This window comes from Insolitispirillum peregrinum, from assembly GCF_900156605.1.
Classification (GTDB): Bacteria; Pseudomonadota; Alphaproteobacteria; order Rhodospirillales; family Rhodospirillaceae; genus Insolitispirillum; species Insolitispirillum peregrinum.
On record NZ_FTOA01000001.1, the window covers coordinates 403,700 to 634,385 of the forward strand.

Annotated in this window: 194 protein-coding genes and 3 tRNA genes (2 of these 197 cut by a window edge); 126 read left to right on the forward strand and 71 right to left on the reverse strand. The window is 60.7% G+C overall.

Features of this window, described 5'->3' with window-relative positions; translation table 11 throughout:
* The 11 genes from BW995_RS01680 to sseA form a co-directional block, all read left to right on the forward strand.
* A protein-coding gene (locus BW995_RS01680) for an NAD(P)(+) transhydrogenase (Re/Si-specific) subunit beta (RefSeq protein ID WP_076398889.1) crosses the window boundary here: on the forward strand, positions 1–1,041 show its 3' portion. 348 nt of this gene lie to the left of the window's left edge; only the last 1,041 of its 1,389 coding nucleotides appear in the window; the start codon falls outside the window, past its left edge; its stop codon occupies positions 1,039–1,041.
* Between the two features lie 451 nt (positions 1,042–1,492).
* Positions 1,493–2,587: an NAD(P)-dependent oxidoreductase gene (locus tag BW995_RS01685; protein ID WP_076398328.1), complete on the forward strand. Its 1,095-nt coding sequence runs from the start codon at positions 1,493–1,495 to the stop codon at positions 2,585–2,587.
* Between the two features lie 20 nt (positions 2,588–2,607).
* Positions 2,608–2,880: a DUF2849 domain-containing protein gene (locus tag BW995_RS01690; RefSeq protein WP_076398330.1), complete on the forward strand. Its 273-nt coding sequence runs from the start codon at positions 2,608–2,610 to the stop codon at positions 2,878–2,880.
* A gap of 2 nt (positions 2,881–2,882) precedes the next feature.
* Entirely contained in the window at positions 2,883–4,541 is a 1,659-nt protein-coding gene (locus tag BW995_RS01695; protein ID WP_076398331.1) for a nitrite/sulfite reductase, read from the forward strand.
* Positions 4,528–5,073 (forward strand): DUF934 domain-containing protein, encoded by a 546-nt coding sequence (locus BW995_RS01700; RefSeq protein ID WP_076398333.1) that lies wholly within the window; start codon positions 4,528–4,530, stop codon positions 5,071–5,073. Before BW995_RS01695 ends, BW995_RS01700 begins: the two co-directional genes overlap by 14 nt.
* Positions 5,073–5,843, forward strand: coding sequence for a phosphoadenylyl-sulfate reductase (locus BW995_RS01705; protein WP_076398334.1), 771 nt, complete (start codon positions 5,073–5,075; stop codon positions 5,841–5,843). Before BW995_RS01700 ends, BW995_RS01705 begins: the two co-directional genes overlap by 1 nt.
* Positions 5,844–6,122: 279 nt before the next feature.
* Positions 6,123–7,175: a tRNA dihydrouridine(20/20a) synthase DusA gene (gene dusA / locus BW995_RS01710; protein WP_076398336.1), complete on the forward strand. Its 1,053-nt coding sequence runs from the start codon at positions 6,123–6,125 to the stop codon at positions 7,173–7,175.
* A gap of 119 nt (positions 7,176–7,294) precedes the next feature.
* Complete coding sequence (parA, locus tag BW995_RS01715; RefSeq protein ID WP_076398337.1) at positions 7,295–7,951, forward strand: ParA family partition ATPase; 657 nt, start codon at positions 7,295–7,297, stop codon at positions 7,949–7,951.
* A gap of 15 nt (positions 7,952–7,966) precedes the next feature.
* A complete protein-coding gene (locus BW995_RS01720) occupies positions 7,967–8,584 on the forward strand; it encodes an NUDIX domain-containing protein (RefSeq protein ID WP_076398339.1) in 618 nt (205 codons plus the stop codon).
* Between the two features lie 106 nt (positions 8,585–8,690).
* Complete coding sequence (locus tag BW995_RS01725; protein ID WP_076398340.1) at positions 8,691–9,701, forward strand: cysteine synthase A; 1,011 nt, start codon at positions 8,691–8,693, stop codon at positions 9,699–9,701.
* A gap of 227 nt (positions 9,702–9,928) precedes the next feature.
* A complete protein-coding gene (sseA, locus tag BW995_RS01730) occupies positions 9,929–10,786 on the forward strand; it encodes a 3-mercaptopyruvate sulfurtransferase (protein ID WP_076398342.1) in 858 nt (285 codons plus the stop codon).
* Positions 10,787–10,928: 142 nt separating this feature from the next.
* On the opposite strand, the gene bfr (BW995_RS01735) is transcribed toward sseA, so the two are convergent.
* From bfr (BW995_RS01735) to BW995_RS01750, 4 genes are all read right to left on the reverse strand, one after another.
* Positions 10,929–11,399, reverse strand: a complete 471-nt coding sequence (gene bfr / locus BW995_RS01735) for a bacterioferritin (protein ID WP_076398344.1) — start codon at positions 11,397–11,399, stop codon at positions 10,929–10,931.
* A gap of 49 nt (positions 11,400–11,448) precedes the next feature.
* Positions 11,449–11,928, reverse strand: coding sequence for a bacterioferritin (gene bfr / locus BW995_RS01740; RefSeq protein WP_076398346.1), 480 nt, complete (start codon positions 11,926–11,928; stop codon positions 11,449–11,451).
* A 241-nt stretch (positions 11,929–12,169) separates the two neighbouring features.
* Positions 12,170–12,589 (reverse strand): Fur family transcriptional regulator, encoded by a 420-nt coding sequence (locus tag BW995_RS01745; RefSeq protein ID WP_076398348.1) that lies wholly within the window; start codon positions 12,587–12,589, stop codon positions 12,170–12,172.
* A gap of 124 nt (positions 12,590–12,713) precedes the next feature.
* Entirely contained in the window at positions 12,714–14,480 is a 1,767-nt protein-coding gene (locus BW995_RS01750; protein ID WP_076398349.1) for an AMP-dependent synthetase/ligase, read from the reverse strand.
* A gap of 190 nt (positions 14,481–14,670) precedes the next feature.
* Between BW995_RS01750 and BW995_RS01755 the strand changes: the two genes are divergently transcribed.
* From BW995_RS01755 to BW995_RS01765, 3 genes are all read left to right on the forward strand, one after another.
* Entirely contained in the window at positions 14,671–16,491 is a 1,821-nt protein-coding gene (locus tag BW995_RS01755) for a M3 family oligoendopeptidase (RefSeq protein WP_407656299.1), read from the forward strand.
* 123 nt (positions 16,492–16,614) lie between these two features.
* Entirely contained in the window at positions 16,615–17,064 is a 450-nt protein-coding gene (locus tag BW995_RS01760) for a c-type cytochrome (RefSeq protein WP_076398351.1), read from the forward strand.
* A gap of 107 nt (positions 17,065–17,171) precedes the next feature.
* Positions 17,172–17,963 (forward strand): inositol monophosphatase family protein, encoded by a 792-nt coding sequence (locus BW995_RS01765; RefSeq protein WP_175616954.1) that lies wholly within the window; start codon positions 17,172–17,174, stop codon positions 17,961–17,963.
* Positions 17,964–18,258: 295 nt separating this feature from the next.
* Here the strand turns inward: BW995_RS01765 and BW995_RS01770 are convergent, their stop codons facing one another.
* The 13 genes from BW995_RS01770 to BW995_RS01830 form a co-directional block, all read right to left on the reverse strand.
* Positions 18,259–19,347 (reverse strand): S8 family peptidase, encoded by a 1,089-nt coding sequence (locus tag BW995_RS01770; RefSeq protein WP_084194499.1) that lies wholly within the window; start codon positions 19,345–19,347, stop codon positions 18,259–18,261.
* A 91-nt stretch (positions 19,348–19,438) separates the two neighbouring features.
* On the reverse strand, positions 19,439–22,579 hold the full coding sequence (locus BW995_RS01775) for a type I restriction endonuclease subunit R (protein ID WP_245821209.1): 3,141 nt from the start codon (positions 22,577–22,579) through the stop codon (positions 19,439–19,441).
* Positions 22,576–23,937, reverse strand: a complete 1,362-nt coding sequence (locus BW995_RS01780; protein ID WP_076398355.1) for a restriction endonuclease subunit S — start codon at positions 23,935–23,937, stop codon at positions 22,576–22,578. Before BW995_RS01780 ends, BW995_RS01775 begins: the two co-directional genes overlap by 4 nt.
* Positions 23,934–24,869, reverse strand: a complete 936-nt coding sequence (locus tag BW995_RS01785) for a GIY-YIG nuclease family protein (protein ID WP_076398357.1) — start codon at positions 24,867–24,869, stop codon at positions 23,934–23,936. Before BW995_RS01785 ends, BW995_RS01780 begins: the two co-directional genes overlap by 4 nt.
* On the reverse strand, positions 24,866–25,795 hold the full coding sequence (locus BW995_RS01790) for an Abi family protein (RefSeq protein ID WP_076398359.1): 930 nt from the start codon (positions 25,793–25,795) through the stop codon (positions 24,866–24,868). The genes BW995_RS01785 and BW995_RS01790 overlap by 4 nt, the downstream gene beginning before the upstream one ends.
* Positions 25,796–25,957: 162 nt before the next feature.
* Positions 25,958–27,697, reverse strand: coding sequence for a type I restriction-modification system subunit M (locus tag BW995_RS01795; RefSeq protein ID WP_076398361.1), 1,740 nt, complete (start codon positions 27,695–27,697; stop codon positions 25,958–25,960).
* Between the two features lie 104 nt (positions 27,698–27,801).
* A tRNA-Arg gene (locus tag BW995_RS01800) sits at positions 27,802–27,878 on the reverse strand.
* A 126-nt stretch (positions 27,879–28,004) separates the two neighbouring features.
* Positions 28,005–28,304: an ETC complex I subunit gene (locus BW995_RS01805; protein ID WP_076398363.1), complete on the reverse strand. Its 300-nt coding sequence runs from the start codon at positions 28,302–28,304 to the stop codon at positions 28,005–28,007.
* 100 nt (positions 28,305–28,404) lie between these two features.
* A tRNA-Pro gene (locus BW995_RS01810) sits at positions 28,405–28,481 on the reverse strand.
* A gap of 389 nt (positions 28,482–28,870) precedes the next feature.
* Positions 28,871–29,923 carry a M48 family metallopeptidase gene (locus BW995_RS01815; RefSeq protein WP_076398364.1) on the reverse strand — a complete coding sequence of 351 codons (1,053 nt, stop codon included), beginning with the start codon at positions 29,921–29,923 and terminating at the stop codon, positions 28,871–28,873.
* Positions 29,924–30,065: 142 nt separating this feature from the next.
* The gene (locus BW995_RS01820) at positions 30,066–30,881 is read right to left on the reverse strand and encodes an ABC transporter permease (protein WP_076398366.1); all 816 of its coding nucleotides are present in this window, start codon (positions 30,879–30,881) and stop codon (positions 30,066–30,068) included.
* Positions 30,878–31,855: an ABC transporter ATP-binding protein gene (locus tag BW995_RS01825; protein WP_076398367.1), complete on the reverse strand. Its 978-nt coding sequence runs from the start codon at positions 31,853–31,855 to the stop codon at positions 30,878–30,880. Before BW995_RS01825 ends, BW995_RS01820 begins: the two co-directional genes overlap by 4 nt.
* 25 nt (positions 31,856–31,880) lie before the next feature.
* Entirely contained in the window at positions 31,881–33,107 is a 1,227-nt protein-coding gene (locus tag BW995_RS01830) for a hypothetical protein (protein WP_076398369.1), read from the reverse strand.
* A gap of 140 nt (positions 33,108–33,247) precedes the next feature.
* Here BW995_RS01830 and BW995_RS01835 point away from each other — a divergent pair, with 140 nt between their 5' ends.
* The 4 genes from BW995_RS01835 to BW995_RS01850 all read left to right on the forward strand — a co-directional run bounded on the left by BW995_RS01835 (position 33,248) and on the right by BW995_RS01850 (position 37,713).
* Complete coding sequence (locus BW995_RS01835; protein WP_076398371.1) at positions 33,248–33,868, forward strand: D-sedoheptulose-7-phosphate isomerase; 621 nt, start codon at positions 33,248–33,250, stop codon at positions 33,866–33,868.
* A gap of 132 nt (positions 33,869–34,000) precedes the next feature.
* Positions 34,001–35,983 (forward strand): tetratricopeptide repeat protein, encoded by a 1,983-nt coding sequence (locus BW995_RS01840; RefSeq protein ID WP_076398372.1) that lies wholly within the window; start codon positions 34,001–34,003, stop codon positions 35,981–35,983.
* A 383-nt stretch (positions 35,984–36,366) separates the two neighbouring features.
* On the forward strand, positions 36,367–36,801 hold the full coding sequence (locus BW995_RS01845) for a helix-turn-helix domain-containing protein (RefSeq protein ID WP_139332715.1): 435 nt from the start codon (positions 36,367–36,369) through the stop codon (positions 36,799–36,801).
* A 177-nt stretch (positions 36,802–36,978) separates the two neighbouring features.
* Positions 36,979–37,713: a LuxR family transcriptional regulator gene (locus BW995_RS01850; RefSeq protein WP_076398376.1), complete on the forward strand. Its 735-nt coding sequence runs from the start codon at positions 36,979–36,981 to the stop codon at positions 37,711–37,713.
* Between the two features lie 786 nt (positions 37,714–38,499).
* Here BW995_RS01850 and BW995_RS01855 read toward each other — a convergent pair.
* A complete protein-coding gene (locus BW995_RS01855; protein WP_076398377.1) occupies positions 38,500–44,319 on the reverse strand; it encodes an AAA family ATPase in 5,820 nt (1,939 codons plus the stop codon).
* A 174-nt stretch (positions 44,320–44,493) separates the two neighbouring features.
* Complete coding sequence (locus BW995_RS01860) at positions 44,494–44,787, reverse strand: hypothetical protein (protein ID WP_076398379.1); 294 nt, start codon at positions 44,785–44,787, stop codon at positions 44,494–44,496.
* Between the two features lie 253 nt (positions 44,788–45,040).
* On the opposite strand from BW995_RS01860, the gene BW995_RS01865 reads away from it, so the two are divergent.
* Positions 45,041–46,222: a glycosyltransferase family 4 protein gene (locus tag BW995_RS01865; RefSeq protein ID WP_076398381.1), complete on the forward strand. Its 1,182-nt coding sequence runs from the start codon at positions 45,041–45,043 to the stop codon at positions 46,220–46,222.
* Positions 46,223–46,249: 27 nt separating this feature from the next.
* On the opposite strand, the gene BW995_RS01870 is transcribed toward BW995_RS01865, so the two are convergent.
* Both BW995_RS01870 and BW995_RS01875 read right to left on the reverse strand, forming a co-directional pair.
* Complete coding sequence (locus tag BW995_RS01870) at positions 46,250–48,196, reverse strand: O-linked N-acetylglucosamine transferase, SPINDLY family protein (RefSeq protein WP_076398382.1); 1,947 nt, start codon at positions 48,194–48,196, stop codon at positions 46,250–46,252.
* Between the two features lie 3 nt (positions 48,197–48,199).
* Positions 48,200–49,072: a hypothetical protein gene (locus BW995_RS01875; RefSeq protein ID WP_076398384.1), complete on the reverse strand. Its 873-nt coding sequence runs from the start codon at positions 49,070–49,072 to the stop codon at positions 48,200–48,202.
* A 299-nt stretch (positions 49,073–49,371) separates the two neighbouring features.
* Here BW995_RS01875 and BW995_RS01880 point away from each other — a divergent pair, with 299 nt between their 5' ends.
* The 5 genes from BW995_RS01880 to BW995_RS01900 all read left to right on the forward strand — a co-directional run bounded on the left by BW995_RS01880 (position 49,372) and on the right by BW995_RS01900 (position 54,683).
* Positions 49,372–50,217 (forward strand): flagellin, encoded by an 846-nt coding sequence (locus tag BW995_RS01880; RefSeq protein ID WP_076398385.1) that lies wholly within the window; start codon positions 49,372–49,374, stop codon positions 50,215–50,217.
* A gap of 640 nt (positions 50,218–50,857) precedes the next feature.
* Complete coding sequence (gene coxB / locus BW995_RS01885) at positions 50,858–51,640, forward strand: cytochrome c oxidase subunit II (RefSeq protein WP_084194503.1); 783 nt, start codon at positions 50,858–50,860, stop codon at positions 51,638–51,640.
* 2 nt (positions 51,641–51,642) lie between these two features.
* Positions 51,643–53,268 (forward strand): cytochrome c oxidase subunit I, encoded by a 1,626-nt coding sequence (ctaD, locus tag BW995_RS01890; protein ID WP_076398387.1) that lies wholly within the window; start codon positions 51,643–51,645, stop codon positions 53,266–53,268.
* Between the two features lie 16 nt (positions 53,269–53,284).
* Positions 53,285–53,842 carry a cytochrome c oxidase assembly protein gene (locus BW995_RS01895; protein ID WP_076398388.1) on the forward strand — a complete coding sequence of 186 codons (558 nt, stop codon included), beginning with the start codon at positions 53,285–53,287 and terminating at the stop codon, positions 53,840–53,842.
* Between the two features lie 43 nt (positions 53,843–53,885).
* Positions 53,886–54,683 (forward strand): cytochrome c oxidase subunit 3, encoded by a 798-nt coding sequence (locus tag BW995_RS01900; protein ID WP_076398390.1) that lies wholly within the window; start codon positions 53,886–53,888, stop codon positions 54,681–54,683.
* 19 nt (positions 54,684–54,702) lie between these two features.
* Here the strand turns inward: BW995_RS01900 and BW995_RS01905 are convergent, their stop codons facing one another.
* The 7 genes from BW995_RS01905 to BW995_RS01935 all read right to left on the reverse strand — a co-directional run bounded on the left by BW995_RS01905 (position 54,703) and on the right by BW995_RS01935 (position 60,222).
* Positions 54,703–55,641, reverse strand: coding sequence for a hydrogen peroxide-inducible genes activator (locus tag BW995_RS01905; protein ID WP_076398392.1), 939 nt, complete (start codon positions 55,639–55,641; stop codon positions 54,703–54,705).
* A gap of 104 nt (positions 55,642–55,745) precedes the next feature.
* The gene (locus tag BW995_RS01910) at positions 55,746–56,435 is read right to left on the reverse strand and encodes a glutathione S-transferase N-terminal domain-containing protein (protein WP_076398393.1); all 690 of its coding nucleotides are present in this window, start codon (positions 56,433–56,435) and stop codon (positions 55,746–55,748) included.
* A gap of 111 nt (positions 56,436–56,546) precedes the next feature.
* Positions 56,547–56,951, reverse strand: coding sequence for a YccF domain-containing protein (locus BW995_RS01915; protein WP_084194504.1), 405 nt, complete (start codon positions 56,949–56,951; stop codon positions 56,547–56,549).
* A 122-nt stretch (positions 56,952–57,073) separates the two neighbouring features.
* Positions 57,074–58,189, reverse strand: coding sequence for a TRAP transporter substrate-binding protein (locus BW995_RS01920; RefSeq protein ID WP_076398396.1), 1,116 nt, complete (start codon positions 58,187–58,189; stop codon positions 57,074–57,076).
* Between the two features lie 142 nt (positions 58,190–58,331).
* Positions 58,332–59,078, reverse strand: coding sequence for an arginyltransferase (locus tag BW995_RS01925; protein WP_076398398.1), 747 nt, complete (start codon positions 59,076–59,078; stop codon positions 58,332–58,334).
* 97 nt (positions 59,079–59,175) lie between these two features.
* On the reverse strand, positions 59,176–59,616 hold the full coding sequence (locus tag BW995_RS01930) for a type II toxin-antitoxin system RatA family toxin (RefSeq protein WP_076398399.1): 441 nt from the start codon (positions 59,614–59,616) through the stop codon (positions 59,176–59,178).
* Positions 59,617–59,799: 183 nt separating this feature from the next.
* A complete protein-coding gene (locus tag BW995_RS01935; RefSeq protein ID WP_076398401.1) occupies positions 59,800–60,222 on the reverse strand; it encodes a MucR family transcriptional regulator in 423 nt (140 codons plus the stop codon).
* A gap of 346 nt (positions 60,223–60,568) precedes the next feature.
* Between BW995_RS01935 and rpiB the strand changes: the two genes are divergently transcribed.
* The 11 genes from rpiB to BW995_RS01990 all read left to right on the forward strand — a co-directional run bounded on the left by rpiB (position 60,569) and on the right by BW995_RS01990 (position 71,078).
* The gene (rpiB, locus tag BW995_RS01940; RefSeq protein WP_076398402.1) at positions 60,569–61,012 is read left to right on the forward strand and encodes a ribose 5-phosphate isomerase B; all 444 of its coding nucleotides are present in this window, start codon (positions 60,569–60,571) and stop codon (positions 61,010–61,012) included.
* Between the two features lie 86 nt (positions 61,013–61,098).
* Positions 61,099–62,391: a serine hydroxymethyltransferase gene (gene glyA / locus BW995_RS01945; RefSeq protein WP_076398404.1), complete on the forward strand. Its 1,293-nt coding sequence runs from the start codon at positions 61,099–61,101 to the stop codon at positions 62,389–62,391.
* Between the two features lie 154 nt (positions 62,392–62,545).
* The gene (nrdR, locus tag BW995_RS01950; RefSeq protein WP_076398405.1) at positions 62,546–63,019 is read left to right on the forward strand and encodes a transcriptional regulator NrdR; all 474 of its coding nucleotides are present in this window, start codon (positions 62,546–62,548) and stop codon (positions 63,017–63,019) included.
* Between the two features lie 76 nt (positions 63,020–63,095).
* Positions 63,096–64,172: a bifunctional diaminohydroxyphosphoribosylaminopyrimidine deaminase/5-amino-6-(5-phosphoribosylamino)uracil reductase RibD gene (ribD, locus tag BW995_RS01955; RefSeq protein WP_076398893.1), complete on the forward strand. Its 1,077-nt coding sequence runs from the start codon at positions 63,096–63,098 to the stop codon at positions 64,170–64,172.
* Entirely contained in the window at positions 64,173–64,760 is a 588-nt protein-coding gene (locus BW995_RS01960) for a riboflavin synthase (RefSeq protein ID WP_076398407.1), read from the forward strand.
* Between the two features lie 3 nt (positions 64,761–64,763).
* Positions 64,764–65,885 carry a 3,4-dihydroxy-2-butanone-4-phosphate synthase gene (gene ribB, locus BW995_RS01965; RefSeq protein WP_076398408.1) on the forward strand — a complete coding sequence of 374 codons (1,122 nt, stop codon included), beginning with the start codon at positions 64,764–64,766 and terminating at the stop codon, positions 65,883–65,885.
* 3 nt (positions 65,886–65,888) lie between these two features.
* Positions 65,889–66,344, forward strand: a complete 456-nt coding sequence (ribH, locus tag BW995_RS01970; RefSeq protein WP_076398410.1) for a 6,7-dimethyl-8-ribityllumazine synthase — start codon at positions 65,889–65,891, stop codon at positions 66,342–66,344.
* Positions 66,345–66,612: 268 nt separating this feature from the next.
* A complete protein-coding gene (gene nusB, locus BW995_RS01975) occupies positions 66,613–67,158 on the forward strand; it encodes a transcription antitermination factor NusB (protein ID WP_076398411.1) in 546 nt (181 codons plus the stop codon).
* Positions 67,159–67,176: 18 nt separating this feature from the next.
* Positions 67,177–68,169, forward strand: coding sequence for a thiamine-phosphate kinase (gene thiL, locus BW995_RS01980; RefSeq protein ID WP_076398413.1), 993 nt, complete (start codon positions 67,177–67,179; stop codon positions 68,167–68,169).
* Positions 68,170–68,298: 129 nt separating this feature from the next.
* Positions 68,299–68,793, forward strand: coding sequence for a flagellar basal body-associated FliL family protein (locus tag BW995_RS01985; RefSeq protein WP_139332716.1), 495 nt, complete (start codon positions 68,299–68,301; stop codon positions 68,791–68,793).
* Between the two features lie 200 nt (positions 68,794–68,993).
* Positions 68,994–71,078, forward strand: coding sequence for a sodium-translocating pyrophosphatase (locus tag BW995_RS01990; RefSeq protein ID WP_076398416.1), 2,085 nt, complete (start codon positions 68,994–68,996; stop codon positions 71,076–71,078).
* Between the two features lie 67 nt (positions 71,079–71,145).
* On the opposite strand, the gene BW995_RS01995 is transcribed toward BW995_RS01990, so the two are convergent.
* The gene (locus BW995_RS01995; protein ID WP_076398417.1) at positions 71,146–72,483 is read right to left on the reverse strand and encodes a TolC family outer membrane protein; all 1,338 of its coding nucleotides are present in this window, start codon (positions 72,481–72,483) and stop codon (positions 71,146–71,148) included.
* A gap of 385 nt (positions 72,484–72,868) precedes the next feature.
* Here BW995_RS01995 and BW995_RS02000 point away from each other — a divergent pair, with 385 nt between their 5' ends.
* The 20 genes from BW995_RS02000 (at position 72,869) to BW995_RS02095 (ending at position 97,599) form a co-directional block, all read left to right on the forward strand.
* Entirely contained in the window at positions 72,869–76,156 is a 3,288-nt protein-coding gene (locus tag BW995_RS02000) for a sensor domain-containing protein (protein WP_175616955.1), read from the forward strand.
* A 69-nt stretch (positions 76,157–76,225) separates the two neighbouring features.
* Entirely contained in the window at positions 76,226–76,975 is a 750-nt protein-coding gene (locus tag BW995_RS02005; protein ID WP_076398894.1) for a pyridoxine 5'-phosphate synthase, read from the forward strand.
* Positions 76,976–76,995: 20 nt separating this feature from the next.
* Positions 76,996–77,523, forward strand: a complete 528-nt coding sequence (locus BW995_RS02010; protein ID WP_076398421.1) for a GNAT family N-acetyltransferase — start codon at positions 76,996–76,998, stop codon at positions 77,521–77,523.
* A 255-nt stretch (positions 77,524–77,778) separates the two neighbouring features.
* Positions 77,779–78,930, forward strand: coding sequence for a phosphoserine transaminase (locus tag BW995_RS02015; protein ID WP_076398422.1), 1,152 nt, complete (start codon positions 77,779–77,781; stop codon positions 78,928–78,930).
* 291 nt (positions 78,931–79,221) lie between these two features.
* Positions 79,222–80,604, forward strand: coding sequence for a methyl-accepting chemotaxis protein (locus BW995_RS02020; RefSeq protein ID WP_076398424.1), 1,383 nt, complete (start codon positions 79,222–79,224; stop codon positions 80,602–80,604).
* Positions 80,605–80,831: 227 nt separating this feature from the next.
* Positions 80,832–81,983 carry an ATP phosphoribosyltransferase regulatory subunit gene (locus tag BW995_RS02025; protein WP_076398426.1) on the forward strand — a complete coding sequence of 384 codons (1,152 nt, stop codon included), beginning with the start codon at positions 80,832–80,834 and terminating at the stop codon, positions 81,981–81,983.
* Between the two features lie 4 nt (positions 81,984–81,987).
* Positions 81,988–83,277: an adenylosuccinate synthase gene (locus BW995_RS02030; protein WP_076398428.1), complete on the forward strand. Its 1,290-nt coding sequence runs from the start codon at positions 81,988–81,990 to the stop codon at positions 83,275–83,277.
* A 303-nt stretch (positions 83,278–83,580) separates the two neighbouring features.
* The gene (locus BW995_RS02035) at positions 83,581–85,599 is read left to right on the forward strand and encodes a protein kinase domain-containing protein (protein ID WP_076398429.1); all 2,019 of its coding nucleotides are present in this window, start codon (positions 83,581–83,583) and stop codon (positions 85,597–85,599) included.
* Positions 85,599–86,102, forward strand: coding sequence for a hypothetical protein (locus BW995_RS02040; RefSeq protein ID WP_076398431.1), 504 nt, complete (start codon positions 85,599–85,601; stop codon positions 86,100–86,102). Before BW995_RS02035 ends, BW995_RS02040 begins: the two co-directional genes overlap by 1 nt.
* A 90-nt stretch (positions 86,103–86,192) precedes the next feature.
* Positions 86,193–86,654, forward strand: a complete 462-nt coding sequence (locus BW995_RS02045) for a hypothetical protein (RefSeq protein ID WP_076398433.1) — start codon at positions 86,193–86,195, stop codon at positions 86,652–86,654.
* 402 nt (positions 86,655–87,056) lie between these two features.
* Positions 87,057–87,377 carry a HesB/IscA family protein gene (locus BW995_RS02050; RefSeq protein ID WP_139332717.1) on the forward strand — a complete coding sequence of 107 codons (321 nt, stop codon included), beginning with the start codon at positions 87,057–87,059 and terminating at the stop codon, positions 87,375–87,377.
* 64 nt (positions 87,378–87,441) lie between these two features.
* Entirely contained in the window at positions 87,442–88,404 is a 963-nt protein-coding gene (nifU, locus tag BW995_RS02055) for a Fe-S cluster assembly protein NifU (protein ID WP_076398434.1), read from the forward strand.
* Positions 88,405–88,443: 39 nt separating this feature from the next.
* Positions 88,444–89,658 (forward strand): cysteine desulfurase NifS, encoded by a 1,215-nt coding sequence (nifS, locus tag BW995_RS02060; RefSeq protein WP_076398436.1) that lies wholly within the window; start codon positions 88,444–88,446, stop codon positions 89,656–89,658.
* Between the two features lie 82 nt (positions 89,659–89,740).
* Entirely contained in the window at positions 89,741–90,955 is a 1,215-nt protein-coding gene (nifV, locus tag BW995_RS02065) for a homocitrate synthase (protein WP_076398437.1), read from the forward strand.
* 143 nt (positions 90,956–91,098) lie between these two features.
* A complete protein-coding gene (gene nifW / locus BW995_RS02070) occupies positions 91,099–91,425 on the forward strand; it encodes a nitrogenase-stabilizing/protective protein NifW (RefSeq protein WP_076398439.1) in 327 nt (108 codons plus the stop codon).
* A 282-nt stretch (positions 91,426–91,707) separates the two neighbouring features.
* Positions 91,708–92,553 (forward strand): electron transfer flavoprotein subunit beta/FixA family protein, encoded by an 846-nt coding sequence (locus tag BW995_RS02075; RefSeq protein WP_076398441.1) that lies wholly within the window; start codon positions 91,708–91,710, stop codon positions 92,551–92,553.
* Between the two features lie 46 nt (positions 92,554–92,599).
* Positions 92,600–93,691: an electron transfer flavoprotein subunit alpha/FixB family protein gene (locus BW995_RS02080; protein ID WP_076398442.1), complete on the forward strand. Its 1,092-nt coding sequence runs from the start codon at positions 92,600–92,602 to the stop codon at positions 93,689–93,691.
* Between the two features lie 22 nt (positions 93,692–93,713).
* Entirely contained in the window at positions 93,714–95,015 is a 1,302-nt protein-coding gene (locus tag BW995_RS02085; RefSeq protein ID WP_076398444.1) for an FAD-dependent monooxygenase, read from the forward strand.
* Positions 95,016–95,151: 136 nt separating this feature from the next.
* Entirely contained in the window at positions 95,152–95,442 is a 291-nt protein-coding gene (locus BW995_RS02090; RefSeq protein ID WP_076398445.1) for a ferredoxin family protein, read from the forward strand.
* 204 nt (positions 95,443–95,646) lie between these two features.
* Complete coding sequence (locus BW995_RS02095; RefSeq protein ID WP_084194505.1) at positions 95,647–97,599, forward strand: adenylate/guanylate cyclase domain-containing protein; 1,953 nt, start codon at positions 95,647–95,649, stop codon at positions 97,597–97,599.
* Between the two features lie 34 nt (positions 97,600–97,633).
* On the opposite strand, the gene BW995_RS02100 is transcribed toward BW995_RS02095, so the two are convergent.
* The gene (locus tag BW995_RS02100; protein ID WP_076398448.1) at positions 97,634–98,083 is read right to left on the reverse strand and encodes a helix-turn-helix domain-containing protein; all 450 of its coding nucleotides are present in this window, start codon (positions 98,081–98,083) and stop codon (positions 97,634–97,636) included.
* Between the two features lie 66 nt (positions 98,084–98,149).
* Here BW995_RS02100 and BW995_RS02105 point away from each other — a divergent pair, with 66 nt between their 5' ends.
* Complete coding sequence (locus BW995_RS02105; RefSeq protein ID WP_245821210.1) at positions 98,150–99,484, forward strand: MFS transporter; 1,335 nt, start codon at positions 98,150–98,152, stop codon at positions 99,482–99,484.
* On the opposite strand, the gene BW995_RS02110 is transcribed toward BW995_RS02105, so the two are convergent.
* On the reverse strand, positions 99,408–99,938 hold the full coding sequence (locus tag BW995_RS02110) for a GNAT family N-acetyltransferase (RefSeq protein WP_076398450.1): 531 nt from the start codon (positions 99,936–99,938) through the stop codon (positions 99,408–99,410). The genes BW995_RS02105 and BW995_RS02110 overlap by 77 nt on opposite strands.
* Positions 99,939–100,264: 326 nt before the next feature.
* The gene (locus tag BW995_RS20215; protein ID WP_175616956.1) at positions 100,265–102,346 is read right to left on the reverse strand and encodes a PAS domain S-box protein; all 2,082 of its coding nucleotides are present in this window, start codon (positions 102,344–102,346) and stop codon (positions 100,265–100,267) included.
* Between the two features lie 237 nt (positions 102,347–102,583).
* Between BW995_RS20215 and BW995_RS20700 the strand changes: the two genes are divergently transcribed.
* Positions 102,584–103,141: a hypothetical protein gene (locus BW995_RS20700; protein WP_175616957.1), complete on the forward strand. Its 558-nt coding sequence runs from the start codon at positions 102,584–102,586 to the stop codon at positions 103,139–103,141.
* A 341-nt stretch (positions 103,142–103,482) separates the two neighbouring features.
* Here BW995_RS20700 and BW995_RS02125 read toward each other — a convergent pair whose 3' ends face one another.
* Entirely contained in the window at positions 103,483–103,974 is a 492-nt protein-coding gene (locus tag BW995_RS02125; protein WP_076398451.1) for a response regulator, read from the reverse strand.
* Positions 103,975–104,712: 738 nt separating this feature from the next.
* Here BW995_RS02125 and mprF point away from each other — a divergent pair.
* The gene (mprF, locus tag BW995_RS02130) at positions 104,713–107,301 is read left to right on the forward strand and encodes a bifunctional lysylphosphatidylglycerol flippase/synthetase MprF (RefSeq protein WP_076398453.1); all 2,589 of its coding nucleotides are present in this window, start codon (positions 104,713–104,715) and stop codon (positions 107,299–107,301) included.
* An 8-nt stretch (positions 107,302–107,309) separates the two neighbouring features.
* On the forward strand, positions 107,310–108,782 hold the full coding sequence (locus tag BW995_RS02135) for a virulence factor family protein (RefSeq protein ID WP_175616958.1): 1,473 nt from the start codon (positions 107,310–107,312) through the stop codon (positions 108,780–108,782).
* Positions 108,783–108,806: 24 nt separating this feature from the next.
* On the opposite strand, the gene BW995_RS02140 is transcribed toward BW995_RS02135, so the two are convergent.
* Positions 108,807–109,805: a phosphotransferase enzyme family protein gene (locus BW995_RS02140; RefSeq protein ID WP_076398454.1), complete on the reverse strand. Its 999-nt coding sequence runs from the start codon at positions 109,803–109,805 to the stop codon at positions 108,807–108,809.
* Positions 109,806–109,993: 188 nt separating this feature from the next.
* Between BW995_RS02140 and dksA the strand changes: the two genes are divergently transcribed.
* The 5 genes from dksA to BW995_RS02165 all read left to right on the forward strand — a co-directional run bounded on the left by dksA (position 109,994) and on the right by BW995_RS02165 (position 117,482).
* On the forward strand, positions 109,994–110,410 hold the full coding sequence (dksA, locus tag BW995_RS02145) for an RNA polymerase-binding protein DksA (RefSeq protein WP_076398456.1): 417 nt from the start codon (positions 109,994–109,996) through the stop codon (positions 110,408–110,410).
* 355 nt (positions 110,411–110,765) lie between these two features.
* Positions 110,766–111,875 (forward strand): CaiB/BaiF CoA transferase family protein, encoded by a 1,110-nt coding sequence (locus BW995_RS02150; protein ID WP_076398457.1) that lies wholly within the window; start codon positions 110,766–110,768, stop codon positions 111,873–111,875.
* 266 nt (positions 111,876–112,141) lie between these two features.
* On the forward strand, positions 112,142–113,257 hold the full coding sequence (locus tag BW995_RS02155) for a hypothetical protein (protein ID WP_076398459.1): 1,116 nt from the start codon (positions 112,142–112,144) through the stop codon (positions 113,255–113,257).
* 262 nt (positions 113,258–113,519) lie between these two features.
* Positions 113,520–116,015 (forward strand): bacteriohemerythrin, encoded by a 2,496-nt coding sequence (locus BW995_RS02160; protein ID WP_076398460.1) that lies wholly within the window; start codon positions 113,520–113,522, stop codon positions 116,013–116,015.
* A 621-nt stretch (positions 116,016–116,636) separates the two neighbouring features.
* Positions 116,637–117,482 carry a flagellin gene (locus BW995_RS02165; protein WP_076398462.1) on the forward strand — a complete coding sequence of 282 codons (846 nt, stop codon included), beginning with the start codon at positions 116,637–116,639 and terminating at the stop codon, positions 117,480–117,482.
* Positions 117,483–117,643: 161 nt separating this feature from the next.
* Here BW995_RS02165 and BW995_RS02170 read toward each other — a convergent pair whose 3' ends face one another.
* Both BW995_RS02170 and BW995_RS02175 read right to left on the reverse strand, forming a co-directional pair.
* Positions 117,644–118,087: a bacteriohemerythrin gene (locus BW995_RS02170; protein ID WP_076398463.1), complete on the reverse strand. Its 444-nt coding sequence runs from the start codon at positions 118,085–118,087 to the stop codon at positions 117,644–117,646.
* 328 nt (positions 118,088–118,415) lie between these two features.
* Positions 118,416–120,290, reverse strand: a complete 1,875-nt coding sequence (locus BW995_RS02175; protein ID WP_245821211.1) for an ABC transporter ATP-binding protein/permease — start codon at positions 120,288–120,290, stop codon at positions 118,416–118,418.
* Between the two features lie 192 nt (positions 120,291–120,482).
* Between BW995_RS02175 and arfB the strand changes: the two genes are divergently transcribed.
* The 5 genes from arfB to BW995_RS02200 all read left to right on the forward strand — a co-directional run bounded on the left by arfB (position 120,483) and on the right by BW995_RS02200 (position 127,128).
* Positions 120,483–120,989 (forward strand): alternative ribosome rescue aminoacyl-tRNA hydrolase ArfB, encoded by a 507-nt coding sequence (gene arfB / locus BW995_RS02180; protein ID WP_084194558.1) that lies wholly within the window; start codon positions 120,483–120,485, stop codon positions 120,987–120,989.
* 332 nt (positions 120,990–121,321) lie between these two features.
* Positions 121,322–123,097, forward strand: a complete 1,776-nt coding sequence (locus BW995_RS02185; protein ID WP_076398467.1) for a hybrid sensor histidine kinase/response regulator — start codon at positions 121,322–121,324, stop codon at positions 123,095–123,097.
* A complete protein-coding gene (locus BW995_RS02190; RefSeq protein ID WP_076398468.1) occupies positions 123,006–123,872 on the forward strand; it encodes a response regulator in 867 nt (288 codons plus the stop codon). The genes BW995_RS02185 and BW995_RS02190 overlap by 92 nt, the downstream gene beginning before the upstream one ends.
* Before the next feature lie 127 nt (positions 123,873–123,999).
* The gene (locus tag BW995_RS02195) at positions 124,000–126,465 is read left to right on the forward strand and encodes a hybrid sensor histidine kinase/response regulator (RefSeq protein ID WP_076398470.1); all 2,466 of its coding nucleotides are present in this window, start codon (positions 124,000–124,002) and stop codon (positions 126,463–126,465) included.
* 240 nt (positions 126,466–126,705) lie between these two features.
* The gene (locus BW995_RS02200) at positions 126,706–127,128 is read left to right on the forward strand and encodes a response regulator (protein WP_076398472.1); all 423 of its coding nucleotides are present in this window, start codon (positions 126,706–126,708) and stop codon (positions 127,126–127,128) included.
* A gap of 253 nt (positions 127,129–127,381) precedes the next feature.
* On the opposite strand, the gene BW995_RS02205 is transcribed toward BW995_RS02200, so the two are convergent.
* The 10 genes from BW995_RS02205 to fliF all read right to left on the reverse strand — a co-directional run bounded on the left by BW995_RS02205 (position 127,382) and on the right by fliF (position 140,550).
* On the reverse strand, positions 127,382–129,277 hold the full coding sequence (locus BW995_RS02205) for a hypothetical protein (protein WP_076398473.1): 1,896 nt from the start codon (positions 129,275–129,277) through the stop codon (positions 127,382–127,384).
* Between the two features lie 48 nt (positions 129,278–129,325).
* Positions 129,326–130,132: a MinD/ParA family protein gene (locus BW995_RS02210; RefSeq protein ID WP_076398475.1), complete on the reverse strand. Its 807-nt coding sequence runs from the start codon at positions 130,130–130,132 to the stop codon at positions 129,326–129,328.
* On the reverse strand, positions 130,129–131,364 hold the full coding sequence (locus tag BW995_RS02215) for a flagellar biosynthesis protein FlhF (protein WP_084194512.1): 1,236 nt from the start codon (positions 131,362–131,364) through the stop codon (positions 130,129–130,131). The genes BW995_RS02210 and BW995_RS02215 overlap by 4 nt, the downstream gene beginning before the upstream one ends.
* A gap of 88 nt (positions 131,365–131,452) precedes the next feature.
* A complete protein-coding gene (gene flhA / locus BW995_RS02220) occupies positions 131,453–133,603 on the reverse strand; it encodes a flagellar biosynthesis protein FlhA (RefSeq protein ID WP_076398476.1) in 2,151 nt (716 codons plus the stop codon).
* Positions 133,604–133,657: 54 nt separating this feature from the next.
* A complete protein-coding gene (gene flbD / locus BW995_RS02225) occupies positions 133,658–135,061 on the reverse strand; it encodes a sigma-54-dependent transcriptional regulator FlbD (RefSeq protein WP_076398478.1) in 1,404 nt (467 codons plus the stop codon).
* 110 nt (positions 135,062–135,171) lie between these two features.
* Positions 135,172–136,119: a motility protein A gene (locus BW995_RS02230; RefSeq protein WP_245821213.1), complete on the reverse strand. Its 948-nt coding sequence runs from the start codon at positions 136,117–136,119 to the stop codon at positions 135,172–135,174.
* Between the two features lie 18 nt (positions 136,120–136,137).
* Entirely contained in the window at positions 136,138–136,491 is a 354-nt protein-coding gene (gene fliN / locus BW995_RS02235; protein WP_076398479.1) for a flagellar motor switch protein FliN, read from the reverse strand.
* A gap of 73 nt (positions 136,492–136,564) precedes the next feature.
* Positions 136,565–137,662, reverse strand: coding sequence for a FliH/SctL family protein (locus BW995_RS02240; protein ID WP_076398481.1), 1,098 nt, complete (start codon positions 137,660–137,662; stop codon positions 136,565–136,567).
* A gap of 149 nt (positions 137,663–137,811) precedes the next feature.
* Complete coding sequence (gene fliG, locus BW995_RS02245) at positions 137,812–138,831, reverse strand: flagellar motor switch protein FliG (RefSeq protein ID WP_076398483.1); 1,020 nt, start codon at positions 138,829–138,831, stop codon at positions 137,812–137,814.
* 96 nt (positions 138,832–138,927) lie between these two features.
* On the reverse strand, positions 138,928–140,550 hold the full coding sequence (fliF, locus tag BW995_RS02250; RefSeq protein ID WP_076398484.1) for a flagellar basal-body MS-ring/collar protein FliF: 1,623 nt from the start codon (positions 140,548–140,550) through the stop codon (positions 138,928–138,930).
* A 404-nt stretch (positions 140,551–140,954) separates the two neighbouring features.
* On the opposite strand from fliF, the gene BW995_RS02255 reads away from it, so the two are divergent.
* Together BW995_RS02255 and BW995_RS02260 are read left to right on the forward strand one after the other, a co-directional pair.
* A complete protein-coding gene (locus BW995_RS02255; RefSeq protein ID WP_217696034.1) occupies positions 140,955–141,860 on the forward strand; it encodes a phosphoglycerate dehydrogenase in 906 nt (301 codons plus the stop codon).
* Between the two features lie 144 nt (positions 141,861–142,004).
* Positions 142,005–142,754, forward strand: a complete 750-nt coding sequence (locus BW995_RS02260; protein WP_076398488.1) for an acylneuraminate cytidylyltransferase family protein — start codon at positions 142,005–142,007, stop codon at positions 142,752–142,754.
* Between the two features lie 39 nt (positions 142,755–142,793).
* Here BW995_RS02260 and BW995_RS02265 read toward each other — a convergent pair whose 3' ends face one another.
* Entirely contained in the window at positions 142,794–143,312 is a 519-nt protein-coding gene (locus tag BW995_RS02265; RefSeq protein WP_175616959.1) for an outer membrane protein assembly factor BamE, read from the reverse strand.
* A 235-nt stretch (positions 143,313–143,547) separates the two neighbouring features.
* Here BW995_RS02265 and BW995_RS02270 point away from each other — a divergent pair, with 235 nt between their 5' ends.
* From BW995_RS02270 to BW995_RS02310, 9 genes are all read left to right on the forward strand, one after another.
* Positions 143,548–144,126: a ubiquinol-cytochrome C chaperone family protein gene (locus BW995_RS02270; protein WP_076398489.1), complete on the forward strand. Its 579-nt coding sequence runs from the start codon at positions 143,548–143,550 to the stop codon at positions 144,124–144,126.
* A 5-nt stretch (positions 144,127–144,131) separates the two neighbouring features.
* Positions 144,132–144,707: a YceD family protein gene (locus BW995_RS02275; protein ID WP_076398491.1), complete on the forward strand. Its 576-nt coding sequence runs from the start codon at positions 144,132–144,134 to the stop codon at positions 144,705–144,707.
* 78 nt (positions 144,708–144,785) lie between these two features.
* Entirely contained in the window at positions 144,786–144,968 is a 183-nt protein-coding gene (gene rpmF / locus BW995_RS02280; protein WP_076398492.1) for a 50S ribosomal protein L32, read from the forward strand.
* A 45-nt stretch (positions 144,969–145,013) separates the two neighbouring features.
* Positions 145,014–146,174 carry a phosphate acyltransferase PlsX gene (plsX, locus tag BW995_RS02285; protein ID WP_084194515.1) on the forward strand — a complete coding sequence of 387 codons (1,161 nt, stop codon included), beginning with the start codon at positions 145,014–145,016 and terminating at the stop codon, positions 146,172–146,174.
* 7 nt (positions 146,175–146,181) lie between these two features.
* A complete protein-coding gene (locus tag BW995_RS02290; protein ID WP_281251118.1) occupies positions 146,182–147,153 on the forward strand; it encodes a beta-ketoacyl-ACP synthase III in 972 nt (323 codons plus the stop codon).
* Between the two features lie 155 nt (positions 147,154–147,308).
* Positions 147,309–147,617, forward strand: a complete 309-nt coding sequence (locus tag BW995_RS02295) for an integration host factor subunit alpha (protein ID WP_076398496.1) — start codon at positions 147,309–147,311, stop codon at positions 147,615–147,617.
* A gap of 11 nt (positions 147,618–147,628) precedes the next feature.
* Positions 147,629–148,099, forward strand: a complete 471-nt coding sequence (locus BW995_RS02300) for a MerR family transcriptional regulator (RefSeq protein WP_245821215.1) — start codon at positions 147,629–147,631, stop codon at positions 148,097–148,099.
* Between the two features lie 196 nt (positions 148,100–148,295).
* Positions 148,296–148,372: transfer RNA gene (locus tag BW995_RS02305), tRNA-Pro, on the forward strand.
* A gap of 204 nt (positions 148,373–148,576) precedes the next feature.
* Complete coding sequence (locus BW995_RS02310; RefSeq protein WP_076398499.1) at positions 148,577–149,161, forward strand: hypothetical protein; 585 nt, start codon at positions 148,577–148,579, stop codon at positions 149,159–149,161.
* Positions 149,162–149,334: 173 nt separating this feature from the next.
* Here the strand turns inward: BW995_RS02310 and BW995_RS02315 are convergent, their stop codons facing one another.
* Positions 149,335–149,520, reverse strand: a complete 186-nt coding sequence (locus BW995_RS02315; RefSeq protein ID WP_076398500.1) for a hypothetical protein — start codon at positions 149,518–149,520, stop codon at positions 149,335–149,337.
* Positions 149,521–149,682: 162 nt separating this feature from the next.
* Complete coding sequence (locus tag BW995_RS02320) at positions 149,683–150,039, reverse strand: (2Fe-2S) ferredoxin domain-containing protein (RefSeq protein WP_076398502.1); 357 nt, start codon at positions 150,037–150,039, stop codon at positions 149,683–149,685.
* A gap of 94 nt (positions 150,040–150,133) precedes the next feature.
* Here BW995_RS02320 and BW995_RS02325 point away from each other — a divergent pair, with 94 nt between their 5' ends.
* The 3 genes from BW995_RS02325 to BW995_RS02335 all read left to right on the forward strand — a co-directional run bounded on the left by BW995_RS02325 (position 150,134) and on the right by BW995_RS02335 (position 151,698).
* Positions 150,134–150,559, forward strand: coding sequence for a hemerythrin domain-containing protein (locus BW995_RS02325; protein ID WP_076398503.1), 426 nt, complete (start codon positions 150,134–150,136; stop codon positions 150,557–150,559).
* Between the two features lie 103 nt (positions 150,560–150,662).
* Positions 150,663–151,028, forward strand: coding sequence for a cyclic nucleotide-binding domain-containing protein (locus BW995_RS02330; RefSeq protein WP_076398505.1), 366 nt, complete (start codon positions 150,663–150,665; stop codon positions 151,026–151,028).
* A gap of 16 nt (positions 151,029–151,044) precedes the next feature.
* Positions 151,045–151,698: a DUF502 domain-containing protein gene (locus BW995_RS02335; RefSeq protein WP_245821217.1), complete on the forward strand. Its 654-nt coding sequence runs from the start codon at positions 151,045–151,047 to the stop codon at positions 151,696–151,698.
* Here the strand turns inward: BW995_RS02335 and recG are convergent, their stop codons facing one another.
* Positions 151,699–153,786 carry an ATP-dependent DNA helicase RecG gene (gene recG, locus BW995_RS02340; protein ID WP_076398508.1) on the reverse strand — a complete coding sequence of 696 codons (2,088 nt, stop codon included), beginning with the start codon at positions 153,784–153,786 and terminating at the stop codon, positions 151,699–151,701. It lies immediately after the preceding gene.
* Between the two features lie 109 nt (positions 153,787–153,895).
* Between recG and BW995_RS02345 the strand changes: the two genes are divergently transcribed.
* Positions 153,896–154,159, forward strand: a complete 264-nt coding sequence (locus BW995_RS02345; RefSeq protein WP_076398510.1) for an FAD assembly factor SdhE — start codon at positions 153,896–153,898, stop codon at positions 154,157–154,159.
* A gap of 6 nt (positions 154,160–154,165) precedes the next feature.
* Positions 154,166–157,672 carry a transcription-repair coupling factor gene (gene mfd / locus BW995_RS02350; protein WP_076398512.1) on the forward strand — a complete coding sequence of 1,169 codons (3,507 nt, stop codon included), beginning with the start codon at positions 154,166–154,168 and terminating at the stop codon, positions 157,670–157,672.
* Positions 157,673–158,568: 896 nt separating this feature from the next.
* On the opposite strand, the gene BW995_RS02355 is transcribed toward mfd, so the two are convergent.
* Positions 158,569–159,777 (reverse strand): MFS transporter, encoded by a 1,209-nt coding sequence (locus tag BW995_RS02355; RefSeq protein WP_076398513.1) that lies wholly within the window; start codon positions 159,775–159,777, stop codon positions 158,569–158,571.
* A gap of 96 nt (positions 159,778–159,873) precedes the next feature.
* Between BW995_RS02355 and BW995_RS02360 the strand changes: the two genes are divergently transcribed.
* The 23 genes from BW995_RS02360 to thiD all read left to right on the forward strand — a co-directional run bounded on the left by BW995_RS02360 (position 159,874) and on the right by thiD (position 184,487).
* Entirely contained in the window at positions 159,874–160,767 is an 894-nt protein-coding gene (locus BW995_RS02360; RefSeq protein WP_076398515.1) for a LysR family transcriptional regulator, read from the forward strand.
* 86 nt (positions 160,768–160,853) lie between these two features.
* A complete protein-coding gene (locus BW995_RS02365) occupies positions 160,854–161,141 on the forward strand; it encodes an FtsB family cell division protein (protein WP_245821219.1) in 288 nt (95 codons plus the stop codon).
* A 426-nt stretch (positions 161,142–161,567) separates the two neighbouring features.
* Positions 161,568–162,584 (forward strand): pyruvate dehydrogenase (acetyl-transferring) E1 component subunit alpha, encoded by a 1,017-nt coding sequence (gene pdhA, locus BW995_RS02370; RefSeq protein ID WP_076398517.1) that lies wholly within the window; start codon positions 161,568–161,570, stop codon positions 162,582–162,584.
* A gap of 16 nt (positions 162,585–162,600) precedes the next feature.
* Complete coding sequence (locus BW995_RS02375) at positions 162,601–164,034, forward strand: pyruvate dehydrogenase complex E1 component subunit beta (RefSeq protein WP_076398518.1); 1,434 nt, start codon at positions 162,601–162,603, stop codon at positions 164,032–164,034.
* Between the two features lie 23 nt (positions 164,035–164,057).
* Complete coding sequence (locus tag BW995_RS02380) at positions 164,058–165,356, forward strand: pyruvate dehydrogenase complex dihydrolipoamide acetyltransferase (protein WP_076398520.1); 1,299 nt, start codon at positions 164,058–164,060, stop codon at positions 165,354–165,356.
* A gap of 143 nt (positions 165,357–165,499) precedes the next feature.
* Positions 165,500–166,894 carry a dihydrolipoyl dehydrogenase gene (lpdA, locus tag BW995_RS02385; protein WP_076398522.1) on the forward strand — a complete coding sequence of 465 codons (1,395 nt, stop codon included), beginning with the start codon at positions 165,500–165,502 and terminating at the stop codon, positions 166,892–166,894.
* A 60-nt stretch (positions 166,895–166,954) separates the two neighbouring features.
* Complete coding sequence (gene lipA, locus BW995_RS02390) at positions 166,955–167,917, forward strand: lipoyl synthase (RefSeq protein WP_084194517.1); 963 nt, start codon at positions 166,955–166,957, stop codon at positions 167,915–167,917.
* Between the two features lie 209 nt (positions 167,918–168,126).
* Positions 168,127–168,867 carry a YebC/PmpR family DNA-binding transcriptional regulator gene (locus tag BW995_RS02395; RefSeq protein WP_076398525.1) on the forward strand — a complete coding sequence of 247 codons (741 nt, stop codon included), beginning with the start codon at positions 168,127–168,129 and terminating at the stop codon, positions 168,865–168,867.
* 107 nt (positions 168,868–168,974) lie between these two features.
* Positions 168,975–169,529: a crossover junction endodeoxyribonuclease RuvC gene (gene ruvC / locus BW995_RS02400; RefSeq protein ID WP_076398902.1), complete on the forward strand. Its 555-nt coding sequence runs from the start codon at positions 168,975–168,977 to the stop codon at positions 169,527–169,529.
* A complete protein-coding gene (ruvA, locus tag BW995_RS02405) occupies positions 169,526–170,173 on the forward strand; it encodes a Holliday junction branch migration protein RuvA (RefSeq protein WP_076398526.1) in 648 nt (215 codons plus the stop codon). Before ruvC ends, ruvA begins: the two co-directional genes overlap by 4 nt.
* A gap of 3 nt (positions 170,174–170,176) precedes the next feature.
* Complete coding sequence (gene ruvB / locus BW995_RS02410) at positions 170,177–171,247, forward strand: Holliday junction branch migration DNA helicase RuvB (RefSeq protein ID WP_076398528.1); 1,071 nt, start codon at positions 170,177–170,179, stop codon at positions 171,245–171,247.
* Complete coding sequence (gene ybgC, locus BW995_RS02415; protein WP_076398530.1) at positions 171,247–171,714, forward strand: tol-pal system-associated acyl-CoA thioesterase; 468 nt, start codon at positions 171,247–171,249, stop codon at positions 171,712–171,714. The genes ruvB and ybgC overlap by 1 nt, the downstream gene beginning before the upstream one ends.
* Before the next feature lie 59 nt (positions 171,715–171,773).
* Positions 171,774–172,496 carry a protein TolQ gene (gene tolQ, locus BW995_RS02420; protein WP_076398532.1) on the forward strand — a complete coding sequence of 241 codons (723 nt, stop codon included), beginning with the start codon at positions 171,774–171,776 and terminating at the stop codon, positions 172,494–172,496.
* A gap of 27 nt (positions 172,497–172,523) precedes the next feature.
* On the forward strand, positions 172,524–172,973 hold the full coding sequence (tolR, locus tag BW995_RS02425) for a protein TolR (protein ID WP_076398533.1): 450 nt from the start codon (positions 172,524–172,526) through the stop codon (positions 172,971–172,973).
* 104 nt (positions 172,974–173,077) lie between these two features.
* Positions 173,078–174,100 carry a TonB C-terminal domain-containing protein gene (locus BW995_RS02430; RefSeq protein WP_076398535.1) on the forward strand — a complete coding sequence of 341 codons (1,023 nt, stop codon included), beginning with the start codon at positions 173,078–173,080 and terminating at the stop codon, positions 174,098–174,100.
* Positions 174,101–174,154: 54 nt separating this feature from the next.
* The gene (gene tolB / locus BW995_RS02435) at positions 174,155–175,531 is read left to right on the forward strand and encodes a Tol-Pal system beta propeller repeat protein TolB (RefSeq protein WP_076398537.1); all 1,377 of its coding nucleotides are present in this window, start codon (positions 174,155–174,157) and stop codon (positions 175,529–175,531) included.
* 305 nt (positions 175,532–175,836) lie between these two features.
* Complete coding sequence (gene pal, locus BW995_RS02440; RefSeq protein ID WP_076398539.1) at positions 175,837–176,352, forward strand: peptidoglycan-associated lipoprotein Pal; 516 nt, start codon at positions 175,837–175,839, stop codon at positions 176,350–176,352.
* A 238-nt stretch (positions 176,353–176,590) separates the two neighbouring features.
* The gene (gene ybgF / locus BW995_RS02445; RefSeq protein ID WP_139332718.1) at positions 176,591–177,484 is read left to right on the forward strand and encodes a tol-pal system protein YbgF; all 894 of its coding nucleotides are present in this window, start codon (positions 176,591–176,593) and stop codon (positions 177,482–177,484) included.
* A 12-nt stretch (positions 177,485–177,496) separates the two neighbouring features.
* The gene (gene tilS, locus BW995_RS02450; protein WP_076398540.1) at positions 177,497–178,882 is read left to right on the forward strand and encodes a tRNA lysidine(34) synthetase TilS; all 1,386 of its coding nucleotides are present in this window, start codon (positions 177,497–177,499) and stop codon (positions 178,880–178,882) included.
* A gap of 79 nt (positions 178,883–178,961) precedes the next feature.
* Complete coding sequence (gene ftsH, locus BW995_RS02455; protein ID WP_076398542.1) at positions 178,962–180,884, forward strand: ATP-dependent zinc metalloprotease FtsH; 1,923 nt, start codon at positions 178,962–178,964, stop codon at positions 180,882–180,884.
* A gap of 80 nt (positions 180,885–180,964) precedes the next feature.
* The gene (gene folP, locus BW995_RS02460; RefSeq protein WP_245821220.1) at positions 180,965–182,065 is read left to right on the forward strand and encodes a dihydropteroate synthase; all 1,101 of its coding nucleotides are present in this window, start codon (positions 180,965–180,967) and stop codon (positions 182,063–182,065) included.
* 17 nt (positions 182,066–182,082) lie between these two features.
* The gene (glmM, locus tag BW995_RS02465; RefSeq protein ID WP_076398545.1) at positions 182,083–183,453 is read left to right on the forward strand and encodes a phosphoglucosamine mutase; all 1,371 of its coding nucleotides are present in this window, start codon (positions 182,083–182,085) and stop codon (positions 183,451–183,453) included.
* A gap of 194 nt (positions 183,454–183,647) precedes the next feature.
* Positions 183,648–184,487 (forward strand): bifunctional hydroxymethylpyrimidine kinase/phosphomethylpyrimidine kinase, encoded by an 840-nt coding sequence (gene thiD, locus BW995_RS02470; RefSeq protein WP_076398547.1) that lies wholly within the window; start codon positions 183,648–183,650, stop codon positions 184,485–184,487.
* A gap of 102 nt (positions 184,488–184,589) precedes the next feature.
* Here the strand turns inward: thiD and BW995_RS02475 are convergent, their stop codons facing one another.
* The 6 genes from BW995_RS02475 to BW995_RS02500 form a co-directional block, all read right to left on the reverse strand.
* The gene (locus BW995_RS02475; RefSeq protein ID WP_076398548.1) at positions 184,590–185,630 is read right to left on the reverse strand and encodes a Fe(3+) ABC transporter substrate-binding protein; all 1,041 of its coding nucleotides are present in this window, start codon (positions 185,628–185,630) and stop codon (positions 184,590–184,592) included.
* A gap of 101 nt (positions 185,631–185,731) precedes the next feature.
* Positions 185,732–186,796: an ABC transporter ATP-binding protein gene (locus tag BW995_RS02480; protein WP_076398550.1), complete on the reverse strand. Its 1,065-nt coding sequence runs from the start codon at positions 186,794–186,796 to the stop codon at positions 185,732–185,734.
* Between the two features lie 4 nt (positions 186,797–186,800).
* Positions 186,801–188,468, reverse strand: a complete 1,668-nt coding sequence (locus BW995_RS02485; RefSeq protein WP_076398551.1) for an ABC transporter permease — start codon at positions 188,466–188,468, stop codon at positions 186,801–186,803.
* Positions 188,469–188,578: 110 nt separating this feature from the next.
* Positions 188,579–189,634, reverse strand: coding sequence for an NAD(P)-dependent alcohol dehydrogenase (locus tag BW995_RS02490; RefSeq protein ID WP_076398553.1), 1,056 nt, complete (start codon positions 189,632–189,634; stop codon positions 188,579–188,581).
* A 203-nt stretch (positions 189,635–189,837) separates the two neighbouring features.
* Positions 189,838–190,230: a 2Fe-2S iron-sulfur cluster-binding protein gene (locus tag BW995_RS02495; protein WP_076398554.1), complete on the reverse strand. Its 393-nt coding sequence runs from the start codon at positions 190,228–190,230 to the stop codon at positions 189,838–189,840.
* 163 nt (positions 190,231–190,393) lie between these two features.
* Positions 190,394–190,861, reverse strand: a complete 468-nt coding sequence (locus tag BW995_RS02500) for a response regulator (RefSeq protein ID WP_175616960.1) — start codon at positions 190,859–190,861, stop codon at positions 190,394–190,396.
* A 357-nt stretch (positions 190,862–191,218) separates the two neighbouring features.
* On the opposite strand from BW995_RS02500, the gene BW995_RS02505 reads away from it, so the two are divergent.
* The 7 genes from BW995_RS02505 to BW995_RS02535 all read left to right on the forward strand — a co-directional run bounded on the left by BW995_RS02505 (position 191,219) and on the right by BW995_RS02535 (position 201,078).
* A complete protein-coding gene (locus tag BW995_RS02505; RefSeq protein ID WP_245821222.1) occupies positions 191,219–192,484 on the forward strand; it encodes an MFS transporter in 1,266 nt (421 codons plus the stop codon).
* 259 nt (positions 192,485–192,743) lie between these two features.
* Complete coding sequence (locus BW995_RS02510) at positions 192,744–194,552, forward strand: flagellar hook-length control protein FliK (RefSeq protein WP_076398558.1); 1,809 nt, start codon at positions 192,744–192,746, stop codon at positions 194,550–194,552.
* 147 nt (positions 194,553–194,699) lie between these two features.
* Positions 194,700–195,455 carry a flagellar hook assembly protein FlgD gene (locus BW995_RS02515; protein ID WP_076398560.1) on the forward strand — a complete coding sequence of 252 codons (756 nt, stop codon included), beginning with the start codon at positions 194,700–194,702 and terminating at the stop codon, positions 195,453–195,455.
* Positions 195,456–195,543: 88 nt separating this feature from the next.
* Positions 195,544–197,700 (forward strand): flagellar hook-basal body complex protein, encoded by a 2,157-nt coding sequence (locus tag BW995_RS02520; RefSeq protein ID WP_076398561.1) that lies wholly within the window; start codon positions 195,544–195,546, stop codon positions 197,698–197,700.
* Positions 197,701–197,783: 83 nt separating this feature from the next.
* A complete protein-coding gene (locus BW995_RS02525) occupies positions 197,784–198,920 on the forward strand; it encodes a Gfo/Idh/MocA family protein (RefSeq protein WP_084194518.1) in 1,137 nt (378 codons plus the stop codon).
* A 6-nt stretch (positions 198,921–198,926) separates the two neighbouring features.
* Complete coding sequence (locus tag BW995_RS02530) at positions 198,927–199,934, forward strand: methyltransferase domain-containing protein (protein ID WP_076398563.1); 1,008 nt, start codon at positions 198,927–198,929, stop codon at positions 199,932–199,934.
* A 346-nt stretch (positions 199,935–200,280) separates the two neighbouring features.
* Positions 200,281–201,078 carry a DODA-type extradiol aromatic ring-opening family dioxygenase gene (locus tag BW995_RS02535; protein ID WP_076398564.1) on the forward strand — a complete coding sequence of 266 codons (798 nt, stop codon included), beginning with the start codon at positions 200,281–200,283 and terminating at the stop codon, positions 201,076–201,078.
* Positions 201,079–201,081: 3 nt separating this feature from the next.
* Here BW995_RS02535 and BW995_RS02540 read toward each other — a convergent pair whose 3' ends face one another.
* Positions 201,082–201,681: a UbiX family flavin prenyltransferase gene (locus BW995_RS02540; RefSeq protein WP_076398566.1), complete on the reverse strand. Its 600-nt coding sequence runs from the start codon at positions 201,679–201,681 to the stop codon at positions 201,082–201,084.
* 154 nt (positions 201,682–201,835) lie between these two features.
* On the opposite strand from BW995_RS02540, the gene BW995_RS02545 reads away from it, so the two are divergent.
* From BW995_RS02545 to BW995_RS02560, 4 genes are all read left to right on the forward strand, one after another.
* Positions 201,836–202,009 carry a YdcH family protein gene (locus BW995_RS02545; protein WP_076398568.1) on the forward strand — a complete coding sequence of 58 codons (174 nt, stop codon included), beginning with the start codon at positions 201,836–201,838 and terminating at the stop codon, positions 202,007–202,009.
* A gap of 395 nt (positions 202,010–202,404) precedes the next feature.
* Positions 202,405–204,321: a propionyl-CoA synthetase gene (locus BW995_RS02550; protein WP_076398569.1), complete on the forward strand. Its 1,917-nt coding sequence runs from the start codon at positions 202,405–202,407 to the stop codon at positions 204,319–204,321.
* Between the two features lie 558 nt (positions 204,322–204,879).
* Positions 204,880–205,254 (forward strand): hypothetical protein, encoded by a 375-nt coding sequence (locus BW995_RS20370; RefSeq protein ID WP_139332719.1) that lies wholly within the window; start codon positions 204,880–204,882, stop codon positions 205,252–205,254.
* The gene (locus BW995_RS02560; RefSeq protein ID WP_217696035.1) at positions 205,251–206,066 is read left to right on the forward strand and encodes a M48 family metallopeptidase; all 816 of its coding nucleotides are present in this window, start codon (positions 205,251–205,253) and stop codon (positions 206,064–206,066) included. The genes BW995_RS20370 and BW995_RS02560 overlap by 4 nt, the downstream gene beginning before the upstream one ends.
* A 68-nt stretch (positions 206,067–206,134) precedes the next feature.
* Here the strand turns inward: BW995_RS02560 and BW995_RS02565 are convergent, their stop codons facing one another.
* The 4 genes from BW995_RS02565 to BW995_RS02580 all read right to left on the reverse strand — a co-directional run bounded on the left by BW995_RS02565 (position 206,135) and on the right by BW995_RS02580 (position 211,705).
* Positions 206,135–207,025: a 23S rRNA (adenine(2030)-N(6))-methyltransferase RlmJ gene (locus BW995_RS02565; protein WP_076398574.1), complete on the reverse strand. Its 891-nt coding sequence runs from the start codon at positions 207,023–207,025 to the stop codon at positions 206,135–206,137.
* Positions 207,026–207,103: 78 nt separating this feature from the next.
* Positions 207,104–207,379: a hypothetical protein gene (locus BW995_RS02570; protein WP_076398576.1), complete on the reverse strand. Its 276-nt coding sequence runs from the start codon at positions 207,377–207,379 to the stop codon at positions 207,104–207,106.
* Positions 207,380–207,913: 534 nt separating this feature from the next.
* Positions 207,914–209,416, reverse strand: a complete 1,503-nt coding sequence (gene trpE, locus BW995_RS02575) for an anthranilate synthase component I (protein WP_076398577.1) — start codon at positions 209,414–209,416, stop codon at positions 207,914–207,916.
* A 378-nt stretch (positions 209,417–209,794) separates the two neighbouring features.
* Complete coding sequence (locus BW995_RS02580; RefSeq protein WP_076398579.1) at positions 209,795–211,705, reverse strand: peptidylprolyl isomerase; 1,911 nt, start codon at positions 211,703–211,705, stop codon at positions 209,795–209,797.
* 316 nt (positions 211,706–212,021) lie between these two features.
* On the opposite strand from BW995_RS02580, the gene tpiA reads away from it, so the two are divergent.
* The 5 genes from tpiA (at position 212,022) to eno (ending at position 217,432) form a co-directional block, all read left to right on the forward strand.
* On the forward strand, positions 212,022–212,783 hold the full coding sequence (gene tpiA / locus BW995_RS02585; protein WP_076398580.1) for a triose-phosphate isomerase: 762 nt from the start codon (positions 212,022–212,024) through the stop codon (positions 212,781–212,783).
* Between the two features lie 130 nt (positions 212,784–212,913).
* On the forward strand, positions 212,914–213,258 hold the full coding sequence (secG, locus tag BW995_RS02590) for a preprotein translocase subunit SecG (protein ID WP_076398582.1): 345 nt from the start codon (positions 212,914–212,916) through the stop codon (positions 213,256–213,258).
* 268 nt (positions 213,259–213,526) lie between these two features.
* A complete protein-coding gene (locus BW995_RS02595; protein ID WP_076398584.1) occupies positions 213,527–215,155 on the forward strand; it encodes a CTP synthase in 1,629 nt (542 codons plus the stop codon).
* Positions 215,156–215,287: 132 nt separating this feature from the next.
* Positions 215,288–216,145 carry a 3-deoxy-8-phosphooctulonate synthase gene (kdsA, locus tag BW995_RS02600; protein ID WP_076398585.1) on the forward strand — a complete coding sequence of 286 codons (858 nt, stop codon included), beginning with the start codon at positions 215,288–215,290 and terminating at the stop codon, positions 216,143–216,145.
* Between the two features lie 12 nt (positions 216,146–216,157).
* On the forward strand, positions 216,158–217,432 hold the full coding sequence (gene eno / locus BW995_RS02605) for a phosphopyruvate hydratase (RefSeq protein ID WP_076398587.1): 1,275 nt from the start codon (positions 216,158–216,160) through the stop codon (positions 217,430–217,432).
* Positions 217,433–217,664: 232 nt separating this feature from the next.
* Here the strand turns inward: eno and BW995_RS02610 are convergent, their stop codons facing one another.
* From BW995_RS02610 to BW995_RS02620, 5 genes are all read right to left on the reverse strand, one after another.
* Entirely contained in the window at positions 217,665–218,393 is a 729-nt protein-coding gene (locus BW995_RS02610; RefSeq protein ID WP_076398588.1) for a hypothetical protein, read from the reverse strand.
* A gap of 108 nt (positions 218,394–218,501) precedes the next feature.
* Positions 218,502–218,780: a hypothetical protein gene (locus tag BW995_RS20375; RefSeq protein WP_139332720.1), complete on the reverse strand. Its 279-nt coding sequence runs from the start codon at positions 218,778–218,780 to the stop codon at positions 218,502–218,504.
* A gap of 531 nt (positions 218,781–219,311) precedes the next feature.
* The gene (locus tag BW995_RS02615; protein WP_245821261.1) at positions 219,312–220,277 is read right to left on the reverse strand and encodes an MFS transporter; all 966 of its coding nucleotides are present in this window, start codon (positions 220,275–220,277) and stop codon (positions 219,312–219,314) included.
* Positions 220,178–220,687: an MFS transporter gene (locus tag BW995_RS21055; RefSeq protein ID WP_245821224.1), complete on the reverse strand. Its 510-nt coding sequence runs from the start codon at positions 220,685–220,687 to the stop codon at positions 220,178–220,180. Before BW995_RS21055 ends, BW995_RS02615 begins: the two co-directional genes overlap by 100 nt.
* Positions 220,687–221,679, reverse strand: coding sequence for an aldo/keto reductase (locus BW995_RS02620; protein ID WP_076398590.1), 993 nt, complete (start codon positions 221,677–221,679; stop codon positions 220,687–220,689). The genes BW995_RS21055 and BW995_RS02620 overlap by 1 nt, the downstream gene beginning before the upstream one ends.
* A 105-nt stretch (positions 221,680–221,784) precedes the next feature.
* Here BW995_RS02620 and BW995_RS02625 point away from each other — a divergent pair, with 105 nt between their 5' ends.
* A complete protein-coding gene (locus tag BW995_RS02625; protein WP_076398591.1) occupies positions 221,785–222,672 on the forward strand; it encodes a LysR family transcriptional regulator in 888 nt (295 codons plus the stop codon).
* Positions 222,673–223,025: 353 nt separating this feature from the next.
* On the opposite strand, the gene cas13a is transcribed toward BW995_RS02625, so the two are convergent.
* The 4 genes from cas13a to aceB form a co-directional block, all read right to left on the reverse strand.
* The gene (gene cas13a / locus BW995_RS02630; protein WP_076398593.1) at positions 223,026–226,274 is read right to left on the reverse strand and encodes a type VI-A CRISPR-associated RNA-guided ribonuclease Cas13a; all 3,249 of its coding nucleotides are present in this window, start codon (positions 226,272–226,274) and stop codon (positions 223,026–223,028) included.
* Between the two features lie 292 nt (positions 226,275–226,566).
* A complete protein-coding gene (locus BW995_RS02635) occupies positions 226,567–226,812 on the reverse strand; it encodes a hypothetical protein (RefSeq protein ID WP_076398594.1) in 246 nt (81 codons plus the stop codon).
* Positions 226,813–226,833: 21 nt separating this feature from the next.
* Positions 226,834–228,462: an isocitrate lyase gene (locus BW995_RS02640; protein WP_076398596.1), complete on the reverse strand. Its 1,629-nt coding sequence runs from the start codon at positions 228,460–228,462 to the stop codon at positions 226,834–226,836.
* A gap of 31 nt (positions 228,463–228,493) precedes the next feature.
* On the reverse strand, positions 228,494–230,110 hold the full coding sequence (aceB, locus tag BW995_RS02645) for a malate synthase A (RefSeq protein WP_139332721.1): 1,617 nt from the start codon (positions 230,108–230,110) through the stop codon (positions 228,494–228,496).
* 160 nt (positions 230,111–230,270) lie between these two features.
* Here aceB and BW995_RS02650 point away from each other — a divergent pair, with 160 nt between their 5' ends.
* Positions 230,271–230,686: the 5' end (the start) of a helix-turn-helix domain-containing protein gene (locus BW995_RS02650; RefSeq protein ID WP_076398597.1), read on the forward strand. The gene runs 1,012 nt beyond the window's last position; 416 of the gene's 1,428 nt are visible here — the first part of the coding sequence; its start codon is at positions 230,271–230,273; the stop codon falls past the right edge of the window.

Here is a 230,686-nt window from a genome sequence, read left to right on the forward strand (position 1 = left end):
GGCCACATCCACGCCGGGTCGCTGATCGAAATGAGCCTGGGGACCGCCGTTGGTGCGATCACCTTCTCGGGGTCGGTGATTGCCTTTGGCAAGCTGCAGGGCCTGATTTCCGGCAAGCCGCTGATGTTCAAGGGTCAGCACATGCTGAACCTGGCGCTGGGCGTCCTGCTGGTGGTGCTGTTGGCGGTGTTTGCCGCCACTGAAAGCTACACCGCGTTCTTCCTGCTGCTGGCGCTGTCGTTTGCGCTGGGCTTCCTGCTGATCCTGCCGATTGGTGGCGCGGACATGCCGGTGGTGATCTCGATGCTCAACTCCTATTCGGGTTGGGCGGCCTGCGGGATCGGCTTTACGCTGCATAACGCCCTGCTGATCGTGGCCGGTGCGCTGGTCGGTTCGTCGGGTGCCATCCTCAGCTACATCATGTGCAAGGGGATGAACCGCTCGATTTTCAACGTGATCCTCGGCGGTTTTGGCACCGACGGTTCGGCGGCTTCTGCCGGTGGTCCGGCTGGCGACCGTGCGGTGAAGGCCGGTTCGGCTGACGATGCGGCCTTCATCATGAAGAACGCTTCGAAGGTGATCATCGTTCCGGGCTATGGCATGGCGGTGGCGCAGGCCCAGCATGCCCTGCGCGAAATGGCCGACACCCTGAAGGCCGAAGGCGTGGAAGTGAAGTACGCCATTCACCCGGTGGCCGGTCGTATGCCGGGTCACATGAACGTGCTGCTGGCCGAAGCCAACGTCCCCTATGACGAAGTCTTTGAACTGGAAGAAATCAACAACGACTTCCAGACCGCTGACGTGGTGTATGTGATCGGGGCCAACGACGTGACCAACCCGGCGGCGAAGACCGACCCGGCCAGCCCGATCTATGGCATGCCGATCCTCGATGTCGAGCGGGCCAAGACCGTGCTGTTCGTCAAGCGTTCGATGGCGTCCGGCTATGCCGGGGTGGAAAACGAGCTGTTCTTCCGCGACAACACCATGATGCTGTTTGGCGATGCCAAAAAGATGACCGAAGAAATCGTCCAGTCCCTGTAACGGTCTGTGATTCAACGGTTTGTCTGTGAAAAAGGGGAGGGTCCGGAAACGGGCCTTCCTCCTTTTTTTTTGGCTCCACCGGATATTTAGCGAATTAAAAATGTAGTTAAAAACATAAAACAGCAAAATTAAGTGTTTTATGTTTTGACAGCGCCTATGCAAATGTGTACAACGATCCTGTTCCTGATCGGGAACGCTCGGTTGGCACGGAGCATGGCGATGAACAGCGTCTTCCTCATTCACACCCCCTCTCAACGGCTGTCAGGGCCGGTGGCTGGTCTGTGCATGGCGCCTGCCCGGTCGTTCTGTCGAATGTGTGTGACTGTCTGATCTTCCATTGCATGACAGGCCCCCGCAGGGCGGGGGCGATGGTTGAACAAGGCTCTTCGCCAACAGGAACCGGCGGAGGGTGGTGCTGGAGCAAGGCTCGCACCGGACAGGAGACACCGATATGGACCAGCTTCCCATTTTCCTCACCATCAGTGGGCATCCGGCATTGATCGTCGGCGGCACTCCGGCAGCGGCGGCAAAGGCTCGGCTGGTGCTGAAGGCTGGCGCGGTGGCGCGTCTGGTCGCCCGCCGCCCGTCCGACGAACTGCGGGCGCTGGCGGCTGACGCCGGTCTGACCATTGCCGAACGCCCGGTGCAGGACAGCGATTTTGACGGGGTGCGACTGGTGTATGTCGCCACCCGTGACGAAGCCGAAGACGTGCGGGTGGCCGCTGCCGCCTGGACCCGCGATGTGCCGGTGAACGTGGTCGATCGCCCCGAATTGTCAACCTTTACCACTCCGGCGGTGGTTGATCGGGCACCGATCGTGGTGGCGGTCAGCACCGGCGGTGCTGCTCCGGTGCTGGCGCGGCGGGTGCGGGCGGCGATTGACCGCTTGCTGCCAGCCCGTCTGGGTGATCTGGCCCGGCTGGTGGACAGCTTCCGCCCGTCGGTGAAGGCGATCCTGCCGGAAATCACCGCCCGTCGCCGCTTCTGGGATGCCTTCTTTGACGGCCCGGCGGCGCGCGCGGCGCTGGAAGGCGACGAGGCCACCGCCCGCAGTGAAGCCTTGAAGACCCTCAACGACCTGCCGAACCAGCAGGACGCCGCCCGCCGTGGCAGTGTGTCGGTGGTGGCCGTCGGCCCCGGTGATCCGGACCTGCTGACGCTGAAGGCCCATCGCCTGCTGCTGGAAGCCGACATCCTGATCCATGACGCCGACGTCAGCCATGACATTCTGGAACTGGCCCGCCGCGATGCCAGTCGCATCAATAGCCGGGGCCGCTCTGATCTGGTGCGGCTGTCGCGCCGATCGGCGGAACAGGGCAAGACCGTTGTCCGTCTGGTCAGCGGTGCCGTCCCGCCTGCCGCCGAAATCGAGGCCCTGCGCGATGCCGATGTGGCGCTGGTGGTGGTGCCGGGGGTTGCAGGAACGGCGACAATCGACGATACCTCTGCCCGCCCGCTGCCTGGCGCGGCTGTTCTTCCCCGCTCGACGACCCCGGCCAGCCTGCTTGAGATGGCTTTCCCGGTTCCGTTCGCGGCCCACCACTGACCCCAGCCGAGGGATATGGAATGAGTAAGACGTTTGTGACTGCCAACCGGCTGACGGATGGCCTGGTGGTGTTCCGCACCGCTGATGGTGCGTGGAGCACCGCCTATGCCGATGCGGCGCTGTACGATGATTCGGCTGCCGAAGTTGCCGCAGCCAGCAGCGAAGCCACGGTGGTGGTCGGGGTCTATGCCGTCGAGGTCGAACAGGCCGAAGACGGCAGTTGGCAGCCGCTGACCACCCGCGAGCGGATCCGCGTTCTGGGTCCGAGCATTGCCTATCAACGGAGCGCCTGAGTATGTACCGCTACGACGAATTTGATCATGCCGTTGTCGCGGCCCGTGTTGACGAATTCAGCTCGCAGGTGGCCCGCCGCCTGTCGGGCGAGTTGACCGAAGAGCAGTTCCGTCCCCTGCGCCTGATGAACGGCGTGTACCTGCAACTGCACGCCTACATGCTGCGCGTTGCCATCCCTTACGGCCAGTTGTCGTCGCGTCAGTTGCGGATGCTGGCGCACATCGCCCGCACCTATGACAAGGGCTATGGTCACTTCACCACTCGCCAGAACATCCAGTACAACTGGCCGCAGTTGTGCGACATTCCGGCGGCGCTGGCTGACCTCGCCAGTGTCGAAATGCACGCCATCCAGACCAGCGGTAACTGTATCCGCAACACCACCAGCGATCCGTTCGCCGGGGTGGCTGCCGACGAAGTGACCGACCCGCGTCCGTGGGCGGAAATCATCCGCCAGTGGTCAACCATCCACCCGGAATTCACCTATCTGCCGCGCAAGTTCAAGATTGCCATTTCGGCGGGTGAAGAAGACCGGGCAGCGGTGGCGTTCCACGATATCGGCATCCGCATCGTGCGCAATGATGCCGGTGAGATCGGCTTCAAGGTGCTGGTCGGTGGCGGCATGGGCCGTACCCCGCGTGTGGGCCGGGTGATCACCGAGTTCCTGAACCCGACCGAGCTGTTGGGCTATCTGGAATCGATCCTGCGCGTTTACAACCTGCATGGCCGTCGCGACAACAAGTACAAGGCGCGCATCAAGATTCTTGTCGATGCCCTGGGGATCGACGAGTTCCGCCGTCAGGTCGAGGTCGAGTGGGCGCACCTGCGCGGGTCCGAGGTCGAAGTGCCGGCCAGCGAGATCGAGCGCATCCATTCCTACTTCGTGCCGCGCGAGCTGCCCGCCCGTCCGGAGGCTCCGGCGGAGTTTCTGGCCGCCCGCCAGCAGAACGCCGCCTTTGCCCGCTGGGTTGATGCCAACATCATCAATCACCGCGTGCCGGGCTATGCCGGTGTCACCATCACCCTGAAGCCCGCTGGCGGCATTCCGGGCGACGTGACCGCCGACGAGATGGACGCGATTGCCGATCTGGCCGACCGTTTTGGCTTCAGCGAGCTGCGAGCCACCAAGGACCAGAATCTGGTACTGCCGTCGGTGGCACAGGAAGACCTGCTGCCGCTGTGGCAGGAACTGGTCAGCCTGTCGCTGGCCGAGGGCAACCACGGCCTGATCAACGACATGATCACCTGCCCGGGTCTGGATTATTGCGCGCTGGCCAACGCGCGCTCGATCCCGCTGGCGCAGGAAATCTCCACCCGCTTTGCCGATCTGGAACGGCAGGCCAACATTGGTCCGCTGACCCTCAATATTTCCGGCTGCATCAATGCCTGCGGCCATCACCACGTTGCCAACATCGGCATCCTTGGTGTCGACAAGCACGGCGACGAAGCCTATCAGCTGGTGATCGGCGGCGATGCCCGTGACAGCGCGGCGGTGGCCCAGATCAGCGGACCGGGATATTCGCAGGAAAAGATCGTTGATGCGGTGGAAACCACCGTCAACACCTATCTCGCCCAGCGGACCGGCGCCGAGGAAACCTTTATCGAAACCTTCCGCCGCATTGGTCTGGCACCGTTCAAGGAGGCCCTGAATGCCGCTCGTTAAAAAGACTGCCGAGGGCGTCGAGCTGATCCCGACCGCATGGACCCGTCTGGCCGAGGGCGACGCCCTGCCGGACAGCGGTGCAGTGTTGGTGCCGTTGTCTCTGTGGCTGGAACAGCGCGATACCCTGCGCCAGCGGGCCGAGCCGGTTGGTGTGTGGCTGGCCTCGAACACCGACACCGCGTTTGCGGCGTGGGGTGAGGCTCTGGCCGGTGACCTGCTGGGGCTGCCGGTGGTGGCGATTGACTTCCCGGTGTTCGGTGACGGTCGCGGCTATTCGATTGCGGCCCTGCTGCGTCAGCGTCATGGCTATCGCGGCGAACTGCGGGCGATTGGCAACGTGCTGGTCGATCAGGTGTCGGCGATGGTGCGGGTGGGCTTTGATGGCTTTGAAGTGGCCGAAGGCACCCGCCTTGAGCTTCTGGAACAGGCGTGGAGCCGGTTCCCGGCGGTCTATCAGACCGCAACCGATGGCCGGGAAACCATATGGCAACGGCGGGCCGCTTTCGCCGCCGCGAAAGGAACAGGTGCGTAATGGGAGCTCAGGCCGTGGTGGAACAGCCAAAAGTCGTTGAAGACATTGATGCTTTGGTCGAAGACCTGCTGCAACGCTGGTCCGATGCCTCGGCCGAGCAGATTGTTGCCGACCTGCTGACCCGCGTGATGCCCAACGGGCGGGCGGCGCTGGTGTCGTCCTTTGGCACCGAGGCCGCGATCCTGCTGCACATGGTGGCGCAGGTCGATCCCTCGACGCCGATCCTGTTCATTGATACCGGCAAGCTGTTCGGCGAAACTCTGCGGTACCGCAACAAGCTGGTCAAGCAATTGGGCCTGACCGGGGTGCAGACCCTGACCCCGGCACCGCTGATTGCCAAGGAAGACGAAGACGGTCTGCTGTTCCAGCGTGATGCCGATCGTTGCTGTTTCCTGCGCAAGGTGGTGCCGCTGAACCGGGCGCTGACCGGCTTTGATGCCTGGATCAATGGCCGCAAGGGCCACCACGGCGGGGCACGCTCGGCGCTGCCGGTGGCGGAAACCGACGGCCAGCGCCTGAAGGTGACGCCGCTGGCCCGCTGGACCTCGGAAGACGTGGCGGCCTACTTTGTCGCCCACAACCTGCCGCCGCACCCACTGGAAGAAGACGGCTATCTGTCGGTGGGCTGCTATACCTGCACCCAGCGGGCTTCGGGCGGTGACGTCCGTTCCGGTCGCTGGGCCGGGCAGGGCAAGACCGAATGCGGCATCCACACCATGGCCGCCGACGACGCCGAAAACTTTGCCGATGCCTGGGAGCCGAAGGCCTGAGGGCTTGACGGCACACGCACAGGAGCACGGGCTGCGATGGGGATTTCCTGTCGCAGCCCGTGGGCGTTTTGTCCTGTTGTGAAGACCGGAAAAAGCTGATACCTCAGGCGCTCCCCTTTCAAATGTTAGAGCCGTGAGTCCCCCGAACCCATTTTATTGATACTCAAAGAAGAAATGGGGGTTTGGGGGCATAGACCCCCAAGCGGTTCAGGCGGCAGCCTGCTCTTGTTCCGCGACTGTCGTGTCCTGTCAGGGATCATGACTCCAGGATCATATCGTATGGAAAATTCAGTAAAAACAACGCGTTCACCCGACCGCCGCCTGTCCGTTGCGCCGATGATGGACTGGACTGACCGCTTTGACCGGGCTTTTTTGCGCTGTATGACCCAGCATACCCTGCTGTACACCGAAATGGTGGTCACCGGGGCGATCCTGTTTGGCAAGCGGGAGCGGTTCCTGGATTACGATGCGCAGGAACAGCCGCTGGCGTTGCAGTTGGGGGGATCGGTGCCGGATGAACTGGCGCGCTGTGCCCGCATTGCCGAGGACTGGGGCTATCGCGAGGTCAACCTGAACGTCGGCTGCCCATCGGACCGGGTGTCGGCGGGGCGGTTTGGGGCCTGCCTGATGGCCGAGCCTGGGTTGGTAGCTGACTGTGTGAAGGCGATGCGCGATGCGACGTCGTTGCCGGTGACGGTCAAGCACCGGATTGGCATTGATGACCTCGACAGTTATGAACTGCTAACGCAGTTTGTTTCGCAGGTGGCTGGTTCCGGGTGCGAAACGTTTGTGGTTCATGCTCGCAAAGCGTGGCTTACCGGCTTGTCACCAAAGGAAAACCGCGAGATTCCGCCGCTGCGTCATGACGTGGTGCATCAGTTGAAACGCGACTTCCCTCATCTGGAAATCATCCTCAACGGCGGCCTGCGCAGCATCGACGCCTGTCTGGAGCATTTCCCGGCAGTCGATGGCTGCATGATTGGCCGGGCGGCCTACGAGACGCCCTATGTGCTGGCGACGGCTGACCGCGATATCTTTGGCGATGATCACCCGATCCGCGACCGCTTTGAGGTGATCGAGGCCTATCGTCCCTATATCGCCGAGAAATTGGCCGAAGGCGTACCGCTGAGCCGGATGACCCGCCATATCCTCGAGCTGTTCCACGGCCAGCCGGGCGGTCGGCTGTGGCGTCGTCACCTTAGCCAGAACGCCCACCTGCCGAGGGCCGGGCTGGCGGTGGTGGACGAAGCGCTGGACATTGCCCGCCGGGCCTTTGCCGCCCGCGAGGAGAAAATGGCCAGTGCAGAGGGGCAGGGCGGCGATCTGTCCTGATGGTGCGATGCGGAAAGGGGTTGCAAATCAGCCCCAAAGCCTTAGCCTGAGTGTGTGCTTGCCCGATGCACGCGCCCTGCGCGATGCTCCGGTGACGATTTTCAAGGGGAGACCGTTTGATGACCGCAACCGTGATCACCATCGCCCAGCAAAAGGGCGGTGCCGGGAAAACCACTCTGGCGGCGCAGTTGGCCGTCCACTGGGCGGGATCACAGAAAAAGGTGGCGGTCCTCGACATTGACCCGCAGGCCAGCCTGACCGCCTGGCACATGGTGCGGCGGCGGACGCTGGCCGATCAGGATGCCGGGGGGATTCACCTCTCCACGGTGGCCGGCTGGCGTCTGGGGACCGAGCTTGACCGGCTGCGGCAGGATTTCGACGTGGTGATCGTTGACAGTCCTCCCCATGCCGAAACCGATGCCAAGGCGGCCATCCGGGCGGCTGATCTGGTGCTGGTGCCGGTGCAGCCCAGCCCGATGGACCTGTGGGCGATTGGCCCGACGCTGGATGTGGCCCGCAAGGAAAAGCGCCCGTTCCTGATCGTGCTGAACCGTATGCCGCCGCGCGGAACCCTGCCCGAGCAGGTGATTGCCAAGCTGGCCGAAGACAATCTGCCGATCGCCAAGGCAAGTCTGGGGAACCGGCAGGTGTTCGCTTCGTCGATGATGGACGGGCGCGGCGTGACCGAGGTCGGCTCGCGCACCACCGCCGCCGCCGAGCTGCGGGCTTTGGCCGACGAAGCCCGTGCCTATGCGCAGTCTGTCAGCAAGAAATAACTCCGGGAGTTTTCGATGCCGTTGCCCGATACCACCCCGACCCGCGTTGAATTGCTGGCCCGTGAGCGGGTCGCCAATGGCTATTGCAAGGTTGACAAGCTGACCCTGCGGCATGAGCAGTACGCCGGAGGCATGGGGCCGGAGATCGTCCGCGAGGTGGTCGAGCGTGGTAACGCGGCGGCGGTGCTGCTGTATGATCCGGTGCGTGAGTGCTGTGTGATGATCGAACAGTTCCGCCCCGGTGCGTGGCTGGCCGATCAGGCACCGTGGATGCTGGAAATCGTCGCCGGGATCATCGAGCCGGGGGAAACCGCCGAGGCCGTCTGTCGGCGCGAGGCCGAGGAAGAAGCCGGGGTTCGCATCGGCGAGTTGCAGAAAATCATGTCCTACATGGTGACGCCGGGCGTGTGTACCGAAACCATTGACCTGTTCGTCGGGCGGGTCGATGCCAGCGAGGCGCATGGTCTGCACGGGGTGGCTGCCGAGGGCGAAGACATCCGGGTGTTCACCATGACCGTTGACGAGTTGCAATGGGCGCTGGAAACCGGCAAGGTCAACAACGTCACCACCATCATTGCCATTCAGTGGTTGCTGTTGAATCGTGACCGCCTGCATCAGCAGTGGGGCTGCTGAGGCGGCTGTATTGCAACCGGATTGCAAAAAGTCCGACTGAAAGACTTGATTGCTCGCCTGTGGCACCATAATCTTACAGAAAGCTGTGGATTAAGGGTAATTTCACATGATTTCTGTGCAGAAAAACGGCGCCGTCAAGGATGGGTTCCTCGACAGTATCGGCAACACGCCGCTGATCCGGTTGCCGTGGGCGTCCGAACAGGCGGGCTGTACCATTCTGGGCAAGGCCGAGTTTCTCAATCCCGGTGGCTCGGTCAAGGACCGGGCGGCGCTGGCGCTGATCATGGATGCGCGCGAACGTGGCGTCCTGCCGCCGGGCGGCACCATCGTCGAAGGGACCGCTGGCAACACCGGTATCGGTCTGGCGCTGGTCGGCAATGCGCTGGGCTACAAGACCATCATCGTGATGCCCGAAACGCAGAGCCAGGAAAAGAAGGACATGCTCCGCCTGTGTGGTGCAGACCTGCGGCTGGTTCCGGCGGTGCCCTACAAGGACCCGATGAACTACGCCCGTTATTCCGGTCGTCTGGCCGAAGAACTGGGGGCGTTCTGGGCCAACCAGTTCGACAATACCGCCAATCGCATGGGCCATTACCGCACCACCGGCCCGGAAATCTGGGACCAGTCCGCCGGGACGGTCACCGGCTTCACCTGTGCTGTCGGCACCGGTGGCACGCTGTGGGGAACGGCGGCGGCGCTGAAGGAGCGCAACCCGAACATCGTCTGCGCGCTGGCCGATCCGCACGGATCGGCGCTGTATGACTGGGTGAAAAACGGTGAACTGAAGGCCGAAGGCTCGTCGATCACCGAAGGCATCGGGCAGGGGCGGGTGACCGCCAACCTCGAAGACCTGCCGGTTGATGATGCCTTCCGCATTGCTGACGACGAAGCGTTGAACGTTTTGTTCAACATGGTGATCCGCGATGGTCTGGTGCTGGGCGGCTCGTCGGGGGTCAACGTGGCGGCGGCCATTCGTCTGGGGCGTCAGCTTGGCCCGGATGCGGTGGTGGCAACCATCCTGTGCGATGGTGGTGCCCGTTATCAGTCGAAGCTCTACAACCCGGCGTTTCTGGCTGAAAAGGGTCTCCCGTGTCCGCCGTGGATGGCGTCCGCATAAAAGGAGATTGCCTTCCTGTCCCTGCGGGGGCATCGTCTTTCTGCCACGGCGGTAACGGCGGTGCCTTTGCAGGGCCTGTCGTTGCCATTGGCTAGACCAGCGTGCGTTAAATCGGATGCAGGCACGCTGGTCCAGGATTTTGTTCTGTCGCATTGTTCTTGCGAAAACCGGTTTCCACTTTTCGCACAATGCTCTGGCAGGTGGAAACGCAGCAACAGGAAGCGCCAATGTCTTATACCCGTCCCGACCCCCTGGTCAGCACGCAATGGTTGGCTGACCATCTGGCCGCCCCGGATGTGCGGGTGGTTGACGCCAGCTATAGTCTGGACCCCAGCCGCGACATGCGGGCCGAATACGAAGCCTGTCATGTGCCGGGGGCGGTATTTTTCGATATCGACGACATTGCCGACCGCACCAGCCCCTATAAACACACCGTGCCTGCCGCCGAAGTGTTTGCCGCCAAGGTGCGCAAGCTGGGGCTGGGTGATGGCAACCACGTGGTGGTTTATGACAGCAACGGCGGCGTGATGGCCGCCTGTCGGGTGTGGTGGCTGTTCCGCCTGTTCGGGGCGACCAATGTGTCGGTGCTTGACGGGGGCCTGCCCAAGTGGCTGGCCGAGAACCGCCCGGTGGAAGACCTGCCGCCGCCCGCCCGCGAGCGTCATTTTACCGCCCGCATGGACACCACCCTGTTCCGCTCGGCAGAAAACCTGCTTGCCAACCTGACGGCGGAAACGCCCGAGCAGGTGGTTGATGCCCGCTCGCCGGGTCGGTTCCGGGGCGAAGAAGCGGAGCCACGGGCCGGTGTGCGTCAGGGGCGGATTCCTGCCTCGCTGAATCTGCCCTTTACCGCCCTGATCGACCCGCAGAGCAAGACCTTCCTGCCGCCCGAGCAGTTGCGTCAGCAGTTCGATGCCGCCGGTGTTGACCTGTCAAAGCCGCTGGTGGCCTCGTGCGGCTCCGGCGTAACCGCTTGCGTGATTGCCATGGCTGGCTATCTGCTGGGCAAGGATGATATCTCGATCTTTGATGGCTCGTGGAGCGAGTGGGGCAGCCGGGCCGAGTTGCCGATTGCGGTGGGCTGAGGAAAGAGGAGGGGGACGTGGAGCGCTGCTCCACACCTCGCCGGGGCCTTGAGGCCCCGGACCCCATTGTGTTGAGAGTCAAAAAAAGCCCGGGCACGTCAATGACGGACCCGGGCTTTTTATCAGTACGGCAGACGGAAACTCAGTCTTCGATTGCCGACTGCAGGTAGTTCGGCAGGCCGACGTCGTTGATCAAGCTCTGCTGGGTTTCCAGCCAGTCGATATGCTCTTCGCATTCTTCCAGCAGTTCCTGCAGCTCGTCGCGGCTGACGTAATCCTGCGAGGTTTCACACAGGGCAATGGTGCTCACCAGCGCGGTGCGCAGGTCGGTGGCCATGCCCAGATCGGCGGCGATGATTTCCGGCACGTCTTCGCCGATATGCAGCTTGCCGAGGTCTTGCAGGTTCGGCAGGCCTTCGAGGAACAGGACGCGCTCGATGATCTCATCGGCTTCCTTCATGGCGCGGATCGACTGCTTGTAGATCGACTTGCCCAGGCCGGCGAGGCCCCAATGCTTCAGCATGCGGGCGTGCAGGAAGTACTGGTTGATGGCGGTCAGTTCGATCTTGAGCACGCCGTTCAGGGCGGCGATGACGCTCTTGTCACCTTTCATGGGGACAGCTCCTAAAGAAGAAGGGGGGCGGGGAACCGTGGCTGAAACCTCAGCCGGCCGAACCCATCATCGACTGCTGGTAGTTCTGCAGGCCGATCTTTTCGATCAGGCCCAGCTGCTTTTCCAGCCAGTAGCCATGGTCGATTTCGGTGTCTTCCAGCATCTTCAGGAGAATTTCGCGGGTCTGGTAGTCCTGCTCACGTTCGCACAGGGCAATGGCGTCCTTCAGGGCGGCGACCACCGAGATTTCGACATTCAGGTCGCTTTGCAGCATTGACGGGACATCATGGCCGACGTGGATCGCGTCGCGGGTCACCAGATCGGGCACGCCCCCCAGGAACAGGATGCGCTTGATCAGCTCCTGGCAATGTTCCAGCTCGTCCTGCTGTTCGTGCTTGATGCGCTCGTACAGCTTGTTCAGGCCCCAGTCTTCGTACATGTGGGCGTGGACGAAATACTGGTCAGCGGCGGACAGCTCGCCCGCCAGCAGCGTGTTCAGGCGGTCGATGATAATTTGTTTACCCTGCATGGCACATCTCCGGGCGCAAGTAATCTTCACTTCCGCCAAGATACGGATGTGCCGAGAAAAAATCAAGTAAAATCAATAAGTTACTATTGAGGCTTAAATGCTTTCTAAATCGATGCCGTTCGCGTCAGCCAAAAACCGTTGTTGGTGAACGTGTTACCGGTTCCTGTTCTGTTGCAACAAAGTCGCACTTTCAAATGTTGAGCGCTTGAATCGGGTATTCAGGCTTTCCGCTGCGGCATCGTCAGACGTTGCGCAGGCGCACGATGATGTCGATTCCACAGATTTCGGTGCCCGCCGGGGCGCTCGGCAGGGTTTCGGGCAGAGGAAACGGCTCGTTCATCGCCTCTAAAGTCCCAAGGGATTCATTGAAGTAGTGATGGTGCAGGTTCGGATCGGTGCAGAACCAGATACGCTCGCCAAAGCCGATTCGGCGGACCAGTCCGGCAGCGGCAAACTGGTTGAGCGTGTTATAGACGGTCGCCAGCGACAGGCGCTGGCCCTTTTCGGTCAGGTCGCGGTGGAACTGGTCGGGGCTGATGTGGGTTTGCAGGGTATCGCGCAGGGCTTCCAGCATGGCGATCCGCTGACGTGTTGGCAGGATGCGGTGACGCCGCAGGGTTTGGGGGGCTGGCTCTCGGAGCGTTGCGTCACGGACTGCCATGGTGGGGTTCCTGTGGAAAGGGGGAAGCCGACTTTGCTTAAAGTAAGAAGCATTCGCAATATAAAGCGTGCCCCTGTTTTTTCAACAGGTTTTCCGCGCCAAGCCCCAGAGACTCCCCCCCTTGTTATCGGTACAAGGCATCCAGCAGGCCGCGATAGCGGGCGAGAATAACATGGCGGCACAATTTTAGCGTCGGGGTCAGCATGCCATTGTCGATGGTAAAGGCCTCGTCCGCCAGCGCGATGCTGCGGATTTTCTCGATGGCCGACAGCCCGCCGTTCACCCGTCCGACGGCGGCCAGAACGGCCTGCCGCAGGGCTTCGGGGTCGCCTTGATGGCGGCGGAGGCAGTCTTCGCCGGGGACGATCAGGGCCACCATGTGCGGTCGGCCATCGCCATGGACCATCGCCTGGGCAATGTCCGGCTCCAGGGTCAAAAAGCCTTCCAGCCGTTGCGGCGAGATGTTGTCGCCACCGGAATTGACGATGATGTCCTTCTTGCGGTCGGTGATGCGCAGGTCGCCTTCGGGCGAAATTTCGCCGATATCTCCGGTGTGCAGCCAGCCGTCAGCATCCAGAACCTGCGCCGTTGCCAGCGGGTTGTTCCAGTATCCGTTCATCACCAGTGGACCCCGGACACAGATTTCGCCATCGCCGGCAATGTTCAGCTCGACGCCGTACAAGGCCGGGCCGACCGCATCCAGCCGCACGCGCCGGGGGATATTGACGGAAATCACCGGAGCGGCTTCGGTTTGCCCATAGCCTTGCAGGATGCGCACCCCCAGCGCGGTAAAGAACGCGCCAACGTCGCTGTTCAGGGGGGCACCGCCCGAGACGAACGCTTTCAGGCGTCCGCCAAAGCGGGCCTTGACCTTTCGCCGCACCAGCAGGCTGCACAGGCCGTTCAGGGCCGTGTCGCGCCAGCGCATCGTTTCCGGTGCGCGCAGGGCCTGTTCACCCAGCCGCAGGGTACGGGTAAACCATGCCGCCTTGCTGCCGCCCTGCCGTTCGACCCCGCGCAAAATCTTTTGGCGCAGGACTTCATACAGGCGGGGGACGGCGGTCATGATGGTCGGCTGCATGTCCTGCATGTTGCTGGCCAGCGCATCCAGGCTTTCGGCATAGGCAATCTGGGCACCGATGGTGATCGGGAAAAACTGCCCGGCGGTGTGTTCATAGGCGTGGCTGAGCGGCAGGAAGGACAGGAAACGCTCCTCGCCCAGTCCCAGTTGCACCACCACCTGATGGGCACCCAGACAATTGTGCAGGATCGCCTGATGCGACAGCATCACGCCTTTGGGGGCGCCGCCGGTGCCCGAGGTATAGATCAGGCAGGCGGTGTCAGTCGGGTGGGCGTGCAAACCCGGCAGGGGGATATCTGTCGCCTGCTGCCCGGCCTGACAGACATCATCCCACATCACCAGCGACAGGCCGGGATTTTGCCGCAGATCCGCCGGGTCCAGCAGGATGATCTGTGGTGGAACCGCCGTCTGGGTGGCGGCTTGCAGCAGGCGGGGGGCCAGCTTGCCGGTGCAGATCACCACCGATGGCGTGCAGTCGCGCAGGATGTGCAAATGGTCGGCAACGGTGTTGGTGGTGTAGGCCGGAACGGTAATCCCGCCTGCGGCCATGATCGCCAGATCGGCAATGCACCATTCCGGGCGGTTGTCCGCCACGATCACCACCCGCTCCCCCGGTTGCAGGGCGCAGGCGGTCAGCAGTCCGCGGGCGAGCTGTTCCACCTGCCCGGCCACCGTTTGCCATGACCGGGCCTGCCATGTGCCGTCGGCCTTGCTCCACAGGAACGGCTGGCTGCCAAAGCGGCGGGCCTGGGTGAAAAAGGCATCGCACAGCGTGCGGGGCTGGGTGAAGTCAAGGGCGCGGCTGGTCACGGCGGGTCTGACTTTCTGCTGTGGGAACGGGAAACGGTTGCACCGGTAATCATATGATAGGAATAACAGGCTGAAGACAGGGGGAAAAGATCCTCTTTCCCTGTTGCGTTTTGTTCGCATCGTCCCCCATATCAGGCTATCCTGACGGCGAATGGCTGTCACTTTTTCACGGAGCGTGTGGATGCTGCATATGATGGGTCTCGGGAAAACCGCTTTGCCGGATGGTGCTGATACTGCCGGGGCGGGCGGGCTGGAAAACCTGCCGGAGTGGGATCTGTCAGACCTGTATCCCGGCCCGGACTCTGCCGAACTGAAAGCCGACATTGCTGCCGTCGAGCAGCGGGCGAAGGCGTTTGCCGCCAGCTATCGCGGCAAGGTGGCCGAGATTGACGGCGCAACCTTTGGTCAGGCAATCGCCGAGTTCGAGCAGATTTGCGACACCCTGTACAAGATCCTGTCCTATGGTCAACTGGTCCATGCCGGAGCAGTGTCCGACCCCGAGGTCGGTCGTTTTTATCAGGGCCTGAGCGAAAAGGGCACCGAGGTTTCGACCGAAACGCTGTTCTTCACGCTGGAAATCAACCGTCTGGACGATGACGTTCTGGCGGCCAAGATGGCGGCCCCGGACGCGGCGCATTATGCCTCGTGGGTGCGCGATCTGCGCCTGTACCAGAACCATCAGCTGTCCGACGAGCTGGAACAGCTGATGCACGAAAAGGAAATCACTGGCGGCAGCGCGTGGATGCGCCTGTTCGACGAGACGATGGCCGCTCTGCGCTTTCCGATTGCCGGGAAGGAAATGACCGTCACCGAGGCGATGACCTGCATGTCCGACCGCGACGGTGACAAGCGCCGCGAAGCGGCCAAGTCAGTGGGCAAGGTGCTGGGGGACAACATCCGCCTGTTCTCGCTGATCACCAACACCTTGGCCAAGGACAAGGAAATCGAGGACAAGTGGCGGCGCTACCCGAATCCGCTGTCATCGCGCAACCTCGCCAATCAGGTCGAAGACGAGGTGGTGCAGGCGCTGGTCAGTGCGGTGAAGGACAGCTACCCCGATCTGGCGCACCGCTATTACGGCCTGAAAGCCAAGTGGTTTGGCGTCGAAAAGCTGAACTACTGGGACCGCAACGCCCCACTGCCGGACGATGCCGACCGCAAGTATTCGTGGGCCGAAGCGACCGAGCTGGTGCTGGGGGCCTATGGCCGCTTCTCGCCCAAGCTGGCGACGGTGGCGCAGAACTTCTTTGACAAGCCGTGGATCGACGTTCCGGCCCGTGCGGGCAAGACCTCGGGGGCCTTTGCCCATCCGGTGGTGTCGTCGGCCCATCCGTACCTGCTGCTGAACTACATGGGCAAGGCCCGCGACGTGATGACCCTCGCCCACGAACTGGGCCATGGCTGCCACCAGATGCTGGCCGCCGGGCAGGGCACGCTGATGGCCAACACCCCGTTGACACTGGCGGAAACCGCCTCGGTGTTCGGCGAGATGCTGACCTTCCGCGCCATGCTGAACGACGAAACCGACCCCAAGCGCCGCCGCATCCTGCTGGCGGGCAAGGTCGAGGACATGCTGAACACCGTGGTGCGCCAGATCGCTTTCCACGAGTTCGAGCGTCAGGTTCACACCGAACGCCGTCAGGGCGAGCTGTCCGCCGAGCGGCTGGGCGCAATCTGGATGGATGCCCAGCGCACCAGTCTGGGACCGGCCTTTACCTTTGACGAAGACTATCAGCACTATTGGGCCTATATCCCGCACTTCATTCATTCACCGTTCTATGTCTATGCCTATGCCTTTGGCGACTGTCTGGTGAACAGCCTGTATGGCGTCTATGAGCAGGGCGCCGAGGGCTTTGAAGACAAGTATCTGGCGATGCTGTCGGCAGGCGGAACCCTGCGGCACAAGGAACTGTTGGCCCCGTTCGGGCTGGATGCCAGCGATCCGGCGTTCTGGAAAAAGGGCATCGGGGTGGTAAAGGGCTTCATCGACGAACTGGCCGAAAGCTTCTGATCTGTTTTGACTGTTTGCCTGCGGGGCGGGGCCGTCTGTTCATCAGGCAGCCCCGCCTTTCTGTTGCCGTAATTCTGCCTATGCTGGCGCACAAGAACACAAGCTGAAACAGGAGACTGTACCGTGAAATCCTTGCCTGCCATCGCGTTGGGACTGGTGCTGGCCGTGATGCCCTTTGCCAGCCATGCCCATGAACACGCCACCGGGGTGGTCAAAGAGCGGATGGACACCATGAAGGCGATGAGCGATGCGATGAAAGCATTGCGCCCGCTGATGGATCAGCCGCAAATCGATGCGGCCAAGGCTCTGCCGCTGGCGGAAAAGGTCCGTGATCTGTCGGGCAGAACCGCTTCGCTGTTCCCGGCTGGCTCTGATGGCGGCACCAGCGAGGCGTTGCCGGATGTCTGGCGCAAGCCGGACGATTTTGCCGACGCCGCGCGCAACAGTACCACTCAGGCGGCTGCACTGGTCGAGGCGATCAAGGCCGGGGACAGCGCGGCCAGCCTGAAGGCTTTCGCCCGTACCGCCAAAAGCTGCAAGGATTGCCACGGGGATTTCAAAAAGGCCGATTGACCGCCGTCATGCTGTAAAAGCCGCAAGGCTTGCGCCTTGTGGGGGAAAATGGGGTTGCGCTGTCGATTTTGGTTCGCAGTGCAACCGAATCCCGCTACATCAGGGGCATGACAAAGACCATCGACATAGATCGGGTTGCGCGCCTGATAATCGACGTGGCCGCCGAGGAAATCGTGCCGCGTTACAAGACCTTGGGGGCCGATGCCATCCGCTCCAAGACATCGGCCAATGATATGGTGACCGATGCCGATGAACAGGCCGAAGCCCAACTGACCTGCCGACTGCCGGACCTGTTGCCGGGGTCGGTGGTGGTCGGGGAAGAGGCTGTCTATGCCAATCCCGCCGTTCTTGACCGCCTGAGCGGAGACCAGCCGGTATGGGTGGTTGATCCCGTTGACGGAACCGCCAACTTCGCCCGTGGCCACCCGGCCTTTGCCTGCATGGTGGCGCTGGTCGAACACGGCCAGACGGTGGCGGGCTGGATCTGGGACCCGATCGGCGACCGCCTGTGGATCGCCGAACAGGGCGCCGGAGCCTGTTGCAACGGGCGTCGCATTCAGGTCAGCGGCCACGGCCAGCCGCTGTCGTCGCTGATCGGCTCGTTGGGGCGCGGACGGCTGGCAAACAGGCTGGAAGAACAGTACGCCCTGCGCGTCCGCCACGGCAGCGCCGCCCATGATTATGCCGCCATGGCCGATGGCCGGGTTCATTTTGCCGTCTATAACCGCCTGAAACCGTGGGATCACGCCGCCGGGGTGCTGTTGCACCACGAAGCGGGCGGCTATTCCGCCCTGCGCGGGCAGAACGCGCCCTATCAGCCAACCCGGCAGGACGGCGAACTGATCGTCGCCCCGGACCGGGAGATTTGGGAGCGGATCAACGATCTGTTGCCGGGGTGAGGCAGAGGGGTGTGAGCGCTGTTCACGTTTACACCGCGCATGACAAACAAAAAAACAGGATCATGGAGCGCTGCTCCACACCTCGCTGGGGCCAGTCGGCCCCAGACCCCATTCCTTTGATCATAAAAGAAAAAAATGGGGGTCCGGGGGGATCGCCTCCGAACGGGCATGGGCGGTAGCCCATTCTTTCTCAAAAACTGTCGTGCACTGTGACCAGACGCAGGCACAATGCTCTGCCTTTTTGTTCTGCCGCATTGTTGTTGCGAAAACCGGTTCCCATTTTTCGCACAATGCTCTACCACGTTTGGTTTTCGGCCGTGGCTGCGACCTCGACCAAGTCTTTGGCGTCGGGCAGCGGCGCGTCCAGCAGTGCCTTGACATCAAGACCGCCGCTGATGTTCATGCCCTCCCGCTGGTCGCCTTTGCGCGGGAGGGGCAGATAGTCACTGCTGGCGGCGGGCCGCATCTGGTTAAACTTCTGATACCCGGCCACACGCAGATTGCGTGCCGTCTGGCGCAGCAGCAGGCGGAAGGCCTCGATGCGCATCCATGGCTTGGCGTATGCCTTGATGAGATCCTGCCGTTTGGCATGCAGCCACAGTGCAGCAGCGCCTGCAACGTGAGGTGTGGCAAACGATGTGCCATCGCCCCAGCCATACGGAGAGGCTTTGTCGGTGGCCAGGTCCAGTGCCTCGGCGCGCCATATCGGCTCTGCCGGAGCCCAGACGTCGGCGAAGGCATTCATTGAGCCTTTCTGGCCATAGGATTGATAAATAACCAGGTTTTCGGAATAGCCCTTGTAGCCACCAACGCCGATGGCGCGAAAGAATTTGGCCGGATAGCAGAACCGGTCAATTTTCTGACCTCCGGCAGCACAGACAATTACCCCGGCGTTGTAGGCGCGGTCAAGGGCGCGACCAAGCTCGTTGTCGCTGGGCAGGCCGGGGATGCCCATGCTGATCGACATCACCTGACAGCCATGCCCGACAGCGTGATAAATGGCATTGGCGATGTTGAGGTGAACGTTTTCCTGAAGAACATCTGAGATGATCACCGTTTCACTGACCCGGTAGGGAATAATCGGCAGCTTTGGCACCACCCCGCGAAAGACGCCGTCCTGCCAGCCGGTGAGGACACTGCTGGTCCGGGTGCCGTGGCCGGGGAATTTGCCGGTTCCGGCGTGCAGCGGGTCGACGGGCTCTTGCCCTTTCTCGATGTAATTAACCCCCAGATCAATCCGGACCCAGCTCCCCAAAGCCGGGTGGCCTCGGGTTACACCGGTGTCAATGTGGGCGGCCATCAATCCGCCCCAGTCCTCGGGGACTGGAATCCCGTCGGCGTTAACGTCGTGCAATGACCAGCTCTTGTCAGGATTTTGCGGCATGACATCACCCCACTATAGGTGGTTAACATTGCCATGGTAAACTTTAGTGGAGGAGGTTGCAGCTATTAATTGCAAAAGTGGGATCACCCGTTTAGAAGGCCACCGCCATTCCCCGCGAGACGGCTTGTGCCCGCAAGTCTTCGTAAAGCCCGGCCTGCTCGATCAGGATGGTTTTCAGCCCGTGCCGGATCTTTTCCGACTGCAGAGCCTGTTTGCTCATGGTGTTATGGGCGGTCAGGGCGTCCATGATGGCGTTCAACAGCGCGCTTGCCAGATCGGGCGAGGCGGCGAACTGTTCCTTGGTATTGTTGGCGGCCTGTTCGGTCAGGATGTCGGATTCCAGCAATTTTCCCTTGATGACGCCGTTAACGTAGATCAACTGGTCGCCATCGGTCAGCTCGCCTTCAAACAGGGTGTTCACCGCTGCGATGATTTCGGCCAGCAAGGCCTGTCGTTTGTCGTGAACGGCACCGCTGCCGGCCTCGGTCATGGGCTGGAGCGTTTGACTGTCCCCCTGGCTGATGGAGAGGGGGAAGGTGCCCTGTTTGCGTAATGCGTGGTGGGTCAGGCTGATATCGGACAGGTCGACGCCCTCGCGTTCGCGGCCAAAGTCCAGCAGCGGCAGCAGGCGGCGGAAGAAGATCGACCGCTTTTCGATGTCGGTGTTCCCATAGTCAAAAATCTGCGACAAAAAGGCATACAGACGCAGGAACGCCCCCAAATCGCGCTTGAACAGGATCAGGGCGTCGATTGCGTCCTTGGCGTCTTTTTCCTGTGCGCTGTTTTTGGCTGCTTTGGCGGCTTGCAGCGCGGCTTGCAGAGTTTTGTACCGCTTTAGCAGCCGGTCGGCGACGGGGGCAATGGCGGCGGTGAGTTTGGCTTGCGATGTGCGCGCAGCCATTTCGACGGCGACGACGCGTTCGATGTCTGCATCGTCATAATACCCCAGCGCATCGAGTTTCGAGCGCACATCATAGACCAGATTGGGGTCGGTGACGTTGGCAAGCTCGGCTGTCGCGTAATAGGTCCTGAAGGCGGACAGGATGTCCTTGGGCTCGTTGACGAAGTCCAGAATATAGGTGGTATCCTTGCCGGGATGGGCACGGTTCAGGCGTGACAGGGTTTGCACCGCCTGAATGCCATCCAGCTTTCTATCGACATACATGCCGCACAGCAACGGCTGGTCAAAACCGGTCTGGAACTTGTTGGCAACCAGCAGAATCTGGAAATCGTCGGTGGCAAAAGCCTTGCGCATGTCGCGCCCGGCCAGCGTCGGATTCAGGAGTTTGCTGTTCTCGGTAACGCCTTCCGGCCCTGTTGCGTCGTCCTGAACCTCGCCGGAAAAAGCCACCAGCGTTCCAATCTTGTAGCCCTGCTCCTTGATGTATTTACGGATCGCCAGTTGCCAGCGCACCACTTCCTGACGGCTGGAAGTGACCACCATCGCCTTGGCTGTTCCACCCAGCAGCGGGGCAACGGTGTCGCGGAAATGCTCGACCACCACCTTCACTTTCTGGCTGATGTTATAGGGATGCAGGCGCACCCAGCGCATGATGCCCTTCAGGGCGGCGTCGGCATCGACCTGGGTTTCATCCCATTCCTGCCCCCCGGAGGCCAGCCGGAAGGCCAGCTTGTAGGGGGTGTAGTTTTTCAGCACATCGAGAATGAAGCCTTCCTCGATCGCCTGCCGCATGGAATAGACGTGGAATGGCGCGGGCAGGTTGTTCGCCCCGGCCGGGCTGGACGGGTCGGGCCTGCGACCGAACAGCTCCAGCGTCTTGGCTTTGGGGGTGGCGGTAAAGGCGACATAGGTGATGCCGCTGATGTTGGCGCGGGCAGCCATCTGGGCGGCGAGCAGGTCTTCGGTGCTGATTTCGCCGCCGTCCTCCAGCGCCTTGATGTCTTCGGCGGACAGCACTTGTTTCAGCGTCGCCGCTGCGGTACCGGTTTGCGAGGAATGGGCCTCGTCAGCGATCACCGCAAAGCGTTTGCCCTGGGTGGCGGCAAGGGTCTGGACTTCGGCGAGGGCAAAGGGAAAGGTCTGGATGGTGCAGACGACAATCTTTTTCCCCGCCGCCAGAGCCTCGGCCAACTGGCCGCTTTTGCTGCCTTTGTCGTGGCTGATGGTGGCAACAACGCCGGTGGTGCGCTGGAATGAAAAGATGGCGTCCTGCAACTGGTCATCCAGCACGGTGCGGTCACTGACCACCAGCACGGAGTCAAACAGCTTGCTCTGCGCCGCGTCGTGCAGATCGGCGAGGAAATGCGCCGTCCAGGCGATGGAGTTGGTTTTGCCCGATCCGGCGGAATGCTGGATCAGGTATTTCTGCCCCGGCCCCTCGGCCAGCACCGCCCGGATCAGGGCCCGTGTCGCATCCAGTTGGTGATAGCGCGGGAAGATGATCTTTTCGATTTCCTTTTTGGCGTTCCGCGTCGCCACCACATAGCGGCCCAGAATTTCCAGCCACGAGTCCGGCGCCCACACCTGTTCCCACAGATAGGCGGTGGCATGGCCGTCGGGATTGGGCGGGTTGCCCGCCGCGCCGTGGTCGCCCCGGTCAAAGGGCAGAAAGGTGGTGGCCGAGCCTTGCAGTTTGGTGGTCATGCGCACCAGCGACTGACTGACGGCGAAATGGACCAGCGCGCCGCGCGGGAAATCGAGCAGCGGTTCGGCGCTGCCTTGTCCTGCGGGTTTCGGGTCGCGGTCAAAACGGTACTGATCGACCGCATCCTGAACGTTCTGGGTAAAGTCGCTTTTCAGCTCGGCGGTAGCCACCGGAATGCCGTTGAGGAACAGCACCAGATCAAGGCAGTTTTCGGAGTGCAGCGAATAGCGCACCTGCCGCACCACCCGCAGGCGGTTGGCGGCATAGCGCGCCATCAGTTCGGGATTCAGGCCGAGGGCAGGCTTGAACTGGGCCAGTGCCAGCGGGTGCCGCAGGCCGAGCAGCTCGACGCCAAAGCGGATCACCTCCAGCGTGCCCCGGTCGTCGAGCTGTTTGCGGATGCGGTCCAGCACCACCGCCCCGGCGGCGGAACCGTGGTTTTGCTGCAAGGCCGCCCATGCGGCGGGCTGGGTGTCCTGCACCCACGCCAGCACATCGGCGGGGAACAGGGCGCGGGCGCGGTCATAGTCGGCGGCATCCGCTGGATTGTACCGCCAGCCCGCCGAGGCCAGCGCGGCGCAGATGTCGTTTTCAAACGCGATTTCGCGATGAAGCAGGCTCATCATGCGGCCTCCTGCGGGGTGGGGGCGACGAACCAGCGCACGTCAATCTTGCCGGTGACGGCGGCGGAAATCAGCGCCGAGCGGCGTTCTTTCAGCAGCGCGATGGCACGTTCGGCTTCGGCGGTGAGGGTGTCTACAGAGGTTGCTATAATTGCGATGCGTTCCGCAATTCTCGATTGCTCATCCTTTGGTGGCAATGGAACATGGAAATTAATGATGTCCGAGATATTTACGTGAGGGGATGTTGAGCCTCCTACTTTCTCTAAGACCTGTTGGTAGACTGCATCACTGTTAAGCAGCCACATCATGAATGCCGGGTGTGCCCTCTCGTTTGTACGGAACATCATCATCCTTTGACCAAGGCAAAGGTTAACGTCTTCCGGAACCAGTGCGGCCATGCCGAACCGCTCCCCTTCGCGGGAATAGAGAATGTCACCAGCCATTGGACAGAGACGTTGGATGCGCTCTTCGTAAATTTCGCGTGAAACGAGGCGGGCTTGGTCCAGTAACAGGATACCCCGATCTACGTCTGCGGTTCTAATTGCTGGGTACTCAAGCTCTCCGTCATACGTAGGTGTAGTGTGCAGGCAGTCTACGACGTGCGAGCAAAGGTGCTTCATGCGGCTTATTTCCCAATGTTCCGGCACCTCCCCCAGCCATTCAATGCCGCTGTCTTTCAGGGGAACGGACGGATCAAGGCCCTTGGTGACGGCGTGGGAAATGACGGCCTGACGCTTTTCCTTCAGCAGTGCAATCAGCTTTTCCTGCTCGGCCACCAGCGCATCAATCTTCCCCGTCTCGTGGTCGAGAAAGGCGGCGATGGCGGTTTGTTCGGGGAGGGGGGGGGTGGTTACGATCAAATTTGCGACATCATCTAGGCTCAATTGCACCTTCGTTCCTCCATAGCCTCGAGTCTCGAGGTAAGAGATGCCAATATTGGAGAGTGTCACGTATCCCACCCAGGCGGGGATGAACTTCCGTTGATGCAGACGAACAAGGGCAACATGCTGGCTAACGTATGCTTCTTCCAATCCCTTTGGAGCAACTGCGACAGAACCTAAATATGCGGTAATAGAAAATAAAACATCCCCTGCAACTACCCTTGTGCGCTCACCCTCTGCACCATCAGGCAAATTGACCCGTTGTATATCGGATAAGTCCAAAGTGATGCTGTCTCGGGTTAAGTTTCCAATCCGAAGGAATAACACGCCATCATCTGAATAGTGCTCCGCCCATCCGCGTGAGCCACTGGTAAGGAATGCGATATCTCTTTTTAGTGAAACAACCCCCCAATGCGCCGGCACCTCGCCCAGCCACTCAACACCGCTGTCCTTGTAATCTGCGTAACGGGGGAAGGTCATGCGTCGTCTCCCTGAGCGGTGGTGATGGCGTCTAGCTGGGCATCCTGCCAGTCGGCATAGGTCTTTCTGGTCCCACTGACCACCCATTCGACGCGGCCGTTGGAGGATCGCCCCAGCACCACGGCGGCGGCGGCGCTGGGTCTGGAAAAGGCGTAGTCCCGGGCAAATGTCAGCGGACCGGAGCCAGTAGCCCGCAAAACACCCTCGTCAATCAACCGCTGACGCAGGGTTTCATAGCCACCGGCAACGCCGATCCATGACGCCTGCGCCTGCGATCCGGCCAGCACCACGAATTCGCCCTCGACCTCGCGTGCCTCGGCGCGGAGGTCGTGTTTCTTGCTGCTCAGCTCGAAGGTCGGCGGCGGCGGGGTGTCTGCGCCCGCCTGCGCCGCCGGAGACGGCAGGGGCCGGGCGGTGGTTGCCGCCTTCAGCAGGTCCAGCCCCAGCACTGGCAACACAACCCTAAGTTGCTCTATGAAAAATTCCATGTCCGACTGGTCAGCCTCGGGGAGTTGCGGGACATCGGGGGCGGTGCGGTTGTTCAGCGTCACCCGCCCGGCCTGTTGGGCGATGGCGATCAGGCGGCTTTCCAGATAGCGCACATGCGCCTTGGTCAAATTCTGGTCCTTGCTGGTGACAATGCAGGTTTGCTCCCAGAATTCTTTCGTTTCGTCCTTGTTGTGCTCGGTCAACCGCTTGCCAACGCTGTCGGTTTCCCCGATGTAGGCCATCGGCTTGTATCCGCCCTCGGGGTCGCTGCCCGACAGGATGTAAACTCCGGTTCGTCCGGCCTCGGGCCGCTGGATCAGATCGGCCAGCCGTGACCGTGGTGCGGTCATCACATGGCCGGTCCAGTTCATGATTTCGGCAGTGATGATCCCGCCCGGACTGCCATCGGCCAGAAACAGGCGCAGGGAACGGCCTTTGGTCATGGTGTGGCCTCGTGCTGCCAGAGTGAACGTGTTTGCCAGTCAGCGGGAAAGCCCATCGCTGTCTGCTGGTCGGGGGATGCGCTGGCAATGTGGTCCGCCAGCCGCTTGCGCCAACTGGAGGCGGGGTTGATGATATCCATCAGGAAAATGATCATGACCAGAGTGTTGTAAATTTTTCCGCTTTGGGAGTGGGCAAGATGGGTGACCAGCCACGGCGGGTTTTTGGTCGGAAGTTTCCAGCTCACCACAAATTCCCTGTTCCACAGTCGATTGTGGTGGGCGCAGATGTTCCGCACAACAGCGAGGTGATGCAGGAATGATCCCAGAATGCTTTCATCAAGCTGGTAGGCACGGGCAACCTGATTGCGCAGGGCGCTGCTTTTGGTGCGGGCGAACCATCTTGAAACATCACCAAGTGCCATCAGTTCACAGGTTGCCCAAAGCGGCGGCAGGTCTTCGCGGTATTTCTGGCGGAAATGCACGATAAACGGCTCGCGGCTTTTGGCGGCTTCTGCCTTCAGGCGCTGTATGGCCTCGGCATGGGACCAGATGATCCGGCCTTGCTTGTTGGACTGGCTGGTAAAAAGGTCCGGGTCAAGGTGCGCATGGGGGCCATGGGCCCGGACCAGAACATTCATCCACTGCGTCCGAACGGATATCTCCAGACGTTCGATGGCATCCATCAACAACAGGCGCAGTTCCCGGTCAAACGTATATGACCTCAGGATGTGGGCAAAGCAGGTGCCTGTCTGGAACTGGTGGTCTTCGGTATCGGCTTCATAGGGGCGCCAATAGCCCGCCAAGCGGTAATAACTGATGTGGGAAAGGCAGTGTTCGGCCTCGGCGCGGTCAGGAAAGGCCATTCCGCGCGCGGCAAGCTGATCAATCTGTTCGGAAAGAGAGGTGGGAGGTTTAGCGAACTGCATCGCATACCCCCCAAAAAGAATGAACCCCCCATGGTGCGCCGATCTGACGAGAGGCGTGGGGGGTGTTGTTGCCCCCGTTATAGTGCAAAAAAGCTTTGCCGTGTAGCAAAAAAGCTTCTCCATGCGGCACAAAAGCTGTTTCTTGCGGCTTGGGGCGGCGTCTCATCCGGCAATTTCCCCCAGCATCGCCTGAATGCGGCTGACCACCTGCGTCAGCTCGGCATCAATGGCTTCCAGCGGGCGGGGCGGCTGGAAGACGTAGAAATGCCGGTTGAACGGGATTTCATAGCCGACTTTGGTCTTGTCGTGATCAATCCACGCATCCGGCACATGGGGCAGGACTTCGCGGCGGAAATAGTCCTCGACGTCCTGATCCAGCGGCACGTTTTCGGTGTCGCGCAGCTTGGGATCAGGCAGCTTTTTGCCCTTGGTCTTGCCTTTTTGCCCGACCACCGGCTTGCCGTCTTCCATCAGCGGGCGTTCAACGGTGATGGTGCGATAGCCAAAGGCGCTGTTGTTGAAAATGCGGCTGATCGGCTTGCCGTCGGCGTCGGCTTCGGTGAACGATCCGAACAGGCGGGTGATGTCGGCAATGTGCTCCTCGGACAGCTCCTTGCGCTTGGAGCCGAGGCTTTTGCGCATTTTTTGCCACATGCCCGAGGCGTCGATCAGTTGCACCTTGCCTTTGCGGTGGGCGGGCTTTTTGTTGCTGACGATCCAGACATAGGTGCTGATGCCGGTGTTATAGAACATGTCGGTTGGCAGGCCGATAATGGCTTCCAGCAGGTCGTTTTCCAGCACATAACGGCGAATCTCGCTTTCACCGCTACCCGCCCCTCCGGTAAACAGCGGCGAACCGTTCAGAACAATGCCAAACCGCGCGCCGCCTTCCTCAACGGGCCGCATTTTGGCAATCAGATGCAGCAGAAACAGCATTGATCCGTCAGAAACACGCGGCAGGCCCGGCCCAAAGCGCCCGTCGTAGCCTTCGGTTTCATGCTCGCGGCGGACTTCCTTTTCCACCTTCTTCCATTCCACGCCAAAGGGCGGGTTGGACAGCATGTAGTCAAAGGTGGTCGCCGGATGACCGTCTTCGGACAGGGTGTTGCCAAAGGCGATTTTGGATACATCCTGCCCCTTGATCAGCATGTCCGCCTTGCAGATGGCGTAGGATTCCGGGTTCAGTTCCTGCCCGTAGACCGTCAGGCGGGCTTTGGGGTTGTGCTCTTCCAGATACTCCCCGGCAATCGACAGCATCCCGCCGGTGCCCGCCGTCGGATCGTAAATGGTCCGCACCACGCCCGGCCTGGACAGGATCTCGTCATCCTCGATAAAAATCAGGTTGACCATCAGGCGAATGACTTCGCGGGGGGTGAAATGCTCCCCGGCGGTCTCGTTCGACAGTTCGGCAAACTTGCGGATCAGTTCTTCGAACACCAGACCCATCTGGTGATTGCTGACCCGGTCAGGGTGTAAATCAATCTGGCTGAATTTCTCGGCCACCTGATACAGCAGGCCCGCTTTGGAAAGCCGGTCAATCTGGGCGTGAAATTCGAACCGCTCGAACACATCCCGCACCTCAGGCGAAAAGCCATTGAGGTAGCTGTAAAGGTTCTGGCTGATGTGGTCCTGATCACCCATCAGCTTTTTCATGTCCAGCGGCGAGATGTTGAAAAAGCTCTGGCCCGCCACCCGCAGCAGGAACGGATCAGGGGGGATGTCGAGATTTCGTTTGGCCTGATATTCGGCCAGAACGGCGGGTTTGGTCGCTTCGAGCACGCAATCAAGGCGGCGCAGGACGGTAAAGGGCAGAATGATCCGTCCGTATTCGGACTGTTTGTAATCACCGCGAAGCAGGTCGGCAACGGACCAGATAAAAGCCGACAAAGTTTGCTGATTCATGGTGATACGTGCCTCGTTGCATCGCGGAGTTGCAGATAAACGAGGACATTAAAGCCCGCAGGCCGGGCACGCAAGATGTCAGGGGTGGCGGCTGGGGGAGAAAATGGCGTCCCCTGCAGGACTCGAACCTGCAACCCCGAGCTTAGAAGGCACGTGCTCTATCCGGTTGAGCTAAGGGGACACGCTTTGCGATAGCAAGCGCCGGAGGTATAGCGGCTTCCTGTTGAAAAGGCAAACGAAAACAAAAAAGCCCCGACCATGTCGGCGGGGCTTTTTGCGTATTCTGTGTGCCTGTCGGCGGCGGGCTTTACAGCACGCGGTTGAAGGCGAAGTTGTCGGCGTAGTTCTTCGGCTTCACGGTGCGTTCGGTCGGCTCGTGCAGGCGGACGACAAAGCCGTTGCGCTGGGCATAGGCGATGGCGGCGTCCTTGCTGTCAAAGCGCAGGCGGAGCTGGTTGCGGGTGTCGCGCGACCCTGCCCAACCCATCAGCGGGTCGTTCTTTTTGGCATCGGTCGGTTCGAATTCCAGGACCCACGCCTTGAGGTTGCCGCGGCCGGACTGCATGGCGGTTTTGGCGGGACGATAGATGCGAACGACAGTAGCCATGGGCTCCCCACTCTGTTCTGTGCCGCTGGCGGCTTTTGCACATGCTGTTCTGCGGGCCTGACCAAAGGCGTTTTCCGCGACAGCCTGAAACAGGTACTGGTGGTCGGGGCGAGAGGATTCGAACCCCCGGCATCTTGCTCCCAAAGCAAGCACTCTACCAGACTGAGCTACGCCCCGCCGTACCAGTGTGGGCTGGACCCTAAGGGGTTTTTTTCCCTAACGCAAGAGCCTTTTACAGGCAAAAGCGCATCGTTTTTCACTGCGGGGACGATCCGGCGTGGTGGCTGGGCGGGGGATCAGGATTGCAGGGCTGATCCGATGACCGACCAGATATAGATGGTGGCAAAAATGGCGACCAGCGCGCTGAGTTCGGAGCAGAAACGGGAAATGGACATCGCGGACCTCATCTCGGGTGGCATGGGATGACAGGGCGCGGCGCAGTGGTTCGGACAGGCCCGCCGCGGATGGTGCCGTGTCGTGGGGGTGGCAAGATTGTTCATGTTTTGTTCTGTTTGATTAATAGAACATGAACAGAACGCCTCGTCAAGTCCGCGCGCTGGTTGAGATCAGGAGCTTTGTGGAGTGCAAATCCGGGTGACTTCCCGCCATTGCTCATTCTGCAAGGCTGGCGGCGGGGTGAGGGGCGTGGCCGGAGACCAGGCCGGAGACCAGTCGGCGGTCGGCGGCGTTCCGGGAAGGGCCGACGTCAGCGCCTGCAGACGTTCCTGCGTGATCGGGTGGGTACAGGAAATGGCCTGCCATGCCGGCGAGGCGGGCTTGTCGTCACCATAGGGCAGGCGTGGCAACAGTTGCGGCAGGGTGTTGCGCAGGCCGGCGGTATGCAGAATGCGTCTGGCCCAGGCATCGGCTTCCAGCTCGTCGCTTTCGCTGTGGCAGCTGACCTGCAGCGAAGACGGAGCCTGTGGAGACGGAGTATCTGCCGACGCAGTGCCATGTTGCAGCATGTGGCCCATTTCGTGGGCCAGCAAGGCCGCCAGCTCGTCGCTGTCCTGCAAGGCGTTGATCAGTCCGCTGGTCAGGACGATCACCCTGCCGGGCATGGTAAAAATCTGCGGCGTGGCCTCGTCAACCACCAGCGGGAACGGGGCCGGGGACAGGCGGGCGGCGATGGCGAGGCGGTTGGTGAGCTGATCCAGCACCCGCTGCCCGCGCAGGCCCTGACAGGCTTGCGGGCGGGTAAGGCTGCTGTCGGGGGGCGGAAGGGTGCCCAGCGGGTGGCGCAGCAATTTCCAGGCGGCAAAGGCGGTGGCCAGCACTGCGGCGGTCAGCGCCACCACGCCCAGCAGTTTCCATGGTACGATCAATCGCCTGGAGGCCGGACGGTGGATTGCCGGGAAAGCCTGTGGAGCTGCTTGTGCGAGGATGCTGCCAAAGGCCGGGTCCAGAATGGTCAACCGGCTTTGCGGGCTTTCCGAGCACTCCAGCACCAGCGGCAAGCCGCCAACGGCAGGCTGCGGGCATGACAGGCAGTCATAGGGCCAGCGGGAGAGCAGCTTTTGATCCTGATCCCGAATCGCCAGACTGTCCGGGTCGAGTGACACCCGGACACGCGGCGAGACATTGGCATGTGGATGGTAAAAAACGGCGTCCCAAACCACCGGACCCTCCTTGATGGGACTCCACCGGCCCTCTGCGGGCTGCTGGAAGACCCATCCTAGGGGGATGGTCGTTAATCAATTGCAAATGTTCTGTCCGTTTCAGGTCATTAGGCGATCTTTTTATCGTCAGGTCTGAGCTGCTTTACAGGCCGCCATCCCGCGTGCTGACCCGACGGACGGAAACCCATAGTCCCAGTGCCACCCAGACCACCACCACCGCCAGCCCGGTTTGATAGCTGGCGGAGGCGAGCACGCTGGCGGGCGAGGCGTAAAAGGGCGCACGCAGGATGGTCATCGCGTGGGCCACCGGGTTGATCGCCATCAACCCGGCCAGCCAGCCCGGAGCACCGGCGGTGGGGAACAGGGCGCCCGACAACAGCCATAGCGGCATCAGGAACACCATCATGATGGCGTGAAAGCCTGCCGTGGACTTCATTGACCAGGCGATGGCAAAGCCCAGCGCGGTATAGCCAATGCTGGTCAGGACCATCGCCATCACGATCAGCGCAAGTCCGCCCATTGTGACTGGCAGGCCGAGAAACGGTGTGGCCAGCAACAGGATTACCGCCTGAAACAGCGCAATGCTGGTACCGCCGAATACCTTGCCCAGCACAATCGCCAGCCGGGGGATCGGGGCGACCAGCACCCCTTGCAAAAAGCCCTGATCGCGATCTTCGATGACGGTGATGGTCGAAAACACCGAGGCGAACAGGATCATCATCATCAGGACGCCGGGATAGAAGTACTCCAGATAGCTCATGCCGCTCATGCCGGGCGGCTGGAAGCTGGGAGTAAACCCCGCGCCAAGAAAGACCCAGAACAGCACCGGCTGACCCAGACTGCCGACCACCCGCTGGGGCTGGCGGATAAAGCGGGTGAACTCACGCCGGGCAAGGGCGGCGCTGACGCTGAACAATGATGCCGATGGCGAGGGGAGGGCAGACGGCTGCGGGCTCATCGGCGGCTGTCCTCGGCGACGGCGGTTTTGCCGGTTACATGGATAAAGACATCTTCCAGACTGGGCTGCTTGACCGCAATCGAGGTGATCTCGGGCTGCCAACGCTGCAGGATGGTGTCAATCAGCGCCACTGCACCACTGTTCGGGCCACTGTCCGGGCCACTGGCCGGGATGGCGTCAATCCGCACCTCATCACCGTGGACGAGGGCAGGCAAGCCAAGCTCGGCCAGCAGGGCGGCGGCAAGGCGGGTGGGGGTGGCAGTTTCCACTACCACCATTTCCCTGCCGACCAGTGCCTTGAGCGCCCGTGGGCTGTCGTGGACCAGCAGGTGCCCGTCGCGCATGATGGCCACGCTGTCGGCGTCTTCGGCTTCAGAGAAAACGTGACTGGTCATCAGCACCGTCATGCCCCGATCCCGTTGCAGGTGGCGCAGGGCAACCAGAAACGACCGGCGGCTGGCCGGGTCGAGGCCAGTGGTCGGCTCGTCCAGCAACAGCAGACGCGGTTCGGTGAGCAGGACTTTGGCCAGTTCGACCTGGCGCGCCAATCCCCCGGACAGGCTGTCAACCCGGTCGTTCAGGCGGCTGGCGATATCTGACCAGCCGATGGCGGCAGTCAGGCGGTGCTCGAAGGCCGCCCCTTTCAGGCCATACAACGCCCCGTGCAGACGCAGGTTTTCGATGACCGACAGGTGCTTGTCCACCGCCGGGCTCTGGAACACCACACCAGTCATCCGCCGGACCGCATCCGGGTGCTGCAAGGCGTCATGTCCGCCAATCTGCACGCGGCCTGCGGTCGGCAGCATCAGACCGCACAGGATACGGAACAGGGTTGACTTGCCGCTGCCATTCGGGCCGGACAAAATGCAGAACGTTCCATCCGGGATGGTCAGCGACAGGTCATGGATGGCCGTCCGCGCGGCCTGATGGCGGCGGGCAGGGTAGACGTGGGTCAGGGTCTCAAGGGTGATCATTGGGCACCGGCACCCCTTTGGACGGTCATCCAGCTTTGTGGCGGTGGGCCAGGGCCGGAATGTGTGACGGGGTCAGCGATCGCACGCTGCAGCCGCCGTTTTCAATGATGCTCAGCACCTCGGCGACCTGCGCATTGTGCTGGTTGAGATAGGCGCGGTTGTCCCGCTGGCGGATTGCCGGGTGGGCAATGTCGAGGATTTGCATTTCCCCGGTGTAGTTGGCCCCCGGAGCATAGTCCCAGACGTTCCTGGTCGGTGCGGGCGAGCCATCGCAGCCCATCACCTCGATGGTGCGGGCAAGGGTTGCTGCCACCGGCAGCATGGCGATGGTCAGAACGTTCGGAATGTCCCTGGTATAGAATCCGCGCAACAGGTCGGCGTTGAACGGCACGTTGCCCAGCATCGGGCAGGCAATAATGCGGTCATGCAGGTCGGCGGGCAGGCTTTGACGCATCAGCGGGGCAAATTGCAGGCGGGTGAAGACCTGCAGGCGCGGATACTGGTACAGGGCGGGGATCAGTTCTTCCCGCACCCGCTGGGCATAGGTGGTAAAACCCAGCTGATAGACGCAATCGACGATGCACACCAGACGGGGCTGAATGCGGGCGATGAAGTCGCGGTTGCCCAGCAGGCTGGTGGTGATGATCGAATAGCCATCGCTGAAATCATGATCCCGCATCAGTTGCAGGTTCGGGCCGGTCCCGATGATATAACACTTGTCGATCCCTGCGTCTTTGACCTGCCGGGCCAGCTCGGCAAACCGCTGGATGCCGTTTTGGGCATCACTGACGCTGTGACAGGAGATGCTGGTCATGCCGTCGACTTCGGTAAAGCCGTCATAGGGATTACGGTGGCGGTCGGCGCGGATCAGCGTTTTGCTGAAAGTGGCGGCGCAGGTCAGGGCGTCCAGGCTGTTCTCATAGCCCTGTTCGTCCCACAGGAAAAACATCTGGGCATTACCGAGCATTTCCCAGTACGCCGGGCATTCCGACGGCACAAAATGTAACCGGTCGATCAGCTCGTGCGCCAGTCGCTGACAGGCCGGATCGACATGGGATGGCAGCGGTCGGGCCAGCAGGCTGGCTGGGGTGGGATAGTGCATCAGCAGGCGGGGATGCAGGGGAAAGCCGAGCGACAGCAGTTGATCGCGATAGGGCGCTGTGTACCAGATCAGCTTGTAAAAGGTATCAAGCAGATCTTCTTCGGCCTGCAGGGCAGGGAGAACGCAGGCGGAGGCTTGCGGAGCGGACATCGACGATCGCTTTCTGCTGTGGTGACCAAGGTGTCTTTCTTTGCCTTTTTTTTACCATGCAACGATATGATTGCCATAGGGTTAAGGATATCGTCCCGGTCAACAGAATGATTGGCCGCCAGAATGGCAGGAGAACCTCCATGAGCTTTCCAGAGCGCCCGTATGCCGCCGTCAGTGGCTTCGCCAGTGCTTATTTTGACTTGTATGCGACGGCTGCCCGTGCGGTGTCACCTCAGGCGCTCGATCAGGCAGCGGCCCTGCTGACGGCGTGCTATCGTGAGGGCAACTGGCTGTATGTGTGCGGGAATGGCGGTTCGGCGGCGATTGCCAACCACATGTATTGCGATCACGTTAAAAGCGTGCGCACCGACACATCGCTGACCCCGCGGATGATGAGCCTCAGTGCCAACGTCGAGATGATGAGCGCGCTGGCCAATGACATCTCGTATGCCGAGGTCTTTGCCTACCAGATCGAGGCACTGGCCAAACCGGGCGATGTGGTGATGACCATCAGTTCGTCGGGCAATTCGGAAAACGTCGTGCGGGCCATTGCTGCTGCGCAGGCCAGGGGGGTGAAGACCATCGCCCTGACCGGGTTTCAGGGTGGACGGACGGCGACCATGGCCGATGTCAACATTCATGTGCCGGTTGATAACTACGGCATCGTGGAAGACCTGCACCAGTCGATCATGCACATTCTGGCCCAGGCCATCCGTGCGGCTGAAATGCCGGCTGATCTGGTATCGGTGCGGACGTTTTGACGGTTTTCGCAACAACAATGGGACAGGACAAAAGGTTAGAGCATCGTGCCCGCGTCCGGTTTAACGCACGCTGCTCCAGGCTACCCGGCGGGTAAGCTGGTGGCCGGGTGAGCAGAACCAGAGAGGCTGCCTGTGAACATTACCGAGTTGCTGGCCGAGGCCGATGCCCGTGCGGCCAAGGGGCAAATCCCGTTGGCCGAGGCGTTTTACCGGCAGGTTCTGGACCAGATCCCGCTGCATCCGGCGGCCCTGTTCGGCTTGGGGCGGTTGGCGCTGGAGCGGGCTGACCCGGCACAGGCCGAAGCCTTTCTTGCCGGTGCGGTGCGGGGGATGCCCGCTCATCCGGCCTATCGGGTCTATCACGGGATGGCACTCCGCCAACTGGATTTGCTGGATCAGGCGATCATCACCTTTCAGGCCGCCATCCGGTTGGTGCCGGACGCGGTGCAGCCATGGCTGGGATTGATCGACTGCCTGCTGGCCCGGCAGGACTGGCCGCAGGCACGGGCGATGATCGGACAGGCGCAGCAGCAGGGGGTGACGGTCGCTCCGTTGTTGACGGTACTGGGGCAGGGGTTGGCCAGAGCCGGGCTGACGGGCGAGGCCGAGCAGGCCTATGGGGAGGCAATCAGTATGGCCCCCGCTGAGCAGCCTGCCTGGCTGGCACGGGCATCGCTGTATCTGAAAAACCGCCAGCTTGACGAGGCCCTGCGGGATGCCCGGCAGGCGGTGGCGCTGGACGGTGGGGACGCGCGGGCGCTGGTGGTTCTGGCGGCAGTTTTGCGCGCTCATCAGGATTTGGCCGGGGCAATTGCCGCCGCCCGGCAGGCGGTCAAGCTGTCTCCCCGGCTGGTCGATGCCTGCGCCGAGCTGGGGACGTTGCTGCATCAGGCCGGCGAAGATGCCGAAGGGGTAACGCACCTGTTGGCTGCCCACCACATGGCACCACACCGTCTGGATATTGCCTATAATCTGGCAGCCTGCTTCATGGCCGCCGAGGACTATCCGCAGGCCGGGCAATTGTACCGTCAGTGTGTGGAGGCAAAGCCCGACTGGCGGGATGCCTGTACCAATCTGGGGGTGGCCCTGCTGCGGCAGGGACGCTTGAGCGAGGCCGAATGTCTCTTGCAACAGGCCGTTGCGATCCCCGAGGATGTCGATGCCGCCGGAAAACCCGAGGCGCGCTATAATCTTGCGTGGGTTCAGTTGTTGCAGGGCAATTTCCGCGCTGGCTGGCAAAACTATGAAGCCCGTTGGGACTTGCCGGATTTTTCCTCGCCGCGCCGTCCGCTGCCGGTTCCCCGCTGGAGTGGAGAAGCCGATCCCGCCCTGCATCTGTTGCTGCATGCCGAACAGGGTCTGGGTGACAGTATCCAGATGATGCAACTGGTTGCCCTGGCCCGGCAGCGGGTGGGGCGGGTGACGCTGGAAGTTCCCCCCGCTCTTTATCGGCTGGCGCTGTCTTTGGCTGGCGTTGATCAGGTGGTGGCGGCCGACCTGTCCGATCCGGCGCGGCTGCCGGTGCCGTGTGACGCCCATGCTCCCCTGATGAGCTTGCCGCTGTTGCTGGGGGTGGGCCTGTCTGATCTGCCCCGTGCAACGGCCTACCTGAACGCTCCGGCGCCGACCTCGGCCCTGTGCCTGCCGGATAGCCCGCTCCCTCGGGTCGGGTTCGTCTGGGCAGGGTCGCCGCATAACAAGATTGACCGCTATCGGACGATACCATGGACGCTGTTTGCTCCCTTGACCGCTGGAACAGGATGCGCTCCATGGTCCTTGCAATGGGCACCGCAGCCGCCAGAAGGGATCAACAGTTGCATGGTCGCGGTCAAGGACATGGCAGACACGGCCAGTGTGATTGCCCAGCTTGATCTGGTGGTCGGGGTTGATACGGCCGTGCTGCATCTGGCGGCTGCGATGGGCCGGCCGGCATGGATGTTGATCCCTTTTGCGCCGGATTACCGCTGGCTGGCCACAGGTGACGGGTCGCCGTGGTATCCATCCCTGCGCCTGTTCCGGCAGCAACGCAGTGGGGCATGGGCCGACGTGGTGGCCGAGGTTCGGCATGCCTTGTCCGGTTGGGTCTCAGAATGGAGACCGGGGCGAATCGGGTAAGAAAGCCATGACCAGCCCTTTACAACGAATATGTCCCATGAGAAAAACGCCTTTGGTGATGCATTTGCGACTGCGTGTTGCTTGCGGAGGGTGAAAATTCGGTAATGGGGGTGGTGGCATAAAGGGAAGACCCCGAGGGCCGCGTATCGTGATAGGTGTAAACGTTTTCTTTGATAACTATTTGATAAATAATTAGAAAAATATGCTAAGGGTGCCTTTGCAGAGGCTTCTCCGCCATCAGTGGTGGTGACTCGCGTGTCTTTTTTAAATGTCTACGTACGAAAAAAATACTCGTAAATGGCGCGTGAGCGTATGTTTTTTCGTTGACTTACCCCATAGGGTTGCGGTTAAGTAGGCGCGGGTAAGTTGTTAAGAGGCTGTCTGTGACTACCGAAAAAGATCCTGATCCGATTGACGTCCATGTGGGCTCACGGATGCAACTGCGTCGTACCCTGCTTGGGATGACGCAGGAACAATTGGCCAAGGCCATTGGTGTTTCGTTCCAGCAGGTGCAAAAGTACGAACGCGGTCTGAACCGCTTGAGCGCAAGCCGCTTGTTCGACGTTTGCCAGGCGCTGGGCGTGTCCATCACCTACTTCTTCGAGGATGTCCCCGAAGACGTGTTGCGTGGGCGCAAACGGAATGCCGACGTCAGCGACCCCGAGGCACTGGGTGGAAAGGCCCGTCGCCCCTCGGGAGATCTGATGGCCAAGACCGAGTCCCTCGAACTCGTGCGGTCCTATTGGCATATGCCGTCCAGCCAGCGTGAAAAAGTGCGAGCCTTGATCGACACTTTGGCACGCGCCAGCAAGGTCTGATCTCTGCCCCCTTCCGGGTCAGAAAAGCCTGCGTGCATCATGGGGATGGCAGATGTGTCTGCAATTTGTCCGCAATGATGCAATTTAAAGACGAATCCCCTGTTTTTGTGGTAAAAACCACAGGGCAGGGGATTTTTCTTTTTGGTACCGCGCCAGGTGAGTCAAGGGGGGCGGAACATGATGATTCTGGAAGATTTTATTGACCGCCTAAAGGGCGCTGATAGCCTGGGCGGGCAACGTCAGGTGTTCGAACGGACCATTTCTGACGCCGGATTTCGCTTTTATACGTATAACATCGCACAAATTGCAGGTGTCGGGGCACATTCCCCGGTGTTTACCACTTCTTATCCCGACGAATGGGTGCAGCATTATCTGCGCGAGGATTATTATTCGGTTGATCCCCTGGTCTCCGAGGGGCCCCGCCGCCAGTTGCCATTCCTGTGGGAAGACATTACCCACCCCGCAGACCTGAGCTTGCGACAACAAACCCTCTATGCCGAAGCCGCCGACATGGGGATCACCTGTGGCATTACCATCCCGATTCACGGGCGGGACGGGGAATACGCCGGGGTAAATCTGATCCCTGATGGTACGTTGCGGGAGCAGGCTGAAACCTTGCGCCAACAGCGGCACTTCATGCATCTGGTGGCGTTGTACTATCACAGCCATTCAGGGATTCATCTGCTGGAGCAACGCTTTGAACGGCCCGCACCGATTGTTCTCAGTCCGCGGGAGCAAGAGATCCTGACATGGGTCGCGCGCGGTAAAAGCAGCTGGGATGTATCGTTGATCCTGAATATCTCGGAACGAACCGTGCTGTTCCATATCGAGAACGCCAAGAAAAAACTGGGCGTTACCAGTAGAACGCATCTGGTGGTCAAGGCCGCCATGGATGGACTGATTTCGCCATAGAGCATTTTCAAGTTGACCGTCTCCGGTTAACGGCTCGGAAAATGCGGTACTAGAGCAGCGTGCGTTAAACCGGACGCAGGCACGCTGCTCTAACCTTTTGTTCTGTCGCATTGTTGCTGCGAAAACCGGTTCCCACTTTTCGCACAACGCTCTAATACATGGTCACAGTACACGACAAACAGAAAGCAGGGTCATGGAGCGCTGCTCCACACCTCGCCGGGGCCAGTCGGCCCCAGACCCTATTCTTTTGATAATAATGGAAGAAATGGGGGGCCGGGTGCATCGTCCCCAAGTGAACGTTCGGGGCCGGAGGCCCCGGGCAGGTGCGGACGGCAGTCCGCCATTCTCTTTAAGGTTTTGTTTTACCGCATTTTTGGGAAAACCAGTTTCCGCTTCTCGCGCAATACTCTGTAAAAACAGACAGCAAGCACAACGCACAGGTCTTTGATGGTGGAAAGCCCACCAAAGACCTGTGCGTTCCCCAAAGGGGAGACCCTGAACGGCGACACTGGCATCCGCATTGGGTAAGTCGGAGGCGGCCATGGTCGTTGGTCAGTGCCTTGTCACTAGACCAGCGTGCGTTAAATCTGACGCGGACACGCTGGTCTAACCTTTTGTTCTGTCGCATTGTTTTTGCGAAAACTGGTTCCCACTTTTCGCGCAATGCTCTAAAGCAATCAAGGCGTGCGAGCCGGGAGGATCCGGGGTTGGGTAAGTCAGAGGCCCCAGCTCGTTATCTGGTGTGGACTGTAGCGGATCTGTTACCGTTTGTGACCCTGTAAGATTTTACAGGGGGGTGGGCAGCACCGCGTGTTCTGCATGTGTTATAGCGGCAGGGGCGGCGGTTGTCGCCTCTCCGACGGTGGGTGTTTCTGCCGGGAAACTCAAGGTGAACCTAGTGCCTTCCCCACCGGAGCTTTGCACGTGAATGGTCCCCTTCAGGATGCCGGTTACCGTGTTGTACACGATGTTCAGACCCAGCCCGCTGCCGCCAGCCCCCCGGCGGGTGGTAAAGAACGGATCAAAAATGCGTCCGATGTCCTGCGGGGGGATACCGCATCCGTTATCCTCAAAGACCAGTTCGATCATGTTGTGGGGCTGTTTGTGGGCGCTGAGGGTAATGTGGCCCGACTGTCCCGGGGAAAAGGCATGGGTCAGGCTGTTCATGATCAGATTGGTCAAAATCTGGGTCAGGGCACCGGGATAGCTGTTGGCGTCCAGCGTGGCAGAGCAGGTGAGGGTGACGGTGTGGGCTCCCTTTTTCAGCAACGGCCCAAAGCTGCGCAGGACTTCCAGCAGGTAGGTCCTCATCATGAGGCGGCGGCGTTCACCGCTGGTCTGATCGACGGCGACCTGCTTGAAGCTCTGGATCAGGTCCGAGGCGCGATGAATGTTGCTCATCATCAGGGTGGTGGTTTCATCCGCCTGTTCGATGAAATTCATCAGTTGGCTTTTGCGGATGCCCTCGCCAGTCAGGGCCGCCCGGATGTCACGGGCGCGTTCGGCCAGCAGCGAGGCTGCGGTCAGGGTAATGCCGATTGGTGTATTGATTTCATGGGCCACCCCGGCGACCAGTTGCCCCAGCGACGCCATTTTTTCGGCCTGCACCAGGCTTTCCTGTGCATTTTGCAGGGTTTCCAGGGCCTTTTCCGCTGCCTTGCGGGCACTGATCAGTTCGCGTTCACGCCGACGTTCATCCGTAACATCCAGAAAAACCTGCACCTGCCGACCATCAGGCATATGGTTGCGGCGCATCTGGATGAAACGGCCATCCGCCATTTCAATTTCCGAGGTATCCTTGTCCGGGAAGGGATCTTCACCATTGTTCAGGCGCCGCAACAGCAGCTCTGTGATACGGGGGGCCAGCGCATCGGTGGCAATGACCGACCTGACGATTTCTTCGTTTGAGGTGCCCGGGATGGCCAGATGGGCGGGCACGGTGAACAATTGCAGGGCCCGTTCATTGGTCAGCAGCAGATGGCTGTTGCTGTCATAAACCACCAGCCCGTCGGACATGTTGTCGAGGGTTGCTTCCAGCAGCTGGGATTTCTCGGTGGCTTCGCGGGTTCGCTCGGCCACTTCGGCTTCCAGGGTCCGGTTCAGTTCGGACAGGTTTTCATAGAGCAGGGCATTGTCGAGCGAGATCACCACCTGCGCTGCCAGCAGGCGCAAAACCTCGAGGCGATCATTGGTGAAGGCCCCGGCGGTCAGGTTGTTTTCCAGATACAGAATGCCCTTGAACTCTGATTGCTGGAACAACGGCAGGCACAGCAACGAGCGGATTTGCTGTTCGCTGATATAGCTGTCGCTGACAAACAATCCTTCGGCGGCGGCATTGTTCAACACGACGGCTTCCCGCGTGCGGGCAGCGTAGTTGAACACCGAGCGCGAGAACCCCGGTAACGGAGGCACCGAGGCATCCTGACCTTCGTTCATCGGAACCGGCGCACGATAGAGGGCGAAATGGTTGGTCTGGGCCCGGCCTTCGGCTTCCAGAGCCCAGCCCCGGGCGGTGCGCAGGAACAGCAGGCCACGTTGGGCTCCAGCAGCTTCCATGGTGATGCGCAACAGGCTTTCCAGCAGGGCCGGACGCTGGATTTCGCCTGAAATGGCGCGGGCCGCTTTCATGACGGCAGCGAGATCGACCCCCTTGCTATCCCGGCGCAGGGCCGGGTCTTGTGGGGGAACCCGGAACTGAAAGCGGTTTTCGGCCAGCGGATGGACCAGTTCTGGCCATTCTTCTTCAAGGGTACTTACCTTGTTTATGGCTCCCCACAGATTCCAGCGATAATGTGCCTGACGGCGATAGGCTTCGGCAATCATCGGTCGCCCGCGCTGTTCGTGGAACAGGGCGGCGTATTCGTTGATCAGGGCTTCTTCGTGGGTGAAGCCGTTGTCGTGGGCGGCCTTGATGGCCTGATCATAGAATTCGGCTGCGCGCAGCGTCTGGTCTTGCAGGCGGGCGAGTTCAGCCGCCAGCAGCCGTTCGCGGTGGGCAACATTGGCCGGGCCAATAGCCTTCCATTTGCGCAGCTTTGACAAGGCGCTGCGAACGGTCTGTATCCGGCGCGGCAGGTTGCCCGCACCGGGGTCTCGCGCCCAGGCCAGGGCATTGTAAAACAGGTAGGCAACCCCCAGCGGCGTGCTGGCAATGGCCCATATATGGGGCTGAATTTGTGCAGCGGCATTGCGGGCCTCGGCATGGCGACCGAAAATCAGGGCCAGCAGCATGCGAATACACAGCAGGGCGTTCAGCATCAGCAGGTTGCGGCCGGCCAGCAGCTCCTGATTGATGCGGGCCTCATCGTGCAGGGGGCCTTGCAGCGATGTCGGAATGCTTTTCGGGTTGCGCAGGCAATCGAGCAACTGGGCAACACAGGACAGATACGGTGCGCTCCAGTCGCTGTTGAAGTGGTGGGCCACATCACGAACCAGGCTGAGGTCCTGTTCAATGGTGGGCAGGTCGACTCCTGCATGGACACCGCTCAACAGATAACCGGCTGCGACATAGCCCATCCGTTCGGGATCGCTGGAATTCATGCCGTTACGGAGCAGGTCGGCGATCCGGTCGCGCAGCACGCGCAGGGATGTTTCCCAGTGCAGGCCATGGAACAGGGCGGCAAAGATGGTACGGTTGGCGATGGCGCTTTGCGGATCAGGGCCGAGCAGACGCAGGGAAAGATGGGCAGCGACCACCGCCTGCTGGGGATGCCCGATCACGGCCAGAGCCATCGCATGGCGGGTGACGGCATAGGCAATGATGTCGTGGTTGCCGTTTTCGATCGCCAGCCGCAGGTTCAGTTCGGTCGCAAGGGGCAAAAGCTGTGGCGAGCAGAACAGGATGGCCGGAAGAATGGCGCTGATCAGCCGCTGGGCTGCCATTGCCCGGGCCGGAGGCGACAACAGGGGTGTTGGCAGGCTTTGGCGCAGCCGGTTGTATTGCAGTGTACTTTGGCGCAGGGACCACCAGCGACGGATCCGGCCGGGGGAGCGGGGCAGGGGGTATCCCAGTGCCGTCAACTGGGTAAAAGCAATGTCCACTGCTGTTCGGTTGTCGTTGTTCAGGATCAGGGCCGCAACCTTCAGCTCGATGGCTTTGGTCCGCTCCAGAGCCGAGCTGGCGTTCTGCTCGATGGTGGCGATGTGGCGCAGCATGATGTGGTGCTCGCCACCCTGAAAGGCTGCCTCGGCTGCCTCGGTGTGCAGATCAAGGGACAGGCTGTGATGGTGCCCCCAGGCAAAGGTTTCTTCCGGGCTGGTTTCCGGGTACAGGCAGCGAAGCCCCTGATGGGCATACCCCAGTGCGGCGCTGTGGGCGGCGTTCAGGCGCGCCTTGCGGGCGGCCTCCAGATTGAGGTGTGCAACCCGTTGCGCCAGCTCGGGGTCGCGAATGTGCTCGAGGCCGCGATTGAACTGCTCGACGATTGAAAACAGCTGGTCATAAAGGGTATCGCTGCCTGCGTGATCCAGCAGGGCACGGCCAATGTTCACATGGCGCAGACCGCGTTCTGCCGGAGGAATCAGGCCATAGACGGCCTGATGGACCCGTTCATGCAAAAAGCGGAAGCCCATTGCCTGCGCACTGGTCACAGACAGGGTGGCCGTATCAATCGTGCTGTTGCCGTCGTTGGCAATCAACAGGCCCAGATGCAGGCTTTCCTGCAATTGCTGAAAGGTTTCGCCCAGGCTGACATCGTTGATGCAGCTCAGCGCGTACAGGTCAAAGCTGGGGCCAATGCAGGAGGCGCGCTGCAAGACACGGTTGCCGGCCGGAGACAGCCGGGCCACCTTGTCCACCATCAGATCGACGACGTTATCGGTAATACCCAGCTCGGCAACTTCTTTCAGTTCCCAGTGCCAGCGGTTTTTACCGTGATCAAACGACAGCAAGGTCTTGCTGTACAATGATGCCAGAAAGCGAAGCAGAAAGAACGGGTTGCCGCTGGTTTTCTGCTGGCAGACCTGGGCAAGCGGCAAGGCGTCTTCGGGGGAGCAGTGCAGCGAGTCATGCAGCAGGGCAACGACATGCTCCAGCTCCAGCGGCTGCAGCTCCAGCCGGTGCAGCTTGACCCGGGCAGAGTCCAGCCGGTCGAGAAAAAATTTCAGCGACTGGGGGATTTCCGGCAGATCGGTCCGCAAGGTGGCAACCACCAGAATGGCGTGGTGTGCCCCCTGTGGGCTGAGGAGCTGCTGAAGAAGATGCAGGGAGGAGCGATCGGCCCACTGGATGTCGTCAAGGACCAGCACCAGCGGCATGCCAATGCCGACCACCGCCCCCATCATCGCGCGGAAAACGTGCGAAAAGCGGTTTTCCGTTTCCAGCGCCGACAGAGGGGTGAGCGGAGGCTGGGGGCCGATGATGATTTCAAGGTCCGGCAGGATGTCGGTCAGGATGCTGCCTTGCCCGGACAGGGCTTTTTCCAGTCGGCTCCTGATGGCATGCAGATTGTCTTCGCTGCTGGACAGGATGGTGCGCAGATGGGATGAAAAGGCGTCGGCAATGGCCGCATAGGGGACGTTCCGGCGGAATTCCTCGAATTTTCCGAACACGAATGTCCCGAGGCGACCATCCAGCGGGCGCAGGATTTCGCGCGCCAGCGCCGTTTTGCCAATCCCGGAGGGGCCTTCGATCAGCACCAGTTCGGGGTGGCCCGGATTGAGGCGGTCAAGGATGGTCTCGAGGGAGGCACGGGCCTGTTCGCGGCCATACAGGCGCTGGGACAGGCGGAACAGGTCCGACTGGTCCTGACTGCCCAGCCACAGGTCGCTGGGGAGCTGGCCTTCGCGGATCAGGGCTTCCCGGCAACGGCTGAGGTCGGCCTTCAGGCCGCGCAGGGACTGGTACCGCTCTTCGGCGGGTTTGGCCAGCAGCTTCAGGATCAGGGCGGACAGGGCCGCCGGAATGCCGGGGTTGGCCAGATGGGGGGCTTCGGGGGTGCGGCTGATGTGGGCGTGGATCAGGTCAAGGGTATCTTCGCCCGAAAAGGGCGGGTGCCCAACCAGCAATTCGTAAAAGGTGGCCCCCAGAGAGTAATAATCACTGCGCTGGTCAAGGTGCCGGTTCATCCGACCGGTCTGTTCCGGGGAAATATAGGCGGGTGTTCCAGAAAGTAGCGGGGCCGTTTCCGAGGTCAGCTTGACAACATTCAGTTCCTCGGCATCGGCAAAGTCGATGAAACGGATGGCACCATCCGGGTCCAGCAGGATGTTGGACGGGGTGATGTCCTTGTGCAGAAAGCCCGCCCCGTGAATATGGGCGAGGGCTTCGCAGCTGGCGATGGCAATGTCGAGGAAGGCTTGCGGGTCCAGCGGCCCCTGTGTCAGCAACTGGTGCAGGGGCCGCCCCATGGTGTCTTCCATGACCAGCGCCAGCCCCTGCTCGTGTTGTTCCAGGGCAACCGCCTTGGGGGCACCACGTCCGTCCAGCCGGACCAGCATGTCATGGTCACGGCGCAGGCGGGCCAGGGCATGCGGGCTGGGAAAGCGGGGTGCCGGAAACTTCAGGATGACCGCTTGCCCATCCCATAGACGCCGCCCCCGATAAACCACATGGTTCGGGCTGTGGTGCAGGCGGTGATCAAGCGCGTACCCGGAGAGGCTGGTCATTCACATTGTCTGTATCAAGGGCTGGGTCTGTATCAGGGACTGGGTCTGTATCAGGGACTGGACTTATTGCAGGGCTGCCCTCACAGCATAAAAGCCAAGGCCCACGCCTGCCAAGAGCAGCGTGGGCCTGACGTGCCGGCATCGCATGGATGCGACCGGAAAAACAGGGCAGGATCAGTCTTTCTGGCCGGTCACCAGATAGCGTGTCACCGCAAGGGTGGTGGTCGGGATGCCGTTGGGGTTCTGGATGTCCTGATTCAGCCAGGCTTCGACTTCAGCCATCTCGAGCGGGAATTTCTTCAGCAGCACGGCGACAACGGCCTGGGTCGCCATCACGTTGGCGGCGATGTCATCGAGGGCACCCATGACGACTTCCAGATTGTGCGACGACTGGTCGCCCATGGTCTGCACCGCGTCGCTGACGTTGTGCAACATGTGTTGAATTTGGTTAAGCATTAATTCAGACATGAACTACATCCTTCTGAGCAGTTATGTTGGGTGCCGCAAGGGTCCGTTTTCACAGCATTCCGCCATCGGCGGGTGCAGGCGGCAGTATGGCAGACAAACGTTTACCAGAGCGTTAAACCGGTTGTCATCCATGGGCATTCAATTTTGTGGGGAATGTGGCGGTTCATGTGGCCATGCCAAACGATGGCATGACAGACAGGGTGCCCGAGCGGGCAGGATACCCGTAAACGCAGCAGGAGCGGTAAGGAACATCATGGCATTGAAGTCTCTGGCGATCGGGTGGGAAGTCGGGGTCGAAAGCGGGTGGGGAACCTATGGCCTGAACCTGGCCCTGCAGGCCCAGTTGCAAGGCGTGCGGCCAGACCTGTTTTTTGTCTCGCCCCGCTTCGTCTGCGATCCCCTGCGAACGCGTGTTCTGACACCGGCTTTGGGGCGGGTGATGATCAACCGGCGTTTGATGGCCATGCAGGATGACTATTACCATTCGGCCCCGGTCCTGCATGCGCTGGGCGACCGGCTGGTCTTGCCGGACTTTACCGCCCATCTGCATGGTGCCCCGGACATCGGGGTGGTGTTCTTTGAAAGTGCGGTCATCCCGCCGGAAAACGTTCAGGCCGCCAGCCAACTGCCGTTGATTGTGGCGGGGTCAAGCTGGAACAAGGAGGTGATGGAGCGTCATGGCATGACCAATGTCGGCCTGTGCCTGCAGGGCATTGACCGCAGCCTGTTTCATCCATTCCCTGTCGAACGGTTGTTTCCCGATCGCTTCGTGATTTTCTCGGGTGGGAAGCTGGAATACCGCAAGGGGCAGGATCTGGTGTTGGCGGCGTTTCGTATTTTCCAGCAACGCCACCCCGATGCCCTGCTGGTGACCGCCTGGGCCAACCTGTGGCCGGAAAGCGTCAAAAGCCTGCAGCGTAGTCCTCATCTCAAGGGCATTCCTTCTGTCCGCCCCGATCGGTCGCTGGCCATTGACGACTGGCTGATGTTCCATGACATCCCCGCCGGTGCCTTTGTTGATCTGGGGGCAATGCCCAATCAGCAGGTTCCGCATGTGCTGCGGCAGGCCGATGTTGCCCTGTTCCCCAACCGTTGCGAAGGTGGCACCAATCTGGTGGCGATGGAGGCGATGGCCTGTGGTGTGCCGGTGATCCTGTCACGCAACACCGGGCATCTGGACCTGATTGCCGAGGTTGACGGAACGCCGACCTGCTGGCCGCTGGACTGGCAATTGCCGCTGGGTGAGTTGACCGGTGACAAGGACTTTACCGATTGGGGCGAAAGCGGTCTGGACGAGATTGTCGCCACACTGGAAAAGGCCTATGCCGACCACGACGGGCGGCGCAGGCGGGGTGCCGCCGCCGCCCGGTTCATGGAAAGCTGGGACTGGTCGGTCCGCGTGCGCGAACTGTTGGCGCTGGTCGAGGCGGCGTGAGGTGGCAGTGCGGTGCGGTGCGGAGGCTCACGTCTCCTCCCACACCGCCCGCAAAGCCTGTGACAGATGGCGGGCAAACCCTGCGCCATTCATCAGCGGTGACGCCTGCAGGCGGGGGCGCAGGGTGTCCCTGTACCGGGCCAGCCGCGCGCTGTCGGTGATCAATGATGCGGCTTTGGCGCGATAGTCGTCCCAATCCTGACCGCACAGCTCCGCAAGGCCCAGATGGGTCAGGTGTGACAGGCTGTGGCGGCTGGCGAAGGTACGTCCGGGCATGGTGATCACCGGCACCCCCATCCACAGGGCTTCCAGCGTGGTCAGTCCGCCGGAATAGGGGGCGGTGTCCAGGGCCACATCAACACGATGATACGCGGCCAGCATTTCGGCATGGGGGGCACCGCCTTCGATATCCAGCCGCGAAATGTCGCCCCCGGCTGCGGCAAAGCGCATCCGCAGATGCTGGGCGGTCGCCGGGTCGTCCAGATGGCGGAATTTGACCAGCAGGCGGGCGGTCGGAACACTGCCCAGCAGCAAGGCCCATTGCTGGAGGATGCCTTCGGACAGCTTGACCGGATTGTTGAAAGAGCCAAAGGTCAGCGGTGCCCCCATCTGCCGTGGCTGGGGGGGCGGAGCATAGGGCGGGGCCGCGTAGGGGACATAGCCGACCGGCAGACGGATGACCCGTTCCCGGTACAGGGTCTCGTCTCCGGCGGGGATTTGGCAGGCGTCGGCCAGCAGCAGGTCCATCGCCGCCACGCCGGTTGTTCCGACATAGGCCGCCCACGAGGCTTGCAACGGTGCCGCGCGGTTGGCGAACAGCGACAGGCGGTTGTGGCCGGTGTGTCCGCTGGCATCAATCAGGACGTCGATGCCATCGGCGGCAATCATCTCTGCCACCTGCTCATCATCGCATTCCCGAATGCGGCGGAAGGCGAAGGCGGCCTGTTCCAGTCGATGGGTATTCTGGTCTTCGTTGAGGCGGTCGGAGTACAGCACCAGGCGCATATCCTGCGAATCGGCACCTTCCAGCAGCGGCAGGCAGAACCAGCCGACCGGGTGGCAGCCAAAATCCGCCGATACCAGACCAACCGTCAACGGCTGTCCGGTGCGGGACGGGCGGGGCGGAGCGGGGCGAGGCTCGGGGCAGCCATAACGCTGATCCCAGAACAGGTGGGCATCCAGCAGGGCCTCCGGGGTGATCCCGTCAATGTAGTGCAGGGCGCACAGCAGGTTGGAGGCATAGCGTTCGTTGTGCGGGGCGGCATTCAGGGCCGTCTGAAAGGCGGCCAGAGCTTCGAGCGGGCGGCCCTGTTCGGACAGCAGGTTGCCCCGGTTGGTATGGCAGGCGGCATGGTCGGGATCGCTGGCGAGGGCGGTGTCATAGGCTGTCAGCGCCTCGGCCAGTCGCCCCTGAGTGCGGAGCAGGTTGCCGACCAGAAACGCGCTTTCGGCGTGCTGGGGGGCAAGCCGCAGGGCGGTCTGGGCCAAGGCCAGTGCGGCATCCAGTCGGCCATGTTCCTGCAGGGTGCTGGCGAGGTTGTACAGGGTGGCGTGGTGGTGCGGTGAAACCGCCAGAACCTTGCCATAGGCGTCTTCGGCTTCGGTCAGCCGTCCCTGATGGCGCAACAGGTTGCCCAGATTGTACAGCGGGCTGGTAAACGACGGCTGTCCATGCCGAATCGCTGTTCGCAGGGCGTGCTCGGCCTCTGCCAGATGTCCCTCATCCATCAGCAGCGAGCCCAGATTTGACCATGCAGCGGCAAAGGTGGGGGCCGAGCCCACCGCCTGCCGAATGCAGTCGATTCCCTTGGCGCGATCATTGAGAGCCGCATGCGCCAGTCCGGCAAAGTGCAGCGCTTCCGGGTGCTGCGGTTGGGTTGCCAGTATTCCGTCACAGGCGTGCAGGCAACCCCGGCTGTCCCCGGCCACCAGCGAGGTTTGTGCCCGAGCAAGCAGATCGGCAAGGGATGGCATCGGTCAAAGCTCCAGTGGGGTCATGGCGGCCCGCATGCAATACACCAAAACGTCATGCTGCCGGTCATAGAACTCCGACAGTGTGGCGGCCTCCTGATCAGTGCTGTCCGCCGCACGGACTCTTTCATTCAGCATGGCATGCTCATAGCGCAGCATTTGCTCTGCCAGGCGTTCCCGCAGGCTGCCACCGCCATAAGCGGCGCTGAACTGGTCGAGGATGGCGCTGAGAAAGATGGAGAAATAAGGGTATATGGCGCCGTGCCAGACGGCGTCATGACGGCTGTGCAGCGCGAAATCTCCTGCCAGTTCCTTCAGCGGTGCCCCGGAAAGATGGGCTGCCAGCGGCAGCCAGTAATCCCAGAACGGCATTCCGATGGCGAGTCTGGTACGCGGTAACTGCATGGGCAGAGTCGGCGGAACAACGAAAAAGTCATAACCCGGGACTTTATCTCCTGTTGGATGCTGGCCCGCCTGCAGGGCTGCCCGTGCGCCAATGGCATCATCCACATCCAGTCGCCCGCCGCAGATCAGGGCACCATCGCGGGCACTGGCAATGGCGGCGCGCAGGGTCTCTGGGGCCGGGCTTAGGATGATGTCGGCATTGATAAACAAAAACGGCTCTGACGAATCAGCGTGAACGGCCAGCAGGTCGTCGATCAGGGGAACCGGCTTTTTTGCCTGCGCCTGTGCCGTGCGGGTGACGGTGTGAAAGGTCACATCGGGGTACAGTTGGCGCAGGCTGGTGATTTCCCCGGCGGTATTGGCCGAGACAACCTTCAAACCCAGCTCTAGCCACGAAGCGACGGCGGCGCGCTGAATGTCGTGATTCCCTTTCGGGGACAGGCTGGTGATCAGGGGAATACAGGAAGTGCTCATGGTGCCTCGGGGAGTGTTCAAGACCGGAGGAAAGTGAGTGATGTGCCACATTTCAGTGGAAGAGCTGACAAATATCCTACCGTCGGTGGGGCCTGCAACCTTGTCGTTGCGGGGGCCGGTGGAGGGGTGGGAAAAGGTGATGTTCGACAATACACGAAAATGTGTGCGCTCTCGCATATCATGTTGCCAGAGGGGCAGGGATCAGATACTCTACCCCCAATCGTCAGGTCAGGATGATCTGGCGATATCAGTCTGGACAGAATGGTTCAGGCACTTTCCTAGAATGGGAGAAGTCTATTATGGCTGGTGATATCACTCTTTCGACCTCCACTCGGTCCAACCTGCTGTCGCTGCAAAGCACGACCAACCTGATTGACCGTACTCAGGATCGTCTGTCGAGCGGCAAGAAGGTGAACAGCGCTCTCGACGACGCTCTGTCCTTCTTCAAATCCCGTAGCCTCAATGACCGCGCGTCCGACCTGGCCACCGTCAAGGACGGTATCAGCGAAGGCATCAACGTGATCAAGGCGGCTGTTGGTGGTCTGGAAAGCATCGAGTCCACCCTGAAGCAGATGAAGGCAATCGCGTCCTCCGCGAAGTCCTCCACTGATTCGGTCACTCGTCAGAAGCTGTCCTCGCAGTACAACGAACTGCGCAGCCAGATCGACAACCTGACCGAAGACTCGTCGTACAACGGCGTCAACCTGATCAAGTCCTCTGCTGATACCCTGACCGTCAAGTTCAACGAGCAGAGCTCGGCGACCTTGAAGAATGAGCTGGTGATCAACGGTGTTGACTCCAGTGCGGCTACGCTGGGGGTTAGTGCTGTGACCTCCGCTACCTGGGGTGCGACCTCTGGTTTCGTGGCGTCCATCGACACCGAAATCAGCAAGATCGACAGCGCTCTGAACTCGGTGCGTAACACCGCTCAGACCCTGGGCACCAACTCGTCCATGCTGTCCATCCGTCAGGATTTCACCACCAACATCATCAACACCCTGAAGGGTGGCGCTGGTGAACTGGTGAACGCGGACCTGAACGAAGAGTCGGCCAACATGCTGGCTCTGCAGACTCGCCAGTCGCTCGGCACGATTTCGTTGTCGATCGCTCAGCAGTCTCAGCAGTCGGTGCTGCGTCTGTTCTAATAAAACAGATACAGGCCTTTGCTTCGGCGGCAGGAGAAATCCTGCCGCCTTTTTTTATGCATATAGAGCATTGTGCGAAAAGTGGGGACCGGTTTTCGCAACAACAATGCGGCACACCAAAAGGTTAGACCAGCGTGCCTGCGTCCGATTTAACGCACGCTGGTCTAGCATACTTTTTTGATCGGGTATTGCTTCTGTCCGGGCGAATGCCAATACTCTTGGTGAGCGATAGGATAACAAAGACGTGGAACGCTGCTCCACACCTTGCCTGTGCCTTGAGGCCCCGGACTCCATTAATTTGATTTTTAAAGAAAAATGGGGGTTTGGGGGCATCGCCACCAAACGGGCTCGGGCGGTAGCCCGCACTAGAGCAGCGTGCGTTAAATCGGACGCGGGCACGCTGCTCTAACCTTTTGTTCTGTCGCATTGTTGTTACGAAAATCGGTTCCCACTTTTCGCACAATGCTCCAGGACAATGCAAATACGGACTTTTCAAGGGGCCTACGAAACGATCTCCTGTGCGCACCGATGATAGGCAGGGATGGCCTGTAAACGGGAAAAACACCGCGCAGGACGCTGGGGAAATCTGGCGATCCCACAAGATCGCCCGAAACCCGGGACGTCAGGGAGGCATGGCACGATGTCTAATTCAGTGCTGCCAGTGACCCCCGAGGGACAGCCCGTCCCTTGGCAAATGTGGTATCAGGACCCGGCTTCGCCCGTGATGGAACAGATTGTTGGCTTGAACAGCTTTATCAGCTGGATCATGGCTGGCGTGGTTCTGTTGGTGTTGGCGTTGTTGATTACGGTGGTGGTGCGCTTTAATGCCCGCACCAATCCGGTTCCTTCGACCACCACTCACAATGTACCGCTTGAGATCGGATGGACGGTCCTGCCCATCCTGATCCTGCTGGTGATTGCGGTTCCCAGTTTCCGCCTGCTGTACTTCATGGACAAAGCGCCGCAAGCCGACATGACGCTGAAGGTCACCGGCCATCAGTGGTACTGGTCCTATGAATACCCGGACCATGGAGCCTTCACCTTTGATGCCTTCATGAAGGATGCCGGTGATTTGCAAGGGGCCGAGCCGCGCTTGCTGGCGGTCGATAATCCGGTGGTGGTGCCGGTCGGGGTGACGGTGCGTGTCCTGACCACCTCGTCGGACGTGATCCATTCCTGGGCGGTGCCGTCGCTGGGGGTGAAGATGGATGCCAACCCCGGACGCAGTAACGAAACGTGGATTCGGGCCGAACGGCCGGGGACGTATTACGGCCAATGTTCGGAGCTGTGCGGCGTCAACCACGGCTTCATGCCGATTGCGGTCAAAGCGGTCAGCGCCGAGGAGTTCACCGCCTGGGTGACGGCGGCGCAGGCCCGATTCGCTCAGGGATTGCCCTTGCAACTGGCAGAAGGGAGGCGCTGATCATGTCTCATCTGGTCTTTGATGGCCTGAATGCCGCACATCACCACCGTACACAGGGATGGCGACGCTGGCTGTTTTCCACCAATCACAAGGATATCGGCAGCCTCTATCTGATGTTTGCGGTGATCGCCGGGCTGATCGGGGCGGCGATGTCTATCGGTATCCGGTTGGAACTGGCCCGTCCGGGGATGCAGATTTTTGGTGATGACTATCAGCGCTATAACGTGTTCATCACCGCCCATGGTCTGATCATGGTGTTCTTTGTGGTGATGCCAGCGCTGATCGGCGGTTTTGGCAACTGGTTTGTACCGCTGATGATCGGGGCGCCGGACATGGCCTTTCCCCGCCTGAACAACATCAGTTTCTGGCTGATGCCGCCAGCGTTCCTGCTGATGGTCCTGTCGGGGTTGACCGGGCTGGGGCCGGGGACCGGCTGGACAGTGTACCCGCCGCTGTCAACCCTTGGGCACAGTGGCGACATGGCGGTGGATCTGGCGATTCTGTCGCTGCACCTCGCCGGGATCAGCTCGATTCTGGGAGCAATCAACCTGCTGGTGACCATTTTCAATATGCGGCCACCGGGCATGACCATCCACCGGATGCCGTTGTTTGTCTGGTCGATGCTGGTGACGGCCTTTTTGCTGCTGATGTCGGTGCCGGTGCTGGCCGGGGCTTTGACCATGCTGCTGACCGATCGCAACTTTGGTACCACCTTTTTTGATCCTGCCGGGGGCGGTGATCCGCTGTTGTACCAGCATCTGTTCTGGTTTTTTGGTCACCCGGAAGTCTACATCATGATCCTGCCTGCCTTCGGGATCATCAGCCATATCATCTCGACCTTCTCGCGCAAGCCGATTTTCGGCTATCTGGGCATGGCCTATGCGATGGTCAGCATTGGGCTGATCGGCTTTGTGGTGTGGGCCCATCACATGTATGCCACCGGCCTCAGCGTCAATACCCGCGCCTATTTTCTGGTGGCCACGCTGGGGATTGCGGTGCCGACCGGCATCAAGGTGTTCAGCTGGATTGCCACCATGTGGGGTGGTTCCATCGAATTCCGGGTACCGATGCTGTACGCGATAGGCTTTCTGTTCCTGTTTACCATCGGCGGTGTTACCGGCGTGGTCCTGGCCAATGCCGGGGTCGATGTGTCGTTGCACGATACCTATTACGTGGTAGCGCATTTCCACTATGTGCTGTCCCTTGGCGCGGTGTTTGGCATCTTTGGCGGCTTTTACTACTGGATCGGTAAAATGTCGGGGCACCAGTATCCCGAAGGCATGGCAAAGGTGCAGTTCTGGCTGATGTTCATCGGGGTCAACATGACCTTCTTTCCGATGCATTTCCTCGGCCTGTCGGGGATGCCGCGCCGGATTCCCGATTACCCGGATGCGTTCGCTGCCTGGAACATGGTGTCGTCGATCGGGTCGTATCTGGGCGCGGCCAGTGCCCTGCTGTTTCTGGTGGTGGTCTATCGCACCTTCCGCTCTCCGGCTTCGGTTGCTGACAATCCGTGGGGCGAGGGGGCAACGACGCTGGAATGGACGGTCAGTTCTCCACCGCCAGAGCATACCTTTGAACAGCCGCCGGTGATCGACGGCGGTAGCGCGCCTCACCCTGCAGAATGAAACCGGGAGGTCTGCGATGGCTGCTCATGCCGTTGGATCTGCCCGCCGCCGAGCCAATATCCGTTTGGCGACAGGCTGTGTGTTGCTGGTGCTGACCATGGGCGGGCTTGCCTTTGCGTCCGCCCCCGCCTATCGGCTGTTTTGCCAGTTGACCGGCTATGAAGGCACGCCACGGGTTGCCATCGGGGCCATTGCCCCCGGCGCAACCGGGCGCCAGATGGTGGTCCGGCTGGATGCATCGCTGAATCAGGGTATGCCGTGGCGCTTTGTCCCGGAACAGCGCGAGGTGCGGGTACCGGTCGGGGAACAGACTCTGGTGTCCTATCTGGCCCACAATCCAACCAATCAGCAGGTGACAGGGCGGGCGACCTTTAACGTCACCCCGGAAAAAGCTGCCGCCTATGTCGCCAAGGTTGCCTGTTTCTGCTTTACCGAGCAGACGCTGGCGCCGCAGGAAAGCGCCCATATGCCGGTCAGTTTCTATATTGATCCGGCCATCCTGCAAGACCCGCAGATGAGTGATGTGACAACCATCACCCTGTCCTACACCTTCTTTCGTGCCGATGCGTCGTGAACGTGCTTTCCTTTCTGGCAACCTCTGGTGATGGAGGCATTCAATGGCCGCCTCTTCTGAACGCAAGCATCCGTTTCATATCCTGCCGCCCAGTCCATGGCCGCTGGTGGCGTCGGTCGGGGCGTTCCTGATGGCGCTGGGCGGGGCGCACATGATGCATGGGGAACCTCCGTGGCTGTTGGCCCTGGGGGTGGCGGTGGTGGTGTTCACCATGTTCGGCTGGTGGCGGGCGGTGATCTGCGAGGGATACCATGAGCAGTCCCATACCAGCGCCGTGCAGCGCGGGCTGCGCATGGGCATGGCCTTGTTCATTGCCTCGGAGGTGATGTTCTTTGTGGCCTTCTTCTGGGCCTATTTCCATAACGCCCTGCACGTCAGTCCGGTTGTGGCCGGACAATGGCCACCCGAAGGAATCGAGCCGCTGCACGCCGTGGGCTTGCCGCTGATCAATACCTCGATCCTGCTGCTGTCGGGGATAGTGCTGATGTGGGGGCGCCATGGCCTGTTGCATGGTCGGCGCAGGCAGGCGGTCGGTGGAATTGCCGGTGCGGCGCTGCTGGGGGCTTTGTTTCTGATCCTGCAGGCCATTGAATATGGCGAGGCTGCTTTTGCCTTTCGGTCGGGCATTTATGCCTCGACCTTTTACATGGCGACCGGCTTTCATGGCTTTCATGTGTTTGTCGGCACCTGTGCCCTGCTGGTGATGGCCGTTCGCTGTTCGCGGGGGACCCTCAGCCCGGATCACCATCTGGGGCTGGAGGCCGCTGAATGGTACTGGCACTTTGTCGATGTGGTCTGGCTGTTCCTGTTCGTGTTTTTTTATGTGTGGGTGGGGGCCTGAGGACTCCGCAGAGCTTCACTCATGCTGTGCGTTTGCCTCCTGACAGCAGGATGCCGCTGGGCGGGTTGGCCATGATCATGTCGGCCAGCAAATCAAAATCGCGTCCGCGCGGATTGACTGGCCGCCAGACCATCGCCAGCGAGCGGGCAACCCGGCTGTTGGACAGGTCGCGGACCACCACCGGCAGGTCGTTGTTGACTTCGACGTTGATGGCGGTGCGCGGGATCAGGGTGACGCCCAGACCGCTGCCCACCATCTGCACCAGCGTTCCCAGACTGGTGGCCTGAAAGGCTTCGTTGTCCTTGGGCTTGCGCAGGGCACAGGCTTGCAGGGCGTGATCACGCAGGCAATGCCCGTCTTCGAGCATCAGCAGCTCGGTCGCGGCCAGATCGGCATCGGACAGGGTGCGCTGGCTGGCCAGCGGGTGGTCTGCGGGCAGAACGGCCACCACGTCTTCACGCCACAACTCGCGTACCATCAGGTCGCCGGTTTCAAAGGGCAGGGCGATCAGGCCACAGTCAATGCGACCTGCCGCCAGATCATCCAGAACCCGCGCCGTTTGCTCTTCGCGCAAATACAGCTTCAGGTCCGGGTAACTGCGCCGGGCCACCGACAGGACTTTGGGGAGGACATAGGGGCCGATGGTCGGAATCACCCCCAGCCGCAGGTCGCCCACCAGTGGATGCGCTCCGGCCTGAGCGGCATCCACCAGGGCTTCGGTGTCGGCCAGAATGGCGCGGGCGCGCTCGACCAGCTCGTTCCCCAGCGGGGTGAGCACGACCTTGCGGCGGCTTTGGCGCTCGATCAGGGTGATCCCCAGCAGGGTTTCCAGTTCCTGAATCCCGGCAGACAGGGTGGACTGGGTGACAAAGCACAGGTCCGCCGCTTTACCGAAGTGCAGGGTTTCTGCCACCGTGACCAGATAGCGGAGCTGCCGCAGGGTGGGTAAGGGGCGCATGCCGGTCTCCTGAAACACAAAGGGTCTTTGTCGCAGAAACGGCAGGGGGAGAGAAGGGGCTTTATCCGGCGATGGATGTGTGCCACCGGATAAAGCCCGACAGCTTACGCTTTTTGACCGAACAGGATGGCGCGGGCCTTTTCGTCGGTGACCGGGTTCTGTTCCCGCCAGCCCTCGCCAACCGCCAGCCCCTTGACCACCGCCGGGCGGGCGGCGATCTGTTCCAGCCAGCGCTGCATATGGGGGAACGTGCTCAGGTCCTGCCCCTGATTTTCCCACAGCTTGGCCCATGGCCAGATCGCCATGTCGGCAATCGAATAGGCCCCGGCGACAAACTCACGGTCAGCCAGACGGCGGTCGAGCACGCCGTACAGGCGGCTGACTTCGTTGGTGTAGCGTTCAATGCCGTAGGGGATCTTTTCCGGCGCATAGTGGCGGAAGTGATGGCACTGCCCCGCCATCGGGCCAAGGCCGCCGACCTGCCAGAACAGCCACTGATCGACCTCGGCCTGCGCACGCACATCATCGACCGGATAGAACTGGCCATGCTTGCGGGCGAGGTACTGCATGATCGCGCCTGACTCAAACAGCGAAATCGAAGCACCACCATCGGCCGGAGCCTGATCGATGATCGCCGGCATCCGGTTGTTCGGGGCAATTTTGAGGAATTCAGGGGCGAACTGGTCGCCCTTGCTGATGTTGATCGGGTGAACGGTGTACGGAACAGCCAGTTCTTCCAGCAGGATGGAGATTTTCCAGCCGTTGGGGGTCGGCCAATAGAACAGATCAATCATCACGGGGAGCCTTTGTTGGGGGGCGGGGTGAGAGGATACCTGTCGGTATGGTTGGCAGCTAAGGACAAGTTCGCGCGAGCGCAAGAGGCTCTTTCGGGCGGTGCAGAAAGATCAGTCCCGACGGTCAACAATGGTCTTGCCGATCGGGAACAGCGACAGCCCGGCCAGTTTCAGGTGTGCCCAGGCCAGCGGCAGCCCGATGATGGTCACCGCACAGGCCAGCGCCGCCCCCAGATGCCCCAGTGCCAACCACCAGCCGGCCACCAGAAACCACAGGATATTGCCAATCATCCCCAAGGGGCCGGTGCCGATATCCTGCCGTCCGGTCAGTTCGTCACGGCTGACGGCTTCCTTGCCAAAGGGCCATAAGGCATAAATGGCGATGACAAAGGCCGAGCGTGCCCACGGGATGCCGATGATGGTGATGACCATGATCACCCCGGCCAGCAGCCACCCCAGAGCCATCAACAGGCCCCCGAACAGCACCCAGATAATATTCAGAAGAAGCGAAATCATGGCGCGATCCTTATGACATGCCTGTTCCATCAACAGATAAGGTTACGGATGGAAAATGCAAAAGAAAATCCCCTTCCAGCGGAGGCCGGAAGGGGATTTTCATCAGGCAAAGGCAGGTGGTGTTATTCGCCGGTCGGGTACTTGAATTCCAACTGGCGGGCGTTGGCAAAGCCCTGATCGGCGATGCGGGTCCAGCGGATCAGGTTGGTGCGGGTCTTCAGGAAGTGGGTGGCGACCTTTTTGGTGATCGCATCGCCGTTATCCAGCGTTTCCTGCAGCACTTCGCCAGCAGCGTTGCCGAGGGCGACCAGCACCGAGCGCGGGAACTGACGCAGCTTGACGCCATGGTCGCGCACCAGCGTTTCCAGCGCGGTGCCGGAGCGTTCAAAGAATTCGCTGCCACCCATCATGTTTTCTTCGCCAGCAGCCGCGGCGATGATGGCCTGCAGGTCCTTTGGCAGAGCGGCAAATTTTTCCTTGTTGATGATCAGCTGCATGGCGGCGCTGGGTTCGTGGATGCCCGGCCAGTAGTAGTTCGGGGCCACCTTGTAAAAGCCCATCGACAGGTCATTGTACGGACCGGTCCATTCGGTACCGTCAATGGCACCGGACTGCAGGGCGGCAAACACTTCGCCACCGGGCAGCAGGACGACGTTGGCACCCAGCTTCTTCAGAACTTCGGCGCCCATGCCGGGCATGCGGAACTTCAGGCCCTTGAAGTCTTCGGGAGCCTGAATTTCCTTGCGGAACCAGCCGCCCATCTGGACGCCGGTGTTGCCGCACATGAACGGCTGCAGGTTGAACGGGGCGTACAGTTCTTCCCACAGGGCCTGACCACCGGCCATGTTGATCCAGGCGTTGTGTTCGACCTGGGTCATGCCGAACGGAACGGTGGTGAAGAACGCCGTCGCCTTGCTTTTGCTGGTGTGGTAATAGGGCGTATCATGGCCCAGTTCGGCGGTACCGTTCGACACGGCGTCGAACACCTGCAGGCCGGGGACGATTTCACCGGCACCGAACACCTTGATCTTCAGGCGGCCACCGCTGGCGTCTTCGATACGCTTGGCCACACGCTCGGCGCTGGAATAGACGCCGGGCAGTCCCTTGGGCCATGCGGTGACCATGCGCCATTCCATGACGCCCTGCGCGATGGCCGGAGTGGCCAGAGTCGACGCAGTGGCAGCCGCAGCACCGACACCGGCGACGGCAGCAGTCTTCATAAACTCACGACGTTCCATGGGACGTTCCTCGTTTTGGCAATTTGGGACTTTTCAAAAGTCTGCCGATTATAAGGAGAGTTCGTCCGGCTGCAACGGTTCAGAAACAGGATAAATCGTTTTTTGCCATGCAATTAATTGCGTGCAGTGCACCATGGCGGTGTTATTCGCTGGCCTGCGGCTGATGCGGTTCCAGTGCGGCCCAGCCCTCGGGGCCAAAGGCTTCAAGCGGAGCGAATTTGGTTTTATAGGCCATTTTGTGGCTGTCTGCGATCCAGTAGCCCAGATAGACAAACGGCAGATTGCGCCGACGGGCTTCTTCGATCAGCCACAGGACAATGAAGGTGCCGAGACCTTGTCTTTGTGGTTGTTCGGTGTCGAAAAAGCTGTAAACGGCGGACAGGCCATCGTCCATGGTATCGACCAGACAGACAGCGGTCAGATTGCCGTCCGGGGCACGGAATTCCAGCAGACCGGTTTCAATCGGGCTGTCTTCGACCATCGAGCGATAGTCGTAAAACCCCATCAGCGCCATGTCACTGCCGCCATGGCGGCGTTCCTGATAGCTGCGGAACAGGCGGTATTGCTCGGCAGTGGCTTTGGCCGGGGTGAGGGCGGCGCTCAGGTCGCTGTTGATCCGCAGGGTGCGGCGGAAGCTGCGGCTGGGGCTGAAATCCCTGACCCCCACCCGCACCGGCACGCAGGCATTGCAGCCCGGACAGGCGGGAGCATAGGCAATCGAATGACTGCGACGGAAACCGGCACGGCTGAGGGAATCGTGCAGCTTGACCGCATCCGGGCCACTCAGCTCGGTTACAATCTTCCGCTCCAGCCGACCAGAGATGTAGGGGCACGGCATGGAGGCGGTGGTGAAAAAGAAGTGCGGCCGTCGGATCGGAGAATGTTCCATGCCGTACCCTGTTGTCTGGTGAAGGTCGATGCTCAACAAATACTATGGGTTGGAATGGCAGGGAATACCAGAGGGGTTTTCCTGATCCTGATGGCTGTTACTGTTTCCCGTACAGTTCCTGGGCGCGGCGTTCAAAGGCGCTGACCATGCGCTGCACGGCTTCGGAGAACAGGGGCTGCATGATTTTCTGCAGCAGGGCCGAGCGGAATTCAAAATCGACGTAAAAGTCGATCCATGTGCCGTTGCCATCGGCATCAGGTTCGAAAATCCAGTGGTTGTTCAGATATTTGAACGGACCATCGGTATAGGTCACATCAACCCGTGACGGTTCGCTGAGGGTAACGCGCGAGGTGAATTTCTCGCGGATCATTTTGAAACCGATCACCAGATCAGCCCAGAACACGTTCCCTTCGCGGCGACGGATGCGCGCATTCAGGCACCAGGGCAGGAATTTGGGGTAATGCTCCACCTCGGCAACCATGGTGAACAGTTGCTGTTGGGTAAAGGGCAGGTGCCGTTTTTCCGCGTGGGTAGGCATGGGCCAAGGCAGCTTTCAAAGGGTTGTGACGGCAAGGTTTTGTGACAGCGGCGTAATCCACGTCCTTGAATACCGGCTTGCTGTCGAAAATGCTACCCACTTGATGGGGACATGAAAAACAAAACGCATCACACCATGGCTGTCGGTGTGATGCGTTTTGGAAGGCATGGCCAGTTGGAACGCTTATTCGCCACCCTTGCGGCCGAGGCCAATCTGCTTGGCAAACTGGGAACGCTGTTCGGCGTAGTTGGGGGCGACCATCGGATAGTCGGCGGGCAGGTTCCACTTGGCGCGGTATTCTTCCGGAGTCATGCCATAGTTGGTACGCAGATGACGCTTCAGCATCTTCAGCTTTTTACCGTCTTCGAGGCAGATGATGTATTCCGGGGTAATCGACTTTTTGACCGGTACGGCAGGCTTGAGGGCTTCGATGACCGGCTCCGGCTCGGGGGCGCTGACCATCTGGAAAGCCTGATAGACTGACTGGATCAGGTCGGGGATCTGCTGGGCAGGAAGGGTGTTCTGCCCGACATAGGCCGCGACGACTTTAGCGGCCAGGCGGAGCTTTTCGTCTTCAGTGGTCGTGGGGCTGAAAGTGTCGGCCATTGCGCTTCTCTTCTGCACTGGAGGAATTTTGATTATGTTCTGCCCCAGCTTGTGCGCAATGTCAATTCTGTATGTCCAATGATTTCCATTATCTGGACATTTACTTTGGTTTGTCAGATGTGTCTACTTGGAAACATTGCCGTCCCTTTGCGCTGGCCTTTGCGCTGGCCTTTGTGCCGGGAGGAGGCCGGGAAGGCGCCGGTCTGCCATGCGGTACGGCATGATTGGCATTGCCGCCCGAGCTGTGCTAGAGAAGGCGCACGATTCGCTTGCGTTGCTGTTCTGGCCTGTCAGGGGCGATGATCGGTGGCGTGATGCTGGCTGTTTCTGATGGAGAGTGGAACAGATGACTGCCGATGTGTTGGCGCTTGCCTCTGATCATGGGGCGCTGGAGCTGAAGGCCCTGTTGAAGACCCATGCCGAGAGCCTGGGGCTGACGGTGGTCGATCTGGGAACCCACGGGACTGAGTCGGTTGATTATCCCGATGTCGCCGATGCCATGGCCGCGGCCCTGAAGGACGGTACCGCCTCGCGCGGTGTCCTGCTGTGCGGCACCGGGATCGGCATTTCCATCGCCGCCAACCGCCATCCGTTCATCCGTGCTGCGCTGGTGCATGATGCTTATGGCGCCCGCCTGTGCCGCGAGCACAACGACGCCAACGTGCTGGTGCTGGGTGGCCGGACCACCGGCCCGGAAATCGCCAAACAGTGCCTGGAACTGTTTCTGTCCACCCCGTTTGAAGGCGGTCGCCATCAGCGCCGCGTGGACAAGATGAACAAGACGCCGTAAGTAAGGCCCGTTCTGCCCATCTTCGTTGCTTTGACAGCCTTTGCCCGCTGCGCGAAGGCACCTGACTGCTGCTAAGGATAGCATCCATGACCTACACCGTTCCCGCAGGCTTTTTCTCCTCGTCGCTGGCCGATTCTGACCCGGATGTGATGGGCTCGATCAAGGCCGAGCTGGGTCGCCAGCAGGGCCAGATCGAACTGATCGCGTCGGAAAACATCGTTTCCAAGGCGGTGCTCGAGGCCGCTGGCAGCGTGATGACCAACAAGTATGCCGAAGGCTATCCGGGCAAGCGGTACTACGGCGGTTGCGAATGCGTTGACATTGCTGAAAGCCTGGCGATTTCGCGCGCCAGGGAACTGTTCCAGTGCGAATACGTCAACGTGCAGCCGCATGCTGGCGCCCAGGCCAACGGCGCGGTGTTCCAGGCCCTGCTGACCCCGGGCGACACCATCATGGGGATGAGCCTGGCCGCTGGCGGTCACCTGACCCACGGCGCGCCGCCGGCGCAGTCGGGCAAGTGGTTCAATGCCGTGCAGTACGGTGTGCGCCAGCAGGACGCCCAGATCGACTATGATCAGGTCGAAGAAATGGCTGTCGCCAACGCGCCGAAGCTGATCATCTGCGGTGGCTCGGCCTATCCGCGCATCATCGACTTCAAGCGCATGCGCGAGATCTGCGACAAGGTCGGGGCGCTGATGATGGTCGATATGGCCCACTTCGCCGGTCTGGTGGCCGGTGGCGTGCATCCCAGCCCGCTGCCGATTGCCGACATCGTGACCACCACCACCCACAAGACCCTGCGCGGTCCGCGTGGCGGGATGATCCTGTCGAACAACCCCGATATCGGCAAGAAGATCAACTCGGCGGTGTTCCCGGGGCTGCAGGGTGGCCCGCTGATGCACATCATCGCCGCCAAGGCGGTGGCCTTTGCCGAAGCCCTGAAGCCGGAATTCAAGCAGTACGCCGCGCAGGTGGTTGCCAACGCCAAGGTGCTGGCCGACGAGCTGATGAAGGGCGGGCTGGATATCGTCTCTGGCGGCACCGACACCCACCTGATGCTGGTTGACCTGCGTCCGAAGGGCCTGAAGGGCAATGCCACCGAGCACAGCATGGAACGGGCCGGCATCACCTGCAACAAGAACGGCATCCCGTTCGACCCGGAAAAGCCGACCGTTACTTCGGGCGTTCGTCTGGGCACCCCGGCTGGCACCACCCGTGGCTTTGGCGAAGACGAATTCCGTCTGATCGGCAAACTGATCGTGCAGGTTCTGGATGGTCTGGCCGCCAACCCGGAAGACAACTCGGCCGCCGAACAGGCCGTGCGTGCGCAGGTCGAAGCCCTGTGCGCCCGTTTCCCGATCTACCCGACCCTCGGCTAAGCTGACGGTTGACTGTTCTGCGGTTTCTGGCCTGCCCCTGCTTTCGTGGGGGCAGGCCAGGAATTTCTTGGGCGTCTTCATCCGGGAGGCGCCGCCGGTGATATTTTTTTGATGCCCCCCGGAGCGGTGCGCCGGGGTAATAAAGGGACCTTCGATGCGCTGTCCGTTTTGCGGCCATGACGATACTCAGGTGAAAGACTCCCGGCCGACCGATGACAATTCGGCCATTCGTCGCCGCCGTTTCTGCCCGGCCTGTTCGTCGCGTTTTACGACGTTCGAGCGGGTGCAGTTGCGTGAACTGATTGTTCAAAAGAAAAATGGTCAGCGGACGCCGTTCGAGCGTGAAAAGCTGGTGCGCTCCATTTCCATTGCCTGCCGCAAGCGGCGGGTGGACGAAGACCGTATAGAACGGGTGGTCAATGGCATCCAGCGTCGTCTGGAAAGTTCGGGAGAAACCGAAATTCCGTCCTCAATGATTGGGGAAATGGTGATGGAGGCCTTGCAGGCTCTCGATCAGGTGGCCTATGTCCGCTATGCTTCGGTGTACAAGAATTTCCGCGAAGCGCGTGACTTCGAAGAATTTGTCGAAACATTAGGCGGTCCTGGTGGTGCTCCCCTCGCTGACTGATTTTGCTCCCGCCCCGGCGCGGTCGTTCTCCCCCTTGCGGGCCGATGATTTGGCGCGGGCCGATGATCTGGCCCACATGCGGGCGGCGCTGGCGTTGGCGCAGCGCGGGCTGGGCAATGTCTGGCCCAATCCGGCGGTCGGCTGTGTGCTGGTGCGTGACGGGCAGGTGGTCGGACGTGGCTGGACCCAGCCGGGAGGTCGTCCCCACGCCGAAACGCAGGCGCTGGCGCAGGCCGGCGAGGCGGCGCGCGGTGCAACGGCCTATGTGACGCTGGAGCCGTGCAGCCATCACGGAAAAACCCCGCCCTGCGCCGAAGCCCTGATCCGTCATGGTATCGCGCGGTGTGTCTGCGCGATGGTTGACACGGACCCGCGCGTGTCCGGGCGTGGGGTTGCCATGCTGCGCGACGCCGGGATTGCCGTTGAGGTCGGATTGCTGGAAGACGAAGCTCGCCATCTGAATGCGGGCTTTTTTTTGCGCATCGAGGAACAGCGGCCACTGGTGACGCTGAAGGTGGCGACCACGCTGGACGGCAGGATTGCGCTGGCCAATGGTGACAGCAAATGGATCACCGGCGAACGGGCGCGGGCGATGGCGCATTGCCTGCGGGCGAACCATGATGCCATTCTGGTCGGGCGCAGTACGGTGGTGCTGGATGACCCGGAGCTGACCTGTCGCCTGCCGGGCCTCAGCCGCCGTCCGATCGTGCGGGTGGTGCTGGACAGTCAGGCGCTGATCCCGCGGGCCAGCAAACTGGTGCAGACCGCCGCCGATGTGCCAACGTGGGTGATCCATGGCCCGCAAGGCCGCGAGGCGGCGCAGGCGCTGGCGGCAGAGACTGCCGTCGAGACGATCGAGGTTGCGGCGACACCACAAGGCCGCCCGGACCCCGAAGCGGTGGTCAGCGCGCTGGCCGAACGCGGCATTACTCGCCTGATGATCGAAGGCGGCGGGCAGGTGGCGGCCTCGTTCCTGTCTGCCTGTCTGGTTGATCGTCTGGCGTGGTTCCGCGCCTCGAAAGTGATTGGCGGAGACGGATTGCCGGGGGTGGCGGCTTTGGGGCTTGACCGACTGGCCGCCAGCCCGGATTTTGCTCGCAAGACCATCCAGGCCCTTGGGGCCGATCATCTTGAATTATACGAGAGACGATAAATGTTCACTGGCATCATCACGGATTTGGGAAGTGTGCGCGCGGTGGATCGGAGCGGCGAAGTCCGCTTTGAATTCTCTTCGTCCTATGACATGGGCACCGTTGATATCGGGGCCTCGATTGCCTGCAACGGCGTCTGCCTGACGGTGATCGAAAAGGGAGCCGACTGGTTCGCCATGCAGGCGTCGGCGGAAACCCTGTCAAAGACCACCCTCGGCGGCTGGGAGACCGGGCGTCCGGTCAACTTCGAGCGAGCGATGAAGGTCGGTGACGAGCTGGGCGGCCATATCGTCTCCGGTCACGTGGACGGCATCGCCACGGTGGTGGACATCCAGATGGACGGCGAGTCCAAGCGGTTCACCTTTGAAGCCCCGCAGGCGCTGAAAAAGTACGTCGCCCCCAAGGGGTCGGTGGCCATCGACGGCGTGTCGCTGACCGTCAACGAAGTCAACGACGACCAGTTCGGGATCAACGTCATTCCGCACACCCAGTCGGTCACCACCTTTGGCGCGCTGAAGGTTGGCGACAAGGTCAACATGGAAATTGACATGCTGGCGCGCTATGTCGCCCGCCTGATGGATAAGGACTAAGCCGTGAGCTCTCCGTTTTCTGAACACCTCTCGCCGATCGAAGACATCATCGAAGAGGCGCGCAATGGCCGGATGTTCATTCTGGTTGATGACGAAGACCGCGAAAACGAAGGTGATCTGGTCATCCCGGCCCAGATGGCAACCCCGGACGCGATCAATTTCATGGCGATGCATGGCCGCGGGCTGATCTGCCTCAGCCTGACCCGCGACCGTTGCCACCAGTTGAACCTGCCGATGATGGATGCGCACAACCAGTCGCGTCTGGCCACCGCCTTCACCGTCTCGATCGAGGCCCGCGAAGGGGTGACCACCGGGATTTCGGCTGGCGACCGCGCCCGGACCATTTCGGTTGCCATCGATCCCAGCCGGGGCAAGGATGATCTGGCGACGCCGGGCCACGTTTTCCCGCTGATGGCGCGCGATGGCGGGGTGCTGGTGCGGGCCGGTCACACCGAAGCCGCCGTTGACATTTCGCGGCTGGCCGGTCTGAACCCGGCGGGCGTGATCTGCGAGATCATGAACGATGACGGGACCATGGCCCGCATGCCGGACCTGATCCCCTTTGCCCAGCGTCATGGCCTGAAGATCGCCACCATTGCCGATCTGATCGCCTATCGCCGCCGGACCGAAAAGCTGGTGAAGTGCGAGGTCGAAAGCGCGCTGACCTCGCGCATTGGTGGTGACTGGAAGCTGTCGGTGTACGTCAACACCCTCGCCTATGCCGAGCACATCGTGCTGGTGAAGGGCGACATCACCACCGACGAGCCGGTGCTGGTGCGCATGCATGCGATGCACGTCCTGGACGATGTGCTGGGTGATGTGGCCGGGGGCCGTCAGGGTCAGTTGCAGACGGCGATGGAAATGGTCGCCGCCGAAGGGCGCGGTGTGGTGGTGCTGTTGCGCGAAGCCAACCGTTCGACGCTTTCTGACCAGATCCGCGAACGTCTGGGTGAACCTGCGACCGGTGGGCGTCTGGTGGACTATGGGGTCGGGGCACAAATCCTGCTCGATCTGGGCGTCACCAACATGATCCTGTTGTCGAATACCGAAAAGCATATTATCGGTCTGGACGGGTATGGCCTGCGGGTCGTGGAACGTCGTCCGATTGCGGCGCAGGAGGGTTAAGAAATGACCACAGGTCCGCGTATTCTGATCGTTGAAGCGCGCTTTTACGAAGACATTGCCGACCATCTGGTCAAGGGGGCGGTGCAGGAACTGACCGCTCAGGGCGCTGGTTACAAGCGGGTGATCGTTCCCGGTGTGCTGGAAATTCCGGCGGTGATCCGCTTTGCCATCCGGTCGATGGAACTGCGCGCCACCGACATGCGCTTTGCTGGCTATGTGGTTCTGGGGTGCGCCATCCGTGGCGAGACCGACCACTATGACCATGTGGCCCGCGAAGCGATGACCGGCATCCAGACTCTGGCGCTGGAATATTCGCTGGCGGTCGGCAACGGTATTCTGACCGTCGCCAACCGTGATCAGGCGATGGCCCGCGCCCGTGGAGACATGAAAAACCTGGGTGGCAAGGCAGCCAAGGCCTGCCTGCGCATGATCGACATCAAGCGCGAACTGGGTCTTTGACATCACTGCCGGTTTCGGCTGAATGGCGGTGGGGATGGCCGGGAAATGCACTTTCCCGGTTGTTCCCTCTTTCGTTCTGACGCCAGAGGCTTTATACCACCCCTTTGCCTCCCCATGTTTCATGGTATCTCACCCGCCGCGAGCGGCGGGTCTGGTGTCATATGGGGGAGCAAGGCAGATGGCGGCAGAGGCTGTCTGCTGCCTTCCTGCTGTTAACAGTGCCCGGTGCTGTGCCGGGCCGCCGAAATGAGGCCACAGGCCAGAGACGATGGCAAAGAAAAATACTCATGAGACCGCCCTGCGGCGGTGCGCGGCCCGTTTGGCGGCTGTTCAGGCGTTGTACCAGATTGACATGAGCCAAGGTCGCCTGGAAGACGTGATCCGCGACTTCCTGTCGGGGGCCATCGGTGGCGAAGTGATCGAAGAAGACCTGGATCTGGAAACGGAAAAGGTCGTTCCGCTGATCGAACTGAATGCCGAGTTGTTCAGCGTTCTGGTGCGTGGCGTCGCTGGCATGCGCGAGCGTCTGGATGAAGTGATCGACGCCTCTCTGGCGCAGGGCTGGGATGCCGAGCGTCTGCAGCCGGTGCTGCGCAGCGTTTTGCGCTGCGGCCTGTACGAGCTGATGGAACGCGAAGACGTGCCGCCGCGCGCCGCCGTGGCCGAGTATGTCGATATTGCCCGTTCGTTCTATGACGGCCCCGAGGCCGGTCTGGTCAATGCGGTGCTCGATCGGCTGGCCCGCCAGTTGCGCTCGGACGAAATGGGGGCTCCGCGCCGCCCGCGTCAGGGCTCTGACGACGCTGCGCAATAATCGCGGACCCGCCCCTGAATGGCGCGTCGGAGTGAGTTCCAGCAAATTGCTGACCTGTTCGCGCCCCTGGCAGCTTCGGCTCCGGGGGCGTTGGGCTTGAAGGATGATGCGGCCCTGCTGGTGCCGCCTGCGGGCCAGCAACTGGTGGTCACCGTCGATGCCATTCTGTCAGGCGTTCATTACCTGCCGGACGATCCGCCCGATCTGGTGGCGCGCAAGCTGGTGCGGGTGAATTTGTCCGATCTGGCCGCGATGGGGGCGACACCTGCGGGCATGTTGCTGGCCTGTGCCTTTCCGCGCGATTGTTCCGATGCCTGGGTCGAAGCCTTTGCCGCTGGTCTGGCACTGGATGTGGTCGAATTCGGCTGTCCGGTGATTGGGGGCGATACCGTGGCTACCCCCGGCCCGGCAACCTTTTCTCTGACCGCTCTGGGGTGGGCTCCGATGGGGCAGGCGCTGCTGCGGCGAGGGGCAAAGGCTGGTGATCTGATCGCCGTCACCGGCACCATTGGCGATGGCGCTGTCGGCCTGTGGGCGGCTCAGGGGCGGCTGACCGGGCTGGGGGTGCCTGAGGATGCCTGTGCGGCGTTGGCGGCCCGCTATCACCTGCCGCAGCCCCGTCTGGTGATCGGGCAAGCCCTGCGCGGGCTGGCCTCAGCGGCGATGGATATCTCGGACGGGCTGGTGCAGGATCTGGGGCATGTGTGTGCCGCCAGTGGTGTCTGTGCCGAGATCCGGCTGGAGGCTGTCCCGCTGTCGGCGGCCTTGCAGGTAGCCCGCGAACATACCCACATTGCTGATGAGCTGGTTTTGACCGGTGGCGATGATTACGAATTGTTGTTGACCATTCCGCCAGAGAACTGGCCCGAGGTCGAAGCCCGTCTGGGGCCGTTGGCTCCAACGGTGATCGGGCTGTGCCGCGAGGACGACAGTGCGGCGGAGACGGTGCGTGTCCTTGATCGTCAGGGGCAGCCGATGCAACTCGCGGCCACAGGCTGGCAGCATTTTTAGGGGTGAGCGCAAACCCTGACGGTTTTCGGGCGATGCGCCCGGTGTCGTTTCGTGCTATGACTGCAGTGCGGTATGCTATGGCATTCCGGCGCGGCTCGCCATATCATCGGCCATATCATCGGGGCGCCCATGTTTCGTTTACTGATCATCGTGTTTGCTCTGGTTGCAGCTGTCGGCGGTGGCGTCGGTGGGTTGGTCCACTTTGCGATCATTCCGGATTTTACCGGTGGTGCCATTGCCAACATCGTCGGAGTTGTCGGACAGAAATCCGAGGCTGAAGCCGAGGCCGAAGCTGCCGCTCCGCCGCCGCGCGTCGAGCCGGTTTACATGCAGGTTTCCCCGATGCTGATCCCGGTGATTCAGGGCGGCGAGCTGAAGCGCAATATCTACATCGCCCTGCGGATCGAGCTGGAAGCAGGCAAGCAGGCCGAAGGAGCTGCGGCAATGCCACGCCTGCAGGACCTGTATCTGCGGGCCTTGTACGAGATCATCCCCGAGCAGCAAAAGACCAGCGAAAACCTTGACCTGCAAAAGGTCCGTGAGCGGCTGCTGGTCATTTCCGAGCGTGCTGTGGGGCCCGGCGTGGTGAAAGATATTATTTTCCAGTCGGTTTTCAGTCGGTAACCCTTGATTGCGCGTGCTATGATGTCCACCTCGTGGTTCGTGGCAAGGTGCGTGGTGACGGGTTTGCCGGATATCGCATTTTCACGAAATCCTGCTGCGGTGGTGAACACAGGGGCTTTGATCTCAATCGCATAAGGTGGTTCACCGCCAGACTTGAAGAACGCTCTCGACTGCTGTCTCCGGGAATGGGGGGGTCTGTCATGCTTGCGTCCAGTCTGTTTGTTATTGTTTGTGGTGTGGTCGCCCTGGCCTATGGTCTGTGGGCGATGCGCGCCGTTCTGTCTGCCGATGCCGGGTCCCTGGACATGCGCCAGATTGCCGGGGCCATTCAGGAAGGGGCTTCGGCCTATCTCAATCGTCAATATCGCACCATCGCCGTGGTCGGGGTCGTCGTCGGGGCTGCCCTGGGCTGGCGGCTGGGCTGGCCGGTGGCGGTCGGATACGCCATCGGGGCCATTCTGTCCGGGGTGGCGGGCTATGTCGGGATGAACATCTCGGTCAGGGCCAATGTCCGAACCACCGAAGCCGCGCGGGCGCAGGGCATGGGCGGGGCGTTGACCATCGCCTTTCGCTCCGGGGCGGTGACAGGGATGCTGGTGGTGGGGCTGGGGTTGTTGGGGGTGGCGGTCTATTACACCGCTCTGCGTCTTTCGGCGATCCCGGAACGGACAATCCTTGAAGCGCTGGTCGCCCTGTCCTTTGGCGCATCGCTGATTTCCATCTTTGCCCGACTGGGCGGCGGCATCTTTACCAAAGGGGCCGACGTCGGTGCCGATCTGGTCGGCAAGGTCGAGGCTGGAATCCCCGAAGACGACCCGCGCAATCCGGCGGTGATTGCCGATAACGTTGGTGACAACGTGGGCGATTGTGCCGGTATGGCCGCTGATCTGTTTGAAACCTATGTGGTGACCATGGTGGCGACCATGGTGCTGGCGGCCATCCTGTTTGCCGGGGATGGCGCTGAAAAGATGATGTTGTACCCGCTGATGATTGGCGGGGTATGCATTCTGGGCTCGGTGCTGGGAACGTTCTTTGTCCGGCTGGGGGCCTCGCAGAACATCATGGGGGCGCTGTACAAAGGCGTTCTGGCCTGTGGCGTTGCGTCGGCGGTGCTGGTGGCCTTTGTGACCTTCCTGATGTTCGGATTCAGCGAGACGCACCAAATCCGTGGGGGAATGCTGATCGGGCCGTGGCATCTGCTGGCCTCGGCAATGGTCGGCCTGCTGGTGACCGGGGCCCTGATCTGGATTACCGAGTACTACACCAGCACTGCCTATCGTCCGGTCAGGAGTGTGGCCGAGGCATCCGTGACAGGTCATGGCACCAACGTCATTCAGGGGCTGGCGGTGTCGATGGAGGCAACAGCCCTGCCGGTTCTGGTGATTTGTGTCGGCATTCTGTCGGCCCATGCCCTGGCCGGGTTGTTCGGGATTGCCGTTGCCGCGACCACCATGCTCGCTTTGGCCGGGATCATTGTGGCGCTGGACGCCTATGGGCCGGTGACCGATAACGCGGGTGGGATCGCAGAGATGGCCAATCTGCCACCGGAGGTCCGCAAGGTGACCGATGCACTGGATGCGGTGGGTAATACCACCAAGGCGGTGACAAAAGGCTATGCCATCGGCTCGGCCGGGCTGGCGGCTCTGGTGCTGTTTGCCGCCTATACCGAAGACCTGCACCACTATTTCCCGACGCTCGATCTGACGTTCAGCTTGCAGGACCCTTACACCGTGGTTGGCCTGCTGGTTGGTGGGCTGCTGCCCTATCTGTTCGGGGCAATGGGGATGCAGGCCGTTGGGCGGGCTGCCGGAGCGGTGGTGATCGAGGTTCGTCGGCAGTTCCGCGAGATCGATGGCCTGATGGAGGGAACCGCCAAACCCGAGTATGGCCGTTGTGTTGACATGCTGACCCGGGCCGCAATCCGTGAAATGGTGTTGCCGTCCCTGCTGCCGGTGCTGGCTCCGTTGCTGCTGGCCGGGATCATCTGGGCTGTCGCTGGCAAGGCCGCCGCCTTTACCGCTTTGGGGGCGATGATTCTGGGGACGATTGTCACCGGCCTGTTTGTTGCCCTGTCGATGACCTCCGGGGGCGGGGCATGGGATAACGCCAAGAAATACATCGAAGATGGTCATCATGGCGGCAAGGGGTCGGACGCCCACAAAGCCGCCGTCACCGGCGATACCGTCGGCGATCCTTACAAGGATACGGCTGGCCCGGCGATCAACCCGATGATCAAGATTACCAACATTGTCGCGCTGCTGTTTCTGGCGCTTGTCGGTGGGTGAGGGGCATCAAAGACAACAGGGGAGCACGTGGTTGCTCCCCCGTTGTCTTTACGGTTCACAACTCTGGCTAATCCGCCACTGGCGAGGCCAGAATATCGCCCTTGCCCGACGAGGCGTTGGCGAGTGACAGTTGCCCCATGGCCTGCAACACCTGATAGGTCGCCATATTGGCGTCAAACAGGGCGGCAGTCAGGTTGATGCGGGCGTTGAACACTTCGTTTTCCGCATCCAGCACGTTGATGGCGGTTTCCTTGCCCGCTTCACGCAGCTTGATGCGGGAGGTGTAGACTTCCGACGCAATATTGACGGCATTCTGCAGCAGGTTGACCCGCTGACGGGCCGTTTCCAGAGCCTGCCATGCCAGCTTGGTCTGTTCCTCGACCTTGCGATGGACGTAGACCTGCTTGTCCTGACTGGCGGCATAGTCATAGGCGGCGCGGGCAGTATTGGCGCGGGTGGCAAAGCCGTTGAAGACGTTCCAGTTGGCGGTCACCAGCACCGAATAGTCACGACGAACACCGATGACGGTGTTCTTGTTGTGCTCGTAGTCGGCGGCGGCTTCTAGGTTCACCCGCGGCATATAGTCGGCTTCGGCGGCATCGCGCTGTTCCGAGGCCACGGCGCTTTGCTTTTTGGCGCTTTCAAGGGCCGGGTTGTTGGCGACGGCAATCTTGATTGCATCATCAAGGGACGGCGGCAGCAGTTCCAGAGGAACGCCAGGCATCCGCATCGACGCCATGTCAGGCTTGCGGCCATAGACCTGTTCGTAGGTGGATACCGCGTCTTTCAGGGCACCTTCGACGGTGACGCGGCGTTCCTTTGAAATCTGCAGGCGGGACTTGGCTTGCAGCACGTCAACGGCAATCCCGGAGCCACGCTGGACGCGCTCGTTTTCCAGATTGAGCTGCCGCTTGATGTTTTCTTCGTTCTGGCGCGACAGGTTGATCAGTTCGCGCTGGCGCAGGACGTTGAGATAGGCAGCCACCCCTTGCAGCAGGACGCTTTGCTCGGTGGCGCTTGAGTCGCTTGAGACGGCATCCTTTTGCAGCTTGGCGGCTTCATAGGCCGAGGCGGTGGCGCCACCGTCATACAGCACCTGTGTTGCCACCACGCTGGCGGTGTCGCGGCCCATGCCGAACGGGTCGCCCACGGTGTCGCGGCGGGTGGGGTTGTCGACATATTCGTAGCCGGCATCGCCTTTGAGGTCAACGCGGGGCAGATAGCCGCCAAAGGCCTTGTTCACCTGCTCTTCGGCGCTGGATACGTTTTTGCGACCGGCGGAAACCTGAGGGTGGGTGTTGACCAGATCCCGCAATTCTTCTGCCATGGATGCCGCCCAGACTGGCTGGGTGGCCGCAATCAGCGACAGTGCGGTCAGGCCGCACAGAAAGACTTTTGTTTTCATCCCCGGTCCCACTGACGGTTGCCCCAGACGCCCGTGTCTGGAAGGCTCTTTCACCCCTGGTTGTGGTTCCCGCCTTGATATGTGCGGTTCACCACCTGATTTGATAATGAATTCCGGATTGCAGGTCAAACGAACAAACCGGATTTGTATTGTCAGACATCTCCTTTTGGGCAGGATGCCGGTCTGGCGCGCGAGAGAGGGTTGAGGGCAAACAATACCTGACCCCAAGAAAATTCCGCACTGGCCGCGCGTTATATGGTGCTGGCGGATAAGATGTTGTACAAAGCGGGTGATCCGTTCCTTTTACCTATATTCGTGAACCGCGATTCGGCGTTCGAATGCTTCCGGCTGGCGTGGGCCGAAAATTGGGTGTGCTATGGCTTTTATGGACTCCTCTGTTCTGTTGATGGCCTCGCTGAGTGCTGCGATCATGGCGGGCGCTCTGGTCTATCAATCACTGCTGCCCGGTAATGGCCCGTGCCTGCGGCTCTGGGGCGGTGGAGTCCTGCTGCTTGTCTTCCACACGGTTGTTTTCCGCTGGCTATCGGAGACGGAAACGCCTGAATTCATCAGGATTGTGGTGTCCGAGGGCTCTCATTTGCTGGGGGCCATTCTGCTGGTGGCCGGCTCCTGGATGTTCTGCGAGCGTCCGATCCCGCGCTTTGCCCTGTGGGTGACCGGGGGCTGCGGGGCCCTGTGGCTGTTGATGGCATCCCTGATCGGCTTTCCGGCCGATTTGCTGGTGTTCCCCATTCATGCGGTGGTTGGCGGCATGATGGTGATGGTGGCGGTCACCATGTGGCGTCATGGCCGTCTGCCGCATTTGTCGGCGCAATATCTGGCGTTGTCCCTGTTGGGATGGGGCGGGTCGGTGATCGTCTTCCCGATGATGATGGCTTTGCCCGAATGGCGCGAGCTGACCTATCGCTTTGATGTCATGGCCGGGCAGGCTTTCGGGATGCTGGTGGCGATCGGATTGCTGGTGGTGGCGTTGCGGCGCCAGAGCGAGCAGATTGACGCTGCCCGCCAGCAGGCGATCATCTCGGAGCTGGCGGCCGCCGAGCAGGCTGGCAAGATGCGCCGTATTCTGGACGTGATGCCCGACGCGGTGATTTCGGTGAACAGCTTGGGAGACATTCAGGAATTCAATCCTGCCGCCGAGCGGGTGTTCGGCTATGCCGCCTTCGAGGTTCTCGGCAAGCCACTGGCCATGGTCATTCCTGCATCGTGGGATGCCGGTTTCGACAGCATGGCGGCTTCCAGTGGTCTGGCATCCCTGGCCAGTGTCGAAGTGGACGGACTGCGGCGGAACGGTCTGCGGGTTCCCCTGGCCATTGCGGTCAGCACGGCGCGCCAGTCGGAAGGCGACCTGCATGTGATCGTCGCCCGTGACATTACCGAAGCCCGCCTGACGGCCCGTCTGGGCGAGTTTTTGCATCATCTGGAGCAAAAGGTTCTGCGTGGGATTGGCCACCAGGAATTTGCCCGTGAAGTCTGCCGGGATCTCAGTGATATTTTTGACATTCCCCAGGTGTCGCTGATCGAGCGGGTGGAGAAGGAAGAGGCGCTGGCGCTACGGTCCTGCTATTGCCGCTGGGGTGCCCCCGGCGATGAGGGCTGCGAGTCCGCTGACCTGAAAGCCCTGTGGGAACAGTTGCTGGCCGGTGGTGGGGTCGCCTGCGGCATTTTGCATGAAGTGATCCGCACCGGCATGCCTGCCCTGGTGCGGCGGGGCGAGCGGCTGGCGGCCCATATGGATGGCCTGCCGCCCGAAGCCCAATGGTCCTTTGTGTTGCCGGTCTGGTTGCAAAATGACGTGTCGGCCTTGCTGGTGCTGGTCGGCGACGGGCAGTCTCCGGCCGAGCCGTTGCGGCAGCGGCTGGAAACGGTGGCGGCGCGGTTGGGGGCCGTGCAACAGCAGGTGCTGGACCAGCGTCGTCTGCGGTTGCAGGGAACGGCGATGGCCGCCGCGGCCAATGCGATTTTCATCACTGACCGCAATGGCCGCATTGAATGGGTCAACGACGCCTTTACCCGCCTGAGCGGCTATGGCGAAAAGGACATCATCGGCCAGACCCCGGCGTTCCTGCGCTCCGGGGTACAGAATGGCGAAACCTATCAACGTTTGTGGGAAACCATCCTTGATGGCCGTATCTGGCGCGGCGAAATGGTCGAACGCCGCAAGGACGGGACAATGTACACCGTTGATCAGACGGTGGCTCCGATTGTTGATGACAGCGGTTCGATTGCGCACTTTGTCGCCATTCATGAAGATGTGACCGAGCGCAAGCGGGCCGAAGAACGTATCCTGTACCTGTCGAATTATGACACCCTGACCCGCCTGCCCAACCGGGTGCTGTTCCGCGACCATCTGTATCAGGCGGTGACCAAGGCCCGCAGTGACCGGTCGGCACTGGCGGTGATGTTCATCGACCTTGACCGCTTCTCGCGGGTTAACGATACCCTTGGCCACGAAGTTGGTGATCAGTTGCTGATGACCATTGCCTCGCGCATCAACGCAGTTGCCGCACCGTTTGCGGAAACCGTGGCCCGTATCGGCGGCGACGAGTTTGCGGTGATCCAGAGCCATCTGCCCAACGCCGATACGGCGGCGACGCTGGCGCGCAAGATCATTGATGAGGTCGGCAAGCCGGTTGATCTCGATGGTCTGGAAGTGCGGGTTGGGGCCAATGTCGGGATTGCCATTTTCCCGCAGGATGGCGAAGACCCCGATCACCTGATCAAGAATGCCGACATGGCGATGTACCGCGCCATTCGCTCGGAAAGCGAGAGCTATTTCTTCTTCTCCAATGACATGAATGCCGAAGCCCGGATCCGCCTCAGTCTGGAAGGCGATTTGCGGCGGGCGATTGATAACGGCGACCTGACCCTGTTCTTCCAGCCACAGGTGGACGTCAAAACCCGGCGGGTGGTGGGGGTCGAAGCCCTGCTGCGCTGGAACCACCCGGAACAGGGGGCGATTTCACCGGCCCGCTTTATTCCGGTAGCAGAAGACAGCGGTCTGATCCTGCCGATTGGCGACTGGGTGTTGCAGGAAGCCATGCGGCAAAGCCGCGCCTGGCAGTTGGACGGATTGCCGTCGGTGACCATGGCAATCAATATTTCTGCGGTGCAGTTCCGCCAGAAAGGTCTGGTCCAGCGCGTGCGTGATGTGGCCGACAGTATTGGTCTGGACCCGCGCAAGGTCGAGCTGGAACTGACCGAAAGCATGCTGATGCAAGACGCCCGCGAGGCGGTGCAGGTTCTGTCCGAGCTGTCGGAAATGGGGGCGCAACTGGCCATTGACGATTTCGGGACCGGCTATTCCTCGCTGAGTTACCTCAAGCAGTTCCCGGTGGACAAGCTGAAGCTGGATCAGTCCTTTGTCCGCCACATGACCACCGAGCACAACGACGCGGTGATTGCGCGGGCAACGATCAATCTGGGACACAGTCTGGGGCTGGAAGTGATTGCCGAAGGCGTCGAAACCGAAGAACAGTATACCTATCTGCTGCACGAAGGCTGCGACGTGATTCAGGGCTATCTGTTCGGTCGCCCGATGGCGGCCGATGCCCTGGCCAACCTGCTGCGCGAACAGGCTGCATCGGGTGGGGTGTTTTTCCCCCATATTCGGGAGACGTCCCTGGAAGGTTTTGCAGGATTGAACCGGTAAGCCCATCATGGGCCTGCAGACGGCCCCCGCCCTGTCGGCGGGGATTTGGAAATGGAAAAGCGGTACACCATGGCTCGGCTTAGCGTAAACCTGAACAAAGTCGCCCTGTTGCGGAATTCTCGCCATACCGGATCTCCGAATGTGGTGGAGTTTGGACGGATTGCCCTGGAGGCCGGTGCCAAAGGTCTGACCGTGCACCCGCGCCCCGACGAACGCCACATCCGCCGTACCGATGTCCATGATCTGGCCGCTTTGCTGGCGCCGTTGCGTCCGGCGATCGAATTCAATATCGAAGGCCGCCCGACAGCGGATTTCCTTGATCTGGTGGCCGAAATCCGCCCCGAGCAGGTGACGCTGGTGCCCGATGCGCCGCAGGCGTTTACCTCTGACAGCGGCTGGAACCTGTCTGCCGAAGGGGAAACCCTGAAGCCGGTGGTGCAGCGGTTGAAGCAACAGGGTGCGCGGGTGATCCTGTTCATGGACCCCGATGCCGCCCAAACTCCGGCGGTTCCGGCCACCGGTGCCGATGGTTTCGAGATTTATACCGGTGCCTACGCCGAAGCGGTGCGGCTGCATGGTCTGGACAGCGAGGCCGGGCAGGCGGCGTTGCAGGCGGTGGTCGGGGCGGCGCAGGTCGGGCAAAGGTTGGGGCTGATGGTCAACATCGGCCATGACCTCGACCTGCTGAACACGCCGCCGTTGATTGCCGGGGCTCCGTTCATTCACGAAGCGTCGATTGGTCACGAACTGACCGGGGACGCCCTGCGCTATGGTTTCGCCGAGGCCGTGCGCCGGTATGGTGCCGCTCTGGCTGTCTGATAGAAAAAAGGAACTCCCTGATGCGCGCTTTTCATATTCGTCCGGCCCGCGATACCCAGGACATGGCGTCGGCGCGGCGATTGTTCCGCGACTATCAGGGATACCTGAACGTTGATCTGTGTTTTCAGGGCTTTGAAACCGAGCTGAACACCCTGCCGGGCGATTACGCGCCGCCGGTGGGTGAGTTGCTGCTGGCATGGGAAACCGAAGACCGCGGCGAAGGCTTGTTCCTTGCCGGTGGGGTGGCGGTGCGCCCGCTGTATCAAAAAGCCGCGACCGAGCCGGTATTGGTGCCCGGGGCCTGCGAGATGAAACGGTTGTACGTTTACCCGCAGTATCACGGTCAGGGGATTGGCGGCCGTCTGGCGCACCAGATCATCGCCTGTGCTCGCCAACTGGGCTATCAGCGGATGGTTCTCGATACGCTGGAGCGGCTGGATGAGGCGGTGGCCCTGTACCAGCGGTTTGGTTTTCAGGAATGCGCCCCCTATTACGACAACCCCATCCCGGGGGTGATCTACATGGAACTGGACCTGACCGCGGTCTAATGTCGTGCCCTGTCGCATCGCTGACACGAAAACCGGTTCCCACTTTTCGTGCGATGAGTCAGCTTTTTCTGTCGCATCGCCGACACGAAAACCGGTTCCCACTTTTCGTGCGATGAGTCAGCTTTTTCTGTCGCATCGCCGACACGAAAACCGGTTTCCACTTTTCGTGCGATGCTTTAGAGTTCCCGCCTCTTTTTTCCCTGCTCTTCAGGGGTTACGGGGGCTGGGTGCCCCCATCGTCAAGGACTACCCATCATGCTGACCAAGCCTTCGGTTCGCCCTGCAAATCCCAACTTTTCCTCCGGCCCGTGCGCCAAGCGTCCGGGATGGTCGGTTGATGCCTTGTCGGCGACGCCGGTGGGTCGCTCGCACCGGGCAAAGATCGGCAAGGAACGGCTGGCCGAGGTGATCGACCGTTCTGCCGCCATTCTCGGCCTGCCGGATGGCTGGCGTCTGGGGATCGTCCCGGCGTCGGATACCGGCGCGGTGGAAATGGCCCTGTGGTCGTTGCTGGGGCCGCGTGGTGTGGACATGCTGGCGTGGGAAAGCTTTGGCTCGACCTGGGTTTCCGACGTGCTGAAGCAGCTGAAGCTGCCGGATGTGCGGGTGCTGGAAGCGGGCTATGGCGCGCTGCCGGACCTGTCGCAGGTTGATTTCAGCCGCGACGTGGTGTTCACCTGGAACGGCACCACCTCGGGCGTGCGGGTGCCGAACGGTGACTGGATTGCCGAGGATCGGGAAGGTCTGGTGATCTGCGATGCCACCTCGTCGGCGTTCGCGATGGAGATGGCATGGGATCGGCTGGATGTGGTCACCTGGTCGTGGCAGAAGGTGCTGGGTGGCGAAGGGGCGCATGGCATGATTGCCCTGTCGCCGCGCGCTGTTGCCCGCCTTGAAAGCCATACGCCTGCCTGGCCGATGCCCAAGATTTTCCGCCTGACCTCGGGCGGCAAGCTGATTGAAGGCATCTTCCGTGGTGACACCATCAATACTCCGTCGATGGTGGCGGTCGAAGATCAGGTGGATGCGCTGAAGTGGGCGGAAAGCATTGGTGGCCGCCCGGCGCTGATTGCCCGCTCACAGCAGAACCTGCGCGCTGTGGAAGACTGGGTTGCCCGCACGCCGTGGATTGATTTTCTGGCCAAAGACCCGGCAATCCGCTCGTGGACCTCGATCTGTCTGGTGATCACTGCTGACTGGTTTACCGCCTTGTCAGAGGATGACCGGGCCAAGGCCGCCAAGAAAATCGCCTCCCTGCTGGATGCTGAAGGGGTCGGTTATGATCTGGGCAGCTATCGCGATGCCCCTGCCGGACTGCGCATCTGGGGTGGGGCGACGGTCGAGACGTCGGATATCGAAGCCCTGTTGCCGTGGATCGAATGGGCTTATGAACAGGTGAAAGCATAAAAAGCATACGAACGGTATGCTTCAGTATTCAGGGGCGGGTTGCCGAGGTATCGGTGACCTGCCCTTTTTTTCTTAAATTACCATTTTAAAAATGTGGAATATGGGGTAAGAAAGAGATCGCCTTACCTGAAAGTTGTTAAATAAGGATCATTTAAAACTAAGGGAAGGCTATGGTCGTATGTCAGTGACCATCTTTTTGCTTTAATCATGATGGCAGAATATTAAGGAATAAAAGGCTCTTTGGTGCTATCCAGAGGACGCCCGTTCCTGAACTCTACTTTGGGGGGAATCATGCTTCAGTCGGTGGTGCCTCAGTCGCACGGTCTTGGCTCTTCCAGTATTGATCTGGAAGAAAGCCTTGATTTGTTGCTGGCGGGAAAATATCTCGACGTCCCACAAGGGATATCGCCGCTGGAGCAGAAGCTTCATGCTTTGGCACAGGCTTTACACGCGCGGGCACAGGGCGATCTTCGCCGCATTGTTGCGCTGTCGATCAATGCCAGCGATGCCGTTACGGTGACCGCTGGCATGATGCGCGAAGTGCGTGAAGTCGATAGCCGGACACAGGCTATTTCTGCCGCTTCGGAAGAAATGGTGGCATCGGTGCAGGAAATCAGTCGCAACTCGGATGGGGTGGTGGCCGACGCCGAACAGGCGCGCCTTGCTGCTCAGGACGCGATGGCGGCCAGCCAGCAGGCGGTGATCACCATCGGGGCGATCACGCAGGCGGTTGATGGCGCATCGGAAAAGGTTGAGCGGCTGGTTGAGGCATCAAACCAGATCGGCGATATCGTGCAGCAGATTGAGGCCATCGCCAAGCAGACCAACCTGCTGGCGCTGAATGCGACCATCGAAGCCGCCCGGGCTGGCGAGGCTGGCAAGGGCTTTGCCGTGGTGGCCGGTGAGGTCAAGAATCTTGCCAACCAAACCGCCCGGGCGACGGTCGACATTCGGGCGCGTATTGCATCGCTGCGGCAGGAAATGGCGACCATTGCCAGCTCGATGGAAGAGGGCGCGCAGGCCGTCGAGCAGGGCCGCAAGGTGATTGAGGCCACCGGTGTCAGCATGAACGGAGTGGTCGAGCGCGTCGAGCTGGTGACGGTCAAAATGCAGGACGTGGCAGCCATCCTGACCCAGCAGATGGATGCGTCGGCTGAAATCTCGGCGGGTATTGCTGCCATTGCCCACATGTCGACCGAAAATGTGGCCAACGTTGAGCGGGTTCTGGATGTGATGGATCAGGGCGAAGCCCAGATTGCGGCCGGGATCAGCGAGCTGGCGACAGTGCAGATTGAGGATTTCACCATCCATGTTGCCAAATCGGACCATGTGTTGTGGCGCAAACGACTGGCGGCGATGCTGGTGGGGCGGACAACACTGAAAGCCGACGAGCTGGCCGACCATCATTCCTGTCGTCTGGGCAAGTGGTACGACACCCTGACCGCCAGCGATCTGGTCGAACATCCGGCCTATCAGCGACTGGCCGAGCCGCATCAGGAAGTCCATTCGGCTGGTATCGAGGCCGCCCGCGCCTATGCGGCTGGCAATCTGGATGGGGCGATCGGCTGCATCGAACGGGCAGCGCGGGCATCGGTCGATGTGCTGGCCTGTCTTGACGAGCTGGCCGCCCGCAAGGATCGGGCGGTGGTGTGGGGCAGCCGTCCGGCTTTTTAAGCGCAGGGGTGTGGCCGGGTGGGTCATGAAAAACCCCTTAACGTGCCATCAGGTGCATTTCCCGTTTGCTCCGTAGCCATAATTAGAGTACACAGCAGAACCGCCGGTCTGGCCTTGTGTCTGACCGGCGGTTCCATGTTCAGGCCGAAGAACGGTGTGCGTTTTTTGTCCCTGTTCGTCCCCCTGTCTCCCTTCGTGGAAGCTGTTCCCGTGGAAACCTGTTCCCGATGAGTGATACCGCCAACAAGGCTTTGCTGCCGACGGGCTTGCGTGATGTGTTGCCGCCGGATGCGGCGCTCGAGGCTGTTGCCGTTAACCGCCTGCTGGGCGTGTTTGCGGCCCATGGCTATGATCGCGTGAAGCCTCCCCTGATCGAATTCGAAGAAAGCCTGCTCGATGGCGTCGGAGCGGTCACCACCAAGGATACATTCCGGGTGATGGACCCCCTCAGCCAGCGCATGATGGGCGTGCGGGCTGACATGACCATTCAGGTTGCCCGCATTGCAACCACCCGGATGGTGCGACATCCCCGTCCCCTGCGCCTGTGCTATGCCGGGCAGGTGCTGCGGGTCAAAGGCTCGCAATTGCGACCGGAACGCCAGTTCACCCAGGCCGGGATCGAGCTGATCGGTGCCGATACCCCGGTGGCCGATGCCGAAGTGATCGGAATGGTGATCCGGGCACTGGATGCCGTTGGTGTGCGGGATGTGTCGGTTGACCTGATGCTGCCGCCGCTGGTGCCGGCGATGTGTGATGCCTTGCAGCTGAGCCCCGAGGCACGCCGGACCCTGCGCGATGCGCTGGATCAAAAGGACGCCGCCGCCGTCAAGGCGATGGGCGGTGATGTGGCCGGGGTGTTCGGTGTCCTGCTGGGCTGCATTGGCGAGGCCGAAGAGGTTCTGAGCCGCTTGCAGGCGATGGATCTGCCCGCCGCCGCTGCCCAGCGCCGGGATACGCTGGCCGAGGTGATTGCCCTGGTGCGCGAAGAGCATCCGGCGGCAACCCTGACCATTGATCCGGTCGAATACCGTGGATTTGAATACCATACCGGCGTCAGCTTCAGCGTGTTCTCACGCGGGGTCAGTGGCGAGCTGGGTCGGGGTGGTCGTTATCGCGCTGGCGAGGCTCAGGAACGGGCCGTCGGGGCGACACTGTCGGTTGATGCCGTTACCGAAGCAATGGAGCCGCTGTCCAGCGGTCCGCGCGTGTTGCTGTCGGTAAAGGACCGCCTGCTGGCCGGGCGGTATCAGACCGATGGCTGGGTGACCCTGAACGCGCTTCAGGATCCGCAGGATTTTGCCGCCGAGGCTCGGCGGTTGGGATGTTCTCATTATTCTGTTGGCGGGGATCTCCACGCCATTAACGACAAGCAGGGATGACACTATGACCAACGTGGTTGTCGTCGGTTCCCAATGGGGCGACGAAGGCAAGGGCAAGGTCGTCGATTGGCTCGCCGCGCGGGCTGATGTGGTGGTGCGTTTTCAGGGGGGGCACAATGCGGGCCATACCCTGGTGATTGATGGCGTCAGCTACAAGCTGAGCCTGTTGCCGTCGGGCGTGGTGCGTGGCACTCCCTCGATCATCGGCAACGGGGTGGTGGTCGATCCGTGGGCGCTGCTGCGGGAAATCGATGCCATTGCCGAAAAGGGTGTGAAAGTCACCCCGGACGTGCTGATGCTGGCCGAAAACGCTGCGCTGATCCTGCCGCTGCACAGCCGTCTGGATCAGGCGCGGGAAGCCGCTGCCGGCAAGGGCAAGATCGGGACCACTGGCCGTGGTATCGGTCCGGCCTACGAAGACAAGGTGGCCCGCCGTGCCATCCGCGTCTGCGATCTGGCCGACGATGCCGCGCTGGACATCAAGATCGACCGCCTGCTGGCCCACCACAATGCCCTGCTGAAGGGTCTGGGTGCCGAACCGGTTGACGCCGATGAGCTGCGTGCGCAGCTCACCGAACTGGCCCCGAAGATCCTGCCGTTCTCGCGGCCGGTGTGGCGTGTGCTGGACGAATACCGCAAGGCTGGCAAGCGCATCCTGTTTGAAGGCGCGCAGGGCACCCTGCTGGATGTCGATCATGGGACTTACCCCTATGTGACCTCCTCGAACACGCTGAGCGGTAACGCGGCGGTCGGGTCGGGCATGGGGCCGGGCGGTATCGGCTATGTGCTGGGGATCACCAAGGCTTACACCACCCGCGTTGGGGAAGGTCCGTTCCCGACCGAACTGTTCGACGAGGTGGGCAACCGTCTGGGCGAGCGCGGCCACGAGTTCGGCACCATCACTGGTCGCAAGCGTCGGTGTGGCTGGTTCGATGCGGTGCTGGTTCGTCAGGCGGTGAAGGTCAGCGGCATCAACGGCATTGCCTTGACCAAGCTGGACGTGCTGGATGGCTTTGACGAGCTGAAGGTGTGCGTCGGCTATCGTCTGAACGGCGAAGTGCTGGACTACTTCCCGGCTGGCATGACGGCGCAGGCGCAGGTCGAGCCGATCTATGAAACCCTCGAAGGCTGGAGCCAGAGCACCGAAGGCGCTCGCAGCTTTGCCGATCTGCCGGCGACGGCGGTCAAGTATGTCCGCCGCATTGAAGAACTGATCGAAGCGCCGGTGGCCCTGCTGTCCACCAGCCCCGAGCGCGAAGATACCATTCTGATGCGCGACCCGTTTACGGATTAACGGGTTCCGCCAACGGGGCGTCGTCTTCGTAGCGGTGCATATGAAAAAAAAGACGAGGGCGGAGAGGAATCTCCGCCCTCGTCTTTTTCGTTTCGTTAACAGCGTGCTAACTGCTTGCCCTGTAGACTGCGCTGCCGTGCAGTATCATGAAGCCGCCGCAGGAAAAGGATGATGCTGTATGGATAAGGTTGTCAGAGCCTGTCTGTCGGGGGCATTATGCCTTTTGGATGGGTGCGACGGCCTGCAATCCCGGTGCTGATGGCGACCGGTTTGTAAGGTTTATGGGGAGGGTGAGAACGCATCATGGCGAGTGATCAGCAAGGATCGGGCACTGCCGGTGCCGCGCTTCTGAAAGAACGCTATGAGATCGACCCGACCCAGCGGCTGCCTGACCTCGATATGCCGCAGGCCGAGGCTTATCATTGCGAAGACCGGCGCGGGTCTGGTCGCTCCCTCTATGCCTTGCTGTGCCGTGCGGACATGCCGCTGCGTGTCGGGGCGATGCGCTCCCTGAAAGGGGTGCAGGTTCCCGGCCTGTTGACGCTGGTTGAATATGGCATCGTTGACTGGTTGCCGGGCCAGCGCCGCCAGATGGCGGTGGTTTATGAACGGCCGAGCGGTGGCCGGGTGCTGCCCAGGCCGGGGCAACGGTTTGATGCCATCCCCGAGGCCCAATTCATCAAACGGGTGATGAAGCCGATCATCCAGGCCCTGCAGGAAATGTCCCAGCGTGGTGTGGTCCACCGGGCGGTTCGCCTCGATAATCTGTTCTGGCATGATCAGACCAAGGAACGGCTGGTTCTGGGGGACTGCGTTACCGCTCCACCGGGCTACAATAACCATGTGGTTTACGAGCCGCTGTACTTCGCCATGGCCAACCCCGAAGGGCGGGGACAGGGTTATTCCAAGGATGACCTGTACAGTCTGGGGATTTGTTTCCTCGGCCTGCTGACCGGGCGGGACCCGGCCCATGGCTGGGAAGACAATGACGTGATCCGGGCCAAGCTGGCCCAGTCGACCTATGCCTCGTTTGCTTCTGACAACCGGGTACCGCTGAACCTGATCGAGGTGATGCGCGGCGTTTTGTGTGACGATTACAAAGAACGCTGGGATCTGGAAAACGTCGATCTGTGGATGAATGGTCGCCGTCTGTCGCCGTTGCAGCCCAAACCGCCCAAGCGGGCGCAGCGCCCGTTCAAGTTTGAAGGCGTTGATTATTTTACCTGTCGCGAGTTGGCCCATGCGATGGCGTCGTCGTGGGATGCGGCATTATCGCCCATTCTCGATGGCCGGGTCGAGGTCTGGCTGCGGCGCGGGATGGAAGACAATGAAACGGCCGATGCCATCTCGGTGGCGGTGCGACTGAGCCAGAGTGGCAGTGAGGCCAAGTCTGGTGGTGATTATACGGTGGCGCGGGTGCTGATCCTGCTCGATCCGGCGGCGCCGCTGCGCTATCGCGAACTTCGGGTCACGCTGGATGGTTTCGGGGCCGCACTGGCTGCGGTGATGATGCAAAAAAAGCAGATCCGCCTGTACGCCGAGGTGCTGGCGCGCGATCTGGCCAAAAACTGGATTGATGCCCAAGGGATCTATTCGCCCGAGCTGGGGCATTTTGAAAACCAGTTCAAGGATTTGACTGCCAATCTGCAGACCCAGATGATCGGGTGGGGCATGGAGCGGTGCGTGTACGAACTGAACGAGCACCTGCACTGCCAAAGCCCGCTGATTGAAAAGGAATACGTCTCGGAAATCCGCGAGCTTCTGCCTGCGCTGGACCGGGTTTCCTTAAAGATTGATCCGAAAACAAAGCCGGTGGATCGTCATATTGCCGCCTATATCGGCTGTAAGTGGGAACGCGATACCAAGGTCCAGTTCCGGGCGCTGAATGAAAATTCGTCCGACCGGCAGATTTTGGGGATGGTCAGCTTGCTGGCGGTGCTGCAATGGCGCCTTGGGCCTCCGGCGTTGCACGGGCTGGCGGGCTGGATTGGCGCACAGTTGGCTCCGATCATTGCGGGCTATCATGGCCGGATGCGGCGCAAGGAGCTGGAAAAGGAAGTCCCCAAGCTGGTGCGCAAGGGGAGCCTGCCCGAGCTTTACAACCTGCTGGACAATCAGGAAGAGCGGCAGCGGGATAATGACGGTTTTGCCTGGGCGAAGGCCGAGTACGCCGCTGCTGACCAGCAGTGCCGCGCGCTGGAGGCCGGAAAGCTGGTGCGGGATGAGCAGGCCGAGATGATCGGGCAGCAGGCGGCGGCGGTGCTGTCGGTCTTTGTTGCGATTGTCACTGTCTGTATTGTGCTGTTTATGAGGATCATGTGATGGCGGCAGCAAAAAGCAAGGCAGCCCCCCCCGGCAGCATCAAACGGAACATCGGCCTGTTGGCTTTGGGTGTGCCGCTGCTGTTTCTGTTTCTGCCGACAGTGGTCTTTCTGGGGATTGCGCTGCTGCCGACCTTTGTGGCTCTGGTGGTGGACCGCAGCGTCAAGCGATACGGCGGGATGACCGTCGGCGGTCTGAATTTCGCCGGAGCGGTACCCTATCTGCTGAACCTGTGGACCGGCGACCATTCGGTGCCCGAGGTTCTGAACATCCTGTCCGATGTTTTTGCCCTGATGACCATTTTTGGCTCGGCTGCGGCGGGCTGGATGATCTTTGCCGCTACCCCTGCGGTGGTGACGACCGTTCTCACCCTGACCTCCAGCCGTCGTCTGGCGGCGTTGCGCAGTCGGCAGAAAGAATTGATCGAAGAGTGGGGCACCGAGGTTACAAAGTCCGCCGAGGATGATTTTGATGCTCCGCCGCCGCCGGGCAAGCCGCGGTGAGGCTGATGGCATCCCGAGGGTTTCTTTCCGGGATGGACCATGAGACAGTCCTGATGTTGTCTGCGACCGCAACCGCTCTGGTGTGAGGGAATGATGAAGACCAGCACGTCGAACCAGCCTTCTCCGCAAGCCGTATCCGAAGACGTCACACGCATTACCGGCCATTTGCCAAACCTCGATCTGGAAATCATCCGCCGGGATGATCCCGAACGGGGCGCTGAAATGGTGACCATCACCATGCGGGCCTATCCTGGCTTTGATGCGGTGGCGCGGGACATTTTGCCTGCGCTGGGAAATCCGGCATTGCTGTGGGCGCAGATGGCTCCGGGGGCGTTGCCGGGGATTCTGACTGGGGCATGTCCGGGGCAGTCTGCGCCGATGGCATCCATGATGAACCCCTTTGCCCTGTGGCAGCAAATGGGGGAACAGGTGATGCAATCGTGGATGCAGGCTGGTATGGGCCTGTGGAGCGGGCAGAACAATCCGTTCCTGCGCATGATGATGGACGCCGCCGGTGCGCCGCTGTGTAGTGCGGGTGAGCGGAAACGGTGACACTCTGGAAACAGGACCGGTTTTGTCCTGTTTCCGACAGTGCAGTGTCGGTTTTGTTTGTATGATTTTAACCTACTGAAATAAAAAGATTTTATCCTGAGGCTCCGTTGGAGGCTGAGGGAAGGACTGATCAGCCTGCAGAGGGCCTCCCGCTGATAACGGGAGGCTTTTTTGTTTTCTTCCAATGGACTGGATAGGTTGTGGGGCTGCGGCAGACCCAACTGAAATAATAGCCATAAAAATAGTACTGGTTTTGTCCCCTATCCGACAAAGACGTCGTGTTTGTCGGGAATGTCGCTGTCGCACAATATAAGAAATATAGTCAAAACAATGAACTAATGGATTGGCACACTCCTTGCTTTGCGGGATGGCAGAACATTCCTGTCAAGGAGGGTCTTCCCCATGGCAAACGTGATTGAAGTAACCGAAGCCGCCAAAGCCGCCATCCGCAAGGTCAAGGGCGAAGCGTCCGGCTTGCGGATTATGGTCTCAGCGGGCGGTTGCGCTGGCTATCAGTACCGGATGGGGCTGGTGTATGGCCCGGAAGAGGGCGACACCGTTCTGAATTTCGGCGATGTGCAGGTGTTCGTCGATGGCCCCAGTGCCTCGCTGATCCAGGGCACGGTGCTGGATTACGTCGAAAGCATTCAGGGGTCGGGCTTTCAGTTCGAAAACCCCAATGCCGAGGGCAAGTGCTCGTGCGGGAAATCCTTCGCCGCCTGAGCTGACCCTGCTGCTGTCATAAAAAAAGACGACACGATTTCTGGAACGAAAGGTCTCCCCCGCGATGTGGAACTACACCGATAAGGTTAAGGACTATTTCTTTGATCCGAAGAATGCCGGGGTGATTGACAACCCCGATGGCGTCGGCGAAGTCGGCTCGATTTCCTGCGGCGATGCGCTGCGGTTGATGATCAAGGTTGACCCCGAAACGATGGTGATCACCGACGCCAAGTTCCAGACCTTTGGCTGCGGTTCGGCCATTGCGTCCTCCTCGGCCCTGACCGAGCTGGTGATCGGCAAGACCATCGACGAGGCCAAAAAGATCACCAATCAGGATATCGCTGATTTCCTCGGTGGCCTGCCGCCGGAAAAGATGCACTGCTCGGTGATGGGCCATGAAGCCCTGCTGGCGGCGATTGCCAACTATACCGGCGAAGAACTGGCCGAAGACGATCACGAAGAAGGCGCGCTGCTGTGCAAGTGCTTCGGGATTGACGAAGGCATGGTGGAACGGGCGGTGCGCGGTAACAAGCTGACCTCGCTGGAACAGCTGACCGCCTATACCAAGGCCGGTGGGGCCTGCAAGACCTGTCACGAAAAGCTGGAAGAAAAGCTGGCCGAAGTGAACGCCGAAATGGTCACCGAAGGCATGCTGACCTCGGCCGAAGCCTTTACGCTGGGCGGGGCCAAGCCGGTCGCCAAGGCGGCTCCGCTGATCCAGATTTCGCCGCTGGCCGCTGAAGCCAAAAAGGCTCAGCCGGTCAAGCCGGGCATGACCAACCTGCAAAAGATCATGATCATCCAGCAGGCGATCGAAGAGCTGCGCCCGCACCTGCAGGCCGACGGCGGCGATGTGGAGCTGGTGGATGTGGACGGAGATTCGGTCTTTGTGCATCTGAAGGGAGCCTGCTCGGGCTGCCAGATGAGCTCGATCACCCTGCAAGGGGTGCAGGGTGCCCTGATGGAAAAGCTGGGTCGTCCGGTGCGGGTGATCCCCGCCGATGCCCGTCGCCTGATGGACGCCTGATGTCCGTCTCCGGGCCAGAGCATGAAAAGGACTGCGGTCATGACCACTGATATCAAGTCGATCTATCTGGACAACAACGCCACCACCCGCTGTGATCCGCGGGTGGTGGAAGAGATGCTGCCGTTCTTCAGCGAGCAGTTCGGCAATCCGTCGTCGATCCACTCCTTTGGCTCGCAGGTCGGTGCCAAGGTGCGCGAGGCGCGGGCGCAGGTGGCTGCCTTGCTGGGGGCCGAGCACGACAGCGAGATCGTGTTCACCTCGGGCGGGACGGAAAGCGACAATGCCGCCATCCTGTCGGCGCTGGACCTGGCCCCGGAACGGCGGGAAATCATCACCACGGCAGTGGAACACCCGGCGATCCTGTCGTTGTGTGATTACCTGAAAAAGCACAAGGACTACACCATCCACATCATCCCGGTTGACAAGCAGGGACGGCTGGATGTGGCGGCCTACAAGGCGGCGCTGTCGGATCGGGTGGCAATTGCCTCGATCATGTATGCCAACAACGAAACCGGTACCCTGTTCCCGGTCGAGGGACTGGCAGAAATGGCCAAGCCCTATGGCATCCTGTTCCACACCGATGCGGTGCAGGCGGTGGGCAAGGTGGCGCTGGACCTGAAAAACAGCGATATCGACATGCTGTCGCTGTCCGGGCACAAGTTGCACGCCCCCAAGGGGATCGGTGCGCTGTACCTGAAGCGCGGCACGCGCTTCCGTCCGCTGATCCGTGGCGGTCATCAGGAACGCGAGCGGCGGGCCGGGACCGAGAACACCACCGGCATCATCGGGCTGGGCAAGGCCTGCGAGTTGGCTCTGACCTACATGGAGCATGAAAATACCGAAGTGGCCCGCCTGCGCGACAAGCTGGAGCAGGGGATCATCAGTCAGGTGTCGCATGCCTTTGTCACTGGCGACGTGCGCAACCGTCTGCCGAACACCACCAACATTGCCTTTGAGTATATCGAAGGCGAAGCCATCCTGCTGTTCCTGAACCGGATGGGGATTGCCGCCTCGTCGGGCTCGGCCTGTACCTCGGGCTCGCTGGAACCCAGCCATGTGCTGCGGGCGATGCAAATTCCCTTCACTGCCGCACACAGCGCCACCCGTTTCTCGCTGTCACGGGAAACCACCGAAGACGAAATCGACTACGTGATTTCCCACGTCCCGGCGATCATCAGCCGCCTGCGGGCGCTGTCGCCGTACTGGGATGGTGACAAGCCGCGCGCGGATGCCTTTCAGCCGGATTACGCCTGATCCTGCCCGGGGGCTGGTCGTTGCCAACGGCGGCGGCTGGCTCCCGGGGGGGCCGCGTTCAGACACAGGGGAGGGGTCAGCGATGCCCCGGAAAAAGTCCCAACCACACTCTCTGGTGATGATTAACGACACCACCCTGCGCGACGGTGAGCAAACCGCCGGGGTGGCGTTCACACGTCAGGAAAAGCTGGCGATTGCCAAGGCGCTGGATGACGCTGGTGTGCCCGAACTGGAAGTCGGCATTCCGGCGATGGGCGATGAGGAACGCGACGGGATTCGGGCGGTGGTCGATCTCGGCTTGCGGGCCACGCCGATTGCCTGGTGCCGTTTGCGCCGCGATGACATTGACCTTGCCGCCGCGTGCGGTGTGCCTGCGGTCAACGTGTCGGTGCCGGTGTCCGATCAGCAGATCAGCGGCAAGCTGAAGCAGACCCGCCCCTGGGTGCTGGAGCAGGTGGACCGCATGGTCCGCCATGCCGCTGGTCTGGGGCTGGCGGTGGCGCTGGGCGGTGAAGACAGCTCGCGGGCGGACCTCGATTTTCTGAAGCAGGTGATCGCCGTGGCGGAACAGGCGGGCGCCCGCCGTTTCCGCTTTGCCGATACTCTGGGGATACTCGACCCGTTCCAGACCCATGCAGCGTTCACCGCCTTGCGGGCGGGCAGCAGTCTGGAACTGGAAATTCACAGCCACGATGATCTTGGGTTGGCAACGGCCAATTCCCTGGCGGCAGTTCTGGGGGGGGCAACCCACGTTTCGACCACCGTCAACGGGCTGGGGGAACGGGCCGGGAATGCGCCGCTGGAAGAAGTGGTGGTGGCCCTGCAACAGGTCTATGGCCGCAGCACCGGCATTGCGCCCAAGGCGCTGCCGATGGTGTCCGAACTGGTGGCTCAGGCCTCTGGCCGTCCGATCCCGGTCAACAAGTCGATTGTCGGGGCCGGGGTGTTTACCCATGAATCCGGCATCCATGTCCATGGACTGCTGGCCGATCCGGCGAATTATCAGGCCCTTGATCCGCATGTGCTGGGGCGGGAACACCAACTGGTGTTGGGCAAGCATTCCGGGCTGGCCGCCATTGATCACGCTTTGGAAGGTTTGGGGCTGGTGGTGGGAAAACCACAGGCCCGCGCCATTCTGGCCCGCGTGCGCGCCCATGCCGAGGCCACCAAGCAGGCACCGACCCCTGCCGACCTGTGCCGCTTTTTCGAGGAAACCCGCCTGATCCGCGATGCGGCGCTGGGCATGATGGACTCCTCGCTGCCACCGTCGGGCGGCCCGTTGGTCTGGCATAGCTGACTTGTTAGAGCATTGTGCGAAAAGTGGGAACCGGTTTTCGCAGCAACAATGCGACAGAACAAAATGTTAGACCAGCGTGCCGGCGTCCGGTTTAACGCACGCTGGTCTAACCTTCTCTTCCCCCCTTCAGGAGACTGCTGACGATGAGCGAATTTCTGCAACAGATGGCCTCCCTGTCCTCGGCCGAGGACTTCTTCAAGGCGCTGGATGTGCCCTATGACGAGCATGTGGTGCGGGTCAACCGCCTGCATATCCTCAAGCGGCTGCACGACTATCTGGGACGGGAAACCCTGAGCGGTCTGAGTGATGCGGCCCTGAAGGCGCTGTATCAGGACAAGCTGGCGCAGGCCCATGCTGACTTTGTGTCATCCGATGCGGTGACCGAGCGGGTGTTCAAGGTGTTTCAGCAGGTCAAGGGGCAGGCCTTCATCGGACTGGATGCCATCGAGCCGTTGCAAAAGGCTGAATGATGCGTCGGTCTTCTCTTTGAGGGTGACGCGCGAACGGGGGGCAGGATCATGCTCCCCGTTTTTTATTGTCGCTGCGGGTCGGGCTTTGTTCCGTTTGAAGGGAAAGCTGTCGCTAATACGACATTTCTGTCGTGTTTGGTCCGGGGTGATGAACGCTTGATCTTCTCTAGAATGATGGATTATATCGTTGATAAATAATGATTTATAAATTTATCCTGAAACTGGAACGCTGTTTGCATTGCTCCCTTCAGAATTTCAAGCCGCTGGCTGAAGGAGTGGGGAATGCACATCGTCGTTTGCATCAAACAGGTACCTGACAGCGCGCAGATCCGCGTTCACCCGGTGACCAACACCATCATGCGTCAGGGCGTGCCGACCATCATCAACCCCTATGACCTGTTTTCACTGGAAGAAGCGTTGCGTCTGCGCGATGCGTTCGGTGGCAAGGTGACGGTCCTGACCATGGGGCCGCCGATGGCCGAAGACTCCCTGCGCAAGGCGTTGGGGATTGGTGCGGATGATGCCGTTCTGCTGACGGACCGGTTCTTTGCCGGGTCTGATACCCTGGCGACCTCGTTCGCGCTGGCGACCGCCATTCAAAAGATCATGGAAACCGAGCCGGTGGACATGGTGTTTGCGGGCAAGCAGACCATTGATGGCGATACTGCACAGGTGGGTCCGGGGATTTGCTGCCGGTTGGGCATGCAGCAGTTGACCTATGTCCAGAAAGTGGAATCGGTCGATCCGGCGAAGCGCGAAATCGTCGTTCATCGCCGCTCCGAGGGGGGCGTGCAGGTCCTGAAGACCTCGCTGCCGTGCATGATTACCATGCTGGAAGGCACCAACCAGATCCGTTACGGCACCATGGATGACATGTTCCGGGCGGCACGGGCTGATGTGCGCGTGTGGTCGGCGGCGGCGGCGGGCATCGAAGACATGACCCGTTGCGGCCTGCGCGGCTCGCCGACGGTGGTGAAGAAGGTCTTTGCCCCCAAGGCGCGCGCCCAGAAGGCCAGGCCGGTGGACGGCGAAGGGGCCGAGGCGCTGGCTGCTGCGGCCATCGAAGCGATCTTCGCCAGCCAGCCCAAGCTGGAAAGCGATCTTCTGAAGCAGTCTGCCGGGTACTGATCGCGCGGCGCAATCAGCAACAGGTCTTTGAAGAGGGGTTCCGAACATGAGCGCAGACAACAAGCCCGCAAGCAGCCGCGCCGGAATGAAGAAGCAGCTTCCCGAAAAGTTCATCAACTACAAGCACGTTTGGGTGTTTGTCGAACTGGAACGCGGGGAAGTCCACCCGGTGTCGTGGGAACTGCTGGGGGAAGGCCGCAAGCTGGCCGACAAGCTGGGCGTGCAACTGGCCGGGGTGGTGATGGGTCCGCCTGCCGCGACCACCCGCGCGGCGGTCGAGGGCTCTTATCGCTATGGCGCCGATACGGTCTATCTGATGGAAGACCCGTTGCTGACCGATTACCGCAACGAGCCGTTCACCAAGGCGATGACCGATCTGGTCAACACCTATCAGCCGGAAATCCTGTTGCTGGGGGCCACCACCCTGGGCCGCGATCTGGCGGGCTCGGTGGCGACCACGCTGGCGACCGGCCTGACTGCCGACTGCACCGAGCTGGCGATTGACGATGAAGGCTCGCTGGCGGCAACCCGCCCGACCTTTGGCGGCTCGCTGCTGTGTACCATTCACACGCTGAACTTCCGCCCGCAGATGGCCACCATCCGCCCGCGCGTGATGGCGATGCCCGAAGCGAAAGACGGCGAGGTGAGTGGCGGGCTGATCGAAGTGCCGCTGAACATGAAAGAAGACGATGTGATCACCAAGATCCTCGACTTCATCGCCGACAACACCACCAACAAGGCGCAGTTGGCCTATGCCGATGTGGTGGTTGCCGGTGGCATGGGGCTGGGCAAGCCGGAAAACTTCAAGCTGGTCAAGGATCTGGCGGAAGTGCTGGGGGCCGAATACGGCGGCTCGCGTCCGCTGGTGCAAAAGGGCTGGATCGACTCGGACCGCCAGATTGGCCAGACCGGCAAGACCATCCGTCCGAAGCTGTACATTGCCGCCGGGATTTCCGGGGCCATCCAGCATCGCGTGGGGGTGGAAGGTGCCGACCTGATCCTGGCAATCAACACTGATCCCAACGCCCCGATCATGGACTTCGCCCATCTCGCCATCATTGGCGATGCGATGACCATTCTGCCCGCCCTGACCGAAGCGTTCCGCAAGCGCCTGTCGGTCAACCGGATGGCCGGTTAACCCCAGTACGGAGATCACCACAATGACCGAGAAATTTGATGCGATCGTGGTTGGTGCCGGTCCTTCGGGGAACGCCGCCGCCTATACCATGGCCAAGGCCGGCCTGAAGGTTTTGCAGATCGAACGGGGGGAGTATCCCGGTTCAAAGAACGTGCAGGGCGCCATCCTGTACGCCGACGCGCTGGAAAAAATCATCCCCGACTTCCGCGAAGATGCGCCGCTGGAACGCCACATCATCGAACAGCGTCTGTGGATGCTGGATGATCAGTCGTACATGGGCACCCACTATCGTTCGGACAAGTTCAACGAAGAACGCCCGAACCGCTACACCATCATCCGCGCCCAGATCGACAAGTGGTTCTCGAAAAAGGTCAAGGAAGCCGGGGCGCTGGTGATCTGTGAAACCACGGTGACCGATCTGCTGAAAGACGCGGCGGGCAAGGTGATCGGGGTGCGTACCGACCGTGAAAACGGTGACATTTTCGCCGACGTGGTGGTTCTGTGCGACGGCGTGAACTCGCTGCTGGCCCAGCGCGCCGGGTTCCGCGCCGAGCTGAAGCCCGAGCATGTGGCGCTGGCGGTGAAGGAAATGCATTTCCTGCCGCGTGACGTGATTGACGAACGTTTTAACGTCAAGGGTGAAGAAGGTGTGGTGATCGAAATCGCCGGCACCGTGACCAGTGGCATGGTCGGGACCGCTTTCATCTACACCAACGGGGAAAGCCTGGCGGTCGGGATTGGCTGTCTGGTGTCGGATTTCAAGAAAACCGGTGAGACCCCCTATGCCCTGCTGGAGCGGTTCAAGAACCATCCGTCGATTGCGCCGCTGCTGAAGGGCTCGGAAGTCAAGGAATATGCTGCTCACCTGATCCCGGAAGGCGGTTATAAGGCCATTCCCAAGGTCTATGGCGACGGCTGGATGATCTGCGGCGATGCCGGGCAGTTCGTCAACGCCCTGCACCGCGAAGGCTCCAACATGGCGATGACCACTGGCCGTCTGGCGGCGGAAACGGTGATGGCGCTGAAGGAGGCGGGCAAGCCGATGACCGACGCCAATCTGGCGGCCTACCGGCGCTCGCTGGAAGAAAGCTTCGTGATCAAGGACCTGAAGAAATACAAGGACCTGCCGGAGTTCCTGCACAAGAACACCCAGTTCTTCAGCGATTATCCGAACCTGCTGTCCAAGGCAGCCGAAACCTGGTTCCGCGTGGACGGGATCGACAAGAAGACCAAGGAAGGCCAGATGGTTCGTGGCTTTGTCAAGGCGCGCGGCTGGAGGGGCCTGCTTGGCGATGCTGTCAAGCTTGCCCGAGCCTGGCGCTAAAGCAAATCCCGAGCAGATGGCTCCATCTGCGACGACGTATTTGCTGAAAATACAATGCGTTAGAGCATTTGGAGTGATCCAGGGAGAACGGAAAATGCTCTAACGCAAACTCGCTGTTCTTATCGGAGGCTCGGCCATGACCGTCCAGATCAAAGTTGAAGACAAGCTCTATCAGAACCGTTACCGCGTCGATGAAGGACGCCCGCACATCGCCATCAAGGATGCCGCCAAGTGCCAGAGCTGCACCGACAAGGCCTGCACCACCGCGTGCCCGGCGGCGTGTTATGCGGCGGAAGACGGCGGGGTGACGGCGACGTTTGATGGTTGTCTGGAATGTGGAACCTGTCGTGTGATCTGTCAGGAAAACAGCAATATCGACTGGTTCTATCCCCGTGGAGGGTACGGAATTCTCTACAAGTTCGGCTGATCTCCGGCGCTCTGTCGTGCGTCGGTGATGGGTGAACTTTTAGAGTGTGGCGTGGCGGTTGGTCTTGGGGGAGCGGCCGCCACGCTTCTTTGCGTGTTGTATGTCTTAAGATGTAGGGAACAGTTTCATTTGTATATTTTAATTGTTGTGAATTATGGCGAATGCTAGGATGCCCTATCATACTCTATAGAAGAGGCTGCTGTTATGGGCGCCGGTTTTTTTAAGGGACAAACATTTCGTATTCACTTGTTGACAATATTTTTGTCAATTCTCTTTATTATTTGTGGCGCGCTGGTAACAATTAATGTCTATATGGGGCGCGATGCAGCCATCACGGTGGCGGAGCGCCACATGGGAACGGCCATTGAAAGTATCTCTGAGAGAACCCAGGGCCTTTTTCGCGAAATACAGACATTCGTAAGGACAGCATCCGCCATGCGGGCACTCAGCATGCCGCCGGGAGTGGATGGGCATGTGATGTTGCCAATGCTTCTGGAGGCCATTCACAGTCTGAATGATGTCGATGGAATGTTTATTGGCTATGCGGATGGCAGCTTTTTGCATTTGGTTGACCTTGCCGATGCACCGGCGTGGCGCGAGCGCCTGCAGGCACCAGCCGAGGCTTCGCTGGCGGTGAGGACAATCCTTACCGATGAAAATGGCAAACGCATTTCCCGCTGGACGTTCTTTAATGCCGATGAACGTTTTGTCGCGGATGGGCCGACGGAAGAGGCCTCTTATGATCCACGGGGACGGCCATGGTACAAGGCTGCTTTGGATGTTGATGGTTTGGCATGGTCTGCGCCTTATGTGTTCGCCACCACCGGGCAAGTGGGGTTGACCGTATCCCGTCTGGTCGAAGGTGGTGGGGCGGTGATCGGTGTCGATATTACCCTTGATCAACTGTCGCAGTTCCTGGGGCAGCAAAAGATTTCCCGCTCCTCTGTTGCCGCAATCTTTAACCGCAGCGGCAACCTGTTGGTCCATCCTCAGCTCAAGGACTTTACCTTTAGTAATATTCAGACGCCCTATGGACAAAGTACGGCGATCATTATTGCAGATAATGATGATCATCTGATGAAGTCTGTCTATGATCTGAACCGGGAGAATGGGTGGATCAAGTCTCCCAGCTATGCCTTCAGCGTGGATGGGGAAAATTATATCGGGTCTTCGCTGCCGCTGCCGTCAGAAATTGGCAACGGGATGGTGCTGACCATCTCGGCGCCGATCAGCGAAATCACTGCCAATGTCGATAAAATTACGCGGGTGACGCTGTTCTTTTCCTTGTTGATCGTTCTGGTGTCGATCCCCCTGGTGGCGTATGTGGCGCGCAGTGTCAGTCAGTCCCTGACCGCTCTGGCGGCCGAGGCCGAACGTTTGCCACTGATGGACAATTCGGCACCGGCGCGCGTTTCCTCCAGAATTCGGGAGATCGGCAAGCTGGCCGAGGCACTGGCAACCTCAAAGGCCGCCTTGAATACGTTTGGGCGTTATGTTCCAAAATCACTGGTACGCAAGATTGTCCAGTCGGGGGAAGAGCCGGTACTGGGAGGAGAACGCCGGATGGCGACCTTCCTGTTCACTGACATCGAGGGATTTACCACCATTTCCGAAGAAATCCGGCCAGAGGAACTGATCGAGAGGCTATCCCGCTATTTCAGCCATATTTCACATGTGATCCACGATAATGGCGGGACCATCAACAAGTACATCGGCGATGCGGTGATGGCGATGTGGAATGCGCCCGAGCTGTGTGATAACCATGCCGCAGCAGCCTGTCGGGCTGCCTTGCAGGCCCGCGACATTGTTGAGCGGTTCAACCACGACCTGATTGCTGCCGGAGAACCACCGTTCCGGACCCGCTTTGGAGTGCATTGCGGGGATGTGGTTGTTGGTCACATCGGCGATAATGACCATATCGAATACACGGCGCTGGGAGATGCGGTGAACGTTTCGGCTCGCCTGGAGGGGCTGAACAAGACCTATGGCACGACCATTCTGGTCAGCGAAGCGGTTGTGGCCGAGCTGGGGGATGAGTTCGAGACCCGTTTCGTTGCTGCCGTTGCACCCAAAGGGCGCGCTGCCGAGGTCCGTGTCTATGAGCTGGTTTCCGCGCGATCGGTGGTGGCCTCTGTGTCGATGGGGGCGGCCGTCTGACGAGGACGCAGTATATCAGCCTGTGGTGGGTTGGTCAGGATGATGGAAGGTTGCCTTTCGCCTTTGCTTTCCCTGCCTGTCCACGTTTTTTGCTTCGTTTGCCCGCCACCTCCACCAGCCGCCGGAATGTCGGGCATTCCATGTGCGTCGGTGCGCGACAGTCTGCAACATGGCGGAGAGTGTCGCGCAATGCGGTCAGCTCGTGGATGTGCTGGTCGATTTCATCGGCCTTCTGGTGAAGAATGTCGCGCGGCAGGTTCGGCATGCCGTTCCGACCGAACATTCCGGCGATTTCGTCCAGCGAAAATCCGGCCGATTTCCCCATCGAAATCAATTTGAGCTGCAACAGGACCTCGGGCGGGAACTGTCGGCGCAAGCCATGCCGTGAGACCGAGGTAATCAGCCCGGCCTCCTCATAATAGCGCAGCGCCGAGGGCTTGAGTCCGCTTTGTGCCGCGACCTCTCCGATATCCAGAAATTTCATGCTTGACCTCAACTTGGCTTGAAGTGGCAGCCTGCTTCAGAACCATACTTCAGGCAAGAGGACAAAATGATGGAGCAGGCTGAACAACAGCGGGCGATGGGAGCGCAAACGGGGATCATGGTGGCTTTGGCCTTGGCGATGCTGCTGGCCTCGCTCGGTACCAGTATCGCCAATATCGCATTGCCGACGCTGATCGAGGCATTTTCGGCACCGTTCGCGCAGGTGCAGAGTGTCGTGATTTCCTATCTTGCGGCCTTGACCGTCTCGACGGTCATCGCCGGGCGCCTTGGTGACACCTATGGGCTGAAACGCACGCTGGTCGGGGGGCTGATCGTTTTTGCAACCGCGTCCATTCTGTGCGCGGTTGCGCAGAATTTATGGTTCCTGAGTGCTGCCCGGGCCTTGCAAGGCGTCGGAGCGGCCTTTCTCATGACCCTTGCCATGGCATTAATGCGCCAGACAGCGAGCGAAACGCGCGTTGGTCGGGCAATGGGGCTGCTGGGTACCGTCTCGGCATTGGGAACGGCGCTTGGTCCTTCGCTGGGTGGCTTGCTGATTCCGGTGACGGGATGGCCGGGCATCTTTTGGGTGCAGGTTCCGTTGGCAATGCTTGCCCTGATCCTTGCCCTCATCACCCTGCCGGGTGGGTTTGTCGGACGGGAAACAAAGGAAAAGGCGCGATCCACCCTCCGGTGGTTCATGGTGGATGGGGGCCTTGTGCGCAATCTTGCCATCAACATTCTGGTGGCTGCCGTCATGATGACGACGCTGGTGGTCGGCCCGTTCTATCTCGTCCTTGCCCTTGGGCTGGAGGCGAGGCAAACCGGGCTGATCATGGCGGTTGGCCCCGTTATTTCCATTGTCAGCGGGATTCCTGCCGGTCGGCTGGTTGATGTCTGGGGACGTGATCCCGTGTTGGCCCTCGGGTTGATCCTGCTGATGGTGGGGGCGTTGTTGCTGGCTTTTGTGCCGAATATGATGGGGGCCATCGGCTATCTGTTGTCCATCAGCGTGCTGACGCCGGGCTATCAGCTTTTTCAGGCGGCCAACAATACGGCCGCGTTGGCCGATGTGCCGAAAGATCAGCGCGGTACTGTTTCCGGCCTGCTCACCCTGTCGCGCAATGTCGGCCTGATAGCGGGAGCATCGTTGATGGGCGCTGTTTTTACCTTTGGCGTTGGAAGCGGGCCGCTTACTGCTGCAACGGCTCCGGATGTCGCTGCCGGAATGCGGCTGACGTTTCTTTTGGCTGGCGCCATGATGATAGCCGCAATCGGGATTGCCTTTGGTCCTTCTTTCGGCACAGATCGGCGCAATGCTGTGGTCAGCCATCGACAGGATGTTGTGGGCCCTCGAGCAACAGTTGATAAAACGCCAGATCCAGCCAGCGACCAAACTTGAAGCCGACCTGAGGCATGGTGCCAACGTGCTGAAAGCCGAGGCTTTGGTGCAAGGCGACGCTGCCGCTATTGGCAGCGTCAATGGCACCGACCACCGCATGAAAGCCCTGTGAATGGGCGGCACCGATGATTTCGCGCATCAAAATACGCCCCACTCCGTGGCCCCGGTGGTCTTTGTGGACATAGACCGAGTGTTCGACGGTGTATTTGTAGGCCGGAAATGCCCGGAATGCACCATAACTGCCAAAGCCAATCAGCGCACCGTCGTCATTCTCAATGCCAATGACGGGAAAATGCCCGGCGGTCTTGGCGGCGAACCAGCTCCGCATGGTGTCCATGGTTCGTGGTTGATAGTCGTAGAGGGCGGTCGAGGTGAGAATGGCGTCGTTAAAGATATCCAGAATTTGGCTGGCGTGGCGGTCAAAGGTGCAGGCCACAATGGTCTGATTGCTCATGGTGACTTTCCTGAAGTGGGCGTGTGCCGCAGCGGGTCTGGAGCATTGTGCGTTAAATGTGGCGCCACAGTACACGACAGTTGGTAAGTAAAGTGCAGGCTGCCGCCTGAAACCACTTGGGGCCTGAGGCCCCAAACCCCCATTTTTTCTTTCAATATCAATTCAATGGGGCCCGGGGCCTCAAGGCCCCGGCGAGGTGTGGAGCAGCGCTCCACGTCCTTGTTATTCAACTGTCGTGTTAGACCAGCGTACGTTAAATCTGACGCAGGCACGCTGGGCCACATTGTTGTTGCGAAAACCGTTCCCCACTTTTCGTACAATACTCTCTAGAGATGGCTGGCTGTGGCAGAGTCAACCATCGGCAGGGTAAAGAAAAAGGTGCATCCTTCTCCTTCTCCATGCGACTCAACGCCAATCTGGCCATTGTGGTGGTCAACGATCTTTTTGCAAATCGCCAACCCCACACCGCTGCCTTCGTATTTGTCTTTGGATTGCAGGCGCTGGAATACCTTGAATAGTCGGGATGTTTGTTCCGGGGCGATACCGATGCCGTTATCCTGAACGCGGAACAGCCAGTGATCTTCTTCCGGCTGAACCGACAGGGTAACCTCGGGAACCCGATCCTCAAGGCGATATTTCAGGGCGTTGCCGACAAGGTTCTGGAACAGGCGGGTCAGTTCGTCCCGGCTGGCCTGAACGGTTGGCCAGTCACCTGAAATTGTAATCCGGGCGTTGGCTTCGCCAATGGCAGGCTGCAGGAACCGCAGCGCTTCGTTCAGGGCATCGGTGCTGTCCATAATGGCCATCGGCTCCCCACTGCGACCAACCCGCGAGTATTCCAGCAGGGAAACCAGCATGGTTTCCATACGGATGGCGCCTTCCCGGGCGTAGCCCATCATGCCGCGTGTATCGTCGTTCAGGATGTCCTGCAAGCGTCTTTCCAGCAGTTGAATATAGCTGTGTACCATGCGCAAAGGCTGGCGCAGATCATGCGAGACAGCATAGGCAAACTGTTCCAGTTCGTTGTTCGACCGGCTCAGTTCTTCGCGTTGCTGGGTCAGGATTGCTTCGGCCTGTTTGCGGCTGGTGATGTCCAGATGCGTTCCGGCCATGGTCAGGGGAACCCCTTGCTTGTCGCGGGTGATCACCTTGCCACGGTCCAGGATCCAGATCCATCGCCCGCTTTTGTGCCGCAGGCGGACTTCGCATTCGTAATAGTTGGTTTCCCCAAGGAAATGCTGTTTCAGAAGCTTTTCGGACCGGCTTCCGTCCTCTGGGTGAACCAGCCTGTTCCACGTTTCAATGGAAATCTCGCCCAGTTCGGCACGGGTATAGCCCGCAATGGTGGCCCAGCGTTCGTTGATGCGCAGGGCTCCGGTGTGCATATCCCATTCCCATGTCCCGACATCGGTCGCCCACAGGATGTTCAGCAGGCTTTGCCGTTCAAAGGTCAATGCCTCTTCGATCTGTCGGCGCAGCGATATGTCGGACTGGATGCCACTCCACACCGTGTCCCCGTTTTCGAGGATCTGCGGGGTTGCTTCGACTTCCAGCCAGCGATGAGTCGGGGGGGCAACCATTTGACCCTGCCAGTGAAAATGCTCTTTCTGACGGCGGAAGGTCCAGAAGCTGGTGACATCCTCGCTCGAAAAGGCGCGCAATGCCGAGGCCGGGTCCGCCATCACGCTTTGGCGGGTGACGCCGAGTTGCTCGCACCAAAGGTCGCTGACGTAATCAAAGCGTTCCCTGCCGTCAGTGCAGATGCGATAGCGGAAAATACCGACCGGCAGACTGCGGATCACCTGAGCGTATTCAGCTGACAGGGCACTCAGCTCGGCCTCGATCTGTTTGCGGTTGGTGATGTCGTAGAACGTGCTGACATAGAGGTTTTCCAGACCGGCCAGATACGCGGCTTCGGCCAGCACTGTTTTGACCGTGCCATCCTTGCAGCGAACATGCACTTCCAGTGGCTGGAACGGGGCATTTTCCTGTTCCAGCAATCGCAGGCGTCGTGTCCATTCTTCCTCCACGCTCTGGCCGTAGGAGGCATCCGGGTAGGCGTTGCTGCGCCAGGCGGTCAGGGTCGGCACGTCGCTGTGCTGATAGCCAAAGGTCTGTTCAAACGCCAGATTGATGTACGCAACCATGCCGTTGCGGTCAAGCAGGGCGACTGGAACCGGCGAGTTGTCCATGACGGCCCGAAAGCGGAGTTCACTGTGTGCGAGCTGCTCTTGTGAATGGCGCAATTCGCGCTCCGAGGCAATCAGCTTGCGCAGCAGCTCGGCTTGTTCCCGCTGATCATCGAGGGCAACCTCCAGCCCCTGGCGGCGGCGGGTGCTGCGGTAATTGGTGTAGAGCAGCGCGGCAAGGATCAGGATGACGGCAATCACGCACAGGGCGAGCAGCATGTTTTCCCACTGTAACGCACGCAGTTCATTCTGGGGGGATTTGACCAGAATGAACCATTGGCTGTTCTCCAGGGGGTGGCTGTAGGCAAAGACGGGGTCCCCGCGATAATCGATCCCTGTGATGCTGCCCCAGTGACCGGCTGCGGACTGGGCCGCAGGCAAGGTGACTTGCGAGAGTGGGCGTCTGAGCAATTGGAAGGACGCATTTTTATCCTGACTGGGCGCAATGATCAGAACATGATCATCCTGTTTGCGGCCGATCAGAATTTCTTCTTTGTTCTGAAGGGTTTCGTTGAAAGAAATGATTTTGCGCAAGAAAGAGGCCGGGTCAACGTGCAGGGCCAGGACGGCAACTGGTGTCGTGCCGTCCGGCCCAAAGACCGGAGCCGCCAGATCGAGCGAGAGCGTAAGGCCACCATTCCTGCCTTCGACGACGTAAAGATCCGAAGGCAAGCTGCTGGTCCCGAGCAATGCGCGCTGAACCAGCTGTTCATTTTCCGTCAGTCCGTCACCGACGTCAGTCGAAACCTTGAGCAATGTCTTGCCAACAGGGGAAAGCAGACTGATCTGGTGATAGGAATAGGTGCTGATCAACCCCTGAAACCGGTCAGTCAGGTTATTTTCGAGAGTCGTGTTGTCCGGGCTGCGGGCATACTCAAGAATGGCTTTATTCAGGAACGGGTCTCTTTGCAGTACGGTGGCATCGCCCAGTCGCTCGTTCAACCACAAACCGAACAGGTCGGCTCGTTCGGCAGACATATTTGCCAGATGCTGAGACACTTTGCTGTGAAGTGACGCATTCAGCGACATGGTGATCGTGCTGATGATGAGCAGCAGGGCAACCATGGCTCCGATGCCTGCCGCGAGGAAGAGCCAGCGCGATTGCCGCGCTGGGGGCATGCGAAAGAAAGGGGCCATGGGACATGATTCCGGTAACTGAACAAAGGCGCTAGCGAAGATACTGGACGGCAGCGGTGAGGAGAAGGCTTGTTCCCCGGAAGAGGTATACCCGGAACAGGGGGGGTGTTTCTTCCAGAGCAGTGGGCGTGAAAACAGGAACCGGTTTTGCGCACCATCACTGCGGCAACGAAGAAGGTTAGACCTGTGTGCCTGCGTCAAATTGAACGCACACTGGTCTAAAAAACATACTCCTGGTGTTCAGCGGTTTTTTGCAGACATTCATCAGGCAGAGGGGCCAGACTTTCGACAAGCTGGTTAAAATCGCCGGATTTCTCGATGACCCGGCTTGCGCCATGATTCATGAAGGCGGCCTTCAGCGCGGGACTGCTGGAGCCTGTCAGCATCACCACCGGCAGCCTCTCCAGGCGAGGGATGCTTCTGATGGCTTTCAGGATATCCAGCCCGCTGCAATCAGACAGGGAGCCGTCCAGCAGGACCAGATCAACCGGATGCCCGCAGGGAGAGCAGGGAGGCGCTGTGGTGAGAAAATCCAAAGCCTCGCGCCCGGTTGTTCTGGTCGTCAGGGACGAGGCGTAAGCCTGCTCTTCGAGGGCCATCCGGGCCAGCAGGGCATCGCCACTGTCGTCTTCAACCAATAAAACGGAAAGTGTGGCCATGATGATTGCGAGTCCAGGGAATGAAAAGTTGCAGAAGGTCATGTAATCCATTTGGAGTATGACCTTTTGGTGGTCTGGTATGGCAGGCATCGTCAAATATTAACTTAACATATCATTCTGAAATATCCAAGAGCTGCTCTTGTTATGCACCTTCTGGTGATATGGTTCAAAAGTATCGTTTCCGGGGTGCCGGATTTGAGGGGATGGCCCTATCTCTATGATAGCAGGTTGTTTTTATCCTGGACTGTCGGTATTCTTTTGTATATGTGCCGTGCACCCGGAGTGATCTTTCGCAAGAAATTTGTGATCAAAGGTTGTTGTTCTATTGAGGGTTTCCACCTTTCATTATCTGTCCCGATTGACGAGGTAATCCTGTGCTGGGGGTCTTCCGGATTCTCTTTAAGGTTGTTAGGATCTTTTGTTGCAGGCGCTGTGGGGTTTTCCTTGGTCAATACTCAGGGAAACTGGCCTGTCGCAGAGGGGGCTGAAAAAAAAGTAACCCCGTGTCGAAGAGCGGAGTAAAGTGGTCGGGCAGGGTGGTGGCTGGTGCTTGTGAACGCAGAATTTGTTGATGTTGTACGTGTATGGTGTGCTGTGCCATGGCACTGTTGGCTGGCTCGAGCTGCCTGTTGCGGATGGGCACCAGACATTCCCTCTCCAGACTGTAATAAGACGCGCATTGACAGAACGCCCCGGTTCGGCACTAGCTAGCACCGCCGTATGCAGGTCTCATCCAGAAAAGATGTCGAGGCCCTGCAAGGCGCTCGGGGATAAACGGAATTTAGCGTGATGCAACCTACTTCCAATGATGATGGTGTCCAGCGTACGTGGTTGCGTGGGGTGGCAGCTTTGCGGCCTGTTCTGATGATCGCGGTTGTCCTCGCCGTGGTTGCCCTGGCCTGGTTTGCTGCACGCCGCCTGACGGGCGAAGTGTCGTATCAGGATTTGATGGCGGCTTTGTCGCAGATGCCATGGTGGGCAATCCTTGCAGCGATTGCGTTGACCGGGATCAGTTTTGCGGCTCTGACGGTTTATGATTTTCAGGCACTGGATTTCGTTGAGCGGACTGTCCCGCGCGGAATGGTGGCTCTGGCGTCTTTTTCGGCTTATGCCGTCGGGAATACGGCTGGCTTTGGCCCGCTGACAGCCGGGGCGGTCCGGTATCGTTTTTATTCCCCCTATGGTGTCGAGCCGGATGTCATCGCCCGGATCGTTGTTTTCGCCAGTGCGGCCTTTGGCATTGGCCTGACCGGTGTTATCGGGCTTGGCTTTCTGGTCGCGGGCGATGATTTCGACAGCCTGTCGATTGCTCCTGTCGGTTTGCAGATTCTCGGCGGAGTCATTACGGCTGCCCTGATTGGTCTGTGGCTGGGGGCAGGAAAAGGACGGTCTGTCACCCTGTTTGGCTATCAGGTCGCCCTGCCGGGGCGCGGGCTGTTGATCCGCCAGTTTCTGGCCACATCGGTGGATGTTGCCGCATCGGCTGCGGTGCTGTGGGTTTTGCTGCCGCCCGGTGCGATCGGGTTGCCGACCTTTATCATCATCTATTCCGTCGCCATCGGTCTGGGGGTTCTGAGCCATGTTCCCGCCGGTCTGGGGGTGTTCGAGACTGTCATTATTGCGGCTCTCGGGCCTCGCGTGGACGTGGATCAGGTGCTGGGCGCGCTGGTGCTGTACCGGGTGATCTATCATCTGGTGCCATTGGCGCTGGCCGCCCTGATCCTGAGCGCGCTGGAGGTTCGTCGTGCGGCGGCGGCCCCGATGATGGCGGCGGCGTTGCGCGGCAGTACCCGTCTGGCTCCGGCTGTTCTGGGTGCGCTGGCTTTTGCCATTGCCGCGATCGAGATTTTCTCCGGAGTAACCCCACTGAGCGAACGTTCAGTGGCGTGGTTGACCGATCGGGTGCCATTGTCTCTGGTCGAGGCGGCAACCTTTTTTGACAGCATTCTGTCGGTCCTGTTGCTGGTGGTTGCCCGGGGTCTGGTCTATCGCCTGGACGGAGCATGGTGGGCGGCGCTGATCATTGTTCCCCTGTCGATCGTTTTGTCGCTGGTCAAATCGGTGGCGCTGGTCGAAGTGGCCTTGTTGTCGCTGTTGTTCGTGGCGCTGTTGCTGTCCCGGCGGCATTTCTCGCGTCATGCCTCGCTGTTGCATCAGGCCTTGACGCCCAACTGGGTGCTGGCTGTTGCGACCCTGCTGATTACGGCTTTTGCCCTGTTGTTTTATGCCTATCAGGACGTGGAATACGCCAACGACCTGTGGTGGCAGTTCGAATTTGACCAGAACGCATCGCGCAGTCTGCGTGCCATGCTGGGGGTGATGATGACGGCGACGGTGGTGGCCGCCCTGTCGTTGCTGCGTCCGGTGCGGGAGCGTCTGGCCCCGCCGTCCGAAGAAGACATCAAGAAGGCGCTGGAAATCGGTCGCCAGCAGCCACGGATCGAGAGCGCCTTTGTGGCCATGGGCGACAAGTCGGTGCTGTTTTCCGAGGATGGGAAGGCCTTCATCATGTATGGCCGTCAGGGCCGTTCGTGGGTTGCCCTGTCTGATCCGATTGGTCCGCGTGAAGCCTGGCCGAGCCTGATCTGGCGCTTTGTCGAAATGGCCCGTGCGGTTGGTGGACGGGCGGTGTTTTATCAGGCTGGCCCTGACGCGCTTTCCCTTTATGCCGATGCCGGTCTGAGCGCTTTCAAGCTGGGGGAAGAAGCCCGGGTCTATCTGCCGGAATTTACCCTGCAAGGTTCCAAGCGGGCCAATCTGCGCAATTGCATGAACCGCTCAACCCGTGACGGATTGACCTTTTCGATCCTGTCAACCGCCGAAATTCCGGCCCATCTGGACGAATTGCGCGCGGTTTCCGATGCCTGGATGACCTATCACAACGTTCGTGAAAAGCGCTTTTCGCTGGGGGCATTCGATCCCGATTACCTGTACCAGACGCCGATCGGCATTCTGTGCCAGGAGGGCAGGATTGTTGCCTTCGCCTCGCTGTTGTTGACCGATCACAAGGTTGAAGCATCAGTTGACCTGATGCGCTTCCTGCCCGGGTCAGTCCATGGGGTGATGGAAACCTTGCTGGTCCACGTCATCCTGCATTTCCAGTCGCAGGGCTATGAGTGGTTCCGGATGGGGATGGCTCCATTGTCGGGCTTGTCTGACAGCGCCGCCGCCCCAATATGGCATCGTGTCGGACGCATGGTATTCGACCATGGGGAATGGTTTTACAACTTCAGTGGGTTGCGGACCTTCAAGGCGAAATTCTATCCCCAGTGGCAGCCGCGGTATCTGGTGGTCAGCGGCGGGATCAGCCCGATGCTGGCGCTGGCCGATATTACCGTTCTGATCAGTGGTGGCCTTAAGGGTGTGATTGGGAAGTGATGAGCAGGATGACCGGTTTGGGTGTGAGCGGTATGCTGAAGGCAATGGTGGTGGGTGCCGGGATTCTCGGTGGCACCCTTGGGGTGATGTGCCACGGGGCATTGGCCCAAACGGCAGCGCAGCCGGAAGAAACCAAGGATGCCTTCACCGACGTCATGCCTGTCATGGGGTTGCCGATCTATTCCTATCCGGAGAAAGACCTGCCCACCAGTGCGGTGGTGCTGTTTTCCGGTGAGCATGGTTGGGGCGATGCTGAAAAAACCATGGCGAAGGCGCTGGTGCAGCAAGGGGCGCTGGTGATCGGGATCGACACCCCGGCCACCCTCAAGCGGCTGGACGAGCAGGATGATGCGTGCGTCGAGATCGTCGGCGAAATCGAAAATGTCAGCCACAACACCCAGTATCAGATGGATACGCCGCGCTACCATTTCCCGGTGGTGGGCGGCATCGGTCTGGGGGGGGCTTTGGCGATGGCTGTTGCGGCGCAGACCGAGACGGCGACAATTGACCGTTTTGCGGTGGTTGATCCCTGGTCGTTCGTTCCGTCGCGCAAGCCGCTGTGTACGCTGGGTGATCCGCAGCCGAAAAAGACCGCTGACGGCAAGGGCTATCGCTATGACCTGCCCGGTGGCCCGAAATCCTTCTCGCTGAGTGCCACCCTGACGACACAGGCCGATCCCCAGGGCAAGGCTTATGTGGCGGACTGGGTGCAGGCCAATCCGAAAAGTGTCTCCAGCCAGTCCAGCCCCCAGAGCCAGAGTGATGCCTTGCTGGCGGCGGTCCGCAGCAAGGCTGCCAGTACGGTGGCGGGCCGGTCTGCCGGCGGGGAAGACGTGAGCGACCTGCCGCTGGAAGAAATTCCGGTGTCAACGCCGTCGGACACCTTCGCCATTTTCTATTCCGGCGATGGTGGATGGCGCGATCTGGACAAGGACGTCGCGGCCGTTCTGGAGCAGGATGGTCTGCCCGTGGTGGGCGTCGATGTGCTGCGCTATTTCTGGACCGAGCAGACGCCCCAGCAAAGCGCCAAGGATCTGGCCCGCATCATCCGCAGCTATCGCCAGAAGTGGCATGCCAAAAAGGTGGTCCTGATCGGCTTCTCGTTCGGGGCTGACCTGCTGCCAATCATGTACAACCAGCTGCCGAAAGAAGAACGGGCGAGTGTGGCGCAGATTACCCTGCTGGGGCTGTCAAAGGCGGCGGTGTTCGAAGTCAGCATGGAAAGCTGGCTGAACCACAAGCCGTCGGATGCACCGCAGACCCTGCCGCAGCTGGCAAAAATTCCCTCTTCGCTGGTGCAGTGTTTCTATGGTGAAGACGATACCCATAACGTCTGTCCGGAACTGGCCGGGACCGGGGTGGAACTGATCAAGACCAAGGGGGGCCATCACTTCAACAACGAATACGACATGCTGGCCCGTCGCATTCTGGATGGCCTGAAGGCGCGCGCCCAACAGCCTGCCAAGGCTGCCGGGCAATAATCGCCAGCCTGTGCGGCAGGGGCGTCATGCTGACAGGAACGCCTCTGCCAGCTCGGCGGTGCCGCTGGTGTAGTCACTTCCCAGTTCCTGCGCGAGAGGGATTTCGCTGTGGGAGGCCAGCCAGGCGGTCAGCAGCAAGCGGCGGGCCATCTTGAGCGCAGGAAGGACGGCGAGGTCTTGCGGGCTGAGGCGGCGGAGCTGCTGGTAACTGTCCAGCCAGGCGGCTTCCCAGAGGTGAACGTCCGGGTGCTGTTCGTGAAAGCTGATGGCGGCAGCAAAGTCGTACAGGAACCAGCTCAGGCCGCTGTCGTCAAAGTCGATCACCCGCAGAGCGTCGCCATCAACCAGCAGGTTGCTGAGGCGCAGGTCGGCATGAATCAGGCCGAAGCGGTCGCTGGCGGTGCCATAGGCGGCCATCGTGGTGTGGATGCGATCAGTGGCCCGCTGAAAAATCCGCCGCCCCTCTGCCGACAGACCCAGCGACGCCTGCCATGGTCCCCAATAGGAAACCTCCCCGATCATGGCCGAAACGTCCCACCGCTTGCGGACAAAGCCGTTTGGCAAGGGCCAGCTTTGTGTGTGATCATGCAAGCGGGCGGTCAGGGCGCCCAGGGTGGAAAACCAGTGGCTCAGGTCGTGATCGTCGGGGGTCGGCATGTCGCCGGGAACAAAGTCAAAGGCAACGGCCCGGCGGGGGGCAAGCCCGGCCGGTGACGGCAGAACGTGCAGGATGTCCCCATCGCGGCCCGGCAGCGCGGCAGGGGTGTCGATGATTTTTTTCTGGCGAAGGGCGTTGATCCACATCAGTTCCGAACGGATTTCCTCAGTCCGGTGATAGCCCTGACGGTGCAGGCGCAAGCTCAGCCGCCGCCCGCTGTCCGGGTCGTCCAATCGAAAGGTGGCGTTCTCCGACAGCGACATCAGGGTGGCGGTGGTCTTTGGCGACAGACCCCACAGGGGCGCGGCAGCGGTTGCCATGCTGCTCAGGTCAGCAACAACAGCGGGGCTGTATTCTCCGGTCATGAGGATATCCTTGTGGCAGAAGACTGCGCTTGATACCGCACTCTGTCCCGGATGGGGATTGCTGTTTTTGCTGTCAGGGCGAAAAATTGCCCATACCATGAACAGCAGCGCGAAAGGTTGCTTGCGATATCAGCCAGAGCCGCCTATAGTCCCGCCCAATTTGGGAGGCTCAGGGATAGTAGCATACCATGACCATTACCCTTCCGCCGGACTACCGCCCGTCTGATGACGAGCCGTTCATGAATGAAGTGCAGCGTGAATACTTCCGCCAGAAGCTGTTACAGTGGCGTTCGGAGTTGCTGCGTGAATCCGAAGAGACCCTCGAGCACCTGCAAGAAGGCGGCCTGCAGGAGCCGGATCTGGCTGATCGTGCGTCGGCTGAAATGGATCGGTCTCTGGAATTGCGGACCCGCGACCGGGCTCGCAAGTTGATTTCCAAGATTGATGCGGCACTGGAACGTGTCGAAAACCGTACGTACGGGTATTGCGAAGAAACCGGGGAGCCGATCGCGCTGCGTCGCCTCGAGGCCCGCCCGATCGCAACCCTGTCCATCGAGGCGCAGGAGCGCCACGAGCGGATGGAGCGTACCCATCGGAGTGATTAAGCAAATCCCGAGCAGATGGTACATCTGCGACGACGCATTTGCGTGAACAACGGTGCAAATCCCGAGCAGATGGACCATCTGCGACGACGCATTTGCTTTTTAAGATGGCAAATCCCGAGCAGATGGACCATCTGCGACGACGTATTTGCTCATCTCCTGACCTGACAACGCCGGGCCATCGTGATTGATGGCCCGGCGTTTTCTTGTCTTGCGGTTGCCCCTGCCCACCGTCATCCTGTCCGGGACCCGGCCCGTCACTGACGCCTGTTCATATGGACAGGCGATACCTGCTTTTTGCCGTCTTTTTGTGATTTATTCTGAACTGCCAGGGCGTTAAAAGAAGGGAATCCTGAGAATGGATGATTGCTTGCAGGGAATTCGCGTCCTCGATCTCAGTCAATATATTCCGGGGCCATATGCCGGGCGACTGCTGGCCGACTTTGGAGCCGAGGTGCTGAAGATCGAACCTCCGCACGGAGACCCGATGCGCTCGTTCGGGCTGGTGGATCGTGACGGTGTGTCACCATTCTACAAGAGCCTCAACCGGGGGAAGACCGTCTCTCATCTTGATCTGAAAAGCGCCGAAGGACAGCAGACGTTCCGTGGTCTGGTGGCGGTGGCAGATGTGTTGATCGAAAGCTTTCGGCCTGGGGTGTTCGACCGGCTGGGCTTTGGGGCTGATGCGCTGGCGGCGATCAATCCGGGGCTGGTGCACTGCGCGCTGTCAGGCTTTGGTCAGACGGGGCCATACCGGCTGAGGGCCGGGCATGACTTGACCTATATGGCGGTGGTTGGCGGATTGGCGGCGACCGGGACGCGGGAACGGCCGGTGATGATTGCGCCGCCCATGGCTGACAATGCCGGGGCCATGCATGCGGTGATGGCGATTACGGCGGCTTTGGTGCGCAAGCAGCGCACTGGCAAGGGAGCCCGGCTGGATTTGTCTTTGGCTGAATCCGCATTGGCGCTGTGCTCGATGGGGATGACCGTTGCCTTGCGGGACGGTATGGCGCGGGAAGACGACTTGCTGAATGGCGGGGCGGCCTATTACCAGATTTATCGCTGTGCCGATGACCGTTTTCTGGCGTTTGCCCCGATCGAGGAAAAGTTCTGGCAGGGCTTTTGCGCAGCGGTGAACCGGCCTGACCTGTTGCCCCGTCAGGTGGAGCCTTTGCCGCAAACGGCCCTGATTGCCGATTTGGCGGCGCTGTTTGCCAGTCAACCGCTGTCTTGGTGGGAAGATGTTTTGCACCCGGTGGATTGCTGCTTTGAACCCTTGACAGCTTTGCAGGATGTGCCTGCGCATCCTCAGGTGCAGGCGCGGCAGATGGTACAGGTGACGGGCCCCGCCGATGAGCCGATCGCCGAGGTGCCTTTCCCGTGCTGGACTGACGGGCAGGCGCCGCGGCTGGGAGCGCCGTTGCAGGTGGAAGATGCTGCGGTGATGCTGGCCCGCTGGAGTTGACCTGAGGGAGAGCTGAGCCGCGTTCTGGCGACGGGTAGGCATTTTCTGCCTCTGGTAGAGCCTGCCCGTCGGTGCTATGGTTGAAGAGTGTAATTGGACCGTCTCGGCTCTGGAGAACCAGCTCCCGTCGGGGTGGTGTGTGGCTGTTCAGGCCCACAAGATACCGGGTATGGAGAGAATGCCTGGCCGGTGTCTTGGGAACGAGGTAAGCCTCGTTCATTCCGATCCTGTTGACAGATGGCAGAACGCCATCAGGAGAGTGAAAGATGGTTACCGTCCTGACTGCGAGCTCAAGCTCCCTTTTTGGTGATACGTCACTCAACAGTCTGCTCGCGCCCCAGACGCAGGCGCTGACGCGGGTAACAAACGAGATTACCGCCAAGCAGGAAGATGCGAATGCGCGTCTGGAAGAGAGACAGGCCGTGCTGTCGGCAGAGTCCGACCGGCTGGTCAACGTCAAAAGCAGCGCGCTCAACGCGCAGTATGCTTTCCAGAACGCTTCCGAGGCGATGACGAATGTCAAGCAGAGCCTGCTTGATATCGGGAATGCAATTGCCGGATCTGCGCAGGATTTGACCTATTACAGGGATCAGTTCAACTCTCAATGGGGCGAGATCAACAGCTCGGTTGATGGCTATAGCCCGGAATACAACCCGATCGGGAACGTCGATCGGGACAGCTGGACGCCCAACACGGTCGAGTACAAGCAGGACACTTCCGCCAATATGGTGCGGATCGGTGGGACCTATGCTGGCAACGATTTCAAGATCACCCTGTCGGACGGATCGGTCTGGCGGCCGGATAGCGGTACGTCAATGATGCAGCGTTACAATGCCGATGGCACCAAGGATACCGCCGGGCTGGCCGTGGCCAGTGCGGTTGAACTGTCATCCTATGATGCGTCCACCGGGCAGATTAGCCTGAAGGTGACGATTGATGCAACTGCCGGGCCGCAAACGGTCAGCGGAACCCTGGACAAGGCTGGTCTCGGGCTGATGCCGGCATGGTTCTATCGCTCGCAGTCGAGCATTGACGCCGGGCTGCCTGCCTTGTCGACCGATGCCGACCGGGCGATGGCTTACAGCGACCTGAATGAGGCGTCGTCGATGGCTGATGTGGCTGATGCAACGGTTCAGGCCGGGCTGGCGCGCGTGAATGGGTCGATTGCCAAAATTGACGGTCAGGTCTCGGAAAATATCGCCGCGCAAAAGGATGCGATGGTCGACAACATGAACGAGCTGGTGGACATTCAGAACAACCTTCAGCGTCAGTACCAGATCATGGCGATGAACCTGTCGCGTGCAACGTCGACACAACAGCAGTACGCCAACGTTTTCGCCAGTACGGCGGCGAAGAACCCGTTTTTTGATGAATTGACCTGAAGAGACGGGCACACAAGAGGACAGGGTCTGCGAGCACCGCTTCGAGGGAATGTGTTCCTGCGGTAATTTGTCGCGGGAATGGCCTCTGTTCATGATAGTTGTCTGTATATGACAAGGGCCTGCACAAGTTGTTTGCGCAGGCCCTTGTCATATGTACAATCATGCCGTGTCTGTAACTCGCCCCCCCCCTCTTTTTGTTCCGAACGGGAGTAGGGTAAGGTATATTTCTTGTGTTTTTTATATGGCTAAACAGGAGATGGCTATGATCGCTCTGGAATGGCGTGATGAGCTCAGTGTGGGCATTTCTGCCTTGGATGAGGATCATAAACATCTGTTGTCCTTGATTAATGAGTTGGGGCAGGCAGTTTCTGCCCGTCGCGGCGGCGACTGTGTTGCTGATATTACGGCGCGTTTGTTGCAGCATGTGGCAGAGCACTTTGAGCGCGAAGAGGCAATTCTGCGCACGGCAGGCTATCCGGGAGCCCGTCATCACACCGAAGAACATCAAAGAACGACAGCGAAACTCAAAGACCTGAGTGTGCTGGCGCAGCAGAAAAATGATGTCGCTGCCAAGACGGTGCTGGATTTCATGTCGGCCTGGTTTTTGAACCATGTCGTTGCCAGTGACCTGAAAATGCGTGACTTTCTGCGTGCCAAGGGTGTTGCCGACACAGATAACCGGCCGCGGCCCGGGGTCATGGAGCGTATTGCAGCCAAAACGGATGTGCTGACAATTAAAACGCGCATTATCATGCTGACGATTCTGCCAATCATCGTAATTGTGGCCTTGGTGGCATTTGATCTCATTCAGTCCCTCGGAAAGATCGACCGCCAGAAAGACCTCTTGCAACTGACCGAATTCAGTGCGACCAGCAGCGCCCTGATCCACTCCCTGCAAAAGGAACGAGGGGCTTCTTCCTTGTTCCTGGGCAGTAAGGGAACCAGGTTTGCGGCCGAGGTCGCGGCCCAGCGGAAAGAAACTGATCAGGCCTTGTCTGCTTTCCAGGCCGGAGCGCAGGTTCTGGTTGCCTCGCTGGGACAGGAGGATGCGACCCGGATCACCATGACGCTGGGCGAGCTGAAAAAGCTGGACGAGACCCGCAAGGGGGTTGACGCCCAGAGCCTGCCGGTTCCTCAGGTCATTGCCTATTATACCGGAACCATTGCCAAGGGCATCGGCATCGTTGAGGGCATGGCTCATCTGGCCAACGATCCTGAAATGTCGCTGAACCTGCTCGCTTATACCTCGATCCTGAATGCCAAGGAGCGGGCGGGTCAGGAGCGGGCCGTGGGGTCGGCAGGCTTTGCCGCCGGACAGTTCTCTCCGCAGCTTCACCGGCGTCTGATCGAGCTGATGGCCGAACAGACCGCATTCCTGCATGCCTTCAGTCGGACCGCAGCCCCCGAAGCGCAAAAGAGGCTGGCAGAGGCCCAGGCCGATCCTTCCCATGCCACGGTGGTGGAATGGCGCACGATTGCCATGGACAGCCCCTTTACCGGAACGCTGAAAGACATTCAGGCCCCGGATTGGTTCAAGATGGAAACCCAGCGCATTGATCAACTGAAGGGGGTCGAAAACGTAACCGCCGGTGTGCTTCTGCAGCAGGTCAGGGACACCCTGAGCCGGATGCAACGGCAAGGGGCCTGGATGCTGGTGGGACTGGGGTCGCTGGTCGTTGTTGTCGGGCTGTTTGGGGCGGTGATCGTCATTGGTGTGATACCGCCCCTGCTGGCGTCGGTGGCCGCCACCAAACAATTGGCGGCAGGGGATCGTTGCGCTGAAATCCCGGACCAATATCTGCGGGATGAGCTGGGGCAACTGGCCCGCGCCACGCAATTTTTCAAGGAACGATTGATTCAGGCCGAGTTCGAAACGGCAATCAACGGCATGGATCATGAATTGCGCATCGAGGCGATGACCAAAAAGGAAAAGATCGTTGCGGATTTTGATGTGCGGATGGCGCAGTTTGTCGAAGAGGTGGGAGAGTATGCCCAATCCCTGATGGGGTCTGCCGGAACGATGACCGATGTGGCAAAGGAAACCACCGCCCGGAGTGATATGGTTTCCCATGCTGCTGACGAAACATCGCAGCGGGTCCAGTCAACTGCTGCAGCGACCGAGCAGCTGGCGGCCTCAATCCGGGAAATTGCCCGTCAGGTACAGGCGCAGGCCGGTGCCACTCAGGAGGCTGCCGAGCAGGCGAGGGCGACCAATGATCAGGTGGAAAGCCTGATGCATTCAGCGGCCCGGATTGGCGAGGTGGTGCAGTTGATCCAGAATGTTGCCAGCCAAACGAATCTGTTGGCGCTGAATGCGACCATCGAAGCTGCGCGGGCGGGGGATGCCGGTAAAGGCTTTGCTGTTGTGGCCAACGAAGTCAAATCACTGGCCAGTCAGACCGGGAAGGCAACCGAGGAAATCATCCAGCACGTTGGGGAAATTCAGTCGGCAACGCATGAGGCCGTGGAAGCCATTCGCGACATTACCCGGCAGATTACCGAAATTAACGGCATTTCGACCGCGGTTGCCGCCGCTGTTGAAGAACAGGAAGCTGCTACCGCTGAAATCAGTCGGAATGTGCAGGAAACATCGGTGTCGACGGATCAGGTGAGCGACAACATCCGGGATGTCCTGCATGCAACGCAGCAGGCTGAGGATGCGGCGGTTGTGGTTTCGGATGCGGCGCAAATTCTGGGAAGCCACACCGAAGCCTTGCGGGCCGAAGTCCGACGATTCCTTGAGGACGTCCAGTCGTAATAAGGCAGTCGTAACAGGTATGACCCGGCAGGGGCTTTTGTGCCTCCTCCTTTGTCTTGCGATTCCCTGCATTTGAGGCGGGGGATTCGATCTGCCTTGAAAGCAGTCTTGCCACGCAAGCTTGATGGGCTTTCCTGTTTTCTGTGGTCACATTTCACAGTACACGACAGTCAGAAAACAAGGACGTGGAGCGCTGCTCCACACCTCGCTGGGGCCTTGATGCCCCAGACCCCATTGATTTGATTTTTAAAGAAAAAATGGGTGCTCGGGGCGTCAGGCCCCGAGCAGTTCAGGCGGCAGCCTGCACTTTCTTGCCAAACTGTCGTGTACCGTGATCTGACGCAGGCATGCTGGTCTAATCGTTTGACATGTCGCAGTGATTTCGCGCAAAGCCGCAACCATTTTTACGCTCACAGTCCTATGGTGCTAGGCCGTATGGGTGGGTAGTTAAGATTTTGTTAGCGGCCATGAGAATAAAGTACCATGGTTCCGGCGCTCATTTATTGCGCTCAGGTTGATTATCATATAGCATCCCCTTCCATGGGATGATTTTTCATCCTTTTGGCTTAAGCCTCGGCAGAACCGCCTGAGGTTCGTCCTGGAATGGGGGACTGACGTATTATGGTTGATGGAATTACTCTCTCCAGTGCAACGCGCGGCAACCTGCTGTCGTTGCAAAAGACTACCGGACTGATTGACCGGACGCAGGAACGCCTGTCGACGGGTAAAAAGGTCAATAGCGCACTGGATGATGCGCTGTCTTTTTTCAAGGCGCGCAGCCTCAATGACCGGGCCGCTGACCTGTCGACGGTCAAGGATGGTATCAGCGAAGGCATCAATGTCATCAAGGCCGCGGTTGGCGGGCTGGAAAGTATTGAAAGCACGCTGAAGCAGATGAAGGCGATTGCTGCGACTGCCAAGTCTGCAACGGACAGTGCGACGCGCGGCAAGCTGGCTTCGCAGTACAACGAATTGCGTAGTCAGGTCGATAACCTGACCGAAGATTCGTCCTATAATGGCGTGAATCTGATCAAAAGCAGTGCGGATACGCTGACGGTCAAGTTCAACGAACAGACCGGGGCGACACAAAAGAACGAGCTGGTGATTGCCGGCGTTGCGTCAGACATTTCAACGCTGCAGGTGACGGCGGCATCGGTCTCTGCCTGGATGGCGACTTCGGGTTATGCCGCGACCATGGACGCGGAAATCACCAAGATCGACAACGCGCTGACTACCGTGCGCAATTCGGCCCAGACGCTGGGGACCAATTCGTCGATGCTGTCCATTCGACAGGACTTCACCGACAGCCTGATCAATACCCTGAAGGGTGGGGCCGGGGATCTGGTCAATGCGGACCTCAACGAAGAGTCTGCGAACATGCTGGCGCTGCAGACACGCCAGTCGCTGGGCACGATTTCGTTGTCGATCGCGCAGCAGTCCGAGCAGTCGGTCCTGCGCCTGTTCTAGAGCAGTGCAGGCTGCTGCCTGCACTGCTCGGGGCTTAAAGGCCTCAGCGAGGTGTGGAGCAGCGCTCCACGTTACTGTCGTCTACTGTGTGACATCATCGGCCAGATATGTTGCTCTGAAACGGGGCTATCCCTATGGCGGGATGGCTCCGTTTTCGTTTGTTATAGCCGTCCCGGATGATCGGCCATGGCAGGACGGCTTGCCAGATAGCATTCCATCATCGGGCGATAATCCATGTCATCCTTCAGGATGTGGTTGATCAGCCAGCGCTGCAGGAACGCGAGCAAGGCTTTGGCATCAAGGTTGTCCGGGCTGGAGCGGTGGAGATTTTCAAAATCCTCCAGCGTCTGTTCGATTCGGCGATGCGAGACGCTGTGAGTGGTGCAATGGTGATAGCCTGCGGCCTCCAGCAACCGTTCTTCGCGGGCAAAGTGGCTTTCCACGTAATGACGCAACGCGCTCAGGATGGCAGATATTTCTGTATCGCCATGCTGAAAGTGTACGGCGTCATCCAGCCTGTTGATGATCTGCCCCAGACGCTGATGATCATAATCAAGCGTCGGGTGACCAACGGTGTATGAGTCTTGCCATACGAAATAAGGCATGGGACAGGATTCCATCGTGCGGGGGTGGTCGCGTGGGATACAGGTTTCTTCCCGGCTATTTTACGGGAAAACATTCTTCAATGCATCAGGCCAAAGGATGGGCCCTTGCAGGAAAAATGTACAGGTTGTGATACAAAAGGTCCGTTTGCCCCAATCTTGTCCAAAGGGATGGTTTCTGAATAGTCTCCAGGATCAAATGAGCGTCTACATCCTATAATGCATGCCGTCGTGATGGTCTGTGGAAGCTATTGTTGCATGCTTGACAGTGGACTGCAGAATTCTTGATGGTTCGTGATACCATTATTTCGGGTGCCTGAATCGGCAATGGCTATTGAAATTCGACAACAGCAAAGCCATTCACCCGATTCAGCAGGATATGGCGCTGATGAAATGCCTTCAGGCCATCGTGGTTGCCAATGGTGATGATGGTGGCTTGCGGGAATTCCTCCAGCAAAAGTTCCATCATGCGAATTTCACTTTGCTGGGACAGGGAGTCGGTTGCTTCCTGAATGAAGATCCACTGCGGGCGATGCAGTAAAAGCCGCGCAAAACCAAGGCGTTGTTGTTCTCCACTGGCAAGAACCTGTTCCCAGTTTTCTGTCTCGTCCAGGCGTTTCCCGAGGGCGCCGAGGCCGACGCGTTGCAAAATGGCCTGCAAGTACTGATCATTGACCGGAGTGGGCAACCCCGGATAACAAACCGTATCGCGCAGGCTGCCAAGCGGCAAATAGGGGCGCTGGGTCATGAAAAAGATGCTGCCATCGACCGGCAGGGCGACGCTGCCGTTCCCCCATGGCCATAGTCCGGCAACGACCTTGAACAGCTTGACCGCCGCACCGGAATCCCCGGTGATCAGCACGCGGTCGCCATAGTTGATATCGCAGTCAAAGGGCAGCAGGACAGGGCTGCCGTCCGGGTTGTTGACCGCAAGGGCGCGAAATGACAGGTGCGGCGTGTCATTGCGAGTGGTTGCGATCATGGGCGGTTCACCCTCGCTGCTGGCCTGACCCCGCTTGCGGGCGACGGCATCCAGAGCCTCGTGGAGCCCTTGCACACGCTCAACCGATGCTCGCCATTCTGCCACTTTGGCCAGGTTGTCGATGGGCCAGGAAAGGGCGGCAGCCATTTGCTGGAATGCCTGTGCCGTCTGCATCAGGCCTCCCAGCGAGATGGCCCCGGCGATGTAGCGAGGGGCTGCGATCAGGATCGGGAAAACCTGCGACAGAACGGCCCAGCTGGAGACGAACAGAAAGATGTTGGACAGCGCGATGGTCTGGCGATCCCAGGCGCCTTTTGCTCCCCGGAACAATTCGACAAAATGACGGCGTTCTCCGGCCTCGCCCCGCAGCAGGGCGATGGCCAACGAGTTTTCGCGGGCATGAACCAGACCAAAGCGGAAATCGGCTTCGGCGGTCTGGCGTCTGTTGACAGCGCGGACCAGTGGGCGGCCCAGCAGGACGGCGACGGTGGTGCCCAGTGCGGCATAGACCATTGCCACCCAGACCAGATGTCCGGGCAAATACAGTTCATGGCCGTTCAGATGGACTTCCGGCGGGCCGGACAGGGTCCACAGAATGTGGGTAAAGCTGACCAGCAACATGGCTGAATAGAGCAGGGAATGGGCCAGATCAATGGCGTATTCGGTGGTGATGCGAATGTCCTCGGCAATGCGTCCGTCGGGGTTGTCATGCTCGCCGGGGATTTGGGTCACCTGATAATGCCGCCCGGATGCCATCCACTCATTGATCATCCGGCGGGTCAGCCAGCGCCGCCAACTGACCTGCAGGCGCCGTTTGACGCGTAAATGGGTGGTGACGATGGTAACGTTGGCAACAACAATGATCGCAAGGACGCCGATCAGGGTCAGGAACTCCCCGAACATCCGCTGTTCCAGTGCGTCAAACAGGCGTTCATTCCACAGGTTCAGGGCCACGGGCACCCCCACCTGTGCCCCGGTCAGGGTGATCAGCGCGGCGGTCATGCCCCAGGCATGCCATTTTTCGCGGGAATTCCAGTATGGGCCTGCCAGGGTGACGAACTGGCGAAAAAACACCCGCCAGCTTTGCATGGGATGACCTGCGCTGCTGTTGCCTGTCGGTGCGGGGTCGTGGTCGGCGTCCCCCCAGTGTGATGCCTCATCGGCGGGATGCGGAGGGGGCTCCGGGGTGGTGGTATGGGATGGCGGGTCGCGATCCATGGACATTTCCTAACGCCCCTGATGGTTCGAGCCAACTTGCGAGGGGGGCTTGTGGCAGGCAAACTCCAGACCAGTGCGCCCTGAACATGCGTCAGGGATGATGGTCTGACTTTTTGACCGGCTTCATCGTTGGTGCGAAAACTGAGGCTCGCCTGTTGCACGATACTCCGGGCATTACCCTTTTAAAGTATGGAAAAGATGGTTTTTTTTCCAGCCATTTCCATTCGTGCTGTAAGATCTTCTGATGGCACCCGCAAGAAAGGAGAGACGGTGGTGGCGATTTATGTGACGCCGCGCATCATGCTGGATGAAAACGAGCTGGAAGAAACCTTCATTCGGGCCTCCGGGCCGGGTGGGCAGAATGTCAACAAGGTCTCTTCGGCGGTGCAGTTGCGTTTTGATGTTCGTCATTCCCCATCCCTGCCGGACGCGGTGCGGCAGAGGCTGCTGGTGCTGGCAGGCAAACGGTTAACCCGGGATGGCGTTCTGGTCTTGTGTGCGCAAACGCATCGCAGTCAGGACCTGAACCGGCAGGAAGCCCTTGAACGATTGATCGCCCTGATCCGGCAGGCCTGTATCGTGCCGGTATCCCGGCACCCGACCAAGCCGACATTTGCATCCCGCCAGCGGCGTCTGTCCGCCAAAGGACAGCGCTCTGTCACAAAAGGATTGCGCGGGCGGCCCGGTGTAGGGGGCGATGACTGAAGGGAAAATCAATCATGGCATGCCCGGTGCCGAGGCATTTGCGCTCGCACCAGAAACGTCCCATGACCGGATAGCGGGAAATACTTATGGATATCTTGCCGTGTGATGGGGTGTGCCTCTGCCGGGACATATTTTTACCGGTTATCTGATATGCTCTTTTGTCTGCTCCTCTGTCTGCGTATAGTCCGATTGGATTACGGGGGCCGGTGAGGGTGAGCAACGTGAACGGGGTTGGCAGACTGTTTCCCACGAAAGACCGAGGGCTTGCACCAGAACACCCGGACCATGCAGGGTGTGTGCAGGGGGCTCTCCCGGTCGAGTTGGGAAGTCGGTTGAATCATGCTTATCTGGGCGGGGGGCGCTGGCTGATCGCCGGGGCAACCGTCATCGCCACCGTTCTTGTGGCCTTGTCGATGGGAAGCCGGGTGGCGTGGTCATCGCTTGCCGTGTGGGCCGGCGCCTCTTTACTGCTGACCCTGGCGTTGGGGGTGGCCGTGACGGCTTTTGGGTCGTCTGGTGATCGTGATGTGAACCCGCGCATCTGGCGGTGGTGCTTTGTGGCTTTGTCAGCCCTGCAAGGCGTGGTGTGGGGGGGAGGGACCTGGTTTTCTTATGTCGTGCCGGTCGATCAGGGGGCGATTGTCTATCTGGTCGCCCTGCTTGGCCTGATGGCGGTGGCTGCCGCCAGTCAGGCGGCGATCATTGTGGCGGCGTGGGCATTCGTGGTGCCTGCCGGGGGGCTGTTGGCCACGCGTGTCCTGTTGCAAGGGGGGGCATATGCGCCAGAGATCGCCGGGGCAGTGATTGGCGTCACACTGCTGCTGTCCTGTATGGCGTGCCGTCTGTATCGCGCCTTGCGCACGGCGTTGATGCAGGATGAGCAAAACCGGCGGCTGGTGGTCGATCTCAGTCAGCGTGAACAGCATTTCCAGAACCTGATCGATAACGTTTCCGACCTGATTGCCGTCGTTGACCGGCGAGGCCAGATTTCCTTCCACAGCCCGTCTACCGAGCGTTTGCTGGGCGTTCGGCGGGATGCCCTGATCGGTCGCAATATCAGCGATATTGTGCACCCGGACGATCTGGTCGGGTTGATGGCTGATTTTGCCGCCTTGCTGCAGGATAACCAACGGGTTGCCAGTCGGGATGTCCAGCTTCGCCATATCAGTGGTGAATGGCGGGCGATGCATATTCACGGGCGTGCGCTGGTCTCGGAGATCGGTGCTGAAAGCATTGTCTTGTCCGCGCAGGATGCCACCGAGCAGATGAAGGTGCGCGAGACACTCCGCATCGCCAAAGAGCAGGCCGAAGCGATGGGGCGGGCAAAGACGGACTTTCTGGCGGTGATGAGCCATGAAATCCGCACGCCGATGAGTGGTATTATCGGCTTGATCGACCTGCTGAAAACGACCGGCCTGACCGAAAAGCAACGCGAGTACGTCGGGGCGCTGGATCGTGCAGGCGAGCATTTGTCTGACCTGTTGAACGATATTCTGGATTTCTCCAAGATCGAAGCCAACAAGCTGGAAAGCGAGCGGATTGTTTTCGACCTGCGCAAAATGCTGGGCGGGGTGATGGATATTTTCCGCGCCCGGGCCGAGGCGCAGGGGGTCAGGCTGGTTGCCCGGGTGTCGGACAGTCTGCCGCGATTGTGGACTGGCGATGTGCGGCATACCCGTCAGGTTCTGGCCAATTTGCTGGGGAATGCGGTCAAGTTTACCGAAACAGGCTATGTGGAAGTCTGCATTGATCGGGACGGAACGGCCGCGGATGGGCGGACGCTGTTAAAGATTGCCGTCGAAGATACCGGCATTGGCATTGCCGACGACAAGCTGTCACATATTTTCGAGCCGTTCGCGCAGGCGGATGCATCACCGTCGCGGCGGCATGGTGGAACCGGGCTGGGGCTGGCCATCAGCCAGCGGCTGGTCGGATTTGATGCAGGGCCGGATCTGGGTGGTGAGCCGTCTGGGCCGCGGCAGTACGTTCTTTGTGGTATTACCTCTGGAAGAGGGGGTGTCTTCGGGGGCTGCCGAGCATGCTCCACCGGCAACCCGTCGTCCGCACGAAGGCTATCGCTTCGCCGACAGCGAAGTGCTGGTGGTTGATGACAGTGACCTGAACCGGCTGGTGATCGGGGACATGCTGCACAGTCTGGGTCTGCGGGTGAATACGGCGGCCAATGGTGCCGAAGCGGTTGAGAAGTTTGCTGATGGGGCCTATGCACTGGTTTTCCTGGATATCCAGATGCCGGTGATGGACGGCTTTGCCGCCGCCGAGGCGATGCGGGAATGCGAAGAGTTCGCCAGGCGCCCCCATTGTCCGATCATCGCCCTGTCGGCAACGGCTTTGAAAGATGATCAGGAGAGGGCGCTGGAGGCTGGCTGTGATGACTATCTGGTCAAGCCGATGCGCAAGGAGTCTCTGATTGCCTTGCTGAAAACCTATCTGCCGATGCTGGAAAACACCCCGGATGCCGGCGCAGCGTCTGCGGTGCAGGCGTTGTTTAACGAAGATATCCCGGTTCCGGTGCTGGAGCCGGAGCTGTTACCGCTGTTGCCGTCCTTTTTTGCCCATCTGGACAATGAAACGGCTCAGTTGGTGGAGGCGCTGGAGAAGAATGATATTCTGGCGCTGGAAAGGGTTGCCCATCAGGCAAAGGGCAATGCGATGCTGTTTGGCTTTCAGGCGCTGGTTGACATTCTGCGCGGCCTAGAATTCGCGGCGCGGGCAGAACGGGAAGGCGATGCCTTGCGGGATGAACTGTCGCTGGAAGAGCGTCTGGCAACCATTCTGCGCGAAGTCGAGCAACTGCGGAAAAGTTGCATGAATCAAGGCTTTCTTGGCTCGACAGACAAAACTGTGCCGGTGCGTGCGGAATAATTCGTAACAGTTCGCTAGGATGGCTTGTGCCTCCCCTTGTGCTTCCAGTCCTGTGTGACGAGGGCGAGGTTCCGTGGATTGTTGCCGCAAGACACGGGTCGCAAGACATGGAGAGTACCGTTCAACAATGATGCGCCCGCCATTTTCCGATCTTCCGGTTTCTTCTGCTCTGCCGCGGGCCACTGGCCCGCAGCCGCAAGAGCACGCACCGTGCCGGATTTTGGTCGTCGATGATAATGCCGGTGATGCCCGACTGGCGCAGGTTGCATTGGCGAGTGCCCCCACCTCTTTGCCCTATCAGGTTACGATTGTCGAAACGCTGGCCGAGGCTTTGCTGGTTCTGGGTCGGCAGGTGTTCGATGCTGCATTGTTGGACATGGGGTTACCCGATTGCCGGGGGATCGAAACGGTGCAGCGGTTTGTCGCTGCAGCACCGCGATTGCCGGTGGTGGTGCTGACCGGGATTGATGACGATGAAACTGGCTTGGCGGCGGTGTCTGTCGGTGCTCAGGACTACCTGATCAAAGGCAGTCTGGCTGGCGCTCAGCTCCACCGGGCTTTGTCCCATGCCATCAGCCGCAAGCAGATTGAGGCCCGGTTGCGGGCCAATGAAGATCAGCAGCGCGCGATCCTGGCTGCCAGTCCGATGGGGGTGGCGGTGGTCAGCCCGGACGGGACATTCCTGTTCACGAATGCCCGGTTGCGGAGCATCCTCGGGATGGCGACCAGTGAGGGGGGCCTGCTGAGTCACTTTTATCGTGATCCGGATCAATATCAGGCGCAGGCCGCAGGGGTGATCCGGGGTGAGGGAGCAGACGGTCAGTCGGTTGAGCTGATACGATCCGACGGGGTTGGCATTCGGGTGGTGCAAACCTGTAATCTCACAAGATGGAATGATCAGTCAGCCCTGCTGTTCTGGATACAGGAAGATGAGACGGTCGCCGCCCCGGCAGCCATCCCTGCGCCGCTGTCCATCCCGGCGACCAGACCCCCCGAAGGGCCGCAAGCGTTGGCGCAGGCGAAAAGCGAGCTTTTGGCCATGCTGAGTCACGAAATCCGCACGCCGATGGTGGGGATTCTGGGCATGGTCCGTCTTTTGCTGGACTCTGCTCTGGATGCTCGCCAGCAGGACTGGGCCGAGACGATTGCTTACTCTGGCGAAGCGCTGGTGGCCATTCTGGATGATATCTTTGATTTGTCCAAGCTGGAGGCCGGTCAGGTCAAGCTCGAGCAGCAACCCTTTGACGTCCGTCGCACCATCGAAGGGGTCATTGGCCTGATGTCGTCGCGGGCACAGGAAAAGGGGCTGCGCGTTAGTTTGCGTCTGTCCAAGGCCCTGCCCAGAACCGTGACGGGCGATGCCCGTCGTCTGCGGCAGGTGTTGCTGAACCTGTTGTCCAATGCCATCAAGTTCAGTCATCAGGGCAACATCTTGCTCAGCGTCGATGATGCCGGGTGGGATACGGTCGGGAATGCGCAGGTCCGCTTTACGGTGACAGACTCTGGTCCGGGAATTGCCCCGGCCATTCTGTCCCGGCTTTTTGCCGATGCTCCGCCGGTGACAATGGGCGATGGTGAACGGATTTATGGTGGTCGTGGACTGGGGCTGACGATCTGCCGCCGTCTGGTCAGCTTGATGAAGGGCGAGATTGGCGTTGACAGTGTGGTCGGGCGGGGGAGTGCATTCTGGTTCTGTGTGCCGTTGGGGGTGTCGCACGAAACCATTCGGCTGCCGTCGGTGGCGGTGCCGTCGCAACCGCCCCTGTCGGTGGCCCCGCCTGCTTCGCGGGCCTCCGGCCCTCTGACCATCCTGCTGGTCGAAGATAATCCGGTGAACCAAAAGGTGGTTTGCAGCTTTTTGCTCAAGCGCGACTATCAGGTCGTTTTGGCCCATGACGGATATGAAGGCGTTGAACGGGCCAGCCGTCAGCGCTTTGATGTCATCCTGATGGATGTTCAGATGCCCCGCATGGATGGCTTGCAGGCAACGTCTGCGATCCGGGCTTTGGGAGGCGAGCTGGGGCGCGTGCCGATCATTGCCCTGACCGCCAACGTGATGATGGAGGACGCCAGGGTTTGCCTTGATGCCGGTATGGATGCCTTTCTGGCCAAACCGCTGACCATGCAGGCGCTGTATGGCACCATTGATCAGGTCCTCAGCGCCCGGCATCCTGCGAAGAGTGACGTGGGTTTGCCTGCCCCACGGGCTGATGTCCAGCTGGCCGAGATATTGAAAATACAAAAAGAAACATTAAACAGGTTGCAGCGCGATCTGGGGCAGGATTTTCTTTCTTCCCTTCTCGGTGATTTCGTGGCTCAGGGCCGGGAGCACTTTGCTCTGATGGGCTCTCTGTTTGATCGACGTGATACAAATTTCTCCGAGACGGAAATCATTCTGGCACAGCAGGCCGCTCATCAGATTGGCACCATGGCCAAAAGCTTTGGCTTGGGGCAACTGTTGGTCGATGCCGAGGAAGTCGAGGACTATCTGTCCCGTCATGATGTCGTTTCCAGCGGTGAAGTCTATTCCCGGTGTCAGAAGTCTTTTGAGCAGAGCGTTCAGGTTTTAAGGGAGTTGTTTCCTGTTTCATGAGTGGCGCAAAATATATGTTTAAACAAGATGTCGTTTGTGTGCTTTTCAATGCGCCGGGCGTTTGGGTCTGGTGCATTGGGACCATGGCCTGTGATCTGCCCGACGGGAAATATTCGTCTGGATGCTCATAAATCATTGTCTTCTCTTGCGCTTTGCGTTGTGTCTGTGGCAATTATGGTCATAATGGCTTGTCTGGGCAGTTGGCGCTCCGGCATGATTAGGATAGGGCCTCGTGTGGTTATGGATATCCTGCTCGTAGAAGATAATCCTGGGGATGCCCGCCTGGCTGCCGAAGCTTTCAAGGAAGGTTCGGTGCCGACACGCTTGCATGTCGTACAGGATGGTATCGAGGCCCTGTCGTTTTTACGTCGGCAGGGCGCTTACGAAGCCGTGCCGCGTCCCCATCTGGTGCTGCTGGACCTGAATCTCCCCCGCAAAGACGGGCGCGAGGTGTTGGCCGAGATCAAGGACGATCCTGCCCTGTGCCGTATTCCGGTGATTGTGCTGACCACCTCGCAGGCAGAAAGCGATATCAACCGCTCTTATGAACTTCATGCCAATTGCTACATCGTCAAGCCGGTTGATTTTGACCGCTTCATTGACGTGGTGAAGGGAATTGAAGATTTCTGGTGCTCGCTGGTCAAGCTGCCGCCGCTGAATTAGGGCATCGTGCGCCAGCGCGGTTCCGATTTTGCGCAAAATTACTGCGATAAATCAAGAAATTAGAGCTGTGAGTGTGCCTCACGTCACAGTACACGACAGCTGGTGAAATCAGTGCAGGCTGCCGCCTGAACCGCTCGGGCCTCAGGCCCCGAACCCCTATTTCAATATCAAATCAATGGGGTCTGGGGCCTCAAGGCCCCAGCGAGGTTTGGAGCAGCGCTCCATGATCTTTTTGTTCTACACGCGGAAGCTCTCAGGCTGTCAGGCCGCCTGAGGGCAGAGCCGAGACGGTTGCGGTTTCCAACTCATTGGCTGCACGGGTTCCCATCCCCCCCTGTGCGACCTCGCCCGCGGTCGGGCCGGCGAAGTCGCTGGTCACCCGAAATGATACGCCGCCACTCAAACGCAGAGCCTGGGATGACTGGGCGAACAAGGTCTGAATGGTCTGACGGATGGGTGCGGGCAGGGTGTCGCGCGTGCGGATGATCAGATCAAACTGGCGACTTTTCCCCTTGTACAGACCATCGAACTGCAAGTCCCCAAGGCGGGATAACGACAGGTCGAGCAGGAAACGCTGCCCCTGATCCTGCCGTTCCCGGTCACTGTCCTTATCTGGCAGGTCTTCGGCCGTCTGTGGCCGACGGGTGACGATGGTAATCTGGGCGATGGTGTTGCCATCCATGAACGGCATCGGCAAGGCTCGCCATTCCCCACCATTCCCCGCCGGGCGTTTTGCCCGCTCGGCCAACGATCCCATATCCTCGGCCAGTTGTGCGGCTAGCTGGCGCCCGCGCTCGCCGGCCTTGTCCAGTGCGGACAGAACCCGCTCTCCGGGCCATTTATCGGGGTTACCCGTCCGGCTGGCCTGGGTGAAACTGATGGCATTGGAAAGCAGGGCGCTATTCGTGCCGGGAATGCTGTTCAACAGCTGACGGGCGGCATCCGGGTCGCTCTGTTGCAGCAGGGAAACCGCATCGCTGAGGGTTGGCCATGCCGAAGGACTGGTTGTGCCGCCAAACAACGGCACACTCAAGGGGGGCAGGGCCTGGGCGGCGGCTTGTGTGGCTGTTGCGGGGGTGTAGGAAACGACATCAACGGTGACGGCACTACCGGCAGGCAGGGACAGGCGGGCATGCAGGGCAATCTGGCCTGCTTCCGTGTTTAGAACCGTGCGCCCCCCTGCTGTTTGCTGGGCCACCGTGCCAACCAGCGTCAGTCCAGCCGGGGATGAGCGGTCGGGGATCGGCACAGTAGAGGTCGTTCCGGCAGGCGGGGAGGCTGCCGCTGTGCTGGCTGTCGGAGTGTTCTCTGCCCCGGCAGTAGTGGCTCCGACGGCGGCCTTCAACGAGGCCGAGGCGTTCTGAAACAGACTGGACAGGGCTTGTTTGCCACTATTGAGCAGGGAATTCCCCATGGGGGTGGGGGATGAGGACAGAAGCGGAGCAGAGCTGCCACCGGGCGGGCCGTTCATTGCCGGAGATGTTCCGGGACCATCACTGGCTCCACCGGGCAGGGGGCTGGCTGCTGATCCACCATTGCCGCCCAAAGGGGCTGTCAACAGCGCTCCCGACGGGAGTGTGGCAGGCAGGCCGCCGGTCACACGGATGGTCATCTGGCTCCCGGCAGGCAGAACCATGGCACCGCCCCCGGCAGGCAAGGGGCCGCTGAGAACGATTGCCTGCGTTGTGAGGCCGTTGGTCAGAGGGGCAAGGGCGCTGACCGTGCCGCTTGTTGTGCTGCTGGCAGCAGGCAGGGCCGCTGAAAGTGCATCCTGCAACCCGCGCAGAATGGGCTTGCCATCCAGCGCCACCATCCGCAACTGGGCGGCGTCACCTTTGGTTCCGCTCATTTGCAGGGTGAGCTGTGCCCCTTCGGGCAAGGGATGGGCGGTTTTGAGGGTCAACAAGCCATAGGGCGTACTGACGCTGACGGTCTGCCCGCTGGTGCTGCTGCCCGAGGGCAGTGTTGATGGCGGGGCGGCCTGTTGATCCGGCGGCGGGGGAGTGACGACCGTAGCCTCAACGGTGCTGCCTGCAGGAAGGGACAGCACCGGTTGTGGCGCGTTCGGAACCGAGACCATCACCGAGCGTGGCCCTGCAGAGGACGGGGCAGGAAGCGGCACCGTCGAAGGAGCGATGGTGTTGCTCATGGTCTGGTGGTCCTTTACTCGGCCTGCCTTCCGCTCTCCTGTGTTGCCTTAGTCGGCAAGCAGGCGTTCAGCGATCGCTTCCACATCCATTGCAGCTTCGGAGTTCGGCGAGCGGACAAGGATGGGGGTCTGGTTCCGGATGGCTTCGCGGACACGCATGTCGCGTCGAACAATCCCGGCCAGCGGCGGGCTGATCTTCAAAAAGCCCTCACAGGCCTTGCGCAGGGTGTTATAGGTCCGTTCCCCTTCGCGGGTGGTGTTGGCTGCATTGACCACCACCCGGATGTCGCACCCCGGCCGTTCCAGTGCAGTCACCTTGATGAAAGCATAGGCGTCGGTCAGCGAGGTCGGCTCGTCTGAAGTGACCACCAGAATGGTATTGGCGACCCGCGACAACTGACGGACCGACTTTTCAACGCCAGCGCCCAGATCGAGGATCACCTTGTTGTAGCCGGTGGCGGCAATGACCAGATCCTCGCCCAGCAATTGCAGGCGCGACAGCGGGACGTTCGCCAGCGATCCCGAGCCAGAGCGGCCAGCCAGAACGTCAAAGTTACCGGCTTCATAGTGGGAGAACGCCTGATTAAGGGTGATCTTGCCCGAAATCACCGACCCCAGATCATGACGGGGCATCAACCCCAGCTGAATGTCAACGTTGGCCAGGCCCAGGTCGCCATCAAACAGCAGGGTCTTTTGCCCACGCAGAGACAAAGCGTGAGACAGGGTGATTGAAAACCACGTCTTGCCAACGCCCCCTTTGCCAGAGGCGACGGCGATGATGTTTTTCCCCCGGTGGCGCACCCCGGCACTCGGGGCCAGGGCGGGTTTCCCCCCTGCGGGTGCGTGATTGTTCATCGGCGAACCTCGTTTCTCTGGTCATGACGATCTACGGCTTCTCCGTCATCGTCGAACTCATCATAATAGGTAAAGGCGGGGCGCTGTTCTGCATGTTGGGTAAAGGACTTCATGGTTGACAAGAATTCTTCCTGCTCGCCATGGCCGTAGGCTGTGTCATCCAGATGGTCGAAGTCTACTTCAGGTTCGTGTCCGGATGGAAACGTTTCTGTACCATAGCCTGAATCACCATCGGAAGGCCATTCTTCGATGATGGTCTCCCGTCCCGGGGGCGGTGTAAACCTCTCATCCGGGGGGATGAGCAGGCGGGCCATCGAGACCGGGTTGATCTGGCAGAGGCCATTTGCAATGTGTGGGTTAATGCTGACTTCACTGAACATGAACTGGGCGGCATCGGCCGCAGCCAGAATGGCCCCCAGCCGACGGGTCATGTCAAGGCGGGTGGCCAGCAGACGGGTTGCGCCGACCTGAGCAAAGGCTTCGGCCATTTCGGCGGCTTCGACCGGGTCGCCCCCGGCGGCCATCACCAGCACCGGCTCGACATCAACCTCGGCGATCAGGTTGGCGAGATACTCGATATCGCCCGGCAGGAAGGGATTCAGGCCCGGCGTGTCGATAAAGACAAGATCGTGGCGGTTGATGTCTTCGTACAGCAACTGGGCCAGCGCATGGGCTCCGCGCGCCTTGCGCAGATCGACGTTCAGGATGTTGGTAAAGGCGGAAAGCTGTTCCAATGCTCCGGCGCGGACGGTATCGGCACTGATTACCCCGACAGAACGACCGTTCAACCGCCCGCGGGCGGCCAGCTTGGCGACGGCGATGGTTTTCCCTGAACCCGGTGGTCCGACCATCATGAACGGGCGCGGTGCCTGACGTTCGGGCAGCGGGGCAAAGGCAAACAGTTCATCCAGCGCACCGGCGCAGGCCATGGTCGGGTCTTCGGTGCCGACCCGACGGGCGGCATTGACCAGCCGTTCAATCAGACGGGGCGGCAGGCCGTGATAGATCAGTTGCTCCCGGATGTGATCGAGCACCGGTGACGGAACACCGCCGGACAGGGCAATGTGGACCTCGTCGTCGCTGGCGGTTTCCTCCAGCGCGGCAGTGATGCGGACCCCTTGCCCACCGACGGCCCGCTGGGTCGAAACGATGATGGCATCCTCGCCCAGCTCGCGCCGGACGTCGGCCATGGCTTCGGCCATGCTGGGGGCAGAGTAACACTTCAGCCGCATGCTGCTTCTCGCCTCCTGTGCCAGATGCTGCCGACAAGCGTATGCCGTGGCAGCAGGAACACGTCATTCAGGGCGAGCCGCCGCGACATCAGATTTGCCCCAATGTCTTGATGCGAGCCTTGGGGTGGATGTCGTTCTGGCTCATGACCACGGTCATCGGACGGAAACGCTCGACAATCGACCGAACATAGGGGCGAACGCCGGGACTGGTCAGCAGAACCGGGATTTCCCCCTGCATGGCAAACCGTTCAAAGGTCTGGCGAACAGTGGTGATGAACTCCTGAAGCTGGCTGGGGGCCATGGCGAGCTGTTTCTCTTCGCCATTGCCGATCAGGGCTTCACCAAAAGCCCGCTCCCACAATGGTGACAGGGTGACCAGCGGAATGACACCATTATCATCGGCGTTGGCGTCGCAGATCTGGCGGGCCAGTCGCGTGCGGACGTGTTCGGTGATCATCATGATGTTGCGGGTCAAGCCGCAGGCTTCCGAGATACCTTCCAGAATGGTTGGCAAATCGCGGATGGAAACGCGCTCGGCCAGCAGGTTCTGCAACACGCGCTGCAAGCCATTGAGGGTAATCTGGGACGGCACAAGGTCGGCGATCAGCTTTTGCTGTTCCTTGTCCAGCTCGTCGAGCAGCTTTTGCGTTTCGGCATAGGATAGCAGTTCAGCGGTGTTGTCGCGCACCACTTCGGTCAGGTGGGTGGTGACAACGGTCGGCGGGTCCACCACCGTATAGCCCCGGAACAAGGCTTCTTCGCGGTTCGAGGCGTCGATCCACAAGGCGGGCAGGCCAAAGGTCGGCTCGCGGGTTTTTTCACCGGGCAGGGTAATGTCTTCGCCGCGCGGGTCCATCACCAGCAACTGGTTGGGGCGCAGGTCGCCGCGTCCGGCTTCGACTTCCTTGACATAGATGGCATAGGAGTTCGCCGGAAGCTGCATGTTGTCCTGAATGCGCACGCTGGGCATCACAAAGCCCAGTTCCGAGGCCAGAGCCCGGCGCAGGGCCTTGATCTGGTCGGTCAGGCGCTGGTTACCGTTCGACGAAATCATCGACAGCAGGCCGTAACCCAGTTCCAGGCGCACCATGTCGATGCGCAGGGCAGTCGAAATCGGTTCTTCCGGTGCAGGCGGGCTTTCCTGCTGCATCTGCTCGGCCATCACCGCTTCGTTCTGCTTTTGCTTTTTCTGCTGGGTGTCCAGATACCAGGCGATGGTCCCACAGAGGACCGCCAGCAGCATGAAGGGCAGGAACGGCGTGCCGGGCAACAGGGCGAGGGCGAGGGAGACCAGACCGGACATCCCCAACGCCTTGGGATAGCGGCCGAATTGGTGCGCCAGCGCCATTTCGGTGCTTTCGGTCAGACCGGCTTTCGACACCATCAGACCGGCGGAGATCGACACGATCAGCGCCGGGATCTGGCTGATCAGGCCGTCGCCGACCGTCAGGCGGGTATAGCTGTCTGCCGCGTCGGCAAAGCGCATGCCGTTCTGGGCCATCCCGATGATCATGCCGCCAATCACGTTGACCGCGGTGATGATCAGGCCGGCAACGGCTTCCCCGCGGACGAACTTGGACGCACCGTCCATCGCCCCGAAGAAGTCGGCTTCCTTTTGCAGGTCACGGCGGCGTTCAATGGCTTGGCGTTCGTCAATCACCCCGGCGGACAAGTCGGCGTCAATCGCCATCTGCTTGCCGGGCATGGCGTCAAGGGTAAAGCGGGCGGTCACTTCGGCGATACGGCCGGAACCCTTGGTGATGACCATGAAGTTCACCAGAATCAGGATGGCGAACACGATCACCCCGATCACGAAGTTCCCGCCCATCACAAAGCCGCCAAAGGCCTGAATCACCGCCCCGGCCGCGTCGGGGCCTTCGTGGCCATGGGCAAGAATCAGGCGGGTCGAGGCCAGGTTGAGGGCCAGGCGGAACAGGGTGGCAATCAGCAGGATCACCGGGAACGAGTTCAGTTCCATGGCCTTTTCAATAAAGATCACGGTCATGAGAACCAGAACGGCAAAGGTCAGCGACAGGGCCAGCATGATATCCAGAAGCCATGTCGGCATCGGGATGATCAGCATCACCAGAATGGAGGCAACACCAAGGGCAAAGGCAAGGTCGCCGCGCTTGAGCGAACCCACCAGCAGGTCTTTGAAATAGGCCAGCTGTCCGCCAAGGGCACCGCCGCCCTTGCCGTTGTCAGGACCGTTCAACTGTTGTGGTGACGGTTCAGCCATTGCTATTCCTTAGTTACCGTGCATATACCGGAGCATGTCCCGGGGAAAGATGGATCAGGCGGTACTGTCCGCTTCCCCCGGGGGAGGAACACTGAATCCCTGTTCAGAGTACAGCTTTAATTTGTTGCGCAGCGTGCGGATCGAAATTCCCAGAATATTTGCCGCATGGGTCCGGTTGCCGATCGTATGGCGCAGGGTGTCGATGATCAGGTCGCGTTCGACATCGGCCACCGTGCGGCCGACCAGTGAACCGGTCGCGCTTTCCCCGGCGATCTGGACCGTGCCAAAGGCGTGATCAATCAGCGGGGAATGGGACATCGGGACGGCGGCAAAGGCTCCGGGCATGATCGGATTGCCCTGATCATCGGTCAGCAGGATGGCTTCGGGGCCAATGTCCGGCCCTGAAGCGAGCAGGGTTGCCCGGTGGATGGTGTTTTCCAGCTCGCGCACGTTGCCGCGCCAGGTATGACGTTGCAGCAGACGTAGGGCTTCGGGGGAAATCTTGCGCAACGGCAGCCCGTTCAGTTCGGCGTATTTGGCGGCAAAGTGTTCGGCCAGCACCGCTACATCCTGTGGGCGATCGCGCAGGGGAGGCAGGGTGATGGTGACCACGTTCAGGCGGAAATACAGGTCTTCGCGGAACGTGCCCTTGCGGGATTCTTCCTGCAGATTGCGGTTGGATGTCGCCAGAATGCGGACGTTGACCTTCACCGGCTGGTTACCGCCGACGCGGGTGATCTCCTTTTCCTGAATGGCGCGCAGCAATTTGGCCTGCAGGCGCACATCCATTTCCGAGATTTCATCCAGCAGCAGGGTGCCGCCGTCGGCTTCTTCAAAACGGCCAATCCGGCGGGCGACGGCCCCGGTGAAAGCGCCTTTTTCGTGGCCAAACAGCTCGGATTCCAGCAGGTTCTCGGGGATGGCGGCGCAATTGACCGCCACGAAGACCTTCTCTGCCCGCTTGGATCGCTGGTGGATGTGGCGGGCCATCAGTTCCTTGCCGGTCCCGGACTCTCCGATAATCAGGATGCCAGCCTCGGACGGGGCCACCTGATCGGCGATTTGCAGCACGCGATCCATGGCGGAATCGCGGAAAATGATGTCCAGATCCTGTCGCGCCACCGCTTCCAGCACTGCGGCGATCAGATCGGGGTCCGGGGGCAGGGGGACGTATTCCTTGGCACCGGCACGGATTGCGGCCACGGCGGCGCGGGTATCGGTGCTGACGCCACAGGCAACGACGGGCACGGCAATACGTTCAGCGTCGAGGCTGGAGATGAAGGCATGGACGTCCAGCGTCACATCGATCATCACCAGATCGGCGCCAGCCCCCGAGCGCAACAAAGACAGCGCGCCGTCCACATCGTCGGCTTGCGTGACTTTTGCGCCCCGGCGCATGGCAATCTGACTGGCTGCGCCAATCTGACCACCGAGGCTGCCGATGATTAACAAACGCATCCCGTATCTCTCCCACCACACCATGGGACCGACAGCGGGTGATCATTTTCCCCTGCTGCGCCGATCCCTTTTGAACTGTTGTACAGGGGCAGAGGTAAATCTGCCGTAAATCAATCGTAAAAATGAACGCGCTGTGTGGGGGGCAGGATGCTGTTGAGCTGCATTTCAAGGCGGCGGGGGTTGTCTTTCCGCCCGACCGAGGTAACCCCCAGGATGTAAACCTCGTCCAGCAGGGACTCTTCGGCGGAATTCCGTTCCAGTTTCGCTGCCAGAGGTGACAGCACCAGATGGGCGAGACAGGCCCCGTACAGGGTGGTCAACAGGGCAACGGCCATTCCCGGACCGATCGAAGTCGGATCATCAAGCGCCCCCAGCATCTGCACCAGACCGACCAGTGTCCCGATCAACCCCATGGCCGGTGCGACATCCGCCGCCCGGCGCAGCATGCTGGTGGCCCGACCATGGCGATAGGCGCGGGCGGCACTGTGGGTGCGCAGGACCTGTTCGACTTCCTGCACCGGCATGGCATCAATCACATGCTGCAAACCATTAAACAGCAACGGCTCGCCATTGGCGCTGTGGTGCACGGTGCCCTGCAGGCGCAACAGGCCGTAATGGCGGGCGTAGTCGGCGATTTCCAGCACATGCATGGCCGCTTCGTGCGGATCGCGGCGGCGATAGGTGACGGCGCAGCGGATGGCGGGCCAGCTGCCCTTGATGTCCGACCATGAAAAGCTGGAGACGGTCACCGCAGCGACGCCACCAAAAACGATCAGGATCGACGGGATGTTCAGGAACGCCAGCGGCGATCCGCCGAGCAGGATCGCCAGCAACAACAGTACGCCACCTGCTGCCATGCCGATGGGGGTGGCCCGGTCAACCACTGTCTGGCTTCCCCCCAGATCCCACGGATTCCGGGGGGGGATGCCGTGGGGGGCTCCCGGTGGCACGCCGCCCTCCGGCCTGCCCTTTCCTGACGCCGACGGTCGGGACGAGCTTTCCGAGGGGCGGGAGCCTGAGGTCAGGCCAATATCGAAATCCGAGCCGTTATCCATCATGGTACTCTTGGCTGGCGGTTATGACCGCTCCGTCTTGATGATTTCCGTCATGGTGATGCCAAGGCGGTCTTCGACAACCACCACTTCACCACGGGCGACCAGACGGTTGTTGACGTAAATGTCAATCGCCTCGCCCACCTTGCGGTCGAGTTCGACCACCGCGCCACGGCCCAGCTTCAGCAGCTGGTTAACCTGCATGTGCGACTTGCCCAGCACCGCAGACACCTGCACCGGAATGTCGTACACAGCTTCGAGGTCGGCTGCCGAGCGGGGTTTGTCAGGAACCGCATCCGGATTCAGGGGCTCGTAATGGTCATCGGACTTGCCGCCCCCGGCATTCAGATCGTTCAGATTAAAATCCTTGTCGGCCATTGTGTACTCCTTTGCGGGACCGGGACGAGGTGGCCCGGCTGGCATGTGTCATGGGGAAGCGAAACTGCAAACCTCAGGACTGCTCACCGTCGATGGCGGCAGTCTTTTCATCGGTCAGGCTGGCGTCCAGCGCGGCCAGTTCGGCTTCCTGTTCGGGTGTAAGGGCGAGGTCACCGTCCAGATCGGGGAACCCGTCGTTGAAATCTTCGCTTTCGTCGGCGGGGCCGAAGCCGAGGTTGGCCAGAATTGCCTCGCTGAAATCATCTTCGCTGAAGGTGTCGTTGCCGGATGCAGCCTGCTCTGCCGGAGACGAATGGAAGGCTGGCAGGGGGGCAATCTGCAAGTCATCGTGCGGGCTGGGGGGAGACCAGAGGGCCTGGTCGTCCATGCCCGGCCATGGCGACGGCTCATCACGCAGGGATGATGCCTTGTTCTGACCATCATCGGGCAGCTCCAGCGCTTCGTCCCGGGTGAAGTGCGGGATATTGCGCTCGATCAGTTCGTCGATTTCACCCCACAGGCGGGTGGTGTTGCGTTCGGCACCGCCGTCTGGCCATTCGACGCGAGCGTCGGACAGCGCCATGTTCTCGCCTTCCAGAATCACCACCTTGCCCTCAAAGCCGGAGCGCAGGGCGATGTTGTCCAGCGGTTCGCGCAGGCCGTTGATCAGGTCCGGGTGGACGCGGACCAACAGGCGCGGTTGACCGATCAGGTTCGGCATCAGGCTGCGAACCAGAGCGCAGATTTCCTGGATGGCGTATTTTTCGCTGGTATGGGGCAACAGCTTGCGACAGATTTCCGCCGCAACCTGCGAGGCCAGTTCGGCCAGCTGATCCGTACTGGCGGTGATGCCGGGCATCAGTCCGCCGAGGGAATCCCGGCAGGCCATCATGGCGCTGGCCATCGCCTGTTCGGTTGCGGCCTGGGCTTCCTCGAGGGCGCGCATGTGACCGGCGACATAGGCCTCCTCGCGGGCGACTTCCATGTCTTCTTCGCTATAGATCAGCGGCGGGCCAGCGGGCTCCACCGGTTCCGGCTCGGGCGGCGGCGGAGGCGGTGGGGGCGGCGGCGGGGCCGCAATCGTGCGCTCCGGCCGCCGTGCGGCTGGCGCTCCGTTGCCGTCGTCTTCGTCAAAGCGCAGATCGAAGGTGAATTTGCGAACGCTTGCCATGGTCCCTCACATGCTGAAGGCTATGCCAGGGGAGCGGCAGGCCCGTGATAAGTGCAGCGCCAGAACAGAAAACAGGGGCTGTTTCCCGCTCTGACGCTGATCGCGGGGGTGCCATTCCGACCACCCGAAAATGCCTGATGACGCGAACCTTAATAAACGAGCTCGTCGTCGTCCTTGCCTTCGGAGATAACAATCTGCCCGGAGTTTGCCAGTTCCTTGGCCAACACCACAATGACGTTTTGCGCTTCGTCGACTTCGCGCAGACGCACCGGGCCCATTGCTTCCATGTCTTCGCGCAGCATTTTGCCGGCGCGTTCGGACATGTTCTTGAAGAACATGTCCTTGAGGGTGTCCGAGGCCCCCTTCAGGGCCATGCCCAGCTTGTCCTTTTCGACATGCCGCAGCAGTGTCTGTACACCCTGCGAGTCCAGGCGGCTGAGATCCTCGAAGGTGAACATGAGCTGTTTGATCTTTTCCGCGCTTTCGCGGTTGCGCTCTTCGAGGGCACCCATGAAGCGGGCTTCGGTGTTGCGATCAAGGTTGTTGAAGATGTCGGCCATCATCTCGTGCGCATCGCGGCGGGCGGTACGGGCGAGGTTCGACATGAATTCGGTGCGCAGGGTCTTTTCGACGCCATCGAGCACTTCCTTCTGCACGGCTTCCATGTGCAGCATGCGCATGATGACTTCCATCGCAAAGCCTTCGGGCAACAGCGACAGGACGCGGGCACCGTGATCACCCTTGATCTTGGACAGCACCACCGCAACGGTCTGCGGGTATTCGTTTTTCAGGTAGTTGGCCAGCACCTGTTCGTTGACGTTCCCCAGCTTGTCCCACATGGTGCGGCCAGCCGGACCACGGATTTCTTCCATGATGCTTTCCACCCGGTCTTTGGGCAGGGATCGCATCAGGAGACGTTCGGTGGTGTCGTACGAACCGACCAGCGAGCCGGTATTGGAGATGGCGTCAGCGAATTCAACGAACAGTCGTTCAACAATCGCAGAGCTAACCGTGCCAAGATTTGCCATGATCTGGGAGATCTCCTTGATCTCCTCGTCTTCCATCATGGAAAAGATTTTGACCGAATGCTCTTCGCCCAGTGACAGCATCATGATGGCGGCTTTTTGCGGGCCAGTCAGGCTGCGGTAGTCTTCCTTAATGCGGCCCATGGGCATGGCCTCCTTGGTCTGTCGTCATCGGCGGACGGGGCACGGTCTGCGGAAAGCTCCAAAGGGGGCCGCTGGGGCCCCCGATCGAGACGGTGATTACGTTTCCTGGTATAGCCAATTGCGGATGATCGACAAAGCCTCTTCCGGATGCTTTTCGACGATTTCGCCGATCTTGCGCAGGGACGACGCCTTGACGCGGCCTTCGACCTTGTCGATGTCGATCAGTTCGTCGGACAGGTCTTCTTCCTCGGGGATCGGTGCCGGAACGCCACCGGGGCCGGTCAGCTGCGGGGTCAGGGTGCCATCGGGGCCCATCAGCTTGGCGTCGGCAGAGTTGGCACCGTCAAAGGCACGCGACACCAGCGGGCGCACCACCAGCAGGATGACCAGCACCGCGACGATCGCCACGCCCAGGCCTTCGGCCATGCGCATGACTTCTTCCTTGGTGAAGCCCATGAACATCCACGGCTCGGGGACTTCGATGTCGCCCAGAGCGTTGAACTGCATGTTCACCAGCTCGACCTGATCGCCACGGTTGGCATCATAGCCGATTGCCGAACGGACGAGGGCCGACAGCTTGTCCATTTCCGCTTCGGGACGCGGGCCGTAAACCTTGTTGCCCTGCGCATCGGTCTGATAGACACCGTCGACCAGAACCGCCACCGACAGGCGGTTGATGGTCGGGGCCTCGTTGACCTTGTTGATGACCTTGCGCGAGATTTCGAAGTTGGTGGTTTCTTCGGTGCCGTTCTCGCGGCTGGTGGCCTGCGAGCCGGTGTTGTTGACCTGCGCGTTCGGCAGGTTCTGGGACACGCTGACCGCGTCGGGCTGGTTTTCCGAGGTCTGCGAGCCGTTTTCCCGCGTCACGGTCGAACGGGCAACCTGACCATCGGGGTCGTAGATTTCCTGATTGGTGACGGTCTTGTCAAAGGCCATGTCGGCGCGGACCTCGGCACGAACCTTCCCCGGCCCGAGCACGCTTTCCAGCAGCTGTTCGACCGCACGGGACAGGCGCATTTCTTCGTGCAGGCGCATTTCTTCCTGCGTCGCCAGCGTGGCCGAGGCGTCATCGCCAACGCCCGAGGACAGCAGGGTCCCGCGTTCATCAACAATCGAAATCTTCGACGGCTTCAGCTTGGGGACCGAGGCGGCAATCAGGTTTTGAACCGCCAGCACCTGTTCCTTGCTCAGGCGGCCACGGTCCATCTTGATGTAAACCGCCGCCGACGGTTCCTGGGTTTCGCGGGTGAACATTTCACGCTTGGGCATCACCAGATGCACGCGGGCCGCCTTGACGCCGTCGATGGACCGGATGGTCCGGGCCAGCTCGCCTTCGGTGGCGCGGATCAGGTTGATGTTCTGCATGAAGTTGGTGGCCGACAGGCTATCCATCTTGTCAAAGACTTCGTAGCCAACGGTCCCGCTCATCGGCAGGGCCTTTTCTGCCATCTGGACGCGCAGTTTCTGCACCTGATCGCCGGGAACAAAAATCTGGGCACCGTTCGACTTGATTTCGTAGGGGATCTTGCGCGAATCAAGCTCGCTGATGATCGCCTTGGAATCGCTGGTTTGCAGATCGCCGTACAGCAGCTCCATCGGCGGCGATGAAAAGCGGGTGGCGAAGTAAATGATGAACGCCAGCAGGCCGACGCCAACACCACCAAGAGCGGCGAGACGGGACGGCCCCAGATTGCGAAGCTGCTGAACGAACGAATTCACGGACTGTCACCCCGCCAAACACCGTTCCTGACCTGCGGGCAGTCCGCAAAAGCCACGAAGGGCATGAAACCATTACAGTACCGGAAGCTAACGCTACCGAATGAAGAAGACGTTAACGGTGGGCAAAAATTGCCGACATTTTCAACCGTTTCCCTCAGGCGCTCTGCCGGGATCGAACTGGATACCCTATACATTTCGCAGGTGCAACCCTAACAGGCGGTTTCTTTTGAGGGAAGATCTCTCTGTGCTGTTTTGCCTGAGGTTCCATTATAAAGTCGAGGGCAAAGGGACTGCTTTTTAACCTTTCTTGATCAGACTATGCCGGGTGATCACGGAACTGGTGATGGAACAAGCAAGAAATGCGCGTAAAGGTGACAACAAAGTCTTTCTCCCGAACCCCGGAGTTGGTTGCAGCCCTGCGGGCGGCCTTTCCGGACTGTGACTTTCGTCAGGCGGAAATGGGCGAGCTGGACCCGGCCGGAGTGGTGGACTTTCTGGCGGACGCCGATGCGGCGATCGTCGGGCTTGATCCTGTTTCCGACTGGGTTCTCGAACGGCTGCCCCGCTTGCGGGCCGTTTGTAAATATGGGGTGGGGCTGGACAATGTTGATGTGCCGGCCGCCCGGCGACGCGGGGTTTATGTCGGCTGGACGCCCGGCGTGAATCGTCGGTCCGTCGCCGAGCTGGTGCTGGGGATGATGCTGGGGCTGACCCGCAACATGACCCGCACCTCCCGCCTGCTGGCAGAGGGACAATGGCTCAAGCAGGGGGGTGTCCAGCTGTCGGGCAGTACCGTCGGCATCATTGGTCTTGGGCACATTGGCAAGGATGTGGCGGCGCTGCTGGCTCCGTTCGGCTGCCGGATTCTGGTCAATGACATTGTCGATCAGCAGGATTATTGCCGCGATCACGGGCTGGAACAGGTGGCGCTGGAAACCATCTGGCGTGACGCCGATGTCATGACCGTGCACACGCCGCTGACGCCGTTGACCCATCATCTGGTCAACGGACAGACCTTGGCGGCGATGAAGCCGGGGGCTATCCTGATCAATACCGCCCGAGGCCCGATTGTCGAGCAGGCGGCGCTGAAGGCGGCGCTGATCAGCGGCCATCTGGGAGGGGCGGCTCTGGATGTTTATGATCCTGAACCGCCACAGGATCTGGACTTTCTGGCTTTGCCAAACCTGATCTGCACCCCCCATATCGGCGGAAATGCCCATCAGGCGGTGCTGGCGATGGGGTATAGTGCCATTGACCACCTGAAGGCGTTTGCCTCGGGGGCGCCGCAGCCTCCGCTGCCGGGGATGTGAGCGGCTGTGAACGACACTAGAGCAAATCCCGAGCAGATGGCTCCATCTGCGACGACGTATTTGCTGAAAATACAAAATATTAGAGCATTTGAAGTGATCTGGAGAGAACGGAAAATGCTCTAGGAACGGTGAGGAGTATCAGTCATGAACTTCAGCGGAACCATCGCCCATATTCCGGCACGGGGGGGCAGCAAGCGGGTTCCCAAAAAGAACCTGCGTTTGATGGCCGGGCAGCCGATGATGTCCTATGCCGTGCGGGAAGCCTTGCTGGCGAGCGGGCTGGATGCGGTTTACGTCAATACCGATGATGCCGATATGGCGGCCTTGGGGGAGGCTCTGGGGGCAAAGGTGCATCACCGCCCGCCGCATCTGGCGGTGGACGAGGCCGGGAGTGATGATTTCAACGCCGAAATCATCAGCACGCTTCAGCCCCAGACGCTGGTGATGATCAATCCGGTCTGTCCGCTGATTACCGCGCAGGATATCGAACAGGCTTTGCAGGCCTATCGGCAGGCGCGCGAGGCTGATGGTGTTGATACCCTGATTGCGGCGTCGATGACCCACATGCAGACCTTTTGCGAAGGCAAGCCGGTCAATGTGTCGGTTGAGGAGGGCTTGCGGCCCAGTCAGGAAAACCCCGAAGTGGCAGTGCTGAACTGGGCGGTCAGCATCTGGGATGCTCCCGCATTTCTGGACCGCTATCAGCGTTTCGGCTTCGGGGTGTGGGGCTCGCGTCGTTTGCTGTACCGGTTGCCGGTGTTGCAGGCGGCAAAGGTCAGCGATGAAGGCGATTTCCTGCTGTGCGAGGCCCTGCTGCTGGCCCGTCGGCAGCAACAGGAACATGGTGCCAAAGCGCCAGTCTTCTGGGCGCCGGGCCAGCCTGTTGATGCCTGATGGTAAGGGGAGGGGCGGGAGAGTTTCCGCCCCTTCGGCTTATTTGCGGGTGACGCCCTTGCCGCCGGTGTTTTCGTTGCTGAAACGACCAACGTTACCCAGCAGCTGTTCCATCAGGGTCAGCTCGTTGCCCGCAGTTGGGGTCTTGCGCTCGACCAGGGTCATTTCGCTGCCGTCATCCTTGTTCAGGGCCTTGACCTGAGAAACCACGCCGTTCTGATCGAACGAAACGGCGAGGATGTGGCGTTCCAGTTCTTCGGTCGCGTGATAGGCGTACTGCTGGGTATAGGCCCCCATGTAGAACCACGTTTCGCCATTGTCGAACAGCGAGGTGGTTGACGGGGTGCCCAGCAGGCTTTCGACCTGCGGACGGGTGGTGCTGCCCGGTTCGATCTCGGCGATCTTTTTGGCGGTCGGAATGTTGCCGCGTGTCTGGACCTCGGGGGCGGAACAGGCGGTGACGCCAACGGCAAGGGTCGCAGCGACCAGAACGCGGGCGCACAGGGTCATAAGACCAGAACGGCGCGAAGGGCGGGCATCGCAAGCACGGTTCGTCATCGCAGTCTCTTGTGTCCTTACCAGAAGGGCGGGCCGGGGCCGTTGCCGGTGGCCCGAATGAACATCTGTCGTGTTATATAGCCTGCTTGCCGGGTAAAGGGAAGTATGGTGGCAAAAGGGTGATTGCCCCTGCTGGCGGAAAAGCATACATCATAGCCAACAGCGACAGAATGAACCGGCAAGGGGATCGGGCGCATGCCCGTGGTGCCCCCGTGGTTCCGGTGAAAGGATACGCGTGGTTTTTGGTTTTTTTAAACGCCGTCAGCGCGAGCAGGCTGCCTATGCCCTGTACGGGGCGCTGGTTGCCCAGTCGCGCCAGCCGGAGTTTTACCTCCATCTGGGGATCGCCGATACCGTGGATGGCCGTTTTGACATGATTGCCCTGCATGCGGCGCTGGTGATCCGGCGCGTTCAGGGGCAGCCGGATGACGGTCCGCCGACGGCGCAGTTCCTGTTTGACATCATGTTCGCCGACATGGACCGGAACCTGCGCGAAATGGGCGTGGGGGATCTGAGCGTCGGCAAGCATGTCAAGCGGATGGCAAAGGCCTATTACGGGCGTGCTGCTGCCTACGAAGAGGGGTTGCAGGGCGATGAGGAAACCCTGATCGCTGCCCTGACCCGCAATCTGTATCGCAAAAGCGAGCCCGAGCCGTGGCAGGTGGCTGCCATTGCGGCCTATGTGCGTCGCTCTGCCGAGCTGCTGGCGCAGCAGGACTATCAGGCTTTGGGGCAGGGAACGATGACCTTTGCCCCGCTGGCCGGTTTCCTGGCCCCGCCCGCCGCTGGGCGTCCCTCTGACCCGCAGGAGTAACGGGGATGACTGATCCCGACCTGACCGGAGCCCCCGAGGCTCCGCTGCCCTTTACCCACCCCTATCCGGTCGAGCGTCTGCCGGGCGAAGGGCGCGTGGTGAAACTTGCCCTGTCAACGGATGAATGTGCCGCCGTTGCCCGGTACCTTTCGCTCGACGGATTGACCCGGTTAAGCGCAAAGCTTACTGTCAAGCCGTTCGCCGGTGGAGAGCTGGTCCGGGTCACCGGAACGGTGGACGCGCACGTGACGCAGACCTGCGGAGTGACTCTGGTTCCGGTGGAATCGGATATAAATGAAGAGGTCGAGCGTGTTTTCTCTTTCAATTCGGTCGCCGAAGAGGTAAGTCCCGGTGCCGAGTTGGAGTTGGAGCCCGATGGGGCCGAACCTCCCGAGCCGATCATTGACGGTCACGTCGATCTCGGCGCGGTGGTGGTCGAGCAACTGGCGCTGGGGATCGACCCTTTCCCTCGCGCTCCGGGGGCGGAGTTTACTCTGCCTGCGGCGGTGTCTGATCCGGCTCAAACGAGTCCTTTTGCCGTTTTGTCGTCTTTGCGCACAGGAAAGATGCCAAAATCGTAAGGCAATGGTTGCGCACCGAAGGGTTTTTGTTTAATAAGGCTGCCTTTCCGGTCACGCCAGAACTGAGAGTAGTGGAAAATGGCTGTTCCCAAGAAGAAAGTTTCCAAGTCCCGTCGCGACATGCGTCGTTCGCACCACGCCGTTTCGGCTGGCGCTCACGCTGAGTGCAAGAACTGCGGCGAGCTGAAGCGTCCGCACCATGTGTGCCCGTCCTGCGGTCACTACGATGGTCGTGAAGTGGTGGCAGCGGAAGCCGTCTAATTGACGGTTTCCGCTTCGGTCGCGTTCTACTGAGGGGAAAGTGCTTTGAGCGCTCCGCTCGTTCTCGCGCTCGATGCCATGGGGGGCGATGCCGCCCCCAAAATGGTGCTCAAGGGTGTCAAGATTGCGCGGAAACGCCATCCGAACGTGCATTTCCTGCTGTTCGGTGACGAAGCGCGTCTTGCTCCCCTGTTGAAGAAAAAGCTTCGCAAGGTTTGCACCATCCGGCATGCGCCGGATGTGGTAACCGGCGATGCCAAGCCTTCACAGGCGGTTCGTCAGGGCCGCCAATCGAGCATGTGGCTTGCGATCAAGGCAGTTAAAGACGGTGAAGCCGCAGGCATCGTGTCTGCTGGCAACACCGGTGCCTTGATGGCCATGGCAAAATTGAGCCTCCGTACGTTGCCAGGCATTGATCGGCCTGCCATCGCAACATTGCTTCCGACCATCCGGGGGGAAAGCGTCATGCTTGACCTGGGTGCAAATACGGAATGCGCTGCCAACAATCTGGTCGAATTCGCAGTGATGGGCGAAGTCTTTTCGCGCACCCTGTTGGGTATTGACCGGCCGTCTGTGGGTTTGCTGAACATCGGCTCCGAAGATTTGAAGGGGACTGACTCTCTGCGTCAGGCCGCGACGATCCTGCGCGAGCAAAAACTCGGCACCATGGATTATTACGGATTCGTCGAAGGGGACGATATCGGCAAGGGTACGGTTGACGTTGTGGTCACCGATGGCTTTACCGGAAACGTGGCCCTGAAAACCGCCGAGGGAACGGCGAAGCTGTATTCGCAATTCCTGAAGGATGCCTTCAAGGCCAGTCTGGTTGCCAAAATCGGCTATCTTCTGGCCCGGCGGGCGCTGGAAAGTGTGCGCAAACGTACCGATCCGCGCCGCTATAATGGCGCAATGTTCATTGGATTGAATGGCGTTTGCGTCAAAAGTCATGGTGGTACGGATGCGCTGGGGTTTGCCAATGCCATTGGTGTGGCGGTAAACCTGATTTCCAATGATCTGAACAGCAAGATCAAGGAAGAGTGTCAGCGTTTGTATTCCCATGGCCGTGCCGAAGACGCCCCGGACACACCTGCTTCCCGTGCCGACGGGGAGGATGGTGGGGGCCTCGCGGCAGAACAAGACTTAACGGCGACAGCTCCGGGCGGTAACGGAGAGTCGCAGTCCGGGAAACCGGCCCAGGCGTCGTAAGGTCATGATCACGCGCTCGCTTATTGTTGGTACTGGCTCCTATCTTCCGGAGCGGGTGGTAACAAACGCCGAACTGGCGGCCAAGGTTGATACTTCCGATGAGTGGATCATCGAAAGAACCGGCATCCGTCAGCGCCATATGGCAGCAGAGGGGGAGTGGACCTCTGATCTGGCGACCAAGGCGGCGCAAAAGGCTCTGGATGCTGCCGGGATTGCCGGGACCGACGTCGATCTGATCGTGTTGGCGACGGCAACCCCGGACCGGACCTTCCCGTCTACCGCCGCCACCGTGCAGGCCAATCTGGGATGCTTCGGCGGCCCGGCCTTTGACGTGCAGGCAGTGTGCTCGGGCTTTGTCTATGCCCTGTCGGTGGCGGATAATTTCATCAAGGCCGGGCAGGCCAAAACGGCGCTGGTGATCGGTGCCGAGACGTTTTCCCGCATTCTCGACTGGGAAGACCGGGGAACCTGTGTCCTGTTCGGTGACGGGGCCGGGGCTGTGGTCCTTCAGGCCGCGCCGGGTGATGGTTCGTCGGCCGATAGCGGTATCCTGACCACCCACCTGCATGCCGACGGCCGTCACCGCGAGCTGCTGTATGTCGATGGGGGGCCGTCATCGACCCAGACCACCGGCCTGTTGCGGATGCATGGCCGTGAAGTGTTCCGCCATGCGGTGGTCAATCTGGCTTCGGTGGTTGAAGAGGCCCTTGAGGCGACCGGATTGCAGCCGGGCGATATCGACTGGCTGGTGCCGCATCAGGCCAATCGCCGCATTATCGAAGGCACCGCCCGCAAACTGGGTATGGCGCTGGAGAAAGTGGTGATGACGGTTGACCGGCACGCCAACACCTCGGCGGCATCGATTCCGCTGGCCCTGGCCGAAGCGGTCAGCGATGGCCGGGTGCAAAAAGGGCAGCTGGTGCTGCTGGAGGCGATGGGGGGCGGTTTTACCTGGGGTTCTGCTCTGGTCCGCATGTAAACGCCACAGGCGATTTTTTCCGACAAAGCTGAAAACAGGGGCCAAAAGCGTATTTTGGCCCCTTTCGCTGACTCTTTGGCAACTAACTGATATTGACGGATTTCTGTCATGGCGTTACCGTGATTCTAGGATTTTCTCCTGAAAGCGAGAGCGACATGTCTGAACAAACCATTACCCGTGCTCAGTTGAGTGAAGCGGTCTATCAGGAAGTTGGGCTGTCGCGGAACGAGTCGGCAGAACTTCTGGAAATGGTGCTGGAAGAAATTTCCAACGCTCTGGCCGCTGGTGAAAGCGTCAAGATCTCTTCGTTCGGCAGTTTTTCTGTCCGCCAGAAGGGGCAGCGCGTTGGTCGTAATCCCAAAACCGGTGAAGAGGTGCCGATTTGCCCCCGCCGCGTGCTGGTGTTTCGTCCGTCGCAGTTGCTCAAAGGGCAGATCAATGCGGGACAAGAGGCTAAGGCTTAATGGAAAGGGCAATGTCACAAACCATTGATCCCCGGCGGCCTGCAAAATCGGAGTCCGCGTTCCGCACCATCAGCGAGGTTGCCGAGGACCTGGATGTTCCTCAGCATGTCCTGCGCTTTTGGGAAACCAAGTTCACCCAGATCCGCCCGATGAAACGAGGCGGTGGGCGTCGCTATTATCGCCCGGAAGACGTGGCTTTGCTGCGGCGTATTCGCAGCCTGTTGTATGATGACGGTTTCACCATCAAGGGTGTGCAGAAACTGCTGCGTGAAGGTGGCCTGAAGCCGCTCGACCCGATCGATGCCGACGATGAGATGGAAGAACAGGGGGCTGCTCCGGCTCCGGCTGATGTCATCTCTGTGCTGGAGCAGCGATCAGAAGCCGCCGCCCTGCCGGAACAGGTCAAGGGTGTGGTGCAGTCGGTGATTGCCGAATTGTCGATCGTCAGCACACTGCTGCGCGAGGCGAGTAAGGTGCATTGACCGCCGTCTGCCTGAAAGGCTCGAAATCGGTGCCGCACTTCTTTGCGGGCGTGTTACGGCTGAGGCTGTTATGAAAAGGGTCGCGTTGGCGGCCCTTTTTTTTGAAAAAAAGTTTGAGAAACATGCATTTCGTTGTTGCCAGAGGGCGAGGCGCTGGATATATTGCGCGCCTGCCCGGGAAACTGGGGAGCACGGTCGGAGCGTAGCGCAGCCTGGTAGCGCACTTGACTGGGGGTCAAGGGGTCGTGGGTTCGAATCCCGCCGCTCCGACCACTAAATTCCGTTCCCCCAACGGAAACCGCAAAACGAAAACGGCACCTCAGTTCTTGAGGGCGCCGTTTTCGTTTTATGTCATTTTTGCCCAAGACCAATGCCCGGATTGATGTTAGTGTGCCAGACGCACGGGGTACCAGGATGGTGGTAATCGCTCTAGGCGGGTTTCCGCATTGAGCCGTACAGCAGAAGGTTGGACGGGTCATGGAACAGATTACATCCGACATCATGAATCGCCAGCCTCTGGCGACGTATAACATTGCCGCAGTCGCACCGGTTCGACCGGTGCAGATAACACAGACCGGTACGACCGACAGCGGAAAAGATTCGCAAGGGAACCCGTCGCAAGGACGGGGTCGTGATGAGGCCGAAGCCTATCGGCCAATGACGTTCCAGGCGGTTTTGCTGTCGTCGACAACCCTTTCCAGCCTGCAGGACGTGCTGTCGCGCCTGTCCGGTGGTGGGGGGTTTTCGGTTGTCGATCGGGCCTCGTCGGCCTATCGGGATGCGGTGAGCAAGCTTGGGGATAGCACCAGCGAAGCCGGGGCCAGTTCGGAAGACGCTGGCACGGAAGAGCAGGGAGTATCCTCTGCTGCGGAAACAGTCAGCCCGACATCCTCTTCCGCTAGTCAAGGTGTGGGGTATTACGGGTATGACTGGATTGGGAGTGGTCAATTGCTGCAGGCGGCCCGTCAGGCGACGGCGGCCTACATGCAAAGTATGACAGCGGTCCAGACCGGGGATACGCCCTATGCTCAGAAAGCTGAGGTTCTGAACCTGGTGGCGTAGAGCAGTGTTAACGCACACTGATCTAGAGCAGCGTGCGTTAAACCGGACGCAGGCACGCTGCTCTAACCTTTTGTTCTGTCGCATTGTTGTTGCGAAAACCGGTTCCCACTTTTCGCACAATGCTCTAAAACGGGCAGCCGGATATCTCGGGCTGCCCGCTTTTCTTTTACGTCCTATGCCATCGAGCCTTCGTCAACGGCCATCGACGGGTCCTGTTGCAGCATGGTGGCAACATTGTCATAGGCTGCGGCATTCTGGTCCATCTGATCGCTGAGGGCGGGGTTTTCCTGCCCGACGGCGCGAAAGAAATTGGCGGCTGCGCGCAGCATGTCGGCTCCGACATCGGCGATGGTGGTCATGGCAGGCTCCCTGTGTTTGTTGTTGCGTGGTCAGAGCCTTCCGTGAGCAAAGCGGGTCGGCGGCTGAAAAAACGCGGATGTGTCTCTGTTGCCCTGACGAGTGATCGCCAGCAGCCCATGCACCGTATCCATTTCGATCCTTGTCGTCAAATGGCCCCGCTGTCAAATGGGGGGAAGGATTTCGGTCAAATCCGGCGTAGAGGGGGTAATTCCCTGTGCGGCAAGAATGGCGATGATGTCGCTACAGATGTCATTCAGGCTGCCGAGGGTGACACCGTGGTAAAGCTGATGCCCAACCAAACGCATGTTCGGCCCGCGCGAGCAGTACCCCAGGCACGGGCCAACCTGCAATTCAACCCATGGGGCGAGATTGCGCAGGATCAGTTCCTGCTGCAAGGCCTGCGTCATGTCTTCGGCCCCGCGCGGGGCACAGCTTTCCGTGGCGATGCCGATCCTGCGGGTTTGGCAGATCATCATGCGCAGGCGAAAACCGGACGACGACTGTTGCTCTGGGGTCATGTCTGTCAAATTTCCATGGAGTCAGAGGGGAGTGCTGCTACTCTGGGGCACAGGTGACAGGAGGGGCAGTCCTGACGTCTGGTGAGGGCATTCAATGCCTGAAGAAAAGATATCGCGACTTTCTGATGGAGTGGCCAGTTTTATCCGTCTGGAAAAGCAGCACCAGGAACTCCTCTGGCTTTCCGGGGAGGTTCGGCTGGCAGCGTGTGACGCCGAAGAGCATCGCTTTCAAACCCACATCCGCGATTTGCTTCGTGGGGTAAGGGCGCATTTTGCCGAAGAAGAGTATGTCCTGCGCCTGTGGCTCGATCTGGATTTGCTGAAAGGGCACGCGCAAGAGCATCGTGACCTGCTGACAATTTTACAGGACAGTATCGAAGCGGCCCAACGGACGGCACTGTCCTGGGGGGTGCGGGTGAAAGTCACGGAAGTGATCGAGCATCTGTTGTTGCGGGAAATCACCGAAGATGATCCGCATATCCTTGATCTGGCCCGTAAAGTTGTCGATCTGGGCCGGTGATGGGCTGTGCTGCGGGGATGTGATACAATCATGCTGCATGGTTTTCGGTTTTACGCAGTCTGATTTGACGGTACGGTTTACAGGGTAACAGGTCGGAGGGGACATGGCGGGTGAGACGCGTTTTGTAGACCGAAAGGTTTTTTTTCCGGGGCAATACATTTTCCGGATGGGGGATGTGGGGGATCGTGCCTATCTGGTACAGGACGGAAAAGTCCAGATCCAGCGGAGCAAGCCAGATGGCAGTACGGTTGTATTGGGGGAGCTGACCAAAGGGGGGATCTTTGGGGAGATGGCTCTGGTTGATGACCAGCCCCGCATGGCCTGCGCAGTGGCAACCGAACAGACAACTCTGGTTGTCGTCGGTCGCGACCAGTTTCAAAGCAAGCTGAACGCCGCCGATCCCTTTATCCGGGCTTTGCTGAAGATCTTTGTGCGCAATATCCGCGCAATCACGGATCGGCATATGTAAAAAGCAGGAGTGCCTTTTGACCGTTGTACCACCCCCGGACACTCCGCGGCATGACCCGCCGCGCATAACCGTGATGGGCCGCCTGCGGGCCTATCTGTTTGCCGGCATTCTGGTGACCGCCCCGGCGGCGATTACCTTCTATACCGCGTGGGCCCTGATTACCTGGGTGGATCAGGGTGTGCGCAGCCTGATTCCGGCACGGTACGATGTGTTCTTTCCCGGCTCCATTCCGGGGCTGGGGGTGATTGCCCTGCTGCTGGCCCTGATCCTGATCGGTATGCTGACCGCGGGGTTCGTCGGGCGGTTTGTGGTGCGCAGCTGGGAGAGCCTGCTGGCCCGGATGCCGATCATCCGGTCGGTTTATGCCGCCATCAAGCAGATTTTTGAAACGGTCCTCGCCCAGCAATCGACGGCCTTCCGACAGGTGGTGCTGGTGGAATATCCCCGCAAAGGCCTGTGGGTTCTGGGCTTTGTCTCGGGGACAACCGGCGGCGAGGTTGAAGCAGTGCTGGGGGAGGACTGCGTGAACGTGTTCATTCCGACCACCCCCAATCCGACCTCGGGATTTTTGCTGTTTGTACCGCGCACCGCGCTGAAGCCCCTGACCATGTCGGTTGAAGACGGCATCAAGCTGGTGGTGTCCGGTGGCCTGATTACCCCGACCCCCTGATTACCCCGACCGGAGGGTTTTGACCGCGCTGTCACGCTCGAACAGATACAGCAAGACACGCAGAGCCTGACCGCGCGGGCTTTCAAGATCGGGGTCCTGTTCGACGATCAGCGCGGCGTCCTTGCGGGCAATCGCCAGCAGGTCGCCATGGACGGCCAGATCGGCCAGGCGGAATTCCGGCAAGCCCGACTGACGGGTGCCCAGAACCTCGCCGCCACCACGCAGGCGCAGGTCTTCTTCGGCGATCAGGAAACCGTCTTCGCTCTGGCGCATGATTTCCAGCCGGGCCTTGGCGGTTTCAGACAGCGGATGCACATACAGCAGCAAACAGGTCGACGCCTTGTCGCCGCGCCCGATGCGTCCGCGCAACTGGTGCAACTGGGCGAGGCCAAAGCGTTCGGCGTGCTCGATCACCATCACCGTGGCGGCGGGGACGTTGACGCCGACTTCGATGACGGTGGTGGCAACCAGCATGTCGAGCTGATCGCCGACGAACCGCTCCATCACCAGATCCTTGTCCTGCGCCGCCATCTTGCCATGGATCAGGCCAACCCGGTCACCGAACACCTGTTGCAGATACTGATAGCGTTCCTCGGCGGCGGCCAGATCAATCAGCTCGGATTCTTCGACCAGCGGGCAGACCCAATAGACCTTGCTGCCGCTGGCAACCGTCCGCGCCAGTCCGGCAACCACGTCGTCCATCCGGTTGTTGGGCAACACGCGCGTGTCCACCGGCTTGCGTCCGGGGGGCTTTTCATCCAGCTTGCTGGCGTCCATGTCGCCGTACTGGGTCAGGGCCAGCGTGCGCGGAATGGGGGTGGCGGTCATCACCAGCACATCGGTGTTCCGCCCCTTGGCGGCCAGTTCCAGCCGCTGAAAGACCCCGAAACGGTGCTGTTCATCAATCACCGCCAGCGCCAGATCATGGAACTGCACATCGGCCTGAAACAGGGCGTGGGTGCCAACCAGAATGTCAATCTCGCCTGCGGCCAGACGGTCGAGCAGAGCCTGCCGGGCCTTGCCCTTGTCGCGCCCGGTCAGCACCGCCAGCCGGAACCCGGCGGCTTCGGCCAGCGGAGCGAGGGTTTCGGCATGCTGGCGGGCCAGAATTTCAGTCGGAGCCATCAGCGCCGCCTGCGCGCCGCTTTCGACCGCCACCAGCATCGCCATCAGGGCAACCATCGTCTTGCCGCTGCCAACATCGCCTTGCACCAGCCGCAGCATGCGGTCCGGTTTGGCCATGTCGGCATAAATCTCTGCCAGCGCCCGTTGCTGGGCACCGGTCAACTGAAAGGGCAGGGCGGCGGCAACGGCGTCCCGCAGACGGCCGTCGCCTTCCAGAATCCGCCCGGCCTGATGGCGGTTGGATCGCCGCACCAGCAACAGCGCCAACTGATTGGCCAGCAATTCGTCATAGGCCAGCCGCTGACGGATCGGACTGAAGGCGGTCAGCTCGCCGTCATCGTGTGGCGCATGCAAGGCGGTAATGGCGCTGTGCCAGTCCGGCCAGTTGCGCTGGGCTTTCAGCGGGCCATCCAGCCATTCCGGCAGCTCGGGGGCCAGCGCCAGTGCGGCGCGGGCCAGTTTGGTGGCAACTTTCTGGGTGATGCCCGCCGTCAGCGGGTAAATCGGCTCGACGATTTCGACCTCGGCCCGCCGGGCCACCGGCACCACATGATCAGGGTGGGTCATCTGGCGTTCGCTGTTGAACACCTCTATCTTTCCTGACACGACCATCGTCTGACCAACGGGCAGCAAGGCTTCCAGATAGTCGCGGCGGCCATGGAAATAGGTCAGGGTCAAAAAGCCGCTGCGGTCCCGGCAGCGCACGCGGTATGGTCCCTTGCTGCTGGACGGCGGGAAATGGGCCTCGATCTCGACCGTTACCGTTGCCACCACGCCATCGGGGGCGTTGGCAACCGACGGGCAGAACCGGCGGTCGATCACTCCGTTGGGCAAATGCCACAGCGCATCGACCACATGGCCGCTGCCGCCGACCAGTCGGGTGTACAGGGGACCAAGGCGCTTGCCCAGTCCGGGCAGGCTGTCGAGGCTGGTAAACAGCGGATTGAGAATATAAGGACGCATGAGGGGTGACAGGTTCTTTCCAATAACAGGCGAAGGCTTTATACCACCCACTGCACTATCAGAACACTCCCGGCGGCGGATGTCGCTGCTGGTAACGATGAGGGATGCGATGACTGCTGTGCTTGATGAACGACGCAAGCGGATTTTGTATCGGGGCAACCACCGTGGCATGAAAGAAGCGGATGTCATGCTGGGCGGCTTTGTGACGGCGCATGTCGCAACCCTCAGTGACGAGCAGCTCGACCGGCTGGAGGCCCTGCTGGACGAGCTGGATGTTGATATCATGGACTGGGTGATCGGCAAAAAGCCGGTTCCGGCGGCCTATGATACCGACATCTTTGGCATGATCCTGGCCTACAAGCCCTACGAGTAAACCAGCGTGAGCGACTTCAGCACCCTGTTTGCGGCGACAGGCCGCAGCACCCTCGCCAGTCTGCCCGAAGGCCTTGATGCCCTGCTGCTCAGTCAGTGGGCGATGGCCGGGCATCAGCGGGATATCCTGCACATCTGTCGTGACGATGTGCGGATGGATCAACTGGCACAAGCGGTGCGCTTCTTTGCCCCGCAACTGGAGGTGCTGGAGTTTCCGGCGTGGGATTGTGTGCCCTATGACCGGGCCTCTCCCTCGACCCAGATCATCGCCCGGCGGGTGGATTGCCTGACGCAACTGGCGCTGCCGCGCGGTGACAAGGGACAGACCACCGGCCCGACCCGGCTGGTTTTGACCACGGTGGCGGCGGTGACCCAGCGCGTCCCGCGTCCGGTGGTGTTCCGGCGCAGCACCTTTCCGATTTTTGCCGGCAAGGATGCCAACGTTGATGCGCTGATGGGCTATCTGGTCCGCAACGGCTATCAGCGGGCGGAACAGGTGATGGAGCCGGGTGAATTTGCCGTGCGCGGTGGCATCATCGACCTGTTCGCCCCCGGCAGTGACGAGCCGTACCGGCTGGACTTCTTTGGTGATGAGGTCGATGCCATCCGCACCTTTGATCCGCTGACCCAGCGGACCAGCGGCACGCTGAAGAGCATCACCCTGAAGCCGGTCAGCGAAGTGGTGCTGGACGAGGATTCGGTGTCGCGCTTCCGCACCCTGTACCGCGAGCTGTTCGGGACGGTCGGCAAGAACGACCTGCTGTACGAAGCGGTCAGCGAGCGCCGCAAGATGCAGGGGATGGAGCACTGGTTGCCGCTGTTCCATGACGGCCTTGATACGCTGTTCGCCTATCTGCCGTCGGCGGTGGTGACGCTGGATCATCAGGCCGATCAGGCATGGCAGGCCCGCATCGAGCTGATCCGCGAATACTTTGATGCCCGCCTGTCGCTGGAAGGGCAGGCGATCGAAGACGGTGGCATTGTGTATCACCCGTTGCCGCCCGAACGCCTGTACATGGAACCGGAAGAGTTCCCGCGCCTGCTGGCAGCGGTGCCGTCGCTGGCCTTCTCGCCCTTCGATCTGCCAGAGTTCACAGAACGGTCGTTCTCGGCAGAGGGGCGGTCAGGCCGCGACTTCGCTGACGTGCGGGCGCGCCCCGGTGACAACGTTTATGATGCCGTGCGCCAGCATGTGATCGCCGAGCAGCAGCGCGGCCAGAAGGTCGTGCTGGCGGCCTATTCGCTGGGCTTGCGCGACCGCCTGATGGGGGTGCTGCGCGACCACGGCCTGCCGGGGCTGACCCCGGTCGAAAGCTGGCAGGAAGTCACCGACGCCGACGCCCGCACGGTGCCGGTGATCGTGCTGGGGGCCGAACATGGCTTTGAGGCACCGGGCCTGACGCTGATTGCCGAGCCGGACATTCTGGGCGACCGGCTGGCGCGCCCGGCAAAGAAAAAGCGCAAGGCCGACAAGTTCATTCAGGACGTTTCGGCGCTGGCCGAAGGCGATCTGGTGGTCCATGTCGAACACGGCATTGGCCGCTATGACGGTCTGGAAACGCTGTCGGTGGCCGATGCGCCGCATGATTGCCTGCGGCTGATTTATGACGGCGGCGACAAGCTGTATGTGCCGGTGGAAAACCTCGACGTGCTGTCGCGCTTTGGCTCGGAAACCGCCGGGGTGCATCTGGACCGTCTGGGCAGCCCGGCATGGCAGGCCCGCAAGGCCAAATTGAAAGAGCGCATCCGCGACATGGCCTCGCAACTGATTCAGGTGGCCGCCCTGCGGCACATGAAACAGGCCGAAGTCCTGCCGACCCCCGAGGGGGCCTATGACGAGTTCTGTGCCCGCTTCCCCTATGCCGAAACCGAAGACCAGTTAAAAGCGATCAGCGACACGCTGGACGACATGGCATCGGGCAAGCCGATGGATCGTCTGGTGTGCGGCGATGTCGGCTTTGGCAAGACCGAAGTGGCCCTGCGAGCGGCCTTTGTGGCGGCGATGAGCGGGCAACAGGTGGCGGTGGTGGTGCCGACCACCCTGCTGGCCCGCCAGCACTATCTGGCCTTTTGCCAGCGCTTTGCCGGTCTGCCGGTGCAGATTGCGCAACTGTCGCGTCTGGTGACCGCCCGCGATGCCACCAAGGTCAAGGAAGGCCTTGCCAACGGCACGATTGATATCGTGGTCGGAACCCATGCAGTGGTGGCCAAGACGGTAAAGTTCAAGCGTCTGGGCCTGTTGATCGTTGACGAAGAACAGCATTTCGGGGTGGCGCACAAGGAACGGCTGAAGCAACTGAAGGCCGATGTCCACGTCCTGACCCTGTCGGCAACGCCGATCCCGCGCACGCTGCAACTGGCGCTGACCGGGGTGCGCGAGCTGTCGATCATTGCCACGCCGCCGGTTGACCGGCTGGCGGTCAGAACGTTCGTTCTGCCCTTTGACGGGGTGGTGATCCGCGAGGCCCTGTTGCGCGAACGCTATCGTGGCGGCCAGAGCTTCTATGTCTGCCCGCGTCTGGCCGACATTGATCAGGTGGCCGACCGCCTCGCCAAGCTGGTGCCGGAGATCAAGACGGTGATCGCCCACGGCCAGATGCCACCGACCCAACTGGAAGAGGTGATGACCGCCTTCGCCGATGGCGAATACGACGTTCTGCTGGCCACCAACATCATCGAAAGCGGCCTCGACATGCCGCGCGTCAACACCATCATCATCCACCGGGCCGACATGTTCGGGCTGGGGCAGTTGTACCAGTTGCGCGGGCGTGTCGGTCGCGGCAAGCAGCGCAGCTATGCCTATCTGACCCTGCCGCCGGGGCGCAAGATGACGCCTGCCGCCGAAAAGCGCCTGACGGTGATGCAGACGCTCGATACGCTGGGGGCGGGCTTCTCGCTGGCCTCGCACGATCTGGACATTCGCGGCGCCGGGAACCTGCTGGGCGACGAGCAGTCCGGCCACATCAAGGAAGTCGGGATCGAGCTGTACCAGCATCTGCTGGAAGAAGCCGTTGCCGCCGCCCGCTCGGGCGAAGGGATGGTCGAGGTCAACGAAGACTGGGCGCCGCAGATCCAGTTGGGAACCCCGGTGCTGATCCCCGAGGCCTACGTCAAGGATCTGGGCGTGCGTCTGGGGCTGTACCGCCGCATTGCCGACGTGACCGAGGCCACCGAGCTGGAAGACCTGACCGTCGAGCTGATCGACCGTTTCGGCCCGTTGCCGTCCGAGGTCGAAAACCTGCTGGAAATCATCGCCATCAAGGCCCTGTGCCGGGCGGCCAACATCGAAAAGGTCGATGCCGGTCCCAAGGGCTGTGTGCTGACCCTGCGCGAAAATACTTTCCCCAACCCGATCGGGCTGGTGCGCTTCATCAGCCAGAACGTGGCGCTGGTCAAGGTCCGTCCCGATCACAAGATCGTCTATATGCGCAAATGGGACGACCCGGCCAAGCGGGTCAGCGGCACCAGGCAGTTGCTGCAACAGTTGGCGCAGATTGCCAGTGGTGGGGAGTAGGCCGGACCTGTTGTCGTTCATGGCAGAAAAACACAGGATCGTGGGGCGCTGCTCCATGCCTCGCTGGGGCCGGGCACAGTACACGACAGTTTGAAAACAAAAGCGGGCTGCCGCCCGGACCGCTCGGGGCCTGAGGCCCCGACCCCCCCTTTTTTCTTTGAATTCAAATTAATGGGGTCTGGGGCCGACTGGCCCCAGCGAGGTGTGGAGCAGCGCTCCATGATCCTGTTTTCTTTGTGTCGTGTACTGTGGGGGCCGGGAGGCTCCAGGCCCCAATGACTTGATATTCAAGGAAAAAATGTGGATTTGGGGCGTCTCCCAAACGGGGCGCGGTCAGTAACCCGGCCTTTTCTGCCGCCTGTCGCAGCATGCTGTGAGAGGAACAAACCAACGGTGCAGATGATCTGAGCCTGCTTACCTAAGCGGAAGCATGCTCAACCCATGTCTTTGGCCAAAGACGAGGCGGCGCGCGTTTCAGTCTGCGTGTTCAAGCGGAAGCATGCTCAACCTACCCCCTTGAAACCCGTTGATCAAGCACAACAATTTTACCCCCGATCCACTGATCTCGCCCTCTTTGTTGCATAAATAAGGATTTAAAATGCACACATTCATATTTTTAAGATATTTCATTAATATTAACAATGGATTGTGCCAAATCCACTGATTAACGAAACTCCAGCCCCGTTCACAGCAGCGAAAAGTCGTGCTCTGCGGCTGGCGGAATGGCAGAGCCAAAGAACGTTACCGAGAGCAGGCTCAATCGACGTGACCGGATACAGGCGGAACGAATCCTGCCCCGCCAGCAGCGGTTCCCTTCGCCGGGCAAGGGCGCTGTGCCTAAAATGGGGTCCGGGGCCTTCCGGCCCCAGCGAGGTGTGGAGCAGCGCTCCACGTCCCTACCTCGCCAGACGGCGCAACAGCACCGCCAGCCCCAATGCCGTGGCAAACATGACACCGGTCAGGCCAACCACTGCCCCCCAGCCACCATGCGACCAGAACCAGCCGCCGGCGGACCCGACGATGCTGGACCCGAGGTAATAGGCCAGCAGGTACAGCGACGATGCATGGCCCTTGCTGTGCTGGGCCAGTCGGCCGACCCAGCCGCTGGCGATGGTGTGGGCGATGAAAAAGCCAAAGGTCAGCAGGGAAACTCCGGCCAGCGCATTCCATATCCCGGCAAGGCTGCCCAGCATGATCCCCGACAGGGCGATAACCAGCCCCACAGCCATCACCCGCCAGCGGCCCCAGCGGTCGGCGATACTGCCCGCCAGTGACGAGGACGCCATCCCGAACATATAGACGGTGAACATCAGCCCGATTTGCGTCTGGTTGAGGTTATAAGGTGCGGCCATCAGGTGAAAGCCAGCATAGTTATAGATGGTGACGAACGCCCCCATCGACAGAAAGCCAACGGCAAACAGGCTGAGCAGGGCCGGGTTGCGCAGGTGGCCTGCCCACGCCTTGGCATGATACAGCGGATCAAAGCCCGGACGGCGGACGAAGTTGCGCGACGGCGGCAGCAACAGCCAGAAGCCAATCGCCGCCAGCAGGCCGATCAGGCCGAGCACGCCCAGCGCCGGACGCCAGGAAAAATACTCGGCGATGAAGCCGGTGATCACTCGTCCGCTCATGCCGCCAAAGGCGTTGCCGGTGACGTACAGGCCCATCGCCTGCGCCAGTCCTTTGGGTGAGATTTCCTCGGCCAGATAGGCCATGGCGACCGCCGGGACGCCGCCAAGAACAAATCCTTCAAGGGCACGGATGACCAGCAACAGGTGCCAGTTGTCACAGACAGCGGTCAGCAGGTTGAGTACCGCAGCGGCGGCCACTCCAAAGCCCATCAAGGCGCGCCGCCCGAAGCCTTCGGACACCGCTGCCGCCCCGAAAATGGCAATTGCCAGTGCCCCGGTGGACAGCGACAGGGCCAGCGAGCTTTCCGCCGGGCTGACCCCGAAATGGTCGGCAAAGGCGGGCAGCATCGGCTGCACGCAGTACAGCAGGGAAAAGGTGGCATAACCGGCCAGGAACAGGGCAAAGCTGACCCGGCGATAGGCCGGGGTGCCTCGTTCGTAATACTGGGCGGCAGAGGGGGGGGCTGGCTGCATGGCAGGGTGTCCTTTCTTTCTTTCACAGCTAGCCTGCGGGGTGGCATTTGTCCAATATATGAAAATGTCTTTCTCAATATGTTTTGGAGATACCGGATGGAGCTGCGGCATCTGCGCTATTTCGTGGCGGTGGCCGAGGAACGGAATTTCACCCGTGCGGCGGGGCGTCTGGGGATTGGGCAGCCGCCGCTCAGTCAGCAAATCCGTGATCTGGAACGGGAGGTGGGGATGGCCCTGTTCCACCGCGTTCCGCATGGTGCGGAACTGACCAAGGCCGGAGAGGCTTTTCTACCCGAGGCCCGCGCCGCCCTGACCGCCGCCGAGCGGGCCAAGGCGGCGGCCATCCGTGCCGAGCGGGGGGAGGTCGGGCGGCTGGCGCTGGGCTTTACCGGCTCGGCGTCGTTCAACCCGCTGGTGTCCGAGGCTATCCGGGCCTTTCGCACCGGCTGGCCTGACGTCGAGCTGCATCTGGAGGAAATGCATTCCGACAGCCTGCTGGAAAAGCTGGGGCGGCTGGAACTGGATGCCGCCTTCATCAGGCCGGGGCCGGAGAGTGCCTGGCCGGATATCACCCTGCACGCCTTGCCGGACGAAGCGATGTTGATGGCCTTGCCGGTTCACCACCCGCTGGCCGCCGAGCAGACTTCGCTGCCTCTGGCGGCGTTGGCGCAGGAGCGATTCGTGCTGTTTCCGCGTGGCGTCGGGCTGTCGCTGTATGACGAGATCGTCAGGGTGTGCGGGCAGGCGGGGTTTGAACCGTTGGTTGGACAGGAGGCACCACAAATGTCCTCGGTGGTCAATCTGGTGGCCGCCGGGCTGGGGGTGTCGATCGTCACTGCCTCCATCGCGCAGATTCGCTTGCCCGGCGTGGTCTATCGCCCCTTTGCCGGTGGTGCGCCAATTGCCCGGCTGGCCTTGGCGACGCCCCGTGCCCTGCGCTCGCCGGTGCTCGACAATCTGCGCACCTGCGTGAAAGCGTTACTGCTGTAATCATTCCGCTTGACGCACGCCAGCAGCAATGTTTGCCTAGGGACATGATTATCTTCGACAGCCTTCGACGACATGCCCGGAATGCCTTGGGGCCACTGCTTGGTGTTGCAGTGGTAATCTACTTTGGCGTTCATGCGGTGCAGGGTGATCGCGGCCTGATGGCGTGGGTACAGGTGCGGCAGGAAATTGCCAAAGCCGAAATCGCGGCTCAGGAAGTCGCCGCCCAGCGCGTCGATCTGGAACGGCGGGTGGCCCTGCTGCACGAGAACAACCTTGATCTCGACATGCTGGAAGAACGGGTACGGCTGATGCTGAATCTGGGGCGTGCAGACGAAAAGCTGATCCCGCTGGCGCAGGCTCCACGACAGCAATAACCGGCAGACCGATTCACACCATGCTCTCTCACAGCCCCGTCGGCCCTTTTGGGTGGCGGGGCTGTCGCATTTCCCCATCTTTTTGGGTGGGGCGGGAGAAGAATTTTTGGTTACTGCCTCCGGTCAATATGGAAACATTATTTCTCTTTTGATCGGTGTCGCGGAATTTATGGGAAATGCCCCGTTCGCCTTTACGGGGAAAAATCCGTCGCAACAGCCACTTAACCATTATTCGGTTAATATTTAATTGTGCGTTGCAAAACAATAGGTTAGCAATGACAAATCGCTTGCATCGCGGCGGCGGATGCATACCTTGAGAACACGTTCCCAAGCGTCAACCGCCCCTTTGCCCGACCCGAGAGACAGGGAACCGGCAGGAGGGAGGATAGCTTGGGTGTTTTGCTATCCCACAGTGGGGGAGGAAACATGTCTCAGGCACCCCGGCGCAAGCCGCGCGTCCAGAAAAGTGGCGATCAACTGGTCAGCCCCGAAGATCTGGTACGCTTCTACAAAGATATGCTGCTGATTCGCCGTTTCGAAGAAAAGGCTGGTCAGCTGTACGGCATGGGTCTGATCGGTGGCTTCTGCCACCTGTACATCGGACAGGAAGCCGTGGTGGTCGGGCTGGAAGCCTGTTCGGAAGAACAGGATACGGTGATCACCAGCTATCGTGACCACGGGCACATGCTGGCCAGTGGGATGGACGCCAAGGGCGTGATGGCCGAACTGACCGGTCGCCGTGGTGGCTATTCCAAGGGCAAGGGCGGCTCGATGCACATGTTCTCTGCCGAAAAGGGGTTCTTCGGCGGCCATGGGATCGTGGCGGCGCAGGTTCCGCTGGGGACGGGTCTGGCCTTTGCCCACCAGTACAGCGGCGACAACGGTGTCTGCTTCTGCTATCTGGGCGATGGTGCCGTTAACCAGGGTCAGGTTTACGAAAGCTTCAACATGGCCGCGCTGTGGAAGCTGCCGGTCGTGTACGTGATCGAAAACAACCGCTATGGCATGGGCACCTCGGTCGAGCGCGCCTCGGCCAACCCCGATCTGCACCTGCGCGGCAGCGCCTATGGCATTGCCTCTGAAGCCGTGGACGGGATGAGCGTCGAAGCGGTGTTCGAAGCCGGCCAGCGCGCCGCCGAACATGCCCGCTCGGGCAAGGGTCCGTACATTCTCGAGGCCAAGACCTACCGTTACCGGGGTCACTCGATGTCTGACCCGGCCAAGTACCGCAGCAAGGAAGAAGTTGCCAAGATGCGGAGCGAACACGACCCGATTGATCAGGTGAAAAACAAGATCCTGGGTCTGGGCGTGATCGACGAAGACGGCCTGAAGGAAATCGACAAGGAAGTGAAGGCGATCGTCACCGAGTCCGCCGAATTCGCCCAGACCAGCCCCGAACCCGATCCGTCGGAGCTGTACACTGACGTCCTGATTGAAGCCTGAGGGAAGGAATTCGTCTATGCCGATTCAGGTTCTGATGCCCGCTCTCTCGCCGACCATGACCGAGGGCAAGCTGGCCAAGTGGTGCAAAAAAGAAGGTGATACCGTTGCCGCCGGTGACGTGATTGCCGAAATCGAAACCGACAAGGCGACGATGGAATTCGAAGCCGCCGATGAAGGCGTGCTGGGCAAGATCCTGGTGCAGGAAGGCACCGAGGGTGTTGCGGTCAATACCCTGATCGCCCTGATCCTCGCCGATGGCGAAGACGCCAGCGCGCTGGACGCTGCGGCGGCTCCGGCCCCGGCGGCGGCTCCGGTTGCTGCGGCCTCGGTCGTTGCTGCTCCGGCTCCGGTGGCGGCTGCCCCGGTGGCGGCGGTGGCTGCTGGCCCGGCGGAAGAGCTGGACCCGGTCATTCTGACCAAAACCGCCTATTCCGGCCCGATGCCGGACGAAAAGACCTATGACAAGACCGTGCGGATGACCGTGCGCGAAGCCCTGCGCGACGCCATGGCCGAAGAAATGCGCCGCGACGAAAAGGTCTTCCTGCTGGGCGAAGAAGTGGCCCAGTATCAGGGCGCCTACAAGGTGTCGCAGGGTCTGCTGGACGAATTCGGTCCCAAGCGCGTGGTCGATACCCCGATCACCGAACTGGGCTTTACCGGGATGGCCGCTGGTGCGGCGTTCAAGGGTCTGCGCCCGATCGTCGAGTTCATGACCTTCAATTTCTCGATGCAGGCCATTGACCACATCATCAACTCGGCCGCCAAGACCCTGTACATGGCCGGTGGCCAGCTGGGCTGCCCGATCGTGTTCCGTGGTGCCAACGGTGCGGCGGCGCGTGTCGGCGCGCAGCACAGCCAGTGCTATGCCTCGTGGTACGCCCATTGCCCGGGTCTGAAGGTTCTGTCGCCGTGGTCGGCGGCTGATGCCAAGGGTCTGCTGAAGGCGGCGATCCGCGATCCGAACCCGGTGGTGTTCCTGGAAAACGAAATCCTGTACGGACAATCGTTCGACGTGCCGGATGATCCGGATTACATCATTCCGATCGGCAAGGCCAAGATCGAGCGTCCGGGCACCGATGTTACCATCACCGCATTCTCGCTGATGGTCGGAACCGCCCTCGAAGCTGCCGAAGTGCTGGCCGCCCAAGGCATCAGCGCCGAAGTGATCAACCTGCGCTCGATCCGTCCGCTGGACGTGCCGACCATCGTGCAGTCGGTCAAAAAGACCAATCGCTGCGTGTCGGTGGAAGAAGGCTGGCCGTTCGCCGGTATCGGTTCGGAAATTTCGTCGGTGGTGAACGAACAGGCGTTCGATTGGCTCGATGCTCCGGTTCGTCGCGTGACCGGTGTGGACGTGCCGATGCCCTATGCTGCCAACCTCGAAAAGCTGGTGGTGCCGGACGTCAACCGTATCGTTGAGGCGGTCAAGGCCGTCTGCTACGCCTCGTAACACCACAGAGGGAACCGAGCATAATGGCGCAAAAAATCCTGATGCCTGCCCTCTCGCCGACGATGACCGAAGGCAAGCTGGCGAAGTGGTGCAAAAAGGAAGGCGATGCCGTCGCCGCCGGTGAGGTGATCGCCGAAATCGAAACCGACAAGGCGACGATGGAATTCGAGGCGGCTGACGAAGGCGTGCTGGGCAAGATCCTGGTGCCGGAAGGCACCGAGGGCGTTGCCGTCAACTCGCTGATCGGCGTGTTGCTGGAAGAGGGCGATGACGCTTCGGCAATCGACGCTCTGGTCAATGGCGGCGCTCCGGCTCCTGCCGCTGCTGCTCCGGTTGCGGCGGCCCCGGCTGCCGCTGCTCCGGTGGCTGCTGTGGCTGCTGCCGCTCCGGTGGCGGGTCGCGTGTTCGCCAGCCCGCTGGCCAAGCGTCTGGCCAAGGCCGCTGACCTTGACCTGTCGCTGATCGCGGGCAGCGGTCCGCGTGGCCGTATCGTCAAGGCCGACGTCGAAAAGGCGAAGGTTCAGGGCGGCGCTGCCAAGGCTGCCGCTCCGGCGGCGGTGGCCCCGGCGGCTGCTCCGGTCGCCGCTGCTCCGGCTCCGGCGGCCAAGCCGGCGGCCCTGAAGCCGATGCCGTGGCAGAGCTACACCGAATTCCCCAACAGCGGCATGCGCAAGACCATTGCCCGCCGCCTGTCGGAATCGAAGCAGACCGTGCCGCATTTCTACCTGACGGTGGATATCGAACTCGATGCCCTGCTGGCCCTGCGCAAGCAGCTCAACGAGCGCGATGGTGCGACCTACAAGCTGTCGGTCAATGACTTCGTGATCAAGGCCTGCGCGCTGGCGCTGAAGAAGGTTCCGGCGGCGAATGCCATGTGGACCGACGAAGCGATCCTGCAGTTTGATGACGTTGACATCTCGATTGCGGTTGCCACCGATGCCGGTCTGATCACCCCGGTGATCCGTCGTGCGGACCAGAAGGGCCTGTCCACCCTCTCCAACGAGATGAAGGATCTGGCAAAGAAGGCCCGTGACGGCAAGCTGAAGCCCGAAGAGTTCCAGGGCGGTGGCTTTACCATCTCGAACCTCGGCATGTTCGGCATCCGCGAGTTCGCGGCGATCATCAACCCGCCGCAAAGCTGCATTCTGGCCGTTGGCGCCGGGGAACAGCGGGCGGTGGTGCGCGACGGCGCGGTTGCCGTGCGGACCATGATGAGCTGCACCCTGTCGGTGGACCACCGTTCGGTGGATGGGGCCGTGGGGGCACAGTTCCTTGCCGCCCTCAAGCCGCTGATCGAAGATCCGCTGCAGCTGATGCTGTAAGGTCCGGGTGTGGGCGGGGGCGTCACAGCCTCCGCCTTGCCCTATTCCCCAGAAAAAACAGACAGCCGCCTTTGTCCGGTGCGCACAGCGCCAGAACGGCCATGGGACGGTTGACCGGAAAGCGATGTTGCGGAGGATTGACCGTGGCCGAGAATTCTTTTGATGTGGTGGTGGTCGGGGCTGGCCCCGGTGGTTATGTGGCGGCGATCCGTTCGGCCCAGCTGGGCATGAAGACGGCGGTGGTCGAGCGTGAACATCTGGGCGGGATCTGCCTGAACTGGGGTTGCATCCCCACCAAGGCGCTGCTGCGGTCGGCGGACGTGTTCCGCACCATGAAGCATGCGTCGGCCTATGGCCTGAAGGTCAGCGGCGCCGAAGCCGATCTGGCGGCGATCGTCAAGCGGTCGCGCGGTGTTGCGTCCCAGTTGTCGGCAGGGGTCAAGCACCTGCTGAAAAAGAACAAGGTGACGGTGATCGACGGCGAGGGCAAGCTGGCGGGCAAGGGCATGCTGGCGGTGACCAAGGACGGTGTGACCCAGACCGTCAGCGCCAAGAACATCATTCTTGCCACCGGTGCCCGCGCCCGCACCTTCCCGGGTCTGGAGCCGGACGGCAAGGTGGTGGTGACCTACAAGGGGGCTCTGACCCCGGAAACCATGCCGAAAAAGCTGCTGGTGGTGGGTTCGGGGGCTATCGGCATCGAATTTGCCAGCTTCTACCACGCGCTGGGGGCTCAGGTGACGGTGGTCGAAGTGATGGACCGCATCGTCCCGGCGGAAGACGAAGAAATTTCCGGCTTCCTGGAAAAGTCGCTGAAGAAGGATGGCCTGACCATCCTGACCAAGACCTCGGTCAAGGGGATCAAGGTTGCCGGTGGTATCGCCACCTGCGCCATTGACCAGAACGGCACGGTCAGCGACCAGCAGTTCGACCGGGTGATTCTGGCGGTCGGCATTCAGCCGAATACCGAAAACCTCGGTCTGGAAGGCACGGCGATCAAGACCGATCGTGGCTTCATCCAGATTGATGACTATTGCGCCACCGGTGAGCCGGGCGTGTACGCCATCGGCGACATCACGCCGGGTCCGTGGCTAGCCCACAAGGCAAGCCATGAAGCAATCCTGTGCGTGGAAAAGATCGCCGGTCAGCATGTCCACCCGCTGGACCGTTCGCGGATTCCGGGCTGCACCTATTGCCATCCGCAGATTGCCTCTGTCGGTCTGACCGAGAAAAAGGCCAAGGACGCGGGCTATCAGGTGAAGGTTGGCCGCTTCCCGTTCATGGGCAACGGCAAGGCCATTGCGCTGGGCGAACCGGAAGGTCTGGTGAAGACCATTTACGACGCCAAGACCGGGGAACTCCTTGGTGCGCATATGATTGGCGCCGAAGTGACCGAGATGATTCAGGGCTTCTCGATCGCCATGACGCTGGAAACCACCGAAGCCGAAATCATGCATACCGTCTTCCCGCATCCGACCCTCAGCGAGATGATGCATGAATCGACGCTTGACGCCTTTGGTCGGGCTATTCATTTCTAATGTCATGTTGACGGGGCTCGGGTCGCCTCGCTGCCTGTTTCCGGCCCGGATGGAGTGATCATGACCGTAGTACCCTCAAGCGATGTTGCCGCATCCGGTTCTGCCGCACCGGATGCCCCTGACGGGCGTTTGCGCAAGCCGTCGTGGATCCGGGTGAAAGCCCCGACCTCGAAGGAATACGCCGAAACCCGCCAGTTGATGCGTTCCAAGTCCCTGCATACCGTCTGTGAAGAGGCGGCGTGCCCGAATATCGGGGAATGCTGGAAGCATCGTCATGCAACGGTGATGATCCTGGGGGATATCTGTACCCGCGCCTGCCGGTTCTGTAACGTCAAGACCGGCAAGCCGGGGATGGTCGATGCCAACGAACCGGCCCATGTGGCCGAGGCGACGGTGTCGATGGGTCTGGCGCATGTGGTGATCACCTCGGTGGACCGCGACGACCTGCCCGATGGCGGGGCGGCTCACTTTGCGCGGGTGATCTCGGCGGTGCGGGTGGCCAGCCCCAAGACCACCATCGAAGTGCTGACCCCGGATTTCCGTGGGAAAGACGGTGGCGTCGAGGCGGTGGTCGAAGCCAAGCCGGATGTGTTCAACCACAATCTGGAAACCGTGCCCCGCCTGTACAATGCCATCCGCCCGTCGGCGCGCTATTTTGGCTCGTTGCGGGTGCTGGAAAAGGCCAAGGAACTCGATCCGCAGATTTTCACCAAGTCCGGCATCATGGTCGGTCTGGGGGAAACCAAGGAAGAAGTGTTCCAGGTGATGGACGACCTGCGGGCGGCCAATGTTGACTTCCTGACCATCGGGCAATATCTGCAACCCACCCCGCAGCATGCGGAAGTGGCGCGCTATGTCACCCCGGAGGAATTCGAGGAATACCGCAAGGTGGCCCGCGCCAAGGGCTTCCTGCTGGTGTCGGCAACGCCGTTGACCCGCTCGTCGTACCATGCCGATCGTGACTTTGCCGAACTGAAGGCCGCACGGGAAGCCAAGCTGGCCAAGGTTGCCGCCCGCGGCTGATCTTCTGTCGGTTGAACGCGTGGTAAAAGCCCGCTGCCCTTTTGACCAGGGGGCGGCGGGCTTTTGCGTTATGCCCCCTTGTCGGCAAGGGGGTGTTCCTGCCATAGTGCGCCGACGCCGGAACAGGCTGATGCATCGCCGTTCTGGCCACTGTTCATTTTCTTTGGCTTGCCCGTGGTCGGGTGCCTGAGCAATAGGGTTTGTTTGGAATGGCTGGTCATTCACAGTTTAAAAACATCATGTACCGCAAGGGCGCTCAGGATGCGAAGCGCTCCAAGCTGTTTACCAAGCTGGCGAAGGAAATCACCGTTTCGGTGAAGACCGGCGGTTCGGACATGACATCCAACCCGCGCCTGCGGGCGGCGATTGCCGAAGCACGCAAGAACTCGATGCCCAAGGACAACGTTGATCGCGCCATCAAGCGCGCGCTGGGTGGTGACTCGGCGGACAATTACGAAGAAGTCCGCTATGAAGGCATGGGTCCGGGCAACGTTTCGATCATCGTCGAAGCCCTGACCGACAACCGCAACCGCACCGCCTCGAACGTTCGTGCGGCGTTCAACAAGCTGGGCGGGTCGATGACCCCGGTGACCTTTAATTACGAACGCGTCGGCTATCTGGCGTTCAAGGCCGAGGTCGGTTCACCGGACGACATCTTTGAAGCGGCGATCGAAGCCGGTGCCGCCGATGTCGAAAGCGACGACGAAGCCCACAACATCTATTGCAGCCCGGAAGACTTCAACGACGTGCGTGCCGCGCTGGAAAGCAAGCTGGGTGAACCGGATACCGCCCGTCTGGACTGGCGTCCGCTGAACCGCGCCGAAGTTGATGAAGAGGCGGCCAAGACCCTGTTCAAGCTGCTCGACACGCTGGAAGACGACGACGACGTGCAGCGCGTGACCGCCAACTTTGATATCCCGGACGAGATCATGGAGCGTCTCAGCTCGTAATCTCTGACGATTTTGCTACCTTTTATCAGCCTGTCCGCCCCATGGCGGGCGGGCTGACATGCCATGGATGAAAAGATAACCCGCCGCAAAGAGAGGCTATCGTGGTGATCAGGGTTCTGGGGCTTGACCCCGGACTACAGCATACCGGATGGGGCGTGATCGAGGTGGACGGCAACCGTCTACGCGCCCTGGCCGATGGCGCGATCCACAGCACGGCCTCCCTGTCACTGGCCGAGCGGTTGATGCAGATTTATCGTGGGCTGGAGGCGGTGATTGCCGACTATGCCCCCGACGAAGCGGCGGTCGAAGAAACCTTCGTCAATAAAAATCCGACCTCCACCCTGCGTCTGGGGCAGGCGCGTGGAGTGGTGATGCTGGCTCCGGCGATGGCCGGGCTGCCGGTGGCGGAATACCAGCCGACGGTGATCAAAAAGGCGGTGGTCGGGACCGGGACGGCATCCAAGGATCAGGTGGGGATGATGATCCGTACCCTGCTGCCGGGCTGCCTGACCACCACCCCGGATGCTGCCGATGCGTTGGCGGTGGCCATTTGCCACGCCCATCACCGGGCCTCGGTGCGCACGGTGGCGGCGGCTTTGGCCCGCGACGGGGCTATGCTGTCCGGGAAAAAGACGCCACGCACAAAAGGAACGCGCGGATGATTGCCAAGCTGAAGGGGTTGATCGACAGCATCGGGGAAGACTGGGTGGTGGTCGATGTCAATGGCGTTGGCTATCTGGTCCATTGCTCCAGCCGCAGCCTGTCGCGGCTGGTGGTGGGCGAGGCCGTCTCGTTGTCGATCGAAACGCAGGTACGCGAAGACGCCATCACCCTGTTCGGCTTCCTCAGCGCGGCCGAAAAAGCCTGCTTCCGCTTGCTGACCACCGTGCAGGGGGTTGGCTCCAAGGTCGGGCTGTCGATCCTGTCGGTCGGGCAGCCGGATCAGGTGGCCCATGCGCTGGCGGCGCAGGATAAGGCATTCTTTGCCCGTGCGGTTGGTGTCGGCCCCAAGCTGGCGGCGCGGATTGTCTCGGAACTGAAGGACAAGGCGGCCAACCTTGCGGTTGGGCCGGCTCCGATGGTGGTGGCTCCGGTGAAGGGCGAGATGGCCTTGCCGCCGGAAAAGGACAGCGGTTCACAGGCCGGGCAGGTGGTCGAGGATGCGCTGTCGGCGCTGGTCAATCTGGGCTATGGGCGGTCCGAGGCTTTTGCGGCAGTGTCGCAGGTGGTCGCCGATGCCAGTGGCGGGATCAGCGTCCAGAAAGCCATTTCCGCCGCCCTGAAAGAGCTGGGGAAGGGGCTGTAAACCATGGATGAAGAGCGTCTGGTTTCGCCCAAGCCTCGCCCTGAAGATATCGAGGCGTCGTTCCGCCCGCAGGTGCTGGATGACTTCATCGGCCAGCGGCAGGCATGTGAAAACCTGTCGGTGTTCATCAAGGCCGCCCGCGCCCGTGGCGAGGCGTTGGACCATGTGCTGCTGCACGGCCCGCCGGGGTTGGGCAAAACCACGCTGGCCCAGATCGTTTCGCGGGAGCTGGGGGTTGGGTTCCGGGGAACGTCTGGGCCGATGATCGCCAAGGCCGGTGATCTGGCGGCGATCCTGACCAACCTTGAACCGCACGACGTTTTGTTCATTGACGAGATACATCGCCTCAATCCTGCCATAGAAGAGGTGTTGTATCCGGCAATGGAGGATTTCCAGCTGGACCTGATCATCGGGGAAGGTCCGGCTGCACGCAGCGTGCGGATTGATTTGCAGCCGTTCACCCTGGTGGGGGCCACTACCCGCTCGGGGTTGCTGACCACGCCGTTGCGTGACCGTTTCGGAATTCCGGTCCGGCTGAATTTCTATCAGCCAGAGGAGCTGGAGGCCATCGTGCGCCGTGGTGCCCGTGTACTGGATGTGCCCATCACCGAAGATGGGGCGCGAGAAATCGCCTGTCGCTCACGCGGGACACCGCGTGTGGCCGGGCGGCTGCTGCGCCGGGTGCGGGATTTCGCCACCGTTGCCAAACGCCTGCCGGTTGATGCCTTCGTCGCCGATGCTGCCTTGCAGCGGCTGGAAGTCGACAAGCGTGGTCTGGACGCGATGGACCGCCGCTATATGCAATGTATCGCTGAACATTATGCCGGTGGACCTGTCGGGGTTGATACCATTGCCGCAGCCCTGTCTGAACAGCGGGACACCCTTGAAGAAGTTATTGAACCTTTTCTGATCCAACAGGGTATGCTGCAACGCACGCCCCGGGGTCGGGTTCTGTCGGTGACGGGCTTTACCCATCTGGGGCTTCCGCCGCCCCGCCGTTTGCTGAATGGTGGGGACGGCGGGCAGTTTGACCTGTTACGAGGAGCCGGGCGTAGTGAAGAGGGAGACGAGTGATGAATGCTGCTGATGGCCTGTGGACCGTCGGGTTCTGGAATCAGGACAATGCATTTCATCTGCCGGTGCGGGTCTATTACGAAGACACCGACGCCGGTGGTATTGTGTACCACTCGATCTATCTGAATTATGCCGAACGGGCGCGGACGGAATTCGTCCGGGCGCTGGGCATCCACCAGCAGAGTATTCTTGATCAGCGCGGGCTGGCGTTTGCGGTGCGGCGGTGCACAGCGGACTTCCGACGCCCGGCACGACTGGATGACATGCTGATCGTGCGCACCCGGCTGGTTGAACTGCGTGGGGCGTCGCTTGATTTTGAACAGACCATTCTGCGGGGCGAAGAGGTCCTAGTGGACTACGCCGTGCAGATTGCCTGTATCACGACGCAGGGACGGGCGGTGCGTTTCCCCGCCGACCTGCGGGACAGTTTGCTAAAGGGAATGGCTGTCATGGCGACGGCTTCCTGAGTGTATGGCGTTTCTCTTTTGATGGCGAAGGGACCGGGCACGTTGTCCGGACGGAGCAGATGGAACCGAGTGTGATTCCTCAGGCCGCGCAGATGGCGGCAGATCTTTCCCCGTGGGGCCTGTTCATGCAGGCCGGGTTGATCGGCAAGTTGGTGATGCTGTCGCTGATCGGGGCATCGGTCTGGTGTTGGACGATCATGATCCACAAGTTCCTGCGCATGCGGACCTTGGTGGCCAAGGCCGATGCTTTCGAAGAAAAATTCTGGTCGGGCGGATCGCTGGAAGAGCTGTTTGACCGTATCGGCTCGCGTCCGATTGACCCGATGACGGCGGTGTTCGTTGCTGCCATGCGGGAATGGCGGCGTTCGGCGGGGAAAGGCAACGGCAATGGCGATCCGACCATGCGGGTGCGCCTGTCGCAGCGTCTGGACCGGGTGATGCAGATTACCGTCACCCGTGAAATGGAAAGTCTGGAAAGCCGCCTTGGCTTCCTGGCCTCGACCGGCTCGGTGGCACCGTTCGTCGGGCTGTTCGGAACGGTGTGGGGGATCATGACCAGCTTCCACTCGATCGGGATGAGCAAGGATACCAGCCTTGCCACCGTGGCACCGGGGATTGCCGAAGCCCTGTTTGCCACCGCTCTGGGGCTGGTGGCCGCCATCCCGGCGGTGATCGCCTATAACAAGCTGTCCTCGGACATGGACCGCTATGCCCAGCGACTGGAAAATTTCTCCGGTGAGTTTGGCGCGATCCTGTCGCGTCAGCTCGATGATCGCGGTTAACGGGCGCGGGTAGAGGAGCTTCGTGCGATGAGCATGTCCATGCAATCGGGAGGCGGCGGTCGTGGCGGCGGGCGGCGCAGGCGTCGGGCGGTGTCCGACATCAACGTGACCCCGATGGTTGACGTGATGCTGGTGCTGCTGGTGATCTTCATGGTTACCGCCCCGCTGATGACCACCGGCGTTGATGTTGACCTCCCCAGCGCCAAAACGCCGCAAATCCGCGATCCTGACAACAAGGCAGTGACCATTTCGGTCGCAGCGGATGGTCAGATCTACATTCAGGAAACGGCGGTGGACAACGGGACTCTGGTCGCTCGTCTGCAGGCGGTGATGAAGGCCAACCCCGAGGCGCACATCTATGTGCGCGGTGATAACCAGATCAACTATGGCAAGGTCATGGAAGTTCTGGGGTTGCTGCATTCGTCCGGCTTTACCAAGGCGGCGCTGATCACCCGTCCCCCTTCCAGCAAGAAATAGAGTGTTGCCTGTTGTACAGGAAACACTCTGACCGAGACAAAAAGGACAGCTCTGATGTCTGTCATTGGGTTTTTCCGGGTCTTTGAACGGCGATTCTGACAATCATGCAATTCGCCCTGATACTTTCCGTTGTTCTGCACCTTCTGATCGTCCTGTTGCTGACGATCGGACTCCCCTTCATGCAGCCGGAGCCGCCGGTGGTAGAGGAAGTTCCGATCGTCGTCGATCTGGTTCAGGTGGCAGAACGGACGGCTGCCCCGCCGCCGGCACCGAAAACCAAGGAGCCGCCGCAGGAGCAACCCAAACCCGAAATCAAGAAATCCGAGCCTCCCAAGGAGCAGCCGCGCCCCGAGCCGCAAAAGCCCGAGCCGCCAAAGGAGACGGTCAAGCCCGAGCCGGTCAAGCCGCCTCCGGCCAAGGAACCGCCGCCGCCGACTCCCAAGGAGCAGCCGAAGGAAGAGCCGAAAAAGCCTGAGCCGAAAAAGCCGGAGCCTGAGAAGACGCCGGAAAAGGCCCCTGACGCTCCGCCCAAAAAGGAAGAGCCGAAGAAAGAAGAACCCAAGAAGGAAGAACCAAAGAAAGAAGAGCCGAAAAAGGAAGAGGCCAAGAAGACTGATCCCAAGGCCGATCCCAAAAAGGACCAGAAAAAGCCGGATGACGATGATCCGTTCAAGGATCTGGTGAAGGACGTCGAGAAATACCGCAAAAAGGAAGCTCCGGCATCAACGCCGCAGAGCACCCAGCAGGCTGCCGCCAATCCGGCACCGCAGGCGGCTGTTTCCGGTGCCCGCATCCAGAATGCGCCGTTGGCCGCGCAGGCGACAATGAGCGAAAAGGACGCGATTCGCGCTCAGGTGGAACAAAACTGGTCGTTTGATCCGGGAGCCAAGGGGATCGAATCGATGGTGGTGGTGTTGCGTATCACCATCAACCCCGATGGCAGTGTGCTCGATGTTCGGCTGGAACCGGAATCGCAGTCGCGCTATAACAGCGATGCTGCATTCAGGGCGATTGCCGATGGTGCCATTCGTGCGACGCGCCGGGCTAGCCCGCTGAAATATCCGACGGAAAAGTATACCACCTTCCAGACGATGGTGCTGTCCTTTACGCCGTCCTCTCGTCTATAAAGTAATGTCGCCGTGTTTGAAAAAAGTTTGAGCAACCAAAGGAAGAACGCCTTGATGACCGCGCTTTCCCAGCAGCCGCCGAAAGGCTTGGCTTTGTTCCGTGGTCTGGCTCTGCTGCGCCGCAAGGCAGCGACCGGACTGGTGGCCGTAGCTTTGGGTGTGCTGGCTGTGGCCAGCCCCGCCCAGGCCGAGGTCCGTATCGATATTACCCGCGGCAAGGTCGAGCCGATGCCGATCGCCATTCCGGCCTTTGCCGGTTCGGGCGATGCCGGACGGGTCGGTGCCGACGTGGCCAGTGTGATCAACGCTGACCTCGAACGGTCGGGTCTGTTCAAGCCGCTGGACAAGTCGGCCTTCATCCAGAACCTGCCGAATCTGGAAGTACAGCCGAACTTTGCCGACTGGCGTGCGATCAACGCGCAGGTGCTGGTGCAGGGTGTGGTCGAGCCGCAGTCTGATGGCCGCCTGCGTCTGGCCTTCCGCGTGTGGGACGTGTTCGCCGGTACCCAGGTAAAGGGTCAGGCTTATGTGACCCAGCCGGAAAACTGGCGCCGGGCCTCGCACATCATTGCCGACGTCATCTACAAGCAGTTGACCGGTGAAGATGGCTATTTTGATACCCGCATCGTCTATGTGGCGGAATCCGGCAAGGTGACCGAACGTGTCAAGCGGCTGGCGATCATGGATCAGGATGGTGCCAATCTGCGCTATCTGTCCGACGGCCGTGCTCTGGTGCTGACCCCGCGCTTCTCCCCGACGGCGCAGGAAATCACCTACATGAGCTATTACAACGGTATGCCGCGTGTGTACCTGTTCAACATCGACACCGGTCGTCAGGAATTGCTGGGGGATTTCCCGGGCATGACCTTTGCACCGCGCTTCTCGCCGGACGGCAACAAGGTGATCCTGTCGATGGCGACCGACGGCAACACCGACATCTATGAAATGGACCTGCGGACCCGCCGCACCCGCCAGCTGACCAACCACCCGGCGATTGATACCAGCCCGTCCTATTCTCCCGATGGTCAGCAGATCACCTTCAACTCTGACCGTGGCGGTGCACAGCAGGTTTATGTGATGAATGCCGATGGCAGCAACCCCCATCGCATCAGCTTTGGCGATGGCCGTTATGCCACTCCGGTGTGGAGCCCTCGCGGAGATTTGATCGCCTTCACCAAGATGAAGGCTGGCGGCGAGTTTTACATCGGCGTGATGCGTCCGGATGGCAGCGGCGAGCGTATGCTGTCGTCCGGCTTCCTGGTCGAAAGCCCGACCTGGGCCCCGAACGGGCGTGTGCTGTCGTTCTTCCGTCAGGATGCCAACGGCGCTGAACCCCGCCTGTTTACTGTTGATCTGACCGGTTACAACGAACGCCGCGTGACCACCCCGCAGGGTGCATCCGACCCGGCATGGTCGCCCCTTCTGCCGTAACATCCCTGCCGTTCAGGCTGGGATGAGGTCTGAAAAGGACAGATGGCCAGTTGGTTTCATCTGTCCTTTTCATTTAGAGTATCTCTGCATTGCAAAAAAAGGAGCCTTCACGGCTTCGATGAAAGCAAGTATAAGGGACGCATGGGTGCTGGTTATGGCCTTGCTGTCTGTTCCCCTCTGCGGGTGGACGAGGCTGCCATGGTTCAGGCCAGTGTATTCCTATATCCCAAACAGGTTCTGGGCTGCCTCTGTGCAGCCTTCAGCGCTTTCTACATAACCCCAACATGGAAGAGTCGAGGGGAAAAATGAAGTACCGTCGTCTGTTGCCGGCCCTGGCCGTCGCTGCCCTTTTGGCCGCTTGCTCCAATGCTTCTGAAGAGAACGGTGGCGCGACTGGCGCTGGCATGAACTCCGGTTCGGCTGGCGGCATGGGTGGTTCGTCGTCTTCGATGAACGGTCCGGCCCCGGGTTCTGCCGAAGAGTTCATGACCGTGGTCGGCGATCGCGTGTTCTTTGGTCTGGACAAGTACACCGTGGCTCCGGAAGGGCAGGCCATCCTGCGCAACCAGGCCGCCTGGCTGAAGCGTTATCCGAACCGTAGCCTGGTCATCGAAGGCCATGCTGACGAACGCGGTACCCGCGAATACAACCTCGCCCTGGGCGAGCGTCGTGCGACCTCGGTGCGTGACTTCCTGGCTGCCCAGGGTATCGCCCCGCAGCGCCTGCGCGTCGTGTCCTATGGCAAGGAACGTCCGGCTTGCGGCCAGTCCTCGGAAGAGTGCTGGAGCATGAACCGCCGTGGCGTTTCGGTCCTGCAGTAAATGCAGCGGTGCCGGGTAATCGGTGCCTGACCGTGCAGCATTAAGAGAAAGCCCGTGCAGTTTCCTTGTCGGAGTCAATTCCGGCAAGGCTGCGCGGGTTTTTTTCGGGTACCCGAATTCCTTGGGCGTTTCCATCTGTCCGGAAATTGTTTTAAGGTACGCACATCGACGCCCTGAAGCCGCTTCGGGGGCGTCAGGACATACATGCAATTCGACGTGAACGTTTAAGGGCAAGGTAATGGCTCAGACTGCATCCGCCGTATTTTTGCGACACCGTTTCCGGGGCGTCCTGCGTTCCGTGCGCGCCGCCATGCTGGCCAGTTGTGCGCTGACGGTTCTGGCATCTGGTCCTGCCCATGCCCAGCAATCAAACACCATTCAGTCCAACCTGCTGGTTGATCAGCAGAACCGGATCGCCGAGCTGGAGCGTCTGGTGCAGGAACTGACCGGTCGGGTTGAAGAAGCCCAGTTCAAAAACAAACAGCTCACCCAGCGCCTTGACCAGTTGATGGGTGACATGGATTTCCGTTTCAAGCAGCTGGAACAGGGGGCGGCTGCGCAGCAGTCGGCGGCTCCTCCTGCCGCGCAACAGCCCGCTCAGGCGGCAACTTCGGCGCAGGCGAATGGCAAGCAGGCCCCGTCCGGGGCTCAGGCTGGGGTCCTTGGCTATATGGGCAAGGATGGCAGTGCGACGGCCGCCGCCCCGGCGGCTGCGGCTGGCGGGAAAGGCTCGCCGCTGCCTGCGGGATCGGTGGCCGATCAGTACAACTATGCCTTTGGCCTGCTGCGTAAAAATGATTACGCTGGTGCTGAAACGGCCCTGAAAGCCTTTATCGCGCAGAATCCGGGGCATGAGCTGACCGGTAACGCGCAGTACTGGCTGGGGGAAACCTATTATGCGCGGGCTGATTACAAACAGGCTGCGGTGGCTTTCCTCGATGGCTACAAGAATTATCCCAGCAGTGCCAAGGCGGCCGATAATCTGCTGAAGCTGGGGATGACCGCTTCGCAGCTTGGGCAGACCAAGCAGGCCTGCGCGGCGTTCTCCAAGCTGGCGACCGAATACCCGCAGGCTTCCGATGTGCTGAAGCGTCGGGCTCAGGCCGAGAAAGACCGGCTGCGCTGCTCGTAACGGACGGATGTGATGGATATCCCTGCCGTCTTTACGGCAACCATGGAGCGGCTTGGTCCTTTCGAGGATCGGCCGCTTTTTGCTGTCGCGGTGTCGGGTGGCAGCGACAGTCTGGCCTTGACGCTGTTGCTGGCCGACTGGGTTCGTCATCGGCAGGGGCATCTGGTGGCCCTGACCGTTGACCACGGCTTGCGGCCACAGGCGGCCAGCGAGGCTCAGGCTGTCCACGATCTGCTGACGGCACGGGGGATCGAGCACCATGCCCTCACCAATCACCTGCCATGGTCCGGGGGCGACATCCAGAATGAAGCGCGGGCCGTGCGCTATCGCCTGCTCAATGACTGGTGTGTGTCTGCGGGCTGCCTGCACCTTGTTGTTGCCCATCATCAGGACGATCAGGCCGAAACGGTGCTGTTGCGTCTGGCGCGGGGCAGCGGGGCGGTTGGCCTGTCGGGGATGGCCGAGGTTTCCTATCGCCCGGAGGTACGCATTCTGCGGCCTTTGCTGGGGTTCACGCGACAGGCGTTGCGGGACTGGCTGGGCGGGCAGGAGGTGAGCTGGATCGAAGACCCCAGCAACCAGAATCCTTCCTTTGCCCGTGTGCAGTGGCGATCCTTGTCGCCGGAGCTGGCAGCGCGAGGGATGTCGTCTGCCCGGCTGGCCGAAACGGCACAGCGGTTGGCCCGCGTCCGCACGCTGATCGAGCGGGATGTGGCCGCCTGTCTGGCGCGGTATGTGCGGCTGGATCGTTGGGGATGGGCTGACGTTTGTCGGGCCGGAGTGCTGGCGCAAGAGGAAGAAATTGCCCTGCGGGTGCTGGCGGCGGTCCTGACCACGGTGGGCGGGCAGGACTATGGCCCGCGCGCCGATCGTCTGGATCGGTTGTATGATGCACTGTTGGCGCAAGGGCAGGGCGAACACCGGCAAAGCCTGCACGGGTGTGTTCTTTCCGCCACGGCAACGACAATTCTCATTGCCAGAGAGGCACGAGTCCCTGACTTTCAATGCCTTCCCTTGAACGGGGATGCTATAGAGTGGGATGGTCGTTTTCGGATTGCGCTGGATGCAGGGTTTGCCGAAGCCTGTCGTCTGCGCGGCTGGAAAATCACTGTCGGACATGTTTTTTCGCCCTTGCCGAGCTTGAAAGATGGTGTACGAGATCCTGATGTTCTCGATAAGGATGAAAAATCTGCGTGGTGTGCCATTCCGGGGATAGCGCGGCCCGGCTTGCCAGCCCTATATGAAGGCAAACGTCTGCTGGCGATCCCGGCCCTGGGGTGGCGATCGCATGATGTGAGCGGCATGGGGGCACTGGTGCGCCTGTTACGCTTTCAACCCCGGCGGACGATGGCCTTTGTCGGTTTTCGACTTGCGGCGCGCCGTGGCAGGATTATCTAACACCTGAGGCATAGGGGAACCTTTCCGCTTTCGTCACGGTGACGGAGACGGGAAAAGTAAAAAAAGAAAGGGCAGCGCCTTGAATATCAGTAAGAACCTGCTCCTGTGGGTAATCATCGCCGTGCTGTTGGTGGCGCTGTTCAACCTGTTTCAGAACTCGTCGCCGCGCACTTCGGCTTCTGCCGTTCCGTTCTCGACGTTCCTCGAAAACGTGGAACGCGGAGACGTGCGCGAGGTTACCATTCAGGGCAAGACCCTGAGCGGTCAGTATCAGGATAACCGCTCGTTCTCGACCTACCTGCCCGACGGTTCCGGTGTGATTGAGGACCTGCGGAAAGGCAACGTCAAGATTACCGTTGTCCCGCCCGATGATGACATGCCGACCATTCTGGGCGTGTTGATCTCGTGGTTCCCGATGTTGCTGCTGATCGGGGTGTGGATTTTCTTCATGCGCCAGATGCAGGGCGGTTCGGGCAAGGCAATGGGCTTTGGCAAGTCCAAGGCCCGCCTGATGACCGAAAAGGCCGGGCGGGTGACCTTTGAAGACGTGGCGGGCATTGACGAAGCCAAGTCCGAACTGGAAGAGGTGGTGGACTTCCTGCGCGATCCGCAGAAGTTCCAGCGTCTGGGCGGTAAAATTCCCAAAGGCGTGCTGCTGGTCGGCCCGCCGGGTACCGGTAAGACCCTGCTGGCCCGAGCGATTGCCGGTGAAGCCAACGTGCCGTTCTTCACCATCTCGGGCTCTGACTTCGTGGAAATGTTCGTTGGTGTCGGTGCGTCGCGTGTCCGTGACATGTTCGATCAGGGCAAAAAGAACGCTCCGTGCATCATCTTCATCGACGAAATCGACGCCGTGGGCCGTCATCGTGGCGCGGGTCTTGGCGGTGGCAACGATGAACGCGAACAGACCCTCAACCAGTTGCTGGTCGAGATGGATGGTTTCGAAGCCAACGAAGGCGTGATTCTGGTGGCGGCAACCAACCGTCCGGACGTGCTGGACCCGGCTTTGCTGCGTCCCGGTCGTTTTGACCGTCAGGTGACCGTTCCGAACCCGGATGTGCTGGGCCGTGAAAAGATCCTGAAGGTCCATGCCCGCAAGACCCCGCTGGGGCCGGATGTGGACATTCGGGTGATTGCGCGCGGTACCCCTGGCTTCTCGGGCGCGGACCTGTCGAATCTGGTGAACGAAGCCGCCCTGCTGGCCGCCCGCAAGGGTAAGCGGGTGGTGACGCAGATCGACTTTGAAGAAGCCAAGGACAAGGTGATGATGGGCGCCGAGCGCCGGTCGATGGTGATGAGCGAAGACGAAAAGCGTCTGACCGCCTATCACGAAGCCGGACACGCGCTGGTTTCCCTGCATTGCCCGGCCTGCGATCCGATCCACAAGGCAACCATTGTGCCGCGTGGCCGGGCGCTGGGTCTGGTGATGAGCCTGCCGGAAGGGGATCGTCATTCGCACACCCGCGAATATATCGAATCCCGTCTGGCGATGGCGATGGGTGGTCGCATTGCCGAAGAGGTGATCTTTGGCCGTGACAAGGTGACCACCGGCGCGTCGCAGGACATCAAGGTGGCGACCGAAAGCGCCCGCCGGATGGTGACGGAATGGGGTATGTCCGACAAGCTGGGGCCGCTGGCCTATGGCTCACAGGACGGGGAAGTGTTCCTGGGTCACTCGGTGACCACCCACAAGAACATTTCCGAAGAAACCGCCCGTGAAATTGATCTGGAAGTGCGCCGGATTGTCGAGGCTGGCTATCAGCGCGCCTACAAGATCATCACCGACAACCGCGACCAGCTGGAACGGATTGCTCAGGGTCTGCTGGAATATGAAACCCTCAGCGGCAAGGAAGTCCGCGGCCTGATGGATGGTGAAGACCTGAAGCGGGACGACGGTTCGGCCACCGAAGAAAGCACCGTTCGCCGTTCGGTGATCCCCAAGGCTGGCCCGACCGAGACTCCCCGTAACGGGGATGGCTCCGAGCCGCAGCCGGGAGTGTAAGCATGCGAGACGCTGAGGCTCGGGAAACCCTCGCCACAGTGACCAGAAGCCCCGCCTTAGTGCGGGGCTTTTCTCGCCTGGTGGCAGACGAAGATATCGAGCGGTCGCTGTATCTGGCTCCGCTGGCGGGCTTGCCCGCAACCGGGGCCATCCTGCCGGCGTTCGAGGTGCTGGTCCGTTTGCCGGGCGAGCGGGTGGTTTCGACGATTGCCGGACGATCCGATTTGCTGGCATGGGCCGACAGCGAGGGCAGTCTGGTCCATAAGGCGGTCAAGCGGCGGCTGGCCGGGCTGGAAAGCCGCTGCCCGCCCTTTGCCGGGTTGGCAATGGACGGGACGCAGGGCCGTCCGCATGTGATGGGGATTGTCAACGCCACTCCCGACAGCTTTTCGGATGGCGGGCGTCATCTGGACCCGCAAGCGGCGGTCAATGCTGCGCTGGCGATGGTCGATGCCGGGGCAACGATTATCGACGTGGGTGGGGAATCAACCCGTCCGGGCGCGGATGCCGTATCGCCGGATGAAGAAATCCGTCGGGTGGTTCCGGTCGTTCAGGCTTTGGCCGAGCGGGGCGTTCTGGTGTCGATTGATACCCGTCATGCGGCGGTGATGCAGGCAACGGTGGCCGCCGGGGCCGGGATCATCAACGATGTGACCGCACTGGAAGGCGATGCCGACAGTCTGGCGGTGGCTGCCCGGCTGGGGGTGCCGGTGATCCTGATGCACATGATCGGCGATCCCCGCACCATGCAGGATGCGCCGCGCTATCGCCATGCGCCGCTGGATGTTTATGATGCGCTGGCCGACCGGGTGGAGGCCTGCCTGGCAGCAGGAATCCCGCGTGAGGCTCTGGCGGTAGACGTCGGGATCGGTTTTGCCAAATCGGTACAACACAATACCGAGATTCTGGCCCGCCTCGGGATGTATCACGGGCTTGGGTGTGCGCAGTTGCTTGGCGTGTCGCGGAAGTCGTATATTGGCCGCCTGTCGCGAGGCGAGCCCCCACTGGGACGGGTGCCCGGCTCGCTGGCGACGGCGGTGACCGCGGCCGGGCAGGGCGTTCAGATGATCCGCGTGCATGACGTTGCCGAGACGGTGCAGGCGTTGACCATCTGGCATGCCATTGCGCGCAGCGGTCCCGCTGGTGGGGATGATCCCGTATGGAACGATCAGTCTTATTAAAGCAGGGTGGTTGAGTGATGAGTGGCAGAAAATATTTCGGCACCGACGGTATCCGCGGGACAGCCAATACCGATCCGATGACTGCCGAAATTGCCCTGAAGCTGGGCATGGCCGCCGGGCACTATTTCAAGCGGGGCGACCATCGCCATACGGTGGTGATCGGCAAGGATACCCGCCTGTCCGGCTACATGATCGAACCTGCCCTGACTGCCGGTTTCGTGGCGGTTGGCATGGATGTGGCGTTGCTCGGGCCGATCTCTACCCCGGCGGTTGCCAAATTGACCCGTTCGTTGCGGGCCGATCTGGGGGTGATGATTTCCGCCTCGCATAACCCCTATCAAGACAATGGCATCAAGCTGTTCGGTCCCGATGGCTACAAGCTGTCCGACGAGGTTGAGCTGACCCTCGAAGCCTTGATGGATAACGGGCTGGAGGACATGCGGGTGTCGCCGTCGCGGCTGGGCAAGGTCCGCCGGATTGATGACGCCAGCGGTCGCTATATCGAATCTGCCAAGCAGGCCTTCCCCCGTGGCCGTCGTCTGGATGGCCTGAAGGTGGTGATTGATTGCGCCAACGGTGCGGCTTACAGAAGCGCGCCGCAGGTTCTGTGGGAACTGGGGGCCGAAGTGATCAAGGTTGGTGTGTCCCCCGACGGGATGAACATCAACAAAGATTGCGGTTCGCTGTACACCCAGTTGCTGCGCGAAACGGTCCTGCTGCACGGGGCCGACATCGGGGTTGCCCTTGATGGCGACGCCGACCGGCTGGTGCTGTGTGACGAAAAAGGCGTGGTGATTGATGGCGATCAGGTTCTGGGGCTGATTGGCAAGTCGTGGAAAGATCAGGGCCTGTTGAAAGGCGGCGCGGTGGTGGCCACCGTGATGTCGAACATGGGGCTGGAAAGTTTCCTGAAAGCCGAAGGTCTGGCGCTGGAGCGGACAGCGGTCGGTGATCGCTATGTGGTCGAGCGGATGCGCGAGGCGGGCTTTAACCTTGGTGGTGAACAATCCGGTCATATCGTGCTGGGTGACCATGCGACGACTGGGGATGGTCTGGTGGCTGCCTTGCAGGTTCTGGGGGAAATGGTCCTGCGGGATTGCCCGGCCAGCAAGCTGTTGCGTGTCTTTGAGCCTTATCCGCAGCTGTTGAAGAATGTTCGTTTGCGCGACAAGTCGCAGGCGGATCAGCTGCTGGATGATGCTCAGGTCAAGCAGGCGGTGCTGGATTGTGACGCCGCTTTTGCGGGCAAGGGCCGGATTCTGCTGCGCAAATCGGGGACCGAACCGCTGGTGCGGGTGATGGCCGAAGGCGAGGACAGGGCGTCGGTGGAAAAGGCGGTGGCCACCATCGTTGCCGCCATCGAGACGGCAGCGGCGCACGAGGGATAAGTCTCTCCGGCAGGACGCGAAATAAAGGGCGGAAGGGACGTGGAGCACTGCTCCACACCTCGCTGGGGCCGGGAGGCCCCAGACCCCATTAATTTGATATTGAAAGAAAAAATGGGGGTTTGGGGGCCTCGCACCCAAACGGGCATGGGCGGTAGCCCATTCTTTTTCAGAAACTGTCGTGTAGGGATAACGCCATGAAAGGCAAAGTGTTGATCATCGCCGGTTCGGATTCCGGTGGTGGAGCAGGCATTCAGGCGGATATCAAGGCGGTGACCTGTCTGGGTGGCTTTGCCATGACGGCGATTACGGCTTTGACGGCGCAGAATACGCTGGGGGTTCATGGGGTCCACCCGGTCCCCGAGGCTTTCATCCGTCAGCAAATTCAGGTGGTGATGGAAGACCTGGGAGCCAATGCGATCAAGATAGGCATGTTGGCAACCCGTTCCATCATTGCCACGGTGGCGCAGGCTCTGGCCGATTTTGCGCCGGATGTGCCGGTGGTGCTGGATACGGTGATGGTGGCAAAGGGCGGTCATCCGCTGCTGGAACCTGAAGCGGTCGAGGCCCTCAAAGCCGAGCTTCTGCCCCGTGCAACGGTGATCACTCCCAATCTTCCCGAGGCTGGGGTGCTGATCGGGCAAACCCTGACCACCGAACAGGACATGGAGGCCGCCTTGCCCGCCCTTGAGGCGCTGGCTGCGCAGGCTGTCCTGCTGAAGGGGGGGCACCTTGAGGGTGATACCCTGCTCGATATGCTGGTAACAGCCGACAGCCTGCACCGCTTTACCGATACCCGGCTGGAAACCCGCCACACGCATGGCACTGGCTGCACGCTGGCGTCGGCCATTGCCTGCGGTCTGGCGCAGGGTCTGCCGCTGGTCGAGGCGGTCGTGCGGGCGCGGGCCTATGTCCGGCGGGCGATTGAACTGGCACCGGGATATGGCAATGGGCATGGCCCCCTGAACCATGCCCATACGGTTAGAGCAAATCCCGAGCAGATGGACACATCTGCGACGACGTATTTGCTTAAATAACAAGTCATTAGAGCATTTATCGTGATCCTTGGAGACCGAGAAATGCTCTAGCCTGTGATGGAAACAAGATGGCCTGCCCCGGATGAAGCAGGCCATTCTTCGTTACCGCCAGCCTTCCTTGTCGAACAGCTTGACCGCTTCGGGGACCTGCGCCCCAATGGCGGCGACGTTGATGCTTTCGGCCTTGAATGTTCCCCACGACTTGATCAAGTCAGATGAGGGCACGCTTTCGACCACCGGGAACTCTCCATTACCTTCGGCATAGATTTTCTGGGCCTCGGGGCTGGCGAGGAATTCGATCAGCTTCAGGGCCTCGGCGCTGTGCTTGGCGGCCTTGGTGACGCCAGCGCCGGAAACATTGACGTGTGCGCCACGATCATTCTGGTTCGGCCAGAACAGGGCAACCTTGGCGGCGGCGTCACGTTCCTCGGCTTTGTCCGAGGTGATCATTCCGGCGTAGTAATAGGTGTTGGCGATGGCGATATCGCATTCGCCCGCGGCCACCGCCTGAATCTGGTCGCGGTCGCCACCCTGCGGAGCACGGGCCATGTTGCCGACGATGCCCTTGACCCAACTGCTGGCCTTGTCCTTGCCATCGGCGGCAATGATGCTGGCCAGCAGCGACTGGTTATAGACCGACGACGACGAGCGGACGCAGATTTTGCCCTTCCACTTGCTGTCAGCGAGAGCTTCGTAGGTGGACAGGTCGGCAGGCTTGACGCGGTCCTTGGCATAAAAAATCACCCGCGCCCGGGCTGACAGGCCATACCAATAGCCTTGCGGGTCGCGGTACTTGGCGGGAATGGCCTTGGCGAGGGCCTCGGACGAGGTGGCTTGCAGCACGCCAGCGTCCTGTGCCTGCCGCAAGCGGGCAACGTCGGTGGTGATCAGCACATCGGCCGGGCTGTCGGCACCTTCCTGCACCAGCCGCTCCAGCAACTGTTCTTCCTTGGCCGACAACAGCTTGACCTCGATGCCGGTCTTGGCGGTGAAGCTGTCGAGCAACGGCTTCATCAGGTGGTCTTTACGGCCTGAATAGACATTGACCTCGGCGGCATCGGCGCTGGACGGGGCAAGGGCACTGCCAAGGGCGAGCAGCGAGCAGCAGGCGGTCAGGGCCAGAAAGCGGCTGGAAGCAGACATGCGGAGGGCTCCTGTAGGGTTGATTATGCAAATAATTCTTATTTGCCTACATTGAGTATCACACCGAAGCGTCGATCTCCAGATGAAAGATTACGAAAAATTTATAATTTGGCGAAAGCGTGTGTATGGCTCTGATCGACGGTAAAGCCACAGGCAGCGCCAATGGCTGGCAGGGGACCGCCAAAGGTGCGTGCCTTGAAGAGCGTGCCGTTGATTTCCAGCCAGACCAGCGCCCCACGGCCAATGGGGCGGGCGTCGCGGACGATGGCCTCACCGTCAGGGTCTGCCGGATTCAGGCTGATCGCCTCGGGCCGGATGACGACCCCGACCGGACTGCCATCGGCGAGGCCGGTCGGTATCACTGCGGGCCGCAGCCGCCCAAGAGGCGATTGCACGTGCTCACCGTGGATCTGTCCTTCCATGCTGTTGATGTCGCCAAAGAATGCCGCCACAAACGGCGTTGCAGGTGTGTCATACAGCTCGGTCGGTGTCCCGATCTGAACCACATGTCCGGCCTGCATGATGGCAATCCTGTCGGCCATCAGCAGGGCTTCTTCGGGGTCGTGGGTGACCATCACCGTGCAGACGTTGCTTTCCTTCAGAACGCGCAAGGTTTCATCGCGGACCTGATCGCGCAGGCGCTTGTCCAGCCCGGAGAATGGCTCATCCAGCAGCATCAGGCCCGGTTCGGGGGCAAGGGCACGGGCGAGGGCCACCCGCTGCTGCTGGCCGCCAGACAACTGGTGCGGCCAGGCCATGCTGTGGCTGGCCATCCCGACCTGCTGTAACAACGACTGGATTTTGTGCGCGCGGGCCGGGTCACTTTTGGATAGCCCGAATCCGACGTTATCGGCGACGTTCAAATGGGGAAACAGGGCAAAATCCTGAAAAAGAAAGCCGACTCCCCGGCGTTCAGGGGGGATAATGCTGCCGGGGCGGCTCAGTTGACGTCCATTCAGTACCACCCGCCCGCCACTGGGGGGTTCCAGCCCGGCAATCAGGCGCAAGGTGGTGGTCTTGCCGCACCCGGATGGCCCCAACAGACACAGGATTTCGCCGGGGGCTACATGCACGGTGACGTCATGCACCACCGGGATGCCATCAAAGACATGGTGCAGGCCAAGCAGGGACAAGCCTGCATCCGATGGGGAAGGGGTTGCAGACATGGTGTCAGCTCCGGGGAGAAGAAGAGGCTCCCGGACGGGAGCGGGCAATGGCGCGGCTGAGCAGCAGGACCGGCAGCAGGCCAACCAGCACGATCGCCAGCGCCGGGGCGGCGGCATCGCTCAGGCGTTCGTCCGAGGCGAGGTTATAGGTGCGCACGGCCAGAGTGTCGAAGTTGAACGGACGCATCAGCAGGGTGGCGGGCAGTTCTTTCAGGACATCAACAAACACCAGCAAGCCCGCTGCCAGCAGGCTGCCGCGCAGGATGGGCAGATGGACCCGCCGCAACGTTCCGCCGGGGGTTTGCCCCAGCGTGCGGGCGGCGGCTTCCATCGATGGGGTGACCTTGCCCAGACTGGCCTCGACACCATTCAGCGAGACGGCGAGGAACCGCACCAGATAGGCATAGATCAGGGCGACCAGTGTGCCGGTCAGGATCAGGCCGGGGCTCCAGCCGGTCAGCGCGCGCAGGCTGCTGCTGAGGAAACGGTCGGTGGCGGTCAGGGGGATCAGGATGCCGACGGCGATCACACTGCCGGGGATGGCATAGCCCAACGCCGCCACCCGGCAGAGCGCACGGGTCAGGGGACGGGGGGAAAGGCGCTGGGCATAGGCCAGTACCAGTGCGACGCTGACCGCCAGCACGGCACTCAGGCATGCCAGCAGAAAGCTGTTGCCCGCCAGAATGGTGAAATCACGGCTCAGCAGACGGCCAAGACCGCTGTTCCACGCCCATGAGGCCAGAACCAGCAGCGGCAGAGCAAAGCCGAGCACAATGGGGAGCAGGCAGAACAGCAAGGCCAGTCCGGTGGTCGATGGCGATAACGGCAGCCGGGGCAAGGCGCGATAGCGCGGGGTGGTATGATGAAAGCGCGCCTGCCCGCGCGACCAGCGTTCGACCGACAACAGCAGAAAGACAAACCCGGTCAGGACCGCACCCAGCTGAGCCGCCGCAAGGGGCTGGCCCAGTCCCAGCCAGGTGCGATAAATGCCGGTGGACAGGGTATCGACGGCAAAGTAATCAACCGTCCCGAAGTCGTTCAGCGTCTCCATCAGGGCCAGTGCCACACCGGCAACAATGGCCGGGCGGGCGAGGGGAAAGGCCACCGACCAGAACGCCCGCCATGGGCCCCGGCCAAGGGTGCGGGCGACTTCCAGCACGCAGACCGACTGTTCCAGGAACGCCGTCCGTGCCAGCATGTAGACATAAGGGTAGAGGACCAGCGTCAGCACCGCTGCCGCGCCGCCGGTCGAGCGGATGGCCGGAAACCAGTACTCCGCTGCCGTTCGCCAGCCAAACCACAGCCGCAGCGTGCTCTGGACCGGGCCGGCATAGGCGAACAGATCGGTGAAGGTATAGGCCACCACATAGGCTGGCATGGCCATCGGCAGCAGCAAGGCCCATTCCAGCCAGCGGGCACCGGGCAGACGGCACATCGTCACCAGCCAGGCGGTGCCGACACCTCCGACGGTCACGCCGCCGCCAACCAACAGCATCAACAGCAGGGACGTTCCGACATAGCGGGGGAATACGGTGTCCAGCAGATGGCCCCAGACATCCGCCGTTGCAAAGAAAAAGCTGGCGCAGACGGTCAGAATGGGTAACGCGACCAGCCCGCAGAGAGTCATGGCGGTGATGGTCCAGTGGCGGGACGGGTGAGGAGATGGGGACATTGGGCATCCGGGGCACACAGAGATTACGGTAAATTAATCTTTGTGTGCCCCGGATGCAATTCATTCGCAGGGAGATGGCAAAAAGGGATGCGCTTGTCTTTGTGGATGGATCATTCTGCCATGCTGGCAATGTCGATCACAAAGCGGTATTTGACATCGTTGTTCAGCATCCGCTCATAGGCTTGATCAATCTGCTGGGCCCGGATCATTTCGATATCAGAGACGATGCCCTTTTCGGCGCAGAAATCGAGCATCTCCTGCGTTTCGGCAATACCGCCAATCAGCGATCCGGCGATGGAGCGGCGACCAAAGATCAGGTTAAAGACATTCGGCGACGGGTGGCTGTGATCGGGGGCACCAACCAGACACAGGGTGCCATTCAGCGCCAGCAACGAGATATAATCGTCGAGATTGTGGCTGGCGGCGACGGTATTGAGAATGAAATCAAAGCTGCGGGCGTGGTGTGCCATTTCTTCGGCATTGCGGGACACCACCACTTCGTCAGCCCCCAGTGCCAGCGCATCCTGCCGCTTGCTTTCCGAGGTGGTGAAGGCGACGGTGTGGGCGCCCATGGCATGAGCCAGCTTGATCCCCATGTGTCCCAGACCACCAATGCCAACGATACCGACCTTTTTGCCCGGACCGGCCTGCCAGTGACGCAGCGGCGAATAAGTGGTGATCCCGGCGCACAACAACGGCGCGACGGCAGCCAGTTGCTCTGCCGGATGGGTGATTTTGAGGACGAAATTTTCCTTGACCACGATCTGCTGGGAATAGCCCCCCAGTGTGTGGCCCGGTGCGTCCGGGGTGGGGAAGTTGTAGGTGCCGGTAAAACCGTGTTCGCAGTACTGTTCCAGCCCATCATTGCACGGGTCACAGTGCTGGCAGCTATCGACCAGACAGCCGACGCCAACGGTGTCGCCAACCCGGACGTTCTGCACATGGGCACCGACGGCGCTGACCGTGCCGACAATCTCATGGCCGGGAACGCAGGGGTAGAGGGTGCCTTCCCACTGTGAACGCACCTGATGCAGGTCGGAATGGCAGACGCCACAGTAAAGAATATCAATCTGCACATCATGCGGACCGGGTTGGCGGCGGCTGATGGTCATGGCTTCCAGCGGTTTGTCGGCGGCGTGGGCGCCATAGGCTTTGACGAGGGTCATGCTGAAGAGTCCCTTAAAGGCAGGATAAAGAGCGTGAGCCCGGACTCTAGCAACGGTGCGCTTTGATGATTAGGGGGCTTGAATTGTATGAGCTTATGAATGGAATTCAAAGGTCAGGGGCGAGGGAAGCCGGAGCAGGGAAGCCGGGGCAGGAAAGATCGTGCGGAAGGCCAGCCCTGACCTTCCGCACGACTCTGGGCACGTTACCTGGCAGCGCGACGCAGGTCGATTTCGACACCGGGTTCGCCGGTGAATTCGACCAGAATGTCTTCGCTGCGGACGACGTACTGGCACGCCAGACGGTAGGCAGGCGGCATGTCGTTGGTTTCAGCAGCGTAGAGGGTTGCCTTGTCGAGCTTGCCATTGACCGACAGGGTAACCTTTTCTTTTTCGGTCAGTGCCGAGGCCATCGGGGGATTGTCACCAAGGACGGTGACTTTCACCAGACAGGAACCGCACTCGCCATCCTGGCACTGGAACGGAATGGGGACATTGTTCTGCTTGGCGACGGCCAGCAAGGTACCGGTATCGCCAGCGACGGCGTAAACGGTGATGTCTTTCGGCAAGGTTAAGCCGGAAAAAGTGACGTTTGCCATGGTCCAGACCCTATTGTCTTTGTTTCAGAAAAGGGGGAGCACGCAACGCCGGGGGGAGCACCCGGGTAAAACCCGGGCAGCGATGTGGATATACGATAGGCCTGCCGACTGGCTTCCGCAAGGAAAACTGCCGGGAAAGCGGAGAATGTGTTCGCTCACAACTTTAGTCCTTCAGGTCGGTAGACCGTCGACGAACCCCGCGTGGTGTTGGCGAGCTGCGGCGGCGGCGATCCGGGCCGAAATAGGACGGCAGGCGTACAAACGGGCGCGGGCGCTCGATGACTTCCCGGATGCGGCCCAGCAGGGAAGCGGCAGAGTACGGTTTGATCAGGAATTCGTTGGCACCGCAATCACGGGCCTCGACCACCCGGTATATTTCGCTATAGGCGCTGACGACGATCACCGGCATGAAATGGATCGACGGGTTCTCGTCTTTCCTGATGAACTGGATCAATTCATTGCCATTCAGCGGAGCCATATGCAGTTCGGTGAACAGAATGTCGGGGGTACTGTGGCGCAAAATCTTCAAGGCTTCGGCAGCGTCCGCACACTCCATCCACGACTTGCAGCCAAAGGCATGGAGAATGGTGCGGAGAATCCGGCGGGAAAACGGATTGGAATCAACAATCATTGCCGTGACATTGCGGAGATATTTTGATTGTCTATGCGACATTGTTTAATCCATGGTTCACGGCTTTCGCTTTCGAACGGGAAAGATATTTTACTCTTTTTTGTGATCTGGCGACCCTGTTTTCTGAATCATGCTGGAGATATTTCCGGGTCTTCCAGAATAAAGGGGAATTCTATCGGGGATATGGCAAAATCTCAAGAAGAATAGGGATTTTGCGGGTATTCTGACTGCCCCTGTCTTTGACACGGCATGGTTTTCACCGTAATGGATCGCGATGGAATGGGCCTGGCGGTCCATGATGCAGGTGCAGGGTGATCTCTTGGTCGTGCCCTTGCACGCAACCTTTCAGGAGGGACCATGTCTGTCGAACCATCTGGACCCGAGGGACAAACAATACCTGCATCCATTGGCGGATCTGATCGTCTGGCGGTGGGCTTTTCCTGTCTGGGTCATTTCTTTGTCCATTTTTTCGAGCCGACGTTCTTTGTCGTAGCGCTGGTGTTGCCAACCGTTCTGGGCATTTCCTACGAAGCGGTGCTGGCTCTGGTCGTGGTCGGGAAAGTCCTGCTGGGCCTTGCGGCGCCGCTTGCCGGTTGGCTGGGGGATCGGTGGGGAGCTACCCGCCTGATGCTGATCTATTTTTTAGGGCTGGGAGCCGCCGGGATTGCCTGTGGCCTTGGCAGCACATCATGGGAATTGGGGGTTGCCCTGACCGCCTTGGGGCTGTTTGGCTCGATCTATCATCCGGTCGGGATCGCCTGGCTGGTGCGGACCGCCCATAGCCAGGGCAAGGCGCTGGGGGTGAATGGAATTTTTGGCAGTCTGGGGCCCGCGGTGGCAGGGGTGGTTGCCGGTGCGCTGACCGAATGGGTCAGTTGGCGGGCGGCGTTTCTGGTGCCGGGTAGCCTTGCCATTGTGACCGGAGCCGTGTTCTGGCTCAGCCTGCGGAAAGGCTGGGTTGTTAACGGCAAGGCCCGGACGCGTGCGGTGGTGGCGGTCCAGAAGGGTGATACCGTTCGTGCCTTCATGGTGCTGGCGTTGGGCATGCTGGTCGGTGGACTGGTCTATCAGTCGACACAGGCGGCTTTGCCGAAAGTCTTTGATGACCGCCTGTTTGGCTTTCTTGGCGGTGGTACCGTCGGGCCGGGAACAGCGGTGATGCTGGTGTACGGTTTTTCGGCCTGTTTCCAGCTGGTCGCCGGTCATCTGGCCGATCGTTTTTCCCTGAAATGGGTCTACCTGTTGGCCTGGCTGGTGCAGGGGCCGTTGCTGGCAATGGCAGCCTGGGCGACTGGTGCTCCGCTGGTTGGTGTGGCAATGCTGATGGTGACCTTTAACACCAGCACCCTGCCGGCAGAAAACATGCTGCTGGCGCGCTATACACCCGAAAAGTGGCGGGGGACTGCCTATGGGCTGAAATTCGTGCTGAATTTCGGCATGGCGGCTCTGGCTGTTCCTGTTGTTGGCATGGTGCGGGCGGCGACGGGGGATTTGACGGCGCTGTTCGTTGTGCTGGCTGCTCTGGCTGGAATGGTGGCGCTGGCTGCTTTTGCCTTGCCCGCAATGTCGGGTCACAAGGAAGGGCGGAGCCAGATGGAAACGGCAAAGGCTGGTCGTTCTTAATGACCTTTTAACAGGAACCTGCTTTTCTTGTATGGCAAGGAGTTACGAGAAGTGCCGGGTCAGGACGGCACCTTTTGCAGGGTACGGCAAATATTGCCTCTTCGCGCAGAGGTCCTGAAGCAGGATGTAAATAAAAAATTGTTTGTTTCCTGCTGGTTACTGGAATGTGTCGAGTGGCATGCGATTTGCTTTGTGAACGCCATGTGCATGGTGTGCCTGGCTTGGTTAAGGCTCGGAAAGAAAAGACGAGGACAGAATCATGGATCTCCTCAGCATTCAGTCGGTCAGCTCTGCGACGACCAACAAAACGGCGTCGTCGACTGCGACCTCTGCCAGCGAGGCTAGCGATGCCGGATCTTCCTTTGCTTCGCTCCTGACCCAGACTGCTTTTGGCAATGCTGCGTCATTGTCGTTGACGCCAGCTCCGGCTGTGACGCAACGGGCAACCTCCTCTGAGCCTGAGGCCAGGGAACCGGTGCGCCGGGATGCTCCGTCGGCCAAAGAAAAGCCGGTTCGGGAAACTGCCGATGCCCGTACCAGTTCCTCTACGACCGATGACGTCGAAGAGGATGGCGATGAGGATGACGGGCAGTCTTCGGCTCAGGCCGAGCCTCCGTTCTGGATGCAGGTCGGACAGATGCCGACCGAACAGGCCCCTGTGGCGACCTCTGTCGGGGTAACAGCCGGAACTGTTGTTGATGGCGACAGCTCGCTGACCGCTCAGGGCGGGGACGATCTGCTGCAGGGTGAGGCTGCCGGGGATCAGTTGCTTTCGGCGCAGGCTGCCGCACCGGTGAAACCTGTGGGACCGTTGGGCCAGTTGGCGGCTCAGGCTGCTGTCCAGCAGCAAGAAAATACGGCCCCGGTGATGCCCCAGCCCCAGACAACGACCACTCAGTCGGATGCGCCCCAGCCTGTCGTTCAGGCGCAGGCCGTGGTGCAGGATCCGGCTGCGGCCCAGCAGGCTGTCCAGACCCAGGCCAACACATCGGCTCAGGCTCAGGGCATTGCCAAAGCGATGGGGACGCAGAATCAGGGCAAGACTGTCAAGGTTGAGGTCGATGTCCAGCAGGCTGCGACCAGCAGCACGCAGAATGCCCCTGCCACTGATGCTGCCAAGGTTGCTCCGACAACCGGGTTGACCCACCAGCAGGCGGCGGTAGCGAACACCGCGACTCAGGATGCTGATGCGCCCTTCATGACTTCTGGAGAAGTAGCAGACGCGGCGCAGGACGCCGTGGCGCCGGGGACTCCGAGTCTGGGGCAGCAGGTCGCACAGAATACCGCTCAGGGGCAGGGTGGGCCGGGGGCCCACGCAGCCCAGACCATGATGCAGTCACCGCAGGCCCAGCAGACGGCCGCTGTCGCTGCCGGGGCAACTGCGGCGGGCGCGGCTGCTGCTGCCGCTGATGCTTCCGCCACGGCAACGGCGGTCGATACCGCCGCCGCGACCACCGTTGCAGCCATTGATGATGTGGCCGGGGCCAGTTCTTCCGGCAGCTCGACCTCTTCGTCGATGACCACCCCGCTGGGAACCTTCGGCCAGAGCCTGTCGGCCCAGCAGGGAACCTCGACCGCTGGTCAGACGCAGGCCGCTGCGAACCCGCAGTCTCCCCTGCAGCAACAGGCCGTCGAGCAGGTCAAGGTTAAAATTACGCAGCAGGCGGCTCAGGGGCTGGACAATATCCGCATCCAGCTGAACCCGGCCGAGCTGGGCCGGGTCGATGTCAAGCTGAGCGTGCGGGACGGTCGGGTGACCGCCCATGTGACCGCTGACAGCCAGTCAACGCTGGATGCCCTGAAAGCCGATGCGACCGGTCTGGTCAAGTCGCTGGGGGATGCCGGTCTGCAGGCTGACAGCAATTCCCTCAGTTTCTCGTTGCGCGGTGAAAATGCCGCTGGACAGATGATGTCTGGCAACGAAGGCGGGAATGGCCGCGGTGCAGGCAATCCCTATGGCGGCCGGGGTCAGACTCTGGAAGATGGCCTTGATCTGGGAGTGCCGGATATGGAAACCATTCGCAGCCAGCAGGCCGCGGCCCGTGGCGGGGTTGATATCAACGTGTAAGGCTGGTCCATGAGTATGGGTTGGTCTGCCGGGTAAAAACTGGTGAGATGTCCGTTCCTGAAGGGCCGGACCCTTTCCGGAAAGTGTTACTGGTTTTGGTAAGAGCCTGAAGAGGCTACTTCGTCGTCTTCAGTAAGGATTAGAACAATGCCTTCTGTGACAGGTGCTCAGGAAAGCGTCGCCCTCGGGAACGCCTATACCCAATCAACGTCATCGGGCCGCAACAAGCTGGCCAATGACATGAATACATTCTTGACCATGCTGACCACGCAGCTCAAGAACCAGGATCCGCTGTCACCGATGGACTCTAATGAGTTTACCAACCAGTTGGTGCAGTTTGCCCAGGTGGAACAGCAGATCGCGCAGAACGAAAAACTCGACAGTCTGGTCACCGTCGGCAAGGGTAGCCAGGCATCGATGGCCGTTCAGTACATCGGCATGAACATCGAAGCCGAAAGCAGCAAGATGCCGTTGCAGGATGGTGCAGGGCGCTTTGCCTATGGCCTGAAGGCCGATGCCAAGTCGGTCGGGATCATGATCACCGACAGCGCGGGCAAGACGGTCTATACCACCTCTGGTCTGACCACCGCCGGTGTCCATGACTTCAAGTGGGACGGCAAGGATGCTGACGGCAACCAGCTTGACGATGGCATCTATAACATCTCGGTTACGGCTCTTGATAAGGATGGGGCTTCGATCGACACCTGGACGACGGTCTTCGGGACCGTGGACGGGGTTACCACCCAGAATGGGGAAACCATGCTGGTGATGGGTAAGGTCGGTGTGGCGCTGTCTGATGTGTTGTCGGTGACACCGAAGAAAGAGGTTGCCAGCACGGGGACGGCTACGGGTACGGATGCCTCTTCGACCGACAGCGACAGCTCGGATAGCTCCAGCGGTTAATTCTGCTGATCTGTCAGAACGCTTCGAGAAATTATCAGAAAGATAAAAGTCTGCCGCTTGAACGGCATGAGCTTAAGGAGTTACCACCATGTCGCTTTACGGTGCTTTGTATGCGGGTGTTTCCGGCCTGGCGTCCCAGTCCAGTGCGATGGGGGCCATTGCCGATAACGTCACCAACGTCAACACCACCGGTTACAAGGGAACCCAGACCAATTTCCAGACCCTGGTGACCAAGCAGGTTTCCTCCACCAAGTACAGCCCCGGTGGTGTGCAGTCGGCACCGCGCAAGGGCATTGACGTGCAGGGGCTGCTGCAGGCGACCACCTCCTCGACCGACATGGGGATTTCGGGCGGCGGTTTCTTTGTGGTGTCGGATCAGGCGCAGACCTCCAGCGGTTTTGCCTATACCCGCGCCGGTTCGTTCAAGGTTGACAAGGACGGCTATCTGAAGAACGTCGGTGGCTATTTCCTGCAGGGCTGGCCGCTGGAAAACTGGGATGGTACGGCGACGGCGGCCCAGGTTCCGGTGGATGGAAACATCTACATGAAGTCCTACAAGAACAGCAGCGGCGACACCTATTACATGAATGACAACGCTGTTGACAGCGTTAACATGCAGCCGCTGAACCTGCAAAAGATCGGTGGCACGGCGCGTGCGACCTCAACGCTGGCCATCGGTGCCAACCTGCCGGGTGGTACCAGTGTGGCGGTCGGAACCACTGCCAAGACCAACGCGCTGGTTTATGACACCCTCGGCAACAGCCACAACCTGAACTTCACCTGGATGAAGCGGGCCCAGAATTCCTGGGATTTCGAAGCTGTGCCGCCGGAAGGCGCGAAGTACGTTACCCTCGACGACCAAAGCTCGGTGCATAACACCTATTTTGCTGCTGGTCGCATGGATTTTTCGTCGGTCCCGGCCAACGGTTCGTCGATGACCATGGGCTTTGGTGGTCAAACCTATACCTTTAGGTTCGGCACCAGCTCAGCTGACATGCCGGAAGTGGCAGGCGACAACTCGGCTGACTTGTCCGGGTTCGTGGATGCTGCCACTAATGAAGGTAATACCATCGAGATTAATGGGGTCACCTTTAAACTGACCTCCAGTGCGACCGCTGATACGGATATCGACATCACCGGCCTGACCACCGATGCGGAGGTCAATTCCCGTCTGATCGATACGGTGGAATCGTACTTCGATAGCCACTATGGCGCTGGGAACTATATCAAGGACGATGGGTCGGGGTCGGGGACGGGCTTTACCACTGTATTCCCTGTGACTGCTGGTACAGTTGGGGGGGCGTTCAGTGCGCCGGCCAACACCGATAACAACGGTTCGCTGGGCACCAACGTATTCAGCATCGATATCGCTGGCAAGTCGCTGAGCCAGGTGCTGGACCAGTTGGGCCGTCAGGTCAACACCGCCCAGGCGCTGGCCTTTGGGGCTCCGAATACTCCGCCGAGCACCTGGGGTGGCCGTGTTGCCGGTGAAAACAGCATCCTGTTCCGTCAGGGCAGCACCACCGACTCCCTGACCGTCGATACCAGCGCCCTGCTGAACAGCAGCAGCAATTCTGCCGTGCTGCAGTCCGGCGCGTGGTCGATCGAAGCGCTGTCTTCGTCGGTCAATGGCAACGATGCCACCAAGAATGCGGTGACCTTCAGCGGTGACGGTTCTGTCGACACCCTGATGGGCAAAGATGAAACCGACGAGCCGGACCCGCGCTTGCAGATCAAGATTGGCTGGGCCAACGGTGCTGCGGATATGGATGGGTCAGAGTCCGCTGCGATCTCCCTGTTCCTGGGGAACTACAACTCCAAGGACGGTCTGCAGCAGCTGGCGGGTGATTACCAGCTGAACTACCTGAGCCAGAACGGTAACAAGTTCGGGAACTTCTCCGGGGTGAGCATCGGCGAAGATGGTATCGTCACCGCCCAGTTCGACAACGGCGTGACCACCCCGATCTTCATGATCCCGGTTGCCAGCTTTGTGAACCCGAACGGCATGGAATCGATGACCGGCAACGTGTTCCAGCAGACCGACGTGTCTGGTTTGCCGACCGTCCGCGAAGCCGGTTCGGCTGGCGCCGGTACCATTGCTGGTGCGTCTCTGGAAGGCTCGACGGTTGATCTGGGTGAGGAATTCACCAGCATGATCACCACCCAGCGTGCCTATTCGGCGGCGTCAAAGATCATTACCACCGCTGACGACATGCTGGATGAACTGGTCAACATCAAACGTTAATCTGCGTTTGTGGTATCCTTATGCACCTTGTGGCCCTGGTTTCGACCGGGGCCTTTTTTTATTTAAGGCTTTGGAAAGGGTGAATGTTTTATCATCTGCCGCTGTATGGAAAAGAAGTTTCCCGGCACTGGCAGATGGTTGACCTGAAAAGTGCACGCAGGGCGACAAGGGGGCAGGACGCCATGGATCAGCAGTATACCGTCGGTATTATTGGCTATGGTAAAGTGGGGCGAACACGTCATCGTATTGTTGATGCTCATCCCCGCTTGCGGCTGATTACAGTGTGTGATGTCTCTCCGCCCTCAAGTGGTGAGGTGGGGGTGCCGGTCCATACACAGTGGCAGGCGGCTCTTGATATGTGCCCGGATATTGTGTTCGTCTGCACAACCAACGAGATGATCCCTGATATCGCGGTGGCTGCACTGGATGCGGGGTGCCACGTATTTTGCGAAAAGCCTCCGGGGCGAACCGTCGCCGATATCGAAAAAATGCGGGCTGCGGAAAATGCCCATCCACACCTCAAGCTGAAATTCGGCTTCAACCATCGCTACCACGAAGCGGTTCGGAATGCCCGGATGGTGATTGAAAGAGGCCGTCTGGGGCGTCTGCTATGGGCGCGCGGTATTTACGGCAAGGCGGGTGGCAATGCCTATGATCGCAACTGGCGAAATGATCCGGCACGCTCTGGCGGTGGAATCCTGATTGATCAGGGCATCCACATGATGGACCTGATGCGGATGTACTGCGGTGATTTCGTTGATTTTAAAGCCTATTTGGGGGCGATGTACTGGAATTTGCCAGTCGAAGACAATGCCTTTGTGATGATGCGGACCGCAGGGGATCGCGTTGCCATGCTGCATTCGTCAGCCACCCAATGGCGGCATCGCTTCAAGCTGGACCTTTATCTTGAGCGCGGTTTTCTGGAGCTGGAGGGCATATTGTCTTCGACCCAGACCTATGGCCGTGAAAGCCTGAAAATCGCCCGCGTTCTGTATGATGCCGAAGGGTATCCGCTGCCCAATCCCGATGAGACAATCAGTTTCTATAGCGAAGATCGCTCGTGGGAGCTGGAGGTTGAGGATTTCGTGCGGGCCATTGATCTGGATCTGGTCGTGGGTGATGGCAATTCAGCCGATGCGCTGGCGGTCATGCAGATGGTGCAGGCTGTGTACAGTCAAGGAGACCAGTTGTCTCCTCTTTCAGCCCCGTTAGCGGAGTAACTGGCCATGAAAACGTCGATTATTCTGGACGAAATTGACCGCGATGCCGTCCGTCCGGCCAAAGAGTTTTCCCGTTACGCCGAATATTTGCGCTTTGATCTGGCGCGTTTGCTGATCGAAGACGAGGTACGCTGGATTGAGCGGGATTGCCCGGGGTGCTGTTATCAGGGCGCGCCGGTGCTGTTTCACAAGGATGGTGTCACCTATCATGATTGCCCCCGCTGCTTTACCCGTTTTGTGTCACCGGTACCGGAACAGGCGGCTCTGGATGTGCTGGGCGTGCGGGGACGGGCGGCCCAGTTTCGCCGCCACCTGTTTGAGCAGCGTCTGAAAGAGCGTTTTCAGGCATCCTTGCGAACCAACGTGCTGGACTGGTTGTTGCAACGCTGTGATGAAAACAGCGTTGGGGGGAGATCATACTGTGAGATCGGTGGCGAAAATCTCGGTTGGTTCGCCGATGTGGCAGAGAATCGCCTGTTCGAGCAGGTAACACTCGTTTCCCCCATTCCGACGGTACTGGAAACGCCAGGGGTCCGTCAGGTCGGCAGTCTGGAGCAGGCGGGGCAGGGTTTTGATGTTCTGGTCACACACACTGCACTGGACCGCCACTCGGACCCGGATGGTTTGCTGGGGCAGATGGCAGACCATTTGGCTCCGGGGGGGCTGCTGGCGATCACCGCGGCCTGTGCCAGTGGCCTGGAGCACCGCTTGCTGGGGCGTGATGCGCCCAGTTTGCTTCCGCTGGATCGGCTGACGGTCTTTTCGGTGGAAGGTATCCAGACGGCTCTGGAGCGTCACGGCCTGCGCGTGATTGAACTCAGCACGCCGGGACGGATGGATGTCGAGACCGTGGCGTCGTATCTGGCCGAGCGTGTGCCACAGGAAACTGGCGGCGGTGACTTCTGGCGGTATCTGATGGGGCGATCTGACCCGATGTTGCGGCGCAACCTGCAAATTTTCCTGCAGGAGAACCTGCTGAGTTCATATCTGCGGGTGGCTGCGATCAAGGCGTAGGGATTGGTGTATTGATCTCCTGATCCCCGATCTTTCTTTAAAGATAAAAGGAGTGGGGTCCGGGGCCTTATGGCCCCGGCGAGGTGTGGAGCAGCGCTCCACGCCCTTGCTCCCTTACTGTCGTGTACTGTGGGGTTAGGTTTAACGCACGCTGATCTAGTTTAGACTCTTGTTTTATTACAATTATTACGCGTAAAGCCGGTTTCCACTTTTACGTTCGCATCTCCAAAACTGTTTCTCATATGGAAACAGTGTATGCGGTCTTCGCCGGATTGTTGCTGTGGCAGGCTGGGGGGTACAGTGAGGGCATGGTGATTGACCTCACGACGCAACAAGGATGCTGAACATGTCGCTCTTCCCCAGTGTTTTCATTTCGCATGGTTCTCCGGCCATTCTGCTGGAGCCCACCCCGTCGCATCATGCCCTGCTGGGGCTGGGGGCGAGCCTGAGTGAGGCTGCCGGCCGTTTGCCGTCGGTGATTGTCTCGGTGACGGCCCATTGGGAAACGGCGGAAGCCACTGTTTCGACCGCCGCCAATCCGCCGATGATTTATGATTTCTGGGGCTTCCCAAAGCCGCTCTATGAAGCTGTTTATCCGGCTCCGGGGCAGCCGGAAGTTGCCCGGCGGGCGATCAGTCTGCTGCAACAGGCGGGTGTGGCGGTGCGGGCCGATGGTCAGCGTGGCTATGACCACGGGACGTGGATTCCGCTGGCGCTGATGTTTCCGCAGGCGACAATTCCGGTGGTGCAGGTGTCGGTGCAGAGTGGCCGGAATGCTGCCCATCACTGGGCCGTTGGCCGGGCGTTGCGGGCGCTGCGCGAGGATGGGGCCCTGATCATCGGTAGCGGGTCACTGACCCATAACCTGCGGGCGGTGCATTGGGGGAATGTGGATGCCCCGGCGCCGGACTGGGTGGAAAGCTTTGGCAACTGGATCGAAGATGCGGTGGTGGCCGGTGAGTGGGAAAAGATCCGCGATCATTGGCACGAAGCGCCGTTTGCCGCCCGCAACCACCCGTCGCCGGAACATTTCCTGCCGTTGCTGGTGGCCGCTGGCGCGGGCAGTGATCAGGGGCAGGGGACGGTTTTGCACCGTGGAACCGAACTGGGTGTGCTGCGGATGGATGCCTACGCCTTTTCGTGAGCTTTATCTCCCCCCGGGGACGGGCCCGCTGCCGTCGGGCTCACCCCAGCGGGCGATCATTTCGCTGTCGAGATCAAACAGGTCCAGCACCCGGCCAACGGCATGGTTGACGATGTCATCGATGCTTTGCGGGCGGGTGTAAAAGGCCGGAACCGGCGGGGCGATGATCCCGCCCATTTCGGTGACGGCGGCCATGTGGCGGATATGGCCAAGGTGCAGCGGGGTTTCGCGCACCATCAGGACCAGCCGACGGCGCTCTTTCAGGCAGACATCGGCCGAGCGGGTCAGCAGGTTGGCCCCGACGCCGGTGGCGATTTCGCTCAGGCAGCGCACCGAGCAGGGGGCAACGATCATCCCCATGGTGCGGAACGAGCCGGAAGACGGTGCTGCCGCCATGTCATCAATGCGATGGCTGTGGCTGGCAAGGGCTTTGACGTCGGCGACCTTCATGTCCGATTCGTAGGCGAGGGTGATTTCCGCCGTTTTGGTCATCACCAGGTGTGTTTCGATACCAAGGCTTTGCAATACCTCGAGAATCCTGATGCCGTAAATGATGCCGGTTGCGCCACTGAGGCCAACGATCATGCGCCGTGGGGTGGTCATCGGGTGTCTCCGTTGCGTTTGGCAGCCGAATGGCGAAACGAAATTGTCGTTTCAATTTCATCAGTTACCAATTTATTGCAGAAAGGACTGGAAACCGAGCAAAAAAGGGCATATGTTTACAGGGTATCTGACAGGCGATCAAGGGAGATTTGCCATGGGCTATGACGCTCGTATCGATTCCCTGCGTATGAAGCATGCAGAACTTGATGAGGTGCTGGTTGCGGAAGCCAGACGCCCCGTCCCTGACCCGGCGATGCTCGCCGACCTCAAGCGCCAGAAACTTCGTATCAAGGATGAACTCGAGCGCATTGCCCAACCGGCTCACTGAGACCAACGGTGAGCGCACTCTGTTCTCAACAGCAGGAGTTATTACACGACGTGTTGAACGCAGCGAAAGGCCGCCCGTAGGCGCCAGTCCAAAGGACGGCTGTATCCACCGTGAACATCCTGACAGGGAGGCCCCGCCGGATTCTTACCGGCGGGGTTTTTCGTTTCTGGATGTGGAAACTGGTCAGAATACAATGGTTAAAGCAGGCTTCCCTTACCTGTGGCAAGTGTGATTTACGTAACGGAAGTCCATTTGACGGGCGTATTAGGTAATTTTATCAAAAGAGGTGCGTGAAGGGCTTTCCATTTGTTTCGTTTCGGGGCAGTATGCCCCCGACCCGCGAAGGTGCTTTGCTCGTTTGCGGGGACCAAGATTAAAGGGGACAAAGACCGGCCATGACCAACGCATACGAAATTGCTCATAAAACGTCGCTGCAAGATCCCGAAACCTTTTGGGGTGAAGCCGCCAAGGATATCGCATGGGTAAAGCCCGCCGACAAGGTACTGGATGACAGCGCTGCGCCGCTGTACCGCTGGTTCGTCGGTGGTGAGCTGAATACCTGCTATAACGCCGTTGACCGTCATGTCGAAGCCGGTCGCGGTGAGCAGACCGCCATCATCTATGACAGCCCGATCACCGGTGCCAAGCGCAAGATTTCCTATGCCGAACTGCAGGATCAGGTCGCCCGCTTTGCTGGTGTCCTGGCCGGGCAGGGCGTGACGAAGGGCGATCGCGTCATCGTTTACATGCCGATGATCCCCGAGGCGCTGGTGGCGATGCTGGCCTGTGCCCGTCTGGGTGCGATCCATTCGGTGGTGTTCGGTGGCTTTGCGCCGCACGAACTGGCCACCCGCATTGATGATGCCAAGCCGACGGCGCTGGTCTGTGCCTCGTGCGGTCTCGAGCCGGGTCGGGTGGTGCGCTACAAGCCGAACATCGATGCTGCCATCGACTATGCCAGCCACAAGGTTGGCTCGGTGGTGGTGTTCCAGCGCGAGCAGGAAAAGGCCGATCTGATCCCCGGTCGGGACGTGGATTGGGCCGAGGCCGTTGCCAAGGCCGAACCGCATCCGTGCGTGACGGTGGCCGCCACCGATCCGCTGTACATCCTGTATACCTCGGGCACCACCGGGCAACCGAAGGGGGTCGTGCGCGACAACGGCGGGCATGCCGTGGCTCTGCGCTGGACGATGACCAACCTGTACAATGTGCAGCCGGGGGATGTGTACTGGGCCGCGTCGGATGTGGGTTGGGTCGTTGGCCACTCCTATATCTGCTATGCGCCGCTGTTGACCGGGTGCACCACTGTGGTGTTCGAAGGCAAGCCGGTGGGAACGCCCGATGCCGGGACGTTCTGGCGGGTGATCGAAGAATACAAGGTCAAGCTGCTGTTTACGGCCCCGACCGCCTTCCGTGCGATCCGTCGTGAAGACCCGAATGGCGAATTCCTGAAAAAGTACGATCGTTCGTCGTTGCAGTCGCTGTTCCTGGCGGGCGAGCGCTCGGACCCGGAAACCCTGAAGTGGGCCGAAGAGCACCTGCAGGTGCCGGTGGTTGACCATTGGTGGCAGACCGAAACCGGTTGGGCCATTTGCGGCAACCCGCTGGGCCTGACCCAGTTCCCGGTCAAGCACGGCTCGCCGACCAAGGCCATGCCGGGCTGGGATGTGCAGGTGGTTGACGAAGGCCGCCATCAGGTCGAACCCGGCCAGATCGGCTCGCTGGTGTGCAAGCTGCCGCTGCCTCCGGGCACGCTGCCGACCCTGTGGAATGCCGAAGCACGTTATATCTCGTCGTATCTGGAGGAATTCCCCGGCTACTACAAGACCGGTGATGCGGGCTTCATCGACGATGAAGGCTACATCTATGTGATGACCCGCACCGATGATGTGATCAACGTTGCCGGGCACCGTTTGTCGACCGGGGCGATGGAAGAAGTGCTGGCCAAGCATCCTGACGTGGCCGAGTGCGCCGTCATCGGTGTGGCCGATGACCTGAAGGGGCAGACCCCGCTGGGCTTCGTTTGCCTGAAGATGGGTGTAACCCGCAGCGAAGACGACATCCGTAAGGAACTGGTCAAGCTGGTGCGCGACGAGATCGGCCCGGTGGCGGCGTTCAAGCAGGCGGTGATCGTCAAGCGCCTGCCCAAGACCCGTTCCGGCAAGATCCTGCGCGGGACCATGCAGAAAATCGCCGACAATCAGGACTTCAAGATGCCAGCGACGATCGATGATCCGGACATTCTGCCGGAAATCGAAGAAGCGCTGGAAGGGATCGGTCTGGCGAAAAAGCGGACTGACGCAGCCCTGTAAAGGTCTGTGTCTGAATGCAGCACCCTGATGGTCCGGGAGGTCGTCGGGGTGTGGAGGAAGGACTGTCTGGGGGGCAGTCCTTCCTTTTGCATTTTTGAAGGTAAAGCCGTGGAGGCAGAAATGCTCCCGGTTCTGCGCACGATCACTGCGCCCAACCAGAAAACCGGATCAATGTACCTGTGTACTGTGGCGCCACATTTAACGCACACTGGTCTGGTGACAGCATGACCACATGGTTCCGGAAGGGGGAGCACTGTGTCGCAAATAAATCCATTGTATTTTGGCAAGTCAGAGACGCTTGCCGAGGTGTTTCGGTCTTATCCTGATTATTCTGATCATGGGACTCCTGCTGCCTCGCAGCCCACTCCTGCCGATACCGCCGAGCGGGTGAGAAGCGTTTCTGCCGCTCGGGCTGCGGGAAGCCATCAGGGAACCATCAGCAAGGGGACATCGCGGAAAGGGCCGCTGCTGTTTCTGCTGGTTTTTTTTGCAATGTTGGCGGCGGGGTGGGCCTTGTATCAGAGCAGTCCTATCTCGGCGGCCACTCTCATGGAGCAGATGCACAGGCTGTCTATGGAGTTGAGCGATGAGGCCAAGACCTCGGAGGTGACGGTCATCGGGCATGCAACAGCCAAGGATACGGCAACGATCCTGATCGATGATACGACGTTGCTGCTGGCTGGCATCGAAGCGGTCCATGACGAGACGTACCTGACAGATTTCAACGATTACCTTGCATCCAGTGGGGATGTGACCTGCCATGTGTCCGCAGATACCGGCAAAGCCGTCTGCCTGGACAAGGATGGGGATGATCTGGCTGAAATTCTGGTCTACTCGGGCTTTGCTCTGGTGAGCGATGTCTCGATGAAAAACCTGATGGATGCGCAGGCCCGCGCCGTCGAGGACGGTAACGGTGTGTGGGGGAGCGAATGATGCCTGATGCTCTGATGAACATGGTCAGCCTGCGCCACGGGAATGAAAAGTCTTACTTCATCATTTCCGCCATTCTGGGGGGGCTGATCTGGCTGTTGGTGCTGATTTCCACGATGGGCCTGATTCTTGTCTGGCTTCTGGTGATTGCCTTCTTTTTGTATGTGGCCGAAGGCTTCCTGCGGGCGCAGTTGTTTGGGAATGCGGTGCAGGTTTCTCCTCGCCAGTTTCCCGAAATCCATGCCATTTGCCAGCAATGTGCGACGGACATGGGATTGCGGAGCACCCCCGAGGTGTTCGTGATCAATTCAGGCGGGGTGATTAACGCTCTGGCGGTCAAGCTCCTGCAGCGTCGCTATGTGTTGCTGTACTCACATCTGGTGGATCTGATGTCAGCCAAAGAGCTGGGGATGGTGATTGCGCACGAACTGGCTCACCATGCCGCAGGTCATACAGCCTTTTGGCGCAACCTGTTGATCAAGCCTGCCTTTTTTATCCCCTTTCTGGGGGCAGCCTATTCCCGTGCCTGCGAATTGACCTCTGACCGGGTGGCTGCGGCATGGCTGCGTGATCCGGCGGCCAGCAAGTCGGCGCTGATTTTGCTGGCGAGTGGATCGCTGCGTTTCAGGAAGCAGGTTGATTTGCAGGCATTCCGCGAGCAGGAGCGCTTGGTGCCGCCATTTTTTGGTTTTATCAGCACGATCTTTGCCACCCACCCCCGGCTGACAGTCCGGGTCGAGGAACTGGATATCCTGTTCCGTAACGATCCTGTGGGGGCACGCCCGGTTGATGTCGCTTCGGCTCCGGCAGAATAGCGAAGCCTGCTCGCTGCACGGGACAGGAGTTTGACCTGTCCCGTGCAGTGCTTGCGACAAACGGGCTGTCAGGCGTATTTCAGTGTCTGCAAACGCCAGAAGGCCCCCTTGCCAGCGACCCTGCTCGGGGTATCCTGACGCAGGTTGGCCAGCAGGCCGTCCATCAGCGGTTCGATGACACGCATCAGGCCATAGGGTGGGTTGACCAGCACATAGCCACAGCCGATCAGGCTGCTGCCCGGCATGATCTGTTGCGGGTCGCGGATGTAAAAATCCAGCGCCACCGTTTCCGGCAGATCAAGCGTTTCCAGATGAGCGTGGAAGGTGGCGATTTCCAGCCGGTCCTTGATCGGATACCACAGGGCAAAGCAGCCGCTGGCCCAGCGTTTGACCCCATCCGCCAGCGCGCGTTCCATCGCATCAAACTCGTCGGGCTGTTCGAACGGCGGATCAATCAGCACCATTCCACGCCGTTCCTTGGGCGGCAGGACAGCCTTGAGGGCTTCGTAGCCATCCCGATGCTCGACCTTTACCCGCTTGTCGCGCCCGACGGTCTGCCACAGGGTCTGCTCGTCTTCGGCATGCAGTTCGCACAGGAACAAGCGGTCGTTGTCCCGCAACAGGTGTTGCGACAGACAAGGCGAGCCGGGGTATACGCGAAAACCGCCCGCGGGATTTTCTGCGGCAACCGCGTCAAGATACGGGCGCAGGGCATCCAGCAGAACAGGGGACAGAGCCCCCCTGGTGGCGGCATCCTGAAGTCGTCCAATGCCGTCTTGCCACTCGCCGGTTTTTCCGGCTTCGATCCCGCTCAGGTCATAACGACCGATACCGGCGTGGGTATCGAGCACAAAGAATGGCTTGTCCTTGGTTTTGAAGTGTTCGAGGCAAAGGGCAAGGATCGCATGCTTGAAGACATCGGCAAAATTGCCTGCATGATAGGCGTGACGGTAGTTCATCGGAAGTCCTGTCAGCGTGTGCACCAGATCCCGGACCATAAAGCATAATGCGGGTTCGGTACACGATCGCTTGCAGGTCTATTTCTGGAACGCCTGACTGGTGGACATGATTTCATCGACCAGCTTCATCGTTGCCAGATAATTGTCCTGCACGGCCTGCAGCTTGCGCTGGGCATCACCGTAATGCACCAGGGTTTCTTCCAGTCTGCGTGCGGCATCGGCCAACTGGTTGCGCGCCCGGTCGGCGTCGTCACTCATTTGCCCCAGTCCTTTCAGGATTTCCTGACTGGAGGATTCTATGTCTTTGCAGGCGCGCAGGGTGCGAATCGCACCATAAGGAATGATCTGGCCCATGACATCCTCCTGTGGATGGGGTGAGGCGATCAGCAGGGGGATACGGCCTGCTGCTGCGGTGCAAAATTTTTTCTTCAGACTGTAATAATGTGCGCATAGGGATGGTTTTAAACAATGAAATATCGCAAGGAAGAATTGAAAAAGTCGGGTGGCACCGGGACTTTTTTTATAAAGCCTTCTTGTATATGAGGTTTTTGTACGGATGGGTGAGGATGCTGTTTGCGTACAATGCCCGTGCAGACACAAAAACCCCACTCAGGATGGGTGATCCGGCTGAGTGGGGTTCTTGTGGGCTATGCTCTGGACCAGTCTGAAGCCACAGGACACGACAGTCAGGACGCAAGGAGGTGGAGCGCTGCTCCACACTTCGCCGGGGTCTTGAGGCCCCGGACTCTATTGACTTGATATTGAAAGAAAAAATGGGGGCTTGGGGGCATCGTTACCAAACGGGTTCGAGCGGTAGCCCGCACTGATACCGCCCACTGTCGTGAGCCATGATCTGACGCAGGCACATCGGTCTAGCCTTTTGATGGCTCAGCGTCCGGCGAATTTCACCGCTTCTTCGGCGGCCCGCACCAGAGCGCGAGCCTTGTTGTGGCATTCTTCCCATTCCTTGTCGGGATCAGAGTCTGCCACCACCCCGGCACCGGCCTGCACGATCATCTCGCCGTCCTTGACCAGAGCGGTGCGCAGGGCGATGCAGGTATCCATCTGACCATTGGCCGAGAAGTACCCCACCGCTCCGGCATAGAAACTGCGGCGCTCGCTTTCCAGCTCGTCGATGATCTGCATGGCGCGAACCTTTGGCGCACCAGAGACTGTCCCGGCAGGGAAGCCCGCCATCAGGGCATCCATGGCATCGTGCCTGCTGGCGTCAAGGGTGCCCTCGACGTTCGAGACGATGTGCATGACGTGCGAGTAGTTTTCGATGATCATCTTGTCGGTGACCGACACGCTGCCAATTTGCGACACCCGACCAACGTCGTTGCGGCCCAGATCCAGCAGCATCAGGTGCTCGGCCAGCTCCTTGGGGTCGGCCAGCAGGTCTTCGGCCAGGGCGCGGTCCTCTTCGGCGGTCTTGCCGCGCGGGCGGGTGCCAGCGATCGGGCGGATGGTGACTTTGCCATCGCGCAGACGGACCAGAATTTCCGGGCTGGAGCCAACCAGCGCAAAGCCGCCCAGTTGCAGGTGGAACAGGAACGGCGACGGGTTGGTGCGGCGCAGGGCGCGATAGAGGGCGAACGGCGGCAGGCGGAACGGAATGCGGAACCGCTGGGACAGCACCACCTGAAAAATGTCCCCGGCGGCGATGTATTCCTTCGCCTTGCGGATCATGTCGTGGAACCCGCTGCGCGAAACGTTGGCGACCGGCGTTGGGGCTTCGTCAACGGTGCGGTTGGCTTCGCGGCGATAGGGCAGGTTGCGCTCAAAGTCGGCGGTGATGTCGCTCAGGCGTTCCTGGGCCTGGGTATAGGCGATATCGGCGCTGATGCCATCCTGCGGACGCACAGGCGTCACCACCGTCACCAGACCATCGACGTTGTCGAAAATGGCCATCACCGTCGGACGCATGAAAATGCTGTCGGGGATGTTGATGGTGTCGGGGTTTTCGTCCGGCAGGCGTTCGACCTGACGGATCATGTCATAGCCCATATAACCGATCAGGCCGGCGGCCATCGGGGGCAGGGCGGCAGGCAGGTCAATCCGGCTTTCGGCTAGCAGGGCGCGCAGCGACGGCATGGTTTCGCCGGCGTCGTCGAAGGCGTCGGGGGTGGTGCGGGCCTGACGGTTGATTTCGGCCTTGGCCCCCCGGCTGCGCCACAGGATATCCGGCTTCAGGCCGATGAAGGAATAGCGGCCGCGGGTCGATCCGCCTTCGACGGATTCCAGCAGAAAGGCATTCTGTTGCCCGTCGGCCAGCTTCAGCATGGCCGAGACGGGGGTTTCCAGGTCGGCCACCAGACGGGTCCAGACCACCTGCGCCCGACCTTGCTGGTAGACTGCGCGGAAATCATCAAGGGCGGGAAGGCTATGCATCGAACAATCCGTTCATGATTTTCTGAGGGGATCATCAGGGTGGACAAAAGAACCGGCCCGAAGCCTGTGCAGGGGCATAGAGCATTGTGCGAAAAGTGGGAACCGGTTTTCGCAACAACAATGCGACAAAACAAAAAGTTGGAGCAGCGTGCCTGTGTCCGATCATGGTACACGACAGTAACGTGGAGCGCTGCTCCACACCTCGCTGGGGCCAGTCGGCCCCAGACCCCATTCCTTTGATCATAAAAGAGAAAATGGGGGCTTGGGGCCTCAGGCCCCAAACGGGCTCGGGCGGTAGCCCGCTCTTGTTTTCAAACTGTCGTGTAACCGTGGTGTCCGATTTAACGCACGCTGCTCCAGGGCCGGGGGTAAACGTACTTACAGGGCCTGGTCGATCACGCTTTGATTGACCTTCACCCCGAACCTGGCGCCGTAGGCGTCGAGAGCCTCGGAGGCGATGTCCTGAGCCAACCCGGAGGCCAGTTGCTCCCGCAGGGCGTCGAGCTTGTCCTTGTTCTGTGCCGGATCGGCCTTGTCGATGGCGCTGAGACGGACAATGGTCGGGCCGTTTTCGGTCGCCACCACGGCAGAGGCTCCGACGGTGGTCAGCGAGAACACCTGCTTGACCTGCGCCGGGCTGAGCAGCGGGTTCGGTTGCAGGTCGGCGGACGGCACCGGCTGGCCGTCACGGGTCAGCGGCGAGTGCTTGCTGTAGGTCACCGCCGGGGCCTGCGCCAGCGAGGCCATGGCGGCACCGCCGTCGATCTTCTTCGCCAGCTCGTCGGCCTTGGCGCTGGCCTGCGCGGCCTGCTGCTGGCTGACCCACAGCTGGCGCAGGGCATCGGCGACGCTGTCCTGCGGGCGCGGGGTCGGCGGGGTGATGCTGTCGGCGCGGGCGATGAAATAGCCGTTGCCCATTTCCTGCAGCGGGCTTTCTTCACCGGTTTGCAGCGGGAAGGCAGCCTTCAGCACCGATTGCCCCAGAGCGGCATCACTCGGCAGGCCCTTGGCGAAGTCACCGTTGGGGGCCTTGCCGTCAATGTCGGTCTGCTCGATGGTGAACAGGGTCAGGCCCAGCTTGCTGGCGGCCTCTTCGAGTGACGCGCCACCGCCCAGAGTGTCCTGCAGGGTCTTGGACTCTTCATAAACCTTGTCAATCGCCCGTTCCTGACGCAGTGACGTGGCAATGCCGTCGTGCACCTGTGCCAGCGTCTGCTGTTGCGGCGGGGTGATGGCGGTGATGCTGAACACGTGCCAGCCCAGCGGGCTGTGGATCGGGTCGGTGATACCGCCAACGGTCAGGGCGAACACCGCCTTGTCGGCTTCTTCCGGCAGGGCACCGGGGCCAACGGTCCCCATCGAGGTCGGCGCCGAGGCCTTGACAGCAGCGGCGGCATCGGCCAGCGACATCCCGCCGCGGACTTTGGCAGCGATATCGGCGGCGGTTGCTTCGTCCTGCACGCGCACCTGAATGACGCTGCGCTGTTCCGGGGTGGCAAAGCTGGCCTTGTTGGCGGCGTAGTGGTCGCTGATGTCCTGCTCGCTGACCTGCACGCGGCTTTCCATCTGCTGATGGGTCAGGGTCAACACCGTGATCTTGCGGTATTCCGGGGCGGTGAATTCCTGGATGTGCTCCTTGTACAGCTTTTCCAGGTCTTCGGCGGCGGGCTGGCCGGTGACGGTCAACGCTGCCGGATGAACGGTCAGGCTTTCGGCGGTGCGGCGTTCCTGATCATGACGGAACACCGGATCGGCCAGCGCCGCCGGGACGGCGGGCGGAGTGGCGATCAGGCTTTCGATCCGTTCCCGGCGCAGGCTGTCACGCAGCATGGCGACATAGCCGCTTTCGGTCAGGTTGGCCTGCATCAGCTTGGCGCGGAAAATCTCCGGGCTGAACTTGCCGCCCTGATCATAAAAGGCACGGGTTTTCACGATTTCGGCGCGCACGGCGTCATCGCTGACGGTGATGCCCATGTCTTTGGCCAGCATGTCCATGGTGGCGGTCTGGGCCAGTTCGCGCACGGTGGCATCGGCCAGCCCCATCTGACGGGCGGTTTCGCGGGTCATCTGGTCGCCAAGGAAGCCGCGGAACTGTTCGACTTTCTGGTCGAACGCCTGCCGGACGGCGGCTGGCGAGACTTCAACATCACCCACCACGATGGCGGCTTTCGGAGCGCCGCTGCTGCGCACCACGTCACCGATGCCCCAGACACCAAAGCTGAGGATCAGAAGGATAAACAGTCCCTTTGCGACCCACGAGCCAGCGGACTTGCGAAGAAATTCAAGCATGGAGCACGGTGTTCCATATAGTGACAACGACAGCGGACGAGGGCCTTGGCGCTCTTTTAACCCGCCAGGGAGCTGGTCCCCCAAGGGGCTGCATCTGGCAAGGCATGATAAAAGCGCAGGCTTTGTCCTGCAAGGTAAAGCCTTTTCCGGCTGACGCAATCCCTATTCCGGCAGCTTTTCCATTTGTGGAGCGCCGGTCTGGTACCGCAGTCCGGTTGGCAAGTGCCAGCGGGCATGGTACACCATGCCGCAACGGCTCGCCCGGGGGGCAAAGCCGTCCTGAAATTGCGACGAAACCATAACAAGGATGCCGGGGATGACCGCTCGCCGCCCGTTGATTGCTGGTAACTGGAAGATGAATGGCCTGAAGGCCGATGCCGAACTGCTGGCTGGTGGTCTGGCGTCACGGTACAAGGCGCTGCAGAAGCCTGCGTTCGACATGCTGCTGTGCCCGCCCGCGACGCTGGTGTCGGTGGTTGCCGGTCACATTGCGGGCAGTGGTCTGGTGCTGGGCGGGCAGGATTGCCATGCCAGTGAAAAGGGTGCGCATACCGGCGACATCAGCGCGTGGATGTTGCGCGATCTGGGCTGTGGCTATGTGATCGTCGGCCATTCCGAGCGCCGCGCCGATCACCGCGAAAGCAACGCGGTGGTGAAGGACAAGGCACAAGCCGCGCAGGCTGCCGGTCTGATTGCGGTGATCTGCATTGGCGAAACCGAAGGCGAGCGCGACCGTGGCGAAGCCCTGTCGGTGGTCAGCGAGCAGATCCGTGGTTCGCTGCCGGCTGGCGCGACCGCCCAGAACACCGTGCTGGCCTATGAGCCGGTGTGGGCCATCGGCACCGGTCGCACCCCGACCCCCGATGATGTGGCCGAAATCCACGCCGAAGCCCGCAAGGTTGCCAATCAGGTGATGGGCGGCGGCGGTGAATCGCTGCGTATTCTGTACGGTGGTTCGGTCAAGCCGTCGAACGCGGTGGATTTCCTGGGCCTGACTGACGTGGATGGTGCTCTGGTGGGTGGTGCCAGCCTGAAGGTCGATGACTTCTGGGCGATCGCGCAGGCTTGCGACGCCTGAGCTGAATGCTCATTTCTGCGATCAGGTGCAACTTGCCCCTAGCATTTGGCGGCATAGGGGATTACAAAGCCGCCAACGCGAGTCTGCACCCGGGGCGTTCTCCGGGTGCTCCCTCTATTGGAAGTGAAGCATGATTACGGTCGTTCTGGTTATCCATCTGCTGATCTCGCTGGCTCTGGTCGGGACCATCCTGCTGCAGCGCTCCGAAGGCGGCGCTCTGGGGATTGGCGGCGGCGGTGGTGGTCTGGTGTCCGGCCGTGCGGCTGGAAACCTGTTGACCCGTGCCACGGCCATTCTGGCGACGGCGTTCTTTGTCACCAGCCTGGTGCTGGCGATCATGGCCAATCAGCGCAGCAGCGCCCCGTCGATCGTTGATGGTGTGGCCCCGGCAGCGACTGCTCCGGCGGCGACCGGCCCGGCTGAACCGGCGGCTCCGGCTGCTCCGACCGGGCCTGCGGCTCCGATCGCGAAGTAACGGGCGTCTTTCCTGATGCCGACAGCAGGCGGCAGCAGCCGCCTCTGTTTTTTGTAACACAGTCGGGTTGGGCGGTGGTTATCGCCTGTTTGGGACTGGCAGCCTGGGTGCTTGATCTTGCGATGCAAGGAAAGCTCTGGGCTGCTGGGGCTTTTCGCAAAGCCTCTGCCGACCAGCCTGTCGTTTGACGTTGATTTTCGTGTGCGCCGCCAGACCAGCAGCTGGTTCCTGTTGGGCGCGCACTCTGCATGAGGTAAAAATACGCTCCATGACGCGGTTTATCTTCATCACCGGTGGCGTTGTCTCCTCGCTGGGCAAGGGCCTGGCTTCGGCTGCCCTCGGGGCTTCCCTGCAGGCGCGCGGCTACAAGGTCCGCCTGCGCAAGCTCGACCCGTACCTGAACGTTGATCCGGGCACCATGAGCCCGACCCAGCACGGCGAAGTGTTCGTCACCGATGACGGGGCCGAGACCGATCTGGATCTGGGGCACTATGAACGCTTTACCGGCGTTCCGGCCCGCCAGAGCGACAACGTGACCTCTGGCCGCATCTACAAGATGGTGCTGGAAAAGGAACGTCGCGGCGATTATCTCGGCGGGACCGTGCAGGTCATTCCGCACGTCACCGACCAGATCAAGACCTTTGTGCTGTCGGACCTGACCGACGAGGATTTCTGCCTGTGCGAAATCGGTGGCACCGTTGGTGACATCGAAAGCCTGCCGTTCCTCGAAGCCATCCGTCAGTTGTCGAACGAACTGGGCCGCGAGCGGGCGATGGTGATCCACGTCACCCTGCTGCCCTACATTCCGACCGCGGGCGAAATCAAGACCAAGCCGACCCAGCATTCGGTCAAGGAACTGCTGTCGGTTGGCATTCAGCCGGACATGCTGCTGTGCCGGTCAGACCGCCCGATCCCGGAAAGCGAGCGTCGCAAGATTGCGCTGTTCTGCAACGTCAATGAAAAGAACGTCATTGCCGCGCTGGACGCGCCGACCATTTATCAGGTGCCGATCGACTATAACGCCCAGGGCTTTGACAGCCAGGTGTGCAAGTTCTTTGGTCTGCCGGTCGAACCGGCCCCGGACCTCAGCCGCTGGCACGGCATCGTCGAGCGCGCCACCAAGCCGGAAGGCGAAGTGACCATCGGCGTCGTCGGCAAGTACACCTCGCTGCTCGACAGCTACAAGTCGCTGGCCGAGGCGCTGGTTCACGGCGGTCTGGCCAACAACGTGCGTGTCCGCCTGCGCTGGTTCGACAGCGAAGTGTTCGAAAAGGGCGATGCGGTCAACCATCTGGAAGACGTCCACGGCATCATGGTGCCGGGCGGCTTTGGCGAGCGTGGTGCCGAAGGCAAGATCAAGGCGGCGACCTTTGCCCGCACCCGTCGCGTGCCGTATTTCGGCATCTGCTTCGGGATGCAGATGGCGGTGATCGAATGTGCCCGCAATCTGGCCAACCTGCCGCGTGCCTCGTCGTCGGAGTTCGGCTATACCGAGGAACCGCTGGTCGGCCTGATGACCGAATGGATCCGTGGCGAACAGCTGGTCAAGCGTTCGGCGGCGGGCGATCTGGGCGGTACCATGCGTCTGGGGGCCTACAAGTGCCATCTGGTGGAGGGCACCAAGGTGCGCTCGATCTATGGCAGCGACGTGATTCAGGAACGTCACCGTCACCGCTACGAAGTCAACATCAACTACCGCGAACAGCTCGAGGCCGCTGGCATGCGCTTCTCGGGCATGTCGCCGGACGGTCTGCTACCGGAAATCGTCGAATACCCGGATCATCCGTGGTTCATCGGCGTGCAGTTTCACCCGGAACTGAAGTCCAAGCCGTTCGATCCGCATCCGCTGTTCACGTCCTTTATCCGGGCGGCGATTGAACAGTCGCGTCTGGTCTGATATCGACATCATCCCCCTCTGCCGCCCGGCGGAGGGGGATGAGTATATGGGGAGGGCCAGAGGCCGCGCAGGCGGGCTCTGGTGGGGCAAGGCAAGTGTTCTCCCCCTCTTGACGCAAAGGCGTATGTCCTGATGACTTCTGCTGTCGTGCAACGTCATGTGACCGCCGGTTCGGTCACCTTCGGCAACGATCTGCCGCTGGCGGTGATTGCTGGCCCGTGCCAGATGGAAAGCCGTGATCACGCCATGGAAACGGCGGGTGCCCTGGTGGACATCTGCCGCAGCCTGAACATGCCGCTGGTCTACAAGACTTCGTTCGACAAGGCCAACCGCACCTCGCTCAAGGGGCGGCGCGGGATGGGCCTTGAGGCTTCGCTGGAGGTGTTCGCCGAAATCAAGGCCACCTATGGCTGCCCGGTGCTGACCGATGTGCATGAAAACGACCAGTGCGCCATTCTGGCCGAAGTGGTCGATATCCTGCAGATCCCGGCCTTTCTGTGCCGTCAGACCGACCTGTTGATCGCCGCTGCCCGCACCGGCAAGGTGGTCAACGTCAAAAAGGGCCAGTTCCTCGCCCCGTGGGACATGGCCAATGTGGTCGCCAAGCTGGACGACAGCGGCAACCATAACGTGATTGTCACCGAGCGTGGCGCCTCTTTCGGCTACAATACGCTGGTGGTCGACATGCGCAGCCTGCCGACCATGGCGCGCCAGACCGGCTGCCCGGTGATCATGGATGCGACCCATTCGGTTCAGCAACCGGGGGGTCAAGGTACTTCGTCGGGGGGGCAGCGCGAGTTTGCTCCGGTGATGGCGCGGGCGGCGGTGTCGCTCGGGATCGCCGGGGTGTTCATCGAATGCCATCCCGACCCTGATGCTGCCCCGTCCGATGGCCCGAACATGGTGCCCATGGGACAGATGGCAGATCTTCTCACGACGCTGGCCGCCTTTGACCGGCTGGCGAAGTCTCATCCGCTCTCCATTGGCTAGGAGCACTTTTCGATGTCCGCGATTATCGATATTCACGCCCGCGAAATTCTCGACTCCCGTGGCAATCCGACTGTTGAAGTCGATGTCATTCTGGAGAGCGGCGCGTTTGGCCGTGCGGCAGTACCGTCGGGTGCCTCGACCGGTGCTCACGAAGCTGTCGAACTGCGCGATGGCGACAAGTCCCGTTTCGGCGGCAAGGGCGTGCTGAAGGCCGTTGACAGCGTGAACGACGACATCTTCCAGGCTCTGGCTGGTCTGGATGCCGAAGATCAGGTCTATCTCGACAAGACCATGATCGAGCTGGACGGCACCCCGAACAAGGCCCGTCTGGGCGCCAACGCCATCCTCGGCGTGTCGCTGGCCTGCGCCAAGGCCGCCGCCGAAGAAGCCGGTCTGTCGCTGTACCGCTACATCGGTGGCACCTATGCCCGCACCCTGCCGGTGCCGATGATGAACATCATCAACGGCGGCGCGCATGCCGACAACCCGATCGACTTCCAGGAATTCATGGTCATGCCGGTGTCGGCCACCTCGGTGGCGGAATCGATCCGCATGGGCGCTGAAATCTTCCACCAGCTGAAAAAGAACCTGCATGACGCCGGTCACAACACCAACGTTGGTGACGAAGGCGGCTTTGCTCCGGGTCTGAAGTCGGCGGACGATGCTCTGGGCTTCATCATGAAGTCGATCGAAGCCGCTGGCTATGTGCCGGGCGAAGACATCATGCTGGCGCTGGACTCTGCCTCGACCGAGTTCTTCAAGGGCGGCAAGTACGTGATGGAAGGCGAAGGCAAGACCCTCGATTCCGAAGGCATGGTTCGCCTGTACGAAGACCTGTGCAACCGTTACCCGATCCTGTCGATCGAAGACGGTCTGGCCGAAGACGACTGGGAAGGCTGGAAGCTGCTGACCGACACCCTCGGTCACAAGGTGCAGCTGGTCGGTGACGACCTGTTCGTGACCAACCCGCTCCGTCTGCGCGATGGCATCAAAAAGGGCGTCGCCAACTCGATCCTGGTGAAGGTCAATCAGATCGGCACCCTGTCCGAGACCCTCGAAGCCGTCGAAGCCGCGCACAAGGCGAAGTACACCGCCGTCCTGTCGCACCGTTCGGGCGAAACCGAAGACAGCACCATTGCCGACATCGCCGTTGCCACCAATTGCGGCCAGATCAAGACTGGTTCGATGAGCCGTTCCGACCGTATGGCGAAGTACAACCAGCTGATCCGTATCGAGGAAGAGCTGGGCGATGCCGCGCTGTTCGCTGGCAAGTCGATCCTGCGCTAAATTTTGACCGGGGGTTCAGGCCCCTGTGATGACAGGCATAAGCGGAACGCGCTGGAGACATTGTCTCTGGCGCGTTTTGTTATGGTGGCGGGAATTCCGCTGCGCGGCCGGGCCACCGCCCGGACCCGTTCGGAGGCACAGCCTCCGAGCCTCCAGTTTTTCTGGATTTCAAAGGAACGGGGTCCGGGGCCTGAAGGCCCCGGCGAGGTGTGGAGCAGCGCTCCACGAGCTTTCAGGGCGAGGCCGGAGGTTGGGTTGGTTCGGGGCTTTCCATGGGATCCTCGGCCAGATCCTGCTCTGTGTAGACGTATGGTTCCCAGCCAGCACAATAGTAGGCGTATTCACGGGTTGAGTTGGCTCCTACGGCGGGGACACCGCCAGTGTTGTCATACGCCAGAACCCATGCATCGGAGGCATCGAAATCGTAGAAATACTGCCTGACCGCATCGCGTCCGCCATAGAAAGCGTGGAAACCTTCGATGAAATCAGCCTCTCCGGCAAGGCAGCTAAAGCCATCGTGTGTGGATATGTATCCCCATCTTTTTGTGTCATCGCATATTGCATAAGTACTTGCAGATTTGAAGTCACGCTCTTTGTTTCGCAGATCCTGTATGCTTTCTGCGATTGATGATGTTGGTATGATGGCTGCAAAATTGGTGTAGCTCTCGCCCTTCCACGGTCGATGACAGGGTGTGCTGCAAATTATAATTTCTCGAATGTTCCTGGCCTGAAGATACTGGAAGATTTTCTTGTATATGCGGACGGTCTCTATTTTGGATTTCTTGGTTAGCCTGCTTTCGTCAGCAAACATGTAAAATAGATCCCATCCCAGAAGAATAACCTCCCATGATTTATTGATAAATGGGTTGTCAACCGTCCCGTAAATATCCTGATCAAAAATGGCCTCCAGAATGGGGAGGGTTGTGTGGTCGTATTCGTCTTCAGATATTTTTCTGTACATTCTTGGTTAATCCTTATGATTATTGTTGGGGGAGGATGCCCCCCCCCCCCCCCCCCCCCGTCTTTGGTTGATAAAATGTGTAACCTATACGCAAATTTTGGCGTTGCTTTATGGATGGGCGCGTACTTTGATTGTGTATACTGCATCGCCCTCCTGCTCCTTGACGCGGATTTCTAATGTTGGAGTACCCGTGCTATCTGCAGTCGGTCGAGCCTTGACCTCCAGACTATCATTAACTTTGAGTACGTCCATCCATTGATAGTCAAATTTTGCACTCATTTGTTGAGGTGTAATTGTCCCGCTAAATTTTTCCTGCATCTCGCGGAGTGTATTTTGTACGTCGGCATAATTTCCCTTGATGTCAATATTGCATCCATCTTCCCCCAATCCACTGATTTGATCTCCATTCTTGATAAGACCACGAATGAAATTCTTGTGGCCACTGTCCTGAATCTTGTCCAGTCCGGTTTCTACTTTTTCCGGCAGTGCCTCGCCGGGATTGATCGGGATGGGCTTTTTGAGGGCCTTGATATCAAGAATGTTTTGATCAGGAAGAGTATCGTCCTGGGGGTCTGCAAGGACCGAATCCTCCTTTTTTTCCTCCGGGCGGGTGCTGGGGGGCAGAGCGGGCTGGGACTGGCGGGGGCGTTCAGAGGGTGGCTGGTCAGGCAGTGGCGTTGCCGGAGGGAAGGTTTCAGGTTGGGGAGCATTGTTTTCTGGCGCATCGGGGATGATCAGGGTGCTGGGGGCTGGTCCCTTTTCCCCTTTGGCAAGGGCATCGGCGGTCTTTTTTGCTCCGTATGCTGCGGCTGCGGCCCCCAGCGCGGTGACCAGTTCTTCCCCGTCAATGTCATGGGGTCCGGGGCCTCAAGGCCCCGGCGAGGTGTGGAGCAGCGCTCCACGACGTGTCTGTTGCATTCACGATGTACTGGGCGGTCTCCTCCCACCGGGCAGGATCAACCCGCCGACCAGCAGCAGGGCAAGAGCCAGCATCCCCGCGCCAGAGGCAAAAACAGCCGCAATCCGGTGGGCCAGCAAGACCGGAGCAGGCGCCGAAGGGTCTTGCACGGCACTGAACACCAGCACCAGCACCGCCAGCCCCAACGAGCCGCCCAGTTGATGGGCCATGTTGACCAGCCCGGATGCGGCCCCGGCAGCGTCTTGCGGGACGTTGGCAATCCCGGCGACGGTCAGCGGGCTAAGAGTTAACCCCTGACCGATCCCCAACAGCATCATCGGGGCCAGCATGGCCATGTGCCCGGCCATCTGCTGAGCTGTCAGTGCCAGCCAGCCCAGTCCGGCCAGAGTGATCGCCAGACCGATGACCAACAGAGGCCCATTCCCGGCCTTGCGCGTGAGTCGTGGGACTTGCAGGGCAGCGATAAATTGCGGGATGGCGGTGGCCAGAAAGGTGCAGCCGGTGGCAAAGGCGCTCAGGCCAAGAACACCTTGCAGGAACTGGCTGGTAAAGAACCAGAAACCGACCATCGCCCCCAGAAACAGCAAGCGGGCCAACAGGGCGCCGGTTCTCTCCCGGCTGGCAAACAGCCACAGCGGCATGATCGGCTGGGGAACCAGCCACTCATTGACCAGCAACAGGCCGATCAGCACTGCTGCGGCCAGCAATGGCAACAGGGTGAGCGGGCTGTGCCATCCGGCTTCGGCGGCATGAACCAGCGCAAACACCAGCGACCCCATGCCGAGGGTGGAGGTGATGGCACCGATCAAATCAAAACGGCCATGATGGCGCGGGCTTTCCGGGAACAGGCGACGAGCGGCGATCATCAGGGCCAGCCCGACCGGCAGGTTGATGAAAAAGCCAACCCGCCACGACAGCATGTCGGCCAGAATGCCACCGGCCACCAGTCCGATGCTGGCGCCAATTCCGGCGGTGGCTCCGTACAGGCCGATGGCGCGGGTGCGTCGGGGCCGTGGGGGAAGCGGGTGGTCAACAGGGCCAGCGTCGAAGGGGCGAGCAAGGCCGAGCCCGCCCCCTGAACGGCGCGGGCCGTCAACATCCACAGCGCAGACTGGGCCATGCCGATGACCACCGACGCGGCGGTGAACACCATCAGCCCGAGGATGAACACCCGGCGACGGCCCAGAATGTCCCCCGCCCGTGCGCCCAGCAGCAACAGACCTCCAAAGGCCAATGTATAGGCGCTGTGGACCCACGACAATTGCGTGGGCGAAAACCCCAGCGACTGCTGAATGCGGGGCAGGCCGGTAATGACAATCGAGATATCGAGCACGATCATCAGATAGCTGCCGAGGATGGTGACGAGAACGGCCATTATCGCCCGACCAACTGCATCAGATGGGAGGGATAGCGGTCGCCGTGCAGGGTGATGGCGGCCATGGCGCTGTCAATGGCGTTCAGCTCGTCGGTGGTCAGGGTGATGCTGGCCGAGGCGACATTTTCCGCCAGCCGGTGGGCTTTGGTGGTGCCGGGGATGGGGATGATCCACGGCTTTTGCGCCAGCAACCACGCCAGCGCGATCTGGGCGCGGGTGGCCTGTTTGCTGTCGGCCAGCTCGCCCAGTACGGCGACCACGGCCTGATTGGCCTCACGGTTTTCGGCGCTGAAGCGGGGAGCGACGTTGCGGAAGTCTCCGGCGGCAAAGGTGGTGCTGGCGTCGATGGTGCCGGTCAGAAAGCCGCGCCCCAGCGGGCTGAAGGGCACAAGGCCGATCCCCAGCTCTTCGAGGGTTGGCAGGATCTCTTGCTCCGGCTCGCGCCACCACAGGGAATATTCGCTTTGCAGGGCGGTCACCGGCTGCACCGCATGGGCGCGGCGGATGGTGTGTGCTCCGGCTTCGGACAGGCCGAAATGCAGCACCTTGCCCTCGGCAATCAGGTCGCGGACCGTTCCGGCAACCTCTTCGATCGGTACGGTGGGGTCAACGCGGTGTTGATACAACAGGTCGATACGGTCAGTCCCCAGACGCTGCAACGATGCCTCGACCACCGCGCGGATGTGGTCGGGCTGGCTGTTGACGCCGGTGTACTGACCGCTGGCCGGGTCAATGGCAAAGCCGAACTTGGTGGCGATCACCACCCGGTCGCGGATCGGGGCCAGCGCCTCGCCAACCATTTCTTCGTTGGTGAAGGGGCCATAGACTTCGGCGGTGTCGAAAAAAGTGATGCCCTGATCGGCGGCGGTGCGGATCAGGGCGATGGCGTCGCGCCGCTCCAGCGCCTGCCCATAGCTGAAGTTCAGCCCCATGCAGCCCAAACCGAGTGCCGAGACGCGCAGGCCGCTGGTCCCGAGGATGCGTTGTTCCATGTCTGCTCTCCGTGACGGGGGAAGGAAGGAGCCGGAACAGTAATCCTTGCCAGACTGTGCGATTAGACAGAAAAATCGGCATGGCTTTATCGACAGGAGTCATCAATGCAGCGCAGCCCGCTCCCCGATCTTGCGGCCTTTCTGGCCGTTGCCCGCGAACGCAGCTTTACCCGGGCGGCGGCGCGGCTGGGGGTGTCGCAATCGGCCCTCAGCCACACCATCCGGGCGCTGGAGGAGCGGCTGGGGGTGCGCCTGCTGACCCGTACCACCCGCAGTGTTGCCCCCACCGAAGCGGGCGAGCGGTTGATCCAGTCGGTCGGGCCAAAGCTGGACGAGATCGAGGCCGAGCTGGCCGCCCTGACTGCCCTGCGCGATACCCCCGCCGGGCACATCCGCCTGACCGCCAGCGAACACGCCTTTCGCACCGTCCTGTGGCCGGCGCTGCAACCGATGCTGCGGGCCTATCCTGATATCTCGGTCGAAGTGGTGGTGGAGTCCACCTTTCGCGATATCGTCAACGACCGCTTTGATGCCGGGGTGCGGCTGGGGGAAAGTCTGGAACAGGACATGATCGCCGTGCCGATCAGCCCGGCCATGCGGCTGTTGGTGGTTGGCGCTCCGTCCTATTTTGCCCGCCATCCCAAGCCAGTGGTGCCGCACGATTTGACCAGCCACCGCTGCATCAACATGCGGCTCCAGACTTCGGGCGGGCTGTATGTGTGGGAATTTGAAAAGGACGGCCATCCGCTGCGGGTGCGGGTGGATGGTCAACTGACCTTCAACAGCAGCAGCGTGATTCTCGATGCCTGTCTGGCCGGGTTCGGGCTGGGCTATCTGATGGCCGACACCACCGCCGCCCACTGCGACGCCGGGCGTCTGGAAAGCGTTCTTGCTGACTGGAGCCCGCCGTTTGACGGCTATTACCTGTATTACCCCAGCCGCCGCCAGCCGACACCGGCGTTTCAGGTGTTGCTGGATCATTTGCGCCGGTAGCGGGGTGGGGCATTGGAGGGGGCAACAACCCGGCTACGGCTGGTGTAGCTCCCTTCATTTGGGGGTGCTCAACAACATTCGAGGTGGCTGGGCACTTGCTCCGGTAGGTGTAGTCCCCCTTCATTTGGGGGTGCTCAACAACATCGCCGCTGTGCTCGGGTGTTCCCACTCGGGTGTAGTCCCCCTTCATTTGGGGGTGCTCAACAACGGGGAATTGCGGCGGCGTGGAAAGCAGACAGGTGTAGTCCCCCTTCATTTGGGGGTGCTCAACAACCGATAGCCCGGATGGCGATGAAAGGAAAGGGAAAAGTGCGTTTTCGTCGCGAAAAATCCAGCGGAAAACGGGGAAAATGTCACCGGATTTTGTCGCTTTTTTTCGTGGCGGACGGGGTGGAGGTGGCTCCGAACAGGGCCGCGACCCAGCGGCAATAGCTCTTTCCGTGCAGGGGTTCGCGGATGTTGGCTCTGTTGTGGGTCTTGTGTAGATGGATGGCGTTCCGGCTGTCGATTTTTGCGTCTGTCAGCCTGTGGCTGGCGTCCATGGTCCAGACGATATCCAGACCATCCTGTTGCAACAGGGTGGTGACCGATCGGGTGATGGCATTTTTCAGCTTGCGGTCATGGGCCATCAGTTTGCGGGCGTTGTTGATTTCGTCGGTCAGGTTGATGGTCTTCTTGCCCTGTTGCAGCATGTTGAAATGGGCGAAGTCGTTTCTGATCTGTCGACGTGCCTTGTCTCCAAGCACTTTACTGATCATGCCATTTTCTTCTGCGTTGTTTTTCTTGGAAAGGGCCGCAGGTGTCTGCCCGTCGAGAAATTTGTTCACGCGGGATTCACTTAAAAGATTGCGCAGACCGCCCAGTCGGTGGGCCTCGTACAGGGTGACAAAGGTCAAATCGCGTTCCCACAGGCCGCCGTAATCGACCAGCCGCCCGAGGACGGTGGTCATCAGGCGGTGCAGGCGTACCACGTTGCTAAGGGTCACATGGGCGGTCAGGTGGCGGTGGTCGGCGATGGCGGTAACCAGCGCGCGGTACTCGTCCACCTCGGCGTCCGTTCCTTTCTTGCGACTGAGCTGTTCATGCAGGGCCTCGCGCCGTTGCTGCTGTGCGGCAATGGTCTGCTCGGCGGTGTGCCAGCGATCGACCTCGGCGGCGGTGATTTTGTCCTGACCGATCAGCGCCGCCAGATCGTTGACCCGCCCAAAGCGCAGCACTTCCCGCAGCCCGCGCAGGGGCAGGCGGTGGCTGTCGAGGGCAGGACCGGGCGGAAAGACCCGGTCAAAGGTGGCCTGACAGTCAAAAAAGACCTGCCAGTCGTCCCAGCGCAGGCCGGTCCCGGCTCCGCCGCCGGAAAATTTGGCGTCGTGGCGGTTCAGGTACAGTTCCAGCAACGGGATGGTGGCGGTGATGGCGGTGCCGTCCTCGCCTCCGCGCGCCTGCAAGGCCACCAGCCAGCGGCGCAACTGGTGCAACAGCGAGCCGACATCCTCGACCGGCATCAGGTGCAGGACACTGTACAGCGCCGCCTGTGCCGTGCCGATGGTGGAGGATGGCAGGTCGGGCAGGTCGGGCCATGTGGGGAGTGGCTCGGGCTGGCGGCGGAAGGTGTCGCCCTGAATGCCGAGCGTCTTCAGGTAGGCACAAAAGGCCCGCGCCACCACCTCGCACTTCAGGTCTTCAATGAATTCGGCCTGCTGACGGGCGGCCTCGGCATCATGGTGATAGCCCACCTGCACCCGCATTTCCCGCGCGGTGGCGGCATACAGGCGGTCAAACAGGTCATGGATACCGTGCCCGCCGCCGCCCTCGGCCTGCAACAGTTTGGTGGCACGGGACAGGATCTCCACCCCTTGCGGGCTGTTTTTGCCGTTGATGGTTTGTGCTGCCTTGGTGCTGCGCTTCAGGGATTGATCCAGACAGGACGCAATCGACGGCCGAGTTTCCAGCCAGGCGCGAAAGCCGCGCTCGTACAGCAGCTTCAGCACGCCATAGCGGCAGCGCAGCAGCGGATCGTCTTCCATCGTGCGCCGGTTGACCGGCTCCACCGGGAAGCCTTTCAAGCGCGTATTGGCGGCCCGCGTCACCACCCGCCGAAAGCGTGGCAGGGGCAGGGTGGCGTCAGTGCTTTGCACGGCGTTCACAATGCGGTGAAGGGGCCCGGTCGGTAGATAGGTGGTGGCATCCAGCGCACGCAGGCTGAGGAAAACCTGCTGGTGGTCTTGCTGCCGGTCGTCTTGCCACAGGGCCTGTGCTGCCTGTTGCTCGGCGGGTTCTGACTCACAGGTGCCATCCAGATGGCTGGTAAAGGCGGAGAGCGTTTTGAAATGAAAGCTGGAGTTTCGCAGATTCTCGAGAGTCTGCTTCAGGAACAACCAGACATCTCCTGGCGAGCGGGTCCAGTGGCGGGTGCTGTCGCCGTACAGCAGGGGCAGGCGGTTGCGGTCAATGCTGTCGGGCTTTTGTCCGATCAGCAGGATATCCCCGGCGTCCGTTCCCGCTGGATAAAGCCAACTGGTCAGGGTGCGCTGGGCGGCAGTCAGGGCGCGACGCCAGACCCGGCTGACCGCTTCGCTGTGCTTGATGTCGGTCTGGCCATCGCTGCCCCAATATCGGCTGCTGTACAGGGCGGCATCGTCGGGCCAGGGGTCTGGCTCGCCGTTTTGCAGCCAGCCGTAATGCAGGATTTTGCCAATCCGCACCGCATCGGCGAGGCTGCGGTTGCCGTGCTGAACCGTCACCGCATGGCGCAGGGCCTCGCCGGTGCGCGGCAACAGCCGTTCCAGCCGCTCGGCAGGCAGCTTGCGTTCCTTGAACAGGCGGCGGTAATAGGCTTTGACCGCCGTGTGCAGGACAAATTCGGGGCGTGTCTGTGCCTCGCTGATCGGCGTTGTCGGGCCGAAAATCCGCCCGTAATGCTGGTACAGACTGGCCGCAACCTTGATCCAGCGGGCGTCTTTGCCGATGGTGCTCACCAGCTCATCGGCCCGGTAGGTGCTCCAGTCCTCGGGCAAGGGGCCGGCTTTCTCGGACTGGTGATGGTGCAGCAGGGTGCCGTTCTGAATGGTCAGGGCGCGGTGTTCGATGACTCCCTTGCCCTTCGGCTGGCCGCCGTTGGCTCTGAAAGGCTGGGCAGAGTCCAGCAGATGCCGCCGGACGCCCTCGGCCACCGTTGCCGCAGAGGTTTCCGGGTCGCCAAAGCGGTCGTACCAGCGCCCTCGATGGGACGGGGTTTTCGCGGTCGCCGGAGCATTGTCTTTACTGTAGGGATGAACCTTGCTGTCCCACACCGCTTTCAGTTCTGGTGGAACCGGGGTGTGCCGTTGCATTTCGGCCCACAGGGCTGCGCCCACCTGCTGACGCAGCCGTCGTTGTTCGGCGGTCGGGCGGGGCAGGGCGGTGGAGTTTTTCCCGGGCGCGGGCTTGCGGATGATCTTGTCCAGCATCGCCACCCACTGCGCCAGCACCAGTTCAGGGTGTCTGCGAGAGAACTCGGCAACATCAAAGGTGCCGTTCTGCCGCTGGAGGCTGCGCAGGGGCTGTGCGTCCTGCGGTGACGGGCTGGCAACGGTGCTGCTGCCATAGGGGCGAATGATGCGCATAGTTTCTCGTTAAAGTCTGCGGTCCCGGCCATCGACAGTAGCCGATCTCCTGCCGCCCTGCCAGCGTGCGCATACAGTTTTCCCGCGATTGTAAACGCTTTCTTGTCGTATTGATTGCCAAATTCCGGCCAAAAAGAAGGACGGAGGCCACCGTCTCCGTCCTTGTCAAGGTGAGGGGGACAGCCTGCGCAGTCACTCGCAGGCAGAACCGGAACATGACGCATCAAGGATGCGATGCCGCCGGGGTAACAGGTCATCGTGCAGAATAGGGATCAACCACACGCATGCGCGGTTACGCCGGGCGCTGTTCCGTCACGGTGACGATTGGCTGCATCTGGTCTCCCCAGCGGCCGTTTCCAGCGTGGTGGCGGGAACACCGCAGCAGTTCAATCGTCGCACCGGCTTCCACCGCCTGAACGATGGCGTGATTTAACCGGTGCATCTGGTCCGCCACCCGGCGGACAGCAGACTCAAGGTCGGGGGGCTGGGGGCAACAGCCGCCACCGGGAATGGAGATGATGGTGTTGGAACCGGACATGGCATGTCTCCTGTCGGGCGGTTATTCTGCCGCGCTTTCAAACTGGTTCATGGTGTTGTGGACGCCGCCTGCCTTCAGGGCGCGCTCGCCGCTGACCATTTCCTTGAAGGTGTCGCCAAGGTCGCTGCCGACTTCGTGCTGATGCTTGACGGCGCTGACGCCCCGGCGGATTTCTTCGCGCTGGACGGTGTTGACGTAGGCCAGCATGCGGTCTGCGCCGAAATACCCGCGTGAGAGTTCATCGGTGCTTTTGGCGGTCAGGTGGAAGGTCGGCAGGGTGATCAGGTTGTGGAACACGCCCGCCCGTTCGGCCAGGTCGGCCTGGAACTGCCGCAGGCGGGCATCGGCTTCCTGCCCCAGCGGGTCATCGTCATAGGGGGCCCCCATCAGTGAGGCTCCGTCCGGGTAGTCATCCGGCTGGATGCGGCCACTGGCGATCCAGTCCTGCCGCACCTGCTTGCGCAGGTTCAGGGTCCAGTTGAACGACGGCGAGTTGTTGTAGGTCAGCTTGGCGTGGGGCACCACCGCCCGGATGTCGGCCACCATGGCGGCAATCTGGTCCACGTCAGGGGTGTCGGTTTCGATCCACAGCAGGTCTGCGCCCCCCAGGCTGAGGCTGGCAATGCAGTCTTCGACCACCCGCTGGCGACCGGTGTTGTCCTGGAAATGGAACAGGCCGTTCGGCGAGCGCAGGGGGCGGACCAGACGGCCATCCCGGTACAGCAGCAGGTCGCCGTCACGGGCGGGGGTCTGCTCGCTGATCTCTTCGGTTTTCAGCCACTTGATGTACCCGGCGGCCAGATCGCCCGGCTGTTGCGACACCGGCACCTTTTGCGTCAGGCCAGCCCCGAGGCTGTCGGTGCGGGCAACGATCACCCCGTCTTCGACCCCCAGTTCTTCAAAGGCCAGACGGCAGGCGCGCAGCTTTTCAATAAAGTCTTCGCGCGGGACCGTCACCTTGCCATCCTGATGGCCGCACTGCTTGGCATCCGACACCTGATTTTCGATCTGGATGCAGCAGGCTCCGGCCTTGATCAGTTCCTTGGCCAGCAGATAGGTGGCGTGTTCATTGCCGAACCCGGCGTCGATATCGGCAATGATCGGCACCACGTGCGATTCAAAGCCATCAATCCGGGCGATGATGGCATCAACGGCCGATTGCGGCGCGTTCTGTTCGCGGGCCTTGCGCAGTTCCTTGAACAGGTCGTTGATCGCCACTTCGTCGGCCTGACGCAAGGAGGTGTAGATTTCCGTGATCAGGTCGGCAACGGCGGTCTTTTCATGCATGCTCTGGTCCGGCAGGTGGCCGAACCGGTTGCGCAGGCCAGCCACCATCCAGCCGGACAGATAGACATAGGCCCCTTTGGTGGTGCCGCGCAGGCGCTTGACTGCCTTGATCATCTGCTGGGCATGAAAGCCGGACCAGCAGCCGAGCGACTGGGTGAACTGCCGGGGGTCGGCATCATAGGCCGCCATGTCATCCCGCATGACGCGGGCCATGGTCCGGGCAATGTCCAGATGGGTCGGATAGGTATTTTGCAGCCTGAGCTGGACGATATCATCCACGCTGACGCCGCCGGGAGCCTGACCGGCAGGATGGCGGCGCAGCACCTCGGCGCGCACCTCGGCATAGGAGGAACGGGTGGTCATGGTCGGTATCTCCGGGGTGAGGGAAAGGGGATCAGGCGAGAAAATCGTATGCCAGCAGATAGTCATAGGCTGGCAGGGTCAGGAACGGGGGCGGGCTGTCGCTCAGGCACAGGTCGAGAAACAGGCTGCAGGCGGCGGCGAATTTTTCGCCGGTGAAGGTGGTCATCTCTTCGGCAACGCACTGGTGCAGCAGGGCCGGGGTCAGGGTGTGCAGGCCGTCAAGGCTCACCCGGTGATGCAGCCATTGCCAGACCTGCATGCGGCAGATTTCGGCGGTGGCGGCGTCTTCCATCAGGTGATACAGCGGCACACAGCCTTGCCCGCACAGCCAGGCATTCAGGTACTGGATGGCAACCCGGATGTTGCTGCGCAATCCGGCTTCGGTGATGGTGCCTTGCGGTGGTTGTTGCAGGGCCGCGGCGCTGATGTCGCTGTCCGGCAGGGGCCGCGCCACCTGATTGGGGCCGGGCATCACCGCATCAAAGGCCGCCTGTGCGATGCCAACCAGCCCGGGATGGGCGACCCAGGTGCCATCGTGACCTGCGGCGGCTTCACGCTCCTTGTCAGCGCGGACACGGGCAAAGGCGGCCTGATTGGCGGCATCATCGTTGCGCACCGGGATGTGGGCGGCCATGCCTCCCATTGCGTGGGCTCCGCGCCGGTGGCAGGTCTTGATCAGCAACTGGCTGTAGGCCAACAGGGCCGGTGAGGTCATCGTCACCTGGGCACGGTCAGGAACGATGAAGTCCGCCCTTTTGCCGAGGGTCTTGATCATCGAAAAGATGTAATCCCACCGGCCACAGTTCAGGCCGACAATGGAATCCCGCAGTTCATAAAGGATTTCATCCATCTCGAAGGCGGCGGGCAGGGTTTCGATCAGCACCGTGGCCCGGATCGACCCGGCAGGCAGGTCGAGTGCCTGTTCGCTGGCGTCGAACACCTCGCGCCACAGGGCGGCTTCGTGGCGGCTTTCGATCTTGGGCAGGTAAAAATACGGGCCGCTGCCCCGCCGCAGCAATTCCCGCGCATTGTGAAAGACAAACAGGCCGAAGTCGAACAGCGAGGCCGAGATGGCGGTCCCGTCAACGGTCAGGTGGGCTTCGGTCATGTGCCAGCCGCGCGGGCGCACAATCAGCACCGCCGTCTGGTCATTCAGCCGATAGGATTTACCGCTTTGCGGGTCGTGATAGTCGATGGTCCGCCGCACGGCGTCGAACAGGTTCTGTTGCCCCTGGATCATCGTCGCCCATGTGGGGGATGATGCGTCTTCGAAATCGGCCATGAACGCTTTGGCACCGGAATTCAGCGCGTTGATGATCATCTTGCGCTCGACCGGACCGGTGATTTCCACCCGGCGATCCTGCAAGTCGGCGGGTGGCGGTGCAATGGTCCAGTCGGCGGCGCGGATATCGGCGGTTTCCGCCGGGAAGTCGAGGACTTCTTCATGGGCATCCAGACGGGCCTGCCGTTCGGTGCGGGCGGCCAGAAGCCGACGGCGGCGGATGCCAAAGCGGCGTTCCAGGCTGCCGAGAAAGGCGAGGGCGTCCGTCGTCAGCAGGGCGGCCTGCTCCGGGAGGGTCGGGCCGCGCAGGGCCAGGCCGGGGGGCAGGTCAGAGACCGGGGGCATCAGGGAAGAGCTGAGGGTCATGCTGTCAAACCTTTGTCATGCGCCGGGTGGCGGTGTCGTGACAATGTTGACATTGACGGCGGTAAAGACAATCGCTAAAAATAATAAAAATGTTGTATTGTCAATAACTTAACAAGATGTTGAGCGGATTTGTAAATCTTGTCAATCATGGGGGGAGGCGATGATCGAACGCAAAATCTTTGCCGGTCCAAAGGTTCGCCGCCTGCGGCAGTCGTTGTCGCTGACGCAGGCGGCGATGGCGCGGACGCTGGGGGTTTCTGCCAGTTATCTCAATCTGGTCGAGCGCAATCAGCGACCGCTGACCGCGCAGCTGTTGCTGAAGCTGGCCGAGTGCTATCAGCTTGACCTGCGCGACCTGAACGGCGATGGCGAGGCCCGGCTGGCCGCCGAACTGACCGAGGCATTGGCGGACCCGGTGTTTACCGACAAGCTGCCTTCGACCACCGAGGTTCTGGAAACAGCAACCGCCGCTCCGGCGATGGCACAGGCGTTTTTAACCCTCTACCGGGCCTATCGCCGCAGTTGTCAGGGTGGAACGGCCCTGACCGGCGGCCTGTCAACCCGCGAACGCCATCC

What these genes read in the sequence shown, in the direction of transcription:
- BW995_RS01685 (WP_076398328.1), top strand. Translation starts at nt 1,493, where the DNA reads ATGGACCAGCTTCCCATTTTCCTCACCATCAGTGGGCATCCGGCATTG.
- BW995_RS01690 (WP_076398330.1), top strand. Translation starts at nt 2,608, where the DNA reads ATGAGTAAGACGTTTGTGACTGCCAACCGGCTGACGGATGGCCTGGTG.
- BW995_RS01695 (WP_076398331.1), top strand. Translation starts at nt 2,883, where the DNA reads ATGTACCGCTACGACGAATTTGATCATGCCGTTGTCGCGGCCCGTGTT.
- BW995_RS01700 (WP_076398333.1), top strand. Translation starts at nt 4,528, where the DNA reads ATGCCGCTCGTTAAAAAGACTGCCGAGGGCGTCGAGCTGATCCCGACC.
- BW995_RS01705 (WP_076398334.1), top strand. Translation starts at nt 5,073, where the DNA reads ATGGGAGCTCAGGCCGTGGTGGAACAGCCAAAAGTCGTTGAAGACATT.
- dusA (WP_076398336.1), top strand. Translation starts at nt 6,123, where the DNA reads ATGGAAAATTCAGTAAAAACAACGCGTTCACCCGACCGCCGCCTGTCC.
- parA (WP_076398337.1), top strand. Translation starts at nt 7,295, where the DNA reads ATGACCGCAACCGTGATCACCATCGCCCAGCAAAAGGGCGGTGCCGGG.
- BW995_RS01720 (WP_076398339.1), top strand. Translation starts at nt 7,967, where the DNA reads ATGCCGTTGCCCGATACCACCCCGACCCGCGTTGAATTGCTGGCCCGT.
- BW995_RS01725 (WP_076398340.1), top strand. Translation starts at nt 8,691, where the DNA reads ATGATTTCTGTGCAGAAAAACGGCGCCGTCAAGGATGGGTTCCTCGAC.
- sseA (WP_076398342.1), top strand. Translation starts at nt 9,929, where the DNA reads ATGTCTTATACCCGTCCCGACCCCCTGGTCAGCACGCAATGGTTGGCT.
- bfr (WP_076398344.1), bottom strand. Translation starts at nt 11,399, where the DNA reads ATGAAAGGTGACAAGAGCGTCATCGCCGCCCTGAACGGCGTGCTCAAG.
- bfr (WP_076398346.1), bottom strand. Translation starts at nt 11,928, where the DNA reads ATGCAGGGTAAACAAATTATCATCGACCGCCTGAACACGCTGCTGGCG.
- BW995_RS01745 (WP_076398348.1), bottom strand. Translation starts at nt 12,589, where the DNA reads ATGGCAGTCCGTGACGCAACGCTCCGAGAGCCAGCCCCCCAAACCCTG.
- BW995_RS01755 (WP_407656299.1), top strand. Translation starts at nt 14,671, where the DNA reads ATGATGGGTCTCGGGAAAACCGCTTTGCCGGATGGTGCTGATACTGCC.
- BW995_RS01765 (WP_175616954.1), top strand. Translation starts at nt 17,172, where the DNA reads ATGACAAAGACCATCGACATAGATCGGGTTGCGCGCCTGATAATCGAC.
- BW995_RS01770 (WP_084194499.1), bottom strand. Translation starts at nt 19,347, where the DNA reads ATGCCGCAAAATCCTGACAAGAGCTGGTCATTGCACGACGTTAACGCC.
- BW995_RS01775 (WP_245821209.1), bottom strand. Translation starts at nt 22,579, where the DNA reads ATGATGAGCCTGCTTCATCGCGAAATCGCGTTTGAAAACGACATCTGC.
- BW995_RS01780 (WP_076398355.1), bottom strand. Translation starts at nt 23,937, where the DNA reads ATGACCTTCCCCCGTTACGCAGATTACAAGGACAGCGGTGTTGAGTGG.
- BW995_RS01785 (WP_076398357.1), bottom strand. Translation starts at nt 24,869, where the DNA reads ATGACCAAAGGCCGTTCCCTGCGCCTGTTTCTGGCCGATGGCAGTCCG.
- BW995_RS01790 (WP_076398359.1), bottom strand. Translation starts at nt 25,795, where the DNA reads ATGCAGTTCGCTAAACCTCCCACCTCTCTTTCCGAACAGATTGATCAG.
- BW995_RS01795 (WP_076398361.1), bottom strand. Translation starts at nt 27,697, where the DNA reads ATGAATCAGCAAACTTTGTCGGCTTTTATCTGGTCCGTTGCCGACCTG.
- BW995_RS01805 (WP_076398363.1), bottom strand. Translation starts at nt 28,304, where the DNA reads ATGGCTACTGTCGTTCGCATCTATCGTCCCGCCAAAACCGCCATGCAG.
- BW995_RS01820 (WP_076398366.1), bottom strand. Translation starts at nt 30,881, where the DNA reads ATGAGCCCGCAGCCGTCTGCCCTCCCCTCGCCATCGGCATCATTGTTC.
- BW995_RS01825 (WP_076398367.1), bottom strand. Translation starts at nt 31,855, where the DNA reads ATGATCACCCTTGAGACCCTGACCCACGTCTACCCTGCCCGCCGCCAT.
- BW995_RS01830 (WP_076398369.1), bottom strand. Translation starts at nt 33,107, where the DNA reads ATGTCCGCTCCGCAAGCCTCCGCCTGCGTTCTCCCTGCCCTGCAGGCC.
- BW995_RS01835 (WP_076398371.1), top strand. Translation starts at nt 33,248, where the DNA reads ATGAGCTTTCCAGAGCGCCCGTATGCCGCCGTCAGTGGCTTCGCCAGT.
- BW995_RS01850 (WP_076398376.1), top strand. Translation starts at nt 36,979, where the DNA reads ATGATGATTCTGGAAGATTTTATTGACCGCCTAAAGGGCGCTGATAGC.
- BW995_RS01855 (WP_076398377.1), bottom strand. Translation starts at nt 44,319, where the DNA reads ATGACCAGCCTCTCCGGGTACGCGCTTGATCACCGCCTGCACCACAGC.
- BW995_RS01860 (WP_076398379.1), bottom strand. Translation starts at nt 44,787, where the DNA reads ATGTCTGAATTAATGCTTAACCAAATTCAACACATGTTGCACAACGTC.
- BW995_RS01865 (WP_076398381.1), top strand. Translation starts at nt 45,041, where the DNA reads ATGGCATTGAAGTCTCTGGCGATCGGGTGGGAAGTCGGGGTCGAAAGC.
- BW995_RS01870 (WP_076398382.1), bottom strand. Translation starts at nt 48,196, where the DNA reads ATGCCATCCCTTGCCGATCTGCTTGCTCGGGCACAAACCTCGCTGGTG.
- BW995_RS01875 (WP_076398384.1), bottom strand. Translation starts at nt 49,072, where the DNA reads ATGAGCACTTCCTGTATTCCCCTGATCACCAGCCTGTCCCCGAAAGGG.
- BW995_RS01880 (WP_076398385.1), top strand. Translation starts at nt 49,372, where the DNA reads ATGGCTGGTGATATCACTCTTTCGACCTCCACTCGGTCCAACCTGCTG.
- coxB (WP_084194503.1), top strand. Translation starts at nt 50,858, where the DNA reads ATGTCTAATTCAGTGCTGCCAGTGACCCCCGAGGGACAGCCCGTCCCT.
- ctaD (WP_076398387.1), top strand. Translation starts at nt 51,643, where the DNA reads ATGTCTCATCTGGTCTTTGATGGCCTGAATGCCGCACATCACCACCGT.
- BW995_RS01895 (WP_076398388.1), top strand. Translation starts at nt 53,285, where the DNA reads ATGGCTGCTCATGCCGTTGGATCTGCCCGCCGCCGAGCCAATATCCGT.
- BW995_RS01900 (WP_076398390.1), top strand. Translation starts at nt 53,886, where the DNA reads ATGGCCGCCTCTTCTGAACGCAAGCATCCGTTTCATATCCTGCCGCCC.
- BW995_RS01905 (WP_076398392.1), bottom strand. Translation starts at nt 55,641, where the DNA reads ATGCGCCCCTTACCCACCCTGCGGCAGCTCCGCTATCTGGTCACGGTG.
- BW995_RS01910 (WP_076398393.1), bottom strand. Translation starts at nt 56,435, where the DNA reads ATGATTGATCTGTTCTATTGGCCGACCCCCAACGGCTGGAAAATCTCC.
- BW995_RS01915 (WP_084194504.1), bottom strand. Translation starts at nt 56,951, where the DNA reads ATGATTTCGCTTCTTCTGAATATTATCTGGGTGCTGTTCGGGGGCCTG.
- BW995_RS01920 (WP_076398396.1), bottom strand. Translation starts at nt 58,189, where the DNA reads ATGGAACGTCGTGAGTTTATGAAGACTGCTGCCGTCGCCGGTGTCGGT.
- BW995_RS01925 (WP_076398398.1), bottom strand. Translation starts at nt 59,078, where the DNA reads ATGGAACATTCTCCGATCCGACGGCCGCACTTCTTTTTCACCACCGCC.
- BW995_RS01930 (WP_076398399.1), bottom strand. Translation starts at nt 59,616, where the DNA reads ATGCCTACCCACGCGGAAAAACGGCACCTGCCCTTTACCCAACAGCAA.
- BW995_RS01935 (WP_076398401.1), bottom strand. Translation starts at nt 60,222, where the DNA reads ATGGCCGACACTTTCAGCCCCACGACCACTGAAGACGAAAAGCTCCGC.
- rpiB (WP_076398402.1), top strand. Translation starts at nt 60,569, where the DNA reads ATGACTGCCGATGTGTTGGCGCTTGCCTCTGATCATGGGGCGCTGGAG.
- glyA (WP_076398404.1), top strand. Translation starts at nt 61,099, where the DNA reads ATGACCTACACCGTTCCCGCAGGCTTTTTCTCCTCGTCGCTGGCCGAT.
- nrdR (WP_076398405.1), top strand. Translation starts at nt 62,546, where the DNA reads ATGCGCTGTCCGTTTTGCGGCCATGACGATACTCAGGTGAAAGACTCC.
- ribD (WP_076398893.1), top strand. Translation starts at nt 63,096, where the DNA reads ATGCGGGCGGCGCTGGCGTTGGCGCAGCGCGGGCTGGGCAATGTCTGG.
- BW995_RS01960 (WP_076398407.1), top strand. Translation starts at nt 64,173, where the DNA reads ATGTTCACTGGCATCATCACGGATTTGGGAAGTGTGCGCGCGGTGGAT.
- ribH (WP_076398410.1), top strand. Translation starts at nt 65,889, where the DNA reads ATGACCACAGGTCCGCGTATTCTGATCGTTGAAGCGCGCTTTTACGAA.
- nusB (WP_076398411.1), top strand. Translation starts at nt 66,613, where the DNA reads ATGGCAAAGAAAAATACTCATGAGACCGCCCTGCGGCGGTGCGCGGCC.
- thiL (WP_076398413.1), top strand. Translation starts at nt 67,177, where the DNA reads ATGGCGCGTCGGAGTGAGTTCCAGCAAATTGCTGACCTGTTCGCGCCC.
- BW995_RS01985 (WP_139332716.1), top strand. Translation starts at nt 68,299, where the DNA reads ATGTTTCGTTTACTGATCATCGTGTTTGCTCTGGTTGCAGCTGTCGGC.
- BW995_RS01990 (WP_076398416.1), top strand. Translation starts at nt 68,994, where the DNA reads ATGCTTGCGTCCAGTCTGTTTGTTATTGTTTGTGGTGTGGTCGCCCTG.
- BW995_RS01995 (WP_076398417.1), bottom strand. Translation starts at nt 72,483, where the DNA reads ATGAAAACAAAAGTCTTTCTGTGCGGCCTGACCGCACTGTCGCTGATT.
- BW995_RS02000 (WP_175616955.1), top strand. Translation starts at nt 72,869, where the DNA reads ATGGACTCCTCTGTTCTGTTGATGGCCTCGCTGAGTGCTGCGATCATG.
- BW995_RS02005 (WP_076398894.1), top strand. Translation starts at nt 76,226, where the DNA reads ATGGCTCGGCTTAGCGTAAACCTGAACAAAGTCGCCCTGTTGCGGAAT.
- BW995_RS02010 (WP_076398421.1), top strand. Translation starts at nt 76,996, where the DNA reads ATGCGCGCTTTTCATATTCGTCCGGCCCGCGATACCCAGGACATGGCG.
- BW995_RS02015 (WP_076398422.1), top strand. Translation starts at nt 77,779, where the DNA reads ATGCTGACCAAGCCTTCGGTTCGCCCTGCAAATCCCAACTTTTCCTCC.
- BW995_RS02020 (WP_076398424.1), top strand. Translation starts at nt 79,222, where the DNA reads ATGCTTCAGTCGGTGGTGCCTCAGTCGCACGGTCTTGGCTCTTCCAGT.
- BW995_RS02025 (WP_076398426.1), top strand. Translation starts at nt 80,832, where the DNA reads ATGAGTGATACCGCCAACAAGGCTTTGCTGCCGACGGGCTTGCGTGAT.
- BW995_RS02030 (WP_076398428.1), top strand. Translation starts at nt 81,988, where the DNA reads ATGACCAACGTGGTTGTCGTCGGTTCCCAATGGGGCGACGAAGGCAAG.
- BW995_RS02035 (WP_076398429.1), top strand. Translation starts at nt 83,581, where the DNA reads ATGGCGAGTGATCAGCAAGGATCGGGCACTGCCGGTGCCGCGCTTCTG.
- BW995_RS02040 (WP_076398431.1), top strand. Translation starts at nt 85,599, where the DNA reads ATGGCGGCAGCAAAAAGCAAGGCAGCCCCCCCCGGCAGCATCAAACGG.
- BW995_RS02045 (WP_076398433.1), top strand. Translation starts at nt 86,193, where the DNA reads ATGATGAAGACCAGCACGTCGAACCAGCCTTCTCCGCAAGCCGTATCC.
- BW995_RS02050 (WP_139332717.1), top strand. Translation starts at nt 87,057, where the DNA reads ATGGCAAACGTGATTGAAGTAACCGAAGCCGCCAAAGCCGCCATCCGC.
- nifU (WP_076398434.1), top strand. Translation starts at nt 87,442, where the DNA reads ATGTGGAACTACACCGATAAGGTTAAGGACTATTTCTTTGATCCGAAG.
- nifS (WP_076398436.1), top strand. Translation starts at nt 88,444, where the DNA reads ATGACCACTGATATCAAGTCGATCTATCTGGACAACAACGCCACCACC.
- nifV (WP_076398437.1), top strand. Translation starts at nt 89,741, where the DNA reads ATGCCCCGGAAAAAGTCCCAACCACACTCTCTGGTGATGATTAACGAC.
- nifW (WP_076398439.1), top strand. Translation starts at nt 91,099, where the DNA reads ATGAGCGAATTTCTGCAACAGATGGCCTCCCTGTCCTCGGCCGAGGAC.
- BW995_RS02075 (WP_076398441.1), top strand. Translation starts at nt 91,708, where the DNA reads ATGCACATCGTCGTTTGCATCAAACAGGTACCTGACAGCGCGCAGATC.
- BW995_RS02080 (WP_076398442.1), top strand. Translation starts at nt 92,600, where the DNA reads ATGAGCGCAGACAACAAGCCCGCAAGCAGCCGCGCCGGAATGAAGAAG.
- BW995_RS02085 (WP_076398444.1), top strand. Translation starts at nt 93,714, where the DNA reads ATGACCGAGAAATTTGATGCGATCGTGGTTGGTGCCGGTCCTTCGGGG.
- BW995_RS02090 (WP_076398445.1), top strand. Translation starts at nt 95,152, where the DNA reads ATGACCGTCCAGATCAAAGTTGAAGACAAGCTCTATCAGAACCGTTAC.
- BW995_RS02095 (WP_084194505.1), top strand. Translation starts at nt 95,647, where the DNA reads ATGGGCGCCGGTTTTTTTAAGGGACAAACATTTCGTATTCACTTGTTG.
- BW995_RS02100 (WP_076398448.1), bottom strand. Translation starts at nt 98,083, where the DNA reads ATGAAATTTCTGGATATCGGAGAGGTCGCGGCACAAAGCGGACTCAAG.
- BW995_RS02105 (WP_245821210.1), top strand. Translation starts at nt 98,150, where the DNA reads ATGATGGAGCAGGCTGAACAACAGCGGGCGATGGGAGCGCAAACGGGG.
- BW995_RS02110 (WP_076398450.1), bottom strand. Translation starts at nt 99,938, where the DNA reads ATGAGCAATCAGACCATTGTGGCCTGCACCTTTGACCGCCACGCCAGC.
- BW995_RS20215 (WP_175616956.1), bottom strand. Translation starts at nt 102,346, where the DNA reads ATGCTGCTCGCCCTGTGCGTGATTGCCGTCATCCTGATCCTTGCCGCG.
- BW995_RS20700 (WP_175616957.1), top strand. Translation starts at nt 102,584, where the DNA reads ATGATCATCCTGTTTGCGGCCGATCAGAATTTCTTCTTTGTTCTGAAG.
- BW995_RS02125 (WP_076398451.1), bottom strand. Translation starts at nt 103,974, where the DNA reads ATGGATTACATGACCTTCTGCAACTTTTCATTCCCTGGACTCGCAATC.
- mprF (WP_076398453.1), top strand. Translation starts at nt 104,713, where the DNA reads ATGCAACCTACTTCCAATGATGATGGTGTCCAGCGTACGTGGTTGCGT.
- BW995_RS02135 (WP_175616958.1), top strand. Translation starts at nt 107,310, where the DNA reads ATGACCGGTTTGGGTGTGAGCGGTATGCTGAAGGCAATGGTGGTGGGT.
- BW995_RS02140 (WP_076398454.1), bottom strand. Translation starts at nt 109,805, where the DNA reads ATGACCGGAGAATACAGCCCCGCTGTTGTTGCTGACCTGAGCAGCATG.
- dksA (WP_076398456.1), top strand. Translation starts at nt 109,994, where the DNA reads ATGACCATTACCCTTCCGCCGGACTACCGCCCGTCTGATGACGAGCCG.
- BW995_RS02150 (WP_076398457.1), top strand. Translation starts at nt 110,766, where the DNA reads ATGGATGATTGCTTGCAGGGAATTCGCGTCCTCGATCTCAGTCAATAT.
- BW995_RS02155 (WP_076398459.1), top strand. Translation starts at nt 112,142, where the DNA reads ATGGTTACCGTCCTGACTGCGAGCTCAAGCTCCCTTTTTGGTGATACG.
- BW995_RS02160 (WP_076398460.1), top strand. Translation starts at nt 113,520, where the DNA reads ATGATCGCTCTGGAATGGCGTGATGAGCTCAGTGTGGGCATTTCTGCC.
- BW995_RS02165 (WP_076398462.1), top strand. Translation starts at nt 116,637, where the DNA reads ATGGTTGATGGAATTACTCTCTCCAGTGCAACGCGCGGCAACCTGCTG.
- BW995_RS02170 (WP_076398463.1), bottom strand. Translation starts at nt 118,087, where the DNA reads ATGCCTTATTTCGTATGGCAAGACTCATACACCGTTGGTCACCCGACG.
- BW995_RS02175 (WP_245821211.1), bottom strand. Translation starts at nt 120,290, where the DNA reads ATGTCCATGGATCGCGACCCGCCATCCCATACCACCACCCCGGAGCCC.
- arfB (WP_084194558.1), top strand. Translation starts at nt 120,483, where the DNA reads ATGGTTTTTTTTCCAGCCATTTCCATTCGTGCTGTAAGATCTTCTGAT.
- BW995_RS02195 (WP_076398470.1), top strand. Translation starts at nt 124,000, where the DNA reads ATGATGCGCCCGCCATTTTCCGATCTTCCGGTTTCTTCTGCTCTGCCG.
- BW995_RS02200 (WP_076398472.1), top strand. Translation starts at nt 126,706, where the DNA reads ATGGATATCCTGCTCGTAGAAGATAATCCTGGGGATGCCCGCCTGGCT.
- BW995_RS02205 (WP_076398473.1), bottom strand. Translation starts at nt 129,277, where the DNA reads ATGAGCAACACCATCGCTCCTTCGACGGTGCCGCTTCCTGCCCCGTCC.
- BW995_RS02210 (WP_076398475.1), bottom strand. Translation starts at nt 130,132, where the DNA reads ATGAACAATCACGCACCCGCAGGGGGGAAACCCGCCCTGGCCCCGAGT.
- BW995_RS02215 (WP_084194512.1), bottom strand. Translation starts at nt 131,364, where the DNA reads ATGCGGCTGAAGTGTTACTCTGCCCCCAGCATGGCCGAAGCCATGGCC.
- flhA (WP_076398476.1), bottom strand. Translation starts at nt 133,603, where the DNA reads ATGGCTGAACCGTCACCACAACAGTTGAACGGTCCTGACAACGGCAAG.
- flbD (WP_076398478.1), bottom strand. Translation starts at nt 135,061, where the DNA reads ATGCGTTTGTTAATCATCGGCAGCCTCGGTGGTCAGATTGGCGCAGCC.
- BW995_RS02230 (WP_245821213.1), bottom strand. Translation starts at nt 136,119, where the DNA reads ATGATGGATAACGGCTCGGATTTCGATATTGGCCTGACCTCAGGCTCC.
- fliN (WP_076398479.1), bottom strand. Translation starts at nt 136,491, where the DNA reads ATGGCCGACAAGGATTTTAATCTGAACGATCTGAATGCCGGGGGCGGC.
- BW995_RS02240 (WP_076398481.1), bottom strand. Translation starts at nt 137,662, where the DNA reads ATGGCAAGCGTTCGCAAATTCACCTTCGATCTGCGCTTTGACGAAGAC.
- fliG (WP_076398483.1), bottom strand. Translation starts at nt 138,831, where the DNA reads ATGGGCCGCATTAAGGAAGACTACCGCAGCCTGACTGGCCCGCAAAAA.
- BW995_RS02260 (WP_076398488.1), top strand. Translation starts at nt 142,005, where the DNA reads ATGAACTTCAGCGGAACCATCGCCCATATTCCGGCACGGGGGGGCAGC.
- BW995_RS02265 (WP_175616959.1), bottom strand. Translation starts at nt 143,312, where the DNA reads ATGACGAACCGTGCTTGCGATGCCCGCCCTTCGCGCCGTTCTGGTCTT.
- BW995_RS02275 (WP_076398491.1), top strand. Translation starts at nt 144,132, where the DNA reads ATGACTGATCCCGACCTGACCGGAGCCCCCGAGGCTCCGCTGCCCTTT.
- rpmF (WP_076398492.1), top strand. Translation starts at nt 144,786, where the DNA reads ATGGCTGTTCCCAAGAAGAAAGTTTCCAAGTCCCGTCGCGACATGCGT.
- BW995_RS02295 (WP_076398496.1), top strand. Translation starts at nt 147,309, where the DNA reads ATGTCTGAACAAACCATTACCCGTGCTCAGTTGAGTGAAGCGGTCTAT.
- BW995_RS02300 (WP_245821215.1), top strand. Translation starts at nt 147,629, where the DNA reads ATGTCACAAACCATTGATCCCCGGCGGCCTGCAAAATCGGAGTCCGCG.
- BW995_RS02310 (WP_076398499.1), top strand. Translation starts at nt 148,577, where the DNA reads ATGGAACAGATTACATCCGACATCATGAATCGCCAGCCTCTGGCGACG.
- BW995_RS02315 (WP_076398500.1), bottom strand. Translation starts at nt 149,520, where the DNA reads ATGACCACCATCGCCGATGTCGGAGCCGACATGCTGCGCGCAGCCGCC.
- BW995_RS02320 (WP_076398502.1), bottom strand. Translation starts at nt 150,039, where the DNA reads ATGACCCCAGAGCAACAGTCGTCGTCCGGTTTTCGCCTGCGCATGATG.
- BW995_RS02325 (WP_076398503.1), top strand. Translation starts at nt 150,134, where the DNA reads ATGCCTGAAGAAAAGATATCGCGACTTTCTGATGGAGTGGCCAGTTTT.
- BW995_RS02330 (WP_076398505.1), top strand. Translation starts at nt 150,663, where the DNA reads ATGGCGGGTGAGACGCGTTTTGTAGACCGAAAGGTTTTTTTTCCGGGG.
- recG (WP_076398508.1), bottom strand. Translation starts at nt 153,786, where the DNA reads ATGCGTCCTTATATTCTCAATCCGCTGTTTACCAGCCTCGACAGCCTG.
- BW995_RS02345 (WP_076398510.1), top strand. Translation starts at nt 153,896, where the DNA reads ATGACTGCTGTGCTTGATGAACGACGCAAGCGGATTTTGTATCGGGGC.
- BW995_RS02355 (WP_076398513.1), bottom strand. Translation starts at nt 159,777, where the DNA reads ATGCAGCCAGCCCCCCCCTCTGCCGCCCAGTATTACGAACGAGGCACC.
- BW995_RS02360 (WP_076398515.1), top strand. Translation starts at nt 159,874, where the DNA reads ATGGAGCTGCGGCATCTGCGCTATTTCGTGGCGGTGGCCGAGGAACGG.
- pdhA (WP_076398517.1), top strand. Translation starts at nt 161,568, where the DNA reads ATGTCTCAGGCACCCCGGCGCAAGCCGCGCGTCCAGAAAAGTGGCGAT.
- BW995_RS02375 (WP_076398518.1), top strand. Translation starts at nt 162,601, where the DNA reads ATGCCGATTCAGGTTCTGATGCCCGCTCTCTCGCCGACCATGACCGAG.
- BW995_RS02380 (WP_076398520.1), top strand. Translation starts at nt 164,058, where the DNA reads ATGGCGCAAAAAATCCTGATGCCTGCCCTCTCGCCGACGATGACCGAA.
- lipA (WP_084194517.1), top strand. Translation starts at nt 166,955, where the DNA reads ATGACCGTAGTACCCTCAAGCGATGTTGCCGCATCCGGTTCTGCCGCA.
- BW995_RS02395 (WP_076398525.1), top strand. Translation starts at nt 168,127, where the DNA reads ATGGCTGGTCATTCACAGTTTAAAAACATCATGTACCGCAAGGGCGCT.
- ruvA (WP_076398526.1), top strand. Translation starts at nt 169,526, where the DNA reads ATGATTGCCAAGCTGAAGGGGTTGATCGACAGCATCGGGGAAGACTGG.
- ruvB (WP_076398528.1), top strand. Translation starts at nt 170,177, where the DNA reads ATGGATGAAGAGCGTCTGGTTTCGCCCAAGCCTCGCCCTGAAGATATC.
- ybgC (WP_076398530.1), top strand. Translation starts at nt 171,247, where the DNA reads ATGAATGCTGCTGATGGCCTGTGGACCGTCGGGTTCTGGAATCAGGAC.
- tolQ (WP_076398532.1), top strand. Translation starts at nt 171,774, where the DNA reads ATGGAACCGAGTGTGATTCCTCAGGCCGCGCAGATGGCGGCAGATCTT.
- tolR (WP_076398533.1), top strand. Translation starts at nt 172,524, where the DNA reads ATGAGCATGTCCATGCAATCGGGAGGCGGCGGTCGTGGCGGCGGGCGG.
- BW995_RS02430 (WP_076398535.1), top strand. Translation starts at nt 173,078, where the DNA reads ATGCAATTCGCCCTGATACTTTCCGTTGTTCTGCACCTTCTGATCGTC.
- tolB (WP_076398537.1), top strand. Translation starts at nt 174,155, where the DNA reads ATGACCGCGCTTTCCCAGCAGCCGCCGAAAGGCTTGGCTTTGTTCCGT.
- pal (WP_076398539.1), top strand. Translation starts at nt 175,837, where the DNA reads ATGAAGTACCGTCGTCTGTTGCCGGCCCTGGCCGTCGCTGCCCTTTTG.
- ybgF (WP_139332718.1), top strand. Translation starts at nt 176,591, where the DNA reads ATGGCTCAGACTGCATCCGCCGTATTTTTGCGACACCGTTTCCGGGGC.
- tilS (WP_076398540.1), top strand. Translation starts at nt 177,497, where the DNA reads ATGGATATCCCTGCCGTCTTTACGGCAACCATGGAGCGGCTTGGTCCT.
- glmM (WP_076398545.1), top strand. Translation starts at nt 182,083, where the DNA reads ATGAGTGGCAGAAAATATTTCGGCACCGACGGTATCCGCGGGACAGCC.
- thiD (WP_076398547.1), top strand. Translation starts at nt 183,648, where the DNA reads ATGAAAGGCAAAGTGTTGATCATCGCCGGTTCGGATTCCGGTGGTGGA.
- BW995_RS02475 (WP_076398548.1), bottom strand. Translation starts at nt 185,630, where the DNA reads ATGTCTGCTTCCAGCCGCTTTCTGGCCCTGACCGCCTGCTGCTCGCTG.
- BW995_RS02480 (WP_076398550.1), bottom strand. Translation starts at nt 186,796, where the DNA reads ATGTCTGCAACCCCTTCCCCATCGGATGCAGGCTTGTCCCTGCTTGGC.
- BW995_RS02485 (WP_076398551.1), bottom strand. Translation starts at nt 188,468, where the DNA reads ATGTCCCCATCTCCTCACCCGTCCCGCCACTGGACCATCACCGCCATG.
- BW995_RS02490 (WP_076398553.1), bottom strand. Translation starts at nt 189,634, where the DNA reads ATGACCCTCGTCAAAGCCTATGGCGCCCACGCCGCCGACAAACCGCTG.
- BW995_RS02495 (WP_076398554.1), bottom strand. Translation starts at nt 190,230, where the DNA reads ATGGCAAACGTCACTTTTTCCGGCTTAACCTTGCCGAAAGACATCACC.
- BW995_RS02500 (WP_175616960.1), bottom strand. Translation starts at nt 190,861, where the DNA reads ATGATTGTTGATTCCAATCCGTTTTCCCGCCGGATTCTCCGCACCATT.
- BW995_RS02505 (WP_245821222.1), top strand. Translation starts at nt 191,219, where the DNA reads ATGTCTGTCGAACCATCTGGACCCGAGGGACAAACAATACCTGCATCC.
- BW995_RS02510 (WP_076398558.1), top strand. Translation starts at nt 192,744, where the DNA reads ATGGATCTCCTCAGCATTCAGTCGGTCAGCTCTGCGACGACCAACAAA.
- BW995_RS02515 (WP_076398560.1), top strand. Translation starts at nt 194,700, where the DNA reads ATGCCTTCTGTGACAGGTGCTCAGGAAAGCGTCGCCCTCGGGAACGCC.
- BW995_RS02520 (WP_076398561.1), top strand. Translation starts at nt 195,544, where the DNA reads ATGTCGCTTTACGGTGCTTTGTATGCGGGTGTTTCCGGCCTGGCGTCC.
- BW995_RS02525 (WP_084194518.1), top strand. Translation starts at nt 197,784, where the DNA reads ATGTTTTATCATCTGCCGCTGTATGGAAAAGAAGTTTCCCGGCACTGG.
- BW995_RS02530 (WP_076398563.1), top strand. Translation starts at nt 198,927, where the DNA reads ATGAAAACGTCGATTATTCTGGACGAAATTGACCGCGATGCCGTCCGT.
- BW995_RS02535 (WP_076398564.1), top strand. Translation starts at nt 200,281, where the DNA reads ATGTCGCTCTTCCCCAGTGTTTTCATTTCGCATGGTTCTCCGGCCATT.
- BW995_RS02540 (WP_076398566.1), bottom strand. Translation starts at nt 201,681, where the DNA reads ATGACCACCCCACGGCGCATGATCGTTGGCCTCAGTGGCGCAACCGGC.
- BW995_RS02545 (WP_076398568.1), top strand. Translation starts at nt 201,836, where the DNA reads ATGGGCTATGACGCTCGTATCGATTCCCTGCGTATGAAGCATGCAGAA.
- BW995_RS02550 (WP_076398569.1), top strand. Translation starts at nt 202,405, where the DNA reads ATGACCAACGCATACGAAATTGCTCATAAAACGTCGCTGCAAGATCCC.
- BW995_RS20370 (WP_139332719.1), top strand. Translation starts at nt 204,880, where the DNA reads ATGCACAGGCTGTCTATGGAGTTGAGCGATGAGGCCAAGACCTCGGAG.
- BW995_RS02560 (WP_217696035.1), top strand. Translation starts at nt 205,251, where the DNA reads ATGATGCCTGATGCTCTGATGAACATGGTCAGCCTGCGCCACGGGAAT.
- BW995_RS02565 (WP_076398574.1), bottom strand. Translation starts at nt 207,025, where the DNA reads ATGAACTACCGTCACGCCTATCATGCAGGCAATTTTGCCGATGTCTTC.
- BW995_RS02570 (WP_076398576.1), bottom strand. Translation starts at nt 207,379, where the DNA reads ATGGGCCAGATCATTCCTTATGGTGCGATTCGCACCCTGCGCGCCTGC.
- trpE (WP_076398577.1), bottom strand. Translation starts at nt 209,416, where the DNA reads ATGCATAGCCTTCCCGCCCTTGATGATTTCCGCGCAGTCTACCAGCAA.
- BW995_RS02580 (WP_076398579.1), bottom strand. Translation starts at nt 211,705, where the DNA reads ATGCTTGAATTTCTTCGCAAGTCCGCTGGCTCGTGGGTCGCAAAGGGA.
- tpiA (WP_076398580.1), top strand. Translation starts at nt 212,022, where the DNA reads ATGACCGCTCGCCGCCCGTTGATTGCTGGTAACTGGAAGATGAATGGC.
- secG (WP_076398582.1), top strand. Translation starts at nt 212,914, where the DNA reads ATGATTACGGTCGTTCTGGTTATCCATCTGCTGATCTCGCTGGCTCTG.
- BW995_RS02595 (WP_076398584.1), top strand. Translation starts at nt 213,527, where the DNA reads ATGACGCGGTTTATCTTCATCACCGGTGGCGTTGTCTCCTCGCTGGGC.
- kdsA (WP_076398585.1), top strand. Translation starts at nt 215,288, where the DNA reads ATGACTTCTGCTGTCGTGCAACGTCATGTGACCGCCGGTTCGGTCACC.
- eno (WP_076398587.1), top strand. Translation starts at nt 216,158, where the DNA reads ATGTCCGCGATTATCGATATTCACGCCCGCGAAATTCTCGACTCCCGT.
- BW995_RS02610 (WP_076398588.1), bottom strand. Translation starts at nt 218,393, where the DNA reads ATGTACAGAAAAATATCTGAAGACGAATACGACCACACAACCCTCCCC.
- BW995_RS21055 (WP_245821224.1), bottom strand. Translation starts at nt 220,687, where the DNA reads ATGGCCGTTCTCGTCACCATCCTCGGCAGCTATCTGATGATCGTGCTC.
- BW995_RS02620 (WP_076398590.1), bottom strand. Translation starts at nt 221,679, where the DNA reads ATGGAACAACGCATCCTCGGGACCAGCGGCCTGCGCGTCTCGGCACTC.
- BW995_RS02625 (WP_076398591.1), top strand. Translation starts at nt 221,785, where the DNA reads ATGCAGCGCAGCCCGCTCCCCGATCTTGCGGCCTTTCTGGCCGTTGCC.
- cas13a (WP_076398593.1), bottom strand. Translation starts at nt 226,274, where the DNA reads ATGCGCATCATTCGCCCCTATGGCAGCAGCACCGTTGCCAGCCCGTCA.
- BW995_RS02635 (WP_076398594.1), bottom strand. Translation starts at nt 226,812, where the DNA reads ATGTCCGGTTCCAACACCATCATCTCCATTCCCGGTGGCGGCTGTTGC.
- BW995_RS02640 (WP_076398596.1), bottom strand. Translation starts at nt 228,462, where the DNA reads ATGACCACCCGTTCCTCCTATGCCGAGGTGCGCGCCGAGGTGCTGCGC.
- aceB (WP_139332721.1), bottom strand. Translation starts at nt 230,110, where the DNA reads ATGACCCTCAGCTCTTCCCTGATGCCCCCGGTCTCTGACCTGCCCCCC.